Here is a 224,934-nt window from a genome sequence, read left to right on the forward strand (position 1 = left end):
CTCAAGCAAAGTCCAAAGTCCAGAACCCTACCTACGATACATACCTCTGCCGCGGGGTGGAGCGGCCCGGTAGCTCGTCAGGCTCATAACCTGAAGGTCACAGGTTCAAATCCTGTCCCCGCACCCAAATTCTGCAAATGGCCCCCGCATTCCGGGGGCCATTTGTCGTTTCAGACCACGTAATCTTCCCGCGCGAGGTTTTTGTTGCTAAGGAAAGTTGCGTTGCCGGCTTGGAGCGCCGGAGTCCGAAGATGTCCATCGACCTACCTCTGTCGCCGTTAGGCGACCATCTTGAGTATTGGCTGCGCTCGGTTTCCAACTATGCCTCTCATGCCTTGGGCCAACGCTTGCAGGCCGAGGGCGTAACGACCGCCGAATGGTCAGTCCTGCGCGAACTCTACGACGTCGCGTTCCTTAGCCCCACCCGGCTGGCCAAACGTCTGGGGTTGTCGGTTAGCGCGATCACCAAACTAGCCGATCGCCTCACGGCGAAGAACCTGGTGGCGCGCGAAGAGGACGAAGATCACGGGCGACGGCAGCGCCTGGTGCTCACGGCTCACGGGCGCGCTTTGGTGCCGGCGCTTGCCGCGCATGCGCACGCCAACGAGGTTTCGCTCTTTGAGCATATCTCTTTGGAGGACCAATCTCGCCTGAAGCGCCTGCTCATTGATATTCTCGAACGCCGCGCCGCGGGCGGACGCGCAGATAACGCTCCGTAGCGGAGTTTGACCGTCGGCGGGGCGCTTTGGGTTCAGAGTGGCGGGCTTTTGCGCGCCGCTAAGCGCGGCTTTGCCGGTCGCCGCGTCCGGACCCAGGGTGTCGACCACGACGCTGTCCCAATAGCTGTGCAGGTTCACCGTGCGCGGTCCGCCCAGGGCCAGGGGCACGCAGTTACCGCCCTTGTCGGGATTGTCGCGTGCAGCGGCTGATGCAGGTCGCCGACCAGATGCAGCACGAGCTTGAAGGCGATCAGCCGTTCGGCCGGATCCGTGGCCGGGTCGGCCAGCTCGCTCTCGAAGGCCTCCAGCTTGCCGACCACGCAGTCTTCCGCCGGTCCCTGTCTGGCCCGTCCGTGCGGATCGGGAAAACCGTGACAGGCCCCGGCGAGGTCCTGATGATCAAATCGGGTTGTTCACGAAATGCCAGCTGGCGGTGTCCTTGCGCTGCGCGCGCCAGGCGTCGGCCCACGAGGCCCGCGCGGCCAGGTCCTGCGTGGTCAGGGGATCGGCGTCGCTGGCCAGGATGGCGTCGACGGCGGCGGCCTTGGGCGTCAGATAGCCGCGCGCGATGTCGGCGACCACGGCGTGACCGGTCCGGCCCCAGGCCAGGGCCGAGGTCGGGACCAGCAGCAGCGAGACAAAACCCGCGGCGAAGGCGCGTGCTGGCAAGACGCGAGGCGTGGCGAATCCGTTAAGAAGACAGGCCGCTGATGCGCCCTGGCGCGCTGGGCCGCAACCATCCCTATGGCGCGCGCAGCACGGCGATGACCGTCAGGACGCCAGCGCCGGCCAAGCCCACGGCCAGCGCCAGGCTCACCCAGCCGGCGGGCGTCAGCAGTTGGGCGGTGGGACGGCGTCTGGGGGACATGAAGCAACCTTAAGCGGGGCAGGGCGTCTTGGCGACGGGGCATGTGACGGACAGGTCGTCCAGCGACAGGCCCATCTGCTCGGCCTTCAGAGACACCGCCTGCTCGAAATTGGACAGGGTCACCCCGACGAGGCGGACGCCCAGTCGTGGCGGGAAGACCGAGCGGATCAGCCCCAAGCTGGCGCTGGCGAGGGTCTGTGCGTCGGTGATAGGCGCAGGCAACGAGCGGCTGCGGGTGGCCTGCTGGAAGTCGGTCCATTTGATCTTGACCGTCACGGTGCGGGCCCGTGCGCCGGTCTTCTCGCACCAGGCCCAGACCTTGTCGGTCAGGGTCTGGACCTCCGCCTCGATGGCCAGGGGATCGGTCAGGTCGCTGTCGAAGGTGGTCTCCGAGCCCGAGGACTTGCGCACGCGGTCGGGATTGACCCGCCGGTGATCCTCACCCCGGGCGATTGCGTAGTACCAGGGGCCCGATTTGCCGAAGTGCTGCTGCAGGAAGACGAGGCTCTGGCGATGCAGGTCTTCGCCGGTGTGAATACCCAGGCGCTTCATCTTGGTCTCGGTGACCTGGCCCACGCCGTAGAACCGGCCGATCGGCAGGGTCTGGACGAAGGCCTCGCCCTTGCCCGGCGCCACCACGAACTGGCCATTGGGCTTCCTTTGATCCGAGGCGAGTTTGGCCAGGAACTTGTTGTAGGACACGCCCGCCGAAGCGGTCAGGCCCGTGGTTTGCAGGATGCGGGCGCGGATCTCGCGGGCGGTGTCGGTGGCCGTGGCGATGTTGCGCCGGTTCTCGGTGACGTCGAGATAGGCCTCATCGAGCGATAGCGGTTCGATCAGGTCGGTATAGTCGGCGAAGATCGCGTGGATCTGGCGCGACACGGCCTTGTAGACCTCAAACCGGGGCGGCACGAAAATCAACTGCGGGCATTGGCGCAGCGCCGTGGTCGAGGGCATGGCCGAGCGCACGCCAAACTGCCGGGCCTCATAGCTGGCCGCCGCCACCACGCCGCGCCGCGCGCCGTGTCCGACCGCCACGGGCTTGCCCTTCAGATGGGGGTTATCGCGCTGCTCGACCGACGCATAGAAGGCGTCCATGTCGATGTGGATGATCTTGCGCGGGGCGGTCATGACGACTTCCGTCTAGCATGTCTGGAACGGAACGAGAACTACGCCTGACCAAGGTTGGCGAACCAGTCCGCGTAAGGCGTATTGCAGGCCATGTGGCGATTGAGATCCCGCGCGCCGTCGTCCCACCAGACGGGGCCGCGCTCGCCCAAGGCGATCTTGGCCGCGTCGACGCGGGCCCGGGCGGACTTGAGGGCCTCTGCGTCTTTGCCCTTCAGGGCCTCGCGAACGGCCCGGCGGCCGGCCATCAACGCGGTGACCAGATCTTGGCGGGCGGCGTCCGAGAGGCGCGGATCGGAGGTCCGCCATAGCCGCCCGCGCACGACAAAATAGCGCCCGTCGGGGGTGACCGGATAAGCGCTCGCCATGGCTACGAGGCGCTGCAGCGGAAGACCGCATCGCCGCCCTGACGGCGCGCGAAGCTGGCGGCCTTCTTGAACCTGGCGCAGTGGGCGACCGCCAGCGGCAGGGCGTCGCCTGGGGCCATGGCCATCACCGTCACGCCGTCGGCGTCGCCGCGCATCCGGTCGCGGGTCAGGATCTGCATGGGCGAGGCGCAGGCGGCCAGCAGCAAGAGCAAAGCGAGGCCGGTGTGGTGGGCGCGCATGACTGATCAACGCCCCGGAGACGTGATCGGGCGCAAGAGAGGCGGCTCGCGCGTCGCGCCAGGGTCAGCTGACGACGCGGAGGCGAGCGACCGTATAGGCGGGAACGAGCGCCAGGGGTTCGCGCTCCCCGGCCGCGGAGGCCAGCCAGCGCGCGAGGGGCCTTAAGCCTACGGGCGCACGAAAGGCCCGACCGTCCTTGGAAACCGCGATCGACGGGGCGTCGTCGCCCTGGAACTCGATGTCGAGGTCGAGCGCCCGCGGCGCGCCGCCCGTCTTGGCCGGGGCCCAGTCGATGCTGCTGGGTCCCAGCCGGCTTGGCCGATCCAGAACCAGTCGCTCGGGCGCATAGCCGGCGCCGCGCAAGGCGGCGATCGCCAGAAACAGCTTTTCCTCGTAGTCGATGGCAAGTTTGCCCATAGCGCCCCTCCCCAGAAGCCTGGCCATGGCGCCGGGGAACGGGCTTTGTGTCAACCGCACTCGCCCGCGGCGGAGCGTCTCAGTCGGCCGACCACCAGAACGGCTCTCCCGCGGTGACCTCGCCCAGGCGGCGGCCGTCGGGCATCGCGGTGTCGGCCCACCAGGACGACTCGATGGTGGGGGCGGCGCTCTTCATGCATGCCGAGGCGCCGCGCAGCGCCGCCACAACCAAAAGCCGGCCGGTCCGGCCGATCCGCTCGAACGCCAGCACCCTGCCGGCCTGGCTCCCCTGCAGGCTCACCACGCTCACCGGGGCCTCGAAAAGGTCAGGTCGCGCGCGACGCGCCCCCAGCAGTCGCGCGATCAAAGCCTGCTTGCGCGCTCCGGCGCGCCAGTTCGAGGGCGGCGATCCCGCCTCCAGGGCTTGCTGCCGCGCCGCGTAGTCCACCGGACGGCGATTGTCTGGATCGACCAGGCTGAAATCCCAGAACTCCGCGCCCTGGAAGAGATCGGGCACGCCGGGCAGGGTCAGCTTCAGGCCGGTCTGAACCAAGCTGTTGGCCACGCCGGCCGGGGCGATGGCGTCGACAAAGTCGGCGCAGGACGTCCTGAAGCGCGCGTCTTGGCCGGTCAGCAGCCCTCGCAGATAGGTCTCGCAGGCGGTCTCGTAAGCCTCGTCGGGCAGCGTCCACGAGGTGCGAAGCTTGGCCTCGCGCAGGGCCTTGCGTTGCCAGTCGGCCAGGCGGTCGGCGAAGGCGGCCAGACCCGCGGCGTCATCGGCGTCGAGATCCAGGGGCCAGGCGCCGACGATCATCTGATGGAGCTTGTGCGCATCGCCGGGATCGACGCCGGCCAACGGAACATCGTCGAGCCAGGCCCGGGCTTGCTCGGCCCAGCGGTCGGGGATTTCGCTGAGCACGGCCAGGCGCGCGCGCACGTCCTCGCCGCGCTTGTGATCGTGGGTGGCGGTGGCCAGCAGGCTGTTGGGGAAGGCCTTCCCGCGCGCGGCCGCGAGGTCCGCGAACGCCGCCGGCGAGGTTGAGAACCGCCCCGGATCGAAGCCGACGTCGTTGCGCGAGAGCAGGCGGCCGTAGCGATAGAACGCCGTATCCTCCACGGCCTTGGCCGCCACCGGCGCGCTGAGTTGCTCGAACCGCCGGATCGCTTCGGCCCGCAAGTCGGCGGGAGCTTCACCTTGGCCGGACAGCCAGCGGCCGATCTGGTCGAGCGCGGCGCCGGACGCCGGCTCGGCGGCCTTGGCCTTGGCCAGCGCCGCTTCCGGAGCCAGCCCGGTGTCGGCGGCATAGGTGCGATAGACCCCGAACGCGACGATCAGCGCCGTCAGGGCCCGCCGCAAGGCCGGCAACGTCACGTCGCGCGTGGCCAGGTCGCGGACCGCCAGCCGATGGAACGCCGTCGCCGCGGCGTCCAGTTGGCCCGCGAAGTCGCGCGTCAGGATCTCGCGTCGCGCCGCGTGCTCTTCGACCTCGAACTCGGCCGGACGGCCGCTGATGCTCGTCCAGAGCCGGGCCAGGGGCGCGGCGCCGGCGGGATCGTGCTGCAAGGCCGAGATCTCGTTCATGACCTCATAGCCGGTCGTGCCGTCCACGCCCCAATCGCGCGACAAGGCCTCGCCCGCGCCGAGAATCTTCTCGATGACCAGCCAGGGCGTGCGTTGCGGGTCGGCGGCCTTGAGCGCCTGCCGCAGCCGTCGGCAATAGGCGGGCGGATCGGCCAAGCCGTCGACGTGGTCGACCCGCAGGCCGTCGATCAGGCCGTCTTGATAGAGCCGCAGAGGCAGAGCGTGGACGGCGTCGAACACCGCCGGGTCTTCGATCCGCAGGCCGGCCAGCTCGGTGATGTCGAAGAACCGCCGCCAGTTGATGGCGTCCCCGGCCGTGCGCCACCAGGCCAGGCGATAGTGCTGGCGCTCGAGCAATTCGTGCAGGCCGGCGGGGTCATAGGCCTGGGCCAGGTCTTGCCCGGCGACATCCTCCACCCGGGCGGCGCCGACGGCGGCGAGGACCTGCGCGTAGTCTTCGGATCGCAGCGGGAAGCGGTGAGCCTCGTGGGCGAGCACGGAAAGACGGCCTCGCTCGGACTCGACGTCCAGCCGCAGATCGCCTGCCGCGAGCGCCTCGCCATAGGGCTTGCCGAGGAACGGGGCCAGGATCTTGCCCGCCAGTTCGGGATCGCTCGGGCTCCAGTCGATGTCGAAATAGCGCGCGAAGGGACTTTCCTGGCCCTTTTCCAGCACGTCCAGCCACCAGGCGTTGTCGTCGCCGCCGACGGCTACGTGGTTGGGGACGATGTCGAGCACCAGGCCAAGGCCCTGCGCGCGCAGCGCCGAGACCAGGGCGCGGAAGCCCGGCTCGCCGCCCAAGGCGGGGTTGATCGTCGCCGGATCGACCACGTCGTAGCCATGGGTCGATCCGCGTCGCGCCGTGGCGATCGGCGAGGCGTAGAGATGACTGATCCCCAGCTTGGCCCAATAGGGCGCCAGGGCGGCTGCGTCAGCGAAGGTGAAGCCGGCGTGGAACTGGACGCGGTAGGTGGCGGTGGGGATCATCGGGGTCTCTGAGCGTTCAGCCGCGCCAGGCGCCCGGCGACGATCGGTTGCGACAACAGGGCTTGCGCCGCAGCGGGGAGGCGCCGCCGCCAATTGGGGTGCACCTCGACCACGCCGGGCAGGTTGGGCGCCTCGTCCAGGCCCAGCAGGTCCTCGATCGGGATCAGGGCCAGTTCGCACGGCGTCTGAGCGACCCAGGCCAGGGCCGCATCGACGGCGGCGTCTGGCGTCTCGATGTCCGGCGCGGGGCCGTCGGCGACGCCGGCTTCCACGGCCGTTTCCCAGAAGGCTTGGCGATCCTCGGCGCGGTCGGCCTGTTCGGCGGCGCGGTCTCCCGGAGCGTCCAGCCGCTCGCGCCAAGCGATGTCGCGCCCGCGCCACCAGCCGGCCGTGGGCGACAGGTCGTGGGTGCTGGTCATGGCCACGGCCAAGGGATCCCAGTCCGACGGCGGCTTGAACGCGCCGCTCGCCGTGCGCTCGAACGGCAGGACGCGCATGCCCAGCAGGCCGCGTTCGGCCAGGCTGGCGCGCAGGCCTTCGGGCACGACGCCCAGGTCCTCGCCGATGATCACGGCCCCGGCGCGGCGCGATTCCAGCGCGATCAGGTTCAACAGGTCGTCGAGGGGGTAGCGTAGATAGGCCCCGTGGTCGGCGGGGGCGCCGTCGGGCACCACCCACAACCGGCCCAGGCCCAGGGCGTGATCGATGCGCAGGCCGCCGGCATGACGCAGCGCCGCGCGGATGGTGGCCAGAAACGGCGCGTAGCCGGACCCCCGCAGCGCCCCCGGCGAGAAGCTGGTGATGCCCCAGCCCTGGCCGGCCGCCTGGAAGGCGTCGGGCGGCGCGCCGAGCGTCAGGCCGTTCATCAGGTCCTGGGGACGGCGCCAGGCATGGGAGCCGCCGGGGTCCAGCCCCACGGCCAGGTCGGAAATCAGGCCCAGACCCATGCCGGCGGCCTTGGCCTCGGCCTGGGCGCGTTCGAGGCCAAGATCGGCCAGCCACTGGGCGAACAGGAAGAAGCCGACCCGTTCGCTGAGGCCGAGGGCGTCGGCGGCGGCCTCGGCGCCGGCGGGGTCGCGGAACGGGGCGGGCCAGCGTCGCCAGGCGCCGGGGCCCAACGTCGGCGCGAAGTGCTCGTCTAGGGCTTCAAACAGGGCGTGGCGTCGCAACTCGACGCCGCCAGCGGCGATGAAGTCGTCCAGGCGCGGATCGCCCGCAAACGCCTGGTAGGCGCCGGCGAGGCGGGCCAATCTGGCGGCCGCGGCGACAGGCCAGTCGATCAGGTCGGGCCCGGCGGGTTCGAGCGGCGCGGCGCCGCCAGGATCGGCGAACAGCAGGTTCAGGTGGTCGCGGCTCGACGGTGAGTAGGGACTGCAGCGGCCCGGCGCGCTGGGAAAAAGCGCGTGGGTCGGGCTGATCGCCAGGGCGTCGGCGCCGACCGCTCCGGCGGCCCTGGCCACGGCCGCCAGCCCGGTGAAGTCGCCAAAATCGCCGCCTTCGCGCGAGGCGTAGAGCTGAAGACCCAGGCCCCAGGCGCGGCGGCCCAGGCGGTCGCGCGGCGTCAGGCCGCGGGGCGGACAGACCGCCACGGTGATGCGGCGGTCGTCGAGCTCCAATGTGTGATAGCCGGGTTCCTCGATGCTGAACGCCAGCGTCCCGTCGGCCGTGGCGACGTCCAGGCGGCGACCATCCTCGAACAAGACCGCGCCATGCCTGTCGCGGCTGCGCACGGTGATCGACGCGCCGGCCTGCGACACCAGAAAGTCCGCCGGGGCGCGCGCGACGGCGGCGGTCCCCGCGCTCGGCGCTTGGGGATCATACCCCAGGGCGGTGAGGACCGCCCGGATCGTCTCGTCGCCGACCTGGCGGGCCTGGCCGTCGAAATCGACCCAGTCGATGATGATCCCAGCCTCTTGCGCCAGGGCAGCAAGCCGATCCTGGCTCATGCGCCGTCCTCTAGCCAGGCGGCGAAGGACGCCGGCGCCAGCCGGCCCTCGGCCGGCTCTCGACCGACAACCGCGAGCGGCGGCCCTTCCGGGGCCTGGGGCAGCACGACCGCGTCCTCGCCGAGATTGATCGCCAGAGTGTAGGTCTTGGCCTCGAGGCGCCAGCGCGCGAGCACCGCCTTTGGGCCGACGGCGGTCGCGCCCAGGCTGACGGCTGCATCGAGATAGGCCGCGAGATGTTCACGCCTTAGCCGCAGCAGATGGCCGACGAGCTCGCGCCAGGCGTCGGCGTTTTGCCCCGGCGCGGGGCGCGAGGCGTCGAAGGTGGTCAGGGCGTTCGGATCGGGGATGGCCTCGCGGGCCCGGGGATCGGCGAAGGCGGGAAACTTGGCGAACTCGCGGCGCCGGCCTTCGCGCACGGCGTCGGCAAGCGTGTCATGAAAGTCGGTGAAGAACAGGAACGGGCTGGTCGAGCCGTCCTCCTCGCCCATGAACAGCATCGGGATCTGTGGCGCGAGCAGCAGCAGGCCCATGGCCGCGCGCAGGCGCTCGGGCGCGACCAGCGTGGTCAGCCGCTCGCCCAGGGCGCGGTTGCCGACCTGGTCGTGGTTCTGCAGGAAGGAGACGAAGGCCGTCGGGGGCAAGTGGCCGCTGGGTCGGCCGCGAGGTCTGCCGTCGTGGTTGGGCGAGCCCTCGCCCTGATAGATGAAGCCCTCGGCCAGGCAGCGGGCCAGGCGCTCGGCCGGGGCTTGGGCGAAATCCTGGTAGTACGCGCCCGTCTCGCCGGTCAGCAGCACGTGCACGACGTTGTGGAAGTCGTCGTTCCATTGAGCGTCGAAGAGGCCGGCCAAGCGCTCGGCGTCGTTGTTCTCGTTCTCCAGGACAAGGTGGATCTGGCGGCCAGGCGTGGCCGCGCGGATCTCGGCGGCCATCGCGTCCAGGAAGCCGTTGTCGCCGATCGCGTGGACAGCGTCGAAGCGCAGGCCGTCAAAACGGAATTCGGTCAGCCAGTAGAGGGCGTTGTCGATGAAGAACCTGGCCACGGGCGGGCGGTGAAAGGCGATGGCCTCGCCCCAGGGCGTCTTGGTCTGGGCGTCGAAGAATTCCGGCGCGTAGGCCGGCAGATAGTTTCCGTCGGGCCCGAAGTGATTATAGACCACGTCGAGCAGCACCATCATGCGCAGGCCGTGGGCGCGGTCGATCAGCGCCTTCAGCTCGTCCGACGATCCATAGGCAGGGTTCGGGACGTAGGGAAGCACCCCATCATAGCCCCAGTTTCGGCCCCCCGAGACGGCGTTGATCGGCATCAGCTGCAGCGCCGTGACGCCCAGTTGCGCCAACTGAGGCAGACGTTCGGCCACACCGGAGAAGCCGCCCAGCAATCCGGCATGGGCTTCGTAAAGCACCGTTTCGGACCATGACCGACCCGGCCAGTCGTCGTGGCGCCAGCGATAGCTGTCGGGGGCGACCAGCACGCTCCACCCATGGACATCGCTGGCCTGCGCGCGGGCGGCCGGGTCGGGCACGGCCAGGTCCTCGCTCACGCGGAAGCGATAGCGCGCGCCGGGCGCGGCGGCGGCGTCGAGGCTGAACCATCCTTCGCCGGCCGGGGTCATCGGCTCGGCCGGCGCGTCGTTCAGCTCAAGACCGATCTGCGCGCAGCCCGGCGCCCAGAGCCGGAACCGCACCTGGCCATCGGCCAGCCACAGCGGGCCGAACGCCATGCTCACGCCACGACCCCCACGGCGCGCAGGACGACCGCGGCCCCGCCGGGCGCCTGCAGGGTCTCGCCCACCGGGCCGGGCGTCGCGTCAGGCTCGGCGCTGTCGATCAGCCGCTCGAACACCAGCCCCTCGCCCGGGAGGATGAAGGTCAGGGGTTCGGCCGCGCCGTTCAGCGCCAGGGCGACGAGCTCCAGCTCGCCGCCGGGGAGCCGGCGCGCGCGGCGCATGAGCAGCGCGCGGCCCTCAGGGTTCTGCCAATCCTCGGGCGACAGGCGCAGGCCGCGCTCGTCGAACCATTCGATGTCCAGCACGCCCGGCGCGACCTCGTCCTGTCCGTAAAGGAAGGCGCCCGCCCGCAGCAGGGGGTGGGCCTTGCGCAGGGCGATCAGGCGGGCGGTGAACGCGGTCAGCGCCTGGGCTTCAGGGCTTGCGGCGGCCGTCCAGTCGAACCAACTGATCGCGTTGTCCTGGCAGTAGGCGTTGTTGTTGCCGTCCTGGGTGCGGCCGAACTCGTCGCCGCCCAGCAGCATCGGCGTGCCCAGCGAGGTCATGAGGGTGGTCAGCATCGAGCGGCGCACGCGGTCGCGCGTCGCCTGGATGGAAGCATCCTCGGTCGGTCCCTCCGCGCCCCAGTTTCGCGAATAGTTCTCGCTGTGGCCGTCCTGGCCGTTCTCGCCATTGGCCTCGTTGTGGCGGCCGTCATAGCTGACCACGTCGTTGAGGGTCATGCCGTCGTGGGCGGTCAGCATGTTGACGCTGGCCCAGGGGCGGCGGGCGCGACGGTCGAAGAGATCGCCCGAGCCCGACAGGCGGGCGGCCAAATCCGGACGCTGGCCGGCGTCGCCGCGCCAGAAGCGGCGGCTGGTGTCACGAAACTTGTCGTTCCATTCGGCGAAGCTCGGCGGATGCTGGCCCAGCTGGTAGCCGCCCGGCCCGATGTCCCAGGGCTCGGAGATCAGCTTCAGCCGGCCCAGCACCGGGTCCTGCCGCAGCACGTCGAAAAACGCCGCGCCCGGCGAGAAGCCATCGTCGCCCTCGCGGCCCAGGGTCACGCCCAGATCGAAGCGGAAGCCGTCGATCCGGAAGGACTGGGCCCAATACCGCAGGCTGTCGGCGACCATCTGGATCACCCGGGCCGAGGCCATATTCAGGCTGTTGCCGGTGCCGGTGTCGTTGATGCAGTGGCGTCGATTGTCGGCCAGCAGCCGGTAGTAGGTGGCGTTGTCGAGGCCGCGAAGCGACAGGGTGGGGCCCATCTCGCTGCCTTCGGCGGTGTGGTTATAGACCACGTCGAGGATCACCTCGATGCCGCTGGCGTGCAGCCGCCGCACCGCCAGGCGAAACTCGTCGGCGCTGCCGCTGGCCAGATAGCGGGCTTCGGGCGCGAAGAACGCCAGGGTGTTGTAGCCCCAGTAATTGGAAAGGCCCTTTTCCTGAAGGAAGCGGTCCTGGGTGAAGGCGTGCACCGGCATCAGCTCCAGGGCCGTGACGCCCAGGCGGCGCAGATGGTCGATGACCTTGGGGTGCGACAGCGCCGCGAACGTGCCGCGCTCGGGTGGGCTGACCTCTTCGAGCAGCGCCGTCAGCCCCTTGACGTGGGCCTCGTAGATCACCGTCTCGGACCAGGGCGTGTTGGGGCGACGGTCGCCGTCCCAGTCGAAGGCGTCGGCCGTGACGACGGACTTGGGCATGGCCGGGGCGCTGTCACGGCGATCGAAGGACAGATCGCCGCGCGGCGAGCCGACATGGTAGCCGTGAAGGGCGTCGGTCCATTTCAGGGAGCCGGCCAGACGCCGCGCATAGGGGTCCAGCAACAGCTTGTTGGGATTGAACCGATGGCCCTGTTCGGGGGCGTAGGCGCCGTAGGCGCGGAAGCCGTAGAGCTGGCCAGGGCGAGCGTGGGGCAGGTAGCCGTGCCAGACCTCGTCGGTGCATTCGGGCAGGGGAAAGCGGGCCAGCTCCTTGCGGCCGGAGGGGTCGAACAGGCAAAGATCGATGCGCTCGGCATTGGCCGAGAACACCGCGAAATTGACGCCCAGGCCGTCAAAGGTCGCGCCGAGCGGGTAGGGGGAACCGGCGTCAAGACGTTCGGGAAGCGTGGTCAAGCTTGGGATCCTTCGTGGCGGAGGAAGACCGCGGCCAGCGGCGGCAGGGTCAGTTCGATCGTTTCGGCGCCGCCACGCGAAGAGCTCGTCACCCCGCCCTGGTTGCCCAGGTCGCCGCCGCCGTAGAGCGCCGCGTCGGTGTTGAGGATTTCGGCCCAGCGTCCGGAGAGCGGAACCGGAACCGATCGGCCGTGGCGAGGCTCGGGCGTCATGTTGACCGCGACGATGATCGGCGCGCCGCCGTGGAACGAGCGGCGCTCGAACAGGAACACGCCGTCCTGGTCGTGGTTCTCGGCGATCCAGGAAAAGCCGCGCGCGTCCGCGTCGGTATGGTGCAGGGCGCCCTCGGCGCGGTAGACGCGGTTGAGGTCGCCGACCAGGCGCTGCAGGCCGCCGTGGTCGGCGTCCTCCGCCAGCGCCCAGTCCAGTTCCTTGTCGTGGTTCCACTCGCGCCACTGGCCGATCTCGCCGCCCATGAACAGCAGCTTCTTTCCTGGATGGGCCCACATCAGCGCCAGCAGGGCGCGCAGGTTGGCGAACTGGCGCCAGCGGTCGCCCGGCATCTTGGAGATCAGCGACCCCTTGCCGTGCACGACCTCGTCGTGGCTGAGCGGCAGGATGAAGCGTTCGGAAAAGGCGTAGCTCAGGCCAAAGCCGATGTCGCCGCCATGCCAGCCGCGATGGACGGGATCGCGCTCGATGTAGCGCAGGGTGTCGTTCATCCACCCCATGTTCCACTTGTAGGAGAAGCCCAGGCCGCCCTCGCCGACCGCAGCGGTCACGCCCGGCCATGCCGTCGATTCCTCGGCGATGGTGATGGCCGACGGAAAGCGCTGGGCGACTTCGCCATTCAGCCGGCGCAGGAAGGCGATCGACTCCAGGTTCTCGCGACCGCCGTGGATGTTGGGCGTCCATTCGCCCGCCTTGCGGCTGTAGTCGCGATAGAGCATCGAGGCCACCGCATCGACGCGCAGGCCGTCGATGTGGAACCGATCGAGCCAGTGCAGGGCCGAGGCGATCAGGAAGGTAGAAACCTCCTGGCGACCCAGATTGTAGATCAGGGTGTTCCAGTCGGGGTGGAAGCCCTCGCGCGGATCGGCATGCTCGTAGAGGGCCGTGCCGTCGAAGCGCTCCAGCCCGTGGCCGTCGTTGGGGAAGTGGGCCGGCACCCAGTCGAGGATCACGCCCAGGCCCGCCTGGTGGCAGCGGTCGACGAACCGGGCCAGGGCCTCGGGAGCGCCGTAGCGCGCGGTGGGGGCGAACTGGCCTAGCGGCTGGTAGCCCCAGGAGCCGCCGAACGGATGCTCCATGATCGGCATCAGCTGCAGATGGGTGAAGCCCAGCCCCGTCACATAGGGGATCAGGTGGTCGGCCAGGGCGTCCCAATCGTGGAAGGCCCGCCCGTCCCAGGGGCGCTTCCACGATCCGGCGTGCACCTCATAGATGCTGATGGGCGCGCCGGGGTGATGACGCTGGGCGCGTGCGGCCATCCAGGCGTCGTCGTTCCAGGCGTGGTCGAGCAGTGGCGCGACGACGGAGGCCGTAGCCGGCGGGGCCTCGCTGGCTCGGGCCATCGGATCGGCCTTTCGCCGCACCACGCCGTCGGCGCCGTGGATCTCGAACTTGTAGCGCGCGCCCGGTTCCAGGCGCGGCACGAAGATTTCCCAGACGCCCGCGTCATGGCGCAGGCGCATGGGATGGCGGTCGCCGCGCCAGCTGTTGAAGTCTCCGACCAGACTCACGCGGCGCGCGTTCGGAGCCCAGACGCTGAAGGCCACGCCCTGGACTCCCTCGAGTTGTCGTGGAACCGCGCCCAGGCGCTCGGCCAGGCGCAGGGGCTCGCCGCCGATGATCTTGGCGAGGTCTTCGTCGGACAGAACGGGTCCGAAGCCATAGACGTCCTCGGTCTCCTGCGGGCCATCGGGCCACAGGATGCGCAGGTCGTGGGCCGAACCACTCTTGACCACGCCTTCGAAGAGGCCGGGGGCGATCTCGCGGAGCGTCGCCACGCGACGTCGGGTCTTGCGGCCGATCACCTCCACGGCCGCGGCGCCGGGCTGGTAGGTGCGCACCATCTCCCCGTGACGCCCGAGGAATCCGAACGGGTCGGACGCCCAAGACCCCGTATCGTCGAACCCCACCCGCCGCCTCCGGTTTGCTGCAGGTGCACAACGGGCAGGCGTTCGATCTGTGCCGTGGCGAAGAAAAAATAATCATCGGAACTCTTGGCCGCGCACGCGGTTTTCCGCACATCTCCAAGGAGTTCGAGGCGATGACGGTCGGGGCGTGTCGAGGTTTTGTGTGCGGTAGCGAACATTTCTCGCCGCCTGCCGGCGACGGCGCACGGCGATGAGCGGCCTCGAAGTCCTCTCCGTCGCCTCCGAAATCTTTCCGCTGATCAAGACCGGTGGTCTCGCCGACGTCACCGGCGCCCTGCCGCTGGCGCTGGCGCGGGAGGGCGTCCACGTCACGACCCTGGTTCCCGGCTATCCGGCGGTGATGGCCGCGCTGGAGCCATCGGAACCGGTTCATCGCTTCGCCAGCCTGATGGGCGGCCCCGCGCGCCTGCTCAGGGGCCGGGCGGGGGCGCTGGATCTGTTGGTGATCGACGCCCCTCATCTCTATGACCGCCCTGGCAATCCCTATCTCCAGGCGCCAGGCGTGGAGTGGGTCGACAACGGCCCACGCTTCGCCGCCCTGGCCAAGGTCGCCGCCGATCTGGGGTTGGGCCTGCTGGCCGACTACAGGCCCGGCGTCATCCAGGCGCACGACTGGCACGCGGGGCTGACGCCGGCCTATCTGCACTATGCGCGGCGCAAGGACCGACGCCTCAAGGCGCCCCCGGTCGTGCTGTCGATCCACAACCTAGCCTTCCAAGGCATCTTCCCGGCCCAACTGCTGGACACGCTGGGCCTGCCGCCGGAAGCCCTGGCGATCGACGGCGTGGAATACTGGGGCGACATCGGCTTCCTCAAGGCCGGCATCCAGTTCGCCGACCAGGTCACGACCGTGTCGCCCAGCTACGCCGCCGAGATCATCGGGGACGACGGCGGCATGGGCCTGGGAGGGCTGCTGAAGTCGCGCGCCAAGCGCTTGATCGGCATCCTCAACGGCATCGACGACGAGGTCTGGAACCCTGAAACCGATCCGGCTATCAGCGCCCGCTACACGGCCGCCACGATCGAGCAGCGCGCGATCAACAAGCTGGCGCTGCAGGCCAGGTTCGGACTGCGGCCCGATCCGGAGGCGCCGCTGTTTGGGATCGCCAGCCGTCTGACCGACCAGAAGGGCGTCGACCTTCTGCTGGGCGCCCTGCCGGTGCTGTTCGCCGAAGGGGCCCAACTGATCGTCTGTGGCCAGGGCGAGCCGCGCTACGAGGCCGCCTTCGCCGAGGCGGCCGAGCGCTATCCCGGCGCCATGGGCCGCTTCCTCGGTTACCGGGAAGATCTCGCGCACCTGCTTCAAGCCGGAGCCGATGCGATCCTGGCGCCGTCGCGCTTCGAGCCGTGCGGCCTCACTCAGCTTTGCGCCATGCGCTACGGCGCGGTGCCGGTCGTCTCGCGCACCGGGGGCCTGTCGGACACCATCATCGACGCCAACACCGCCGGAATCGCGCGCTCTGCGGCGACGGGCGTTCAGTTCGCGCCGCCCACCCAGGACATGCTGGAGGACGCCATCCGGCGCACCTGCGCCCTCTACCGGGATCCGGCGAGCTGGCGGCGGGTGCAACTCAACGCCATGGCCTCCGACAGTTCCTGGCGGGTCTCGGCGGCCGAATATGCGGCGCTGTTTCGCAGGTTGTCGTCGCGTTCGGCGACCCGTCCCGCCAACGATGTCGCCGCCAAGCCGGCGCCTGAGGGCGAGCCGCGCAGCTTTGCCGGCTACGGCGTCGGCGCGCCCGACAAGCCCAAAGCCACGGCGCGCGCGCCCTCTCGACGCGCGCTTGCCCGCGCCCAAGCCGCGTCCGCCGCGCAGAGATGTGCAGGAGAGACATGACGGTCGAAGAACTCGTTGACCTTTTGCAGGGCTTCGATCCAAGGGCGGTCGTCCTCATCCCCATGCGGTCGGGTCGGGGTGAACGTTGCGTGCCTGTCGTCGAAGCCGCGCCGGTCGCCGGCAGTCATTTTGCGAACGGCGCTGTCCGTTTGTGCTCGTTTCCCACGGTGCTCATGGCGGCGGACCAAGATCTCGCGGACTGGCGACCGGGTCTGGCGGACTGAGGGGCGCAGGGATCCAGTTTCAAGCTTATCCACGCGCTGGCCATGACCGAGCAGCACCCAGCATCCCCAGACACGCCATCCGGGCCGCCATGGCGTCGCGCGGACGCACCCCATGCCGCGCCGCCGCCCGACCCCGCTCATGAGAGCAAGCGGCCGGAGCCATTGTTCCGGCTTGGCGTCGCCTTCTACGTGATGGGAATGGCGACCGGGCTCGCGGGCCTGGCTGTCTTTGGCCGCCTCGTGCCCCTTTCCGGCGATCCCATCCGCGATGGGATACTGCTGTGCCTCGGCGGCTTGATCCTGATGGTCGTGGGCCGGCTTCTGCGCAACAACACGCGTGGCCGGTAGGGAAAGGACGATCGTCTGCGGGCCGATCTTGCGTCGCCGCTGATTGCGATCCTACGAGGACGACATCAAGTCCGCGGGAGAGGTCAAGCCTGCGCCGGACGGCGCCAAGGTCTGGAACTGGCCGCGATCGCCCCTGGCGCGCATGAAGTGGAACCGAACCGCGCCTGCGCCGCTTGGCTCGACAGCAACAGGAGTTTCCATGTCTGACGACAAGACCCGGCCCGGCCCCCAGGACGCCTCACGCATCAGCTTGGGCGAAGACTATGAAGTCGCCTATTGGACCAAGGCCCTGGGCGTCACGCGCCAGCAACTCGAAGAGGCGGTCGGCAAGGTCGGCAACGGCGCCGAAGCGGTCCGGGCGTTCCTGCAGCGCGGCGCGCACTGAGTGCAGTTCGGCCGCCGAGCCCGGGGCCGGCGCAGGCGATGGGCCGCCCTGGCGATCATGGTCCTGGCGATTGACGGGGCGCCGGTCTTCGTCCTGGGCGACGGCGGCCGTCCTGGCGACGGCTTGCCCCTCTGCGCGTCCCGCTGACGGCCAAGCCGGGCACGGGCTTCTCCTCAGATCGCGATGGCGTCCGCTTCCTCCGTCAGGCGTCGGGAGGCCTCGAAGTCCCGGCGCTTGAGCGCCGTCGCCGCGCCCCGCCGCAGCAGGCGATGGGCGGCGCCTTCGAACCGTCGGCGCAGCTTGGCCGCCCACGCTTCGGCCAGGTCCGGGTCGATCTTGGCGTCCTCGTCGCGCTCGAGGATCATGCGGCTGGCCTCGGCGTAGGCTGGCCAGTCCATCAGGACCGCCAGACCGCGTTGGACGTCCCGGTGGGCGGCTGCGTAACTGAGGACCTGTTCTTCGGCCTCGACGTCGTCAAAGCCGTCCAGGCCGCCCACGAACGCCCTGGCGCGAGCCAGATCGAGCGTACGCTGGAAGGACGCCCAGCGCACCGCCTGGGCGGCGGCGGTCTGGCCCGAAGCCTCCAGATAATCGATCCAGGCGCTTTCCCAGTCGAAATCCGGCGCGGCCAGGCGGCCAGACGATCCCTTCGGCATGGGTGCGGCGCGGCGCAGGGCGTGACCGGCGGGTTCGATGTGGCCCGCGGCCAGCCAGCGGCGGGCGATCTCGACAGCCACCGCCGGCGTCTCCAAGGCCGCTTGGCCGTAGGTGGCCCCGTAGGCCTCGACGTCGGCGGCCGCGTCAGCCAGGTGCCGAACGACCTGGATCCAGCCTGGAGCGTGCTGGGCGCGCGCCTGAGCCACGGCCAGGGCAATGGCGGCGGTCTTATTCATCCCGTCGGCGAAGACCGCCGACGTCCATTTGGCCCAGGACAGCGGCGCTGCGGCGGCGGCGTCGATCAGGGCTTGGGCGGCCAGATGCGGGTCATGGGCGGTCAGCAACGACCCAAGATCGCCCGCCGCGCGACGATAGATCGCCTCGAAGGCCTCATCGTGATCGCGCAGGCGGGCGCTGGTCTGGGCGTGCGTCGCCAGAAACCGCCACATCCGTTCCAAGGCCGTGTCGGGCGCCTCCGCGGCCAGGCGGTGGGCGACCAGACCACGCAGCGCGTCGAGATCGCGCAGGAAGGCCGGCTTCTGGCGCCAGGCGACTTGGCCGCGGCTGGTTTCCAGCGCCGCGAGGCGCTTGTCGATTTCCGGAACCAGGTGGGCGGGTCCCAAGCCCGCAGCCAACTCCATGCGCAGGCGACGCTTCAGATCGACGCGGGTGTCGGCGACTTCGACAAGGATTTCGGCGAGGCGATCCGCGCCCAGGCCTCGCAGGTTTTGGGCGGTGACCCTCTTGAGGCTGGCGGCGCTGGGCTTGGCCATGGGGGCGCCTAGGATCGACCGGCGAGCAGGGCGATGACTTCGAGCCGAGCGCACGCGGCGGTGTGCGCCAGGGCCGTGTCAGCCGACTGGGCGTAGTCGATCTGAAACGCCGTCAAGGCGGAACGCAGCGCCATGCAGAATGGCACCCGATAGCGCGTCGACACAAAACCGGCCTCGGCCGCCAGATCGTCGAACAGGAACCGCGCATGGTCGGCAGGTCCGCCGATCATCGCGTTGAGCCGGGCGATCTCGGTGTTGAATTGCGTGTGAACGGCCCTGATCGTCATCGGCTTCGGCGGCTGCGCGGGCCATGGCGACCCCAGGGCCTAGGGAACGAGCCGGGCAGGCAAAGCGATCCGTGGAGCGCGGCGTCGGATCGTCTTGCTGGCGCCGATTGGCCAGCCGGCGAGGCGCATCCGGCAAAAAGCGGCGCCGCGCCGGCCACGCCCGATGTTGGCCGCGGTTTCGACAGACAGGCTCTGTCATACCCCTTCAGTTGATCGCCGCGCCCCATATCAGGCCGACGACCGCCACCACTCCTAAGGAAAACGCGATGCGCGCCGCGCGACTGCGGACGCGCCAGGCGAAAACTTCACAGGCCAGGCCGCCGCCTATGAGCAGGATCGCGGCCGCTGCGAAGTCCAGAGCGGTCCAATGGACCTCAGGCGTCAACCGCATCGCGATGGCCGGCGCGGTCAAGGCGACGGCGACGAGGGTCCAGGCAAGGGGACGGGCCAACGCCCATAGGCGATCCGACATGGCTGAACGGGTCATCATCATACCTCCAGATGTCCGGGCCACAGGAAGCACGATCATCGTGCAGGCAGGATGCAGATTGCGTCAAATCGCCGATGACCCCCGCGAGACATCGGAACCGGCCGTCTCGGCGAGCGCCCGTCTCTTCCAGATCCGATGCGCGCCGGTGATACAGTCATCGATCATCGGTCCGATGGATAGGCGAAGCGATTCGGACACGCGACCCAAGTCCAGCGTGGTGTTCGCGCCGATGAACACCGCTCTTGGCCGCAAGGATGCCTGGCTTCGAAAAAATGTGCTTGCGGGTGCTTGACGAGGCATCGGCCCGTCTTAAATTCCCGTCGTGCCGAACGCCTTAGGGGTTCGGTTCTGGGGCGCCGAGCGCTTCGGGCGCCCCTCATGTCCAACTTGCTTGCGAGGAGATGGAAATGAGCACTGCCTTCGACCTTTCCCCCCTTTATCGTTCGATGATCGGCGTTGATCGGATGGCCGACCGCGTCGCATCGGCGTTGAGCAGCCCCGTCGACGCCAGCTATCCGCCCTTCGACGTGGAGAAAACTGGCCCGGACAGCTACCGCGTCACCATCGCCGCCGCGGGCTTTGCGCCGACGGACCTCGAAGTCGTCGCCCAGCCCAACCTGCTGGTCATTTCCGGCAAGAAGCCCAAGGCCGAGGAGGGCGAGCGCAACTTCCTGCATCGGGGCGTGGCCATGCGGGGCTTCGAGCGTCGTTTCGAACTGGCCGACCACGTGGTGGTCCGTTCCGCCAGCCACGCCGACGGCCTGCTGACCATCGACCTGCAACACGAGGTCCCCGAGGCGCTGAAGCCCCGGCGCATCGAGATCGACCAAGCCGACCAGCAACGTCTTGCCGGGCCCGACGCGGCTCGCAAGGCGGCCTAAGCGGGAGGCGGCCATGCTCGCCCATCTTGAAGGCGCTAGGCGTCCTGGTCCCTGGCCGTGCAGGCCGGCCGTGGGATTTCTCCATCCGCTTGAAGTGGTCAAGGACCAGGACCTGGACGCCAGCGCCAAGCGCGAGATCTTGGCGGCCTGGGCGTCGGATGCGAGCAGCGTGGAAGACCATCCCACCCAACGCTGGCTGCTGGGGACGCTCGCGCCGGTGCCGTTGAGCGAAGTGCTTGCGGCGTTGCGGCGCCTCGACGCCAAGGCCGCTTCGTGACCTTGAGGCGGCCGGTCGCTGACCGGCCGCCACTGTCGATCATCTGAGTTTGGAGTTTGCATGCCGACGGTGATTTCGGTCGCCCCGGAGGGCCCGGCCTGGGCGGTGCGCTGTGCGGCCCTCTTCGATAACGTCATCATCCACAAGAGCGGGGGCAGGGCGGAAGCGGCCGCGCGCGGCTTGGCCGAGCGGCTCAGCCAGGCGGGCGTAGATTGCCTGCTGGAAGTGCGACTGAGGGATGGGGCGCTGGCCGGGCGGTTCGTCGCTCCGGCCCGGTCGGCGACCATGAACGCGCTGGGCCAGGCCGCCTAGGGCAACCGGCGACGCTGGCCAGCAGGGCGCGTTCGATTGCAGGGCCGGCGGCCCGCGCTCCCTGGCTATCGGGGCAGGATGCGCGTGGCCAGGGGGGGGCGGCGGGCGACGGAGGTCGCCGTCCACACCAGCACGGCCGTGGAAAGCAGGACGCCCGTCACCAGCCCGCCGATGGCCAGGATGCCCTTTGGGGTCAGCCGCACCTCGGCCCGGAATCCGACGGGTCCGCCTTTGAACTCGAGCGTGGCGGTCTGGTCTCCGTTGGCGGCGCTCGCGGCGTCGATCATGGGGCCTCCTTGGTGATGTGAAAAATGCCATCGGCGCCTAGGCGGTTCCGCGAGCTCCAACTGGGCGCCTTATGCTGCTGGACCATCCGCTATTTAGGTTCAGGGCGCTCGCCATGGGCGTTGGAGAGCTCTTGGGCGACAAGATGAGATCGGCGCCCGACCGGACGGTTTTTCTCGGCCTCCTGGCCCGGGTGATGAGCGCCGGGATCGCCGGCGGCGCCCTGGCGCCCCGGGGCAAGGAAAAGATCGGCGCGGCGGTGCGGTCGCGACCGCCGTCCCCTGGCCTACCTCACGCTGGCCGGCCCCAAGCGCGCCATGGCCAGGTTTGGGCAGACGCCCAGTCTGGTCGAGGGCGCGCTGGTCGTCGCCGGGCGCACAGGCTTGGCGACGCTGGCCCTTTTCCTCGCGGTCGTGAGGCGCCAACGCGACGGGTTGGGCGTTGGACACGACATGTCAGAGCCTTTCCTCCGCGCGGGCGGTTGCGCCTGTGGCGCGGTTCGCTTCACCACCACGGGCCGCCCCAGGCGCGGGGGCCTTTGCCACTGCCTGACCTGCCGCAAGGCCCATGCCTCGGCTTTCAATCCGTTCGTCGTGTTCGCGCCCGCCAGCGTGGAGGTGGTCGGCAAGGTCACGGCGTGGGAGAGCTCGCTCGGCTATCTGCGCTACTTCTGCGGCCTGTGTGGCGCGCGGGTGTTCGCCGAGAATCGTGACGAAAGCGGCGACACGGAGTACGAGCTGTCCCTAGGCAGCTTCGATGAGCCGGGCTGGTTCACGCCCGAGTACGAAAGCTGGACGATCCGCCGCGAGCCCTGGCTCAGGCCGATGGACGTTCCGCAGAACCGGCGCGAGCGGCGCGACTGACCATGTTCGCCCGATGCGCCTGCGAGGCTGCTCGCAGAGCCGGTCGCCTCGAGCGGCCCAGCAGATAAGGGGGGTGGTTTGCGGCCCTTGGCCAAGGAACGTTGCTGGCTCCCGCGCCGTTCAAGCCACGTTCCAATTCCTCGGAGAGACGCCTCATGGCCCGACACACTCTTCTGGCGGTCGCCGCGCTTTCGGCCCTGTCGCTCGTCGCCTGCCAAAAAAAGGACGCCGCGCCGGCCGCGACCGATCCGGGCACGTCCAACGCCACCGTGAACGCCGCCCAGGACGCGACTTCGACGGCGGTCGGCGTGGCGTCGGCGGTGACCGGGCCGGTTTCCACTGACGCCTTCGTGGCCAACGCCGCGATCAGCGACATGTATGAGATCCAGGCGGGCCAGATCGCTCAGACCAAGGGCCAGTCGGCGGCGGTAAAGGCGTTCGGCAAGCAGATGGTCACCGATCACACCGCGCTTTCCAACGCCATGAAGCCGCTGATCATCGCCGCCGGCAAGACCGCGCCCACGGGCCTGGACGAGCGTCGCAAGGGCTTGATTGACAACCTCAACGCCGCCACGCCCGCCGATTTCGACAAGGCCTACATCGCCCAGCAGGAAGCCGCCCATAACGAGGCCCTGACCCTGATGCAGGGCTATGCCGACCATGGAGACGACGCGGGCCTGAAGGGCGGCGCCGCGAAAGCCCTCCCCAAGATCAAGGCGCACCTCGAACACGTCCAGGCCCTGGCCTCGGGCGCTCATTGATCCTCATCTGATAAGGAGCGCCGGATGAGTTTCTTTTCCAAGATCGTCGACAGGATCTTCCACCACGACAAGGCTGAGCGCGCCGCGCCGGCGCCGCAGGCCGCGCCGGCCGCAACCGCGCCGCCAGCCACACCCGCGGCGACTGCGCCGGTCCCCGCGCCTGGCCCGGTCGACGTCGAGGCCGTCCTAGTGTCCATGGCCGAGATCGAAGGCGGCGGCGGCAACTGGCGCACGTCGATCGTCGATCTGCTGAAGCTTCTAAAGCTGGATTCCAGCCTGGACGCCCGAAAGGGGCTGGCCGATGAACTGGGCGTGCATGCCGGTGAGCCCGGCAGCGCTGAACAGAACATCGCGTTGCACAAGGCCGTGATGAGAAAGCTAGCGGAAAACGGCGGCCAAGTCCCCGAAAGCCTTTATCGATGAGCCCGCGCGCCGGTCCGTCCGCGGGCCGGCGCGACCGCGCCCGCGCCGGCCAGGGCTCCGTGGGGTCTGAATCATGACGCCCCAAGCGGCCGCCGTCGGCGTCGCCGGGGGGCTCCTTTCGCGACATGGCCGCCCTTACGCGCGCCGGTTCGTCGAGGTCGATGGCGGCCCGATCGCCTATGTCGAACTCGGCGGCGGCGAGCGTGTGGTCGTGCTCGTGCATGGGGTCCTGACCGCCGCGGACGACATGCTGCTGGCGCTGGCGCACGCCCTGGTCGATTGCCGGATCATCGCCTTCGACCGGCCAGGCTTTGGTCAGAGCCCCAGGCGCACCGCAGCGGATAGCGGCGTCCTGCGCCAGGCTCGGCGACTGACCCAGGCGCTTGATCGCCTTGACGTCGCCTCCGCTGTTCTAGTTGGGCACTCCTTCGGAGGCCCCGTCGCCCTGGCCATGGCCATGGCCGCGCCTGATCGCGTGGCCGGGCTCGTTTTGCTGGCCCCGCTCGTGATGCCCGAACCGCGATTGGAGCAACTTGTGTTCGGACCCCGCGGGCTGCCGGTGCTGGGCGGTTGGATCTCCGGCTGGTCACACCAAGCCGTAGATAAAGCTCTCCTGCCGCTGCTCTGGCGGGCGATGTTCCTCCCGCAGAGCATGCCTGCGCGCGTCGAGGACGCCTTTCCGTTCAGTTGGGCGGGGGACCCCGGCGCGACGCGCCGGGTGGGTGAGGACAGCCTTTCGGTCGGGCCCGATCTGCTGGCCCTGCTGGCGCGCGCGCCGATGCTGCAGACACGCCTGCATGTCCTTGGCGGATCGGCCGATCTCGTCGTCAATAATCTGCTGCACGGCCAGATGCTGGCGGCGCTCGCGCCCAATGGGCAGTTCAGCCTTGTGACGGGCGTCGGCCACATGATCCACCATGCGCGGCCGGGGGCCGTCGCGGCCGCGATCGAGGCGTATACGGCGCCCTAGCGACAACGGCGGCTTAGGTGTTTCGGCGAAAGGCGAGGTCCACCGAAGATCTTGTTGTCGCGTCCGCGGTCCCCTGCTCGATGTCTCGAACGTCACCTGGCGTCGGGTAAGAGCGTCACGGCGTCGGTCATATGCTGGAGGCTGTATGGCTTTTGCAAATACCTGCCGTTGACGGGCAACGGCTCCGCTAGCCCAGCTCCCGACGTGATGACCAGGCGGATCGCCGGCCACTGCCGGTGAACTAGACGCGCCAAGCCGAGGCCGTCGAAAGGTCCAGGCATATCGATGTCGGTGAACACCACGCCAACGTCAGAGCGACCGCGGAGCACCTCCATGGCTTCCTGAGCGTTGGCGGCTTGCAAGACGGCGGCGCCGACCTCTTCCAGGGCCGCCAGAGCTAGCTCCCGGACGAGCGGTTCGTCCTCGACGATCAAGACGACAGGGATGCGGGCGGCCATGCAGATCAAACCGCGTGCTGCTTACGTCTGTTCCGGCGCGAAACGTTGTTTTTCAGAGGGTTGTAGGGCGCCGCCGGACTCTGGCCCAAGGCTCGACGCCGAGCTGACGGCCCTGCTGGCCGAGCCCTGATCCAGGCTGGAGGGGCGCCAGGTCTCGCGTCGGCAAATGGATCCTTCCACCGCCTTTTTGGACGATGACTTGCGTCCTATGCCTTCCGCGCTCCGGTGAGGGGGGACGTCCCCAGGGTGCTCGTAACGGCGCCGCTGATAGTGTCACCGCTTACGGAAGCTTCGAATTTCAGCGTCATCGGCATGGGGATCATGGGCTGGAGGATCCAGGTCAGCTTTTCTCCATCGACCAGGCCTTCCTTGAGGGGCGTGGAGCCGAACTGATTCAACAGTTCGCCGCTCAGGGTCTGACCGTCCGTCGCCAAGCTCAGAACCGATTTCTGCACCCCCATGGGCGTGTCCACGGCGATATCCCACTGACCGGCGATCGACATTCAAACTCTCCATTCCGTCGGCCCCCTGGGTACGCCGCAGGCTTGCCCTGTCGGCAATGAAATCGGCTGATGGCGCCATAAGCCCAACCTATTTGGCGGCGCCCCGCGACCCGGCTCAGCTTGAGCGCCCGTAAGCTCCGGAGGCGCCATGGCCGTTCAGAACATCATTCCCGTCCTCGCCACGACAGATTTGGCCAAGGCCGTCGACCTATGGACCGCGCTGCTGGGCGCCAAGCCGACCTTTGTCGATGGCGACCGGTGGGCGCAGTTCGATGTGGCGGGAAAGCGTCTGGCCTTGGCGGGATCGGACCGGATGAGCGACGTCGACGGGGTCATGATCAAGGTCGATGATCTCGACGCGGCTGTCGCGCGGCTGCTCGCGATGGGGTTCGAGGTCGATCCGATCGAACGGGGCGCGCACGAGCGGCGGTGCCTGGTCTTGGTCCAAGGCGCGTCGGTCGTGCTCTACGGGCCGCTGTGATTGGCCCCGTCGTTTATGCGGCTATTGGCCGATTTCATTCGGTCCAGGCCCCTTCGGCGACCTAGCTTGTTCCTAACGACAACAGAACGACTGGCGCGGGCGTCGAGCTGCCTCCCCGGCTTGACGCCGCCTTCGTCGTCTGGCGACGCCACCCCTGATCGGAAGATCTAGGTTCTACTCGAGGGCGCCGTTTCGGGGGGAACGGCGCCCTTCCTCTTTTGATGCGTCATCGGCTCAGGCCGGAGACATTGGCTCGGTTTATGACCCCATTACCCGAAGCAATTTCCGCCCGGGGCGCCCGACCGTTAAGCCGCCAAGGTGATGGCCGCACGGCCAATAAGCGTCCTCGGGGAGGTACTGATGTATGTTTCGGTGTTTATGGGTCCGTTCGCGCGCGGGCCCGGCGAGGACATTCCGCTGATCGATCTGTGCCTGGAGCAGGCGGCCCAGGCCGACAAGGCCGGCTTCGCCATGGTCACTTTCGGCGAGCAGCACTTCAACAACTACGAACCCTACTGCAATCCGTTCATGATGGGCGCGCGTCTCGCGCCGGAATTGAAGCGGGCCTATTTCGGCACCACGATCTGCCCCTTGCCGCTGCAGAACCCGCTGCGCCTGGCCGAGAACGCCAACATCCTGGACGTTCTGATGCGCGGAAAGTTCATCCTGGGCCTGTCGGCCGGCCGCGTCGGCTTCACGCCTGATTTCGAAAACTTCGGCCTCGACCCCAAGGACCGCGACCAGATCTTCGCCACCAAGTACGACGCCCTCAAGCAGATCTGGGCTCACAAGTACGGCGATCCGCCGCTGGCCTTCGATACGCCGTGGTTCAAGGGCCAGCTCTTTGGCCGGATGATGCCGATGAGCTTCCGGACGGGCCGTCCGCTGCACGCCATCGGCACCAACACCGACGCGACGATCAAGCTGATCGCGGCCAGCGGCACGCCGGTGTTCCTGGGGCCGTGCCAATTGAAGGATGCGGCGCGCAAGTTCGCCCTCTACCGCCAGGCCGCCGCCGAGGCCGGCTATGACGCGGCGACCATCGAGGATCTGATCAACCGCTCGATCGTCCTGCACCACGTGATCGTCGGCGAGACCGACGCCGAGGCCTGGGAGCGGACCGAGATCATGATGGGCATGAACCCGCTGATGAACCGCCGCGACGATAGCCGCTCGCTGCGCCAGATCAGCGAGGCTGACGAGACCGATCCGAATCTCAGCGAGGTCGAGCGCAAGAACACCGAATATGTGAAGAGCTGGGTCATCGCCGGCTCGCCCGAGACCGTGGCGCGCCAGATCCTCGCGCATGGCGAAGCGGGCGTGCCGCACGTCCATACCCGCTTCACGGTCGGCGCCTACAACCCCGATCACATCCGCGCCTCCTTCACGCTGTTCAATGAAGAGGTGATGCCGCGGCTGTCGCCCAAGCAGTTCGCCGCGCCGACGGGCGAAGGCGTTCGCGAAGAGTACCGCGCCGCCGTGGCCGGCGAGGTCGCCTGATGGCCGTCGGGGATCACCGACGTGCCGATCATCCGATCGATCCGCAGTTCCTGGAGCGTTGGTCGCCGCGCGCCTTCAGCGATGCGCCCCTGTCGCCGGACCAACTCCTCATCCTGTTGGAGGCCGCCCGCTGGGCGCCATCGGCGTTCAACAGCCAGCCCTGGCGGTTCGTCTACGCCTTCCGCGACGGGCCCGGCTGGCCGGCGCTGCTGGACGCGCTGGTGCCGTTCAACCGCCAATGGGCGGGCCGGGCGGGAGCGCTTGTGGCGGTCGCCTCGAAGACGACGATGCTGCGTCCAGGCCAGTCCGCGGCCGAGCCGTCCCACAGCCATTCCTTCGACGCCGGCGCGGCCTGGGGCTATCTGGCCCTCCAGGCCGCCCGGCTAGGCCTGGCCGCCCACGCCATGACCGGCGTCGATTTCCAGGCCGCCGGCTCGGCCATCGGGCTTCCGGCCGACCATCGACTGGAAGCGGTCGTGGCGATCGGCGCCGCGGGCGAGGCTCAGGACCTGCCGGACTTCCTGCAGGCCCGCGAGGCACCAAGCCCGCGCGCGCCGCTGGCGACCTTCGCGTTCGAGACCCGTTTTCCTCCGGACGAATAGGAAGGGGGCTGGGACAACCCGGAACTGAAAAAGGCCCCGCGAAGCTCGCGGGGCCTTTCTTGTTGTCGGTCCCGCCGGTTCAGAACGGTTTCAGCTGCAGCAGCTTCTGGGCGTTCTCGTCGAGGATGGCGGTCTTTTCGGCGTCGGTCAGGTAGGGGTCGTTCTTGATGTAGGCGACCGCTTCGGTCAGCGAGGCGAAGATTTCGTCCGAGCCCAGCACCAGGCGATCGACCCCGTAGCTTTCCTTGACCAGCAGCATGGCGTGAGGAACATCCTGCACCGAGGTGTCGTACCAGAACCTCTTGTAGGCGCTCATCGGGTCGGCATGGTCCAGCGGCAGCTTCTTGACCCAGCCGAAGAAGCCAGCGCCGACCGCGTCGGTGGCGGTCATGTCCAGACCCCGGCGCAGGTTCTTCTCCAGCCGCGACCACATGAACGGCAGGTAGCCGCCGCAGACGGCGAACACGAACTTGATGTTGGGGTAGCGAGACTGGACGCCCGAATAGATCAGCCGCGTGGCGGCCGTCGAGGTCTGCAGCGGGCTGCCATAGGCGGTGTGCAGCCCATACTCCTTGAGGCCGAAGTGGCAACACGAGTGCTGGCCGACCGGGTGGACGTAGGCGACGGCCGAGCGCTTGTCGAGTTCGGCCCAGAAAGGCTCGAAGTCGGGATCGTCCAGGGGCCGCCCCTGGTAGAAGCAGGGGAAGGCCAGGCCCGCGAACTTCAGCTCGTCCAGGCAGTAGATCGCTTCTTTGATGGCCTCGTCGACATAGGGCAGGGGCAGCCAGCCGAACGATCGGAAGCGGCCGTTGTGCTCGATCTCTAGCGCCTTGTAGCGGTCGTTGATGTAGCGGGCGGCCTTGGCGGCCTTCTCCGGATCCGGAATCTGGGTGTCCAGGCCCACCGCGCTCAGGACCTGGGCGTCGACCTGGTTCTCGTCCAGCGTGGCCAGGCGACGCGAGACGTCCGCGGCCTGTCCGAAGCCGCGCACCGGCAGGCCCAGATCGGCGAGATACTCGACGTAGTCGGTGGGAAAGAAGTGGGCGTGGACGTCGATGCGCATGGTTTCCTCCGGCGCGGACGCCGCAACGCCGCGCCATCATGTTTCTGATTGAGCGTCTGGCGCGCAGCCAGGAAGCCGAGCCGTTCTAGGAGGGGGAAAAGCAGGCGGACCAATGAATAAGGGGCATGCCCCCATCAGCCGTTTTCATCGTCCCGTGTCATCGTCCGGGACAGGCGGCATGGCCGCCGCGGCGGCCTTCAACTGGTCGAGCAGCCAGGCCAGGGCTGGCTCGCCGGTCCGATACGGCTGCCACTGGGCGACGAAGGTCATGACCGGGGTGGGGGCGGGGATCGGGAAGCAACGCAGCGGCAGGGTCTCGGCGCTGGCGCGGGCGAACCGGGCGGGCATCGTCACCAGCAGATCGGTGCCGATGATCACCTGCGGCAGGGCCGACAGGGTGCTGGTGCGGACCGTGACCTTGCGCTGGCGGGCGATCTCGCCGAACGCGGTCTCGGCCTGGCCGCTGGTGGCCACGTTCATCCGCTGCGTGGCGCCCGGACCCATCGAGGCGTGGGAGGCGTGATTGAGCGAGAAGAACTGCTCGCGGGTAATCTCGTCGGCCTTGCCGACCACCGAATTGCCCTCCCAGGCCACGCACAGGAAGGTGTCGGAAAACAAGGGTTCGCGGGGGAATCGATCCGAGGCGAAGGCTTCGGCGACGATGGCCACGTCGACATCGTCGCGAAACAGCGTCTCGACCGACTCGTAGTTGAACGGCTTGACGATGGTGGTGACGCGCGGCGCATCGCGAGCGATGCGGCCCAGGACGTCCTTCATGTAGGTCAGTTCGAGAATGTCGGTCGTCACCAGCCGGAAGGTCTGGTCGGTGGTGGCCGGGTCGAAGTCGAGCGTCAGCCTCAGGGCGTCGCGGGCGGTCTGGATGAGCTCCTTCACACGCGGCCGCAAGGCGACGCCCAGCGTGGTCAAGGTCGTCTCGCCGCCCGAATAGACCACCAGCTCGTCGTTGTAGTGCTGGCGCAGCTTCTTGAGCGCCACGCTCATCGCCGGCTGGGTCAGGTACACCGACTTGGCCGCCTCGGTGACGCTTCGGGCGTTCAACACCGCATCGAGGGCAACGAACAGGTTGAGGTTGAACCGGTCCAGATGCATCGACGCTACGCTCCCCGCTCCCGGTCGAACCGCCGGGCGACCCAGGGTTTCCTGTAAGCTCGCGCTTCGCAAGCGTCCTTGCGCCCCGGCAAGCCGACACTTCGGTTTATAGCCCCATAAAACCGTTTGATTTGTGTAGGGCCGCGACTGCTGAAACCTTCCCCAGCAAGCAGTTGCCGTCCGACGCCGCCATCACGCGGAGCGGACGAGCAGCCGGATGGCCCCTCCGCCGGGGAGAGGCCGTCACGTCGAAGGGCGCCGAAGGGCGCACCAGCTGCATCAGGGGGAGACACATGTCGCTGCGTTCCAGAATACTCGTCTGCACGGCCATGGCCGCCGTGCTCGCACCCGCCATCGGTCATGCGCAAGCCGCGTCCACGCCGGCAGAGCCCGACGTGATCGGCGAGGTGGTCGTCACCGCGCAAAAGCGCGCCGGCCTGGTGCAGGACATCCCTATCGCGATCTCCACCGCCGACGGCGAGACGCTGCAGCGGGCCGGGGTGAGCAACGTCACCCAGATCAACAAGCTGATGCCCAGCGTCCAGATCCAGGACAACGGCGGCGGCGGGGCCAACCTCTATATCCGCGGCGTGGGCGCGGGGGTCCGCAACGCCTTCGGCGATCCGGCCAACGCGTTCAGCCTGGACGGCGTCTATTTCTCGCGTCCGGTCGGTCCCAGCAACGTGCTGTTCGACGTCCAGCGCATCGAAGTGCTCAAAGGCCCGCAAGGCACGCTCTATGGCCGCAACGCCACCGGCGGCGCGTTCAACGTCATCAGCAATCGCCCAGGCCACGAGTTCGGCGGTTCCGTTTCGGCCGAGCTCGGAAACTACAACCTTCGTGAGTTCAATGGCGCGGTGAACCTGCCGGTGGCCGACAAGCTGGCCCTGCGGGCGGCCTTCCGCTCGCTGCGCCGCGACGGCTATGCGGACGACGGCTATGATGACGCCAAGGGCGACTCCTTCCGCATCAGCGCGCTGTTCGAGCCGAGCGACACGGTCTCGCTCTTCCTGTCGGCCGACTACGCCACCCAAGGCGGCATGGGCTCGGCCAATGTGCCCGTCGGTATCGGCGACGTAAGGTCGGGGCCGTCCAGCCCGGCCAACGTCGCCCTGGTCCAGAGCATCGTCGCCGCCAAGAACACGGCCTCCGGCCTGGTCAACGCACCGTTCGGCAAGCTCTGCACGGCGGTGTCGACCGCTCAGGGCGTGAGCCCGTTGTGCGCCAATCCCTACGGCGTGCCCGGCGTCGGCAAGGACGGCTATGTCGACAACACCGTCAGCGGCGCGATGGCGACGCTCGACGTCGATCTGGGGTTCGCGGCCTGGACCACCATCGCCGGTTACCGCGGCACCGACGCCGACACGCGGTTCTATCTTGGCCCGGTGTCCCAGACGGCCGCATCGAAGGCCGATCAGACCTCGCTGGAAAGCCGCCTGGCCTCGAAGGGGAAGGGGCCGCTGGAATGGCTGGTCGGCGGCTTCTATCTCAAGGAAGACCAGAGCTACCGCGGCTACATCGACTCCAACGACCGCGCGCTCGCCGGCAGCTGTCTGTCGCCCGTGGTCGCGGGGACCTGCACGGCCCTGGTGGTCGCTGTTCAAAACAGCTTCTCGATCAACTGGCCCGACGTCAGCGACGAGACCTGGGCGCTGTTTGGCCAAGCCACCTACGCCTGGACCGAAAACCTCCGCGTCACGCTGGGCGTGCGCCGCACCAATGAAGACAAGTCCAGTCTCGCCGGCACGGTCACGACCAACCTGACCACCCCTGGCGGGGCGACGACCAGCAGCTACGCCTCGGTGGGCTCGGTCAGTCTCAAGTCGACGGACTACCGCGCGGGGCTGGACTACGACGTGGCCAAGGACTCGCTGCTCTACGCCAATGTCAGCACCGGCACGCACGCCGGCGGCCTCAACAGCGGCACGGCCGGGATCCTCCCCTCGACCTACGAGCCCGAGAAGCTGACGGCCTATGCGCTGGGATCGAAGAACCGCTTCTTCGATCGCAAGCTGCTCCTGAACGTCGAGGCCTTCTACTGGGACTACAAGGATCTGCAGGTCCAGGGCCTGGGCCTGATCAACACCGGTCCGACCACCACCACGGTCGCACTGCGCACCAACAACGCCGGCAAGGCCCACATCGCCGGCGTCGAGGCCGAGTTCGAGTGGCGGGTCGTGCGTGGCGGATCGCTCGGCGGCACGGTCCTTTGGACCGACAGCGAGTACGAGCAGTTCGACGTGCCGGGCATCACGGGGGCGACCTCCGCAGCCGGGTTACGCGTGCTCGGCGTGCCTGAGTGGACCGTCAATCTCGCCTACGAGCAGCGCTGGGACGTGGCCGGCGGGCAGTTGATCGGCGCGGTGCGCACCAAGTTCCAGGGCGATGCGTGGATGTACTACACGCGCGAGCCGGCCAACTTCCAGGAAGCCTACGCCCTGACCGACCTCGACCTGACCTGGCGCTCGCCGAGGGGCTGGAGCGTCACCGGCTATGTGCGCAACATCGAGGACAAGGACGTCCTCCTGCAGGGCTACGCGCCCAGCCAGGAAACCGGCCTGGTCTGGGCGCCGTACCAGCCGCCGCGAACCTACGGCGTGATCCTGCGCGCCCAGTTCTAGTCGTGATGTAATCGTGGCGCGCGGAGCCTAACGCTCCGCGCGCCCTTGGCTTATCTGGCGTCCGGCGTGACCATGCCGCCGCCAAGGGGGATGGAATGGGTACGAGTGTCGATTTGAACGCTGGTCGTCGACCGGGGACGGCGCAGGGCGTCGCCCTGCTGGCCGCGACGGTGCTGCCGATCATGGGAGTGGTGTCGCTGGCGCCGGTGCTGCCGCGCCTGCTGGAGGTGTTCGGCGACCAGCCCAACGTCCACATCCTGGTGCCCGTGGCGCTGACCGCGCCTGGCCTCTGCATCGCCCTGCTGTCGCCCGTAGCCGGCGTGCTGACCGACTGGTTGGGGCGGCGAACCCTGCTGCTGGCGGGGCTGGGTCTCTATCTGGTCTGCGGTCTGCTGCCGTTCTTCCTGTCGACCCTGCCGCAACTGATCGCCAGCCGGGTGGGACTGGGCGTCGCCGAGGCGATCATCATGACCGGCACCACGACGCTGATGAGCGACTATTTCACCGACGGCGAACGGCAGAGGTGGGTGGCCATCCAGGGCGGCCTGGGCTCCTTGGCCGGGTCCGTCCTGTTCGTGGCGGGCGGCGCGCTCGGCGCGATCGGTTGGCGCTGGCCGTTCGCCCTCTACGGGCTGGCCCTGCCGATCATGATCGCCGTCGCGGCGGTGATCTGGGAGCCCAAGCGCCGGCAGGTCCTCGACGTCGCGCGCGACGCGGCCAAGGCTCCGTTTCCTGGCCGCGCCATGGCGGTGCTCGCCCTGACCACGGTGCTGTGCGCCGTGGTGTTCTATCTGGCCGTGATCCAGCTAGGGCTCGTCCTTCAGGGCATCGGCGTCACCTCGCCGGCGACCATCGGGGCCGTCACCGCGCTGGGCAGCCTGGGCGTGCCGATCGGGGCGTTCGTCTACAGCCGGCTGGGACGGTGGTCTCTCGGCAAGCTGTTGGCCCTGGCCCTGGTCTGCACGGGCGCGGGCCTGGTGGGTCTGGGCTTTTCCAAGAGCGTTCCGGCCGTCTTCGCCGCGACGGCCCTCAATCAGTTCGGTTGTGGGATCCTGCTGCCCACCCTGATCCTCTGGGCCATGAACACCGCATCGCTGCGCTGGCGAGGGCGCGTTATCGGCTTGTGGAACGGATCGTTCTTCATCGGACAGTTCCTGAGCCCGGTCAGCGCCGCCCTGATCGCCAAGGGCGCGGGCCTTCCCACGACCCTGGCGCTGTTTGGCGGCCTGACGGTTCTCGGCGCGATCCTGGCCTTCGCGCTTGGCCGGCGAACGGTGATGGTCGGCGCGCATCCCAAACCGATCTAGGCGCGACCGCCACGGCTTGATGGAGCGGCGGCGTTCTCAACGGAACGCCGCCGCTCTTGGATTTGTGTCGTGGGCGGGTTCGTTTATGCCCCCATCAAGCCTTTGAATTGGCCAGGAAAAAGCGGGTGCGCTCTAAGGGCGGCGGGTTTGGAGACCGCCTTCGTGACCATTGATCCCGACCGTTTCAAGCTGGGCATGCGCCAGTTGGGCGCCAGCGTCTGCGTCATCACCACGCTACAATCCGACGGCGCCCGGGCGGGGTTCACCGCAACGGCCGTCTGCTCGCTCTCGGCCGATCCGGCCCTGCTGCTGTGCTGCGTGAACCTCTCGAGTCGGTCCTTGGGCGTGATCCGCCGCACGGGCCTGTTCGCCGTCAATGTTCTGAGCGCCAGGGACGAGCGGGTCGCGCGCCAGATGGCCAGCTCCCGATCCGACGAACGCTTCGCCCTGGGAGCGTGGAAACGGCTTGCAACAGGGGCTCCGATCTTGAGTTCGGCCCTGGCGAGCTTCGACTGCGCCTTGGACCGCGTGGTCGAAGCCGGCACCCACGCCATCTTGATCGGCGCGGTGCGCGAGGTGGCGGTCGCGTCGGCGTCCGCTTCGCCCTTGCTCTACCACGATGGAAACTATGGGGCCTTCGAGGTGATGTCGCCGACGCTGGCCTGACGGTCCCGAACGGGCTGATCGGTCCGCTTATGCGTCGTGTCGACGGCCTCATCCAGAGGCGGCGTCTGTAGCGTCCGGTCGGGACGACGGCCAAGCCCGCCGGAAATAGCGTTCGAGAACAAGGTTCGACGTATTCACCGCAAGGCTTCGAGCTATTCAAACAATCGGTTTTGTCGATAGCGCTCGTCTTCCTACCCTGGAGATAACGCGAATTGTCGAACGCTTCGCGACCTCGGGAGGACAGTATGAATTTGGACCAGGTGCTGATCGTTGGCGGGGGTATCGCCGGGCTCACCTCGGCCATCGCGTTGCGCGCCAAAGGCTTCGATGTCGACGTCGTGGAGCAGGACCCCAACTGGTCCGTCTACGGGGTGGGGATCATTCAGCAGGGCAATGTGGTCCGCGCCGTGGCGCAACTGGGCGTTCTCGAGGACTACCTGGCCGCCAGCTACCCCTTCGCGGGCCTTGAGATGTTCGCCCCCAACGGGGCGCATCTGGTCAGCATCCCGACGCCGAAGCTGGCGGGCGAGGACTATCCGGCCAATCTCGGGATCTCGCGTCCCGCGCTGCACAAGGTGCTCGGTGACCGCGCCCTGGCCGCCGGCGCCAAGATCCGCCTGGGACTGACGATCGAGCATTTCGAGGACCAGGGCGACCAGGTCAGCGTCGTGTTTTCCGATGGAACGACCGGCGTCTACGGCCTGGTGATCGGCGCCGACGGCCTCTACTCCAAAACCCGCTCGATGCTGTTTGGCGATCGCTACGCGCCCGCCTTCACCGGCCAGGCGGTGTGGCGCTACAACCTGCCAAGACCAGACGACGTGACCGCGCTGCATGTCTACACCGGTCCCAACAGCGTGGGCCTGGTGCCGTTGTCTGACGAGGCCATGTACCTCTTCGTCACCTCGCCGGAGCCGGGAAATCCCTGGTTCGCGCTCGAGGATCGCGCCGCGGAGATGCGCTCGCGGCTCGCCTTCGCCGGTGGTCGCATCGGCGCGCTGCGCGAACAGATCGTCGATGACGCTGCCGTCGTCTACCGACCGCTCGAAGCCCTTTTCGTCGATCGCGACTGGTTCGAAGGGCGCGTGATCCTGATCGGCGACGCGGCCCACGCCACCACCCCGCATCTGGGCCAGGGCGCGGGCATGGCCATCGAGGACTCCCTGGTCCTGGCGGACGAGTTGGCGAAGGCCAAGGACCTGCCGACGGCCCTGAGCGGCTTCATGGCGCGGCGCTACGACCGTTGCAAATTCATCGTCGAGGCCTCGCTGGAGGTCGGCCAGTGGCAGCTGGACCGCCGCACCGACGTCGACAACCCCGGCATGGTCCATCGGATGTTCGAAGTCACATCCCAGCCGATCTGATCGGACTGGCGCAACACCACGCGGTCCTGCCGCACCTTGGAGAATATTGGATATGGCGCGCGTTTCGGAAATCCGCTTCGTCGGATACGCGGTCCCCGGTCTTGAGGCCGAACGAAAATTCTACACGGACGTCTGGGGGCTGACGGAAGTCGCCGCCGAGGACGGCCTGGCCTATTTCGCGGCCGCCGGAACCCCGGAAAAGTACGTCGTGCGGCTGCGCCAGGCAGACGAGCCGCGCATCGACGTCATCGCTTGGGCCGCGCAGAACAGGGCCGATGTCGACGCCCTGTTCGAACAGGTCCAGGCTGAGGGCGGCAAGATCATCAGCCCGCCCGCCGAACTGACGTCCCTGGGCGGCGGCTATGGCTTTCGGTTCTTCGACCCCGACGGCCACACCCTGCAGATCTCGGCCGAGGTCGAGCAAGGACCCTCGCGCGACCTGAAGCGCAACGAGGCGATCCCCACCAAGATCAGCCACGTCGTCATGCACGCGCCCAATCACAAGGCGACGGTGGCCTGGTACGAGAAGGCCTTGGGCTTCAAGGTCTCCGACTGGCTCGGCGACTTCATGTGCTTCCTGCGTTGCAACAGCTGGCACCACCGGCTGGCCTTCCTGCCGGGACCGCCGTGTCTCAACCACGTGGCCTATGATGTCCTGACCGTCGACGACATGATGCGCGGCATCGCGCGGCTTAAGAAGAACGACATCGACATCCAGTGGGGGCCTGGCCGCCACACGGCCGGCAACAACACCTTCAGCTATTTCATCAGCCCGGGCGGCAACGTCGTCGAATACACCTCGGAGCTGGAGTCCGTCGACGACGAGACCTGGCAGATGACGGTCCACAAGCCGACCCCCGACACCATGGACCAGTGGGGCGTCGGCGTCGGCGGCCCGCAGACCATGCCTCATCCCGCGCCCGACAAGGGCCTCTGGAAGGCCCCCGCGGCTTAAGGACCTCAGTGATGTTCGAGTATTTCAAGAACTACGTCTGGAACCTGTCGGTCGACATCGCCATCGAGAGCGGCGCCCAGATCGGCGAGATCGACGAGATGTGCCGGCCGATGCGCGACGCGGTCGATCGCGGCGACGACGCGGGCACCGGCGAGTTTCTCAAGCACTGGGTGGCCATGGCCGACAAGCTGTCGGACCTGGCGGCCGAGGACGAGGCCCTGGGCCGCGATTTCAGCGCCGGGACCAAGCTGCAGCGCGCCAGCCTCTACTACGTGACCGCCGAGCGCATGCAGGGCCACGGCCATCCGGGCCGCCAGGAGACCTACGCCAAGGCCCGCGCCGCTTTCGATCGCGCCATGGCTCGGGGCCGCGAGAACGCCGAGCGCGTCGAAATCCCCTATGAGGGCGGCGTCATCGCCGGCGTCTTCGTCAAGGCGGCCGGCGAGGGGCCCAAGCCGGTGGTCGTCTATGTCAACGGCCTGGATAGCAACAAGGAGCTGCTCTACTGGAGCGGCCTGCCGGCGGCCCTGCTGCGCCGGGGCGTCTCGACCCTGTGCATCGACCAGCCGGGCTCGGGCGAGGCCCTGCGCCTGCACGGCCTGCACGCCACGCACGAGAGCGAGCGTTGGGCCTCCAAGGTCGTCGACTATCTGGAAACCCGGCCCGAGGTCGACGCATCCCGCATCGGCATGACCGGCATCTCGCTGGGCGGCTACTACACGCCGCGCGCGGTGGCCATGGAGCCCCGGTTCGCGCTGGGCGCGGTCTGGGGCGCCAATCACAATTGGGCCGAGGTTCAGCAAAAGCGCCTGGCCCGCGAAGGTGAAAACCCCGTGCCGCACTACTGGGCCCACGTTCAATGGGTGTTCGGCGCGACCGACATGGACGACTTCCTGGCCAAGTCCGCGGGCATGACCCTCGACGGGGTGGTCGAGAAGATCAAGGTGCCGTTCCTGGTCACCCACGGCGAGCGCGACCGCCAGATCGGCCTGACCTACGCCCACCAGACCTTCGACCAGCTGACGGGCAGCCCCAAGCGAGAGTTGAAGATCTTCACCGACCGCGAAGGCGGGGTCGAGCATGTCGGCGTCGACAACATGAGTTACGGGCGAGATTTCATCGCCGACTGGATTGCCCAGACCTTCGGGGAGAAAACCGCATGAGCCCGCGTCCCGTCCGCGTCGTCGTCACCGGCCACGATCCGCAAGGCGTGGCGTTCATCCAGTCCGACGGCCCGGCCGGCCGTGTCTTCGACAAGCTTGGCCAAGAGGGCCTGGTGTTCCACGAGATCTGGAATACCCCGCAGACCCCCGTGCTGATCGACAAGGCCGGCGGACAGCCGCCCGAGGACAAGCTCGCCCTGGCGCCGCCCAAGGGCGGCGCGCGTATCCGCGTGCTCGATATCCCGCCCGACGATCCGGCGGTCGTGCTCGACGAGGTGTTCGAGGCCATCGATGCGGCGGACAACTACAAGGGCGCGACCAGTGACCGGCACGCCAGCTTCCATCGCACCGAGACGCTCGACTACGGCATCGTGCTCGAGGGCGAGCTTGTGCTGATCATGGACGAGGGCGAGGCCACCGTGCGGGCCGGCGATATCGTCGTCCAGCGCGGCACCAACCATGGTTGGGCCAACCGGACTGACAAGAACTGCCGCATCGCCTTCATCCTGATCGATGGGCAATACACGGACGGCCTGGAAGGATGAAGCTCGCGACCTTGCCCGACGGCTCCCGCGACGGCTGGCTCGTGGTGGTGTCGCGCGACCTCAAGGGCGCGGCCTCGGCCGGCAAGCTGGCCCAGTCGATGCAGGAGGCGCTCGACGGATGGGACGAGATCCACGCCGATCTCCAGGCCCTCTATGAGGATCTCAATCTCGGCAAGGCCGCCGGCTCGTTCAGGTTCGATCCGAAGGTGGCCTTGGCGCCCTTGCCGCGCGCCTATCAGTGGCTCGACGCCTCGGCCTTCCTGTCGCACGGTGTCCTGATGCAACGGGCGCTCGGCCTCGAGGTCAGTCCTCAGGTCGACGCCAAGCCGCTGATGTATCAGGGCGGCTCTGACGACTTCCTGGGCCCCTGCGCGCCGGCGTGCTTCCCCAGCGAAGCGCACGGCATCGACTTCGAAGGCGAGTTCGGGGTGATCCTGGCCGACACCCCCATGGGCGTATCGGCCGAGGCGGCCGAGGCCTCCATCCGCCTGGTGGTCCAGCTCAACGACTGGAGCCTGCGCGGTCTGGCCAAGCGCGAGATGGCCTCGGGTTTTGGGTTCCTGCAGGCCAAGCCGTCGACGGCCTTCGCGCCGGTCGCCGTCACGCCCGACGAACTGGGCCCAGCCTGGGTCGATGGGCGGATCAAGCTGCCGTTGAACGTGACCTGGAACGGCGAGACCTTCGGCAATCCCGATGGCGGCAAGATGGACTACCGGTTCGGCCAACTGATCGCCCACGCTGCGGCCACGCGCCGGCTGCGGGCCGGAACGATCCTTGGCACAGGCACGGTCTCCAACGCCGACGCCGAGGCGGTCGGATCGGCCTGCGTGTCCGAGCGCAGGGCGCTGGACGCCATCGCCGGCCGGGAACCGACGGCGTTCCTGCGCTATGGCGACCGGGTGAGGATGGAAGCGCTGGGGCCGGACGGCCAGGCGCTGTTTGGCGCGATCGACCAGGTCGTCAGCGCCTGACATCAAGATCGGGACGTCGAGACGGCGGCCGGGGCGACACCGCGCCGGCCGCTTCGTCTTGTCGACGCGACGTCAGGCGGGGTTTCCGCGTCGGACATTTACCGGGGCTGGCGAAGGACAAGACGGTTGAGTCTTGGGCGGCTGGGGGAGGGGTGTCGCGACAGAACCTCCGTCGCGCGCAATAGACGAGCTGGTATGAATTCATGCCATAGATAGTTCAAAGCCTCGAAAACAGAGGCGCCGGTTCGCCGTGGGACCGGCGATCGTAGGGAGCGACGGCATGCGGTTCCAAGGCCTTGACCTCAATCTACTGGTGGCGCTGGACGCCTTGCTGACCGAGCAGAACGTCTCGGCCGCGGCGGAAAACGTCCATCTCAGCCAGTCGGCGATGAGCAGCGCCCTCAACCGCCTGCGCGACTATTTTGGCGACGACCTGCTGAGCATCCAGGGTCGGCGCATGGTTCTGACGCCGCGCGCCGAAAGCCTGGCCGATCCGGTTCGCACGGCGCTGCTGCACATCCGGTCGACCATCACCACCCAGCCCACCTTCGATCCGGCGACGGCGAAACGGGCTTTCACGCTCTCGGCCTCGGACTACGCCCAGACCGTCGTGGTGGCGCCGGCCTTGGCCAGGGTTCGCGAGATCGCGCCGGGGCTGTCGTTCGACATCACCGCGCCGGGGCCGGCGGCCCAGCGCGCGCTGGAGCAGGGGGAGCTGGACATCTATCTGAGCCTCGAACAGTTCGCCGTCGCCGACCATCCGCACGCGGCCCTCTTCGAGGACGACTACGTGGTCGTCGCTTGGAAGGACAACCCGCTGACCCAGGGCGGCGTCGACGCGGCGCTCTATTTCGATCTGGGGCACGTGTCCGTGCAGTTCGGGCCCGCTCGACTGCCAGCGTTCGACGAGTGGTTCATCAAATCGGCGCGCCAGCCTCGCAAGGTCGAGGTCACCGTCCCATCGTTCGTCATGGCCCCGCAGTTCCTGATCGGAACCAGCCGGATCACCACCATGCACCGGCGCCTGGCTGAAACCTTCGCCGCGACCCTGCCGATAGCGGTCTTTCCCGTGCCGTTCGAAATCCCGAAGGTTCGCCAAGTCGCTCAATGGCATCGTTTCAACGAGCGCGACGAAGGCATCCGCTGGCTGGTCGCCCAAATGAGAGAGACGGCCGGGGAAGCTCCTCATAAATCCAACCTATCCAATCTATTCACGGTGTGAATAGAGCCTATCCAATCATTGCGTTTGTCCGGTTCTCTGTTTCGCCGCCCAATGGTTTTCGCAAGGCTGAGGGCCGCGTCTCTCAGTTGCACGATCAACGACCGCCAAGAGCTCAAAAGGGCCGGCGGCAACTGGCCCTAGGCCAGTATGGGGAGCGAAATGAACCGGAAGCACCATCGTCTTTTGGCGTCCGTCGCCACGATCGCCCTGAGCACGTCGGCCGCCAGCGCCGCCTTCGCCCAGGACACGCAGCAGACCGCGGCCAGCCAGAGCGTCAGCCTCGAAGAGGTGGTCGTCACCGCCCAGCGGCGCGAAGAAAATCTCCAGAAGACCGCCCTGGCGGTCAGCGCCGTGACCGGCGACACCCTGACCCGGTCCAGCGTCACCCAGGCGACCGACCTGACGCGTCTGGTGCCGGCGATCCAGATCGCCCCGGCCGCCGCCTTCACCCAGATCTATTTGCGCGGGGTGGGCACCTTTGGGGCCAACGCCTTCGCCGAACAGGGCGTGGCCTTCAATCTCGACGGCGTCTACCTGTCGCGTCCGGCCGCGCCGGCCGGCCTGTTCTACGATCTGGAGCGGATCGAGGTGCTGAAGGGCCCGCAAGGCACGCTCTACGGCCGCAACGCCACCGGCGGCGCCGTCAACGTCATCACCGCCAAGCCCAAGCTGGGCGAGACCGGCGGCAATCTGTCGGCCGAGTACGGAAACTACGCCGCGACCAAGGCCTCGGGCGCGGTCAATGTGCCGATCGGCGAGACCGCGGCCCTGCGGGTCTCGGGTCAATACGCCAAGCACGATGGCTATTTCAGCGACGGCTATGACGACGAGGACACCAAGGCCGTTCGCGCCCAACTGCGCTTCCAGCCGGACGGGCCGATCGACGTGCTGCTCAGCGCCGACTACGCCGACGTCGGCGGCAAGGGCTCGGGCGGCGCGATCATGCCGCTGGTCGATGGCGACGCGCGCCTGGGTCCCAGCGATCCCAGGGTGCTGGCGGCCTATCTGGCCCGCACGCCCACAGCGCCCGTTCCGCAGCTGATCGCCAAGGACGACGGCTATCAGGACAACAGGTTCAAGGGCGTTTCGGCCACGATCAACGCAGACCTCGGCTTTGCCAAGCTGACCATCATTCCAGCCTGGCGCAAGACGGACCTGGATTTCCGCAGCTACGCGTCGAGCTTCCTGATCGACATCACCGAGGCCTCCGAGCAACGCTCGCTCGAAGCGCGGCTGGGTGGTTCGACCGATCGCCTGAACTGGGTGGTGGGCGCCTACGGCTTCTCCGAGGACGTCGACGCCGATCAGCTGTTCGACCAGGCCAGCAACGCCTCCTATATCCGCTCCAAGCTGAAGACGAGGAGCTTGGCGGCTTTCGGCCAGGCGACCTGGTCGCTCAGCGACCAGCTGCGGGTGACGGGCGGTCTTCGCTACACCAAGGACAACAAGAAGCAGGACAGCTACTCCGAAAACCGGCCCTTCGTCGGCTTCGCGCCGCCGGTGGGGCCGACCTTCACCCCGATCATCCTGGTGGTGCCGACCACGGCTGCCACCGACGTGGACTTCAAGAAGGCCACCTGGAAGGCGGGGCTGGAATATGACCTGGCCGAGCGCTCGCTGCTCTATGCCAACGTCGCGACCGGCTTCAAGTCCGGCGTCCTCTTCGCCGCCAGCGGCAAGAACTATTCCCAGCCCGAGATGCTGACGGCCTACACGATCGGCTCCAAGAACCGCTTCCTCGACAACCGGCTGCAGCTGAACGTCGAGACCTTCTACTGGGACTACAAGGACCAGCAGATCTCCCACCTGGGCGCGGTGCAGGTGGCCACCACGCCGGGCGGCCCGATCTACGGGCCGCTGTTCACGACCGAGAACGCCGGCAAGGCGGCGATCTACGGCGCCGAGGCCGACGTGATGTTCCAGGCCACCGCCAACGACCTGGTCACCGCCAATCTCCAGTATCTGCACGCTCAGTATGACGACCTGAAATACCAGGCCTATTCCACCACCGGCGCGGCGCCCGCGGTCGGCTGCGCGGTCGCGCTGACCTCGCAGACCGGCACCAGCGCCGCGGCCAAGATCTACAATGTCGACTGTTCGGGGCGGCCCGTCGTCAATGCGCCGCGCTACGTGATCAACCTGGGCTACGAGCACCGCTTCCCGCTCAGCAACGGCGCCAGGATCGTCTTCGGCGTCGACACCCGACTGGAAGGCTCGCGCTACCTGTCGACCGACTACCTCGCCGACGGTCGCCAAGGCAGCTACAGGATGTCCAACGCCCGGGCGAGCTACGAGACCGAGGACGGGCGCTACGTCTTCACCGGCTTCGTCAACAACATCGAAGACGAGGTGGTCTTCGCCAATTCCCTGCAAAGCCCGGTCAAGTCCGGCACGGTCTACAATCAGGTTCGGCCGCCGCGCACCTACGGTGTTCGCGTCAGCGCCAAGTTCTAGTCCTTACCGAGACTTCCGCGGCGTGGTCGGTGAGAGCCGGCCGCGCCGTCCTTTTCCCGCTTGGTCGGAGACCGCCCATGAGCCTGGCGCATCGTCGCTACGTCGCTGTCGAGACCGCGGTCAGCGTGGTGATCAACATCATCCTGAGCGGCGCTTTCACCTGGCTGTTCTTCGGCGGGCGCACGAGCATCGCCTATGCAGGGCCGCACGGATACGGCGTCGACGTCTTCCCGCAAACCTTCGCGATCGCCCTGATGAGCGTGCTCGTACCGAGCTTGCTCACCCGCAAGCGCCTGGCCAGCGGCAAGGCCCAACCGCTTGCCGGCGCCGGCTGGCTTCCGGCCAGGTTGGTCTTGCGCGCACCCTTGCTGGCCGTGGCGGCGACCACGCTGCTGGGCGGAGGCTTCTATGGCCTTGGCCAGTTTGGTCTGCCGCAAACGGTGACCGTCTCGACCTTGCTGGCCATCAAGCTCGTCTACGGCGCGCTGGTGGCGGTGGTGGTCACGCCGATCGGCCTGATCGCCGCCTTGAAGGAGCCCGCGCGTCCGGTCGCGACAGACGCGCGGCCAGGACAGAGACTGGCCTGAGCCGGCCGCGCGCCTTGCTGGATCGCACCGACATCATCGGGCTTTGACACGGCGCCAAGCCTAGGCAACCTTCAGCGGGCGTTTATTTCCCCTATTCCTGCGGCCGAGCTTGGTTCGGGGGTGTAGCGACCAGCCCTGGGTCGCATTGAACCGTGCCCGGCGCGATCAAGGCGCCTGTTCCGTGCGGTCGCCCATCTGCAGGGGACCTGCGCTGTTGCGGCCGATCTCCTGAAGATCCGACTCGGCGTCGGCCTCGCCCATGAACGAGCGCGGCTCGGCGACCTCAGAGTGGCTCGAGGACTGCAACTGGCCCCCGGCCTCTGAAGCGCCGACGCCGAAAACGTAGCGGCCGTATTCCTCGGCGTATCGCCGGGTCAGGAAATCCTGGTCGGGGGCCTTCTCCTTCAGCTCAAGGAACCAGGTCCCTTCTTCCTCGAACATGTGATGCAGCACCGCGCCCTGGATGTGCTCGAGCTTCTCTCGCCAGGCGTCCTCGGCCGGATCGATGCGCTCCAGCTCGGCCATCTGCATCTTGGCGGTCGTCTGCTCGGTATAGGCTTGGCCCGCGTGGCCCTTCTCGCCAGTCTTGGCCAGCGCCGGATAGAGCACCACCTCCTCGGCCAAGGAATGGCCGTTCAGCACGGTGGCCAGGGCCTTCAGAGCGGCGATGCGATCCTGCGGCGACGCGGCGCTTTGGGCCTGCTCGAAGGCCGAACGGATCTGGCCGTGATGACCGAGCGCCATCGAAAGCCAATCCCCCGGCGTCGCGGCCGCGCGAGCCTTGGCTGTCGCCTTGTCCCGGGCCTCCTGGCTTTCTGGCGGCGTGATGGCCCCCAGCACCTTGTCCACGATCGACATGTCCTGCCTCCTCCAAAGCTCGCTGACACAAGCGTCCATGGGCGCGCCGGTTCCTAAGGCCAGGCTAGTTGCAGGGCGTTCTTAGGCGGCGATGGCGGATCAGCCGGCGGGCTTGGTCGTTAGGTCCGCAAAGGAATCGCCATGGCCAGCTCCAAGCCCCAGACCACAGCCCATCCCAAGCTCGCCAAATATCAGGAGATGCGCGACTTCTCGCGCACGGCCGAGCCGGCGGGCAATGACAAGGTCAAGCCGTCCCAGGCCCTGCGGTTCGTCATTCAGAAGCACGCGGCCAGCCATCTACATTTTGACCTGCGGCTGGAGTTCGAAGGCGCCTTCAAATCCTGGGCCGTGCCCAAGGGGCCGTCGATGGACCCGGCCGAACGGCGCCTGGCCATGGAGGTCGAAGACCATCCGCTCGACTATGGCGACTTCGAGGGCACGATCCCGAAGGGCCAATACGGCGGCGGCACGGTGATGCTGTGGGATCGCGGCTATTGGGCGCCCGAAAAGGGGTTCGAGAAGATCGGCGCGGCCCTGGCCAAGGGCGAGCTGAAGTTCGTCATGGAAGGCGGACGCCTGCATGGCTCCTGGGTCATCGTGCGCACCAAGCGCGACAGCAAGGGGCGCGCCAGCTGGATCCTGATCAAGCACCGCGACGACGCGGCCCAGCCCGGCAACCCCGCCGGCCCGACCGACCAGGACCGCTCGATCGCCTCGGGGCGGACCATGATCGACATCGCCAATGGCAAGGGCAATGCTGCAACGCCGTTCATGACCGGGGAGGGCGCCGACGCCGGCGCGGTCTGGCAAAGCAACCGCGACGACAGCGCTTCGGCCGGCTTGACCAAGCCGGCGAAGACAACCGTCACGGGCAAGGCCCCAGCCAAACCCCAAGCCAAGACCAAGACCGTCAAGGCGTTGCCGGACTTCGTCGAGCCGCAACTGACCAAGCCGGCGGAAAAGCCGCCCGCCGGCCCGGGCTGGGCCCATGAGATCAAGTTCGACGGCTACCGGATGCAACTGCGAACGGTGGGAGGCAAGGCGACCTTGCGCACGCGCAAGGGGCTGGACTGGTCGGCCAAGTTTCCGGAGATCACGAAGGCGGGGGCGGGCCTTGCCGATGGGATCATCGATGGCGAGGTCTGCGCCCTGGACCATACCGGGGCGCCGGATTTCGCGGCCCTGCAGGCGGCGATCTCCGAGGGCGCGACCGCCGACCTGGTGTTCTTCGTCTTCGACCAGCTGTTCGATGGTAAGGCGGACCTGCGCGACCTACCCCTGGCCGAGCGCAAGGCGCGTCTGGCCGACCACCTAAAGGGGACTGGGCCGAACCTGCGCTATGTCGATCACTTCATCACCGCCGGGGACGCGGTGCTGCTGTCGGCCTGCCGCATGGACCTTGAAGGGATCATCTCCAAGCGCCTGGACGCGCCCTACCGCTCGGGACGAGGCGAGACCTGGACCAAGTCCAAGTGCCGAGCCGGCCACGAGGTGGTGATCGGCGGCTACACCACGACCAATGGCGCTTTCCGCTCGCTGATCGCCGGGGTCCACCGCGACGGCAAGCTCTTGCACATCGGCCGCATCGGCACCGGGTTTGGCCGCGACAAGGTCGCGGTGATCCTTCCGAGGCTGAAGGCGCTCGAGACGCCAAAGTCACCGTTCGAGGGCAAGGAAGGGCCCAGCCGGGCGTGGCGGCTCGGGGAGGTCCACTGGGTGCGGCCCGAGCTTGTCGCCGAGATCGAATACGAAGGCTTCACCGCCGAGGGCCAACTGCGCCAGGCCGCCTTCAAGGCCCTGCGCGAGGACAAGCCCGCCGCCGAGGTGGAGGCCGAGACGCCCGCGCCGGCCGACACCGCCCTGGCCGAGCCCAAGGCCCAGAAGGCCGTTCCCGCTGCCGCAGCGGTGAAATCACCGACCGTGAGCGCCAAGGGCTCGGCCGTGGTCATGGGGCAGACGATCTCCAACGCCGGCAAAACCCTCTGGCCAGACGCCAATGACGGACGCCCCGTGACCAAGCTGGAGCTTGCGCAATATTACGAGACGATCGGCCCCTGGATGATCGAACATCTGCGCGGCCGGCCATGCTCGATGATCCGCATGCCCGACGGCGTCGACGGGGCGCAGAAGTTCTTCCAGCGCCACACCAGCCAAGGCCAATCGGCCCTGATCACCGAGGTCGAGGTCTGGGGCGATCGCAAGCCCTACCTGCAGTTCGACAAGGTCGAGGCCCTGGTCGCCGCCGCCCAGGTCGGGGCGCTGGAGCTGCATCCCTGGAACAGCGAGCCTTTTCTTCCCGAGCAGCCGGGGCGACTGGTCTTCGACCTGGATCCTGCGCCCGACGTGCCGTTCGAGCGGGTGATCGAGGGCGCGCGCGAGGTGCGCGACCGCCTGCAGGATCTGGGTCTCGTGTCGTTTTGCAAGACCACCGGCGGCAAGGGCCTTCACGTGGTGACCCCCCTGTCGGCCGAGGGCCTTGATTGGGATGTCGCCAAGGCCTTCGCCCGCGACGTCTGCAAGGCCATGGCCGCCGATGATCCCGAGCGTTACTTGATCACCATGGCCAAGAAGGATCGCGGCGGGCGGATCTTCCTGGACTATCTGCGCAACGACCGGATGGCCACGGCCGTGGCGCCGCTGTCGCCGCGCGGGCGACCCGGCGCGCCGGTGTCGATGCCAATCACCTGGACCCAGGTGAAGAAGGGCCTGGATCCGGCCCGATATACCCTGCGCACGGTCCCAGCCTTGGTCGCCAAGCTGACGGCCTGGGAAGACTATTGCGATGGCGAGCGGCCGCTGGAGCCGGCCATCCGCCGACTGGGCAAGGTGTGACCCATGGCAAAGGCGGCCAGGCGACGGCTGAAGGTCTTCCAGGCCCAGTTCGGATTTCACGACTCCGTGGTGGCCGCGCCGTCGCAGGCCGCGGCCCTGGCCGCCTGGGGCATTCGCCAGAACCTCTTCGCCGAGGGACGAGCCAAGCTGACCGACGACCCGGACGCCGTGGTCGCGGCCCTGGCGCATCCCGAGGTTCCGTTGCGCCGAGCGGTGGGGTCACGTGATCCGTTTACGCTCGACCCGGGCCTCCCTGACCTTCCGGCTGGGCCGAAGATCTCGCGGGCCAAGCCAAACCTGAAACTTGTGCCCAAGGCGGATGCGGCGCGGCGTGTGCTCAAGCCGGAGCCGGAGCCGGAGCCGGAGCCGGAGCCAGCGCCACCCAAGCCGCCGCCGGACCGCGCGCCCCTTGTCGCGGCCGAGCAACGGCTTGCCGCGATCGAAATCGAGCGCACGGCTCAAGCAGCGGACCTCCAAGCGCGGCGCGACGCCTTGGAGGCCGAGGCGCTGGCGGCCCGTCGGGCTTGGGCCAAGGACCGCAAGGCCGCGCAAGAGGCGCTCGACAAGGCCCGGCGGGCCTATCGCGCCGAGGGCGGCGAGCTCTAGCTGGCTTTCTTGTGCGCGGTCTTGGTCGGAGCCTTGACCTTGGCTTTCGTCGCCGGCTTCGCGGCGGCCTTGGCCTTGGTGTCGGACTTGCCGCTGTTCTTGGCCGGCGCCTTGGCGTCCGGCGCGCCCTTGGCCGACAGGCTGGCCCGAAGAGCGGCCATCAGATCCACCACATTGGTGTCCTCGGGTTCTTCGACCTTGGCGACCTTGTGACCCTTCTGCTTGGCGGCGATCAGATCTTTGAGCGCTTCCTCGTAGCGATCCACGAACTTGGACGGATCGAAGGGACCTTCCTGCTGCTCGATGATCTTCTGAGCGATGGCGATCATTTGCGGGTCCGGATCCTTGTCGCTGATCCCGCCGAAGATCTCGTCCTCCTTGCGCACCTCCGCATCGGTGCGCAGCGTATAGGCGAGGATGCCCTTGCCGCGCGGCTCCAGGGCCACGATGCGCTCGCGACTGGACATCACCACCCGGCCAATGCCGATCTGGCCAGCTCGGGCCATGGACTCGCGGATCACCGCGAAGGCCTCCTGGGCCAGCTTGCCGTCGGGGACCAGATAGTAGGGATTGTCCCAATAGACCCGGTCGATGTCCTCGGCGGGCACAAAGGTCTCGATGTCGATGGTCTTGGTGCTCTCCAGCTTGACGCTATTGATCTCTTCCTGGGTCAGCAGGATGTACTCGCCCTTGGAGACCTCGTAGCCCTTGACCAGGTCTGACCGCTCCACCGGCCCGGTGTCGGGGTCGGTGGTGATCATCTTGATGCGGTTGTTGGTCTTGGGATTGATCAGGTTGAAGTGCACCTCGCCGCCGGCGTTGGTCGCGGTGTAGAGCGCCACCGGGCAGGTCACGAGCGAGAGCCGAAGATGTCCTTGCCAGGTCGGGCGGTAAGCCATGTCCGTTGATCCTTGTCGCCCGCGGGTCCGCGACGGAGAGGGGCGTGGGGACTCAACGACGGCCCGGGTGATTCGTTTCGCTAGCCGCAGGCGGCGGTCTCGCCGGTCTCCAGGTCGATGCGGAAACAGTGCTCGTGATGGGTGTCCAGGTCGCGCACGATGACGCTGACCTCGCTGCCCTCGTCCGGCGCAATGGCCAGGTCCTCGACATAGGCCACGGCGGCGGCCTCGAAACTGGGCTCCTGGACGATGCGCGCGTGGTGCGGCCCGGCGTGACGGGCGTGGACGCTGAAGCGGCGATCGTCGTTGGCGGCCTGGGTCATCTGGATCTCCTTGGCCTTCTCAACGCGCGGCGCCGGGAAAGGATTCCTGGCCGGGTCTCAGGAGATCTTGCAGGCCCGAAGCATGGCCGTGGACCTGGCCACGGCCTCCTGGCTGGGCAGGCCCTTGCTGGCCCTGGCGCGCCTGAGGGCCGCAGAGCATTCCGCCGTCGGTGCCGGCCCGGCGGCGGCAGCGCCGATCGGTCCGCCCGCCTCAGGACGCGTCGGCCCCGTTCCAACGAAGACAAGTGCGGCGACGCTCAAGATCAGGACCAGGATCACGCCGACCCGCATCGCCAGGAGCCTTGGGACCTGGCGGTTGTCATGGGTTGGGGCGAGGCGCAGGGCGAGGGTCATGGAGCATCCGCAAACGCCCTAGAGTTGAGGCGATCAGGGCGCGGTTGCAAAGTGTCTTTGGGACTAAACCTAAAGAACGTCGGCCATCGTGTCCTGCCCGCCACGGTCTGCGACTGCAAGGGCGGCGTCGGCCGCCACAAGCCCGTTTAGGCCCCTAAGAGGGACGGCGGCGGCCGAGCAGATCGTCATCAACACATCGCTCGACCCTTCGGCAACGCCTAGCGCTCGGGCGGATTCTCGTCAGGCTCCGCTGAAGCTGTCGATCTGGCACGGCGACGCCGATGCCGTGGTCAACGCCGCCAACGGCGCCAACGGCGCCGCCCTCGCGGCGCAATGGGCGGGTCTTGCCGCAACGCCACGCCAGATCGAACCGCTCGGTGCGAGGACGCGGACAGTGTGGCGCGGCGCAAGCGATGGCGCGGCGGTCGAACTCAATGTCGTTCGTGGCATGGGCCTGGCGTTCCCCTGTCGACCCAAGGACAGGATGGCCTTTTCCGTGTCGCCTCCTACATGCTGAAGGTGGGGATGTCCTCGACCCTGGAGATCGCGCGCTTCTGGGACGCGCTTCTGGGATCTGGGAGCCGCGGCCGTCCACGGGGCGGCGGTCCCGACCGTGTGGGCGACTAGGCCGCGCGATAGATCCAGCCGGCAACATGGGCTCTACCGGCTGGGTGTGGCGCATGGGAACGAAGATAGAACATTTGTGCGCGGCTGGCGAGTCCGGCGTCTCATCGCAGCTGGCTGTCCTTGCTGCCGCGGCGATTGATGCCGCCGATCACCAACCGCTTGTCACGGCCCGACTGGCAATCGACGCAGGTGCGCGCCCCGGGCAGGGCCTGGCGGCGGGCGGGCGGAATGTCCTCGCCGCACTCCACGCAAAACGGCGAGCCCTCGCCAGCCGGCAGGCGCGCACGGGCATGCAACACGCCGTCTGTGACGGTGTCTTCGATCTGGTCCAGGACGCCGCCATCGTGGGTCCAGCCGCCTGCCATAGCCTTCAACACCCTCAAGCCGACAAGGACTTAGATGGGAATTGCCAACACGCGCGCCAAGCCCGGACCACGCCCGCGACCGGCGGGCGAATTGTCGCGGGCCTGGTCGGGACCGGCGGCGCAGGGCCCCGGACGGATGTCTAGATGCGGACGCGCGCGCCCGCACCTTTTACAATAGACAGAGCTTTGGCTCCGGTTGGGCCAGGCAGGTCAAGCTGCGGTCCGTCGACCAAGCCACGTCCTGTAGGTCCGCGTCAGCTTACGGCGACGGATTTGGTTCTGGATCAAGGACACCAGCGGTGAGGCCGTAGGCTTGGGTGAGCGGCCCCGGCTCATGCGCACCAGCTGGCGAACCACGAAGGCTTGGCCGGCCATGGAGGCCAGGCCGCTGTTCTTGGTCTTGAGGCGGGGCGGCGGCGCCACATCATGGTCGCCCGTCCGCCACAGGGCCGGCAGGCTCGGCTCGATCGCCAGCGCCGTGGCGACACCGACAACGGCCACGCCGCTGTCCAGGACGTTCTGGGCGATCGAGCGCCGGCGCACGCCGCCGGTGGTCATCAGCGGCATCTTCGCTACGGCGACCATCTCGGCGGCGAATTCCATGAAGTAGGCTTCCCGCCTAAGCGTGCCCTCGCTGGGCGAACCGCGCATGGCGGGGCTTTCGTAGCTGCCGCCGGACAGCTCCACTAGGTCCACGGCCTCAGCGTTGAGCCATTCCACGACGGTCCTGGCTTCATTGGCGCTGAAGCCGCCCTTCTGGAAATCGGAGGAGTTCAGCTTGACGGAGACGGCGAAGCCCGGTCGCACCGCCGCACGCACCGATCGAACGATCTCCATCAGCAGCCGTGCCCGGTTCTCGAGCGGTCCACCCCATCGGTCAGTTCTGCGATTGGAGAGCGGTGAGAGGAACTGCGATAGCAAATAGCCATGCGCGGCATGGACCTGGACGCCGTCGAAGCCGGCGCGCTCGGCCTGACGAGCTGTGTCGGCAAAGCGAGCGATCACCTCGTCGATCTGGGCTTGGCTCATCGCAACCGGTTTGGCGAAGAGCTTGGAGTGCTCGCCAAGATCCAGGGGAACGTCCGAAGCCGACCAGGACACCCCGCCCATGTCTTCGAACACCTGGCGGCCCGGGTGGTTGATTTGCATCCAGACCTTGGCGCCGCCGGCCTTTGCGGTCTTGGCCCAGGCCAGGAACCCGGCAAGGTCCGTGTCCGCTTCGAGCACCGTGCCGCCGGGGCCGGTCAGCGCCCGACCGTCGACCATGACGTTACCGGTCAGCAACAGCCCCGCGCCCCCTTCGGCCCAGCGCCGGTAGAGCGACCACAGCGCCGGCCCGGGCGTTCGGTCCGGCTGGGCCAGGTTCTCTTCCATCGCCGCCTTGGCGATGCGGTTGGGCAGGGTCTGGCCGCAAGGCAGGGGGAGGGTATCAAAGAGCTGGGTCATGGTGGATCCTGATGTGTACGGTGCATACATGATCCTAAAGTATGCGATGTCAACATGGACCTTTGCCAAGCCGCGTGAGACACAGGGGCGATGAACAATCGCGATCTCAGCCCGCCCGGGCCTGCCCGTGAGGCCTATCACCACGGAGATCTCGCGACGGCCCTGTTGGACGGCGCCCTGGCGCTGCTCGCCCAAGGCCATGAGCCATCGCTTCGCGCCGTCGCTCGCCAAGCCGGGGTGTCGACCATGGCTCCCTATCGCCACTACGCCGACAAGGACGCCTTGCTCGCCGCGATCGCGGTTCGCGGCCTGACCCAGCTCCACGACGCCGTTTTGGCGGCCGATCGGGCCGCGGCTCCCGGACGGGCGCTGGTCGCCCAGGCCCTGGCCTACGTCCGCTACGCCCACGACAACCCAGTGCTCTTTCGACTGATGTTCGGGCCCACGCGGCCAAGGGCGGACGAGGCGGTTTGCGATGCGGCCCAGGCGGTCAAGACCTTGATGCTGCAACGGCTGGTGAGCGAGGCGCCGGAACAGTTCAGCCCCGACAGGGCCATTGGTTGCTGGTCCCTCGTCCATGGCCTGGCCATGCTCGTTCTGGACGGCCTGCTGGACGACACCGACCCCAATCCGCTCGACGGCCTGGTCGAGCGCGTCGTCCAGACCATGCTTGAGGGACGACAGGGCTAGGCGGCGAGAAGCCGCACTCAACGGTCGCGCGCGGTGTGGGTCGAGACCGCCACCTTGAGGGGCCTTCGGCGGCGGCGCGCCGATGGATTCGTCGCCCGGCGTCAGCCCACGCGCTTATGTCCCCAGCTGCTCATCTTGTCGTGCCGGGCCACGCGCCAGGTGGCTGCGTCGACCTCCACGGCTCCTTGGCCGTACTCGACTTCGAAGCCTGACGGGGTGCGGGCGTAGAACGACACCATCTGGTCGTTGGTGTGCCGCCCCAGGGTCTGGACAAGCGTCCCCTTAGCGCGCTCCAGACGATCCAGAGCGAATCCGACCTCATCCAAGGTCCGGGTCTGGACCATGAAGTGATGCATGCGCTTGGGCGCTGGAAAGGGCAGGGGCACAAGGGCCAGCGTGTGGTGACGCCGGTTGCAGTGAAAGAACTCCAGGTCGATGGCGAACTCCGGGCTCAGCGCCATGCGGATGATGTCCGAGAGCGCAAAGCCCAACGCTTCGCAATAGAACCGCTTGGCCGCGGCGATGTCGCTGGTGGTCAGGACGATATGGCCCAGACCCTGCTCGCCGGTGATGAAGCCGCTGACCCCGGCCGGCGAGACGAACGGCTTTTCGGTGCGCAGGGTGGGGCCGTAGTAGATCTCGATCGCCAGACCTTCCGGATCCTGGCAGGAGATCAGTCCCGTGACCTGGCGCTCGGCCAATTGTTCGGGCGAGGCGGGGGTGAACGGAATATCGTGCGCGACCAGGCTGGCGCTCACCGCGTCCAGCGCCGCCGCATCGCTGACCTCGAAGCCGGCGAAGGCGATGTCGTCGGCCTCGCCGGCCTGGACGGCGATCCGCCAGGCGTGGTCATCGATCCGGAACCGCAGACCCTCGTCGGGTCCCTCGATCGGCATCATGCCGAGGACCTGTCCGCCATAGGTCTTCCAGGCCTCCAGGTCCGATACCGCAAAGCCGATATAGCCCAGGCTCGCTACGCTCATCGAAATGCTCCTTCTGGACGGACAACTTCGCCGATCGGGAAGGCCGTCGAAATCAAACAAGGCAGGGCGAGGTATCGATCGCATCGATAGGCGCTCACGGCGTGCTGCCCCCGTTGGCGACGATCAGCTGGCCGGTGATCCATCGCGCCTCGGGAGAGGCGAGGAAGCCGACAACGTCGGCGATGTCGTCGGGCGCGGCCAGGCGGCCCAGGCTGGTCTGGCTGGCGGCGTGCTGTTTCATCGCCGCTGGCATGGCGGCGGTCATGTCGGTCTCGACCACGCCGGGCAGGACGACATTGACGGTCACGCCCCGGCCCCCGACCTCCTTGGAAAGCGACCGGGAAAACTGCTCGATGGCGGCCTTGGAGCCGGCATAGAGCGCGGCGTTGGCTGCCCAGGTCCGGGTCAGGCCCGTCGAGAGGGTAATGATGCGCCCCCCGTTGGCGATCCGACCGGCGGCCGCCTGCAATAGGAAGAATACGCCCTTGGTGACGCCGAACAGGGCGTCGAACTGGGCCTCCGTGGCGGCCTGGAACGACCCCAGCAGTCCGACGCCTGCGACCGCCACGACGATATCGACCGCGCCGAAACGCGTTTCAGCGCGATCGAAGATCGGCGCGATGTCGGCCAGTTGCGTGATGTCGGCCCGGACGAGCTCGATCTGGCCGCCCGCCGCTTCGATCTCGGTCTTGAGCTGGTCGGCCGCGGCAGTGTCGCTGTGGTAGGAGACCACCAGGCGAACCCCGTCGCGCGCAAGCCGCCGGGCGACGGCCGCGCCGATTCCGCGCGAGCCGCCGACGATGATCGCCGTCTTTGCCGGGGTGCTCATGGGGTATCTCCTCGAGAAAGAGCGCGGCGGCAAGTCGCCTTGGCCGCCGCGCGAGGTAGGACCCTAGAACTGCTTGGTCAGGCTGATCCCGTAGGTGCGGGGGTCAGTGAAGAAGCCGTTTCGGAACAGCGCCGAGTCCGACAGGTAGAGATCGGTCACGGCCGTCTCGTCGGTGGCGTTCTTGACGTAGGCTTCGATGGTCAAGCCCTTGGGCTTGTTAGCCACCACCAGAGACAGGTTGACGTTCTCCCAGCCCTTCAGGCGGTCGGCCTCGGTGTTGTAGACCCGTGCGTAGGTGTGGGTCTGGCGGTAGTAGTCCCCGCGCAGCGAGACGCTCCAGTCGTTGGGCAGCACCCAGTCATATTGGGCGCCCAGCGATAGGGTCATGCTCGGGGCGTTGGGCAGTTCCTTGCCCTTGAGCTGGGTGACGAAGCCTTCGCTGGCCGCGGCGTTGTTGCAGATCGTCAGCAGCGCCGTCACCGGAAGGGTCCCGCTGTTGATGGCCGTCAGATAGCCGGCGATCAGGGCGGTGGGGGCGATGCAGGTCTGGCCGTTCGACGCCTTGACCACGGCATAGGCGGTGTTACCGGCCGTGCGGTTGAAGGTGTCGATCGAGCTGCCGGTCTTGATCTTGGTGTCGAGCAGACCCAGCGTGCCGTTGATCCGCAGGGGCGTGGTCGGCTTCCAGACGAACTCCAGTTCGGCGCCCTTGACCTCGGCGTCGACGTTCTCGACCACCGTCTGGCGGTTGGCGACCTTGGCGACCTGATAGTTCTTGTAGTCGTAGTAGAAGGCCGTGGCGTTCAGCTGCAGCGAGCCGCCCAGCAGGGTGTTCTTGGTCCCGATCTCATAGGCGTTGACGAACTCGGGATCGAACGAGGCCTTGGTTCCGGCAAAGCCAACCGCCGACGGCGGGTTCACGCCGCCGCCTTTGTAACCCTTCGAATAGAAGGCGTAGACCAGGGTGTCCTGGGTGAACGGCACGACCGGCTTCCAGTCAGCGCCGAAACGCCCGGTGACGGCCTTGTAGTCGGCCTTCTGCTGGGCAGGCGTGCCCACCGGATAGCCGCTGCCGGCGATAAGGGTCTCGGAGGGGATGTTGTCGACGGTCTTGTCATCGTGCGTCCACCGCAGGCCCAAGGTGAACTTCAGGCTGTCGGTGGCCTTGTAATAGGCCTCGCCGAACGCCGCGCTGGCCTTCAGGTGATAGGGCTGGCGCGACAGGAAGTAGTTGTGGCCGCTGCCGTCCGGCTCCTGGTTGGGGTCGATATAGATGCAGGTGGTCGAGGTCGCCGCGCAGGGGACGCCGCCATTGCGGGCGACCGCCAGGGCCGTGATGCCGTTGGAGACGACCTGGTAGGAGGTGTCGGTCTTGTAGTCGACGTAGATGCCGCCGACGTTGAAATTGAACGGCCCGTCGAAGTTGGACTGCAGCCGAAGTTCCTGGGTCCACTGTTTGAAATTGCCGCGCGAGATGTCGTAGGTGGCCAGGCGGTTGTAAGCGCCGATCTGCGGGTCGGTGAACACCCCGCCCGGCGAGATCGCCGTGCTGTTGAAGGTCCCCGTCGGCTGGGCCCGCGTATAGTCCTCGGACGAATAGACGTCATAGGTGCTGTAAGAGGTCAGCGAGGTCAGGGTCAGGCTGTCGCTCAGGGCATAATGCAGGTTCAGCTCGGCCACGTCGTTCTTGGCCCTGTACTTCGGATCGAAGCGGGACTCGATGTCACGCAGGCCCGGGGTCTGCATCTTGCCGGCGTAGGGGTCGCTGGAGATCAGGCCGGCGGCCAGAGCCGTGATGCCTTCGAGCGAGGCCAGGTAGTTGGGCGTGCCCAGGGCGCTGGCCGAGTAGATCGAGGTGGCCGAACAGCCCTGGCTCAGCAGACCGCGCTCGACATTGGCCAGGGCCGCGTTGCCCGAGACGGCCACGCCGCCGACGCTCGTGGGACCCTCGTCCTTGGTGCAATACATCTTGCCGATGCGCGAGCGACGGTCGTTTTCTTTGAAGTGCTCCCACATCAGGGTGGCGCCGAACTTGTCGTTGGGATCGAACGCCAAGGTGCCGCGCACCGAATAGAGGTCGCGGTTGTCGACGTCCGAACCCGTCGTCAGATTGGTCCCGAACCCATCGCGCTTGAGATAGGAGCCGGCCAGGCGCAAGGCGAACGTCTCGCCCAGGGGAAGGTTGATCATGCCGCGCGCCTTGCGGGCGTTGTAGTCGCCGACCTCGCCGCGCAGCATGGCCGAAAAATCGTGCGTCGGCTTGGCGGTGATGATGTTGACCACCCCGCCCGTGGCGTTGCGGCCATAGAGCGTGCCCTGCGGACCGCGGAGCACTTCCACGCGCTCGACGTCGTAGAACTCAGCTTCGAAGAGGCTGTTGGCGGTCAGCGGCGCGTTGTTGAGGTGGATGCCGGTGGCCGTGTCGCCCGAGGCGGTGTTGAGCTTGGAGCCGATGCCGCGGATCTGGAAGTTGTAGCCGATGGTGTTGGACTTGGAGAAAGTCACGTTCGGGATGGCCAGCTGCAGATTGGAGCCGCCGTCGATCTTCTGGCGCTCCAGCGTGGCCTGACTGAAAGCCGAGACCGCGATCGGAACGCTCTGCAGCGACTCCTCGCGCTTCTGAGCGGTGACCACCACCTCTTCGATGACCGTGCCCGGATTGGCGGGCGCCTCCTGAGCCGAAGCCTGTGAGACGAAGGCCGCGGCGGACGCGCCGGCAGCCAGCAGTAAGCGCAAGGAAAGCCCTTGTGACATCGTTTCCCCCTCAAACCATCGCGCCCCGACGGGCGACGTGGCCGGCTCTTTGTCCGGATTGGTGATCACGGCGTTGAGCGCCGTGACCCCATGCTGCGTCGGGATTGGCTGGGGGATCAGTCGATAATCCATATGCAGCCATCGATCCGGCTGATGGATCGCCGTTCGGCGAGCCGGACCTATCGATCAGGCGGAAGGCTGGCTTTGCGAAATCGATTTGCCTGAAGGGCGGCGGCGGCGGCGACTGAGCAAAAATTCGGGACGCCAGGAACGCCATGACCAACACGCTTGAGAGCCGCTTCGCTGACGCCGGCGCGCGGCAGATCCACTACCATGTGACCGGCCAGGGCCCGGCGGTGATGCTGCTGCATGGCGGCGGACCGGGCGCGGCGGGCTATTCCAACTACCGCCGCAACATCGAGATCCTCAGCCAAGTCTTCACGGTCTACGTCCCCGATCTGCCCGGCTACGGTCAGTCGACCAAGGGCCTGAACATGGCCGACCCCTTCGGCGATATCGCCCAGGGTCTCGCCGCGTTCATGGACGCCATCGGCCTGGACAAGGCGCACATGGTCGGCAACTCGCTGGGCGGGGCGGCGGCCCTGCGCCTGGCGCTCGACCACCCCGCCAAGGTCGACCGCCTGGTGCTGATGGGACCCGGTGGCGGTCAGGGCCTTTTCACCCCGACCCCGACCAACGCCCTGATGCAGCTTCTGACCTACTACCACGGAGACGGCCCCAGCCAGGCCAAGCTGAAGGCCTTCATTCAGCAACTGGTGTTCAATCCCGGGGAGATCGGCGACGACACCATCGCCGAACGTTTCGAGACCAGCGCCCACCCCGACATCCTGGCCGCGCCGCCGCTGCGGCTGGCCCCCGAGGCGATCAACGCCCCGGTGCTATGGCGTGACCCGCGCCTGCCGGGTCTCAAAGCGCGCACCCTGATCCTGTGGGGAATGGATGACCGGGTGAACCCGGTCGACGGGGGCTTTGTGTTCCTCAAGTCCATCCCCGGCGCGGAGATGCACCTGTTCACCGGCTGCGGTCATTGGGTGCAGTGGGAAAAGGCCGAGGCGTTCAACGCCCTGGTGGCCGAGTTCCTGGCCAGGGGCTGACCTATCAACCGGGTGGATGCCTGGGTTCAAAACTATCGAATTTTCTAAAGTGTTGGGTGGGTCGATGGTCCGACCCAACACACCCCGGGGAGGGAACATGACCACGGATTTGACCTCCATCGTCGATGAGGTCGCCGACGCCCTGTTTGAGGCGCGGGCGACAGGGCGGGCGATCGATCCCGTCCGCAAGCGCCTGCCGTCCAAGGACATCCAGGCCGCCTATGCAGTTCAGCAGCGCAATGTGGCGCGCCAGCAGGCGGCCGGGGCCAAGGTCGTCGGCCGCAAGATCGGCCTGACCTCCAAGGCCGTGCAAACCCAGCTCGGCGTCGACCAACCCGATTTCGGCGTGCTGTTCGACTTCATGGGCGTCTATGGCGACGAGGTGGAGCTGCCCCTGACGGGTCTGATCTCACCGCGGATCGAGGCGGAAATCGCCTTCGTCCTGGGCCAGGATATCACCCAGGCCGGACTTTCCCGCGAGCGCCTCGAAGCCGCGATCGCGTCGGTCGCCGCCTCGGCCGAGATCGTCGACAGCGCCATCGCCGGCTGGGACATCGATATCGTCGACACCGTCGCCGACAACGCCTCCAGCGGCGCCTTCGTGCTCGGCTCGCCTGAACCCTACGTTCCCGGTTGCGACCTGCGATCGCCGACCATGCGCCTGATCCGCGGCGGCGAGATCGTATCCAGCGGCGTGGGCGCCGCAAGCCTCGGCGACCCGTTGATCGCGCTGGCCTGGCTAGCCGACACCGCCGTGGCCTTGGGGGCGCCCCTGCGGGCTGGCGACGTGATCCTGGCCGGCGCGCTGGGCCCGATGATCCCACTTCAACCTGGCCTGCACACGGTCGAAATCGACGGGTTCGCGCCCGTCGTCATCAAGGCGATCGCCGCATGAGCCAGACCACGAACGAACGCAAAGCGAAGGTTGCGATCATCGGGTCGGGCAATATCGGCACGGACCTGATGATCAAGGTGATGCGCCTGTCCAAGAGCCTGGAGATGGGCGCCTTCGTCGGCATCGATCCGGAATCGGACGGCCTCAAGCGCGCCGAGCGCCTGGGCGTGCCGATCACCGCCGGCGGCATCGACGGCTTGGTCGCCCTGCCGAACTTCGCCGACATCGCCATCGTCTTCGACGCCACCAGCGCTGGCGCCCACAAGCACCACGACGCTGTGCTGCAAGCCCACGGCAAGCAGGTGATCGACCTGACGCCCGCCGCCATCGGCCCCTATGTCGTGCCGCCGATCAATGGCGTGGCCAATCTCGACGCGACCAACGTCAACATGGTCACCTGTGGCGGCCAGGCGACCATCCCGATGGTCGCGGCGGTCAATAGTGTCGCCAAGGTGCACTACGGCGAGATCGTCGCCTCGATCGCCAGCAAGTCGGCTGGCCCCGGCACCCGGGCCAATATCGACGAGTTCACCGAGACCACCTCACGGGCCATCGAGACCGTGGGCGGGGCCACGCGCGGCAAGGCGATCATCGTGCTCAATCCGGCCGAGCCGCCGCTGATCATGCGCGACACCGTCTATTGCCTCTGCGACGACGCCGACACCGCCGCCATCGAGGCCTCGGTCGAGGCCATGGTCGCCGAGGTCCAGGCCTATGTGCCCGGCTACCGCCTAAAGCAGAAGGTGCAGTTCGAGCGCCTGGGCGCCAACGACCCGCTGTTCATTCCCGAGATGGACCAGGCCTTCACCGGCTTGAAGGTGACGATCTTCCTCGAGGTCGAGGGCGCGGCCCACTACCTGCCGGCCTATGCCGGCAACCTGGACATCATGACGTCGGCGGCCCTGAAGACCGCGGAAAAGATCGCCGCCAGCCGGGGCTGGTCGCAGGTGGCGTCGTGAAGCGGCTTCGACCAGAGCGTTCGAGCATCGAGCGGGCCAGGCTCTCGCGACAGACCATCATCGCCCGTCATCCCAACCACGAGGTCGGCCAATGACCACGCCCTTCCAGCCGAAGTCCAAGCTCTACGTCCAGGACGTCACCCTGCGCGACGGCATGCACGCCATCCGCCACAAGTATAGTCTCGACGACGTGCGGGCCATCGCCCGGGCCCTGGACGAGGCCAAGGTCGACGCCATCGAGATCGCCCACGGCGACGGCCTGTCGGGCTCGTCGTTCAACTACGGCTTCGGGGCGTGCACTGACTGGGCCTGGATCGAGGCGGTGGGGGAGGTGATCTCCCACGCCAAGCTGACCACCCTGCTGCTGCCCGGCATTGGGACGGTGCATGACCTCAAGCGCGCCCATGACCTGGGCGTGCGCTCGGTGCGGGTTGCCACCCACTGCACCGAGGCGGACGTCTCGCGCCAGCACATCGAGTACGCCCGTGGCTTGGGCATGGATGTCTCTGGCTTCCTGATGATGAGCCACATGAGCCCGCCCGAGGCCCTGGCCCAGCAAGCGGTGCTGATGGAAAGCTATGGCGCCCATTGCGTCTATGTGACCGACAGCGGCGGGGCCATGACCATGGACGACGTCGCAGCGCGTCTGCAGGCCTATGACCAGGTGCTCAAGCCCGAGACCGAACGGGGTATTCACGCTCACCACAATCTGAGCCTGGGCGTGGCCAACTCGATCGCCGCCGTCCAGAACGGCGCGATCCGCGTCGACGCTTCGCTGGCGGGCATGGGGGCCGGGGCCGGCAACGCGCCGCTGGAGGTGTTCATCGCCGCCGCCGACGTCTACGGCTGGAACCACGGCTGCGATCTGTTCAAGCTGATGGACGCCGCCGAGGACCTGGTCCGGCCGCTGCAGGACCGCCCGGTCCGCGTCGACCGCGAGACCCTCAGCCTGGGTTATGCCGGGGTCTATTCCTCGTTCCTGCGCCACGCCGAGAGGGCCGCGGCCGAACACGGCTTGGACGTGCGCTCGATCCTGCTGGAACTGGGGCAGCGTCGCATGGTCGGCGGCCAAGAAGACATGATCGTCGATGTCGCCCTGGATCTGAAGGCGCGGCTTGATGGAGCCGTCGCGTGACCGCTCCAGTGATCCGGGACATCAAGGTTGGACGGCGGGTCATCCGGCTGGCCGAAATCGGGCAGGGCCCCGCGCTTCTGATGCTTCATGGCGGCGGTCCGGGCGCGACGGGACCGTCTAACTACTCGCGCAACCTGGCGGCCCTTTCCCAGTCCTATCGCCTCTTGATCCCGGACATGCCGGGCTACGGCGGTTCGACCAAGGGCGTCAGCCGTTCCGATCCGTTCGGCGACTTGGCTGGCGCCATGCTGGAGCTGCTGGACGGCCTGGGCGTCAAGCGCGCCCACGCGATCGGCAACTCCCTGGGCGGGGCCTGCGCGCTGCGCCTGGCGCTCGACCATCCCGACCGGGTCGACCGACTGGTGCTGATGGGCCCGGGCGGGGTGGACACGACCCGCAGTCTGCCGACCAAGGGCCTGCAGAAGCTGCTCAACTACTACAAGGGCGATGGACCAAGCTTGGAGAAGCTACGCGCGTTCATCGACGACCTGGTCTACGAGCCCAGCGACATTCCCGACACGCTGCTACGGGAGCGCTACGAGGCTAGCATCGATCCCGAGACGGTGGCGAGCCCACCGCTCATGCGGCCCAAGGGCTTCAAGCTGCGCGACGTGGACTTCACTCGCGATCCGCGCCTGGCCGGTCTCAACAATCCTGTCCTTGTGCTCTGGGGCCAGGACGACCGCGTCAATCGCCCCAGTGGCGGGACCTCGCTGATCCGCCGCCTTCCCAACGCCGACCTGCACCTCTTCAGCCGCACGGGCCATTGGGTCCAGTGGGAGCGGGCCGACACGTTCAACGCCATCACCCTGGCCTTCCTGGCTCAGCGCAGCCTCTAGGATTTCAGAACATGACCCCGTCCCATACTTCCCCCGTCGTGGTGGCGGGCGCCGGACCCGTCGGCATGTCCACCGCCATCGCCCTGGCCTTGCGCGGCGTCGACGTCATCGTCGTCGAACCACGCACCGCCGGCCAGCCGCCCAGCGCCAAGTGCAACACGGTCGCGGCCCGGACCATGGAGATCTTCCGCCAGTTCGGCGTCGCCGACGCCGTGCGCGCCGCCGGCCTTCCCGACGATTATCCGACCGACACCATTTACTGCACCAGCATCAGCGGGCCGGAGCTGACCCGCCTGACCATGCCGGCGCGAAACGAGCGCGAAAAACCGGGCTTTCTGGACAGCGCCTGGCGCACGCCCGAGCCCATGGTGCGGGTCAGTCAGCTCTATCTGGAACCGATCCTGTTCGAGCGCCTCAAGCGCACGCCCGAGATCACCGTCCTCAACGAGACCGCTGTGGAGCGCTACGAGCAGGACGCAGAGGGTGTGACCGTCCATTGCCGCCGCCAGCCCGACGGCGAGGCCTTCACCATTCGCACCCAGTATCTGGTCGGTTGCGACGGCGGACGCAGCCCGATCCGCAAGGCCATGGGCGTCAAGCTCGTCGGCGACGCCGAGTTGGGCCGCACGCGGAGCACCCTGATCCGGGCCCCGGGCCTCAAGGCCCTGTTCGGCAAGCGACGGCCCGCCTGGATGAGCTGGGTGGTCAACGACAAGGTGCGCGGCAATGTCGTGGCCATTGACGGCAGAGACACCTGGCTGGTCCACCGGTCCATGCCCGCAGGCGTTAGCGACTACGACGCGCTGGACTTCGACCAGTCGATCCGCGACGTGCTGGGCGTAGGTCAGGAGTTCACCTGGGAGGTGCTCAATCACGAGGACTGGATCGGCCGGCGCCTGGTCGCCGAGCGCTTCCGCGACGGACGGGTGTTCATCGCTGGCGACGCGGCTCACCTCTGGGTGCCTTTCGCCGGTTACGGCATGAACGCGGGTATCGCCGACGGCGTGAACCTGGCCTGGACCCTGGCGGCGGCCGTCAATGGCTGGGCCGAGCCGGCTATCGTCGACGCCTACGAGGCCGAGCGCCACCCGATCACCGAGCAGGTGTCGAAGTTCGCCATGCGCAAGGTGATCGAGAACGTCGAAGCCATGGGCAAGGGCAATGTCCCAGCGGCGCTGGCGGCCAAGGGCCCGGTCGGGATGGGCCTCAGGGCGCTGCTGGGCAAGAAGCTCTATGACATCAACGTCCCGCAGTTCGCGCCCGAAGGACTCAACTTCGGCTACTTTTACGATCGATCTCCGATTATCGCCTATGATGGCGAGGCCCCGCCGACCTACACGATGGGCGAGATTACGCCCTCGACCGTGCCGGGCTGCCGGATGCCCCACTTCTGGCTGGGCGAGCGCTCGGTCTATGACGAACTGGATCTCGACTACACCTTGGTGCGCTTCGATCCATCGGTCAGCGTCGAGCCGCTGGTCGCCGCCGCGGCGGCCGCGGGCCTGCCGCTCAAGGTGCTCGACGCCCCCAAGCCGGATTTGCCCAAGGCCTTCAAGACCGCCCTGTTGATCGTCCGTCACGATCAACAGGTGGTCTGGCGCGGGGACGCCGTCCCAGGCGCTCCGGGCGATCTCGTCCAAGTCCTGCGCGGCGCGATGTCGGCCCAGCCGTCGCAACTTGTGGCTTCCACCGGTTGAGGGTGCGCGCGACAATCAGGCGCCTCCATGGTTTTTGAGGCGGGGATTCGAACGGTGCTGCTCAGACGCCACAATCTCAACCAGTTGCCCATCCTGCGAGAGCTGCTGCGCACTCGCAGCGTCAGCCGCACCGCCGAGCTGGTGGGCCTCAGCCAGTCGGCGGTGAGCGCGGCGCTCTCGCGCCTGCGTGAGACCTTCAACGACGATTTGCTGGTGATGGTGGGCCGCCGGCTGGAGCTGACCGAGCGCGGGGCCGAGCTGATCGAGCAGACCGAACGGGCTTATCTCGAGGTCGAGACCCTCCTTCGACCACCTCAGTTCGATCCGCTTGAGGAAACGCGCCGCTTCATCGTCGCCACGGCCGACTATGTGTCGCTTCTGATCGCCCCGCCGCTGACCCGCCTCCTGGCCCAACAGGCCCCCAATGCTTCGGTGCACTTCATCGACGTGCCGGGCAACGTCGCCTCGGAGGTTATTCGCGGCACCATCGACCTGGTCATGGTGCCGTCCGACACCGCCGAGGGCGTCTATGACGGCAGCTCGATGCCGCTGTTCGACGACGAGATGGTGGTCATTTCCTCGCGCGCCCACCGCGGCTTCGCAGGACCGCTGACGCGCGAGATCTACGAGACCAGTCGCCACGCGATGTTCCAAATGTCGCCCAAGATCGAAACCACCCATCAGATCCTGGGCATGCGCGAAGGCGGGATCGAGCAGCACAACCGTGTCATCGTCCAGCAGTTCACAGCCCTGCCGGCGATCGTGGCCAGCACCGACTGCCTGGCCCTCGTCCAGCGACGGATCGCCGAACGCTTCGCCCGAGTGCTCGACATCGAGATCCACACCCCGCCGTTCGAAATGTCGCCAGTCCATGTCTGCGCCTATTGGGGGCGGTCGATGGAGCGAGATCCGGCCCATGCCTGGTTTCGCGGGCTGCTCAAGGAAATCCATCCCTAGGGCGGCACCTATCGAGCCGCCTGATACCTCGCCGTGAACTATCGAATTATCGCCGGGCTCGGGGTCGGTCAGCTTCTTCGTCAAGTCGCAGACGACGACGAACCGAGGCGAGGCCATGCTCAAGACCCCCAAGTCCACCGATCGTATCGATACCCGCATCGGCTACGTGGTGGTGGAATCCAATCGGCTGGATCGCTGGCGCGTCTTCGGGGCCGAGGGCCTGGGGATGCATGTCGATACACTTGAGGACGGCGCCCTGGTGTTCCGGCTCGACGACCGGCAAGTGCGCATCCTGGTCCGACCGGGCAAGGCCGAGGACGTGGTCGCCCTGGGCTGGGAGTTCGAGGACGAGATCGAGCTGGCGGCCATGCGCGAGCGTCTTTCGGCCCACGGCGTGTCCTACGAGCGCCAAGCCGGATCCGAGGCCCTGCAGCGCGGCGTCGACGACTACTGGGTCTTCGACGGTCCCAAGGGCCTGCGGATGGAGTTGTTCGCCGGGCCGCGCAAATCCAACCAGCCGCTCCGGATCAAGGGCGGGGGCTTCGTCGCCGGCGAGTTGGGTCTGGGGCATGTGGCTATCCTCACCCAGAGGCCCGAGGCGGTGATCGACCAGTTGCAGGCGCTGTTCGACGCGCGGCTTTCCGACAACATCACCGATCGCCTGTCCGGCATCGAGATGGAGTTCACCTTCCTGCACATGAACCCCCGCCACCATTCCGTCGCCGTAGCCGCCACCGCAGGACGCCGGGTCGATCCAATCGGCAAGCGGGTGCAACACCTGATGATCGAGGCCGCGAGCCTGGACGATGTCAGTCAGGCCTATCGGCGCTGCAAGGACCTGGGCTTCCGCATCGCCATGAGCGTGGGCCAACATCCCAACGACCAGAACATTTCCTTCTATGTCGTCACCCCGTCCGGCTTCGAGATGGAACTGGGCTGGAATCCGGTCCTCATCGAGGACGAGGCCAGCTGGGTCCCGGAAACCTACCGGGGCATCAGCAAGTGGGGGCATCGGCCCGAGGGAAAACCCTCCCTGGGCGAAGTCGCCGCGGCCCTGGGGCGCGTTGTCGGCTCGATCATCCGGCCCGCCGGCTAGGCGCCTGTCCGGCCCGGGCCAAGACCCCAAAAACAACTCAAAAAATGATCCCAGGGAGGGACGCATGGATCGAACCCAACAGGGCGCAAGCCCCGGCGCCGAGCAGGATTCCGGCCAGGCCTGGCGCATGGCGGTCGCGGTCGCCGTCTGCTTGGTCGTCAGCTCACCGGCGCTTTCGCTCTACACGTCCGGGGTTTTCATGAAGCCGGTCGTCGAGGCTTTGGGGTGGTCGCGGGGCGGGTTTTCCGCCGCCTCGGCGATCGGAGGGCTGACAGCCGCCTTCGCCGCGCCGTTCATCGGCCGACTCGTGGATCGCAAGGGCGCGCGGTTCACTCTGCTGCTGGGCGTACCCCTGATGGCCTGCGGGTTCTTTCTGACCGCGGGGCTGGCCCACTCGCCCGCGACCTACATGGCCTTCGCCGTGTTGGGCGGCCTGGTGGCGCCTGTGCAGTCGTCCATGCCGTATGCGCGGATCATCGTGGGCTGGTTTACCAAACGGCGCGGCCTGGCGCTCGGCGTCGCCCTTAGCGGCGTTGGCGTCGGCGCCGCGGTCGCGCCCCGGATCAGCCAGATCCTGATCGAACAGCATGGCTGGCGCTTCGCCCACGCCATGCTGGGCGTGGCGGTCCTGGTCATCGCCTATCCGGTCATCCTGCTGGCGCTCAAGGCCCCGACCCCGCAGGCCAAGACCGCGCCATCAGCCGCGCCGGCTCCAGGGGCGGGCGGAGTGAGCGTGCGCCAGGCGCTCAAGAGCCGGATCTTCTGGGTCATGGCGTTTGGCTTCTTCACGAACGCCGCGGCCGTCAATGGCGCGGTCGTCCACCTTCCAGCTCTGATCACCGACAGGGGCCATTCACCGGGGCTAGCCGCGACCATCGCGGGCCTGTTTGGCGTCACCATGCTGCTGGGGCGGTTGATGGCCGGGTGGTTCGTAGACCGCCACGCCGCCTCGAAAGTCGCCTTCTGGCTCTTCGTTCCTGTTACCGCCGCGCTCCTGGTCCTGGCCACCGGAGTGGGTGGGGTGCCGGTGATCATCGCCTGCGCCGTCTGCGTCGGCATCGCCATGGGCGCGGAGATCGATCTGGTGGCCCTGCTGGTCTCGCGCAATTTCGGCCTGGCTCATTTCAGCGAGATCTACGGCTACCAGCTGCTGCTCTTCACCATCGGCATCGCTTTGGGGCCGGCGATCCTTGGCCGGGTGTTCGACCAGCATGGCGGTTACGGACCGGGCCTGGTGGGCCTGGCGGCCGCTTCCCTGGTCGGTGCCCTTGCCCTCCTGTCGCTGGGCGAGCCTGCGCCGCCCGCACCGATCTGACGACCCAACCGGCTCGCACCTAGCCAGCCCACCCCCATCCTTGAACAGCCCGGAGACCGCCATGTCCCTGCAAGACACCAACGCCTCGACGGCCGCCGCGCCGACGCCGACGCCGGAGGACCTGCTCGCGCGCGCCTTGGCCCTGGTGCCGGTCCTCAAGGGGCGGGCCGCCGCCTGTGAGGCCAATCGCGCCGTGCTCGACGACACCGTCGCCGATTTCTTGCAGGCGGAGTTCTATCGCATGCTGCAGCCGGCAGCCTATGGCGGCTACGAGATGCACCCGATGAGCTTGTTTCGCGTCGCCATGGCGCTGGCCAAGGGCTGCCCGTCCAGCGCTTGGTGCTTGAACCTCGTCGCGGTGCATAACTGGGAACTGGCCCTTTATCCGCCGCAAGCGGCCCAGGACGTCTGGGGCGCCGATCCCGACACCCGCATCTCGTCCTCCTATGCGCCGTTCGGCAAGATCGAGCGGGTTGACGGCGGCTTCAAGGTCAGCGGGCGTTGGCCGTGGTCGAGCGGCAGCGACCACTGTCAGTGGGTCTTCCTTGGCGGCATGGCGCCGACACAGGAGGGCGCCTTCATGCCCGACATGCGCGTCTTCCTTATCCCGCGCAGCGATTACCGGATTGATGACACCTGGCACGTGATGGGGCTCAAGGGCACCGGCAGCAAGGACATCGTCGTCGACGGCGCCTTCGTGCCCGAGCATCGCACCCACAAGTTCCTCGACAGCTTCATGATGCAGGACGTGGGGCTGGAGACCTTCACCTCTCCGAACTACCGCTATCCGTTCGGCGTCATCTTCGCCTACTGCCTGTCGGTGGTGACCCTGGGGATGGCCGACGGGGCGCTAGAGGAGTTCCGCGCCCAGATGCGCGAGCGCGTCGGCGCCTATGACGGGGCCAAGGCGCTGGAAGATCCCTTCGTGCGCCAGCGCCTGGCCGAGGCCGAAGCGCTGATCCGCGGCGCCCACGCCAGCCTGGAGGCGGCCTTCGCCGAGATGGATGCCCTTCTGGCGGCGGGCGCGCCCTTGCCCGTCGAACTGCGGGTGCAGAACAAGTGGAACGCCCAGCACACAGCCAAAACCGCCATGCAGGCCATCGAGCTTCTGTTCAAGGCCACCGGCGGGCGCGGCATCCGCGAGGAAAACCCTATGCAGCGTTACTTCCGGGACGTGCACGCCGCCTCCAACCACGCCTATCTCAACGCCGACAAGGGCGCGATCAACGCCGGCGGCGTGCTGATGGGCGCCCAGACCATGGACTTCGCCCTGTGAGCGTCCTGCCGCCCGTCGACGCCGGGCGGTTTCGCCGGGCCATGGCCCGCATGCCGGGGGCGGTCTCGGTCGTCACCGTGCAGGCGCCCGAGGCCCGGTATGGACGGACGGTCAGCGCGGTGATGTCGCTGAGCGCCGATCCGCCCAGCCTGCTGGTCAGCCTGCTGGCCACCGCGCCGATCGCCGAAGCCGTCGTCAGGGTCGGAGCGTTTTCCTTGGCGGTAGGCTCTGAGGCCAACCTGCAGACCGCCATGGCCTTCGCCGGTCAGCCGCCGATGCCTATGGAGCAGCGCTTCACGGCGGGGCGGTGGCGCGCCAGGGGCAGCGGTCTGTGGCTCGACCAGGCCAGCGTCAATCTCGACTGCCGGGTGACCCAGATCATGGACATCGCCACCCACCGGGTGATCGCCGCCGAGGTCGTGACCCCAGAAAATACCGATGCTCCGTGCGCCCGACCCTGGTGGTTCCCCACTACATGGTCCTGGCCCCGATCATCGAGCAGGGCGATCTGGTGGCGGTGGTGCCCAGCCGGGTCGCCAGGGCTCTACAGCGCCACCATCCCCTGGAGATCGCCGCTTTGCCGATGGAAAGCCCGATCGTGGCCGTCAACATCGTCTGGCACCTGCGCCAGCAAAAGGACGAAGGCCGACGCTGGCTGCACGCCCTCATCGACGAAGCGCTGGACGCCGCCCCGCCAGCCTAGGCCGACGTTCAGACGCCGAGCGTCTCACCGTTTGCGGAGCGTATCGGCCAGATTGACGATCGGCTTGGTCACCGCGCGCTTGAGTTTGCGGCCGGCTCCCGAGACGTGGGCGGCCCCGCTGAAGGCCGCCAGGCGCGGAAAAAGACCAAGGGCGTTGGTGCGATTGATCTCCGACTTGGCCGGGCCGTCCAGAACCCGCAGACCGTCCAGCGACTTGACCTCCATGCCCACCGCGGGCGCGGGCGCGAAAGGAAAGTCGCTGCCAAACAGGATGCGGCTGGGACCCACCAACTCCTTCAGTCCGGCCATGGCGTAGGGCGAGGGTGACAGCGCCGTGTCGAAATAGAACTTCCGGATGGCGCCCATCACCCCTTCGCCCGCCTTGGAGGCCAGCGCCGGCTGGTCGTTGGCCAGCGACAGCCGCCAGGCGATGTAAGGCAGGAAGCCGCCGGCGTGGGCCAAAATCCAAGTGATCGATGGATAGCGATGGAGCACGCCCTGGAAAATCAGGTTGGTGGCCGCTCGCGTCGTGTCGCAGACGAATTCCACCAGGTAGCCCGGGATCTGCAGATCCAGCTGTGAGCTGGTCGGGTGGAGATTGGGGTGGACGAACACCTTGGCCTTGCGCCTATTGAGTTCGGCCATGAGCTCGTCAAAGCGCGGATCGCCCAGGAAGACGCCTTCCGTGCTGCCCAGCAGCACCACGCCGTCGGCGTGCAGCACGTCCAGCGCATGGATGGCCTCAGCGCAGGCCGCCTCGGTAAAGGGCATGGGCAGGACGGCGAAGCTGCCAAAACGGCCCGGGTGCGCCGCCGACATCTCGGCGGCGAATTCGTTGCACGCCCGGGACAGGCTCTTGGCCTCCGGCAGGTCGCCGAAATAGACCCCCGGGGCGGAAAGCGAGACCAGGGCCGTCTGAACGCCATAGAGGTTCATCACGTCGAGCGACTTCTCCGGCGTCCAGTGGGGCAGGGGGGCGCCGGCCACCTCCTTGACCCCGTGGCGCTCCATCGCCGCGAGGAAGGCCGGCGGCACAATGTGATGGTGGACGTCGATGCGGTCGCGACGAAACCTGCCGCCGCGCGACGGGGGGGCAGGAGCGGGGCGGCCCTGGACCTCCGCGGCGAGCGCGCCCTGTGCCCCCGCGGCGCCCGCCGCCAGCAATCCGGAAAACACCATGCTCCGCCGATCCATCGTCATTCCGCCGTCCTTTGAGTGTCGCTGCATTCGTCGGCAGTGACAACGAAAAGGAAACCCGTTGGTTTCCTTAAGGCGACGGATTGGGCGTGAGGTTTGGCGCGGGGCCGCTATGGTCGGCCGATGCCGCGTCGCTCCGAGACCGCCCATGCCGAGATTCGTGATCGCCTCCTGGCGGTCGCCGCGGAAATCTTCGCGCGCGAAGGCTTCGCCGCCGCAAAGATCGGCGAGATCGCCGCAGCCGCCGGCGTGTCAAAGAAAACCATCTATCGCTACGTGTGCAGCAAGGAGGACCTTTTCGTCGAGGTCGTCCGCGCGCGCCTTGGCCAGGTCGCCTTGGTCCTCGCGCCAGGCGGCGCAGGCGGCGAACCGCGCGAACGGCTGAAGGCCTTTCTCCTGGCGTTCGGGGGAGCGGGGTTTTCGCCGGAAGGCGTGGCGTCGTACCGCCTGATCCTGGCGGAAGGGGCGAGGTTTCCGGAGGTGGCCCAGGCTTGGACTGCCGCGATCAGTCAGCAAGCCATTCAGGCGCTGGGCGTCTGGCTGGCGCAGGTGGCGCCCGAGGCCGGGCTGACGATCGAGGCCCCAGAGCAGGCGGCGGGAATGTTGCTGGCGATGATTTTCGCCGAGCCAATGCGTGACGCCGCCCTCGGCGTGGCGCCGGTTCTGTCGTCGCAGGACCTCGACCTGCGCATCGAGCGGGCCATCTCCATCTTCCTAGGCGGAGCGTTCGACCGCCCGACGAATTTGGCCGTCGGCCGCACAACCCAGGCCCCCTAGGCCAGCGGGCCCGTTGCCTCGGGCGAACCACAACAACCACACCGCGCAACCCATCCATCGCCGCGATCGACCTATCGATCGAGTGAATGACAACGTTGGCATTTTGACATGGTGACGATTCGGCGAGGTTTGTAGCCAGGGCTTGCAGCGGCCCGCGCGCGCCAACGACATACCTATTGGGCGGTCAGCAACTGGTCGCCGCCGGCGTCACCAATCCGACCGCTTTGGGCGACCGGACCCCCAACATCTCCATCGATCGCGGCAACGGCCTGCAGATCACCATCCGCGGCGTGACCAGCGCCGACGCCACAGAGAAGGGCGACCCCTCGGCGGCCTTCATCCTCGACGGCGTCTACATCGCCCGTCCGCAGGCCCAGGAGGTCAGCTTTTACGACCTTGATCGCGTCGAGGTTTTGCGCGGACCGCAAGGCACGCTGTTTGGTCGCAACACGACCGCTGGGCTCTTAGACGCGGTCTCGGCCCACGTCGCCTGACATCCACGACGTGATCGCCAAGGCCTTGCGCGCCGCCGGGCTTGTGACCTGAACGGCGGGATCGGGCGGTTACCGCGTCAAGGTGGGCAAAGCGGCGGAACATTGGTCGAACGTCGATTGTTCCCTCCGGGAAAAGACAATTGTTTGATGGGTTTAGGCGTGCAACGGCTGCTGCGGCGCGGCGTTGGAACTGTCCGCAGTTCACAGAGTGCGCTATGAACGATCCCGTCCAGCCGGCCACCATGCTTCATGGCGACCAACCCGCCGCCTCCACCGCCCAAGGGCGCGTCGATCGCAAGGAGTTGGCGTTCATCGCCGTCGAGCGCACGCGCATGCCGATGGTGGTTACGGACGCGCGCCACGGCGACCATCCGATCGTGCTCGCCAACCAGGCGTTCCTGGACCTGACCGGCTACGACGCCCAAGAGGTGCTGGGCCGCAACTGCCGGTTCCTGCAAGGCTCGGACACGGCTGTCGAGGCGGTGGACAAGATCCGCGCGGCGCTGGCGGCGGGCCAGGATTGCGACGTTGAACTGCTCAACTATCGCAAGGACGGTTCGGCCTTCTGGAATCAGCTCCATATGAGCCCGGTCCACGACGACGCCGGCCAGATGCTCTATGTCTTCGCCTCGCAGCGGGACATCACCGCGTTTCGTAAGGTGGAGGGCCTGGAGGCCGCCGAGCATCGCCTGTTGCGCGAGGTCGATCACCGGGCGATGAACGCGCTGGCCATCGTCGAAGGCATCGTGCGCCTGACCCGGGCCGATGATCCGTCCCATTACGCCGCCGCGGTTCAACGACGGGTGCAAGCCCTGGCCGCCGCCCATGCGCTGCTGGGCCGCGCGGGCTGGCGGGACATTCGCCTGGAGCAATTATTGCGCGCCCAGATCGAGCTCTACGCGGACCAGCGCCTGACCTTGCACGGCCCGGCGATCGACATCGGCGCCGCCTTGGTGCAGCCGCTGGCCCTTGTCCTGCATGAGATGGTCGCCAATGCGAGCCGGCACGGGGCGCTGTCGGCGGTGAACGGCGCGCTTGCTTTGGGATGGACGCAGACCTCCGCCGGCGGGCTTGAGCTCACCTGGACCGAGACCGGCGGCCCGGCTCCCGCCGCCGCCCGACCGCGCGGCTTTGGCGCGACGATGATCTACGCCATCATCGAGCGGCAGTTGCGGGGCCAGGTGTTGCTGGAATGGCGGCCTCAGGGGCTGGCGGCGAAGTTTGTCCTTCCGCGCCTGGACCGCGTCGACGCCTTCAGGCTTTCGGCGGCCAATGAGGATTCCAACCCTGAAGTCCCAGGCGCCTAGAGCGGCTCGAGGGCGGCCAACTGGCCCTGGCGGGCGCTCAGCGCCATCGGCTTGCCCCTTATCCAAAGGCGGTCGACCTCGATCGCGGTCCAACCGGCGGGAAGGTTTACCGGACGACGCATCCAGGCCTGCGGATCGTCCGAACCCGGCTCCATGCCCGTGAAGCCAAACAGCAAACCGGTCAGGAAGCCGCCGATGTTGGCGAAGAACGGACCGGCTTGCGGCTGTTCGGGAAAACGGTCGGCGCGGTACTCCAGGGTCTGCAGGAACCGGCCTACGCAGAACTGACCGTAACCTTCGTCCAGCAGGCGCAGCGCCAGGGAACGGTCTCCCGCGCGGGCCGTCCACGCGCCATAGAGCGCCGACAGCATCGGACTGCCGATATAGTCCTGGGCCAGGCCCAGATAGAGCGCCAAGGTCTCGCGCTCCTGCGCCTCGTCCAGCGGGAAGCCGAACGGGAAAAGACCCATCAGGGGATCGGGGGTCGCGCCCTTTTCCTCATCGACCCGGTAGGCGTCATGGGAGATGACCGCATTTCCCCGGAACGGGATTTCCAAGCGATCGGCGATACGCGACCAGACCGGATCGGCATCCAGCCCCAGGGTCTGGGCCGCCTTGATCGCCGCGCGCAGCACCACCACTGCCCCCATGTTGGTGAAAGCGGCGTTGTCGACCGGTTGCTCTCGCTCGGCGATGCCCATCGACGCGTTGATCGTGTAGCCCGCCGCGGTCTTGGTCACGCGGGTGGAAATCCATTCGCTCACCCCCGCCAGCACCGGCCAGGCTCGTGTGCGCAGATACTCCCGGTCGCCGGTGGTGTCGGCGTAGAGCGCGAACGCCCGGGCAACGTCGAGCGAAACATGGTCCTCGTGCCAGGCGGCCGTGCCGGGGAGGGGCGCGGCTTCCTCGCCGCTGCCCGGCGCGCTCTCCCAGGGAAACTGCAGGCCGCGCCGGCCCATCAGCTGGGCGTTGCGGCGGGCGGCGGGAAGCTTGTCGACGCGGTAGGCCAGCAAGGCCTCGGCGGCCGTCGGCTGCAAGACGCTCAGCGGGGGGACCGCGAAGGCTTCGATGTCCCACATCACGTGGCCGAAATAGTAGTGATAGTCGTGCCAGGTCGCCAAGCCGAAGATCGAGGTCGAGGCTGGCGCGGACGGGTGAACCGAGCAGTTGAGATAGAAGAACGCCGCGTCGATCAGGCCTTGCCAGTGACGGCTGGCGCCCTCCACACGGATGCGGCCCTTCCAGAGTTCGGCCCAGGCGGCGCGGTTGCCTTTTCGGATCGCCTCGAAGCCGTCGAACCGGGCCTTGGCGGCCAGGCGGGCGGCCTGTTGGTCGGGCATGGCGTGCATGGCGCTGGGGATGACTGAGGCGATTTGCCGAAGGCGCACGGTCCGTCCTGCTTGGGCCCGCAGTCCGTACTCGCTGACCAGCCGATGGTCGCGCAGCGGCGGCCTCGACGGGGCGATTTCGCCGGCGCCCGTCACCTGGGTGACCAGGGCCAGGCCGCAGGTAGACAGACCGCCAGCCGACTCCCAAAGCAGCGTCCCGTCGGTGGCCGGCTCGGGCTCGCCCGGGGTGAGGCGGTCATGGCGCATAGCCCGGCCGTCCGCGCCGCTGGCGTCGATCGTGGCGCGCAGGCCCAGGGCGCAGGCCGCATCGACCGATACGCTGACTTCCTGGCAGACCAGGGTGGGATCCTGGCGACTGCAGAAGGTGATCACCTCGACCTTGGCCAGGCGGCCCCCGGCGCGGAATTCGAACCGGGTGGTCAGCTCGCCGCTGGAAAAGTCGTAGTCCTGCTCCAGCTTGGCCGCCTGCTGGGGCACATCCGAAAGCCACACCCCGTCCAGGGCGATGTCGCCGGCGATCGGGTAGGGGGCCACCGCGGCCGCCTCGATCTGACGTTCGTAGTGCTGGCCGCTGTAGCCGCTGACCAGGGCCATGCCAGTCGTCAGCGGCAGTTCGCGCACGCGCAGACCGACGAGGCCGTTGCTGACATAGGCAGGGAGCTCTTGGCGGCCGGATCCGCGGACAGTGTCGGGATTGATCGGTGCGCTCATGGCTTTGGGCTCGCAGCTGGCGGCGTCGACGGCGTCACGGACGCTGAAATGCGCGTCAACGGCGGGGGTTTCGGCTCAAGTCTCGGTCGCCATTGGCTCGCGCGGTCTGTTGCCCGGCCGGGTGACCAGATTGAGCTGGCAGAAGCTTTCGATCTCGTCGTTGTAAACCTGCGAGCGCTCCAGAAAGCCCATGTGGTTGGCGTCGGAGATCACCTCCAGCCGGCCGCCGGGCGTGGCGCGCGCCAGGGTCTCGCTGGCCTCGCACTTGGTGACCAGGTCGCTGTCGCCGGCCAGGATCAGGGTCGGCACAGTGATCGCCTGCAGGGCCCCGTCCGCGTCCCAGCGGAACATCGCCAGATTGCCCCGCGCCAGGGCGGCCGGCGGATTGCGGGTGGCCAGCAGGGTGTTGTGCTCCAGTTGGCTGCGGGTGACCTGGCTTGCAAAGCCGATGCGGTTGGCCAGGTGGGCCGAACCGCTCAAATAGCTTTGCCAGGCGCTGAGCCAGGCCAAGGGCTGAAGCCAGATCGCCAAGCGGAACATCGGCTCCAGCAGCGGCCAGCGCAGCGCTTGAGCCGCGCCGCTGAGCACCATGGTGCGCAGCGGGTTGGTGTAGGTGGTGTTGACCAGGACCAGACCGGCCACCGCTCCGTCCAGTAGCTGCGGATGGTCCCGCACCAGGGTCTGGACGGTCATGCCGCCGATGCTGTGTCCTACCAACACCGCCGGCTTGCCTTCCGTCAAAGCCAGCACAGCCTTAAGGTCCTGGGCAAAGTGGCTCAGGTCGATGGCCCGTCCGTTGGCCGCGCGCGAGCGGCCAAGGCCTGGAAGATCCCAGACGATCACCCGATACTGCTGCGAAAGGCGGCGGCGCAGATAGTACCAGATGGTGCTGTCCAGGCCCCAGCCATGGGTGAGGATCACCGGCGGGGCGTCGGCCGGCCCGTGCATCTCGACATAGAGGCGCGAGCCGGTGGGACTGCTGATCATTTGATGGTCGCCGCGCTCGGGCTGGGTCGGATCGGTGTCGGGCTTGGCCAGCAGGGGCGTGACGATCAGGCGACCCAGCATCGACCAGGCCAGCAGCGCCAGCGCCGTCCATAGCCGCCACGGTTCGTGTTCTTGATGGCCCACGCCATAGGCGTCCCAGACCCAATAACCGTCGTGCCAGGACCACAGCAGGTAGCCAGCCGCACCGAGAATGGCGAGCGAGACCAAGGATAGCGCCAGGCGCGCGAAGACGATCAGGGGCATGCGGCGGTCCAAGGTGAGGGGAAGCGAAGGTAAACCTAATGGCCCGCGGGTGCGGCTGTTCCGAAGAGGGCGCGCGTTGCGCACCGTGAACTGAGGCGCGCCCCGCGTGTTGGGTCCAGGCGACCCGAGCCGGAGACCCTCATGCAGCCGCCAGAGCGCTTGTGCGGTGACGACAGCGACTCTCCCGCGACCGATCTGGCGGCGAGGCGCCAGGCCGGCGTGGCCGCAGGAGAGCCTTGGTGGAAATCAGCGGTGATCTACCAGATCTATCCGCGCTCGTTCCAGGACTCCAACGGCGACGGCGTGGGCGACCTGGCGGGGGTTCTTCAGCGTCTGGACGCCCTGGTCGCCTTGGGCGTCGACGCGATCTGGCTGTCGCCCTTCTACCGCTCGCCGATGGCCGATTTCGGTTACGACGTGCGCGATCACGTTTCCGTCGATCCGATCTTCGGCGACATGGCCGACGTTCGGGCCCTGGTCCGTGGCTGTCGCCAGCGAGGGTTGAAGCTGATCGTCGACTACATTCCCAACCACACGTCCGATCGTCACCTGTGGTTTGCCGAGAGCCGGTCCAGCCGCACCAATCCCCGCCGCGACTGGTACGTGTGGCGCGATGCGGCCCCCGATGGCGGGCCGCCCAACAACTGGCTGTCGGAGTTTGGCGGACCGGCCTGGACCTGGGACCCCGGCCGCCAGCAATACTATTACCACGCCTTCCTCAGCTGCCAGCCCGACCTCAACTGGCGCTGCCCCGACGTGGTCGAGGCCATGCTCAACGTCATGCGCTTCTGGCTCGACCGCGGAGTCGACGGGTTTAGGGTCGACGCCATCCATCATTTGATGGAGCGCGAGGACCTGGCCGACAATCCCGGCAACCCGCTGTGGCGTGAGGGCATGGATCCGGCCGATCGCCTGGTGCGGGCCGGCACCGTCGATCAACCCGACGTCCACGCCGCCGTCAGCGCCATGCGCCGGGTCCTGGACGAGTATCCCGGCGAGCATGTGCTGATCGGCGAGGCCTATCTGCCGCTCGAGCGCCTGGTGACCTACTACGGCTCGCCCGACGCGGGGTTCCATCTGCCCTTCAATTTCCACCTGATGTCGACGCCCTGGACGCCGACGGCGGTGGCGGCGTTGGTCTCGGCCTATGAGCGGCAGCTGCCTGACCATGGATGGCCCAACTGGGTGCTGAGCAACCACGACCGCTCGCGTCTGGTCAGCCGGATCGGCGGGTCCCAGGCCCGGGTCGCGGCCATGCTGCTGCTGACGCTGCGCGGCACCCCGACCCTCTACCAGGGCGATGAGTTGGGCATGGCCGACGTGGACATCCCGCGCGATCGCGTGCGCGACCCCCTGGAGATCAACGTGCCGGGGTTGGGGCTGGGCCGCGATCCGGCCCGCACCCCGATGATGTGGTCGCCGGAGCGGCACGCCGGGTTCAGCAGCGTCGAGCCCTGGTTGCCGTTGAGCCCGGATTGGCGCGACCTCAACGTCCAGAACCAAGCCGCCCAGCCTGGGTCGGTGCTGAGGCTCTATACAGCGTTGCTGGCGCTGCGACGGGCCGAGCCGGCGCTAAGCCTGGGCGACTACCACCCGTTCGCCGCCACCGACGGCCTCCTCGCCTACGAGCGCCGGCTTGGGACGGCGCGGCTGCTGATCGTCTTGAACATGGGCGCTCGCCCCGAGCGGATCGAGGCGCCGGCGGGCCAGGTCGTGATGAGCACGCAGGGCGAGCCCGTTGGGACCCATGCCGGCGGCCTGCTGCAGGTGGCGGCGCATCAAGGTCTGATCCTGCGTCTGGCCTGAGGGGGGGGCTGGAACGGCCCGCCCGGAACAGCCCCCGACGGCGGCCGTTAGCGATGGCCAAGCTGAGGTGACCCCATGACCGCCCAACCGCTCGCAGCGCTTCTGCAGGCCCTGGCCGACAGGCAGTACCGGTTCACAACCCCGACGCCCTCGACCTGTCGGCGCATGGCCGACAAGCCGATCGCGCGGGCGCCCGGCCTTCGCGACATCTTCGGTTGGAGCCGAGCTTTCGTCACCGCCGATCTGGAGCCGGCCCTCCTGAGCCTGCTGCAGGAGGCGAACGCCCTGGCGCAGGACGACGGCGGACGCTGGCGCTGCACGCTGCGCGTCTCCGACGTCCACGGGCGGCTCTTTCTGCACTCAGCCTTCCCCGCCACGGCGCCAGACGCGGTCTTCCTGGGGCCCGACAGCTACCGGTTCGCCGACCTGATCGCCGCGGAGTTGGCGAGCGGCGGCCAGATCCGCACGATCCTGGATGTCGGGACCGGCGCGGGCGTGAGCGGCCTGGTGGCCGAGCTTTCCGCGCCCGGAGCCCGGGTGATCCTCGGCGATATCAATCCCAAGGCCTTGGACCTTGCCAGGATCAATGCGGCCCATGCGGGCGTGGATTTCGAGGCGCGCCACGCCGCGGGCTTGGACGGCGCGCCGCAAGACCTGGATGTGATCGTCAGCAATCCGCCTTACGTCGCCGGAGAGTCCGGCCGGGCCTACAAGGACGGCGGCGACCTGCACGGCGCGCGCCTGTCCCTGGACTGGGCGATCGCGGGCATGGGCCATTTGGCGCCAGGCGGGCGCTTCATCCTCTACACCGGCAGCACCATTCTTGACGGCGGCGCAGACCCGTTCCGCCACGCCTTGGCGCGGGCCGTCGAGGCCCAAGGGCTTGCGTTGCGCTATCGCGAACTGGACCCCGACATCTTCTCCGGCGAACTGCGCCGTCCCGCCTATGCCGACGCCGAGCGTATCGCCGCCGTCGGCGCGGTGATCACGCGGCCGACCTAGGCGCGTCGACCGGCGTCGGGTGCCCGAGGGGACGGCGGGTGGTGAGGTCCAGGCCGTCGCCGCTGGACAGCACATGCAGCCGCACATCGAACATCGACAGGGTGTTTTCCGGTCGAGCCTCGGCGATGTTGGAGGCGGTCACGCCTTTGGCGTCGACGACGTAGACCGCGCCGCTGCCGATGACCTTGAAGGCGTCGCCCTCGACGATGATGGCGGTGTCCTCGTCGATGCCCACGCCGAGCACGCGTGGACTTTGGGCGACGGCGCCGAGCAGGCGGCCGATGCGGCCACGCTCGGCGAAGTGCTGATCGATGATGACGTCCCGCACCAGACCCAGACCCGGCGCCATACGCAGGTCGCCGATCCTGTGGGTCTCGGCGCTGGCGCCGCGCACCATCATCGTATCGCTCATCACCGAAGCGCCGGCCGACGTGCCGGCCAGCACGCCGCCTTGCGTCCAGATCTGGCGAATCCGCGCCTCGATCGGGGTGTCGCCGATCTGGCTGCTGATCCTCAGCTGGTCGCCGCCGGAAAAGAATACGCCCGCCGCGCCGTCCAGGAGGGCGAGCTTGTCGTCGTCGTGCGTCTCGGCGCGGTCTTCGACATAGAGCTCGACCAGATCGGTGACGCCCAGCGAGGCGAACGCCTTCTGATAGGTCTCGAAATAGCCGTCCGGCGCGTGCGACGCGATCGTCGCCAGCACCAGCCGCCCGCCCTTCAGGCGCTCGGCGACGGCCTTGAGGATGACCCTGTCGCCCTCCTTGTCCTCATGTCCGCCGATGATGATCAGCGGTCCTTCAGTGGGGCGAGCGTCGGTCATGCGAAGTCTCCAGGCGCGTCCTGCGCACGTTCGATGAAAGCGCGCGCGGCTCGGCCCGACGCGGCGTGGGCGACGGCGAACTGCGGGCTGTTGTGGCCCCAACCGACGCGGCCGTCGGCGTCGATGACGATCAACCCGGCCTTGCCGCCGACCTCGGCCAGGCGAGCCAGGCAAAGGTCGATGGCCGCGTCCGGCGCGACCGCTTCCAGGCTGTGGATCAGGCGGGCGGCCAAGGTCGCTCGGATCAGGCTTTCGCCGTCGCCCGACAGGGAGACCGCCCCGACGGCGTCATCGGCATAGAGGCCGCAGCCGGGCAGGGGCGAGTCGCCGACCCGGCCCTGGGGACTGCCCGCCAGTCCGCCCGTCGAGGTGCCGGCCGCGACGTGGCCATGGCGATCCAGCGCCACGCAGCCGACCGTGTCGCAGCCGCGATCGCCGGGCCGCGCGACGACCAGGTCGGAGGGGGCGCAGAGTTCGCCGCCATGGTCGCGCGCGAAACACTCCGCCCCGCGCCCGACCAGCAGGACCGGCGTTTCGGCGAGCATGGCGGCCGCCACCGAGATCGGATGGCGCAGGGTCGAGACCGCGGCCACGCCGCCGACCGACAGGTCGCTGCCGTCCATGATCGCCGCGTCGCATTCGACCTCGCCGCGGGCGTTGAGCACCGCGCCATAGCCGGCGTTGAAGGTCGGATCGTCCTCCAAGGCGCGAATGGCCATTTCGACCGCGTCGACCGCGCTGCCGCCAGCCTCCAGGATCGCGCTGCCGGCCGACAGGGCCAGGAGGCATCCGCTGCGATGGGCCTCCTCCTGTTCGGGCGTGATCGCCTTGGCCCCGCCGTGGACGATGATCGACCACGAGCGCGGGGTCTCCCGTGAGGACTCAGGCAACGGCGTCTCCGAATTCCAACAAGGACTGATTTTCAAGGGGGGCGACATTGGCGGCGGGCGTGAACGCGGCGACCTGACGCCAAGCCGCCTCGACACCGCTGGGGAAGACCAGAACCAAGTCGCCGGGCCGCGCCATCCGCAACGCCGCGTCGATCGCCTCTGTCTCGCTGAGGATGCGATGCAGGTGGTCGGGCGCAAAGCCGGCGGCCAGGGCGCCGTCCGTCAATAGCGACACCACCGATCCGGCCGCGCGACCGCGCCCATCGGGGCGCTCGCGGAAGATCAGCTCATCGAAGAGCGCCGCGGCGATCTGGCCCATTTCCAGGATGTCCGCATCGCGCCGATCGCCGGGAATGCTGACCACGCCGATCACTTGTCCGACGGACGGCCGCAGCCGAGCGATCAGGTCCCCGACCGCGCGCATGGCGGCCGAATTGTGCGCGTAGTCGACGATGACGCGGAAGCCGTGGCCGTCGTGGACATTGAACCGCCCGGGATTGTCGGCGTGCGAGGACTTGAAGGTCCGCAGGGCGGCGGCGATGGTCTCGAGCGGCACGGCCTGGGCGTGGCCGATGGCGATGGCCGCCAGGGCGTTGGCGACGTTGAATTCGGCCAGACCCTGCAGGGTCGCGGGGATCTCGTCGGCGTGCAGAACCCTGGAGCGGCGGCCGCGCTCATGGATCACAAGCTCCCCCCCGCGCGACGAGGCCTCGCGCGCGACGAGCAGACCGCCGCTCTCCACATGCCGGCGCAAGTCCGGCGATAGCGTCTCGCCGCCGTGCAGGGTGAAAAAGCAGATCCGGCCGCCGGCATGGCGCGCCATGCGCAGGGTCAGCGGATCATCACCGTTGAGCACGCTGACGCCGCGACGGCTCACCGCCTCGGTGACGATCGACTTGACCGCCGCCAGGTCCTCCAGCGTGTCCACGCCCTTGAGGCCCAGATGGTCGGCGCTCACGTTGAGCACGACGCCCACGTCGCAGCGATCAAAGCCCAAGCCCTCGCGAAGCATGCCGCCGCGGGCGGTCTCCAGGACCGCGACCTCGACGGTCGGGTCACGCAGGACCATGCGGGCGCTCTTGGGACCGCTGGCGTCGGCCTCCAGCAGCCGCTCGTCGTCGATATAGACGCCGCTGGTGTTGGTCAGGCCGACCACCTTGCCATGCTCGCGAAAGATCCTGGCGGCCATGCGCCCGACGGTGGACTTGCCGTTGGTGCCCGTGACCGCGACGATCGGGATGCGCGAGCGCGATCCCGGCGGATAGAGATGAGCGATCACCGCCTTTGCGACGTCGCGCGGTTGCCCCTCGGAAGGCTCCAGGTGCATGCGAAAGCCTGGCGCGGCGTTGACCTCGACAATCCCCCCGCCAGTCTCGCGGACGGAGCGCGTGATGTCGGGGGCGATGAAGTCGATGCCCGCCACGTCCAGGCCGACGGTCAGGGCCGCGCGTCGGGCGATGGCGGCGTTGTCGGGATGGATGTCGTCGGTCCGGTCGATCGCCGTTCCGCCGGTCGACAGATTGGCCGTGGCCCGCAGCGCCACGACTTGGCCCGCGCCGGGGCGGTCTTTCAGGGCAAGGCCTACGCGGCCGAGCATCTCGTGAACATGGTCGTCCACGACGATGCGGGTCATCACCTGTTCGTGGCCCGCGCCTCGCCGAGGATCAGCGTTGGTCTTGTCGATCAATTCAGCGATCGTCGACGCCCCGTCTCCGACCACTTGGGCCGCGACGCGCTGGGCGACGGCGACGACCTTGCCGCCGACCACCAGGATGCGGTGGTCATGCCCCTCATATTGCTCCTCGACCACGACGCGCCGGCCGTGCTTGACCGCCTGCTCGAAGGCCCAGCGGACGGCGTCGGCCGTGCGCAGGCCAACATTGACCCCGCGGCCGTGATTGCCGTCGAGCGGCTTGAGCACGACCGCGCTGCCCAGGCGCGCGGCTTCGACGACGGCTTCTTCGGCGGTCCTGACAACCGCGCCGCGCGGGGTGGGCACGCCGACCGCCGACAGCACCGCCTTCGTCAGGGCCTTGTCGCCGGCGGTCTGCACGGCGATCTGCGATGTTTCGCCGGTGATGCTGGCGCGCAGCACCTTGCGTCTTGCGCCTTGACCTAGCTGCACGAGGCTCTGGGCGTCCAGCCGCTCGGCGGGAATGCCGCGGCGGCGCGCCTCGGCCACCAGGGACCGGGTGGTCGGGCCCAGGGTCTCGCCGCGACGCACCTGCCGCAACGCCAGGATCGCGGCGTTCAGGTCGAACGGCGCCTCCACGCCGCCGGCCAGGGCCGGAGCCACCAAGTTGAGGTTCGACAGGCCTTGCAGGTCGCGCGGCAGTAGGCTGTGAACGGCCTCGATCGCGACGCGGCCGGCCGCGCGGCCAAGGCCTTCGGTCTCATTGACGTAGAGGATGTTGTAGACCCCCGGCCGCCCCTTGACCGAGCGCGTCTTGCCGCGACTGACCTGGGCCCCGGCCAGACATTGCAGCTCCAAGGCCACGTGCTCGATGACATGGCCAAGCCAGGTGCCCTCGCGCAGCCGCCGCACGAAGCCGCCCGGCGTGCGAAAGCAGCAGCCGTGGCGCTCAAGGCCGGGCAGGGCGACCAGCAGCCGATCGGTGAACCCGTGGAGCCGATGGGTCGGCCAGGCTTCCAGGGCCCCAAGATCCAGTTGGACCCGAATCATCGGCCGGTGGCTGTAGAGATGCGGGCCACGATAGGTGGACGTCTCGATGACCCGCATGTTCAGGCCGCCTTGGCGCTAATCAAATGATCATCGCCGGCTCGGGTCTGAGCCGCGCAGATGTCGCGGATCACCATGGCCGCGGCGATCGCTCGGGAGCGCACGACGCCGCCCGCCCGGCGCCGCCCGGCCATGTCCACGGTCTCCCAGCGCCAGCCGTCGGCCTGGGGCCGAATTGAAAAGCGCACCATGTCTGCCAGCTCGTTCATGATCACCGCCCTGCTGAGAAGGATGCTCAAACGAGACCTGCTCGGCGTTGTTCCAGGGGCGGGTCGCCGACACTGAGCCCTAGACGGTGTGACGGGGCGCCCACGCGGCGAGGAACTGGGGGACGGGTCGAGGCTTTTGCAGTTCTTGTTCAGGCCTGAGGCTCCCATGCAAAATCCGACCGCGCCCATGTCCGACCCCACAGCCCCGGACGACATGCTGAGCGCCGAGACTCAGCAGCGCCTTTCCAACTGGAACCATGTCCGGCTCGAGCCGGGCGCGCCGACGGCGGACTGGGAACAGGGGTTGGCCGATGAGCTGTCGATGCGCAGACTTGAAGGTCGCTTCGTCGAAAGCCAGCGACAGGGGATTATCTCGCGCGCCGAGGCGGCGCCGCAGGATGTCGAAGGCTTTGTCGCCTGGTTCGAGGCGCTGAAGGCGACCGGTCCCGGGCAGAACGATCCGCTGTTTCCGTGGCTGGCCCAAAGCGCGCCTCTCGAGGACATGCGCTGGTTCCTTCAGCAGGAGGTGGCCGGCGAGGCGGGGTTTGACGACCTGGTGGCCTTGACCCAGGTGAAGATGCCGGTTCAGGCCAAGCTGGAGCTGGCCCGCAACTACTGGGACGAGATGGGCCGCGGCGCGGCGCCTGGCATGCATGGGCCGATGCTCGACGAACTGGCCGGCGCGCTGAACCTGAACCCCATCATCGCCGATACGGTCCCTGCGTCCTTGGCCCTGGGCAACCTGCTGGTGGCCTTCGCCACCAATCGTCGCTACGCCTATCATGCGATTGGCGCGCTCGGCGTCGTCGAACTCACCGCGCCGTGGCGCGCCGATCTTGTCGCCAAAGGTCTCAAGCGCCTGGGCGTGGGCAAGGAGCGCAAATATTTCGCGTTGCACGCGACGCTGGACATCACCCACTCCGAAGCCTGGAACGCCGAGGTTCTGACGCCTCTGGTCCAGGAGCGCCCGCACTGCGCGCGCTTCATCGCCGAGGGGGCCTTGATGCGCCTGGAGGCGGGCCGACGCTGCTTCGAAGCCTATCGCCAGCAACTCTGGTCACGCGAGATCGTCGCGGCTTGAAGTCCTGCGCCGTTGAGGCCGTGTATCCTTTGGTCACAGGCGTGACGCTATAGGCGGAACGAAAGTCTACGCCGCGTCTTATTGCTCATGACCGACGCGCAGGCGCGTCATTTTCTAGGGAGGCGGATATGTCTATTCTTGCATGGGTAGTCCTTGGCCTTGTCGCCGGCTTCATCGCGAGCAAGATCGTCAATCGTTCGGGCGGCAGCCTGGTGCTGGACCTGGTGCTGGGCATCGTCGGCGCCGTGGTCGGCGGGTTTCTGTTCAATCAGTTCGGCGGCGCCGGGGTCTCCGGTCTCAACCTCTACAGCCTGCTGGTCGCCACGATCGGCGCCGTGGTCGTCCTGTTGATCTTCCACATGCTGTCGGGCCGCCGCGCGCTGTAACGCGACGTCCAAGCCGCCGCCAGAACGCCCCCTGGAGACAGGGGACGTTTTGCGTATGCGGTCCGCCCATCAAATGAGGGGACCAGTCGTCCTATAAGCGTTGGAAGACATGGAAGATGGCCCCGTTGGCCCAGGGGACGGAACAGGGACGCGCGCCTGGTATTCAGATGACAGGCGATCGGCATCCCATGACCCACTTCTACTTTCACACTTGGCGAGGCGACCAGCGGCTCGCCGACGACGTCGGTCTTGAATTGCGCGACTCGGAGCAAGCCCAAGACCTGGCCGCCCGTGACCTGGGGGAAATGGCCCGGGATCTTCTCCATGGGTCGTCGCAGGCCGCGCGCTTGGGCATCGACATCGCCGACGCCGGGGGCGTGGTCCTGGCGCGGCTGACCCTGGTCTTCACGCTCGAGGAGCGCCCCTGAACTCTTGGCGGGTCAGCCGAAGGCCTGGGCCATCGCCGGATCCGCGACGCCGGCGGGCCGTGCGGGCACCGTGGCCCGCGGATCGTGCAGGGGCCGCAAGCCTTCGGGGTCGAATTCGGCCAGAGCGGCCAAGCCGTCCCAATCGTGGATCACAAGCTCGCCGTCACGGACGGTGGCCAAGCCGGACTTCGTCAGGCTTCGCAGGACGCGATGGGTGTGAACCGCCGACAGACCCAGCGCATCGGCGATATCCGACTGCAAGGCGGGGAAGGGGCAGCGGTTGTCTCGCGCCACGGCGACCACGGCCTGGCGCGCGTAGATTTCGCAAAGGAGATTGGCCGTCCGCGCCAAGGCGGTGCGCCGTCCCAGGCCAACCATCCAGTTTCGCTGAACCCGCGCCTCGGTCATCACCGCGCGACACAGGGCCGCCAGCAGGCTTGGATGGCGCCGGATCAGGAGCCTGACTTCGTGGGCCGAGATCTGCCGGATTTCGCATGGGCCGAGCGCGCGGACCTCGTGATCGGCGCCCGTGAAAAGGCCGCTCAGATCCAGCAGGTCTCCCGGGGTGGCGAAGCCCAGAATCTGCCGCCCGCCGCCGGCCAGGACGTGTTGGCGAAAGGCGACGCCGCGCGATAGCAGTCGCAGGCGCGAGGGCGCGCCAGGCGAGACAATGGTTTGTCCCGCGGCGATCACCTCGACCTCCTGGGCGACATCATTAAGACTGTCGCGGACGTCGTTTTGCAGAGGACCGAACCGGTCGATGCTGGCGATCAGCAGCCGGCTCATGACGCATGGGCCTGTGAAGGGCGGGAGATGACGCCGATGCGCTCGTCCTCGCGCCAGATCTCAACCCGCTCACAGCTCATATGCTCTGCCAACAACTGGCGTGCATGGGCGGCGGGGTCACGCCCGCTGTCCATCGCGTCGATATCGACAAAGGTCGCGCTGTCGTCCTTGGCGACCCCTACATAAACGTAGCTTGTCATGATCAATCCCTGGATCACGGTGTCAGGGATGCTAGGCGCTCGTGCGGGCCTTCGCCCTGACATAGGTTAGGACGGCCGCGAAAGCGGTTTTGGTTTTGGCCGCTTCGCTGACGCGCTCGGCATCGCGCTGGGTCGCCGCGCGATGGGCTATGCGTGAAGCAGCGCCGCCGTCGCTGCACGCCCGGCGCTTCGAAAGCCGGTCGTCGCAGCCGGATATCGCGCGCTACACATCCACCCGTCGCGCAGACAAATCCGCACCTCAGCGCTCTGACCGCGTCGAGCGCTGACGTCGGCCAGGACACGGGCGGCGGCCTCTGCGGCCGCCCCGCTCTGAAACACCATGTCCTCGCCCAGCGTCTCGTTGTGAACCCGCCAGTCCCGACCACAGGGTTCGACCTTGATGATCCGCGTCATGACGCCTCCGCTGCCTGTTTCGTCTCGCTTCCTGGCCTTGAGGGCCGCAATGTCGCCGGGTCCGGCGGCCGCATCCGAAACGTCGGGTGCGCGTTCAGGTTTCAAGCGCCTGGAGGGCTTTCCATCCGTCTAGGTTGACGGAGTCATGCGGCGGAAGGGGGCCTTGAGTGACGTTGAAGGACACTGCGCAATGATCGGGGCGCTGGTGCAAAAGCTGCTGCGCCGCGACGACCTTGCGAGCGACGAACGCGAGGCGCTGAGCGTTCTGCTGGGTCCAGATCGACGCGTTGCGGCGGGCAGCCTTATCATCAAGCCGGGCGATCGCCCGACCCACAGCACCTTCCTGGTCTCAGGCTTCTGCGCCCGCTATTCCCTGACCGTGAGCGGCGATCGCCAGTTGACGGAAATCAACGTTCCCGGTGATTTCATCGATCTGCATAGCCTGCTGATGAAGCAGATGGACCATGGCATCGTGGCGCTGTCGGACTGCGTGGTCGCGCCGGCGCAGCATGATGATCTTCGCCGCCTCAGCGGGCGCCACGCGCATCTGACACGGCTTCTGTGGCTGGAGACCGTGATCGACGGAGCCATTCACAGACAATGGCTGGTGACGATGGGGCGTCAGAACGCCGCCAGCCGATTGGCCCATCTGATTTGCGAACTCTACATGCGGCTCGAAGCCGCCGGCCTGGCGCAGGATCATCGCTTCGCCGTTCCGCTGACCCAGGTCGACCTGGGCGACATCCTCGGCTTGACGCCCGTTCACGTGAACCGGGTGATGATGGAGCTTCGCCACCAGGGTCTGATCGAATGGAAGGGCCCGCAGGTGCTGATCCTGGACTGGGCCCAACTGGCCAGCTTCGCCGAGTTCGACGAGACCTACCTGCGCCTGCGGCGCGATCCGGTCTGACGCGCCGGTTTGAAGGGTCGCCGTCCTTCGCCCCTGCGCCGACTCTCGGCGCGGGGGCGAAGGCCGCCGTGAGGCGGGCTAGAAAACCTTCCGGACCATAGGCTCGCGCGCCCAGATCCGACCGCTCTCGGCCGCAGCGATGAAGTCGGCCACGGCGGCCTTGGGGAAGTTGATCAGGCCGGCGTCGACATCCGGGTTGGCGTCCGACAGCCCGCCCTTGACGAACAACGGCGCGGCCGACGGCAGATAGCCGATGACCTTCAAGTGGCCGAACGCGTCACGAACGAAGTTGACGGCCGTCGCCTCAAGGGCGAGAGCCGCGCCGCCTTCGTCCGACGGCATCAGCACGACGGCGTCGAACAACACCGACGGACCCCCATCGACCCGGAAGTCGGCCGGTAGGAGCGCGCCGCCCGCCGTCACGACGCCGGTGATGGTCGGCGCGACGATGGCCAGCTTGGCGCCCGCCGCGGTCACGGCTTGCCGGACCTCCTCGAGCAAGGCGTCATCCACGCCATCGGTCACCAGGCAACCGACCTTCCGGCCGACCAGGCCCGGCGCCGACTTGGCCAGGATGCTGAGCGCCGGCGACGGCTCCATCTCGCCGGCCGGAACGGGAGCCGGCGCCGGGGTGATCTCGCCCCGCAGGCCAAGACCCGCGGCGACCCGGGCCGCCAGCGTCTCGTCGATATTGACCAGGCGCGAGAGCACGGCCTCGCGGACGGCGGCCAGGTTGCACTTGCTGAGTTCGAAGATCAGGGCGGCGACGATGTGGTCGCGCTCCGGTTCGGTCTGGCTGATGAAGAACATCCGAGCCTGGGTGTAGTGGTCGGCGAAGGCGTCCGGCCGCACGCGAAGCTGCTCGCCCGTTTCCAGGGCGGGGAAAGTCCGATAGCCCGTCGCCTGGGATTCCCTGGCGACGTCGGCGCCCAGGCTGGACGGCTCGTAGTTCACCTGGCCCTTGGGGATGCCCATCTGCATGTGGCCGTCACGCTGCAGGTTGTGGAACGGGCACTTGGGCTGGTTGATCGGGATCTGGTGGAAGTTGGGCGAGCCCAGGCGCTTGAGCTGGGTGTCCTGGTAGGAGAACAACCGGCCCTGAAGCAGCGGGTCGTTGGTGAAGTCGATGCCGGGCACGACGTGCGAGGCGCAGTAGGCGACCTGTTCGGTCTCGGCGAAGAAGTTGTCGGGGTTGCGGTCCAGCACCATGCGGCCGACCACGCGCAGCGGGATGACCTCTTCGGGAATGACCTTGGTCGCGTCGAGCACGTCGAAGGGCAGGGCGTCGGCCTGGTCCTGGGTGAAGGTCTGCAGGCAGAACTCCCACTCGGGGAAGTCGCCGGTGTCGATCGCTTCCCATAGATCGCGACGGTGGAAATCGGGATCGGCGCCGTTGATCTTGACCGCTTCATCCCAGACCACGGACTGGGCGTTGAGCTTCGGGCGCCAGTGGAACTTCACAAAGGTCGAGGCGCCGGCGGCGTTGACCAGTCGGAAGGTGTGGACGCCGAAGCCTTCCATCATCCGGTAGGAGCGGGGGATGGTGCGGTCCGACATGATCCACATGATCATGTGCATGCTCTCGGGCGTCAGCGAGATGTAGTCCCAGAAGGTGTCGTGCGCGGTCTGGGCCTGCGGGAACTCGCGATCGGGATCCTGCTTGGCCGCGTGGATCAGGTCGGGAAACTTGATGGCGTCCTGGATGAAGAACACCGGGATGTTGTTGCCGACGAGATCGAAGTTGCCCTGCTGGGTGTAGAACTTGACCGCGAAGCCGCGCACGTCGCGGGCCAGATCCATCGAGCCCTTGTTGCCGGCCACCGTCGAGAAGCGGGTGAACACCGGGATGCGCTCGCCAGGCCGCTGCAGGAAGTCGGCGCTGGTGACGTCGGCGCAGGAGTCCAGGCACTCAAAAACGCCGTGCGCGGCCGAGCCTCGCGCATGGACCACGCGCTCGGGAATGCGCTCGTGGTCGAAGTGCATGATCTTTTCGCGCAGGATGAAGTCCTGCAGCAGCACGGGTCCGCGCGCGCCGGCCTTCAGGGAGTTCTGGTTGTCGCTGATCGGCACGCCTTGATTGGTGGTCAGCTGGCTTGCCGGCTCGCCAGCCTGCTGATGCAACTCGCCGCCGGGGGCGACGAGGGTCTCACCGACCACGCCGGCGCGGTCTTGGCCGCCGTTGACGGGAGATTTGGCGGCAGGGGTCTTGTTGGGGCTTTTGGCCATGGGGTGTCCTTCGAACCGCGCGGGCTCGTCGTGGGGGAAAAGAAGCGGCGTCAGATCGGGGTCGACGGCGGCGCCAGCAGGGCCATCAACTCGGCTTTGCGGGCGGCGAGCTTGGCGCCCAGGGCGTCCAGGTCGATCTTGGTTTGGCGAACCTCGGGGAAGAGCTCTTCTTCTTCCTCCTTGACGTGGTGGCGGACCTGCTCGCCCAGCACCTTGATCTTGGCGTCGTAGAGCGGCTGTCCGGGCGCGCCGGCTTCGATCTGGGCGATCAGGGTTTTGGCCCCCATGTGCTCGACGATGGCCTCGTCGATCAGGTCGCCGTCGCCGGTTTCCTCGCGGGCCGGCGGATAGAAGAACTCTTCCTCGATCTGGGCGTGGACCTTGAGCGCCAGGCAGATCTTGTCGGCCAACGCCTTCTTGGCCGCGTCGTCGGTGAGGGTCTCGTACTCGTCGAAATAGTCGTCCACTTCGCGGTGGTCGGCGGTGAGCAGCGAGAGGGCGTCGGGGCCGACGGTCTTGGGAGCCGCTGACGCCTTGGTCGCCGCGCGCGTCGATGTCTTCCTGGCTTTGGTCTTCGCCGTGGTGGCCATGGGGGATGTCCGGAGGGAATGAGACCTGATCAACCGGGTTTGCCGGCCCACGTTCCCCCGCGCGATCCAGCAAACATCAAATGATGGTCGTTCCGATCTAGGCCACCCGAACGCCTTGGTGTGCGTCGGCGTGGGTCTGAGCGCCGCGGCGCGGCCGGCCGACGATCCGCGCCACCACCAGATCGGTGGTGACGTTGCCCAAGGTCCGAAAGATGTCGGGCACCGTCTCGACCGCCAGCAGGACAGGCAGGGCGTCAAGCGGTACGCCCATCGCCAGGCAGACCGGGCCGATCGTCGCGAAGAACGAGACCTGGGCGGGCAAGCCCACGGCCGCCAGGCTCACGGCCGCCGCCACCAGGATCGCGACGATCAGGTCCGTCGGCGAGAGGGCGATGCCGTGGAGATGGGCCAGATAGATGGCGACGCTGACATTGGCCGCGGCGCTGGCGGCCCTGAAGATCGAAACCGAGAGCGGCAGGACGACCTCGGCGGACCCGGGCGAGGTTTTCAGCGCGCCCGTCGCGGCGATCATCGTCGGCAGGCAGGCCAGCGACGACTGCGTCCCCAGGGCCACCACCTGAACCGGCAGCGCGGCTTTGAAGAAGGTCACGGGGGAAATCCGACCGGCCACAGCGACGAGCCCATAAGCCGCTAGGGTGATCGCCAGGCAAGCGGCGACCACGACGGCGACGTAGTGGGCCAAGGCGCCGGCGGCGCCCAGGCCCATCTTGGCGCCGACGCCAAAGCCTAGCGCCATGACGCCGAGCGGTCCGGCCAGCAGGACCCAGCGCACGATCACCAGCATTGTCGCCACGACCGCTTCGAAAACGGTCATCAAGGGGTCGCGCAGTCGCGTTTCGATCCGGCTGGCCGCGAAACCGAAGAACAGCGCAAAGACCACCAAAGGCGCCATGCTCATCTCGGCCGCGGCCTTGATCGGGTTGGCGGGAATGAGACCGCTGAACCACGCCCCGCCGTGGGCCACGACCGGCGGCGTCGAGCCTGCGGCGTTAAAGGCGTCGCCACCCACGGGAATGGGCACCCAGGCCAGGACCACAGTCGTCAACGACGCGCTTAGCGCGCATGCGGCGATCAGCAGAACCACGAACCAGAGCATGGCGCGTGCCGCCACGCCGCCCGCCGCGGCGCTGGAGGTCGCCGAGCCGACGCCTGTGACCAGGAGACCGAAGACCAGAGGCACGACCGTCATCGTCAGGGCGTCCAGCCATAGCTGTCCGATCGGCGCGGCCACGGCTTCCAGCAGATCGAGCGTCGTCGACGCTCGCCCGCTCAGGGCCGCGCCGCAAGCCAGCCCGACGACAAGACCCAGGAGAATGCGCGTGGACAGGGTGTTCCATCGTCCCATGCTCGACCCCGGTTTTTTCTCGCTCATCGTCTTACCCTCCGCTGAGCAACGCAAACGGCGAGGCGGCCCGATGGCTCCGTCGCAGGAACAAGGGCGAGGCGGCGGGGGTTTGAGGGGGGCTCGTGATCGACGAGCGTCGATACAATGGGAACCTGTGATGAACGAGCAAGTGACGGGCGTGGCCAACCAGGGCGTGGGACGCGTCCAAGACGCTGTTGGCGGCCTGACCGGCAATGCCGAACTCCAGGCCAAGGGCAAGATCAAGGAAGCCGTCGGCACGGTGCAGCAGGCCTTTGGCCAGGCCAAGGGCGGCGTGAAGGACGCCTTCGAGGAGACGCTGGAAGGCGTCCGGGGCCACGTCCACGAACAGCTCGACGCGGTCGAGACTTATGTGGTCTCCAAGCCGCTGCCGGCGGTGGCGATCGCCGGCGCCATCGGCATCGTGGTGGGGCTTTTGCTGAGCGGCCGCAGCAAGACGATCTATCTGCGCGACGCGCGCTAAAGCCTGTCGACGACGCGCATCACGCCCCCGGAACCTGGCTCCGGGGGCGTTTCTTCTATGCGGCTAGGGCCAGCAGCAAGCGCTCGACAAGCTCGCGTCTCTGCGCGTCGCTGTCCGTCGCCTCGGTGATCACGATCTTGCCGTCGTCCAGCGAGATCTCGGTCGCCACGCGCGCCAAGCGCTTGGCTGCGGCCTTGGCGGCGCGCGGCGGGAGACTCAGGGCCACGCCCTTGGGTCCTGCTCGCACCTGGCGAACCTCCGCCGCGCGAGCCAGCGCCTGCAGACGCGCCAAGGACAGGAGCGTCGTGGCCTGGACGGGGACCGGGCCGAACCGGTCTTCCAACTCCTCCTCGAACGCATCGATCTCGTCCAGAGTCTCCATTCGGGCGAGGCGACCATAGAGGCCGATGCGGGTGACGGCGTCAGGGACATAGTCGATCGGGATCGAGCCGGCCTCGCCCAACACCAGGTCCGGGGTCCACGCGCCGGCCTCGACCTCGCCGCGCGCTACCCGCACCGCGCGTTCGAGCAGGCGTTGATACAGCGCCGCGCCGATCATCTTGACGTGGCCGGCCTGGTCCTCGCCCACCAGATCACCGCCGCCGCGCAGGTCGAGATCGCGGGCGCTGATCGCCAGGCCCGATCCGAGGCGGTCGAACGCCTCCAGCGTTGACAGCCGCGCGCGTGTAGCGTCGGAGAGATCGTCTTGGGGGTCTGACAGCAGGTAGGCGATCCCCTGCGTGCGACCTCGACCGACGCGACCTCGCAGCTGGTGCAACTGCGAAAGTCCGAAGCGGTCGGGCCGCCAGACGATCATGGTGTTGGCGCGCGGGACATCCAGGCCGCTCTCGATGATGTTGGTCGCCAGCAGGACGTCGCCCTCGCCATCGGCGAACCCGACCATGACCGCGTCGGCCTCGTCGGCGGACAAGCCGCCGTGCGCGATCCGCACGGAGAGCTCCGGGGCCAATTTCGCCAGGCGCTCGGCCAGGGGGGCGATGTCTTCGATGCGCGGAGCGACGACGAAGCTCTGGCCGCCGCGCCGCTTTTCGCGCATCAGGGCGGTGCGCAAGCTGGCTGGGTCGAACGGCGCCAGGAAGGTGCGGATCGGCCGGCGGCGGGCCGGCGGACTGGCGATGACGCTGACGTCCTGGATCCCGACCATGGCGGCCTGCAGCGTGCGAGGGATCGGCGTGGCCGTCAGGGTCAGCAGGTGGCCGTCGGCGGCCAGGCCCCGCAGCTGGTCCTTCAGCGCCGCGCCAAACTTTTGCTCCTCGTCGATGATCATCAGGCCCAGGTTGTCGAAGGCCAGGTCCTTGCCGCCCAAGGCCTGGGTGCCGATGACGATCCGAACCTCGCCGCTTTCCAGGCCTTTCTTGACGGCTCGCGCCTCGGACGGGGTGACCAGGCGCGAAAGGTGAGCCACCCCGATGCCGCTGCCGGCGAACCGTCGCTTGAACGTCTCGACGTGCTGGCGGGCCAGCACGGTGGTCGGCGCCGCCAAGGCGACCTGCCGGCCGCTCAGGGCCACGGCCGCTGCGGCGCGCAGGGCGACCTCGGTCTTGCCGAAGCCGACATCGCCGCACACCAGTCGGTCCATCGGTCGGCCGGACGCCAGGTCGGCGAGGACGGCTTCGATGGCGGCGGACTGATCCGGCGTCTCCGGATAGGCGAAGCGCGCGGCGAACTTGGCGTAGGCGGCCTTGGGCGGAACGATCGGCTCACAGACGCGCGCTTCGCGCGCCTTGGCCAGGGCGACCAACTGCTCGGCGGCCTCGTCGACATGCCGACTGACCTCGGCGCGGCGCTTGATCCAGCCTTCGCCCTTCAGCCGGTCGAGCGTCACGGCGCTGGCCTCCGCGCCGTAGCGCCAGATCCGGCCGATCTCCTCGATCGGCGCCAGCAGGCTGTCGCCGCCGTGATACTCCAGTTGCAGGGTGTCGTGTTCGACACCGTCGATCTCGACGGTCTTGAGGTCACGCAGCACGCCGACGCCATGGTCCTCGTGCAGCACCACGTCGCCGATCCGCAGATCCGGCTCGGCCAGGAGATCCGTTGCGCTCGCCGCGCTTTTGGCCGCGATGCGGCCGCCGACCACGTCGCTGGCGGCGATCACCACCAGGCCCTCGGAGGGATCGAGAAAGCCGGTGTCCAGATCGACCTGCAGGCTGACGACCTCGCCCAGCGGCGCAGACAGGGCCGCCTGCCAATCGGCCACCGGTTCGGGCTTCAAAGCCAGGCCCCGGGCCAGCGCCTTGGCGAGCGTTCGCTGCTCGTGCTTGAGGCCGGTCAGCACGACGCGATGATGGGCGTCGCGATGGGCCTGGACGTAGTCGCAGAATGCCCGCCCCGGATTGCGTTGCAGGGTGAGGTTCGGGATCGACTCGATCGCATCCAAGTCCAGAACCACCGTCTTCCAGCCGGCCAAGGCGTCCTGCAGGTCCGAGCCCAGCAGGTAGAGCGCGCCGGGCGCCGAAGCGACAGGACCCTCCAAACCGCCTAGGCCGCGGCGCGCCTCGAAGGCCTCGAGCACATGGTCCTCGACGTCGGCCAGCCGCGCGGGCGCCTTCAAGTCGATCGACAGGCGGGCTTTGGGCACGAAGTCGAACAGGGTTTCGAGGGTGTCGTAATGCTCGGGAAGGCCGTGCTCCACGCCGGGCCATCGCGCTTCCTGGGCTTGAATCAGATCCTGCTCGGTTTGGATCGCCGGCAGGATCACCTCGCTGGCGGGGCCCAGCGACAGGCGTTCGATGTCGCCTTCGGACCTTTGGGACAGCGGGTCGTAGGTCCTGATCTCGTCGATGAGATCGTCGGCCGCCAACACGATCCGCACAGGTCGCGCCGCGTCGGCCGGAAAGATGTCGATGACCTCGCCCAGGAAGGCGATCTCGCCGGGCTCGTCGATGCGGTCGTCGCTGACATAGCCGGTCCGGGCGGCGAAACGAACCAGGGCGTCGCGGTCGAGCCGCCGGCCGCGCTCCAGGACGAGGAAGGCGTCGGTCAGCATTGCGCGCGGCGGCAGCTTCTGCACCAGGGCTTCGGGCGAGGTGATCACCACGCACCCTCCTCCGGCGTCGCGCGACAGTCGCCGCGCCACGCGCATGCGCCGGCCCATGATGTCCCGCGATGGCGAGGCGCGGTCATAGGGCAGGCAGTCCCACGGCGGCAGGACCAGGACTTCGAGATTCGATGACAGGCCCGCCAGGGCGCGGCCGATCTCTTCGGCGCGGCGCTCGCTGGACGCCACGTGCACGCTTGGCCCGTCGGCGGTGGAGGCGCGCGCCAGGGCGGCGGCGATCGCGGCCGCGGGAGCCTGAATAGGCGTGCGGACAACGCGCTGCTCGGGCGCCGCGCCCGGCGTCAGGGTCTCGCCGACGGCGGGGACTTTGGGATCAACGGCCGGGACCATGGGAAGCTCTTGAATAAGGAACGGGACGAGGGAGGGCCAGGCGATCGCCTGGAGGCCAAACCCGAGCTGGCGCTGGAAGTTGCAGCGCTTGGCGACGGCTTTCGATTTGCAGCTCAGGCGTCGATCTAAACTGCCGAGCGGCGCGACATCATTTGATGATCGGGCGATGATGTGGCGGCGTAGCGCTCGACATCCCGCCGTAAGCTGTGGCCACGCCGCCTGTCGCCCTTCGAAATGTTTTCAGCCTGATCATCGGCGCTCAGGCTTGTCTCGGGCCGAGCGTGGATGTGGCTGCTGGTCGTCGTGAAGCGGCGGGTCGACCTAACAGCCGCGAACGTCTCGCAAGTCCCTGAAAACTTGGAATGGCGGCCCCGGGTCGTCGTTGCTGTGTTTCAAATTCACGATCCTTCAAGGACCCGCTCATGGCCACCGCCGCCCCCAAGCTCGACGCCGTCGCGCTGTTGAAAGCCGATCACCGCAAGGTCGAGGACCTGTTCGCCCAGTTCGAGGCCGCCAAAGCCGATGGCCGCAAGAAGGCCCTGGCCGAGCAGATCTGCATGGAGCTGACCGTCCATACCAAGATCGAGGAGGACATCTTCTACCCGGCCTGCGAGGGCAAGGTTGAAGAGGACCTGCTGAAGGAAGCCTATGTCGAGCACGACGGCGCCAAGGTGCTGATCGCCGAGATCGAGGCCGGCGGCCCCGACGACGAGTTCTACGACGCCAAGGTCAAGGTGCTTTCGGAAATGATCGAGCACCACGTCAAGGAAGAGGAGCAGCGCGTCGAAGGCATGTTCGCCCAGGCCCGCAAGGCCGGCCTCGACATGGACGCGCTGGGCGAGCAGATGGCCGCCGAGAAGAAGCAGCTGATCGCCACCTACAAGACGGGCGGCCTGCCGGTTCCCGAGACGCCGACCTTCGAAGGCACGACGCTCGCGGCCCACTGATTATGGAAAAGCTGTTCGCGAAGTTCGCGAACGCGACGGGGAAGGCGACGGGCAGCCCCGTCGCCTTTCTGCTGTGCGTCGCCTCGGTGTTGATCTGAGCCGTGACCGGTCCGACCTTCAGGTTTTCTTAGACCTGAACGGCCGCCTTGCGCTGTGTCGAGGATCGAGGCCAGACATTGCCTCCCGTCGTGCCGGGCTTGGCGCGGGAGGACGCAGTGTCGCAGGCGCCATTGCAACGCGTAAACCGTCCGGATTCATGAGACCCTGTGAGAATGTACTCAGCGGCACATAGAATGTGGCAAGCGAGCGTCTGCGCTCGACAAGCAGCCGCGGCGAGCGATCCGCAGGAACGCAACGAGTTCCTGGTCCTGGCCTGTGAATGGCGCCTGTTGGTCTCGTTCCACGACCGCGTCCCCCAAGGGCCGCGGCTGGTTTGGTCACGTCCAACCCAGGCGAGCCTGGATCCGGCGCTCGACGGCCCACTGAGCTAAAGGCCGCGCTTTTTATCGCCCTGCGCTCACCTGAGTGCGGGGCGCCGTAACGTCGCCTCGACACTTCTTTTGCAGCAGAGAAACCTTGGCTTTAGCTCGGGGGTTATCCCCCGGTGGATCGCCGCGGGGGCGTCCGGTTGGGGTGAAGCCCGCCGCCAGGAGCCTGAATGTCGATTGATCTGACACCGCCCAGAGCCGAGCCCCGTGTTGTGACCGGCGTGCCTGGCCTCGATGAGATCCTGGGCGGAGGCCTGACGCGCGATCGCATCTACCTCGTCGAGGGCACGCCTGGCTCGGGCAAAACAACCCTCGCTCTTCAGTTCCTGCTCAAGGGGCGGGAACTGGGCGAGACCGGCCTCTACATCACCCTCTCCGAAACCGAGACCGAATTGCGCGCGGCCGCGGCCAGCCACGGCTGGTCGCTCGACGGCATCGATCTCTTCAAGCTCGTGAGCGAGGAGGGCCTCGATCCCGACAGCGAGCAGTCGGTGCTGCATCCGTCCGACGTCGAATTGGGCGAGACCACGCGCGGCGTCATGCGCCAGGTCGAGCAGACCAAGCCGATGCGCGTGGGTCGAGCGGGCCACCAAGCTGACCGCCCAGCTCCTGGCCTTCTCGCGCAGCCAGCAACTGGACCTGCAGGCCGTTGAAGTCGACGCCCTGATCGCGGGGATGGATGATCTGCTGACCCGCACTCTGGGTCACACCGTCGAGGTGCGCGCCGATCTTCAAGCCGGCGCGGCCCGGGCCAACGCCGATCCCAACCAGCTTGAGTTGGCTATTCTTAATCTGGCGATTAACGCACGCGACGCCATGGGAGAGGGCGGGACGGTTACGGTGTCCAGCCGCATCGCCCACGACTGGCACGAAGGCCTGGAGCCCGGCCGCTACGTGGTCATCGCCGTCAGCGACACCGGGCACGGCATTCCCGCCGAGCTGCTGCAGAAGGTCTTTGATCCCTTCTTCACCACCAAGAGCGTCGGCAAGGGTACGGGACTTGGCCTCAGCCAGGTCTATGGCATCGCCACGCAGTCTGGCGGCACCGTTCGGATCGACAGCACCGTTGGCGTGGGCACGAGCATAGAGATCTGGCTGCCGATCAGCGACGCGGCCGAGCGCCTGCGACCCAGCGAAATTCCCTCCAGCGAAACCCCGCTTAGCCAAGGCGAGCGCATTCTGGTGGTTGATGACGACGCGGGGGTACGGCACTTTATCGTTCAGTGCCTCAAGTCTCTGGGCTATGTCGTCACCGAAGCCTCCGGCGGCCAGGCGGGCCTCGACCGCATCGCTGGAGACCATCCCGACCTGATGGTGGTGGATTTCGCCATGCCGGGGGTCAACGGCGCTCAGGTCGCTACCCAAGCGCGCCAGCTTGCGCCCAACCTGGCCGTACTCTTGGTCACCGGCTACGCCGACGCTCAGGCTATCAAGGATCTGGTCCAGTCAGAGGCCGTGCTACGTAAACCGTCCAAGGTCAGCGATCTGGCGGTCGCCGTCCGACGCACGCTCGAAGAGCGCGCGAGCCTGCCGGCATAGGGGATGGTGCGGACCGTCAATGCGCAATTGAGCAGGCCTAATCTTGACCTTAAAACGAGAGCCGAAGGTTTTTGAGCAACGCCTCAACCGGCTGATCGTCTCTGCCCGCGCTTGGCGCCTTTATCGCGTCGTGGCGTACGAACGGATTGGATAACGAAGTGGGCCTGAAGACGCGGCCCCGCCGACCCGCCACCTGGGACGATGAAACCTATCCGCCGTCCAGGGATTGGACTTGCCGTGCCAAGGCTTGGGGTGGAGGGGCGAATGCCGAATACGGAAACCAGTGGAGGCGGGGCGACGCTGCATCCCCTTCATGCGATCCTCCTGGCCTTTCCCCTGGCGCTCTTCAGCGCCGGGCTGATCAGCGACATCGCCTATCTGCGCACGGCCGTGATCCAGTGGTCGAACTTCTCGGCCTGGCTGATTACCGGCGCCCTGGTGTTCGGCGGCCTTGTCCTGGCCTGGGGCGTCATCGCCGCGGTGTTTCCGCGCCGCAGTTCCCGCAGGCGGGCTCTGGCGTTCCTGGCCGCCGTCGCGGTCATGTGGCTGGCCGGCCTGATCAACGCCTTCCAGCACAGCCACGACGGCTGGCCGTCGGTGGGGGCGCTGGGCCTGACGCTGTCGATCCTCTCGTCGCTGTTCGCCCTGATCGCCGCCGCGATCGGCTATTCCAGCCCATCCGCCCGGGGGATCGTGCGATGAGCGCGCGTTGGATCATCGTCGCCGCCGCGGCGCTCACCCTGCAGGCCTGTGGGCGTAGCGATCCGGGCCTGGACCAGACGGGCGCGGGCAAGCCGCCGCTGCCCGGCCAGCAGGAGACCCTGCTGCCGCCGATGAAGATCGCCACGCCCAAGGGCTGGGACGGCAAGACGCCGACCGTTCCCAAGGGCTTTTCCATCACGCCGCTGGCCACGGACCTGAAAATCCCGCGCCAGATGCTGGTGCTGCCTAATGGCGACATCCTGGTGGCCGAGGGCTCGGGCGGGACCGAATCCAAGCTGCGGCCCAAGGATTTCATCGCCGGCTATATCAAGGCCAAGGGCAAGACCAAGGTGAAGGGCGGCAACCGCATCACCCTGCTGCGCGACGCCGACGGCGACGGCAAGGCTGAGTTGAAGACCGTGCTGGTCGGCGGCTTGAACGCCCCCTACGGCCTGGCCTTCGTGGACGGAACGCTCTACGTCGCCGATCAGGACGCCTTGCTGAAATTCCCGTTCCAGCCGGGCCAGACCAAGATCACGGCCAACCCCCAGACGGTCACCGACCTGCCGTCGCAGATCAATCACCACTGGACCAAGTCGCTGGCCGCCAGCGCCGACGGGGCCAAGCTCTATGTCGGCATCGGCTCCAACAGCAATATCGGCGAGCGGGGCCTGGACGTCGAGCAGGACCGCGCCCAGGTCTGGGAAATCGACCGGCTGACCGGCGCACACCGGGTGCTGGCCAGCGGCGTGCGCAACCCCACGGCCCTGGCGATCGAGCCGCAGACCAAGGCGCTCTGGCTGGTGGCCAACGAGCGCGACGAACTGGGGCCGCAACTGGTGCCCGACTACCTGACCAGCGTGCGCGATGGCGGCTTCTACGGCTGGCCCTACAGCTACTGGGGCCAGAACGTCGATCCGCGCGTGCGGCCGCAGGATCCCCGCAAGGTCGGCAAGGCGCTGGTTCCCGACTACGCCCTGGGCTCGCACGTGGCGGCCCTGGGCGTGAGCTTCGCAAGCCTGGGGGGCTTTGGCGGCGCTTTCGCCCAAGGCGCCTTCGTGGGCGAGCACGGCAGTTGGAACCGCCAGGACCTCTCCGGCTACAAGGTCGTCTGGATTCCATTCGCGGGTGGTCGACCCAACGGCAAGCCCGTCGACTTCGTGACCGGCTTCCTGGACGGCCAGCATGCGCGCGGCCGTCCCGTCGGCGTGGCCTTCGATCCGGCCAAGCGCATCCTGCTGATCGCCGACGATCTCTCCAACACCGTCTGGCGCGTGGCGCAGGCCCAATGACGCCGTCGCGGCGCTCGTCACGCCGTCTGACCTTTCTCGAGACCGGAATGTTGAGGCAGCATGAAAGCCACAGACCTTGTTCCCTCCGCGCTGATCGGCGCCGTCGCCAGCGCCCGCTCGATGACGCCGATGGCGACCCTCGCGACGGCGAGGCTGGCGGGCGGCAAGACGCCGGGCCACCTGGTCCTGCTTGATCATCCCCTGTTCAAGTTCGGCGCCCTGGCCATGGGCGTTGGAGAGCTCTTTGGGGACAAGATGAAGTCCGCGCCTGATCGCACCGTCTTCCTGGGCCTGCTGGCCCGGGTGATGAGCGCCGGGATCGCGGGCGGCGCCCTGGCCCCGCGCGGCAAGGAAAAAGTCGGCGCGGCGGTGGCGGTCGCAACGGCGGTCCCGCTGGCCTATCTCACCCTGGCCGGGCGCAAGCGCGCCATGGCGGCCATCGGCCAGACGCGGAGCGGCTTGATCGAAGACGCCCTGATTGTCGCGGCCGGCGCGGCGGTCGTGGCTCTGACGGTTCGCGGACGGCGCTAGCCACTCGCCAACGCCTTCGCGATCCTGCAGGCGAGGTCTTCGTGGTCCTAGACCCGGAAGCCCGAAATCTCTTAGCCTCCTTGGCGGTGGAGTGACCCGGCAAAAGCCTGGGCCATGGTTTGTCGTTGAGTTCGGGGATGATGTTGCAGGGGGACGCGCCGACAGGACCAAACACGCCCAATTTCCTGCGCGGCGGCGGGGAGATGGGCGCGCTGATCCGCGCGTTCGACTGGAACACGACCTCGCTCGGGCCGCCGGCCGGGTGGCCTCAGTCGCTGCGCACGGCGATCCGTTTCCTGCTCAACTCCGGCCATCCGATGTACGTCTGGTGGGGACCAGACCTCCTGTCCTTCTACAACGACGCCTACAGCCAATCGATCGGCCCCGAGCGCCACCCCGGGTCGCTCGGCCGCCCCGGTCGCGAGGTCTGGGCGGAGATCTGGGACATCATCGGCCCGCAGATCGACCAAGTCATGTCCGGCGGGCCACCAACCTGGCACGAGAACGCCCTGGTGCCGATCACCCGCAATGGGGCGCGCGAGGACGTCTACTGGACCTACAGCTACGGTCCGATCGACGATGATGACGCGCCGCACGGCGTTGGCGGCGTTCTCGTGCAATGCACCGAGACCACGTCGTCGGTGCTGGCCCAACGCAGCCGGGCCGATGAGACCGAGCGCCAGCGACGACTGTTCCAGCAGGCGCCTGGGTTCGTGATCATCATGCGCGGCCCCGACCACATCGTCGACTTCGTCAACGACGCCCACCGGCGGGTGTTCGGCAGCGACAGCTGGCTGGGCAAGTCGATCCGCGAGGCGTTCCCGAGCATCGAGGGGCAGGGCTATTTCGAGGAACTCGACGAGGTCTATTCCACCGGGACGATCTATCAGGCCCACCAGGCGCCGGTGACCTACCAGCGTGCGCCAGGCGAGCCGATGCAGGCCCGGTTCATGAACTTCATCTACGCCCCCGTTTTCGACGACCAGGGCCAGATCAGCGGGATCTTCTGCGACGGCTACGACGTCACCGACGGCAAGGCCGCCACGGAAGCCCTGGAACGCAGCGAGCAGCAACTTCGCCTGGTCGTCGAGGCTTCAGAGATCGGCTTCTGGGACGTCGATATGGTCCAAGACCTCCTCTATTGGCCGCCCCAGACCAAGGCGATGTTCGGGATCTCGCCAGCGGCCTTCGTCTCGCTCACCGACTTCTACGCCGGCCTGCATCCGGAGGATCGTCCGGCGATCACCGCGGCCTTCACCGCCGCCGCCGACCCGACCCAACGCGCGCTCTACGATGTCGAGTCCCGCACGATCGGCAAGGAGGATGGCGTCGAGCGGTGGGTCGCCGCCAAGGGGCGTGGTCTGTTCGAGGCCAATCGCTGCGTCCGGGTCGTCGGCACCGCCATCGACGTGACGGCGCGCAAGCACGCCGAGGCCGCCTTGCGCGACCTGAACGAGACCTTGGAGCAGCGGGTGGCCGCCGCGCTGCAGGAGCGCAAGGTCCTGGCCGACGTGGTGGAGTCGACCGACGCCCTGATCCTCGTCGCCGACCTCGACTATCGCTACTTGGCGATCAACCGCGCCAGCGCCGATGAGTTCGAGCAGGTCTATGGGGTGCGCCCCAAGGTCGGCGACAACATGCTCGACCTGCTGGCCGACCGCCCCAACCATCAGGCGGAGGTCCGGTCGCTGTGGTCACGGGCTCTGGCCGGTGAGGCCTTCACCACCATCCACGAGTTTGGCGATCCGGCCTTCGATCGACGCGCTTACGAGATCAAGTTCAACATCCTGCGCGATCGCGATGGCCGCCAGATCGGCGCCTTCCAGTTCGTCTACGACGTCAGCGACCGTCTGCGCGATCAGGCCCGGTTGGCCGAAGCCGAATTCCAGCTTCGCCAGAACCAGAAGATCGAGGCCATCGGCCAGCTCACCGGCGGCGTGGCCCACGACTTCAACAACCTGCTGATGGTGATCCTGGGCGGCCTTAGCATGGTCGATCGTCCGGGAGCGCCCGAGCGCCGGCAAAGGATCCTCGACGGCATGCGCCAGGCCGCCGAGCGTGGCGCCTCCCTGAGCCGCCAACTCCTGGCCTTCGCCCGCCGCCAACCGCTGAAGGCCGAGCCGGTTGACCTTCGCCAGCAGCTCGCCGGCATGCGCGACTTGCTCGATCGCGCCTTGCGCGGCGACGTCCATGTCGAAACCGTGCTGGCCGACGATCTGTGGGCGATCCAGGTCGATCCCGCGGAACTGGAACTGGTGCTGCTCAATCTCTGCGTCAACGCTCGAGACGCCATGCCCGAAGGCGGCACGATCTCGATCGTCGCGGAAAACGCGCCGCGGGCGGACGGGCAGGGCGATTTCGTGCGGCTGACCGTGCGCGATACGGGCGTGGGCATGGCCAAGGAGGTCTTGGCCCGAGTGTTCGAGCCGTTCTTCACGACCAAGGAAATCGGCAAGGGCTCCGGCCTTGGCCTGCCGCAGGTTTATGGGTTCGCCGAGCAGTCGGGGGGATCGGTGAGCGTCGACAGCACGGTCGGCCGCGGGACGGCTGTGACGCTGCTGCTACCCCGGACCCTGGAGGCGCCCGCGGCCTCGGCTGCGGCCGCGATTACAAGCCTGGAAGGCCTGCGCGCGCCGACCGCCGAAGCCGTGCTTCTGGTCGAGGACGACGACGAAGTGGCCGCCTTGGTCTGCGAGATGCTGCGCGAACTGGGCTATGTCGTCACGCGCGTCAGCGGCGCCGAAAGCGCTCTGGGCGCCATGGCCAATGATCGAGCCATCGACCTAGTGTTCTCCGACATCATGATGCCGGGCGCCATGAACGGCGTTCAACTGGCGCAGGAAATTCGGCGGCGGCGGCCCGGACTGCCTGTGCTGCTGACCTCGGGTTACGCCGAAGCGGCCATTCGCGAGACCGAGATCGAAGGCGTCGCGGTCCTGCCCAAGCCTTACGACATCGACACCCTGGCCCGTCGCCTGTTGGATCTGCTCGGCGCGACCTAGCTTGTTAGGTCGGAGCCGCTTCCGGGCAGAAACGCGCCTTTCCAAGGCGGGATTGCTCGGCGTGATCGCAAGTTGGCCGCCGCGCCGCCGCGCCGCCGATCGCTCCGGTCTTGCTCAGGCGCGATCGGACTTTGAATCTTTCTTGAAGGTGTCGCCAACGGCCGCGGCCGATCCTCCATCTGGACCAGCCTTGGACTGCGACGCCTTCCCGGTGCGTTCGACCGCCTTGCGTCCGCCCAACGCCGTGAACGCGCCCGGCGCCTCGGCCTCATTGGCCTTGCGGCCCGGGGTGTTCTGATCGTCCATGGTTAGGCTCCTTGGTAGGGCTGGCCGCCAGATCATGACTTGCTCGGCGACGGCGCCGCGCTTCAGGTTCAATCAACGCACAGGGCTGACGCTGGACCCATCTCCAACGGGTAGGGAGGCCGGTTTGTTTCTGACGCGGTTTGCCATCGGCTTGGGCCTGGCACGGCCCACTTCGGATTGTCTTTAGCGTCCTCCGGCTCCTGCAGCGTCTCGCCCGGTGAGCAGGCCTGTTCCCACTCAGGGGGCTACCGATGGCCACGAATTCTCCCCGCGCCCTGCGATGCAACCTCGGGAGCCTGGGGGTTGTTTGCAGTGCAGCATGGAGGACAAGCGATGCGGATCGCGCAATGCCGATGCGGAGCGGTCTCGGTTCAGTGCGCGAAGGAGCCGGTGGGCGTTTCGGTGTGTCACTGCCTGGCCTGCCAGCAGAGAACAGGAAGCGTGCTGGCGGCCCAAGCCCGGTTCGAGGAAGGCTCGATCCTCATCAGCGGTCAGACCAACAGCTATATTCGGGCGGCCGATAGCGGGGCGCGGGTGCTCTATCTGTTTTGCCCGCGTTGCGCCGACACCATCGCTTACGTCAACGAGCGCGAGCCCGATCTTGTGGCGATCCCGCTGGGCGCTTTCGCCGATCCCCATTTCCCTGCGCCAACGGTGTCGTCCTACGAGCATCGCGCTCATTCATGGGTTTTGGTGGCCGGCCTGGGGGAGACCATCGCCCCTGAGGGTCTGAAGGACGATGTTGCCGGAACATAGTTCGACGCGAGACTGCGGCCTCCGGGGCTAAGGATCGACGACCGACAATGGCAAAACGATGCGTGCATCCCGTGGAATTCACGCTGGGACCGGGGCGCATTGCCTGGGTCGGTTACACCTCTCATCGCGCCGTGGCGTACGAACGGGGGAATTTCGTAGGAATAGTTCCGAACTTTCGACAGGGCGCCTATTCCCAAGATCTTGGCGGGCAAGTCCGAGGCGCGGGCCGGACCCTTGATCGCCTATCTCGTTTCACTGAAATTGGACGGGTTGGCGATCGCCACGAAGGGGGCGCAAGGCACGGATGCGCGGGGCCCTGTCGAACAGACCGCTCGGCCAGGCGTTGGTTCGTGGACGCAAAACCAGGAGGCCGACGATGAGCACGGGCAAGGATCCGCAAACCGCTGACGGTCTGGGCGGCGTCCACAAGGTCAACACACCGCGACCCAGCGCCCCGGTGGCCCCTTCGGATGCGGAGGCGGTCGTGGTGGCGCGCGGTCCGCTACCCGGGTCGGACGGCTTGGTCGACGATCCCGATCAGATCGCCAAGGTGGTTCACACCGTGCCCGCGCCCGTCGAGACGGCGTCGGACGCCAATGCCCGCGAGTCGACCTTGCGACCGATCCAGACCCCGGAAGCGCCATTCCAGGACGCGCGCATCGCGCCCGAGGGTCCGTCAGCCTGGTCGGCCGAGAAGAAACCGGGCGCCTAGGCGGCCAGGCGCGAGCGTTTGCGGCGAACAGCGAACCTTCCGGGGCGTTCAAGCTGACACAAGGTAGGAGGCAGACATGACCAAGTTGACCGAGACCAAGCGCGACAAGCTGCCCGCCAAGGATTTCGCCAAGCCGGACAAGCGCGCCTATCCGATCGAGGACAAACCCCACGCCAGGAACGCCAAGGCGCGGGCGAGTCAGGCGGTTAAGGCTGGCCGAATGTCCAAGGCCGAGGCGAGCAAGATCGCCAAGAAGGCGGATGCGGTGCTCAAAGCGTAGCCGCGCCGGGAGATCACCCCGCGAACGACATCATTTGACTGTTGAGGCCGCCTAAGCCTGCGCATTAAACCGCTGGCCGTTACGACGCGAATATTTCGGGCCAATCCCGCTGGCGGACTTTGTTTCCCCACGTCGCCCGAGAGTCGTTCCGACCCTTCGCGCCGGCGGAGGAAAAACGCCATGTCCAATCTGACCTTCGCCGTCGCGGCCGCGATCTTGCTGACGGCATGCTCCAAGCCCGTACCAGCGCCGACGCCCGAGAGCAGCGCCGACAACGCGGCCGCCTCCGCGCCGGCTGGTGTGGGCGCAACGCGCGAAAAACTCCCCCGACCCGGTCAATGACGGAAAGCCGACCGCGAAGTCTGCCCGAACCGAAGCGGCGCGCCAGCCAGGAACCTGAGGCGTAGCGACGCCAGCCTGGCGTTAAGGCGCCTCGCCTCAGGGAACGCGCGGATGTCGTCGATTGTTGTCTTGTGGATCGGCGCGCGCCCGTCCGCGGGTTGCGCGCATGGATGATCGCTTCCCGCGTTTTGTTTCCCGAAGATGCCCGCCGCGCAGCGGATCCGGACGCCCATGCCTATTCACTTTCACGGACTAGACGTCGGCGGCGTGGGCAACCTCGCTCAGGTTCTGGAATCCAGTCCTGACTGCGTGAAGATCCTGGACCTCGAGGGACGGCTGTTGTCGATCAACGCCGCCGGCTGTGCGTTCCTCAGCCAATCGAGCGGCGCGCTCGAAGGACGCCTGTGGACCGACTTTCTTCCCGTCGAGGTGCGTCATGACGCTGAAGGCGCCGTGACCGGCGCTGGCCATGGTGCGACGTTGCGGCTTTCCACGCCTTGCCAAACGCCCAGGGGCGTTCGCCACTGCGACCTGACGGTCTCGCCGCTGCGTGACCCGCAAGGCGATGTAATCGCCATCCTGGCGATCACCCGCGACGTCACCGATCTCGTGCAAGGCCGGCTGGCGGCCGAGCAAAGCGCGCGCGACATGGCCCGGCAGTCCGCGGCCTTGCGGGCGGCGGGTCTGGTGGCCAAGCTTGGCGCGTGGGAAATCGACTATGGCCGCGGGGAGATCTTCTGGTCCGACGAGATCTGGACGCTGATGGATCTACCGCCTCGCGGCCTCGCTCTCGAAGACGCCGCGGCGGTCTTCACCGGCGAGAACCGCGAACAGTTACGCGCGGCGATGCTGCACTGTCGCGCCACGGGCGAGCCCTTCGCCCTGGACCTTCCGGTGACCCGGGCCGACCGATCGGTGCTGTGGGTGCGGTTGTTTGGCGAGAAGGACGTCTCGGGCGACGTCCTTCGCGGCGCTGTGCAGGACATTACCGCCCAGCGCCTGGATCAGGCCGAGCTCATTGCGGCGCGGGACGCCGCCGAGGCCGCGAACGCCGCGCAAAGCGCCTTCCTGGCCAATGTCTCCCACGAGATTCGAACGCCGCTCCACGGTATCCTGGGCATGGCGCAGGTCATGGAGACCGAAGCGCCGACGCCACTGCAACGCGAGCGCCTAGGGGTCATCCGCCAATCAGGCGAGACCCTGATGGCCTTGCTCAACGACATTCTGGACCTGTCCAAGATCCAGGCCGGCCGCTTGGACCTGCGCGAGCGCGAGTTCGACCTTTCAGCGGCGCTCCAGGCGGCCTGCGGGCCCTTCGTCTATCTGGCCGCCCAGCGCGACCTGACGCTCGACGTCAGCGTGGAGCCCTCGGCCGCCGGACGCTGGCTGGGCGATGACCTTCGTCTGCGCCAGGTGATCTCGAACCTGGTCTCCAACGCCGTGAAGTTCACCCAGGCCGGCGGGGTGAGCGTTGTCGCCCGTCTGGACGGCGAGGCGCTTTGCGTGGCGGTCATCGACTCCGGCCCAGGCGTCTACCCGGCCGAGCTCTCGAAACTGTTCGACAAGTTCAGCCAGGGCCGCGCGGCTTCGGGGGGGACAGGTCTTGGCCTGGCGATCTGCCGGGAACTCGCCCGGCTCATGGGCGGCGACGTCGAGGTGCGCAGCACGCTGGGCCAGGGTTCGACCTTCGAGGTCCGCGTTTCGTTCCGGCGCGCCTCGTCGCCGCCGGCGGAGAGGCCGGCCGAGCCGGCGACCGCGTTGGCCGAGCCGGGCGAGCCCCTCCGCGTGTTGGCCGCGGAAGACAATCCGACAAACCAACTGATCCTTCGATCGATGCTGGCGCCGCTGGGCGTGGATCTTCGCGTGGTGGGCGATGGGGTCCAAGCCGTGCAGGCCTTCCAGATCGACGCCTTCGACGTCGTCCTGATGGACATCCAGATGCCGGGCCTCAACGGCATGGAGGCGACGCGAGCGATCCGCGCCTGGGAGGCCGAGCAAGGCCGTGCGGCGACGCCGATCATCGCGTTGTCAGCTAATGTCATGGCCCACCAGGTCGAGGCCTATCACCGCGCCGGCATCGATGACGTCGTCGAAAAGCCCATCGACCTCGCACGCCTATACGGCGCGCTCGGTGGTCTGGCCGAGCGCCGGGCCTAGGCGCGTTCTAAGCCGTGATCGGTCGCGCGCCGTGGCGGCGGCGAAGCCGCTGGATCGGTATGAGTCGTGCGGGCCCGGTCAGCCGAGCGGCTTCTGGTAGATTTCTCCGCCGCCCGCTTGGCGGCCGCCGGCTTCCTCGGCGACAGCCTTCAGGCGCGCGGCCGATCGCAGGGCGGCGTCCACGGTCAGGGAGCCGACCGGCCCGTCGGGTCCGGAGATGACGATGTCGCCGTCGCTTAAGGCGACGTCCAGGGGGGTGTCATAGGCAGCTTGGGTCATGGACGAGAAATACCAACAAGGCGGCCCAGGTTCCGACGATTGCGCCGCAAAGGGACTGGCGGCGGCGTCCCTCAGCCCTTCAGCGCTCCGCCCACCACCTCCCGGGCTTCGGCTTGCACTGACTTCAGGTGATCGGGACCCAGGAACGATTCTGCATAGATCTTGTAGACGTCCTCGGTCCCCGAGGGCCGGGCCGCGAACCAGGCGTTCTGCGTCGTCACCTTCAGCCCGCCGATCGCCTCGCCGTTGCCGGGGGCCTTGGTCAGGGCCGCGGTGATCGGCTCGCCGGCCAGGGTGGTGGCGGTGACGTCGCTGGGACTCAGCGCGGCCAGACGGGCCTTCTGCTCGCGGTCGGCCGGCGCGTCGACGCGGGCGTAGGCCGGGGCGCCGTACCGGTCAGGCCGGCATAGAGCTGGCTGGCGCTCTGGCCCGTCTTGGCCTGGATCTCGCCGGCCAGCAGGGCCAGCAGCAGGCCGTCCTTGTCGGTGGTCCACACCGTGCCGTCGCGGCGCAGGAACGAAGCCCCGGCCGACTCCTCGCCGCCAAAGCCCACCGAACCATCCAGCAGGCCGGGCACGAAGTGCTTGAAGCCGACCGGCACCTCCAGCAGGCGACGGCCCAGGCCCGCCACCACGCGGTCAATCATCGAGGACGAGACCAGGGTCTTGCCCACGGCCACGTCCGCGCCCCAGCCCTCGCGGTGGGCGAACAGGTAGGCGATGGAGGCGGCCAGGTAGTGGTTGGGGTTCATCAGGCCGGCGTCGGGCGTGACGATGCCGTGGCGGTCGGCGTCGGCGTCGTTGCCGGTGGCCACGTCATAGCCCGCGCCGCCGGCCATAGCGCCGATCAGGTTGGCCATGGCCGCCGACGACGAGCAGTCCATGCGGATCTTGCCGTCGTTATCCAGCGGCATGAAGGCCCAGCGCGGATCGACCGCGTCGTTGACCACGGTCAGGTCCAGCCGGTGGCGGTCGGCGATCTCGCCCCAGTAGCCGACGCTGGCCCCGCCCAGCGGGTCGGCCCCGATCTTCACGCCGGCGGCGCGGATCAGGTCCAGGTCCAGCACGCTGGGGAGGTCGTCGATATAGGCGGCCAGAAAGTCGTAGCGGCCGGCCGCGGCGATCGCCCGCTCGAACGGCACGCGCTTGACGTCCTTGAGGCCACCCTCGATCAGCTGGTTGGCGCGCGCGGCGATCGGACCGGTGGCCTCGCCGCCGGCCGGGCCGCCGGTGGGGGGATTGTACTTGATGCCGCCGTCGCGCGGCGGATTGTGCGAGGCTGTCAGCAGGATCCCGTCGGCCTGGGCGCCGCCCGCCCGGTTGAAGCGCAGGATGGCGTGCGACACCGCCGGGGTGGGGGTGAAGCCGTCGCGCGCGTCGACCAGGGTCTCCACGCCGTTGGCGACCAGCACCTCGATGGCGGTGCGCCAGGACGGCTCGGACAGGCCATGGGTGTCGCGGCCGACGAAGACCGGGCCGGTGATCCCCTGGGCGGCGCGATATTCCACGATCGCCTGGGTGATCGCCAGGATGTGGGTCTCATTATAGGCGCCGTCCAGGCTGGAGCCCCGGTGGCCGGAGGTGCCGAAGGCCACGCGCTGGGCGGGGTTGGCGGCGTCGGGGCGGACATCGAAATAGGCGCCCGTCAGCGCGTCCAGGTCGATGAGGTCTTCCGGTCGGGCCGGGCGGCCAGCGTGTTCGTGCATAGGGGCCCCCTGCAGGCGATTGGCCGGCTAGAAGGCCCCGCCACGGCCGATTGTTCCATCATTCTTCGGCCGTGGGACCGGCTATCGCGCGTGGAGACATGGTCGGAGGGGGAAAGCCACGACTGAGATAGCGCGAACCCAGCAAGCCAAATCGCCAGGGCCTGTCGACCGCCTTGGTGATGCCGATGCGCGGGCCGACGGCGACAACGACGCCGCGCGGCCGCCGGCGCGAGATGGAAGGGCGGTTGGGTCATCACCATCTGGTTTTGCTCGCGCCCGACGCCCAGGGCCTGGCACAGCCGGCCGGGACCAGCCGCCAGCCGGCGTGGGTCCATGAGCCCCCGCCGCGCGATCATCACCTCGACCCCCGCCGTCGGCTCCAGCGCGCGAAACAGCACCGCTGCGCCGGGCCGTCGCCCGCAGACAAGGTTCAGGCACCAGTGCAGGCCGTAGGATCGGTAGACATAGGCCCGGCCTGGCGGGCCAAACATCGGCGCGTTACGCGACGTGGGACCGGCGAAACTGTGGGAGGCCGGATCATCGGCGTCGTAGGCCTCGGTCTCGACGATGATCCCGCCGACGCCTTCGAAGAAGAGGCTTGCCCCGATGAGCGCGCGCGCCACCTCCTCGACCGGGCGGTCAAACAGGTCGATCATCGCGCCAGGACAGCCGGCCCGAGCACGACGCCGCAGGCGATCGCCGCGAAATGCAAACCGGCTCCGGCGCAGACAAAGCCGTGCCAGACGGCTCTGCGGTAGGGCAGGCGCGGATTGAGAAACAGCAGGGCGCCGCCAGTGTAGGTCAGGCCGCCGGCGACCAACAGGGCGAAGGCCGCGACCGGAAGGCTGTGGCGCAGGGGCTCGAGCACCAGCACCGCGACCCAGCCGAACACGACGTAGACGCCCGTCCAGGCGCGCTCGGAAATCGTCGGCCAGGCCAGCTTGCCGAGGATGCCGGCAAGCGCGATCGACCAGACCAGCGCGGTCATGCCGATCGCCCACGCCCCGTCCAGCCGCTGGGTGGTGAACGGAGTATAGGATCCGGCGATCATCAGGAAGATTCCGGCCTCGTCGAGACGCCGCAAGGCCGGGCGGGCGGTCGAGACGTGGCTGAGATTGTAGATCGCCGAGAAGGACAACATGCAGATCAGGGCCGCGCCATAGAGCGCGGCGGCGATGACCATGCCAGGCCTGCCGGAGGTCATCGCCCGTTCAACGAGCCAGGCCGCTCCGATCGCCGCCACGAGCAGAGCGACAAGATGGATCCAGCGGTCGGCGGCGCGTTCGAAGGCGTTGGGGTAGTGTTCGGCCAGATATTCGTCGGCCAGGCGGACGGTCGGAGCGGGGCGAGGCGTGATCATGCCTGGGTAAGCCGCCCCGCGCCGTGCAGTTCCCCGGGCGCCGGAGCCAGCACCCGCGCGTTGGTCGGGAGACCGTCGCACCAGGAGCGCCCATGTCTCCAGTCCCCACCAAATCTGTTTGGCGCTCCGCCGCCGCCGCGGAGGGCCGCGCGTGAAGATCGCCACCTACAATGTCAACGGCGTCAATGGGCGCCTGCCTGTGCTGTTGCGGTGGCTGGCCGAGGCGCAGCCGGACGTCGTCTGCCTTCAGGAGTTGAAGGCGCCGCAGGAGAAGTTTCCGCTTCCGGCGATCCAGGCGGCAGGCTACGGCGCCATCTGGCTGGGCCAGAAGAGCTGGAACGGCGTGGCGATCCTGGCCAAAGGGGGCGAGCCGCATGAGACGCGCCGGGGCTTGCCCGGCGACGTCGACGACCTGCACAGCCGCTATATCGAGGCGGCCGTCGGCGGCGTGCTGATCGGCTGCCTCTACCTGCCCAACGGCAATCCGGCGCCGGGCCCGAAGTTCGATTACAAGCTGCGCTGGTTCGAGCGCTTTCACGCCCACGCCGCCGCGCTGATCGCCCAGGACATTCCGGTCGTCCTCGCGGGAGACTACAATGTCATGCCCACCGAGCTGGACGTCTACAAGCCCGAACGCTGGCTGGACGACGCCCTGTTCCGGCCGGAAGTTCGCGCGGCCTACCGACGTCTGGTGGCGCAAGGCTGGACCGACGCATTGCGCCATCTTCATCCCGACGAGCGCATCTACACCTTCTGGGACTATTTTCGGAACGCCTATGCGCGAGACGCGGGCCTGCGCATCGATCATCTTTTGCTGAGCCCTGGTCTCGCGCCTCGCCTCTTAGACGCAGGCGTCGATCGCCACGTCCGCGGATGGGACAAGACCAGCGACCATGCCCCGACCTGGGTTCGGCTTGGCGATCCAGGCTAGGCGCCGGCCCGGCGGGCGTGCTGGCGGCGCAGTGAGTTGTCGGAGCGGGCGAGCCGCGGATCTCTGCCTCTGCCTTAGGAACTGCCGGGTTGGCGAGCAGTTCAGACCGGGCAGGAGGAGCATTCCCATGTCCGATGAGACCATCGCCCGCGCGCTGGAAAGCGACGCGCCGCTGACCGCCGCCGTCCACCAGCGCGACGTCGCCCACGCGGTCGCCGAGGAGCACGACTGGCATGCTGCGGCCCTTGTCGGCCGCACCGTCACGATCAATCGGCCGCGCAATGAGCTCTACGCCTTCTGGCGCGACTTCCGGAACCTGGCCCTGTTCATGGAGAACGTCGAAAGCGTCACCCCCGGCGAAGGCGGTCGCTCGCACTGGGTCGTCATGGCCCCGGCGGGCAAGACCGTCGAATGGGACAGCCGTCTCACCGAGGACGTCGAGAACGAGGTCCTGGCCTGGGAGTCGGTCGAGGGCGCCGATATCAAGAACGCTGGCCGCATCGAATTCAAAGACGCTCCGCCCGGTCGAGGGACCGAGGTTACGGCCACCATCGTCTACGAGCCGCCCGGCGGCGACCTGGGCAAGCTGATCGCCAAGCTCTTCCAGAAGGAGCCGAAGATCCAGGCCCGCCGCGAGCTTCGCCGCTTCAAGCAGCTGATGGAGACCGGCGAGATCTCGACCACCAAATCCCCCGAAGCCGCGCCGCAAGGCTGAGCCGAACCCTCATTTGATAAGACGGAGACGCCCATGCGCGCCCTGACCTGGCACGGCAAACACGATGTCCGCATGGACACCGTGCCCGACCCGAAGATCATCAATCCCCGCGACGCGATCATCAAGATCACCTCGACCGCCATCTGCGGCTCGGACCTGCACCTCTACGACAGCATGATCCCCTCGATGGAGCGGGGCGATATTCTGGGCCATGAGTTCATGGGCGAGGTCGTCGAGACCGGTCCGGGCTCGACCCTGCAGAAGGGGCAACGGGTCGTGGTCCCGTTCGTGATCGCCTGCGGCAAGTGCTTTCACTGCGAAAAGCAGCAGTTCTCGGGCTGCGAGAACTCCAATCCGGCCGAGACCCAGGACCTGGGCGAGATCGCCTACGGCACGGCGATGACGGGACTGTTTGGCTATTCGCACATGACCGGCGGCTATGCCGGCGGCCAAGCGGAGTATGTCCGCGTGCCCTATAGCGACGTCGGCCCGATCGTCATTCCCGACGGGCTGGAGGACGACAAGGTGCTGTTCCTGTCCGACATCCTGCCCACCGGCTGGATGGCGGCCGAGAACTGCCAGATCGAGCCGGGCGACACCGTCGCGGTCTGGGGCTGCGGTCCCGTGGGCCTGTTCGCGATCCAGAGCGCCCTGATCATGGGCGCGCACAAGGTCATCGCCATCGACCACCATCCTCACCGCCTGGACCTGGCCAAGGGGATGGGCGCCCAGGTGATCAACTATCATGACGTGAAGGTGCGCGAGGCCCTGATGGCCATGACCGGCGGCATCGGGCCGGACGCCTGCATCGACGCGGTCGGCATGGAGAGCCACGGCTTCTCGATCGACAACGTGCTCGACGCGGTCAAGGTCGCCACCCGCCTCGGCACCGACCGGCCCCATGTGCTGCGCGAGGTTTTGATGGCCTGCCGCACCGGCGGCCGCGTCTCGATTCCCGGCGTCTACGGCGGCATGGGCGACAAGATCCCGATCGGGGCCCTGATGGAGAAGGGCCTGCAGATCCGCACGGGCCAGACCCACGTCCACAAGTATCTGAGGCCGCTGTTGGACCTTATCGGGGAGGGCGTCATCGACACCACCTTCCTGATCAGCCACCGCCTGCCGCTCGAGAGCGCCCCTGACGGCTACAAGATGTTCAAGGAAAACCAGAACGAGGTGACCAAGGTCGTCCTCAAGCCCGACTGGCAGAAGGAAGCCGCGTGATGATCGAGGATCTTCGCCCCCTGGCCGTGGTCACCGGCGCCTCGTCGGGCATCGGCTACGAGCTGGCCCGGCTGGCGGCCGAGGACGGCTATGACCTGATCATCGCCGCTGACGATCCCTCTATCGTCGAGGCCAAGGCCGGGCTCGAGCAGCACGGCGGCCGCATTGACGCCCTGCAGGTGGATCTTTCGACCACCGAGGGCGTCGACGATCTGGTCGAGATGATCGGGGACCGGCAGGTCGACGCCCTGCTGGCCAACGCCGGCCGGGGCCTGGGCCACGGGTTCCTCGACCAGGATTGGGCGCAGGCGCGGCGGGTGATCGACACCAACATCACCGGCACCGTCTATCTGATCCAGCAGATCGCCCGGGACATGCGCGAACGCGATCGGGGCAAAATCCTGATCACCGGATCGATCGCCGGCCTGATGCCGGGCTCATTCCAGGCGATCTACAACGGCACCAAGGCCTTCCTCGACAGCTTCGCCTGGGCCCTGCGCAACGAGCTGAAGGACACCAACGTCACCGTCAGCTGCCTGATGCCCGGCCCCACCGACACCGAGTTCTTCGAACGCGCCGACATGCTCGACACCAAGGTCGGCGCCGATCCGAGGAAGGCCGACCCCGCCGACGTCGCCCTGACCGGCTGGCGCGCGATGCAGAAGGGCGATGGCGATGTCGTGGCCGGCTTCAAGAACAAGCTGCAGGCGGCCATGGCGGCGGTGACGCCGCAGAGCGTCCTGGCCGAGCAGCACCGCAAGATGGCCGAGCCCGGCTCTGGAGAGCGCTGATGACCCAGGATCCGTCGACCGCTGCGCAGCAACGCTCGCCAAAGAACGAAGCGGGCCTGGAGGCGCCGCCAACGCCCGCTTTGGACCCGACCCGCAAGACCGGCGAGACGGGCGATCCGTCAGCCGAAGACCCGGGAAACGGCGCGGACTGACCAAGGCCGTCACGCGGGCGCTTTGCGGACGCGCGTCAGAGCGCCCGGAGCGTCCGGCGGGACGGTGGATTGCGGCCTCAGGGCCTTGGGTCGCTCTGGCCGAGGCGTTCGATCAGGGCCTTCGCGTCGCTCGGTGCGGCGCTTTTCACGTCATTGTCGAAGTAGCTGAACACGGCGACGCCGCCCCGGCGCTGCTCGTTGATCCAAGTCGCCCAATGGTCCAGCGCCGTGGCTGAGTAACGCCCATGATAGCGGCCGCCGGGGCCGTGACCGCGTACATAGGCGAAGTCGGCGGTGACGTCCCAGGGCGAAGGCGCGTCGTGGTGATCGGAGATGCAGAACGCCGCGCCATGATCGCGCAGGATGTCGAGCACGGCAGGCGCATACCAGCTGGCGTGACGAAACTCCACGGTGACGCGCTGGCCTTTGGGGATCCACGACAAAAAGCGCTTGAGACGCTCGTCGTCGCGGTGAAGCATCGGCGGCAGTTGGACCAGGGCCGGGCCAGCCTTGTCGCCCAGCGGCGCCATCCTGCCGAAGACCAGATCGACGCTGTCCTGGCAGTCCTTGAGTTTTTTGTTGTGCGTGATGTAGCGCGACACCTTCCAGGCGAAGACGAAATCGTCGGGCGCTTGCGCGGCCCAGGCCGTCACCGTCTCTTGCTTGGGCAGGCGGTAAAAGCTGCCATTGATCTCGGTGGTGTTGAACGCCGTGGCGTAATAGGCCAGCCGGTCCTTCTGCCGCACGGTTGGCGGATAGAACGGACCGCGCCAATCGTCGTAGGTCCAGCCCGAGCAGCCGATACGCAAAGTCGCCGGCATCATCCTGTCCTTGTTAATCGATCTGCTCCATCCGGCACTGCGCCGGGGCCTTGTCGGGCCGAAAGCGGATCAATCTGGTCCCGTGCCGAAAGCGACCGGCCGACACGTGATCGAACGAGACCTCCACCACGATTTCGGGGGCGAGCGGCGTCCACTGGGCCGAGCGCTCGGTCGACCAGCGGCTGGGGCCGCCGGGCGCCTCGCCCGTGAAGCCGCTGCCGCCGGCCAGGGCCTCAAGACGCGCGGTGAGCGCCGGCTTGTCGGCGGCGGCCAGGCCCGAGGTGAACCCGACGTGGTTGAGGCGGCCGGCGTCGTCATAGAGGCCCAGAAGGAGCGAGCCGACCCACGCGCTATCCTTGCCATAGCGAAAGCCGCCGACGACGCAGTCGGCCGTGCGTTGCCGCTTGACCTTGATCATCGCCCGCTCGCCCTCCGCATAGGGACCGTCCAGGCGCTTGGCGACGACGCCCTCCAGCTTTCCTTCGTCCAGCCAGGTCTGGGCCAGCGATGGATCCGCCGTTCCCGGGGTCAAGCTCAGGCGAGGGCTCTGATGGCGCTCGACGAAGGCCGCCAGCGCCGCATGGCGCTTACGATGGGCCAGGGCTCTGAGGTCAGCGCCGTCCGGGGCTTGGAGCAGGTCGAAGGCGGCCAGCACCGCGGGCGTCTCGCGCGCCAATCGCTGGATGCGGCTGGCCGCCGGGTGGAGCCGCATCTGCAGGGCCTCGAACGAGAAGGCGCCGTTGGTGTCGATCAACAGCTCGCCGTCGAGCACGAAATGCGCCTCGGGTAGGGCCTGCAGGCTGGCGACGATCTCGGGGAAGTAGCGGGTCAGCGGCTTGCCGGACTTGGCCTGGAGGAGAATGCTCTGGCCATGCCGGAAAGCCAGGCAGCGAAAGCCGTCCCATTTGGGTTCATACCACCACCCTGGATCCGTCGGCAGTCGATCGGCCGACCGCGCTTCCATCGCCGTCGCCGCGGTGAGGTCGGTCATGCAAAGTCCCTTCGATCACCAAGCGCGAGGCGTCGCAACCCGTTCCCAACCGGCCGCGCGGTGACTGAAAGCCGCACGCGCGATCATCGCGACCGGTGGGCAGGTTGGCGCGGGGAAGGGCTTTCCCCCCTTCGATCCCAGGCTTGCGACCTCCAACCCGACGGGCGGGGCGCGAGGCAACTGAAGCTTTGCTTTGGCGTTTGGGATATCGGGCTCTATGCGAGAGGTCCTCGCCACCCACTGGATTGTTCGCGAAATGAGTCTTGCCAGTTTTCCGGTCGCGGCTCGCGGCGACGTCGCGGGGCGACTGGAAACTGGCGGCTGGTCCGACGCGCGCCTGGGAAGCGTCGCGTCCTGGCCCACCCCTCTACGGCAGGTGGCTGGGGTGGTGCTGAACGCGGCCTTCCCGATGTTCCTGGTCTGGGGGGACTCGCGCGCCCTGATCTATAACGACGCCTACCGGGCGATCTTGGGCGAAAAGCATCCATGGGCGCTGGGACAAAGCTTTTGGGACGTCTGGCCGGAGGTTCGCGATCAGATCGAACCGGTGATCGACCGGGCGTTCGCGGGCGAGGCCAGCGTCTTTGAAGATCTGGAGGTGACCTTGCTGAGGGCGGGCAGGCCTGAGCGCGCATGGTTCACCTTTTCCTACAGCCCGGTCCCCGATGACCACGGGGTTCCAGGCGTGCTTTGCGTCTGCGTCGAGACGACCTCCAGCGTGCTCGAAGGCGAGGCTCGCCAGGAAAGCGAAAACACCCTGCTCTTTCTCGACCGGTTGACCCGCACCGTCACCGGGCTTGGCGGCGCCGATGCGGTGATGGCGGCGACGACGCGGCTGCTGGGCGAACATCTCGGCGTCGCGATTTGCGCCTATGCGGACATGGATGAGGACCAAGACGGCTTCACCATTCGTGGAGACTGGTCCGCGCCAGGCTCGCCCTCGATCATCGGACATTACAGTCTCGCCGATTTTGGCCAGATGGCGGTCGCGAACCTGTCGCGCGGCGAGCCCCTGGTGATCAACGACAACCGCGTCGAGATCGCCCCGCATGAAGCCGCCACGTTCCAGGCCATCGGCATCGGGTCGACGATCTGCATGCCGTTGCGGCGGGACGGGCGGCTTCGAGCGCTGATGGCCGTCCATCATGTCGGTCCCCATAGCTGGACCGAACGGGAGTTGGCGCTCGTGCGCGAGGTCACCGAACGGTCGTGGGCCGTCGTCGAGCGGGTCGGCGCCGAAGCTGAGCTGCGTAAGAGCGAGGCCGAACTGCGACGGGTCACCGACGCGGCGCCGCTGCTGATCTCCTATATCGACGCAGACCAGCGCTATCGCTTCGTCAACCACACCTACGAGGCGTGGTTCGGACAACACCGCGACGTCATTCTTGGCCGGACCGTCGCCGACGTGCTGGGGGAAGGCGCCTATGGCGGCGTCCGCGGACATTTGGAGGCGGCGCTGACAGGCGAGCGCGTCTGTTTCGAAAGCCACATGGCCTATCCGGACGGCGGCGCCCGGGACATACAGGTCGACTACGTCCCCCGCCACGGCGAGGCCGGCGAGGTCCAGGGTGTCTACGCCATCATTACCGACATCACCTCGCGTCTGGCCGCCGAGCGGGCGCTCCTGGAAAGCGAGACCCGGCTGCGCCTGGCGACCGAGAACGCCGAAGTGGGGCTCTGGGACGTCGAAGGCGGCGACGGCGCGCTCTACTGGGACGATCGCGTGCGCGCGATGTTCGGCGTTCCAGCGGGCGCGCCCGTGTCGATGCGCGACTTCTACGAGGGCCTGCATCCGGACGACCGCGCGGCGACCTCGGCGGCCTATGCGGCGGCGGCGGACCCGCGCCAAAGGGCGCTCTATGACGTCGAATATCGCACGATCGGCGCGAGCGACGGCGTGGAACGCTGGGTGGCGGCCAAGGGGAGAGGTGTGTTCGACGAGGCCGATCGGTGCCAGCGGGTCGTCGGCACGGCGATCGACATCAGCGCTCGAAAGCACGCCGAAGGGGCCCGCGACCTCTTGATCCGCGAGGTCGATCATCGCGCCCGCAACTCCCTGGCGGTCATCCAGTCGGTGGTGAAGCTGACCAAGGCCAAGGATCCCGAGGCGTTCCGGCAGGCCCTTCAGGGGCGCATCGAATCCATGGCCCGGGCCCAGAGCGCGCTGGCCGAAAGCCAATGGCGCGCGGGCCTGATCGGCGAGATCGTGCGCAACGAGCTGTTTTCCTCCGTCGCCGGTGCCGCCCGCCTGCGTCTGGCTGGAGGCCAGATCTCGATCCCGGCCGAGAAGGTCCAGCCCCTGAGCATGATCCTGCATGAACTGGCGACCAATGCGACGAAGTACGGGGCGCTATCGGCTCCCGCAGGCGTGGTCGACGTCCGCTGGTCGACCACGCCGGTCGGCTGGTCGCTGAACTGGCAGGAACGCGGCGGCCCCCCGGTCGCGGCGCCCGAGCGCAGGGGCTTTGGCTCGCGCCTGATGAACAGTCTGGCGCGTCAGCTTCACGGCGTGATCATTTTCGATTGGGCGGCCGAGGGGTTGAGCGTCGAACTGCGGGTGGGGTCGCCGGAGTGAGGCGGTGGGAGGACTCTTCGGATGGTCCCGCCTAGCCTACGTTGAGCACGCGCATCTGGCTGTCGGCGTCCTCCACCAGCACCCGGACCTCTTCGCCGCGTTTCTGAGCGGCGGCCGCGAGCCTCAGGGCTTCTTCTTCCGCGTCGACGCGATAGTCGAAGCGACGCAGCGGTCGCGCGTTCGAGATCACGTTCCAGCCGCCGGAACAGCGTACGACGGCCCATTCGCAAGCCTGACCCATGGTCCTGACCTCCGCTTCGGGTTCATCCAATCCCTCTGGCCGCGACGCGTCAACGCGCGTCGCCGGTTCTAGGCGATGCCCGCGCCGCCGGTGACGCCGTAGACCTCTCCGGTGATGAAGCTGGCCTCCTGCGAGGCCAGGAGCACATAGACCGGCGCGATCTCGACGGGCTGGCCTGGTCGTCCCAACTGCGACTGCTCGCCGAAGTGCTGGACCTTCTCCTGGGTCTGGCCGCCGCTGGGCTGCAGCGCCGTCCAGAACGGACCCGGCGCCACGGCGTTGGCCCGCACGCCCTTCTTGACCATCTGCTTGGCCAGGGCCTTGGTGAAGGCGACGATGCCAGCCTTGGTGGTGGCGTAGTCGAGCAAGCCCTCGGAGGGCTCGTAGGCCTGGACCGAGGCGGTGTTGATGATCGCCGCGCCGGGCTTCAGATGCGGCTCGGCGGCCTTGGTGATCCAGAACAGGGCGTAGAGATTGGTCTTCAGCGTCTGGTCGAATTGGGCGCTGGAAATGTCCTCGATCTGGGCTTGCGTGACTTGCTTGCCGGCGTTGTTGACCAGGATGTCGAGCCCGCCCAAGCCCGCCACCGCCTGGGCGACCAGGTCGCGGCAGAAAGCCTCGTCCTTGATGTCGCCGGGCAGGGCGACCGCCTTGCGGCCCTCGGCCTCGATCAGGGTGATAACCTCGCGGGCGTCGGAGTCCTCGCTGGGCAGATAGCCGATCGCCACGTCGGCGCCCTCCCGGGCGAAGGCGATGGCGGCGGCGCGCCCGATGCCGGAATCCGCGCCCGTGACCAGCGCCTTGCGGCCCGCCAGCCGGCCCGAGCCCTTGTAGCTGGTCTCGCCGTGGTCGGGCCGGGGCTCCATGCGGCCGGCCAAGCCCGGCGCGACCTGCGGCTGGGCCGGGAAGGGCGGCTTGGGATATTGCTCGCGCGGGTCCTGCATCGTCAGGCGTTCGTCGGGGGTCATGCTGGGTCTCCGGCTGAGAGCCATGAACGGCAAGCCCGACTCCCCGTTCCCTTCGCCCTCATTCTGGCCGATCAAGGCGCGCCAGGGCAGGTTGGCAGGTCGCTGCGGGTCAGGGCGGAAAATGACGAGCCAACTCGCCTAGGGCGCCGTCGCGGCCTCTCGCCACAGGGCTCGTCGTCTGTCTAGGTAACCCGCTCGCGATCAATGCGCGACGGCCAATAGAGATCGAGCCGCGATCCGCCGGCCGGCGCAGGGCGCTTCCTTGACGAGGTTCGGCTAAATCGCCTCGCACTGATCGGCGGCCGCGCCCTATACTCTGGCGATGACCACGTCAGGCCGCAAAACGATCGATAGGCTCAACGAAGGGCTTGCGACGGTGACGCTGGCCGGAGCCTTGATCTTGGCGCTGATCTGTGGCGGGCTCTGGGTGGCGATCGTCGGGGGCGGCGCTCCCGAATTTATCCGGTCTGATTTGCCGCACGTTATCACCCGGCTGAGGTCTGTTAGTGCTTGGGCGCTGGGGGTCGGCGCGGTGGCCTGGGTCGCCCGTCGGTGTCTGACCCGCGCGCGGGCGGACGCCCCGTAAGCCGGTCACTCGGTTCGGCGTCTGACAGGCGAGCGTCGCTAGCGTTCAAAGCCGATCCTTTTGCGGACCAATGCGTTCAAGGACCTCGCAAGCGGGACCATTTGGTCAGGCGGGGTTCTTAGATGTCAGATGTTCAGCAGGCGCTCGCCGGCCGCATCGTCGCGGTGTTCAACACCGGCAGCGGCAGTTGCGACGCCGAGGCTCATAGCCAGGCGCAGAAGATCTTCGAGGAGGCCGGGCTCCACGACGTGGAGATGCATGTGGTCGAGCCGTCCGAGGTGGCCAGGGCGCTCAGGACGGCCGTCGCGAACGCCGATGTGCTTGTGGTGTTGGGCGGCGACGGCACCATCGGCGGCGCAGCGACCCTGTGCGGCGCCGAGGGACCCTTTCTGATCCCGCTGCCGGGCGGGACGATGAACATGCTCCCAAAGGCGCTCTACGGCACGGCCGATTGGCCGTCGGCCTTGAGGGCGACGCTGGCGGACCCTCAAATCAAGGTCGTCAGCGGCGGCGAGGCCGAGGGACACAGATTCTATTGCGCCGCCATCTTCGGAGCGCCGTCCCTTTGGGCGGACGCGCGGGAGGCGGTGCGCGAAGGCGATCTGGTCGAAGCCGCCAAGAGAGCGGTCACGGCGACCCGCCGCAGTCTTTCGGACGCCATCGACTACGAGTTCGGGGCGATGGCGGGCTCGGCTGACGCCGTGGCGGTGATCTGTCCGTTGATCTCCCAGGCCATGGCCGGGGAGGAAGAGGCGCTTGAGGCGGTGGCCCTGGATCCGGGGACCGCCGCGGGGCTGTTCGGTCTGGCCTTTCACGCCGCCTTCGACGGGTGGCGCAACGATCCGTCCGTCACGCGCGCCAAGGTCAAATGCGTCGACGTCCTGGCCCATGGGGAAATCCCCGCAATCCTTGACGGCGAGAAGGTCGAAATCGAAAGGCACGCCAAGGTCACCTTCCTGCCCACGGCCTTCCGCGCGATCGTCGCCGCGGCCCGTCAGGATTAGCAACGCGCCCGCTTCGCCTTGTTCGCCAGGCCATCACCTCGCGCCTGTGGCGCGAGGTGCGCAGGGTCTTCCTACGAGACGGAGCGGTCTTCGGCGGATGGGAACCGGGCCTGGTCGATCTTGGCGACGAGAGTGGTGGCGCTGACCGGCTTGCGCACGATCGGCACTTCGGCGAACCGCTGCGGGATCATGACCGAGTCGCCATAGCCGGTGGCGAAGACGAACGGGATGCCACGGGCCATCAGGTCGTTGGCGACCGCCTCGGAGGTCTCCGCGCCCAGGTTGAAATCCAGCACCGCGGCGTCGGGCATGAAGTTGACCAACATGTCGATCGCGTCCGAAGCGGTTGGCGAGGCGCGCACGTCACGAACCCCAAGGCCCCTGAGCGTTTCCTCGATATCCATCGCGATCAGCGCCTGGTCCTCGACGACCAGGATGTTGAGATTGGCTAGAGAGCCTTGCGTCGTCGATTCCTCCTCGACCGGCGCCTGATCTCTGTCGTCGAGGACCGCGTGCGCCGATGGAATGACGAAGCGGGCCCTGACGCCGGACGGCTCGTAGTTGACCTGCGCCTGACCCTTCAGGTCGTAGGTGAGGGTGGTCTGGACAAGTTTGGTGCCAAATCCGGAACGCGCCGGCGTCTTGACGGCGGGACCTCCGCTCTCCTCCCAGATAATCTCGCAGTCCCCGGCGCTATCGAACCTCCAGCCAATTTTCAGCCGACCTTCGGGCGCGGACAGCGCCCCGTACTTTGCGGCGTTGGTCATCATCTCGTGGAGCACCAGGGCCACGGTGCTGAACGCCTGATCGTCCAGCCGAGCCTTGGGGCCGGTCGCCACGACCCTGTCGGGCGTCGCGCCGTAGCGATAGAGGCTGGCTTCGGCCTCGACCAAGGTCGCCAGGTCCCCTGCGCTCTGGCCGGTCAAGGACTGGTCGTGGGCGAAGGCCAACGCGCGCAGGCGCCCTTCCAGCGAGGCGGAATAGTCAGCGACGCTTGAGGCGTGGGCCCCTGTCTGCAGCGCGATCGACTTGACCAGGGCGATGATGTTCTTGACCCGGTGATTGAGCTCGTCATTCAAGACGCGCCGCCGCTGCTCGGCCCTTTGACGCTCGTCGGCGGTCCGCTCGCTATGGCGAAGCAGGACGTCCCGCAGATAGGTGCGGATGGCCTCGGCCACCGCGTGCTCGGCGTTGGTCCATGGCTTGGAGCGGCCGCGGACGTCCTCGCGCCAAGTCGCGAAACTGCCGCGCGGCGTCAACCGCTCGCCCTGGTCGGTCTGGACGACCGTCTTGACCGGCTCGCCCGCCCACTCGATTGCGTGGGCTTCCTCGCTCCGGAAGAACAGCAGGTAGTCTTGCGGCGTCGACGACAGGGGGACGGCCAGCATGCCGGCAAACGCCTGTCCGTAGAGCGGCGCGCCCGTGACCTCGCGCAAGTCCTGAGTGTGCCAGACCGCCCCGGCCGCGCCGGTCTTGATCGCGTCGATCAAGCCGGGGACCGCGTCGACGGGCGGGGTCTGGCCCAGGGCGCTCCAGACGCCGTCCATCCACAGCGCCACGCCGTCGCTCTCGACGAGTTCGGCCAAGCCCTCGAGGTGGCCGCGGAGATTGTCGGCCAGAGAGTCGGTGGCGCTCAGGTGGGTGATGATCTTGTCGAGGCGGTCGCGCGCGAGATTGGCCGCGCCGATCTGCGCTCGCCGCTCGGCCAGCGAGATCTGCAGTGAGAAATATTGGCCGAAAAGCTCCGCGCCGATGCGAAGGGGAAGTGGGGTGATCTTGGCGGCGTCATGATGGCAGGAGATCAGCCCCCAAAGCTCACCGTCCGCGATGATCGAGATCGACATCGAGGCGTAGACGCCCATGTTCTGAAGATATTGGCAGTGAATGGGCGAGACGCTGCGCAGTTGCGCGAAGGACATGTCGATCGGCGGCTGCCCGGGCGCCAGCGCGGGCTGGAGCGGGACGGGCGCGTAGCTGACATCGCCGATCATTCGGATCGTGTTGGCCAGATAGAGGCGCCTGGCCTGATAGGGAATGTCGGCTGCCGGGAAATGCTGTCCCATGAAGCTGCCCAGGCGCGCGTGCTTGGCCTCGGCGATCACCTTGCCGGCGCCGTTGTGCAGGAACTGGTAGATCATGACCCGGTCGTAGCCGAGCATGCCGCGCACCAGCTTGGCGCCGGTCGTCACGATGGCGCCCACGTCCGACTCCAGCCCGATCCGCCGGATGAGAACCTGGGTCGTGTCGAGCGCCGCATGTCCGCTGTTGCCCGGGTCGCTCGGCTCGATCTCCACGAACGCGCGGTCTTTATAGCGGTGGACAACGATATCCATCGGCGCGCTGGACCCTGGCAAGCAGGCGGCCAGGACGACGCCGGCGATCTCCGAGCCGCCCGACTTGGCCGCGGCGTTGCGGATATCGTGCGCGGCCTCGACGCCGACGACCGTCGCCAGATCCAAGCCCGTGGGATCGGCCTGGGCGCCAGTCAGGGCCTGGAGGTTCTGGGAAGCGAACAGGATCTGGAAGGTGCTCGGGTCGCAGACCAGCATGGCCCCGTGCGGCTGGATGCTCCCGGGGATGTGGATGGGCTCGCGGTCGCAATTGGTTAGATCAACAGGGGTGGTCATGTCTGGCGGTCGTTCATCGAAGCGTAGGCGCGATCAAAGCACGCGAAGGTCGCGATCGCACTATCGAGACAGGCTGTCTCCTGCAGCGCGGTCATTGGGGCCTCGTCAAGCGCCGAGACGAAATGCCGCCACCACGGAAGTCCGGACGTCTGCTGAGCAAGGTGACGCGCGCCAAACTGGCCCGTGAAACCAAGACCAGCGGCTCGGCGCAAGAGCAGCCGAGCGCCCATGGCCGATCCTTCAAGGACATAGAGCGCTCCCCAGATCCCTGCGACGCCCAAGGGCGTCGGGGCCGGCGCGCCTGGATCGCCAAAGGAAGGCTTCTCGCCCAGATCGGCAACGTCCTGCCGAAGGGCCGCGCTGATCCTTGACCACGGTGCGTAGACCTCGGCGGCCCCGCTGGCGTCCAACAACGCTTCGATCTTGGCGCGGGCGGCAAGCGTCGCGTTCAGATAGGCGACGTAGCCGTCGCGGGTCGTCATCAAACCCGTCCGGCTGATCTCCGAATCGATCGAGTCGTGGAGGTCTGCTGTCACCGCGCGCAGGCGCGCGCGTCGGGAAATCGCCAGGGAACAGCTGGCCGTCATCAGCAGGACCTTCAGGGGAGTTATGTTCGCCAGTAACATATCGGCCGAGCGCCGTCCGTCCACTAGTGGACCCTTCCGGACGGATCGGCGTTTCCAGTCGGCCAGGAGGAAAGCCTCGTATGAGCCAGCCCAGATCGGTCGATTTTGCCAGCAATCTCTTGCTCGCCAAGCTCACTGAAGCCGATCGGGCGCGGCTGACGCCGCACATGTTGGCGTTCGATCTTCAGGCGCAGGATATCTTGCAAGAGGCCAGTGCGGAGGTCATCGACACCTGGTTTCCGTGCGGTTCGGCGATGGCCGCCTACTGCGTAGGGACCAACCACAATGCCGACGCCGTCGAGGTCGCGCTGGTCGGGCGTGAAGGCGCCATCGGCGGCATCGTTTCCAATGGCCAGGTCCCGGCCTATGCGACCGCGCAGGTGCGATTTCCAGGACGCTTCCTGCGCATCAAGACCTCGGCGCTCGAACAGGCCAAGCTGGAGTCGATCGCCTTGCGCCATTGGTTCTCGCGCTATTCGGACTGCCTCTTGGCCCAGGTGTTCCAAACCGCGGCCTGCAACGCGACCCATACGATTACCCAGCGGACCGCCAAATGGCTGCTGGCCGCGATCAGCCGCACGGACGGCATGGAATTCGCCATGACGCAGGAGCAGTTGGCCGAGATGCTCGGCGTTGGCCGAACCTTCGTCACGCGGATTGTCCGTAAGCTGCGCGACGATGGCGTCATCACCACCCGGCGGGGGGTCTTTATCGTCCAGAATGAGGCTGCGCTGCGTGCGGCGTCCTGTTCCTGTACGACAGCCATCGAGAACCACTTCGACACCGTCCTCCACGGCATATATCCGGCGGCCTGAAGCCGATATCCGTCATTAGGGCGTTGGAGCATGATGAGCGCCTTGGACGCAGGCGTGTCTCGCGCCGAACGACTCGACATCGATCTCAGCGCCCTTCGTCGGCGTTGTTCCAGACGCCACGAAATTCGCTGGCGCGCTCAAGTTTCGGCGGTGTCGAGAGAGTCGTTTTGATCGCTGTCAGGGCGCGATGGGCTCGAGGTAGCGAGCAAACCTTGAGCAGAACCCTTTGAGCGCCGGCGCGTCCCTACGCCGTATCGGGCGGGTCCGCCTCAAAATCGCTAGAACTTTGCCTTCAGGCCCCCGTGGCCGAATTTGTCGCGGCGACGGCCTTGGACTCCGGCGAGTTCTTCTCGCGCAGATAGATCGACAGGACCACGAGGACGGCCGTGGACAGGAACTCGCTCTGCCAGTTCTGAAACGACTCGAACCACATCTGCGGATCGCCGAGATAGGCGAGCGCGGTCAGGGCGGCTTGACCATGTTCGGCCGCTTCCTTGGCGGCTTGCCTGGCGCTGAAGATCCAATGCAGGACAAAGGAAGCGACAAACAGCACGGCTAGAGCAATGCCCAGCGAATGGCCGTAGATCCAGCCCAAAGCGCCCGTCTGTCGCGCCAGACGCGGCGCCTGCGGGTCGTCGCTTGGCAGGACATCCCGTTCGGGCTCGTCTGGATCTTTCGACTCCGACGAGCCGCGCTGAACCAGATAGGCGGTCAGGACCACATAAACCGACATCTGCAAAAACTCGCTCTCCCAGTTCTCGAACACCGTGGAGATGAAGGCGGGGTCGGCTAGATAGGCGAGGGCGGTGATGGGGGCCTCGCCGTGGCGCTGGAGGTCTTCAAGCGCCACGCGCCACCCGGTCAACCAGTGGCCGATCAAGCTGGCGGCGAACAGCGCCATCAGCACGAGCGTCAATGCGTTGTTCTTCAGAAACTTGGCCATGCTGCTCAAGGCTGGCGGACAGGGCTTGGTTCCCCACAGGCTCGCTCGTCGTCATTTGGCGAATGGGCCGTGCATAAGGGCCAGGTCGTCCCGACGCATTCGGCGTGAATCCTCAGTCTGGAACCTCTCCGCGAACGTCCCTCAACGCTTTGGAAGCGGGAGCAAGCGCCGCCGTTGTGGTTTTTTCGGAAGCCCTAGCCCGAGGAGATCTCGTCATGGCCCCTTCCACCTCCCTCGCACGCACGACGCTGGCGGCGAACTGACCGTGGAAAGGCTGTTCGCGCGGTTCGCAAGTGCGACGGCCAAGGCCACGGGAAGCCCCGTCGCCTTTCTCCTGTGCGTGGCCGCGGTGCTGGCCTGGGCCATCACCGGACCCATCTTCAAGTTCTCCGAGACCTGGCAACTGGTGATCAACACCGGCACCACGATCGTCACCTTCCTGATGGTGTTCTTGATCCAGAACACCCAGAACCGCGACGGGCTGGCCTTGCAGGCCAAGCTCGACGAACTGATCCGCGCTTCCGACGCGCTGGACGAGTTCATGGGCATCGAAAAGCTGACCGACAAGGAACTGGAGGCGCTCCACGCCCGGTGTCAAAAAGACGCCGAGCGCAGCGTGAAGATCGCAGCCCGGGCTCAGGCCGAGCGGAAATCGCGCCAGGATCCGAAAGCGGCGGGGACCAAGGTAGGCGCCGCCGAGCCAAGACTTCGGCTCGCGCCGGCGCGCGCAGACGCAAATGACTCTTCCTGACGCGCCGATTTCGAGGACAGGTGGCGACATGGCCCGGCATGTCGAAGATTCTGTTGAAGCCGTCGCCAAGCTTCATCGCGAGCACTACGGCAGCGCCACGGGACTCCAGCGATCCATCGACAAGGTGACAGAGCGGCTTGGACGGCCCGCAACGCCCTTGGTCGTGATGGCCGTCGTGATCGGCTGGGCGACATATGCGTCATTGCGGGGCGGCGGCGGTGTCGATCAGCCAGCGTTCGCCTGGCTTGAGCTGGCCGCGACCGTCGCCGCCTTCCTGGTTTCGATCCTGATCCTGGTCACCCAGCGGCGCGAAGACCAATTGGCCGACCGACGTGCTCAGCTTACGCTGGAGCTGGCGCTGCTGGCCGATCGCAAGAGCGCCAAGATCATTCAGCTTCTCGAGGAGTTGCGCCGCGATCAGCCTGACGTGACAGATCGTGTCGATACCGAATCCGACGACATGTCCAAACCGACGGATCCAGAAGCCGTCGCGGCCTCGATCGCCGACAAGTCGGGCGACGAGCGGAGCTGACCAGTCGACTGCACGTCGGCGGCCGCCGACACTTTGGCGGGCCCTGTCGCGGCGACTGTCAGGAGCAGGTCTCAGACCAGCGAAGAACGGCCGATTGCCCAATCGTTGCTGATGCTCGCCCGTCCACGCTTAAGTCTAGGCTCCAAACGCCTTCACGAAGGCGGCGACCTGGGCGGCCGGCATCGGCTTGGCGAAATGGTAGCCCTGGACTTGGTCGCAGCCATAGGCGGTGAGGGCGGCCAGTTGCTCGGGTTTCTCGACGCCTTCGGCGACAACCTTCATGCCCATGCTGGCGCCCAGATTGATCACGGCGCGGACGATCGCGTCGTCTTCGACGTTCTGGACGAAAGACTTGTCGATCTTCAGCCGGTCGACCGGAAACTGGCGAAGGTTGGCGAGTGACGCGTAGCCGGTGCCGAAGTCGTCCAGCGCGATGAGCACACCGGCCGCGTGCAACTCGCACACCGTCTCGGCCACGACGTCGGCGCCCCAACCCATATAGACATTCTCCGTGACCTCGATGGTCAGCTTGTCGGCCGGAACCTTCCAGGCGGCGAGCTTCTCGGCGATGTCCTTGGCCAGGCGCCCGGTTCTGAACTGCTCACTGGAGATGTTGACGGCCACCCGGCCAAACTCGACGCCCTCGTCGATCCAGGCGCGCATTTGGCCGAGCGCTCGCTCGAAGGCGACCTCGCCCAGCTGCAGAGATAGGTCAGTGTCCTCAAAGGCGGCCATGAAGGCGGCCGGCGGTAGCACGCCCTGCTCGGGATGGTTCCAGCGCATCAGGGCCTCAAACCCCGCGACGCGGTTGGCTTCCAGGTCCACGACCGGCTGATAGTAGAGATCAAACTCGCCCTGGGCGATGGCTAAGCGCACCTCGCGCAAGAGCTCGATGCGCTGTTCGACCTGAGTGCGCATCGACGGCTTGAAGATCACGCAGCGGTTGCGGCCCCCCGACTTGGCCTCGTACAGCGCCACGTCGGCGTTCTTGAGGAGATGCAGCGGGTCGGCGTCGGGGTCGTCGTGGATCGCCGCGCCCAGGCTGGCGCTGATTGTGAAGCTGCGGCCGGCGTGCTCCACGGGCTTGCGCAGTTGGGTCTGCAGCACCTCGATCGGTCGAAGCAGGTCGTCTGGTCCAGCGAGGCCGCGTAGCACAACGGCGAACTCGTCGCCGCCCAAACGCGAGACGGTGTCACCGCGCCGAAAGGCCTTGCCCAAGGTCTTGGCCAAGTTGAGCAGCAGCGCGTCGCCGGCGTCGTGGCCCAGGGTGTCGTTGATGTCCTTGAAGTGGTCGACGTCGATCATGATGACGCCGAACATCTCGCCGTCGCGTTCAGCGGCTTGGACCGCATCATCGAAGCTGCGCTGAAATTCGGTGCGATTGGGCAGGCCGGTCAAGGTGTCGCGGTAGGCCAGAAACTCGATCTTGGCGGACGCGGCGATCCGATCGGTGATGTCCTCATGGGTGGCGACGTAGCCGCCGTTCTCGATCGGCGTATGGGAGATCCGAATGGTGCGTCCATCAGCCAGGGCCAGCTCGCCGACGATCGATTGACCGGGCTTGGCTTCGGCGCTGCGGGCCAGATAGTCGCTTACGCCCGAGATCGGACCTTGCCCGGTCGAGAAGCCATGCGCGAGGATCGCCTCGCGCGTCGTTCCAGGCTCGATCAAGTTCTGAGGCAGTCTGTACATCGTCGCGAAGGCCGGGTTGCACAGGATGAGTCTGGCGTCGCTGTCCAGCATGCACAGCCCATGGGGCATGTTGCTCAGGGCCGCGGCGAGCAGCTCGTTTTGCTCGGCCAGCTTCGTTCGCCCGGACTCGCTCCGGCTCCGGCGGGAGACATGACGATCCAGGGCGTAAACATTGGAAGACGACATCGACGTTCAATCCTCAACTCTGACGAGGACCATGCGTGGGTCATCGCTAACAACTTGTCGCCAAGAGGACGTGGCCATCTGTCGCAGAGTTTGACAGGTAACCATGAACATCGAGGCAGAGCCGAAGCGTTGGCGTGGAAGATATTTAATGTCGGATCGTCGACAAAACCCGAAGAGTCTATGCACTTGCCGGGTTGTAGGGTTTCATTACGCCGAAAGCGCTTCCGGAGACCACGTGCGCCAGCCCGATCGCCATGTTCATCGACATGGTGATCCCCGCCATTGCCTTCCTGCCGCCGTGCGCTGTGGGCCTCGCAGCTCGGGCGCGCGACCTGGATATGCCAATGTGCAACGGTATCGAACATACGAGCTCTTCCGATAATCTTTGTTAGGCGAAAAGACTATATGCAGAATTCTCTCAATTAAATCAGTCCTCTGTAGAGAATTCTGAACCGACTCCAACTATTTTATCAGAAATTAGGCAATTGTGTGGACGCAAATTAACTTGCAAAGATCCTTGCTTAGGGCATTCTAGGCCTAAATCAGCCCCTATGTGCAGAGATGTTAAAACAGCTTCCCAAGCGCCAATACCGCATCATACAAGTCGTGTACTTGGTCATCGTGGTCGCAATCTTTGGTATTTCATTTTGTCTCATCCGCGGCTGGCCATTCAGTGCTGAAACCTTTGTTTGGGGCGCCACTCTTCGCGTTTGGGGTTTTGGGCTGACGGCCTCGGCTCTAATTCACGCGCTTTTTCTCCTATTCCGCGCTCTGCTTAGGCCAGGCAAGCCAACCTGGTGGGGTTGAACGAAACGAAGTCCTCCCAACATCCTCAGCGAACAAATCTCATCGGAAATATAGGAGCCGGACGCCCGCGCTATGTAGGCTTCTAAGCTTGACTGCGCCGGCCTGGATGATTGCCGTCTTATTCTGGGAATGAACACTCTGTCCCACGTTTTTGCTCTGAGGCTGGGGAGCGCTTGGTGGGCCAGTGATCCTGGTGGGCGACCCTCTCCCTATCCACGGCGCAACTGCCGAACGGTGTCCGCCAGCATCTCGGTCAGGTCGGGAAGATCGATGCGCGCCGCGACCGATGATAGATGATCGCACGGCGCTGAAGGACGCTCTGGAGGGGTGGGCAGCTTCATCGACACTGCGCACAGGGATGCTGCCTTCCTGACCTCGGTCGTCAAGGAGGCGGATCTGCAGCAAATGTTGGCCCAGCATCTACGCGCCCGGGACCTAGACGTGACCGAAGGCGCGGAGAGGTTGGGCGGCGAAACCGACCCGATCATCTTCCGCCGCCTTCTGATCGAGAACAAGATCGCCGGTGAAACAGCCGATCCGTTCGCCGCCAAGCCGACCGCGCCCAACCAGGGAAACCGCTACGCCACGGCCATCGCGTCTCCGCTTCATCGTGTTGACCGGCTATACTCTCAAGCTGGCCAGCCGGATTGTCGGGATGACCGATTCCTTGCGCGTGGAGCGCATTGAGGGCCTGCAGCGCACCGCCGTCGTCGTGCATGCGGTCGTGCCGTACGGCATGCCGACGCCGTCACGTGAGAAGATCTCGGGCGCCTGAAGCCTGATCTTCTGCTAGCTTCAGAGGATCTAGCTCGCCCGCGCCCCGAGCGCCTTGGCTACGATCGGCGCCAAGGCCTCGCCGATTCGTCTGGCTCCGCCCGCATTGGGATGGAGGCCGTCCCGCTGCATGAGGGCGGCATTCGTGTTCACCCCGGCAAGGATGTTGGCGTAGAGCGGCACGCCGAACTCGCGCGCAAGGCTGGCGTAGATCGCGTTGAACTCGCGGGCGTAGGCCGCCCCGATGGCCGGCGGCGCGCCGACGCCGACCAGGACCGCGCCGATCTTCCGCGCCTTCAGCTTCTGGAGGATGCCGCGCAGGTTGGCCTTGGTCTGGGCGGGTTCCACGCCCTGCAGCAGGTCGTTGCCGCCCAGGGCGACGACGCAGATCCTGGTGTCGGCCGCGACGCTGAAGCCGACCCGCGCCAGCCCGCCGGCGCTGGTGTCGCCCGAGACGCCCGCCGCCCGGACCATCGCCGGTACGCCCAGCCGGCCTAGGGCGGCCTGCAGCTGCGCGGGCATGGCGTCACGCGCCGGCAGGCCCAGGCCCGCGGTGATCGAGTCGCCCAGGACGGTTACGACAGGCGGCTTGGGAGCAGCGGCGATCTGGGTCAGCAGGCCCAGGCCGAGCAAAAAACGACGACGGCTTGGAAAACGCTGTGCGGTCGGGTCCATGCCTTTCTATGTAGGCTGACCGCCGGCCGAACAAGGGTCGGCCTCGCAGGAAACACCATGCCCGACGACGTCTCGCCCCCGGCTCCCCCCCTGGCCCTGAGCGCCGTCGCCCTGACCCTGCCTTCGGCCGCTGGACCGGTGAACATCCTGCGGGGCGTCGACCTGACGGTGAACGTCGGCGAGCGGGTGGCCGTGGTCGGCCCGTCGGGCTCGGGCAAGTCGTCGCTGATCGCGGTCGCGGCCGGCCTGGAAGACCCCACCGCGGGCGCGGCTCACCTGTTCGGCCAGGACCTGGCGACGCTGAACGAGGACGGCCGGGCCCGGCTGCGGCGCGGCCGGACCGCATTGGTGTTCCAGTCTTTCCACCTGTTGCCCAACATGACCGCCGAGGAGAACGTCGCCACGCCGCTGGAGATCGCCGGAGCCGACGACGCCCTGGCGACCGCCCGGGCTTGGCTGGGCCGCGTGGGCCTGTCGGCTCGCCTTACCCACTATCCCCACCAGCTGTCGGGCGGCGAGCAGCAGCGCGTCGCCCTGGCGCGCGCCCTGACCGTGCGCCCCGCCCTGCTGTTCGCCGACGAGCCGACAGGCAACCTGGACAGCGTCAGCGCCACGTCCGTCGCGGACCTGATGTTCAACCTCGTCGCCGAGGTCGGGGCGGCCCTGGTCATGGTCACGCACGACCAGGCCCTGGCCGCCCGCGCCGACCGCATCGTGCGGATGGCCGACGGGCGCATCGCTTCGTGAGGCCGCCCCTTGCCTTCCGCTTGGCCGCCCGCGAGCTGCGTTCTGGCGTGCGCGGCTTTCGAATCTTTCTAGCCTGCCTGGCGCTGGGCGTGGCGGCCATCGCCGCCGCCGGCTCGACCGCCGAGGCCTTCCGCCAGGGTCTGGCCAGCCAGGCCCGCGAGATCCTCGGCGGCGATCTATCATTCTCGGCCGAGAACCGCGACTTCACCGAACAGGAGCGCGCGGCCTTCGACAAGCTGGGGGTCACGACCTACGCCGCCTCGGCGCGCGCCATGGCCCAGACGCCAAACGGCGAGCGCCGCCTGGTGAGCCTTCGCGGCGTGGACGCGCGCTTCCCCTTGGCGGGCGCGGTGACCCTGGAGGGCGGGCCCAACCTTGCGACCGCCCTGGCCGACCGTGACGGCCTGCCCGGCGCGGCGGTGGAGACGGCGCTGCTGGACCGGCTGCACCTGAAGATCGGCGACCGGTTCGAGGCCGGCCCCATCACCCTGGTCGTGCGGGCTAAGCTGATCAGCGAACCCGACGGGCTGTCGCGCGGCTTCTCGATGGCGCCGCGCCTGCTGGTCCGCCGCGACGTCCTGGAACGGTCCGGCCTGCTGGCGCCCGGCGGCCTGTCCGGACGGGCCGTGCGCATCGCCCTGGCGCCGAACCAGGACCCGCGCGCTGTCGGCAAGGCCGTGCAGGCGGCGCTGCCGGACTCGCACCTGCGGGTCCGTGACCGTCTCGATAGCGCGCCCGGCGCGCGACGGCTAATCGACCAACTGGAATACTTCCTCGGCTTCATCGGCCTGGCGTCGCTGGTGGCCGGCGGCCTGGGCGTGGCCGGCGCGGTTTCGGCCTATCTGTCGTCCCGGGAGCCGGACATCGCCGTGCTCAAGGCCCTCGGCGCGGAGAGCGGCCTGATCCGCGACCTTCACCTGATCCAGATCGCGGCGCTGGCCCTGCTGGGCGTGACGATCGGCCTGGTTGTCGGGGCGCTGGCGCCGCTGGTCTTGGGTCAGTTGGCCGGCGCCAGCCTGCCGATCCCGGCGCTATTCAAAGTCTATCCGTGGCCCCTGGCCAAGGCTGGGCTGTTCGGCATGCTGGCGGCGGCCGCCTTTTCGCTGCTGCCGCTGGCGAGAGCCCGGGCCACTCCGCCCTCGGCGCTGTTTCGCCGTGCGCCCAAGGCCCGCCTGCCGCTCGGGTTCGAGACGCTCGGCGCGGCCCTTTCGGGCGCCGGCCTGGCGGCCTTGGCCGTGGCCACCGCGCCGACCCCGCTGGCGGCGGCGATCATGATCGCGGGCGTTCTGGTCGCCTTCGGCCTGCTGGCCGTGCTCGGCCGCTCGGCCGCGTGGCTGGCGGGAAGGGTTCGCGGCCTGACGCGCGGTCCCGCCAAACTGGGCCTCGCCAACCTGGCCGGACCGCGCTCGGCGGCGCGGACCGCCAGTCCCGCCATCGGCCTGGGCGTGGCCCTCCTGGCCTGCGTGGTGCTGATCCAATCGGCGTTGCTGGCCCAGGTCAGCGACGTGGCCCCGCGCACCGCCCCGGCCATGATCTTCACCGAGATCCCCGGCGACCGCGCCGCCGCCTTCGACGCCGCCGTGGCCGGGGTGACGGGCCCGCTGCGTGCGGACGCCTATCTGCGCATGCCTTTCGCCACGGGCCGGATCATCGCCCTCAAGGGCAAGCCGATCGACACCAAAACCATCAAGGCGTCCGAGCGCTGGGCCTTCGACAACGATCTCAGCCTGTCGCTGCTGGCCAGAGAGCCAAGCAACGGCGGCGTGGTCGCCGGCCGTTGGTGGCCGGCGAACGACGCCGGTCCGCCGAAGGTGGCGCTGAGCGCCGAGATCGCCCAGGCAGCCGGCCTCAAGGTCGGCGACACGATCACCGTGCTGGTTCTGGGCCGCGAGATCGAGGCGCGGATCGCGGTGCTGCGCAAGGTCGACTTTGGCGGCTTCGGGCCCAACTTCAACCTGATCTTCAACCCCGCGACCCTGGAGGGCGCGGAGCTGCGCAGCGTCGCGATCGCCCGCCTGAGCCGCGGCCAGGAAGCGGCCCTGACCCGCCGGCTCGGCGAGGCCTTTCCAGGCGTCAACGTGATCAGCGTCCGCGAGCAGCTGGACGCCGCGGCCGCCCTGTTCGACCGCCTGGCCTTGGCCGTTCGTGGCGCGGCAGGCGTCGCCGGCTTGGCCGGCCTGCTGGTGCTGGTCGGCGCCATCGCCGCTGGAGCGCGCGCCCGCGCCCGCGAGGCCGCGACCCTGAAGGTTCTGGGCGCCACGCGCGGTCAGATCCTGCTCGCCTATGTCATCGAGTATGGCGCGGTCGGGCTGATCGCCGGCGCGGCGGGCGTGCTGCTCGGCTTCGCCGCCGCCTGGCCGGTGGTCGTCAAGGTGTTCGAGGCCAGCTGGAGCGTCGACTGGAGCGGTGTATTGCTGCTGCTGGCGGGCGCGATCGGCCTCGCGACCTTAGGCGGCCTGATCGCCGCTGGTCTGGCGCTGTCGCAACGCTCGGCGCCGGTGTTGAGAGGCGACTAGATGTCAAATTTTTTGCCAGTGATAGTTGCCTTGCCATCCTGGATCATCAGCTCGTTTGCAGCGTGAGAAAATACCCGAGGCGCTTCGACCCGAGTTTGCGTACGCCAAGGTCCGCTGCCACTCTTAGCAGGCCTATCCACCGGCTGTTCGCGGCAATGGCAGAGCCGGACGCCGACCGCAGCGACAGTTGCCCGATCCGCCGGCTAAATGCAGGCGTGTCAGCCATAATAACCACGCCCCCTAGGAATTTTGAGCTAGCACTGGATAACATTTCCATCGGGATCGAATGATGCCTACTACCCCTGCATATTATGCAAATGAACCTTCACCATCATTATAGAAACTTCAATCACGGTGATGGGATCGACATGAAAGCGTCACGCTTCCACCCAAATCACCAGTACTTCTATAGTCGACTTGTAGGCTTTCGTTTAGGACTCGTCTCTCTCGAGAGATCCTATCGCTACCCTCACGCCACCCGTGTGCCATCCGCTTTCCGGTTGAATAGAATTTAATACTTCAGCAATATTCTCCGCCGTATATTGCTTACAGGCATGGCTGCAGGCACCCCATTTTGCGGCACCATACATTAGCAAGCGGCGGCAGCTTGTAATTCTATCGTTCCGTAACTGCACATATGAAATCCGCTTCGTAATCACGAGCGCAGCCCTCAGTACAAGGGCGGGGCGAGATATACCAAGATCTTCAAGAATGAAACGCCGGTGACTTGCAAGGACAGTTCAGGCCGTTGGCCTCCTGCGCACCAATGTTAACGAATCCGGGAACGACTCTCAATCACGGATCATTGAGCATTTCGGCCCGCTCACACCCGGCGAATACGAGGTTATCCGGGCCTGATCGGGCTATCGATAGTGACCCCCCGTCCCTTCGTGCAGCCGGTTCCAGCGGTGCTGCACGAAGGGACGAGGCTCCGACCGAGCAAAGGATAGGGTTCTTGCTCGGCCGGATATGCGCGGCCGATCCAGGGGGGGAACGGTGCGCACGCCCCACGCTAGCGCTTAGCGTGTGTCTGTACCAGGGGGACTCTCCCTGGTCGCGGACGCGCGTTACAGAATGCTGAGCGGCGCAGCTTGTTCCCGCCGCGCTCCGGCTTCGGTAAGCGCGCTTGGCGGGCGAGGCCGGGTCCGAGAACGTTCTCGTTTGGGCGAACGCAGCGCCCCCGGCTTTAGCCGGGCCATTTTCGAATTTTGAAGGGGTCTGCGGGCCGCTCCGCTCAGCCAAATTTCCCGCCTAGCGCTCTTCACTGGCCACCGTAGTTATTCGGTTCCCGCTCCTCTGGGGGTGATGGCCAAGGACACGCCCGCGGTGCCGCCAGCGTCGTATGCGTCTAGCGATACCATGCGAGTAGGGTGACGCACTGTCTCGAGCTTCAGATCGAGCCTGTCGAGTTCGGCGTAAACGACCGCTGACTTGAGAACGACAAGATGACGCCTAGCGTCGGTGTTGGCTTGATCCCGACCAGCCTTCATGGCGGTCAAATTTCTTCGCGATCGACGCCACCATTCCCAGGGTGAAGACGCATTCGCCATGTGCCGGTCTTGATGTCGAAGCTGCTGATAAAACCTGCTTGTTTTTGCAGCGGCCAAGCTCTGACCGAACGGCTAGATCGATCAGTTCGTCAGGTAGTGCGCGGCTTCGACATCAGACCGGCGACCAAAGAATACGTAGCGCGGGTCGCCCGCGGGGGTCTTTTCGCGCCAGACCCGGCAATCGCAGAAGTTCGCAACAGCGCCGATGCGCTCCTCCAGTGGTATACGCTTGTTGTGGCGTGTCCAGGCCTGTGCCGACGCCCAGCAATTCATGGGTGCGGTGCTGGTCTGCGAAGCACGAGATAGCACCCACCTCTCATCTGTCTAAAGGCCAGAGGGGATCGTAATCTGGGTCAACCGGATCAGGATCCATGTAACCCTCAGGGACGTAATCGCCCCCTTCAAACTTCACTGCGGAACCCTGCTCTAGAACCCAAGTTTGTAGCGCCGCGAAATAGTCAGATAAGTGTCGGCCTGACGCGAGATAACTTCCGTGCAATTCAATTGTCCCGTCGGCCTGGTAGTGGCCGTTGGGGCCATCCTCGAAGGCGGCATGCCAAGCCTCGAACACATCACGGCGAAGCGGGGGGATGACGGAAAACTTGAACCTATAGCCCATAACGATCTCGTTGCTTCTGAAGGCGAAGTTCGCCGTTCCGCTGCCGCAGGACTAACCGAAGTCTTTTGCCTACAATCGGACGGTCGCCGATGGGGCGACACACGAAGTAAGACCTTCGTACCAGATCTTTGTCAGGCGCGCCCTCGGCCTGGTGAACTCGGCGCCAGTGGTTGACGCTCGAAATGGCGGGACCGCAATCGGGAGATGCCCCTGAACATCGTCCCTCACTCTACGGACTTGGACTTCGGGATCGGCCCGCGACACCCACGATCTGCGTGTCCGACATCCCGCCGCCGTTCAATCCAGCGGATGAGGAAACGCTTTTTGCGCATTTCCCGCCAGGTGAATGGACCAGGGCGCTCTCTGCGGGCGGTCGCGGCGCCATCGCCTCCGAGCAGGTCAGGAAGGTGACGACCTGCGTGGGTCTCCAGACGGCCTACATGCTATGCAGTTGGGAGCAGCACGTCGGAGCCAGATGGCGAAAACTCACCTGTACGCCAACATCAGAACGGAGGGCCGCGAAGTCATCCTGATCGATCAGGTCAGGAGAGCCTCGAATTCTTTTCCGATGAGTTCGCTAGTTCATCCTACCGCGACAGCTTCAGCCGACTTTAGACAGTCTGAAGTCTCGTTCTTCTCCAACATTTAGATATGTGGCGCGTGAGCCTCTATCGGGAAAGCCGACCTTCGTCGTCGATGAGCGTCAGTCGGCTCGGCGCGGCCGGCCCCCAAGTCCAGAGCACCAGGTTGAGATCGCCGGCCCCCGATCCGGGCGCGAAGCTCCGCACGAGCAGGCCCTGAAAGCCTTCGGCGACCAGGCGCTGGCTGAAGGCCTGCGTGCGCGAAATCCCATCGATTTTCATCTCGTCGCGCCATCCATTGTCGGCCAGGATCGGCGCGCTTACGCCGTGCGCGGCCAAGGCCTTATCGTCGCGGGCGTCGAAGATGCTTTCGATCTCGGCGTCGTAGGAGACCAGGGTCGTGGGCTGGAGCGCCCCGACCTGATTGGCTTCGCGAACGGCGGTCATGATCGTCAGGGCGCCATAGAGGGCCGGCGTCCCCTTGGGATTGAAGCGACCCCCATAGAGTTGCGCCCCGCGCCCAGACATCGGGTCGCGGGCGTAGACGGGATTGAGCGCTCGATAGAGCGGGCCAGCAAACTGCATGTGGGGGGCTTAAGCGTAGACGCCGGCGTCCACCGCGTCGATATAGTCAAGCACCTCATCGCCGCGCCCGTCCCGAACCAGTTGCATGGCGGTCTGCCCCGAAAAGCCGGCCAGCGGTTCTGAGCGATACCAGGCGTAGGCCATCATGGCCGAGCCGAACCTGGGCTCGACCTTGTTGACGATCTCGACCATCTCGCGAAGTCGCCGCTGGGTGCGGTCGGACCGCACGCGTTCCTTACGCTGGACTGCGTCACGGCCAAGCCCCACCGTGCGCGCGACCTCTTCGCTGGTGGTGCGGAACACGTCGGCGATCTTGCCCGGCGCGAAGAAGCCTTCGTCGGCATAGGCCTGCAGCGCCATTGCTATTTGCTCCTCGAATTCTGACGCAATATAGCGCCAGTTGATGCGGCATTCAAGGCACCCATCGGTCGCTTGGTCTCGTGACGCTAAGGCAGGGACCCGCGTTCGGGTTTGGCGGCCCGCGGCGATGGCGCGTTCAAGACGGCGTGACGTCCCATCGGCCGAGAAATTCGTCGATGTGTCTACCGACGATCCAACAGATCACGGATCTTCACCGCCAACTGCTCGAAGGTGAAGGGCTTGCCGATCAACTGCACGCCCGGATCGAGGCGGCCCTGATGAACGATAGCGTTTCGGGAATAGCCGGTGGTGAACAGCACCTTCAGCCCGGGCCGCAGGGCCTGGGCGGTGTCGGCGATCACTCGGCCGCTCTTGCCCGGCAGCACAACATCGGTGAACAGCAGGTCGATACGCCGGTTGCTGCGCAGCACGTCCAGGGCCTGCTCGGCGTTGATCGTCTCGATGATGCCGTAGCCAAGCTCTTGGAGGATCTGCACCGAATAGGCGCGCACGTCGTCATTGTCCTCGACCACCAGCACGACCTCGCCGTCGACGCCGCTTGGGGCCGTTTCCGGGCCGGCCGCCTTTTGCGGCGCGGCGACCGCGTGGTGGCGCGGGAAGTAGAGCTTCACCGTCGTGCCCTGCCCTTCCTCGCTGTAGACCGTCACGTGGCCGCCCGACTGCTTGACGAAGCCGTAGACCATCGACAGGCCCAAACCGGTGCCGCGACCGACCTCCTTGGTCGTGAAGAACGGCTCGAACACCCGCGCCAAGGTCTCGCGCGACATGCCCGAGCCGCTGTCGCTGACGGAGATCATCACATATTGGCCGGGAATGACCTCGGCGTCCTGGGCGGCGTAGTGATCGCTCAGCTCGGTATTGGCCGTCTCGATCGTCAGCTTGCCGCCTTCGGGCATGGCGTCGCGGGCGTTGACCGCCAGGTTGATCAGCGCGCTTTCCAGCTGGTTCTGGTCGGCCTCGACCGACCAGAGCCGCGGCGCCAGCACGCCTTCCAGCTCGATCTGTTCGCCCAGGGTTCGGTGCAGCAGATCGGTCATGTCCCGCACGAGGATGTTGAGATCGAGCGGCTTGGGCTCGAGCGGCTGGCGGCGCGAAAAGGCCAGCAGGCGACTGGTCAGGCCCGCCGCGCGCTGCGCGCCCTGCAGGGCCATGTCCAGCGCCCGCTTGGCCCGGGCCTCCTCGGCCGCGCCGGCGCGCCGCAAGGTCTCCAGGCCGCCGATGATCACCGTCAGCAAATTGTTGAAGTCGTGGGCGACGCCGCCGGTCAGTTGGCCGACCGCTTCCATCTTCTGGGCCTGACGCAACGCCTCCTCGGCCTGCATGCGCTGGGCCAATTCCTCGGCGACGCGCTGCTCCAGATCGCGGTTGAGCGCCAGGAGATCCCGCTCGGCGCGGCGCAAGTCGGTGACGTCGACGATCACGCCGGCCAGCAGGCGAACCTTGCCAGGACGCGTATGCAGGTCGCCGAACGCCATCACGTCGCGTTCCTCTCCCGCGCCGGTCACCCGATACTCGGCATGGAAATGGGACCCGTGCTCCACGGCCTGGGCGATCGCGCTCTGGACGCGGTCGCGATCCTCAGAATGGATCCCGCCGATGAAGGCCTGCAACGGCAGTCCGTCGCTCTCGGCGGCGGCCGGGTCGACGCCGTAGAGCCTGGATACGGACCCCAGGACCGCGACGCTGTCGCTGTCGATTTCCCACTCGAACACGCCCACGCCACCCGACGACAGGGCCAGGCGCAGGCGGTCCTCGCTGATCCGGAACCGTTGCTCGCTGGCCCAGACGGCGCGGTCGGCCCCGCGCCGAATTGCGGCCATCTGAACGTTGGCGTTGACCCGGGCCAGAAGCTCGCGCGCGGCGAACGGCTTGACCAGATAGTCGTCGGCGCCGGCGTCGAGGCCCTCGATCTTGGCCTCATCGCCGGCCCGCGCCGACAGCAGGATCACCGGGACGCTGCGGGTGGCCGGATCGCCGCGAATGGCCGTCAACAGGCCAAAGCCGTCGAGCTTGGGCATCATCACATCGGTCAGCAGCAGATCGGGCGGGGCGGCGCGCGCGGCCGCCAGGGCCGCCGCACCGTCGGCGACCGCGTCGACGCGATAGCCTTGGCCCTCAAGCAGCCTGGCCACGTAGCCGCGCATGTCGGCGTTGTCGTCGGCCAGCAGGATCCGCTTGCCGTCCCGCGGCCTGGTCTCAGGGCTGGACGCGCGCCACGCGACGGGGGCCGGTTCGAGGCCATCGCCGCCAAACGCCGTGCCTGGAAGCCAGCGCGCGGCCTCCTCCAAGTAGTCGCCGATGCGGCTGGCGGGCGCAAGGAGCGCGGCCGCCCGGACCTGGTCGCTCGGCAGATGGGCGTGGCCGATCGGCAGGCTGACCTTGAAGGTTGTCCCCTCCCCTTCCACGCTCTGGACGGCGATTTGACCGCCGTGCAGACGCACCAGTTCGTGGACCAGCGCCAGACCAATGCCGCTGCCCTCGACGCTGCGGCCCTGGGCGCCCTCGACGCGGTGGAAGCGCTCGAAGAGCTTGGGGAGCTCGCCGGCTGGCACGCCGATCCCGGTGTCGCTTACCGACACCTCGACGAAGCGCCCGTCGCCGGTCGGCTCGACGGTCAGGGTGATCTTTCCCTGGAGTGTGAACTTGAAGGCGTTGGACAGCAGGTTCAGCAGGACCTTTTCCCACATCTCCGGGTCGACATAGACCGGATGCGGCAAAGGCTTGGCTTGAATATCGAGATGGAGACCGGCCTTCTCGATGATCGAACGGAAGGACGAGGCGATCTCGGCGCTGTAGGCGGCCAGATCCACCGCCGCGTAGTTGGCCCGGACGCGCCCGGCCTCGATGCGTGAAAAGTCGAGGAGGCTGTTGACCAGTCGCAGCAGCCGGCCGCCATTGCGGCTGGCGAGACTCACCTGTTCTCGGACCTCCGGCGTCAACGCGCCGGCGAGGAGCTCTTCGAGCGGCCCAAGCATCAGGGTCAGGGGCGTGCGCAACTCGTGGCTGACATTGGAGAAGAACGTGGTCTTGGCGCGATCGAGCTCGGCGAGGATCTCGGAGCGCCGACGTTCGGCTTCATAGGCCTCGGCGCTGGCGATCGCCGAGGCGATCTGGCCGGCCGCCAGGCTCAGGAAGCTGCGGTAGGTCTCGTCGATGGCGCGATAGGGGCTCAGGCCCACGATCAACACGGCTTGGCGACCTGTGTCCCCGGCGCTCGCGAGCGGCAAGGCCATCGCCTGGTTTGACGGACGATCCCACGCGCCCTTCTCCCTCAGGCCAGGGCCGCCAGGTCGACCGTTACGGCGGCCCCGCCCGCGAGCGCTTGGCCGATCGGCCAGATCGCCGCATCGCCCAGAGCCAACGTCGCCGGCGCGACCGGGTCGCCCGGGCTCACACCGGTGGCCGCGGCCAGTTCGGCCTGCTCCGCGCCAGGCTCCACGACATAGAGAAGGGCGAAGGTCACATCATGACGATTGCGCGCCAGGGCCTTGGCGGCCTGGTCGCAGGCCTCGCGCCAGTCCTTGGCCGTGGCCGTCTCGGCCGCCAGATCCCGCAGCAAGGCCAGCTGCCGCTCGCCGATCACCCGCTGAGTGTCGTCGCTGTTGGCGCAGATGATGCCGCCGGGCAGCCCGTCGTCCCCGCGCACCGGGCTGTAGGAGAAGGTGTAGTAGGTCTCCTCCGGGTAGCCGTTGCGCTCCATGATGAGGAGCTGTTCCTCGACAAAGGTGCCCTCGCGGCCGCCCATGGCCGTTTCGAGCATCGGGCCAATGTCAGGCCAGATTTCGCTCCAGACCTCGCGGGTCGGCCGCCCCAGCGCCCAGGGGTGCTTGCCGCCGATGATTGATTTGTACGGATCGTTGTAGAGGTAGGTCAGCTCTGGACCCCAGCCGACCCAGATCGGTTGGCGCGAGGTCAGCATGATGCCCACCGTGGTCTTCAGACTTTGCGGCCAGTGCTCAGGCGGACCCAGCGGCGTCGCGGACCAGTCGTGAGCGCGGATCATAGCGCCCAGCTCGCCGCCTCCCGCCAGGAAGCTGAGGGCGCGATTGTCCAGAGTCTTAGTGGACAGACTGTCCTGGCCGATCATGGACGGCCGATCCGCCGGGCGATGGCGTTCGCGCACGCTCGCAGCGGCGGGACCCCAGAGCGCGGACGCCCGAACGCGACCAGACCCCATAAGGCCATGCTATCCCCCTCGCAGTCACGCCGACACCTGCCCCGCGCCAAGGCGCGCAGCCTCACGGTGAAATGCGCATTGCCGCGATCCGTGCCGGATAGGCAAGCAAAATGCGGTGGATAAGTCGTCCTGGCGCCCCGTGCACGGCGGCTTGCCGGAGCCGCCGCTGGCGCGCGTCTTGAGCGCCGCGCACCGAGATTGAGCGCCTAGAGTGGCGAGCGTTGCAAGTCCAGGGGCCGCCGCCGCCTTTCGGACGCCACGGATCTGGCCAGCTCTTGGAGAAATCGAGGCCCAGGGGCGCTGAGCCATCGGCATTGGCGTCAAGCCTGGCATCCTCGGACCCTAGCCGGACCGAAAGGAACCGCCATGGGCATCGAGCAGGACATCAGAGACCTTCGCGACGATTTTCAGCTGTTGAAGGCCAGGGTCATGGGCCATGAGCTGGTCATGTCGACCACCCTGTCGCAGTTGCTCCAACTGGCCCGGAAGGGCGGCTCGGACATCGACATGGACGCCATCGTCGCGGCCATGACCGAGCGCGTCGAAAGCGGGGCGCGAGCGATTGAACGCGATGATCCCATGGGCGCGGCCGGGATCCGATCCGTGGGCGGCCAGGCCCTTCGCCTGTTGCGACCCGCCGCGGCCAAGGGGGGCGCGCGAAAAGCCGCCAGCGGCTGAGGTCGAGGTCCCCGCAGCCGGCGCAGGGACAGCGGTTCCTCGATTGACGCCAGGCGTTCGTAGGGCCGTCAGCATTGCGAATGCGCATCCCGTGCGTCGGAGCCGAAACGCAATGCGACCGCATGACCGGCCTGGGATGACAAGCCCTCGCACGGGGTGCGCCCCGGCTGATGCGGTCGCCTCCGAGCAGGGCCCAGCGCCCGCCAGCCGTGCCGGGTCGATGGCGGTCGGCGCGGCAGGCCGCGCCCAAGCGGACGTCAAGGGCCGCTTTTCGACTCCGGGACGTTGCTCTGCCTCAAGGCCGTTAGGGCCTTGTTGATTTCGGGCGCGGAAAGGGGGACGTGATGGTGGAACAAGACTTCATGGCCTGCGCGCGGGCGATCGGGCTGGAGCGACGGGTCGCCGCGTTGATCGCCGACTGCGATCGCGCGCTCGCCGCCCTGCCGAGCGGCGGCGGCGAGCGTTGGCGCGAACGGATCACCGACCAGCGCCGCCGGTTGTTGGAGCGAGACCTCGCCACCATGGTGGCCGTCACCGCGGCCCTCGCCGAGGAAACGCCGTCGCTTGCGCCGTTGGTCGCGCGCGCCATGAGCGACGCAATCCAGATCTACAGTCCGTCCAGGCGCGGCTTCGTCGGGCTGGGCGGCCAGGCGCATGATCTCCGTGGATCCAGCTTGGAGCGGGCCGCCGTCCTGAGCGTTTGGCCGCGACGCCAGGAACCCGATCATGACCAAATCCGCCGCGGCCCCGCAAGCCGATCCACCGCCGCCGGAACTCGATCCCTCCCGCGCGCCGCCGGAAATCGTCGATCCGCCGGGCCCAGACCTCGTCCCGAATGAGCCGCCGCCGCTCGATCCCGGCGATCCTCGCCCGTACGACGGGCAGACGCGCTAGCGAACCGATCCCCGCGAGCGGCGTTCAGAGCTTGACCTTGTCTTGATCGAGCGTGGGATCTGGAATGAACGCCGTCTATGTCGTGTCGCCGTTTGAGGGCGGCTGGTGCGTTAAAATCAGCCAGACGGGCGAAGTGCTGTTCTTCAAGACCGCAGGCGAGGCCGAGCGGCGGGCCAGGGCCCTGGCGTCCGCCGACCCGCAAGGCGAAGTCTGGATCCACGGCCGCGATGGCCGGCTGGTCGGTCGCTGGCTTGACGGCGCAAGCCGGCCCTCAGCGAGCCACCTGCTTGACGATGACCCCGCTCGCCAGAAGGACATGGCCGCCTAGACGTTGCGACGACGCAAACAGGCGTCGCGCCAGGGGACGCTTGCGCCCGTCGCACTCGGCCGCACCGCTCCGCAGAGGCTTTTTCGCCCCCCGGGCGCTGAGCGGGCAGTCGCGCAGACTCTGGGCGACAGCGCCGGAGCAGCGCGCTCCGAGCGTGATCATCCCGATCACGCCGGCCGACCGCTCTGCCGTCGGTTGCAGGCGCGGCTAGAGCGCGGCCTGACGCAAGCCGTCGAAGACGAACTGCACGGCGAGCGCGGCCAGCAATACCCCGGAAATCCGTCCCACGACGTCGGCGCCCGTCTTGCCCAGCCAGCGCATCAGCGGCCCGGCGATCCGCATCGCGCCATAGGTCAGGAGCAGGCAGGCCAGCAGGCTGGCGAAGACCGCCGCCTGAGCGGCAAGGGTCGTGGCCCGCCCGACCAGCAGAACCATGGCCGAAAGGCTGCCGGGTCCGGCGATCAAGGGGAAGGCCAGGGGAAAGACCGCCATGTCGTCAAGACCCTGGGCCTCGCGCCGCTCGCTGTCATTGATCGAGGACAGGCCCGGACTGGCGAAGGTCAAGGTCAAGGCCTGGAGAAAGAGCAGCGCTCCGCCGGCCACGCGGAAGGCCGCAAGCGTCACATGGAGGAGCGAGAGCACCAGACCGCCAAGCAGTCCAAAGAGGATCATCACCGCGCCGGAGATCAGCACCGAGCGTCGCGCCAGACCTTGGCGCTCGCGTCCGGATGTCGCGGCGGTCAGGCCGGCGAACACCGCGGCCGTGTCGATCGGACCGATGGTGACAAAGAGGGTGACGAAGTCGGAGGAGAGATTGGGCGTTAGAACCATGATGCAACACTGTGAAACAGAGCGTGCGGACGTGATCAGCGCCTTCAGGCCGAGGGCGCTGAGAAAAACTCGTCTCTCGGACAAGCGTTCACGAACGGAACCTGGCAGGGACGCGCGGCCGCCCGAGCTGCCTGCCGCATGCCGGGCGCCCAGTCGGGCATGGGTCCAGGCCAGCGCGACCTGCGCGAGATCGAGGCGCTAGCGCGTCGCGATCCAGCCGCCCAGGGCGCCGATGGCGACCATGGCCAGCGGCCAGGCCACGCTGGCGAGGGCGTTGGCGGCCAGGAACCGACCGCGCGGCAAGCCTGACCATCCGGCCAGACAGGGCGTCACGGTGGCCGGCGGGCCCAGGAAGCGCGCGATCAGGATGGCGGCGGCTCCATGACGCAGGAAGAGGCTTTGCGCCAACTGGCGGGCCTTGGCCGGCAAGCGCGGCGGCTGCAGGCCGCGCACGCGCAGATACAGGCCAAATTCGTAAGACGCCGCCGCGCCCAGGAAGGCGCCCGCCATCACCCAGGGCAGCAGCCCCGGTCCCAGCAGGCCGCCGCCCATGGCCGCCCCGATCGCCACCAGCACAGGGGTGATGGGCACGAAGACGCCGATGACCACCAGGGCCTCGGCGAAGGCCGCGCCGGCCAGCAAGGGCCCCAGCCAAGGCCCGCTGGTCTGGGCCAAGGCCGTCAGGCGCGCCGTCAGATCGTCCGTCACCCCCCGCCTCTCGGGTCGGGGGCCACTGCGGATCGCTCGGCGCGGCGGCGACGGGCGGCCTCGACCAGGGCCTTGAACAGCCGGCGATGGACAGGGCGATAGATCAGAAGCTCGGGGTGGAACTGAACGCCGATCCAGAATCTTCGAGAGCGATCCTCGATGGCCTGGATCACCCCGTTGTCCTGGCGCGCCGCGACCGTCAGACCCACGCCAAGCTGGTCGATCGCCTGCTGGTGGATGACATTGACCATCAGCCGACCGCGGCCGACGATCTGGCCGAACCGGGAGGTCCGCCGTACGGCCACGGCCCTGCGCGCCGTCAGCTTTTGCCAGGCCGTCGGCTTGAGGTTGGCGCCTTCAAAGGCGGCCAGGTCCATATGCAGGGCTCCGCCAGCCAGGACGTTGAGCATCTGGGCGCCGCGGCAGACACCCAGAACCGGAAGGTCGTGTCGGCGCGCCGCCAGGACCCAGGAGGCCTCCATGTCGCCACGCGCCAGGTCATAGCGATAGCCCGGCTTGGGCTGTCCTTCGAAGCTTAGCGGATAGACATCCGAGCCGCCGCCGAAGATCAGGCCGTCGATCGTCCGAGGATCGCGCGGCGCCCGCGCCGTCAAGCGAACCGCCCGTCCGCCAGCGAGCCAAACCGCCACCTTCAAGGCCAGCCACGCTGGGGTCTCGCCATGGTCGGGCATGGTGACGCCGATCGTGGGACGCCTGGAGCGGCGCGTCCTGACGCCGCCCGGGCCGGCGTCCGCGCCGGCCTCGTACGTCAGCTCATCGGGCAGGCGGCCATGCTTGACCAAGGAACTGAGCACGAACAGGGCGCCCAAGCCGACCAGGGGATCATCGTCGGCGCTCAGTTCGCTCGGCGCCTGGCGCCCTTCGGCGAGCGCCGCGCGCAGCCGCGCCGTTATCTCACCCAGGGACTGCACGCCGCTGGCTTGGCCAAGATCGCGCCGCAGGTCGGCCCACTGACCGGCGGTGAGCCGGTCGCGCAGGGCGCGCCAGGCCTGGCCCGCCGCCGCCGACCTTGGGGCCGAAGCGGCGATCTCCTCGATGGCGGCCAGAAGCCAGACACCGGGGGTCTTGGTGCGCGCGCCGATATTGGGCTGGCCCACATCGTCGAGCGGCTTGCCGATGGTTTGCAGGTAGAGGAGCCAGGGAAAATCGACCGCGGTCTGGATCGAGTGAAAAATCCCCGCCCAGAAGCGCGGATTGACCTCGATCAGCTGCGGCGCGTCGGCTGGCCCGCCGGCCCAGCGGAAATCCAGCTCGGCCAGGCCGGTCCAGGCGGTGGCGCTCAGCAATTGCTCGGTGGCGGCGCGGAAGGGCTCGGCATCGACGGTCTCGCGCATCGCGCCGGCCCCCGCCTTGCGCGGGAAGGTGGTCAGGTTGCGATAGGCCATCATGGCCGTCAGGCGTCCCTGCCTGGCCAGAACCGCTACGCAGTAGTCCTGGCCAGGCGCAAACTGCTGCAGCAAGGGCGGCGGATTGAAGCCGAGCTCCCGGGCCTGCGTGATCGCCGCGTCGGGCGAAGCGGCGATGCTGACCCCGCGACCGCCCTCGCCCGTGCTCGGCTTGACGATCAGCGGGTAGTCTCGCTCTGGCGCGATCCTGGCCAAGGCGTCGTCACTGTCGATGATCCAGGACCGGGGCGCTGGCAGGCCCGCCTGCTCGACCAGTCGTGCGAGGTGGTGCTTGGGGTGGACGAGGTCGATGCTCTTCCATTCGGGGACCGCAAGCTTGACGGTCGGTTCGAAACGGTCGCGATGGCGCGCGATCAATTCGGCTTCGGCGAACACCGGCATCAGGACATAGGGCCGGCCATCGCGCGGCGCGTAGTCCCGTACGGCCGCCTCCAGGTCGTCGAGGAATTGTTCGGGCGCGGTCCTCCAGGGCGCGACCGTGAAGGTTTCCTGCACGTGCTTGGAGAACGACAGCACCGTCAGGTCGACGTCGTCGCAGCCGATCACCTCGACCCCGCGCTGGGCCAGGGAGCGGGCGATGACCAAGGCCATCAGGCTGCGGCCATAGGTCAGGATCACTCGTCCGGCGGCGGGTGAAGCGGGTTTCTTGTCGAACACGAGGACGCCTCCAACAAAGCAACGCTTGAGCGGAAGACGCGGCCTTTGGTTCCGTGGAGCCTTGCGGCCAGAGGTCGGAAGGCCTCGCCTGCCTTGTGGCGGGGCAAGACCGACGGCGCGCCGCCGGCGGTCGACGGCCGCGCCGGACGCGAGGGCGGGGGCTGGAGGCCTGCGGCGCGATGGGCCTTTGCGGGCGCCCCCCCATCGGCCGCGGCGGGACGGCTTCTGACGCGCCTGTTCAGGGGCTCGGCGTCACGAGACGTAGGCTACAGACAGGTTTTTCTAGCGGGCGTCCCGAGTATCGCGGTATCGAAGGTAGAGCTTCTGCAAGTTGCGCAGGCCGGCGGGGCGACCAGTGAGCACAGTCCAAGATCAGGCGACCCAAATCGATCCAAGCCCCTTTCTGCTGGCGCTGCAGGACGGCCTGAACGCCCACGTCAGCGCCCGCGCCGCGGTCGATTTCGCCTGCGCTCACCTGGGGCGCCAGCTTGGCGTTGATTCGGTGGGTCTGGTGGAGCTGGAGCCCGATCGTTTCGTCGGTTACGTCGCGAGCGAATGGCTCTCGGGGAGCCTGCCCTCGATGCGCGGTCGGCACGCCGTGGACGTCTACGGACCCGAGAGGCTCGCCGCGCTCAATCGCAATGAACCCATGGTCGTGACCGACGTCGGCGAAGTCTTCGCGCGACAGACCGCCGTGCTTTCGGCGTTCGCTGAGATCGGCGTGGCGGGTTTCGTCGAGACGCCCCTGGTCTTCGAACGGACGCTGCGAGGATGGCTCTATGTCTCCAGCACGCGGCCGCGTCGCTGGAGCGATCAGGACCTCCTGTTGATCAACGAGACCGCGCGGCGCACCTGGCACGCGGCCGAGCGGGCGCGGGCCGAGGAGCGCCTGCGCGAGAAGGAGGCGCGGCTACAGGCCGTGCTGGACCAGGTCCCGGTCGGCGTCATCCTAGCCGCCATTCCTGACGGCCAACTGCTGCTCTACAACAAGGCCTCGGCGGCGATCATGGGCCACGACATGCTCGGACAGGTCCTGCCCGACTATGGCTCCTATGGCGGCGTCCACCCGGATGGGCGGCCCTACGCCGCAGAGGAGTATCCCACGGCGCGCGCGGTCCTGCGCCGCGAAACCATAATCGACGAACCGTTGCGCTACCGCCGTCCCGATGGCGAGATGATCGACCTCTCGGTCAGCGCCACGGCCATCGATACGCCTTATGACAGCTACGCGCTGTGCACGTTCAGCGACGAGACCAGCTACCTGGCGGCCCTGGAACGAGCCCGACTGCTCAACGGGGAGCTTAGCCACCGGATCAAGAACCTGCTGGCCACCATCCAGGCGATTTCAGCGCAGACCTTCGGAACCTCGCCCTTGCGTCAGACCTTCGAGAACCGCCTGGCGGCCCTCTCGGACGCCCACGACTTGATCACCAGCACCGGCTGGTCGGGCGGCCTGGCGGCGCTTGTCCGCACAGCGCTCGAACCGTTCATGGCCAGCGGGCGCATCGCGATTGAGGGCTGCCCGGTGCTGTTGAACGACGCCCAGGCGGTGCCTTTCGCCCTGGCCCTGCACGAATTGGCGACCAACGCGGCCAAATATGGCGCGCTGTCGGCGCAAGGCGGGCAGGTTGACGTCTCCTGGACTGTTCAGACGGCAGAGCAGGATCGCCTTGTCTTCTGCTGGCGCGAGTCGGGCGGACCGCTGGTCGTCGCGCCCAAGCGTCGCGGCTTTGGGTCGCGGATGATCGAGCGAAGCTTGGCTGGCGAGTTGAAGGGCGAGGTCACGCTGGCCTTCGAGCCGACCGGCGTTGTCTGTACGATTCAAGCGCTTCTCCCCCGTCCGGGACAGGCCCGCTCCTGAGTCGCCGCCGCCGTCGGCCGACGGCGGCGCCTGCGGCCCGTCAGGCCGCCAGATCCATCCCGTCCCGCCGCAGCGTGGTCACCGCCAAAGACCCCTCGGGCAGCGTGCGCAGCAGGGTCTGGGACGGCTTGGACAGGGTCAACCAGGCCAGTCCGTCCGACGGCGGCAGGATGACGACCTGCCGGTCGTGATAGGGCGCCAGGTCCGGACCCGGCGCGGTCGTCAGCAGCGTGAACGCGCCTTCCTTGACGACGCCCGCGATCCAGAAGAAATCCTGGTTCTTGAGGGTGAAAAGGTGCTTGTCCTTGAGCTTGGTCTTCGGGTCCGTCGGCGCGGTGAACTCGTAGAAACCGGTGGCCAGGACCAGCACGCGGTCGCTCTGGGTGAAGTTTCGGATCTGACTGGAGCCGGGTCTCGTCTCGGTGACGTAATTGAACACCGGCCGCCCGTTCGGCGCCTTCCAGGCCCAAGGCGTCATCGACGCCACCAGGCGCTCGCCATCGAACCGGAACACGGGCGCGGTGTCGCTGATCCTGACGCTGTCCTTGCCGTCCAGGTCGTTGGGAATCTGGTTTTCAGCCCATTCGAACAGGGGCAACTGCTTGGCCGCCAGGGCGGCGTTCAGCTTCGCCAGGGCGATCAGCCGGGCGTATTCGTTGCACATCAGGACCGACCTCGGGCGGAGGTCCGGCCGCCTATGGCGTCGAACTGGGCATGATCGGAGCGATCGACGCCGGGCCGCAGGGCGCGTTCCCAGCCCTCGTGGGTCAGCCACAGGCGCACCTCGTAGCCCTGGTCGCCGATCTCTTCGCCCATCAGGAAGGTGGCTTCGCAGCGGGCGACATCGGGATGGCGCAACCAGAACGCTTCGGGGTCGTGCATCGAGCACCAGAACCGCATGTGAGCGCCGCCGGCCTTAGGGTCGTAAAGGGCGTCGCTGATTTCCGGAGTGATATCAGTCACATCGCGCTCCTTTCGAATCCAAACTCGATGGTGGCCGAGGCGTTCCATGGGCCGGGTCTCGCCTCTGCGGCCAAAACGACGTTCGCCCGGACTCCGCTTGACTCCAGCATGGCGCAGGAAGAACAAATAAGGAACATGTTTTTCGCCCTCTCGTTCCGGACCCCATGCCCGATCCGCGGATCCCTTCTGCGTTCCTGTCCCTGCGCGCCGACATCGAGCGGATCGAGGCGGGCGGACGCGCGGTCCGCGACGTGCTGCCGTTCGGCGTCGCGGCCGTCGACGCACGTCTGCCCGAGGGCGGCCTGCGATTGGGCGCCTTGCACGAGGTGGCCGGCGGCGGCGGCGGAGCGATCGACACGACCGTTGCGGCCCTGTTCGCAGCCGGGATTGCGGCGCGCACGCGCGGGCCGGTCCTGTGGTGCATGGCGCGGCGCGACCTTTTCGCGCCGGCGCTCGACTTGGCGGGCCTGGCCCCCGACCGGGTGATCTATGGCGAAATGGATGATGACAAGAGCGTCCTGGCCGCCGCCGAGGAAGGCTTGCGCCACGGCGGATTCGGGGCGGTCGTGGGCGAGGTGGGGCGCTTGTCGATGACGGCCTCGCGCCGGCTGCAGCTGGCGGCCGAAAGCGGGACGAGCCTGGCCGTCATCCTGCGCCGCTGGCGCCGCCAGGCCGACGCGGCCGATTTTGGCCAGCCGACCGCGGCGGTGACCCGCTGGCGGGTGACCGCCCTGCCCTCGGCGCCCCTGCCGGTGGCGGGGGTGGGACGGGCCCGATGGTTTGTCGAACTGATCCGCTGCAAGGCCGGCGAATGCGCTGATTTCGAACTGGAAGCCTGTGATGAGACGGGTCGTCTCGCTCTTCTTGCCGACCTGGTCCACCGATCGCCTGCGCCGCCGGCTTGGAGCCGGCGCGCCGCCGGTTGAGACGCCGATCGTCATGATCGGTCGGGGCGGGCGACAGCGACTGGTGACGGCCGCGGACGCCGCCGCCCAAGGCCTGCGTCTGCATCCGGGGATGGCCGCCGCCCAGGCCCGGGCCCTGGCCGCCGACCTGGTGGCGCACGACGCCGATCCGCAAGGCGACGCCCTGGCGCTGGAGCGTCTGGCGCTGTGGGGCCTGCGCCTCTATTCGCCCATCGTCGCGGCCGATCCGCCGGACGGCCTGGTCCTGGACGTCACGGGCGCGGCGCATCTGTGCGGCGGCGAAGCCGCGCTTCTGGCCGACATCATCGATCGCCTGACCGTGTCGGGCCACGCGGCCCGAGCGGCCATCGCCGACACCTGGGGCGCGGCCCACGCCCTGGCGCGGTTCGCCGCCCGCGGCGCGCTGGTCGCCCCGGCGGGGGACAGCGGCCGCATGCTGACAGGGCTTCCCATCCGCGCCCTGCGGCTCGCCCCCGAGACGGTCGATGGCCTGGGCCGTCTGGGCTTTGACCGAATCGGCGAGCTCGCGACCGCGCCGCGCGCCAGCCTGGCGCTGCGGTTCGGCCCGGAGCTGACGCGACGCCTTGACCAGGCGTTCGGCCGCAGCGCCGAGCCGATCGACCCGGTTGAAAGCCCGGAACTGATCCAGGTCCGGCGGGTGTTCGCCGAGCCGATCGGCGCCCCCGAGACCCTGGCCCGCTACACCCTGCAGCTGGTCGAGGCGCTGTGCGCGGCTCTCGAAGGCCGGGGCCTGGGGGCCCGCGTCCTGGACCTGCGCTTCCATCGGGTGGACAATCGGATCGAGGCGATGCGGGTCGGGGTCGCCCGCCCCGTGCGCGACATCAAGCGCCTGACCCGTCTGCTCTGCGACAGGCTGGAGACGGTCGATCCGGGTTTCGGCGTCGAGGCCATGACCCTGGCCGCGCCCATGGCCGAGCCGCTCGACTGGCGGCCCATGGCCAGCGACCTGACCGCGCCGGCCGTCGCCGACATCGGCGAGGTGATCGACACCCTTTCCAACCGCTTCGGCCACCGGCGCTTCTACCGGGTCGCCCCGGCCCAGAGCGACGTGCCCGAGCGGGCGGTGCGCAAGATCGCCCCGACGGCGCCGCCGACCGGCGAGCGCTGGCCTTCGGGCTGGCCCCGGCCGGTGCGCCTGCTGGCCCGCCCCGAGCCGATCGCAACGGTGGCCCTGCTGCCCGACCAGCCGCCGGTGTCCTTCACCTGGCGCGGTTCACGCCGACGCGTGGTGCGCGCCGACGGGCCCGAGCGGATCTTCGGGGAATGGTGGCGGCGCGACGGGGAGCTCGACGCGGTGCGCGACTATTTCCAGCTGGAGGACGAGGCCAGCGCGCGGTTCTGGGTGTTCCGGCGCGGCGACGGCGAGCAGGCCGCCACCGGCGACCTGTCCTGGTGGCTGCACGGGCTGTTCGGATGAGCGACCAGACCCCCCTTGGCCCACGCTATGTCGAGCTGCAGACGACGTCGCACTTTTCGTTCCTGCGCGGCGCCAGCTCGGCCGAGGAGCTGTTCGCCCAGGCGGCCCTGTGCGGGATCGAGGCGGTGGCCGTCGTCGATCGCAACTCCCTGGCCGGGATCGTCCGGGCCCACGAGGCCGCCCGCGACACCGGCGTGCGGCTGATCGTGGGCTGTCGCCTGGACCTGGTCGATGGAACGGGGATCTTGGTCTACCCCACCGACCGGCCCGCCTATGCCCGTCTGTGTCGGTTGTTGTCGCTGGGCAAGCGCCGGGCCGGCAAGGCGCGCTGCAATCTCGACTGGGCCGATCTGCCGGCCTATGCGGAGGGCCTGATCGCGGTGCTGGTCGCTGATGACGCCGACGCGGTCTGCGCCCAGCGCCTGCGCCGGATCAAGGCCACCTTCTCGGCCGGCGCCTACCTGGCCCTGACGCTGCGCCGTCGGCCGGGCGACCAGCTGCGGCTGCACGCGCTGTCGAACCTGGCCGCCCAGGCCGGCGTGCCTACGGTCGTCACCAACGACGTGCTCTTCCATGCCCCGCAACGCCGCCAGTTGCAGGACGTCGTCACCTGCATCCGCCATGGCTGCACGATCGACGAGCTGGGCTTTCGGCGCGAGCGCAACGCCGACCGCCATCTCAAGCCCGCCGAGGAGATGCACCGGCTCTTTCCCCGTTACCGCCAGGCCCTGGACCGGACCCTGGAGATCGCCGAGCGCTGCCGATTTTCCCTGGAGGAGCTGACCTACCAGTATCCGGAGGAGGCCTGCGTCCCGGGCATGACGCCGCAGGCGGGGCTGGAGCGCCTGACCTGGGAAGGCGCGGCCCGCCGTTATCCCGAGGGCGTGCCCGACAAGGTGGCCCGGGCCCTGCGCCATGAGCTGCAGCTGATCCAGACGCTGGACTACGCGCCCTACTTCCTGACCGTCAATTCGATCGTCGCCTTCGCCCGCAGCCAGGACATCCTTTGCCAAGGCCGGGGCTCGGCGGCCAATTCGGCGGTCTGTTTCGTCCTGGGCATCACCAGTATCGACCCCGAGCGCAACGATCTGCTGTTCGAGCGCTTCGTCTCCGAGGAGCGTCGCGAGCCGCCCGACATCGATGTCGACTTCGAGCACGAGCGCCGCGAGACGGTGATCCAGTGGGTCTACGAGACCTATGGGCGCGATCGCGCGGCCCTATGTTCCACCGTCATCCGCTATCGGGCCAAGGGGGCGATCCGCGATGTGGGCAAGGCGCTGGGCCTGCCCGAGGATCTGACCAAGCTGCTGTCCTCGCAGATCTGGAGCTGGGCCGAAGACGGGGTGGAGGCCAAACATGCGGCCGAACTCAATCTGAACCTGGCCGACCGGCGCCTGCGCCTGACCCTGGAGCTGGCCCGCCAGTTGATGGGCGCGCCTCGGCACCTGTCCCAGCATCCCGGCGGCTTCGTCCTGACCCAGGACCGGCTGGACGAGCTGGTCCCCATCGAGCCGGCGGCGATGGAGGACCGCCAGGTCATCGAATGGGACAAGGACGACATCGAGACCTTGAAGTTCATGAAGGTCGATGTGCTGGCCTTGGGCATGCTCAGCTGCATGCGCCGAGGGTTCGATCTCCTGCGCGAGCACAAGGGCGTCGATTTGGATTTGGCCACCGTGCCGGCCGAGGATCCGCGCACCTACGCCATGATCCGCAAGGCCGACACCCTGGGGGTCTTCCAGATCGAGAGCCGCGCGCAGATGGCCATGCTGCCGCGCATCAAGCCCAGGACCTTCTATGACCTGGTCATCGAGGTGGCGATCGTCCGGCCCGGCCCCATCCAGGGCGACATGGTCCATCCCTATCTGCGCCGCCGGGAGGGCAAGGAGCCGGTGGTCTATCCCAAGCCCGAGCTGGAGGCGGTGCTGGGCAAGACCCTGGGGGTGCCGCTGTTCCAGGAGCAGGCCATGCGGGTGGCGATCGAATGCGCCGGGTTCACGCCGAGCGAAGCCGACCAGCTGCGCCGGGCCATGGCCACCTTCAAGTTCACCGGCGGCGTCTCCAGGTTCGGCCACAAGCTGATCGAGGGCATGGTCGCCCGCGGCTATACCGAAGAATTCGCGGCCAAGACCTTCAGTCAGCTCGAGGGGTTCGGCTCCTACGGCTTTCCCGAAAGCCACGCGGCCTCCTTCGCCCTGGTGGCCTACGCCTCCTCGTGGCTCAAATGCCATCATCCCGAAGTGTTCTGCGCGGCCTTGCTGAACGCCCAGCCGATGGGCTTCTACGCCCCGGCCCAGATCGTGCGTGACGCGCGCGAGCACGGGGTGGCGGTGCGGCCCGTCTGTGTGAACGCCTCGCGCTGGGACTGCACGCTCGAGCCGATCGACGCGCGAGGACGGCTGGCCCTGCGTCTGGGGCTGCGGATGGTGCGGGGCCTGTCCAACAAGGACGCCGCGGCCATCGTCACCGCCCGCGCCGACAAGCCCTTCGCCAGCGTCGACGACGCCTGGCGGCGCAGCGGCGTGCCGGCCGCCAGCCTGGTCAAGATCGCCGAGGCCGACGGCTTCCTGCCCGGCCTGAAGCTTGCGCGGCGCCAAGCCCTGTGGGCGATCAAGGCCCTGCGCGACGAGCCCCTGCCGCTGTTCGCCGCGGCCTCGTTGCGCGAGCAGCAGATCGTCCCCGAGGTCGACGAGGCGCCCGTCGCCCTCAAGCCGATGAGCGCCGGGCGTGAGGTGGTGGAGGACTACGGTCATGTCGGCCTGACCCTGCGCGATCACCCTCTCGCCTTTCTGCGCCAGGACCTGGCCGCGCAGAAGATGGTCACCTGCAAGGCGGCCGGGGCGGCGCGCGACGGCCGGTGGCTCAAGACCGCCGGCCTGGTGCTGGTGCGCCAAAAGCCCGGCAGCGCCAAGGGCGTGATGTTCATCACCATCGAGGACGAGACGGGCGTGGCCAACCTGGTGATCTGGCCCACGCTCTATGAAAAGCAGCGGCGGGTGATCCTGGCCGCGCGGATGCTGGCCGTCGAAGGCCGCATCCAGCGCGAGGGCGAGGTCGTCCACCTGGTGGCCCACAAGCTCTTTGATCTGTCAGGGGACCTGGCGGGCATAGGTCGCGACGACTCGAACCAGGCCTTTCCCCTGCCGCACGGCCGTGGCGACGAGTTCCATCGCGGCTCGGCCGGCCCGGACCCGCGCGACGCCGGCCCCCGGGGCGGCCGGAGCGCCGTGGCCGCCGCCCCGGCCCGCGACATCTACGTGCCCGATCTGCATATCGACTCCCTCAAATTGAAGACCCGGGATTTTCGCTGAAACCGGGGCCAAAAGGGCGCGCTTGGCCGGGCGTCCGCCGCCTCGAAAAGAAAATCCGGGGGTCTGGCCTAGCGTCCTCGTCATGGGGGGCGGACCGGAAGGTCCGCTCTCGCGCACGCGCGCTCCGTCGGAGACCCCACTTGGCCAAACGTCTTGCCCATCCACCCCATCCCATCGACCTACACGTCGGCCAGCGCCTGCGTTTGCGCCGGCGCGCCCAGGGCGTCAGCCAGGAGGATCTTGGCGCGCGTCTGGGATTGACCTTCCAGCAGGTCCAGAAATACGAACGCGGCGCCAACCGGATCAGCGCTTCACGGCTGTATGAGGCGGCCATCGTCCTGGCCACCCCGATCGCCTACTTCTTCGAGGGGGTGCCGCAGGCCAGCCCCGAGGGCGACTTGGCCGCCTCTCCGGTCACCGCCTTCCTGGCCAGCACCGAGGGGCTGGAGATGGCGCTGGCCATCTCGCGCGTCGCCGCCCCGGCCGTGCGCCGCCGGGTGCTGAGCCTGTTGCGCGCCCTGGCCGATACCGAACCGTCGCATTGATTGTTGGCTGGGCACGTCGCACGTCCGACCGGTCCGCCGCAGGGCCCGGGCCTCAGCCTCGCCGGCTCCACGCCGGCCGCGCCCGCGCGGATCAGGCGAGCCGGAACGGCTTTCGGCGAAAGACCAGCTGGTCGACGAGCGTCCAGTAGGGCTCGACCAGGTCCTGGCCTTCGATCTGCCCGAAATGGGCGAGCGGCGTGGCCAGGGCGGCCGGTCCCGTCACCAGGCTCAGCAGCACATGATAAAGCAGCACCGGATCGCCGGGCGGCAGATCGCCCTCGGCCTGAGAGGCGCGGACATCGGCCACCACCTGCGTCAGCATCGGCGCGACAAAGGCCTGCATCAACCAAGCCCGCCGCGGGCCAGCCTGGCGTGTTTCACGCATCATGAAATGATGGAAGCTGGGATGGTCGGCGATGAAGGCCAACAAGCGGCGGAAGAAGCCCCGCACCCGGTCGATGGCCTCGGCGTCCCGCGCCTGGGCCGAGCCAGGAGGCGGCGGAAGTCCGGCGTGGATCTGGCCGAAGAAGTGCTCGGCCGTGGCCCGCCACAGCCCTTCCTTTGTCCCGAAGTGATAGCTGACCAAGGTGTGATGCAGGCCGGCCCGCTCGCCGATGGCGCGGGTGCTGGCCCTGTCGAACCCATGATCGGCGAACTCCGCCAGGGCGGCGCCCAGGATGGCCAGTCGAGTTTCGACGCTGCGGGCCTGCTCCTTGCGCAAGTTGGCTGGCGCGCGCGCGGGCCGGGTGTCGGCGGCGGTCGGGTCGGGGGGCGCGTCGTCCATGTCGTCTCCAATCCTTCGCGGCGAGCCGAAACGGCGATATTTAAACAACCTGTCGAATATTTTTGTCCGAAAAACGGCGGTTATTGCCTTCGGATAACAACGGCCAGGCTTATGGAGACCGTTTCTAGGAATAGGCATGGCGCGATCGTAGAGCCAATGTCGGGCTTTCGAAGCTTTGCTTTAATTTGTTGAGCAGTCCGGACAATTTCAAGTTGTCTTACCGTGCGAGTTTGCTAGCGTGTCGCGATAGGAATGCCGGTTTCTTCTTCGGATCTGCCCGGCATGGGAGTGTTCGCCGCTTGAGAACGGCAGTGCTTTGCGTGCGCGCAAGTAGGCTCGAGCAGGGACCGGCTGTCGGCAGTACAGTCGGAGTTGCTTGGAATTGATGACGAGCGTTCTCACCCCGCGCCTGCGGGAGTGCCTGGTCCATGCCCGCGATGGGCTGACGGCCATCCAGATCGGCGATGCGATGGGCCTGTCCTACCGCACGGTCAATCAGTACCTGTCGGACTGCTATCGGCGCCTGGGCGCGCGCAACCGAACCCAGGCGGTGTCGATCGCCGTGCGTCGCGGCGAAATACCCATTGCCGACGAGCCCAAGCCCCCCGCCTGACCTGGCGTCGCCCGCGTCTGGCGGTTTCCAATCTCAAAAGCGCGCCGCAGGGCGATCGCGGCCGAGGCTCGCTTGGCCGGCGCCGTCGATCAGTGACGCGTGGGCAGCGGAAAATGCTCGTCGAGGAAGGCGGCGATGATTTGCGCGCCTTGGGCCCACAGCGCTTCGGCGGCCTGGCTGTCAGGGGCGTCGTCCATCCACCGGGTGATCCGCTCGACGTTGCGTCCCAGGCGGCGATAAAGCCGCACCTGGTCAGGCGTCAGACGCCCGGCCTCCAGGTCGGCGCGCACCGCCCTGATGCGCCCAAGCAGCGCCTCGGCTTCGTCGTCCATGGCCATCGGGCGATAAGAGCTCTCCGCCCCTGGCGTTGTCCACTCGGGGCCGAGGCGCGGCGTCCAGAAACGCGGGTGGGACGGGCGCTTAGCCGATGGTCCGGCGACGCGCCGGACACGCCCGATCCACCTGTCCGGCCAAGGCGTGGAACCGCGCGGCGTCGGCCTTGGTGATCCGCCAGCAATCCAGACCGGCCCCCATGGCCCCTAAGCCGATACAAGCCGTAGTCCGACCCCAATGCGGGAACAGGTCGCGCGGCTTGACCGTTCGCAGGCACACCCAGGCTGGAGATGGCGGTTTTGAACCTTGCCTCTTCGGTCAAGCCCTGCCGTGACCGGAGAGCCTCTTGAGCAAGCGACAACTGGCCCTGATTCTTGCGACTCTGTTCTGCCTTCTCTCGCCAGCCGTTCAGGCGGGATTGGGTATCGGCCTGTCGGCCGCGGCGTTCTCCCATCAGGGAGACCAGACCTTGCGCGCCGCCGGCTACGGCTTTGCCATTTGGGCGGTGATCTATCTTGGCTTGGCGGCGTTCGCCGTCTTCCAAGGCCGCCGCGCGCGACGCGATGACCCCCTGCTTGGCGCCCTGGCCGCTCCAGCGGCGCTCGCCATCGTCGGCGCCGGGGCGTGGATTTGGGCGTCGGCCTTCAACGCGCGCTGGCTGAGCGTCGCCATCATCGTGGGATCGGCCGCGGTCTTGACCTTGGGGCTGGCCCGCCAGACCAGGCGGGTCGAGCCGCTCGATAGATCCGCCGCGGTCCTGGCCTGGACGCCCCTATGCCTGCTGGCCGGCTGGCTGACCATCGCCAGCACGCTGAACATTCTGACCGTGTTGACCGCCGAGGCGCTGATCGCCCCCGGCTCGGCGCGCGCGGCGTTCGCAGGCTTGGGCGCGAGCGCCTTGATCGCCTTGAGCGTCCTGCTGCATCGCCGAATGTGGCCGTACGGCTTGCCGATCGTCTGGGGTCTGGTCGCCGTCTGGGTGGCCGAGCAGACCGTCAAGCCCGCCGTCGCCGCACTCGCGCTGGCGTGCGCGGCCGTGATCGGATTGGTTGTCGTAACGCAGGCCTGGCGCAGCCTCAGCGGCCGCATCGCTCGAGCCGTCTAGAACCTTGTGAGTCATGCCAGGCGCTACACGCGCGTCCAGGCAAAACCCGCGGTCGCAGGCCTGCGCAGGCCCCATTTTGCACAGCCCTCGAGTTTGCTTGACCTTGCAGGCGGCTCGGCGCTTGGCCTGGCCTGGGCGACGGCGAGATCGCCACCAAGCGCTGATGCTTTGGCGAGGATCCAAACTGGCCTACGGCCGAAAGCGCTGGCGCACGACGAAGGCGAAGGTGACGCCGCCGGACGACGACAAGCCCCCTCGAAGGTGACAGCGAGCCGGCCGGCTCGCGGCGGGCCGCCAGCCGCCAGATGACAAGCGTCAGCACGGCATTTCCACCGTGGGACTTCCCCCCGACAGGTCTTTCACCCGCATTTCCTCCGAATTGTCGGGCCTTTTCGGTGCGCTCACGGTCACGGCGACACAACCGGGAGAGGCCGATGTCGCACCAAACCTCGCATTTCCAAGGCTGGATCGCCGCTGGCCAGCGCCTGGCCCTGGCCGGCGTCCTTATGGCCGTCCTGGCCGAGCCGGCCCTGGCCTCCGGTTCGGGCAGCATGCCCTGGGACAACATGCTCACCACGGTGGCCGACTCCATCACCGGACCGGTCGCCAAGGCCGCGGGCGTGATCGCCATCGCCGTGACCGGTCTGGGCTTTGCCTTCTCGGAAGGCGGCTCATGGATGCGCAAGGGCATTGGCGTGCTGTTTGGCCTGGCCGTGGCCTTCTCGGCGTCGACCTTCTTCCTGGGCTTCCTGGGCTTCACCGGCGGGGCGGGGTTCTAGATGAGCGCCCTGCCTCACGGGTTCGAGCTTGAGTTCCACGGCGCGCTGTCGGAGCCGGTGACCATCGCCGGGGTTCCGCGCTTGACGGCCATCCTGATCGGGACCCTGGGGGCGACGCTGTCGCTGGGCCTGCAGGCGCCCTTCATCGGCCTGCCGCTGAGCCTCTTTCTCTACGCCGTCGCCCTGTGGATGACCAAGCGCGACCCCTACGTCTTCGACGTGCTGCGCCGCCACCTGCGCCAGCCTGGCCGCATGGACGGCTAGGGCGATGCTCTATCTCAACGAATATCGCTCCCGCGCCAGTCGCCTGTGCGATCACCTGCCCTGGGCCCTGATGATCGCACCGGGCGTGGTGCTCAACAAGGACGGCGCCTTCCAGCAGAGCCTGGAGTTTCGCGGTCCCGACCTGGCCAGCGCCACGGCGGCGGGTCTGATGGCCGCCCGGGCCCAGCTCAATAACGCCCTGCGCCGGCTGGGCTCGCGCTGGTGCGTCCATATCGAGGCGACGCGCTCGCCGTCGCGCTCCTATCCGCCGGCGGTGTTTCCCGATCCGGTCAGCCATATCCTCGACGAGGAAAGGCGCGCGGCCTTCCAGGCCGAGGGGACCCATTTCGAGACCCGCTATTTCGCCACCTTCACCTTCCTGCCGCCGGAAGACGCGGTCGGCCGGGCCGAGAGCCTGCTGGTCGAGAACCTGCCCCAAGGGCGCGGGACCGCGGCGCTCTATCGCCTGGCGCTGGAGGAGTTTCAGGCGGCCGTGGCGGGCGTGCGCGACATCCTGGCCGGCGTCTTTACGATGGCGCGGCTGCTGGGCGACGCCGAGACCCTGACCTACCTGCACGCCTGCGTCTCGACCAAGCCCCATCCGGTCGCGCCGCCGCACACCCCGGCCTATCTGGACGCCCTGCTGACCGACGACGATTTCCAGGGCGGGCTCTATCCGCGCCTGGGCGACAGCTATCTGCGCACGGTGTCGATCCGCGGCTATCCGGCCGCGTCCTGGCCGGGGATCCTCGACCAGCTCAACAGTCTGGGCGTGCCCTATCGTTGGGTGTGCCGGTTCCTGCCCCTGGACAAGGAAGACGCCCGCCGGGCGATCGTGGCCATGCGAAAGCGCTGGTTCGCCAAGCGCAAGGGCGTGATGGCCCTGATCAAGGAAGCCATCACCCACGAGCCTTCGGCGCTGGAGGATCCCGACGCGCTGCATAAGGCGCAGGACGCCGATGCGGCCCTGACCATCCTGGGCGGCGATGTCGCCAGCATGGGCTACTGCACGCCCACCATCACCTTGTTGGAGCCCGATCCCGATCGTCTGGCCGCCATGGCCCGCGTGGTGGAGAGCGTGATCAACCGGGCGGGTTTCGTGACCAAGCTGGAGGACCTCAACGCCGTCGAGGCCTGGCTCGGCAGCCTGCCGGGTCAGGCCTATGCGGACCTGCGCCGCCCGATGGTCTCGACCCTCAATCTCTGCGACCTGCTGCCGATTTCGGCCATCTGGCCGGGCCCGCCGCTGAACGCCCACCTGACGGCCGAATGCGAGAAGCGGGGCCTGGGCGGCGAGCAGCCGCCGCTGATGCACGCCCGCACGGCTGGAACGACGCCCTTCCGCCTCGACCTGCACCAGGGCGACGTCGGCCATACCCTGGTGGTGGGACCCACTGGCGCGGGCAAGTCGGTGCTGCTCAACACCCTGGCCCTGCAATGGCGGCGCTATCCGGACGCGCGCGTCGTTGTGTTCGACAAGGGACGCAGCGCCCGCGCCGCCACCCTCCTGGCCGGCGGCGCCTTCCATGACCTGGGCGGGCCGGCCGGGTCGCTGAGCTTCCAGCCCTTGGCGCGGCTGGACGCTCCGCAGGACCGCAGTTGGGCGCAAGGCTGGCTGCTGGACCTGCTGCGCAACGAGGGCCTGTCGCCCGAGCCGCGGCTGAAAGACGAGCTTTGGACGGCGCTGCGCAATCTCGCGGCCGGGCCGCTTGCCCAGCGCACCCTGACCGTCCTGGCCGCCACCATCCAGGATCAGGCCGTCAAGGCCGCCCTGGCGCCCTACACCCTCAATGGCCCGCACGGTCACCTGCTGGACGCCGCGCACGACAGCCTGGCCTCCGGCGACTGGCAGACCTTCGAGGTCGGCGAGCTGATGGCCAGCCCGGCGATCCTAGGACCGGTCCTGACCTATCTGTTCCACGTCCTGGAGGCCGGCTTTGACGGCCGCCCGACCTTGATCGTCCTGGACGAGGCCTGGCTCCTGCTGGAGTCGACCGCCTTCGCCGCCAAGATCCGCGAATGGCTCAAGACCCTGCGCAAGCTCAACGTGGCCGTGGTCTTCGCCACCCAGAGCCTGGCCGACATCCAGGGCTCGTCGATCGCCTCAGCCCTGATCGAAAGCTGTCCGACCCGGATTTTCCTGCCCAATCCAGAGGCCCGCACGCCGCAGGTGGCGTCGGTCTATGCGGGCTTTGGCCTCAACGACCAGCAGGTCGACATCATCGCCGGCGCCGCGCCCAAGCGCGAATACTATTACCAGAGCGCGGCCGGCGATCGCCTGTTCGAGCTGGGCCTGGGCCCGGTCGCCCTGGCGGCGGTGGGCGCGGCCAGTCCGGCCGATCAGGCCCTGATCAGCCGCTTGCTGGACGAGGTCGGACGCGCCGGCTTCGCGGCCGCCTATTATCGGGCCAAGGGTCTTGGCCAGGTCGGCGACTTTCTGGACGAGGCGCGCCGTGCGGCTTGACCTGGGCCCGGTCAGCGCCGCGCGCGGGCGGCGGCTGCGCCTCGTCGCCGTCCTGGTGGTCGCCGCCGTCCTGGCCATGGTCGTCGGCCCCGCCAGGCGTGATCCCGCCATGACCCTGGCGGGCGCGCTCCTGGCCGCTGGCGCCTTGGCCTGGGCGGCCCGCCGATGCGCGCGTGAGCAAGACCGCGCCCAGGCCACTCGCGCCGCGTCGCACACCCGCAAAACCCCAAATCAACACTTCCCCATTTCTCCGGAGGCCCGCTGATGTCTTCATCCCGCCGTGCGTTGCTGGGCGCGACCCTGGGTCTTGGCGTCCTGTCCGCCACGGGCGTGCGCGCCCAGCTCGCGGTCATCGATCCCACGGGCCTGGTGCAACTGATCAAGCAGGTTCAGCAGGGGCTGCAGCAGGTCCAGGCTCTGCAGAGCCAGCTCGCCCAGCAGGCCAAGATGCTGCAGGGTCTTGGGGTCGACGTGACAGGACCCGTGGCGGCCATCGCCGCCCAGGCCACCAGTCTCCTCAAGCAGTCCCAGGGCCTTGGCTACCAGGCCGCGACGATCAGCCAGGGGTTTTCGGATCTCTATCCCAGCGACCTGAAGGGGCTTTCGGCCACGGATCTGGCCGCGCGACTGTCCAGCTGGAGCCAGAGCAATCGCCAGACCCTGCAGGAGGCCCTGCAGGTGCAAAACCAGATCGCTCAGGCGCAGGCCACGACGTCCGGGGCGGTGGGCGCGGCGGTGAGCGCCTCGCAGACGGCGGCGGGCCAGACCGCGGCCGTTCAGGCCACCAACCAGTTGCTGGCCGTGCTGTCGACCCAACTGACCCAGCTCCAGACCCTGCTGATCACCCAGGCGCGCCAAGCCCAGACCCTGGAGGCCGAGCGACAGGGCCTGGCGGCGAAGGGCGAGGCCGACCGTGAGCGTCAATCGGCCCTGGCGCCTTACACGCCCACCTTCAACAAGGACCGGTTCTGATGGCCGCTCCCAAACCCGCTGTGTTTGCGCTGAGCCGGCGGCCAGGGCTGACCCCGAGTTGCAGCCCTACGCCCAAGACCGGCCCGAGCCTCGGCCTGAGCTTGGCCCTCTGCGCGCTGGCGGCCTGCGGACCCGCTCCGGCCGATCGCGCCGGCAAGCCGTCCGCCCGGCCCGTCGCGCAGGCCAGGCCGGCCGCCGGACCCAAGGCGCGCAAGTGCCCCGACCCGGACAACCGCGACGGCAGGGATCCCTGTTCGGCCAGCTACCTGGCGCCCTACAGGCCCGCCTTCAAGCGCGACCGGTTCTGAGAAGGCCCCATGTCCACCGCCTCCCCCGCCGCGCTCGACGCGTTCCTCAATCGCTACACCGCCCAGGTCGGCGGGGGCTTTGCGACGATCGCCGGCGACGTGCATGCGATCTTCTCAGCCCTGGTGGTCATCAGCCTTGGCCTGTCGGGCCTGCTGTGGGCCCTGGACGAGAACCAGAACGTCCCGGCCGCGCTGATCCGCAAGATCCTGCTGATCGGCTTTTTCGCCTGGTTGATCTCCGGCTGGCACGACATGAGCCTGACCGTGGTCAATGGCTTCGCGGCCCTGGGCCTGAAGGCTGGCGGCGGAGCGTTGTCGGTGGGCGACCTAATGCACTCGCCCTCGAAAGTCATCATCGACGGCCTCAAGGTCGCCTTCGCCCTGCTCAAATATATCGGCAAGCTGGCGTCGGAGGGGATGGGCGTGGGCTTCTTCACCCACATAGACGCCATCCTCGTGACCGCCCTGGCGGCGGTCGGCATCATCCTGGCCTTCGCGGTGCTGGGCATCCATCTGGCCGTGACGATCATCGAGTTCTACATCGTCACCTTGATCGGCTTCGTCACCGTGCCGTTCGGGATCCTCACCCAGACCGCCTTCCTGTCCGAGCGCGCGATCGGCTACGTCGTGGCGATCGGCGTCAAGGTAATGGCCATGGCCATCGTGGTGTCGATCGGCGAGACTCTTTTCGCCAGCTACATCGTCTCGGCCGAGCCCGACTGGAGCGAATCCTGCGGCCTGCTGATCGCCGCCCTGGCCTTCTGCATGCTGGGCTTTCGCATCCCCTCGGTGGCCGCGGCCCTGATCACCGGCGGGCCGCAGCTCAGCGCCGGCGCGGCCGCCTCGGCCGCGGTCGGGGTGGCGGCCACCGTCGGCGGCGCGGCCCTGGCCGGACGCTGGGCGGCGGGCGGGGCGGGGGCCGGTACGGCGGCCTCGGCGGCGCGCGGCGCGGCCGGCTTGCGCGCCCGCCTTGGCGCGATCGGCGGGGCGTCCGGCGCGCAAGGCGGCGCATCGGGCGCTGGCCCATCCGGCGGCGGCTCGCCGCCTGGCGCCCCAAGCGCCCCGAGCCCGCCTGGCGGGGGATCGGCCGGCGGATCTGGCGGCGGCCAGGCAGGGGACGGCGCGTCGCCGGCCGCCGGCCCAGGCCCTTCGCCGGGACCCGACCTTTCCGGGGTCGTGGCGCGCGCCAAGGCCTCGTTCTCACCGGCCAAGGATGATGAAGCGCCCTCGGAGGCCGGGCCAGGCTCGACCCAGGGCGCGGGCGCCGCGCGCCGGACGCGGGCCCGCCGAGGCGCGGCCGGGGTGGCCGGCGCCCCCTGGCGGGGACAGGCCGACGACGGCCCCGCCGGCATGCCCCAGATCCACCCGCCGTCCGATGACGACTGAAGCGCCGGAGCCCGATCATGCCCAACGCGTTCAAACGCGCCCAGGAGCGCTATGGCGACTCCGCCCCCAAGGAGACGCCCTATCACCGGGCCGCCCAGGTCTGGGACGACCGGATCGGCAGTCCGCGCGTCCAGGCTCGCAACTGGCGGCTGACGGCGCTGGCCTTCGCCGGCCTGGCCGCCATGGCCTTGGGCGCCTACATCTATGAGCGCCAGGACACCCACATCGCCACCTATGTGGTGCCGATCGATCGCTACGGCCGGCCCGGGCGGATCGAGCTGGCCGATCGCACCTACGCGCCGTCCCAGGCCGAGACCGGCTATTTCGTCGCCGACTTCGTGCAGATGGTCCGGTCCAAGAGCACCGATCCCATCGTGCTGCGGCAGAACTGGATGCGGGCCTATGGCTTCGTGGCCGGCGACGCCAAGGCTCGCCTGACCCAGCATGCGCGCGACAACGATCCCTTCGCCCGCGTGGGCGACCAGGCCATCGCCGTCGAGATCGTCTCGGTGCTGCCGCGCAGTCCGACCACCTACCAGGTCCAGTGGCGCGAGACCGTCTACGAGCACGGCGCGGCCCTGCCCGCCCAGCGCTGGACCGGCCTGTTCACCGTCGCCCAGACGCCCCCGCGCAACGAGGCCCAGCTACGCGCCAACCCCCTGGGCGTTTTCGTCACCGCCTTTCAGTGGAGCCGCGACCTATGACCTTCTCGTCACTCACCTGGTCTCGCCTGTCGCGCGCGGGCCTAGCGCTCGCCGCCCTGGCGTCCCTGGGCGTCGCGGAAGCCGACGCGATCACGACCGCGCCGGTGATCGCGCCCGGCCCGGTTCCAGCGCTAGCCCAGGCCAGGACCGCCGCCCCGGCCGCATCTTCGCCGCGGCTTGCCCAGGCCCGGCCGGTCGCGGACGTCGCGAGCCGCAGACCCGCGGCTCAGCGCCGCCGCCCGGCGCGCCGCAAGACGCCCCGCCGCGCTCGGCCGGCTTCGGCCTCGCTGGCCACCATCGCCCAGGCCAACGCCCAGGCCCGCGACTGGCCAAGCCCCGCGGCCTATGTCAATTCGGCCCTCTACTACGACTTCGAGCCGGGCAGGCTCTATACCATCCACACCAGTCCCAGGTTCCTGACCACCATCACCCTCAAGCCGGGGGAGAAACTGATCTCCAAGGCCGCCGGCGACACGGTGCGCTGGGTGATTGGGGAGACCCAGGCCGGGGCCGGCGAGGCCGTACAGGTGGTGATCTTCGTCAAGCCGATCCGCCCCGACCTGCGAACCAACATCGTTCTGACCACCGATCAGCGCACCTATCTGATCGACGCGGTGAGCACCGCCAGCGCCGCCTATACCAGCGTGCTGAGCTGGAACTATCCGCAGGATCTGGCCAAGGAGGTCGCCGCCGAGCGGGCCCGCCTTGCCAGCCAGCCCGCCGTCACGGTCGCCCAGCCCGTGCCCGTCGAGCGATTGAACTTCCGCTATCGGATCAAGACCATCAAGGCCAAGCCTCCGGCCTGGACGCCGGTGCGCGTGTTCGACGATGGAACGCGGACCTACATCCAGTTTCCCGCCGACCTGGCCACCCGCGAGGCGCCGCCGCTGTTCCTGCTCGGCGACAAGGACCAGGCCGAACTGGTCAACTACCGTCAGAGCGGGGTCTATTATGTCGTCGATCGGCTGATCGACCGCGCCGAACTGCGGTTGGGCGCCAAACGCCAGACGGTGGTCCGGATCCTGCGCGAAGGGGCGGCCTCGTGAGCGCCCCGCCGCAGGCCGAAGCGCCGGATCGGGGCGCCGATCGCCCCGCAAGCGGGTCCGGCGTTCCCGAGCGTCCGACCAAGGCCTCGGCGCGCTCGGTGCTGGACGCGCCGCGCCCGCCGATCACCCGTTATCGGCCGATCGTCATCGCCGCGGGGCTGTTTGTAGTCCTGGTCCTGGTGGGGTTAGGGTTCCTCATCGCCTTTGGCGGCGGCCACAAGCGCGCCAAGCCGCAAGACGCGGCCGCATCGACCGCCGAGCCCGCGGCGAGCGCCCCGCCGATCGACGAGCGGCTGCCGGCCAGCTACGGCGACCTTGGACCGCCGCCTGGCGCGGCGTCGGTCGCCGGGCTCCAACCAACCGCGGGGCGCGGCGGCGACGCGGGGGCGGCGTCCGCGTTCGCGCCAGGCGTGACGCCCGCGCCCCGCAGCGCCGCCCGGCAGCAGCGTCTGGCCGAGCAGGAGGCGGCCCGTACCTCCGCGCCGATGTTTGGCGGGCCCCCGGGAACGGCGAGCGCCCAACCTGGCGGCCAAGGGGGCGGCCCTCCGGGCGATGGCGTCGCCAGCGCCCAGGCGGCCAGCGCGCCGGCGGCCCTCAGCGCCAAGGAGGCCTTTATCGCGCGCGCCGCAGCGCCCGGGCCGGCTTATGCGCCCAGCCTGCCGCTGGCGCCGGTCTCGCCCTACGAGGTCAAGGCCGGCTCGGTGATCGCCGCGGCCCTGGTCACGGGGCTCAACTCCGACCTGCCGGGCATGGTGGTGGCCCAGGTCACCCAGCCGGTCTTCGATCATCGCACGGGCCGCATCGTCCTGATCCCCCAGGGCGCCCGGCTGATCGGCAAGTACGACAGCCAGGTCGGCTACGGCCAGGATCGGGTGCTGCTGGTCTGGACGCGGCTGATCTATCCCAGCGGCCGCGCCGTGGAGTTGGGCGGATGACCGGCGCCGACGTCAGCGGGGCGGGCGGGCTGGCCGACAAGGTCGACACGCATCTGCCGGTCCTGGCCCGGGCCATCGGCCTGTCGACCCTGATCTCGATCGGCGGGGCGGTCGCCCAGAACAGCCTGACCCGGGGCGGCGACAATCTGGTGCTGCAGGACGCCGCCGGAGGCCTCTCGGCCCAAGCCAGCCAGACGGGCCAGCGTCTGGTCGAGCGCGACCTGCAGCGCAATCCGACCTTGAGGATCCGGCCGGGCTATCCCGTGCGGGTTCTGGTCGACAAGGATCTGATCCTGCCGCCGGAAGTCGAGGCGCGACCATGATCAGCACCGACTCAGGCTGGCGGCGCGATTCTTCAGGCGAGCAAGGCGTTTATTCGCGCCCGGCCAGTGTTCGGCGTTTACCTTTATTAGTTGTCGCCGGCGGAATCGCGATCTTATCGAACACGCCATGACGACCGCACGCGACCTTGAATATCAAGCGCAGTACCAGCGCCGCCTCCGGGCCGAAGCCCGGGCGCGCGGCAAGGGTCAACTGAACGCGCTGGTGCCTGCCGACCTGATCGACCTGCTCGATCGGATGAAGCAGGCGCGCGGTCTCACCAATCGGAACGACGCCCTGGCGCTGTTGCTGCGGGAGTATTTCGAGCGAGGCGAACCGGAAAGGAACCCTGCCGTGAGCGCATAGAAAAACCCGGCTCGCCTGAACGCGCCGGGTTCTCCAGGTCATTCGCTAGACGGGATTGGCGTCCCGCCCGAGCTCTCAAGTCCTGCTCTTTCTACCGAATCACCGACATCGCTGCAATCCAAAAACGCGCGTTCGCGCGACGGGAACCTGTGTGCCCGCGGCCTCGGCAGAGGAGCGGATACAAATGCAGACCGTCCAGAACGGGACCGGCGACGTGCGCCGTCTTGCGGAGGCCCAATGGGCGGCCGCAAGGCTCGCCGACGCCTATCAGGGGCTCCCCGAGGGGATCTCCAAGGCCATGCTGCTCGATCGGTTCGAGCGGGCCGCGCCCAGGCTTGGGTTCGGCGACGGGATCGTGCGGCTGGTGCGCGCCCTGGTGCGTGTCACCCAGGAACAGGACTGGACGGGCAAGACCCATCCGATCGCCTGGCCGTCCAACGACATGCTCGGCGAGGAGCTGCAGCGCTCGCGCACGGTCATCCAGGGCCTGATCCGGACCGCCGTGCGCGCGGGCCTGGTCCACATGAAAGACAGCGGCAACGGCAAGCGCTGGGGTTACCGGGGCGAGCGTGGCCAGATCATCGAGGCCTTCGGCTTTGACCTCTCGCCGCTGGCGGTGCGCTGGGACGAGTTCGCCGACCTGGCGGCCGCCCGGAGCCGCGAGCAGGACCAGCGCCGGCATCTGAAGCGCAAGCTGGGCGAGGTCCGGCGCGAGATCCGCACGGTCTGCGCCGACGCCCTCGCCCAAGATCTCGCGGGCTTCGACTGGCCCCGGGCCATCGCCGAGGCCAGCGGCCGCCTGCCCCGCACCCCTGCCCTCGGCGAGCTGGAGGCCCTGCTGGACCGGTTTGGTCAGCTGCTGGCGGCGGTGGACGGCGCTTGGGTGAGAGGCCGCAAATCATCAGAGTCAGAGCCCAGGGGCTTGGAAAGCCGAGCCCATAAAGAACCTACAACCCAGCCTAGATCTGAAAGAGCAACGTATCTGGCTCATCAAAAAGAAGTAGCGGAGCGGCCGGCGAGAGCCTCGTTCGACCGTGAGGCCGACGGGCTCGAAGCGGCCGAGGCTCGGATCAATGAGGAGGTCATCCCGCTCTCCCTGGTCCTGGAGGCGGCGCCGGAAATCCACGCTCACCTGGACGATCCCGCGGGGGCCGAATGGGAGGACCTGGTCGACGCGGTCTCGCGGGTCGCGCCGCTGATGGGCATCAATGTCTCGGCCCTGCGCGAGGCGCGCCAGACCCTTGGCCGAAACCGCGCGGCTATCGCCGTGGTCACGGTCCTGGCCCGCTGGAAGGACGGCGAGATCACCAGCTCTGCCGGCGGTTATCTGCGGGCGATGTGCGAGCGCGAGCGGATCGGCGCCCTGCACCTGTTGCCTAGCCTCTATGGGCTGAAGGAGCGGCACACCCCACGCAGATCGGGACGCGGAAAATCGGCTCCTGGGCGCATGGAGCGGTGATCGACACGTCCCGTGGACCTTGGCGCGCGTCAGTCGACCCGCTCGTCGGGGGCGCGGTCGCCCAGACCGACGCGGTGACGATTGCGAAGGCCGCCTTGACGTTGGAGTCCGGGTCGGTCCGCGAACTGCCGGACCTCTGCTTGGACCCATCGCCGCCTGAACCCCGCTCTGAGGCTGCGCCTGGACCCTCGTCAATCCCGGCGGCGTCAGCCGCACAATCCATAGGGGCTGCGCCACCGGCTCGTTCGTGCTCGGCGCAGACGAGCGAGCGCGGTTTCGGCGGCTGGTGGCAGGCGGGTCTCCTGGAGACCTGAGGGCGGCGGCGCGGCGAGAGAAAAAGGCAGGATTGGGCGGGGCGGGCCGCATGTGGCGGTCGCTGGATCCTGGCCATGTCCCTACGCACCATTGTCCGTCGCCTCGGCGGCGATCTCTATGACGGCGGTCGTCGCGCCAACATCCCCGCGCCCGGCCATGGGCGACACGATCGATCGGTGTCGCTGTGGCTCAAGGACGATCGCCTGATCGTCCATACGTTCGGCGACAGCGACTGGCGCGCGGTCCGCGACCACCTTCGGGCCTTGGGCCTTTTGTCGGACCTAAGACCCTGCGGCACCGGTTCGACTCCGCCGACGGCGCAGCCCTCGCCTAGCGTCGAGCGGCGGCGCGCGGTGGCCCGGGCGCTGTGGGCCGACGGCGTCGCCCTGCCCCGGACCCTGTCGGACCGCCACCTTCGCTCGCGCGGGATCGGCGGCCCGCCGCCTGGTCCCCACGCCCTGCGCCATCACCCCGCCGCGCCTCTGGCGGTCTACCGGCCCACGCGCGCGACACGCCCAGCCCTGCTCGCCGGGGTCGCCGGGCCAGACGGCGAGATCAGCGCGGTGGAGATCACCTACCTGACCCCGGGCGGGAGACGGGCGTTCGATCTGCGCCTGCCGCGCAAGACGGTGGGCGTCCTGCCCGCCGGCGGCGCCGTGCGTCTGGATCCAGCCGGCCCGACCTTGCTGGTGGCCGAGGGGGTGTTCACCGCTCTGTCGGCGCGGCGGCGGTTCGGCCTCCCAGCCTGGGCCCTGCTGTCGACCTCGAACCTTCGGGCATGGCGGCCGCCGCCGGGCGTGCGGGCCGTGGTGATCGCCGCCGATCGCGGACCCGACGGCGAGACTTCGGCCAAGATTTTGGCGAGGGCGCTGCGGCCCCAGGGGCTGCGGGTCCGCATCGTCCTGCCCCCGACGCCTCATGGGGATTGGAATGAGTTCGAGGTCGCCGTCAGGCGCGGTGCGGCGGAACCGCGGCGTAAAGGAGAGAGGCAGGGCGAGGCGAGGCGCGCCCAAACGGCGGGATGTCCCCGTCCGGCGGCGCTGGAACCCGCGTCATGACCCGTTCGAAGTCTTCCGCAGCCGTGGCCGTCGAGCCCCAGGCCCGCGCCCCGGCCAAGCCCCACTCCCAATCCTACTCTCAAGCCAAGGTGCGCATCCGCCTGCGCCAGTTCGGCCTGGCTCGAGAGAACCTGCGCTATGACGAGCCGGCCGATGACGGGGTGGAACAGCTGGCCGAAACCATCCTCGCGGCCGGGGTGATCATTCCCCCCATCGTGCGCGCGGGCCGGCGGGGCGAGCAGGAGTATATGGCCCTGGACGGCCGGCGCCGGCGGATGGCGTTGCTGCTCCTGCTCGAGCGCGGCGCCATCACGCCGGACTATGCGTTCGACGTGATCCTGGTCGCCGACAAGGCCGCCCAGGCCGCGGCCGTCGTCCTGCCCAACGCCGAGCATGCGCCCGTTCACATCGCCTCGATCATCGCCGCCATCGGCAAGTTCCGAAAAGCCAAGATGGACACGGCCTTCATCGCCGCGTCGCTGGGCTATTCGGAGCTGGAGATCAAGCGGCTGGAGGCGCTCTCGGGCGTCCACCCCAAGGTGCTGGCGGCGCTCCGCGCCGGCCGCATCACGCTCAAGCAGGCCCGGATGTTCGCCCGCGTCGAGGATCGCGCCCAGCTGGCGCATCTGGCTCAATCGGCGCTGGACGGCCATTTCCAGGACTATCAGCTGCGTAACCTGATCGAGCAGGATCAGGTCACGGCCGATGATCCCCGCTACGCCCTGGTGGGCCCCGCGCTTTATGCCGGCTCGGGCGGGCGGCTCATCGCCGACCTGTTCGGCGAGATGCCCGACCGCCTTCTGGATCCGGACCTGCTCGATCGCCTCTGGCGCGCGCGCATCGCGCCCCTGTTCTATGCACTGGAGGCCATGGACCTGGTCGTCCTGCTCGGGTCCGACAGAGGCTACGGCGCGCCCGATGGGTTCGAGACCCTGCCCTATGTCTACGTTCCCGACCTCGACCCTGAGCGCCAGGCGGTCCGCGCCCAGGCGCGTGAACGGGTCGCGGCCGCGACCGCCGCGCTCAAGGCGCTCGACCTGGGCGAGGAGAACGCCATCGACAGCGTCACCACCCTGGCGGTGGCCCAGCTGGACTATGCGCGATCGGGTCTGGTCGATAGGGATCTTGGCGCGGTGATGCTGACGCCGGGCGGCGAGCTTGGCGTTTCCACTACCTTCTACGCCCGTCCGGCCCCGACCCGGGACGAGCCCGAGGACGACGAGCAAGCGGGGCGGATCGCCGCGCCGCGTCGCCGCTCGGTCTCGGTAGCCCAGGACATCGCCATCCCCGAGGCCAAGGTCGAGGTGGCCGGGATCGGCCACAGCCTGCACGACGCCCGCACCGACCTGGCGACCCGCGGCCTGATCCGTGACCTGGCCGACCAGCCCGGCGTCGCCCTGATCGCCCTGCTGGCCCAGCTCTTCAAGCACACCGTGCTCGACGGGGTGGTCTATCAGGGCGAGTCGGCGGTCAGCATCGCCGCCACGGCCTACAAGCGCGGGAGCCTTCCGGCCCATCCGGCGTTGGATGGCGACGTCCACGCCCGGCTCGACGCGCGACGCCAAGCCTACAAGGCCTCGGGCTTGCGGCCGATCGGTTTCGTCCAGGCTCTGGCGCACGGCGAGAAGATGGCGTTGCTGGCCGAAATGGTCGCCGTCAGCCTCGACCTGCGCGAGGTCCGCACCGGCCTGATCCGCCACGCGGCCAGGGCCGAGGCCGCCGAGATCGCGCGGCTGTGCGACGCCGACATCACCGCCCACTGGACGCCGGACGCCGCGTTCCTGACCGTCCACGCCAAGCCGCAGCTTCTGGCGATGCTCGAGGCCATGGGCGTGGAGGACGATCGGGCGGCCGGGCTCAAGAAGCCGGCCCTTGTCGAGTTCGTGGCCGAAGCGGCGGCCGAACGGCGATGGGCTCCGTCGTCGGTCACCTGGTTATCGAGCGATCCTGAGAGCCAGCCCGCGGCGTCGGAAGGCGGCGGCGAGGCGCCCGGCGATCAAGCCGTCGATCCGTCCGAGGGGCCGGCGGCCGGCCGGGACGACGACAGCGTTGGCGACGAGGACACTGGCGACGCGGGCTCCGAGCCCGGCGACCCCGACGACCCGGACGCGATCGCGGCCTGACCCTGTCGAGCCTCCGCTTCTTCGGCGGGGGCTCGATCCCTGTAGCTGCGGCGCGGCCGCCAAAGGGTCAAAGCCAGGGTGGCGACGGGCGAGCCCGTCGGGTCTGGAGGGAGGAGCCCTCCGCGGCGGGTGATCCAGAGCCCGATCATGACCGCCATGCCCCTGTTCGCCGCCGCCTCGACCGATGCGGCGGCCAACATCCTCGCCGCCGCCCGCGCCCTGGCGCCTCAGCTCAACCGCTCGCGCGCCCTGGATCGCAAGCTCATCGCAGGCGTGATGACCACCAGCTTTGGCGGGACAGACGCCGAGGGCGCCTGGATCTGGCGCGACGCCTATGACGCGGTGGAGGCGGCTCTGGTCCTGCAGATCCGCCGTCTGGGCGCCCAGATCGCGCGTCTGGAGGACGCGCCGGCGGAGATCTGCGCCCTCCTCGCCGACCTCGCGGCCCTGACCCCGACCCACACCCGGCGCAGTCAGGAGCAGGTCGATCTGGACCAGTTCTCCACACCGCCGCAGCTGGCCGCCCTTGGCGTGCTGGCCGCTCAGGTTCGCGGCGGCGACCGGGTCCTCGAGCCATCGGCCGGGACGGGCCTGATGGCGGTGATCGTCGAGGCCTGCGGCGGCGTTCTCGCGCTCAACGAAATCGCGCCGACGCGGTCGGGCCTGCTCGACGGCCTCTTTCCGCTCGCCGCGCGCACGCGTCATGACGCCGTCCACCTCAAGGACCTGTTGCCGAGCGCCGGCCAGTTCGACGTCGTGGTGGCCAATCCGCCCTTCCAGCACCTGGCCGCGCACCTGCAGGCGGGGCTCGACACCCTGGCCGACGGCGGCCGGCTGTGCGCCATCGTCCCCGCAGGGCTGTTCGAGGACGCCGGGACCCTGGGCAAGCTGGCGAGCGGCGGCGCGATCCTCGCGCGTCTGGCGTTTCCCGCCCGGGCCTATGCCGGGCATGGGACGTCGGTCGAAACCGGACTTCTGGTCATTGATCGCGGCGCCGAGCCGGTGATGGCGCCTTGTCGCGCCTGCGACAGCCTGGCCGATGCGGCGTTGGCGGTCGCGGCCCTGCCCCCGCGATCCAGCGCCAAGCCCCGCCGCTTCCAACTTGTAGCCCAGTCCGCTGTCCTGGCGCCCCGGGCCCGTTCCCTGGCCGCCCCGTCCGGTCGCCTGGCCTTCCTGACCGACACCCGGCCGCTCGCCTACCGCCTGATCGACTGGACGGGCGAAGGCGCGGAAGTGGGGATCTACCAGGCCTACCGGCTGGGCCGCGTGGCCATCGACGCGGCGCGGCCGCATCCGTCGGCCCTGGTGGAGTCGGCCCCGATGGCCTCGGTGGCGCCCCCGGCCCCGACCTACCGCCCGGTGCTGCCCAGCACCCTCCTGGACGAGGGCCGGCTGTCCGACGCCCAACTGGAAACCGTCATCTATGCCGGCGAGGCCCATGCCGGCGAGCCCCCCGGCCGTTGGTCGCTTGGGGAGGCGGCCCATCTGGCGCACCTCGCCACCGCCGATGACGCCAGCGCCGTCAGCCTGCGGCGCGGCTTCTTCCTGGGCGACGGCACCGGCTGCGGCAAGGGCCGGCAGATCGCCGGGATCATCGCCGACAACATGGCCCAGGGCCGGATGCGCGCCCTGTGGCTGTCGAAGAACGACGCCCTGCTGGAAGACGCGCGCCGCGACTGGTGCGCGATCTGCGGCGGGGCGCACGACATCACGCCGCAAAGCGCCTGGAAGCAGGCCGACGCCATACGGCTGGATCGCGGGATCCTCTATTCGACCTACGCCACCCTGCGCCAGCCGGCCCGGGGCGAGAAGGGCTCGCGCCTCGACCAGATCGTCGCCTGGCTGGGCGCGGACTTCGATGGGGTGATCGTCTTCGACGAGGCCCACGCCATGGCCAATGCGGCCGGCGGCGGCAGGGGCGCGCGCGGGCCAAGGAAGGCTTCGCTGCAGGGCATGGCAGGCCTGGCGCTGCAGAACCGCCTGCCCAACGCCCGCGTGGTCTATGTCTCGGCCACCGGGGCGACCACGCCGGAAAACCTCGCCTACGCCTCGCGCCTGGGCCTGTGGGGCGGGCCGGAGGCGCCGTTCACCACGCGGGAGGCCTTTCTGACGGCCGTCGAGGCCGGCGGCGTGGCGGTCATGGAACTGATCGCCCGGGAGCTGAAGGCCCTGGGCCTCTATATCGCCCGGTCGCTGTCGTTCGACGGGGTCGAGTACGAGGCCCTGCGCCATCCCCTCACCCCGCATGACGTGGAGATCTGGGACGCCTGGGCCGACGCCTACCAGCTGATCCACCGCAACCTGCGCGCGGCCCTGGCCGCCGTCGGGGTGATCAAGGATGGGGAGGTCCAGAGTCCGCAGGCCGCCTCCTCGGTGATGTCGGCGTTCGAGGGCGCCAAGCTGCGGTTCTTCGGCCATCTGCTGGCGGGCCTCAAGTCGCCCAGTCTCCTGGCCTCGATCCGGGAGGACCTGGCCCACGGACGTTCCTCGGTGATCCAGGTCGTCTCGACCAACGAGGCGGTGATGGAGCGGCGGCTGGCCCAGATCCCCGTCGAGGAGTGGAACAACCTGACCATCGACATGACGCCCAAGGACCAGGTCCTCGACTATCTGATGGGGGCCTTCCCGGTCCAGGCGATGAGCGCGGTGGAGGACGAGAGCGGCGCGATCACCATGGTCCCGCTGTTGAAGGACGGCGCGCCGGTGCTGAGCCAGCGGGCGCTTGGTCTGCGCGACGAGCTGGTCGCCCATCTGGCCTGCCTGCCGGCCGTGCCCGGCGTGCTCGACGCGCTTCTGGAGGCTCTGGGTCCCGACCTCGTGGCCGAAATCACCGGCCGATCGCGTCGGGTGGTGCAGCGCGATGGCCGTCGCCTGGTCGAGCGCCGGGCCGCCTCGGCGGCCAGGGCCGAGACCGACGCGTTCATGTCCGGCAAGAAGCGGGTGCTGGTGTTCTCCGACGCCGGCGGCACCGGTCGCAGCTATCATGCCGACCTGGCGGTCGAGAACCAGCAGCGGCGGGTCCACTATCTGGTCGAACCGGGCTGGCGCGCCGACACGGCGATCCAGGGCCTGGGCCGCTCCCATCGCACCAACCAGGCCAGCGCGCCGCTGTTTCGGCCGGTGACGACGGATATCCACGGCGAAAAACGCTTCCTGTCGACCATCGCCCGGCGTCTCGACAGCCTAGGCGCCCTGACGCGCGGTGAACGGCGCACCGCCGGCAACGGCCTGTTTCGCGCCGAGGACAATCTGGAAAGCCCGTGGGCCCATCGGGCCCTGCAGGCCTTCTACGTCGCGCTGCACATGGGCAAGGTCGAGGCCATGAGCCGGGAAGCGTTCGAGGCCAAGACCGGGCTGTCGCTGCTCGACCATGAGGGCCAGCTCAAGGGTTCCGACGACATGCCGCCGATGAACACCTTCCTCAACCGCTTGCTGGCGCTGCGGATCGCCGACCAGAACGCCCTGTTCAGCGCCTTCGACGCGATCCTCGGGAGCATCCTCGAACGCGCCGCCGCTTCCGGCGCCCTGGACAAGGGCGTCGAGGATATCGTGCCGGACGACCTGGCGGTGCTCGACGAGGAGACCATCCGCACCGACGTCGTCACCCGCGCCGAAACCCGGCTTGTACGGTTTGGCCTGCGCACGCGCCGGGTGCTGATCGACGCCGACGCGGCCCTGGCCGGCGCCGGGGCGGCCGGCCGCCTCTATGCGGTCAACAGCAAGTCGGGCCGCGCCGCCCTCGTGGTTCAGGGCCTGACCACGACCGACGAGGAGGATCGGCTGATCCAGGCCGTGCGCCTGGTGCGGCCGGAGAAGCGATCGATCGCCTCCCTGAAGAGCTTCGAGGAATCGGCGTGGGAGAGCGTCGACGAGGCGACCTGGCGAGCGGCCTGGCAGGCCGAGCTCGCCGCCGCCGATCCCTGGGTGTCGCGCGAGCTGATCCTGGTCACGGGATTGCTGCTGCCGGTCTGGTCGAGCCTGCCGGCCCGGCAGATGGCGGTGCGCCGGGTCAAGGCGCCGGACGGCCGCCGGTGGCTTGGCCGCGTGCTTGAGCCTTCCCAGGCGCCGGCCGTCAAGGTGGCCCTGGGCCTGACGGATCTCGCCCAGGCCATGGGCGACGGCGCCACGACCAGCCGCCTGATCTTGCAGGAGAACCTCGCGCTGTCGCTGGCGACGGGGCTGTGGCTGCGGCGGGCCAAGGTCATGGACCGCTGGCGCATCGAGGTGGTGGGGGCCAGCGCCCAGCGGCAGACCATCACCCAGTTGGGCGCGTTCGTGGAGATCATCAACTACGCGCCCCGGGTGTTCGTGCCGACCGACAAGCCCGAGGTGCTCACCGCGGTGCTGGCGCGCTGGCCGGTGCAGACCATCCTGCCGGCCGCCGCCTAGGGTCAAAGGATAAAGGCGGGGGCGTTGGGGGCGAGCGATCCGGAGATTGGTCCGGCGCCGACAGCGCAGAGCGCGCCATGACCCCCTTCTCTGTCCCTTCCCAGGACCCGGGCATCCAGGACACCGTGGCCGAGACCGCCGCCCTCATGCGGTTCGACGTCGTCGATCCCGATCCGACGGCGCGGGCGCGCGCCTTGGCCCAGCGTCACGGGACCGGCGTGTTGCACGACGTCGAACTCCTGCAGCTGCATCTGGCCAGGTCGGGCCAGGTCGATGGCGTTGGCCGGGCGCGCGCCTTGATCGATCGCTTCGGGGGCCTGGCCGGCGTTCTGGCCGCCGACCCCGCCGAGCTGGCTCGGCACCTGGCTCTCGACACCATCCTGGATCTGAAGCTCGCGCGCGAGACGGCCGTGCGCCTCGCGGCCGCCAAGCTGATCGACCGTCAGCTGCTGACCAGTTTCTGGCAGGTGGCGGAGTATCTGAAGACGCTGATGGTCGGCCTGCCGCGCGAGGAATTCTGGGTGTTGTTCCTGGATCGCAAGAACCAACTGCTGGCCAGCGAGCGGCTGGGCGTGGGCACTATCGACCATGCGCCGGTCTATCCGCGCGAGGTGATGCGCCGGGCGCTCGAGCTGAACGCCTCGGCCCTGATCCTGGCTCACAACCATCCGTCGGGCGATCCCCAGCCCTCGCGCCCCGACATCGAGATGACCAAGGCGCTCATCGATGCGGGAAAGGCGCTGAACCTCACCATCCACGACCACATGATCGTCGGCGCGGGCGAGGTCAAAAGCCTGAGGGCCGTGGGCCTGATCTAGGGCCGGCCCCTGGAGAAATACGGGGGCAATTCCTCCGAGGTGCGCGCCGCGCTCGCACGCGCCATCATTGGCCTTCAGTGAAAACGGCGCGTCCGGCCTCGATCCAGGCTGGGCGCGCCACAGTTGGCGTGCTGATCAGGATCGGGCCGCCAGGAGCGGCCGATGATCGAGCGCGCAGGCACCGGCGAGCGGGTCTATCTCGCCATCAAGGCCTTCCTTCTGGCCGAGAGCGACCATCGGCCCGGTGACCGTGTCGATGTCGCCGACCTCACGCGCCGTGTCGGGGCCAGCGCCACCCCGGTGCGCGCCGCCTTGCATCGGATGGCCGGCGAGCGCCTTCTGGTCAGCCACCAGGGCGAGGGTTTTTCCTTGCCGCGGATCACCGAACCTGGACTGGCCGACCTCTATCAATGGAACGCGGCCCTGCTCGTCAACGCCTTGCGCTCGGCGCCATCGAACGCGCCGCCGCCTCAGCCGCCCCGTATCGATCCGGCGGCCGAACCGATCCTCTTTCTGGAAGGTCTGTTCGCCAGCCTGGCCGCCCACTGCGGGAACATCGAGGTCGAGTGGGCGGTGGCCGGCGCAGCCGATCGCCTGCATCGGCCCCGGCGGGGTGAACTCATGCTCATCCCCGACTTTTGCGAGGAACTGCGAGAGCTTGCCCGCCTGGTCGAGGTCGGAGATGGGTCGGGGGTGCGCCAGGCGATCGTGGCCTATCACCGCAAGCGTCTGCGCCTGGTGCCGGGCTTGGCGCGGTTGCTCGCCGGGCTGGGCGATCGCGAGCCCCGCTGAGCCGCGGGAGAATTTTCGTAGAATTCTCGTCTTATCCTCTGCGTGTTCTCTACCTCTGGTCGCATCGTTCAGCTGCCACGACTGGAGTGGCGACCTGATGAGGAGACCGTCATGGAACGGATCGAAGACCGCATCGACGATGAGCTGATCGACCTGGGCGCGGTGAGCGTCGAGACCAAGGGCGGGCCCTACGTCCTGCCGGAGATCTCCGAAGAGCAGCCGCGCTCGGGCATCGCCGCCGACTGAGCGCGTGGCGGGGCGGCCCGGGCCGCTCCGCCTGATCACCCGCCCCCTGTCGGGGCCAATCTCAACCCAGCCGCAAGGAGGCCGCCATGGAGCGGACCATTCTTCCCGTTGAGGATCGCCTGGTCGATCTCGGCGCCGTCAGCGTCGAGACCAAGGGCGCGCCCAGCACCATGCCCGAGTTTTCACAGGAACAGCCCCAGAGCGGTCTGAACCAAGACTAACGGCGCGCGGAGCCGCGGCTCGGCCGTGTGCTCCGCTTCTGGGGGGTGTGAATGACCTACGCTTTGGCCGAGGGCGTCACCTACTGCATCGCCGAAGGCCGGGGCGTGGCCCTGGATCTTGCTCGCGATCGCTATCTTGGCCTCACCGCCGGCCAGACCGAGGCCCTCGCGGTTCTGACAAGCGGGCCGGAGACGGTGAACCACGTCTCCGCGTTGAGGAGTCTGGTCGCCCAAGGCTTGCTGGTCGAGCGCGAGGAACCAGATCCTCCCTTGCCCTGCCAGTATCTGCGGCCCTCGCGCAGCCTGAGCGAGGAAGCGCACGGCCGTTCGGGCGCGACGGCCCAGGACCTCATAGATGCGGCGCTCGCTCTGGCTTCAACCTGGCTGTTGCTCAGGACGCGCCCCTTAGCCGAAATCGTCGCGCGGCGCAGACGCCGTAGACGGCGGGGACGTGGCGGAGACGCTGCAGCGGTCGTCGAGAACCTGGCGCGCCGCTTCCTAGCGGTTCGCGGCCTGACGCCGCTGGCTTCGGTCTGTCTGCTGGATTCACTGGCGCTTGCGGACTTTCTGGCCCGACGGGGGAGCGACGCGGATGTGGTCTTCGCCGTCGGAGTAGGACCCTTCGAGGCTCACGCCTGGGTCCAGGCGGGCGATTGCGCCCTCAACGAGACGGTGCACCGGGCGGCCATGCTCACACCGATCCTGGTGACCTGATGACCTATCTTTTCGCCCATTGGCGCGGGGCGACGCCTGCTCGCCTCATCGAGGCGATCAAGGCCGGCGGCCTGACCAAGACCCTGGCTCTATGCGCCCAGGGCCGACAGTGGGCGGCCTTCGCCTCGGCCGAAGCCGTCGTCTTGCCCGAGGGCGGCGGCGTGATCTTCGGGGTGCTCTTCACGCGAGAGCCCTCGCCCAGGCGTGTCGGTGATCAGGCGGATTTCACCGCACCGGCCCTGCGATCGCGCCAACGGTTGGCGAGCGACTACTGGGGGCGCTATGTCGCCGTCTTGGTCGAGGCGGAGCCCGACCTCGTCAGCGTCTCGCGCGACCCCTCGGGTCAGACACCGTGCCTGCACGCCGTGATCGACGACGTCGACTATGTCTTCTCCCACCCTGGCCTCGTGGTCGATCTTGGGCTCCTTGCTCCGCGCGTCGATTGGCGCCAGCTGGCCCACCATATAGCCTATCGCGGCGCCCGGACGCTCCGCACGGCTCTTGTCGGCGTGGACGAGCTGCCGCCGGGCGACACGCTGGTTCTGTCGGGCCGGGGTCGCACGTCGGCCGCCTTCTGGCGCCCGCGCGACTTTGTCGGCGTTGACCGGCATTTGGGCGACGACGAGGCCGCGCCACGCCTGTTCGCCGAAGTCGAGCGAACTGTCGCCGCCCTGGCCTCGGCCGAAGGCGCGATCGTTCTTGAGCTCTCCGGAGGTTTGGATTCCTCCATCGTGGCCCTGGCGTTGCGCGGTCGCTCGAACGTCCACGCTGTCAACGTGACGACCGAAGGACCCGAAGGCGACGAGCGTCGCTATGCACGCCAGGTTTCCGCCACGGCCGGCTTGCCGATGGTCGAGCTCGGTCTGACGGCCAGCGACATCGATTTCGAGGCGCCGCCGCGCGTTCGCCTGGCTCGGCCGGGGCGCTCGACGGTGCTGCAATCGGTCGATGCGGCCTTCCTGCGCGAAGGACGAGCGCGGGGCGCGACGGCGTTCTTCAACGGCGCCGGCGGCGACAGCGTCCTCGGATATTTCAATTCCGCCGCGCCCGTCGTTGATCGCCTACGCGTCGAAGGGCTTGGCCCAGGCCTTGCGACGACCGTACTGGACATCGCCGCCCTGACCGGCGCGACGGCGTGGACAGTCGCCAGGCTGGCGCTTCGCATCAGCCTGCAAAGGCCGGCCGCTCGCGGCGCCTCGCCAGACCTCGAACACCTGTCGCCGGCGTTTTGGGACTTGGAGCCGCCGGCTCGGCCCTGGCTCGAGGGGCTCGAACAGGCCACGCCCGGCCGCCGTCGGCATGTCGAGGCGGTGCTGGGCATCCACGGCCACCTGGACGGGCTCGACAGGAGCCTCGCGGGCAGGATCATTTCACCGCACGTCGCTCAGCCCGTCCTTGAGCTGGCCTTGCGCATCCCGACCTGGCTCAGCGTCGCAGGCGGTCGCGATCGAGCCGTCGCCCGACAGGCCTATGCCGCTCTGCTGCCGTCCGATGTCTTCAACCGCCGCTCGAAGGGACGCATCAACCGCTTCATCGCCCAAGCCTATCAGTCCAACTTGCCGGTGATTAAGCGCGTGCTCTTCAACGGGAGACTGGCTGAGCAAGGCGTGCTGGACCTAGAAGCCGTGGGCCGCACCATGAGCGGCCCCGTCGAAATGGATGACGCCCGGTTCATGAGCATCGTGCGGCTTGTCGATGTCGAGCTTTGGGCGCGCTCCTGGACCGGCTAGGGCTGGGCCGACGACGTTTGGCGTGCTCGCATAGACCACCAGCGCTCATATTGCTCGACCTTGGCTGGATCGGGATCGACCTGATCCTGAAGCCAGAATCGAAACCAGTCGAGATTGCGTTGGTAGACCGACAGACGGTGACGGGGTTGGGTCTTCAGATGCGGCTCCTCGGGATAGACATAGAGCTCCACCGGCGTGGTTGAGTTGGACAGTCGCGCGAAGAGCTCGAAACTCAGGCGGTACTCCTGTTCTGGCAGTTGCATCAGCAAGGGCGCTCGGATCCTCGCCGCGTTCAGGGCTGGCGAGATGAGACGCCAGCGCTCGGGGGTCTCTTCCGGCGCGCCCAGGCCCCAACTGCGCCTGAGCACGGCGTGGTTGTCGCGGCCCGCCGCACCGTGAAGCCAGTAGTAGGCCGGTTCCATCTGGGTTGAAGCGATCGATGCTGCGGCAAGCAGGTTGCTGTTCATGGCCGTCCAGGTCGTGACCTCGCTGCCGAAGCTGAAGCCGCCCATCCCGACCTTGTCGCCGTCGACGAGGCCTTGGCTGGCGAGCAGGTCGATGGCGGCCGAGACCGCCGACAAGCCGGTGCGATAGTCAGAGACCGGATCGTGGTTACTTTCGGACTGGTAGGCCTTGTTGACGCAGAGTGTCGCGATCCCGGCCTGCGCCATGGCCGCAAGCGGGAACTCGTCACCGAAGCCTCCGCGCAGGAAGCCCTCGCACACATAGTAGGTGACGAAGAGCGGGCCGCGGCGCGGTGGGCCGGGCGGCGACATCAGCCAGCCGGAGAAGGTCCGTCCGTCGGCATCGCGCCATTCGAGCAAACGCACCGGAGGCCTAGCGGTAGCCTCCAGCACGGCGTTGGGCGCGGCGAGTACACGTGGCTCGCGATCCCCGCCCAGAGCGATGAGAAGGAGTTTGGGCGGGGTTGAGGGGGCGGCGACGACGCAGACAGCCGCGACGTGGGTCAGGGCGCAGGGCGTGGCGGCCGCGCCGGCTGGACCGCCGCCGCCCACCAGCCCCTCCGCGCGTGTCAAAGTGCGCAGCGCGCCGGACGCCGGGCGCCAGGCAACCAGCCATTGTCGGCGGGCCGCATCGCCCAGCGTCAGGATGACCTCGTCAGCGCCGGGACGCCACGCCAGGCTCTTGACCAGAGCGCAGGGCTCGCCGAAGCAGTTCGCCGTCTGGCCTGATGGACGCTCGACCCGGACACCGCGGCGCTCGTCTTGGACGATCAGGGCGAGGCCGTGACCGTCCGGCGACCGCGCTCCGACGGGTTGCAACTGAGGCGACGCTGGCGCGTCCATCGGAGCAGCCGCGCCGGGAACCGCCAGGGAGACCGCCTTGCGTACGGTCGGCGTGGCGGCCAGCAGGCCCTGGCGTCGAAACCACGCGCCCGTCAGCCGCTGCGCCGAGAGGCGACCGTTGATCTCGCCGGCGGCGAACAGGCTCTGAGCCGGGTCGATCGAGGCGTCGATGCGGACGCCTTGGTCTTTCTGGCGTTGCTCCTCGGCCTCGATGGCCGTCCGACTGGGACCGACCGAAAAGGTCAGGCGCGCGCCGCTGTCGGCGAGCGCCAACTCGCTGACGTCTCCCGCTTCAGCGGTTAGGGGCCGCGCGCCGTCCCGAAGATCGACCGCCCAGGCCTGAACGCCCTCGCCGATCCGGGCCCGGATGTAGAAGGTCCGGCTGTCGGACGACCACAGCGGCGGTTCCGCCGGCAGCGTGCCGGCATAGGTCCAAAGGGCCTTGCCGCCATCGGCGACCCGGCGCGGGGGCGTGTCCCGGTCGAGTTCGGCCACCCACCAGGACAGCTCGGTCACGTTGCGGGCGAGCGACGGCTGCTCTTGGCGGAAGGCTACCCAGCGGCCATCTGGTGAGATCGCGAGGCTGGAAATGTCGACGACCTCGACCAGCTGGTCGAGCGTCGGCGGCGCAGCTGCGATCACGCTCGCGGCCGCCGCCAGGACGGCGAGGCTCACCATGCCTTGGTCAACTGCACGGCCACCGAGCGGCCAATGGGACTGGCGTTGTCGCTGTCGAAGCCGATCCCAGAGGTCGAGGTCTTCATGTTGGCGTAGGGCGGATCCTTGTCGAAGAGGTTGGAGAGCGCCAGGCTCGCCCGCAGGCCGGCCATTCGCCCCGTCTCGAAGCGGTATCCGAGATTTAGGTCGACGGTCGTCCAAGCGTCGATGTGCTCGTTCGGGGTGACCGTCTGGTTTCGATAGCCGTCGGTGAAGTTCACGAAGCCCGCCAAGTCCCAGGGACCCACGCTCAAGCCCGAGCGCAGGCGCCAGCGCAGCCGCACGGGATTTCCCACCGTGCCGACCGACTCGACGCGGGGCGAGCCGTCGGTGACGGCTTGTTCGACGCTCATCACATAGGTGGCGGCAAGGCCCAGGGACAGCTGGCCCCAGCCCAGCGCCCGGCGGTAGTCGATGTCGAGATCGACACCGTCCTCGTCGACGACCGCCAGGTTCTGGACGCGCGCGTCGACAATGACCTTGATGCTGGAGGCGGCGATGTTCAGCGGGTTGGAGAAGTACGGACTGGCGTAGTAGCCGGCCACCACGCTGGCGTCGGGATTGTCGGTCAGCAGCGCCGCATAGCTCGCACGGTTGATCAGGGCGTTGTAGATGTCGCCGTTGATGCTGCTGATGCGATCGCGATAGCGCACCTGGAAATAGGTCGCCGACAGCTTCAAGTTCGTAGCCGGTTTCCATTCAGCCGTCGTGGTCCAGGTCTTGGCCCGCTCCGGGCCGGTCCCGGGCTTGTTGCCGATCAGCGCCAGGACCACGGTGCTGCCGCTGGCGGCGTTGGGATCGCTGAGCGACACGGGTTGATAGAGCCCGCTGCCCACCCCTTGGCGCATGTCGTAGAAGCTTGGGGCGCGAAACGAGGTCCCATAGGCGCTCTTCAGCGTCACGCCGCGCAGCGGCGACCAGTCCAGGCCGATCTTCGGGTTCCGGGTGACGCCGAAGTCGCTGTAGCGCTCGATACGGCCGGCCAACGAGGCCTTGAGCTGACGTACGCCGGGCATGTTCATCGTCTCGTCGACCAACGGCAGGAGGAGTTCGGCGAAGCCGGCGTCGACCTGGCGCGGGCCCGGCAGGTTCAGCCGGCTGGCGGACGGGGCGGCCGTGCTGATGTAGTTGAGGCTGTCGAGCCGATAGCGCTCGTCCCGGTGTTCGAGTCCGACAGCTAGACGCGCCGAGCCGGCTGGGAGGTCGAACAGCGGCCCGTCCGCCTTCAGGTCGGCCGACAATGCCTGGTAGACGCCAAAATTGGCCGCGAAGCCGCGGATCGACTCGATCGTGGCGGCGTTGGTCGAACCGGCGTCGCCGAACAGATTGTACGCCGTCGCCGGGTTGGTGTCGGCCACCGCCAGGCCTAGTCGGTAGGTGTTGACGTAGTTCTTGGTCAGGGTGTCTTCGTCCTGACGGCCAAATCCCAGGCTGGCCGACGCCGACCACGATCCGAACATCTGTCGGACGCCGAACGCGCCGTCGTAGGCCCGGACGTGGGCGGCGTAGAGATTGGGGCCCAGGTCCTTGATGAAACTGTAGAGCACCCGCACCGGCTGATGCGTGCCGATGGGATCGACGTAGAAGGGGTTGGTGACTGGGACGGTGACGGCGCTTTGCGAGGTGGTCAGAGCCCGGAAACTGGTCCGACGGTCGGCGACCAGCAACTGGCCAAACACGCTTGTCCTGGCTCCTAGGTCCTGTTCGGCGCGGACATAGAGCGCCTGGCGCGTTTGCCGCGGCAGGATGTCGGTGTCGACGCGGCCGTCCTGGTAGTTGATCTTGTTGGCGATAAGCTGGTCGGCGCGAAGGCCCACGCCGTTCTGGCCGGCCGGGATCGCATAGTAGCGGCCGCCGGTGAAGATCGTGCCTGGGCTCGAATAGAGCGAGCGATAGTCGCCGCCGCCGAACGAACGCAGATCGGCGGTGACGTAGCCGCGCTTCGAGGCGGCCAGGGCGTCGCGTCGGTTGATCTCATAGCCGACCACCAGCCGGCCTCCTTCCCAGGCCTTGCCGGCGAGCAGGCCGAACTGGGCCTCTTCGGCGCCCCCCTTGGCTCCGCCGTAGCGCAACTGGGTGGTCAGGCCCTCGTAGCGATCTCGAAAGACGACATTGACCACGCCGGCGACGGCGTCGGACCCGTAGAGGGCCGAAGCGCCGTCGGCGAGCACTTCTATGCGTTCTATCGCCGTTGACGGGACCAGTGAGATGTCGGCGAAGACGCCGGTCCGGCCGCCCATTGGCGGCCGAGATCCGTTGAGCAGGACGAGGGTCGAGCTGGCGCCCAAGCCGCGCAGGTTCACGCCCGAACCCGCGGCAAGGTTGGCGCTGCTGCCGTTGCGGCCGGTGCCGTACATGGTGCCTTCGTTGGGGCCGCCGCCGAAGTTCTGCGGAATAGACTGCACGATCTGCTGAGTGGTGGCGTAGCCGCTGGCCTCGATATCCTCGCGGCCGATGGCGATCAGATTAGAGCCAACGGGCGCGGCGCCGCGGATCCGGGTTCCGGTGACGACGATCTCCGACAGGGCCTCAGCGGCGCCGGCCTGGCGCTCCCCCAGGCCGGCGTCCTGGCCGGCGGGCTGCAGCACGAGCATGTCGCCGACCGGCGTGACCTTCAGGCCCTGCCCAGCCAGCAGGGCGGCGTAGGCCTGATCGGCGGTGTATTGGCCCTTCAGCGCCGGGGCGGTCTTGCCCCGCACCAAGCTGCTGGAGACCACCACTTGGCGGCCGGAACGCTGGGCGACCTGGCCCAGGGACTTGCCCAGCGACTGGACCGGCAGGTCGTAGTCGCGCGCGGTGTCCTGGGCGGCGGCGGGCGCGGCCAGGACCAGGGTGACGGCCGCGACGCTGGTCAGCAGGCCGTGGCGAAGCGTGGTGTGGTGTTGGAACATGAGGGCCCCCAAACCCGGCGGACCGCGCCGATCGCGATCTGTCTGGGGGCCTTGACGAGGTAGGCGGGGTTCACCCCCCGAAATAGTTCATGGGACCGACGAAAATCGTCACGCCGCGTTGCGCGCCAGCACGTAGTCGCCGTCAGGCGCGGCTCGCAGGGTCAAGCCGAAGGCGGCCGCCAAGGCCTTTGACAGCTCTTCGGGTCGCGTAACCCGGAAGCCGCCGCTGACCTGCAGCCGCGCCAGGCGCGGATCGGCCAGCCGGATCTTCCGGGCGCTGTAGCGATTGGCCTCCGCCAGCACCGCGTCGAGCGGCGCGGCGTCAAAGGTCAGCAGGCCTGTGGGCCAGTCGCGGCTGGCGGCGGGCGCCGCATGGGGGGCGCTTGGGCGGCCTCTTTCCAGCGCAACCTGCTGGCCTGGCGCCAGGCGCAAGTCGCGGACCGGCGTTGGGCCGCCCACGGCGTCGACGGCGATGTCTCCGCTGATGAGGGTAATGTCGGCGCGGTCGGAATCCAGGCGGTTGAGATCGAAGACGCCCCGGCTGGCGCGGACGCGCGCCTGGCCGGCCCGCGCCGCTAGGTCGATCGGCGTTTCGACCCGGGCCCGGCCGCGCTCCAGGCTCAGGATCGGGCGACCCGAACGGATATGGGAAGTCAGGATGGAATCGGTGTCGAGGGTCACCCTCACGCCGTTCGCCAGGGTCAGGGTGCGGATCTCGCCGACGGCGGTGGCGTAGCGGTCGCTTCCAGGCGACCAAGGTGTTCGGCCTTGCGACAAGACCGCGGTCAAGCCAACCGCCGCGGCGACGCAGGCGGCCAAGGCGCCCCACCAGAGGGCCGGCGGTGAGGTTCGGCGGGCGGGGCTTTGCCGCATCCGCAGGCCGGCCAGTCGGGAATGTCCGAGGATGGCGGAGGTCTCGAAGCGCTCGACCATACGGTCGTAGGCCACGCGCCGTGCCTGGTCTTGGGCGCACCAGGCCTCGAACTCGGCGCGCGCGGCCTCCCCGCCAGGAGCACGTAGGCGAGCAAACCAGCTGGCTGCGGCCTCGCGCAGCTTGTCGTCTTCCCCGATGATCATGTCGTGCAGTCTAGGGCCGGCTCAGAGCGCGGTCGATATGGGCGATCGCTCGGCCCATCTGCTTTTCGACGCCGCCCAGGCTCATGCCGATCACGACGGCGATCTCGGCGTAGGTCCGGCCATCCAGTCGGTGCATCAGAAAGATCTCTCGGGTCTTGGGCTTGAGCGCCATGACCGCGGCTTCATAACGGGCCAGGGTCTGGCGGGCGACCAGCGCCTGGTGAGGGTCGCTGTCGCTGGCGGCGAGCGTTTCAGGATCGAAGGCGGCCAGCCGCCGCTCGTGGCGGCCCGCCGCGCTCTTGGCCCGATCGCGCAGCAGGTTGCGGATGATGAGCTTCAGATAGCCTTCGGGATTGCCGATCGGTCGACGCCGGGCCGCATCGGTCAGGCGCAGGAACGCCTCCTGGGCCAAATCCTGGGCCTCCTCGCGATTGAGCGTCCGCCTGACCAGAAAGCGCAGCAGCGCGGGGGACTGGCCGCGCACCAAGGCCTCGAGCCGGGTGTCCTTGGCCGCCTCCAGGCGGACGGACGCTGTCTGGGGACGGTCTTGGATCTCGAACGTCATCCGCGCCCGTCCCGTCGAGGGGGCGAACAGGGTGGCGCCCCGGCTCTGCTTTGCGTCGTCATATCCGCCTCCGCTGAGGCGGTGGGCCGGCGAAAGGCCGGTCCGATGAGAGCACAGGCTTGAGTGAGGGGCGGCCGTCATCGACGGCGCCGCGCGCGCAGCACGCCGGTCGCGCCGGGGCGGAGCCGGACACGAAGCGGTTTGTTCAAGCGAGGTTCTCACGCCTCGACGCCGCGCTTTCAGCGGCGTGAGCGGAGTCTAGAACGGGGTTCGGCGACTGCGCAAGAGTCCCTGACGGTGCGGCGGGACGGCGCCGCTTATCTGGACGGGCCGGAGGCGCGGTTCCCGCAGCAGCGCAGGTCGACGCCGGGAACGCTCGCAAGCCCCGGGCGCGGGGGGCCGCTGATGGTCGGTCTCTCGATCAGTTCGGCTTGGACACTGTCGATGACGGTGCCCTGAGCCAGGCCTTTCATGCGCGCCAGGTCAGCCCGCCTGGGTGGCGCTCAGTGTGCAGACCAAGCTCGGCTCATCGCCAATCTGGCAAGGGCCCGCCGACTGGCCTCAACGACTGGATAGGAAAAAGGTATTGCCGTCAGGATCTTGAAAATAGACATGGGGAAAGGGCTTCGATTCCGGCGGCCCTAGAAACACGACGCCCTTGGCCGACAAGCGTTCATATTCGTACTGAACGTTTTCGCATCCGAATGACCCGTTGAAGAAGGTGCCGACCCTGTCTTCATGGCCATCCGGTGTGAACAGCAACAGGCCTGTCTGCGCTCCGGGAATGCTAAGCTCGATCCAGCGTCGCTCTCCGACAGGTCGGTCCGTTGCGATCGTAAAGCCCATGACGCTGGTCCAGAAGACCAAGGCTCGCGCCTGATCCCGGGTTGGAATTCCGACATAGTTGAGCTTCTTGATCACATCGAGTTCCGGTTCGGCGCCGCCCAGGCTCCGCCCGGGTCCAACATGCAGGCGCGGGTGATGACCGAAAAGCACTACAAGCTAGACGGCTACGTTCTGGACACCCTCATGCGGGATCTGGTCGGTCACGACCACCGTCCCTCCGCGTTCCTCGTCTACATCGCCTTGTCCGCGCTGGGCGAGGGCGCGGTCCCCCTCAGCCATGCCCAATTGGCCGAGCGCACTGGCCTTTCGAAGCGCAGCGTCCAGGCCGCGGCGCTCCACTTGGCGGAGCGGAAGCTGATCCGCGCCTCAAGAACAAGCCCGACCGACGTCACCCGCTACGAGGTCCTGACGCCCTGGCGTTGAGTTCCGGCGACGATGTCGGGAGCCGTTGCGCTCATTTCGGCTGCCACAACTCGATCTTGGTTCCATCAGGATCTTGCAACCATATGAACCGGCCGAACGCGTTGTCGTCATCCCGAGCCAAAATCGGAACGTCTTTCGCGTGAAGCCGCATGAGCATTGCGTCCATGTCGTCCACGGCGAAATTGATCATGAAGTCGCGCGGCGAAGGCGCCATGTGATCGCTTTGTTCTGGGAACGCCATCCAGGAGATCTTGGGCGGATGCCCGGGGGCGTCGTAGGGCAGAGCAGCCCCGCCCCAGGCGGCGACCTCTAGCCCCAGGACGTCGCGATACCAGTTCGCCAGGACCTTGGGATCTTTGCTTTTGACGAACACCCCGCCAATGCCGGTGACCCGGCCAGCCGGATCAGCCATCGCGGCTTCTGCGCAACTGAGCAGGACGGCCATCGCCAGAAGCCCTCCCCTTAAGATGTTCGCCATTGAGCATTCCACCCACCCTTCGTCGCAGGCCGATCCCTGCGCTCCCGGCTATACCGGGAAAACCGGACGTCGGCCCATTATGGCAGTAATTGCTATGGCAATGAGCTGCATTGCGAGCGGTGGGTTCGTGGGATTTCGACCGGTGGTCTGCGGCGGGTGCCGAAGGATGTAAGAGCGCCGCGTTGTGAAGCACGGCGCTCTTCCAATGGTCAGAGATCGACCTTGGCGTTGTCGCCCATTTCCGGGGCGCCGCCGGTCACGACAGCAGCCACCATTTTCACCAGGGCCACCGCCTTGCCTGGGCTGTCCCACAACTCGCCGCGCCGAGGCGTGACCGTCAGCAGTCGGATCGTCGGGTCGGTGGCGTCATCCCACCAGGCTTCGTCGGCCTTCGTCCAGAGCTCGGTGATCTTGGCGCGGTCGTTGGTCACCCGGGCGTCGCCGGAGACGAGCACATACTTGTAGTTGCCGTTGTCGGCCCACGCGCAAGACACATTGGGATATTGCTCGAGCTGGGCGTTCTTTTCGCCGCTCTCATCCACCAGAAAATAGATGGCATGCTCTTCCTGGCGAACACGGGCGGAAAGCGGCCGGCTCTGCTGCTCGCTGCCGTCCCAGGTCGTGAACATGCAGATATCGATCTTACCGGCCAACTCCCAGATGCGATCGCGCACCTCTTCCGGCGGTTTGGGATTGTCGTCTTGCCGCTCTTTCACGGGCGCCTCCTTATGTGGAAGTGCCTCAACGTCCCGCGCGCGCGCCTGTTGCTCACTTATCGGACGGCGCTATGAGCGGACACAAGATCGCGCGCAGAAGACGACCTTATTGACGCCTCGCCCGTACGGCTTCGACGCCTTAGCGACTGGCTAGGGTGGAAGCAGGAACTCGGCGACGGTTCATATCCAGGTCCGATGTCGGGCGTGCGCCACCGACTTCCACCCTTCGCTGCCGGTCCTAGGGTCCGCGTTGTCGGCCGGTCGCGCTAACAGCGGACGCGCGGAGCGCGCCAGAAACATGACCTTCGGAGCCGCGCTCTGCCGCCGATGAACGCGCCCGAGCGACTCATTGGAGCGAAGCCCTCAGAAGTCGGTGATGTCCTCTTCCCGCAGTGGGACGAAGTCGTCGCCCATGAACACCCGCCCGCGCTTCACCGTCATCACCACGGTCTTCAGGTTGTCGATCGACGACAGCGGGTTCTTCGACAGCACGACCATGTTGGCCAGCTTGCCAGGCTCCAGGCTGCCCATGTCACGCTCTTGCCCCGCCGCTCGCGCGCCCACCAGGGTCGCCGAGCGGAGCGCGGCAGCGGGCGGCATGCCGGCGCGATCGACCAGTTCCGACAGCTCGTGGAACAGGTCCGGCCAAGGCTCCGTCCAAGGCGCGACATTGTCGGTGCCAGCCGAGATCTGCACGCCGGCCCGATAGGCCTGGCCGGTGATCGCGCCGCCCACGATGTCGTCACAACCGCCTGGCGTCAGCGGCGGCGTGCTGCTGGCCCCAGTCGGCGGCGCGGCGCCATAGGTCCAGACCGTGGCGTCGAGAATGACGCCGCGCTTTGCCATCACCGCGAAGAGGCGCGCCAGCGCGGGGTTGTCGCCGGCCCGGAACGCGGCGAGATCGACGGGGTGTCGCGGCCGCGACCACCGGGGAACATCCGGGTCGGGTTCGCGGACCAGCAGGCAGGCGTGCGAGATCGCGTCCACGCCGGCGGCCACGACCTCGGAGGGTTTGGCCGGGTATAGCGTGGCGTGCGACCAGACCAACAGGTGCTGCCGATGCGCCTCCGTCGTGATCCGGCCGGCCAGATTGGGATCAAGATCCGCATAGAGCTTGATCGCCGTGGCCGACGTCCCCGCGGCGCGAGCAACGGCCAGCGGCAGGTCGGTCTGGTCGGTGACCGCCTGCATCCATGGGACTTGCCCGGGAACGCCGCCGGCCGAGGTGTGGGCGGTGCGCGGGTCGGTGAAGAAGTCGGGCCCGGCCATCAACGCGGCATAGTAGACGTCAGGCCCGGCGATCTCGCCCACCCGACTGGCTCGCGCGATGTCGCCGAGGGCGCGAAGGTCGTCGGCCATGTCGCGAACCGCGGTGACCCCGCCATAGAGATCCCGGCGCAGCATCGCCTCGGCTTGGCGCCGGTTCGGCGGTGTGGCCAAGTGCACGTGGGAATCGATCAGGCCGGGCATCAAGTATTGGCCATGCAGATCGACGACCTTGGCCTTGGCGGCCTCGGCCGGCCGCGCCGCGTCGGGAAAGACGCTGAGGATGCGCTCGCCAGCGACCAGCACGTCCATGCGCGGCCGCGCGGGCGCGCCGGTCCCGTCAATAAGCGTGGCGCCACGGTAGAGGACGAGGTCGGCGCGTTGGAGCGGCGCGAAGGCCGTGGGCGTCCCAGCATGTGCCGGGGCCCAAGTCAACGCAGCGAGGACGGCGATGGAGCCGATCCTCTTCCAGCTCTGACGACCATGTCTGGCGCGCATTTTCAGCTCCGGCAGCGAGGCGACCTTCGCCTAGCCACGCAACGGAACATGCTTGCCAGGTGATCGGCAATCTTCATCAAGCCAACGCGCCCGGAAGCCCGATCCAACCGCCGAGCCGCGGGCAAGCCAGCGCCATCACATGCCGGCCACCGCAGACCACCAAAACTGTGGATAGCGTTGCGGCGAAAAACCGATCGGAAACCATCCTGCGCGAGAACCCAGGCATTGGATTAAGCCGTGAGGTTTGGTCATGGATTTTCAGGAACACACGCACCACCATCACCACATGCGCGAAGCGCTCGTCGCCGCGCTTCACGAGCGCCGCCCCGTCGATCCCGCCGCCTTGCGATCGGATCGACATTGCCCCCTCGGTTGCTGGATTCACGGCGAGGGCGCCCGGCGTTGGGCCGGCAACCATACCTTCCTGGGCTTGCTGGAAAGCCATCGCGCCTTCCACCAGCAGGCAGATTTGGTGGCCGACCAGATCAATCGCGGGCAATGGACCGAGGTTCAGAGATCGCTCCGCCATGGGTCACCTTTCGCCCTGGCGGTTGCGGACCTATCCGCTGCCTTGAGGCGAATGCGGGCGACGGCGGGATCGCTGGCGGCCTAGCTAAGCGCGCAGCGCCAACGCCGCCTCGGTCTGCGTCCCGTGAGGTGGAAACAGGAACCGGCCGGCGCGCGCGCCATCGCGCAGCCGGATTTCCAAGACCACGGGCTCGCCGGCGTCCGCCAGGCGATGGGCCAAGTCACGCGCGGCCTGCTCTGCGCGCGCGCCGGTGGGGAACTGGAGGGGACCGCCGCGAAAGTCGCCGCGAACGATCCAGCCGTCGCTCGACGGCTCGACAAAGATGAAACAAGGCATGGTCATTATGCAAAACAGCGAGGGGAACGAAGTGGCGGCCGGCCCTCCGCTGGCCGGCCGCCCGCCCCAACTCAAGAGAACATGTCGCGGTCCAGGCGGCGCAGCGCGGACAGGACCTCGCTGAGCGGCACAGGCCCGGGCGTTCCCAGGAGCCATCTCTGACTAGGCCGATGCTCGACCGCGCTGGCGTCGGAAGCCCAGGCCGCCAGGATTTCGCGCTTTTCGGCGAGATCGAGATCCTGATCCTTCAGCACCTCCAAGGGGTGGAGGAAGCCGACCGCCGGCCGAACGGGCCATGGCCGAGCCCGGTCGTTCGCATGGGTATGCGTGCGCATGGCCAGCTCCTTACGCGGCCTTGCGCGTCTTGGCCGGCTTGAGCTCCAGCGCCTGCTGGCGCGCGCCGACCCCGATCGCGATCTGCTTGGGCTTCAAGGCCTCGGGGACTTCGCGGACCAGATCGATCGACAAGACGCCATGGTCATGGACGGCCTCCTTGACCACGACATAGTCGGCCAGCTCGAACCGGCGCTCGAACGCACGGTGGGCCAGGCCCTGGTGCAAGAAGGTTCGCGCGCCCTGGTCTTCGTTCGCCGCCCTTCGGCCCCTGATCACCAGGAGGTTGGTCGCCCCGGTCCCCCAACACGAAAGCTGAGGCCGCGCCACAAGCGCGGCCTCCCATCTCGCAAGGGTCGCCCGAGCCATGCGCCTAATGGCGACCTTCGGCGAACTCCTCGACCATCTTGGCGCAAAACGCCGGCAGATCGTCGGGCTTGCGCGAGGTGACGAGCCCGTCGTCGACCACCACCTCTTGGTCGATCCAGTTGGCGCCGGCGTTCTTAAGGTCGGCTTCCAGCGACGGCCACGAGGTCATCTCCTTGCCCTCGACGGCGCCGGCGTTGATTAGCGTCCAGGGCCCATGACAGATCGCGGCGATCGGCTTCTTCGTCGTCACGAAATGTTTGATGAAGTCGATAGCCTTGGGCTCCAGCCGCAGGGCGTCGGGGTTCATCACTCCGCCCGGCAGGACGATGGAGTCGTAGTCCTCGGGCTTGGCGGCCGAAAGTTCGCGATCGACAGGCACGGTGCGGCCCTTGTCGTGGTGCTCCCAGCCCTGGATCTTCCCGCCCTTGGGCGAGACGACCTCGACCTGCGCGCCGGCGGCCTTCAGGGCCTCGACCGGCTTTTCCAGTTCCGACTGCTCGAAACCGTCGGTAGCGAGCACGGCGACCTTGCGGCCGGCCAGGGTTTGATCGGGCATCGGGGGGAGCTCCTTGATGGGCGTCTGGGGATCAAGTCTTCGGAAATCCGGTCCGGCGAGCGTCGGTTCCGCTCGGCGCCGGCAGCGGTAAAGCCAGGAGCCGCTTCGGGGATTTCGGCGCGGCTTAAGGCGCCAAACGCCTAGTGATGGGCGTGATGCTCGGCGTTTCGCTTGCGCGTCGCGGCCGCTTTCTTGGCCGAGGCCGACAGGTCGGCGGCGCTACGGTGGGCCGAGGCTTCGCCCCCCGCCTTGCCGCCCTTATGCGCCGCCGGATGACCCGTGGACTTGCCGCGTCCGGAGCCGCCCTCCTTCTTGCCGCCGCCGTCGTCCTTGTTGACCGTGGCCCAGGCCCGGCGCTCGGCTTCCTGCTCCGAAACGCCCTTGGCCTCATAGCCCTCGGCGATGTGGTCGGCCTTGCGTTCCTGCTTGTCGGTGTACTTGGATTTGTCGCCGCGTGGCATTTGGCGTCTCCGTTGAGAGAGGTGGTCCAACACCACAAAATTCCCGCCGCCCCACCCCGTTCCCACAGCAAAGTCAGTGGTTTAGCTCCAGTTCGGATGTCGCATTTCCGACAGGAACAGGCCGCGGATGTCCATCGTTTGCCTCTCGCCACGCCATCGGCGCGGCCAACACGATGATGGGAAGCAGACGACCATGAGCGACAACCGCGACAATCAAGGCCTGCAGCAACAGCCCAATGACGCCCAGCGCCAGCAGGCCGGCCAGCAGAACCAGCAGGGCGAGACGCGCCAGCCCCAGCAGCAAGACCGGAACCCCCAGCAGGCCCAGCCGGGCCAGCAAAACCAGCAGGCCGATCGTGAGCGTCGCCCCAATGAAGGCGTCGAAGGGCCGGGCCAGGATGGTCTGAATGACGGCGGTGTCACCGGCGGTAACGGCGACATACGTCCGGACCGCACCGGCGACGGCGGCGCTGAACGCTGAGCCTTCGGAGGGCCGCTCTCGAGCGGCCCTCTTTCCGTCCACGATCTTGATCGCACGTCCGTACGTGGTGAGCCTTCGCCATCGACGCGGCGAAATCGGAGGCGATGATGACCTGCGTTTTCGAGGTCTCCCCATTTGAAGGGGGCTGGTCGGTCAAGCTCTGCGATACCGGTGAAGTTCTGTTTTTCGAAACGGGCCGACAGGCCGAACGAGAAGCCAGGCGGCTAGCCGCAAAGCTTCCCGGCGGCGCGCGGGTGCGGGTTTTGGATCTAAGGCGACAATTGGCGGGTGAGTGGATGCCGCAAGGCGATGCGATCTTGCCAGTCGGGTCGCACGCCCAGGCCTAACACCACGCCTTTGCCGAGGCGCAGGTTCCCTAGAACGGAGACAACTCATATCCGATCAGAACGCCGAAGGCCGAAAGGCCAACGCGGCCGAGGCCCCGGGCGACTTCACGGCCCTGGGCGGGAGGAAAGCGGTCCAGCGAACGGGCAAGCGGTCACAAGCCAAGGCTGGGCCGGATGGCGGCGCCTCTGCGGACGTAGGCGACACCTTCAAGTCCGGTCCTAAACAGAGGTGAGCGGGAGGAAGAGCCATTGGCGCACAGAGAAGGGGATTGGTCATGCCTAAGCTCGCTGACGACCATGAATGGTCGGCCAAGGTCACCGAGACGAGTGACGCGCTCGACATGAAGGCCCATATCTTCGAGCAGGACGATCCGGCCGAAATCGCCGCCTCCCTCAAGCGTTCGGCCGAGCAGAGCCACCGGCGCAAGGGCACGCCGTTGCAGTCGGCGATGTCGATGCTCACCTTCTACATCAACCGCGCGGGCGACAACCTCTCGGCCGAGCGCAAGCAGGTGCTCAACGCTGCCAAGGATGGACTGCGCCAGCAGTTTGGCCGCAAGCCGGCTTAGCGACACGTTCGGCGCTCCTGCGCAAAGTCTAGCAGCGGACTTGAACGCTACTCCGGACACGTAGCGTTGGCCGGCTGGTGCACGCGTCTCGCGCCCATTCAGTTTCGCCGACTCAACAGGGGATCGGGTCGTAAGCTTCACAATTTTCACGGCCTGCGACAACCGGCGCCATGAGCGAACTTCGCGCTTCAGTATAGCGTTCTTGAAAATAACAAGTCTTCCGGGAGGCCGATGATGCGTGTTCTGGTGGCTTACGACGACGCGTTCATCCGAGAGCTCGTCAGCGTTCTTGTTCAAGGTAGCGGCCTGGACGCCGTCGAAGCCGCCGACGGCTTGGAGGCGGTCGCGCAATTCGAGAAGCAGCCGTTCCGCATCGCGCTCGTCGATATGATCATGCCCAATTGCGACGGTATCGAAACCATCATGGCGATAAGACGCCGCTGGCCAAATACGCGGATTATCGCCATGAGCGCCGGATCACGCTTCCTAAGTCGAAAGGACGCCCTGGATTGGGCGGTGGGTCTTGGCGCGGATATGGCGATCGAAAAGCCCTTTGATCCGGTATCCTTCAGTTGCGTGATGGATGAGCAGCTTGCGCTGGCGCCGCCACGGCTGATGGCCTGAAGCTGGGCCGAAAACTGGCCTTACTCCTCAACGGCACGGAGAGCCTCCCCCGTCGTGGTCACCTCCTGGATCATCGCGAGCAAGACAGACGGCGAATACGGCTTGGCCAGGAACCGGGCGCTGGACGGCAAGTCGCCGGGGGCCACCGCCGCCGCGCCGGTGGTGACGATGATCGGCAGTCGCGGAGATCGGAGGGCCGCCAAGCGCGCCAGACCAAGGCCGTTGATCTCGCCAGGCATATCGACATCGGTAAACATCACCGCGATGTCAGGGCGGGCTTCCAGAAGGATAAGCGCCTCTTGGGCGTCGACGGCCTCGATCGCGTGATGGCCGCCCTCCATCAAGATGTCGCAAGCCAGCATGCGAACAAGCACCTCGTCCTCAACGACGAGTATGATCAGCGGCGCGGCGTCTTCGCCCGCCACGATTGTGGTTTCATCGCCCGACATTCCATTTGCCCCGGACCGGCGATCCACCGTCCAAAGGCTGGCGGATTTGTCGGCTTCTCGACTAACCCGCACGATCCCGGTTTTGTTGCTTGGCGAACGTCGATCCGAGCCGGCTGGCCCCCGCCGGAGACATACACCACGCCTAAGCCTCGGCCGCGCCGAACTCCGAGGCGTTGCGGCGCGGCTTGTCCTGGCCGCGCCGCTCCAGCGCCTGGCGCACCCGATCGATCAGTTCGGTTCGCCGATAGGGTTTGCCGATCACGTCCATCGCCGGGCGGGAGGGCCCGTCGATGACCAGCTCCTCATTGTAGCCGGTGGTCAGGAGCACGGGCAGTTCCGGTCGACGCCGCTGAATCTCCGCCGCCAGGCTGATGCCGTTCATGCCACCGGGCATGACAAGGTCGCTGAACAGTAGATCGAACGCCCGCGGCGAGGCCTCGAACACCGCAAGGCCTTCATCTCCGGACGTCGCGGTGGTCACCTGATAGCCGACGCCCGTGAGGATTTCGCGGGCCAGTTCGAGGACCTCCAGATTGTCCTCCACCACCAGGATGCGCGCGCTGACGGGCGTCGCGGCGGTCGACGTTGTCAGGGCGGGGTCCGAGGCCGCCGGCGGGATCTTGGCCACATCGCGAGCGACCGGGAACAACATGCGGATGGTGGCGCCCTGCCCCGGCGCGCTGTCGATCTCCAGGCGGCCCCGCGACTGTTGAACAAAGCCGTGGGCCATGGCCAGGCCCAGCCCCGTGCCCTTGCCCACGCCCTTGGTGGTGAAGAACGGCTCGGTGGCCCGCTCGACGACATAGGCGGGCATGCCCTCCCCCTCGTCGCGGACTTCGACGGCGACATAGTCGCCGCTGGGCAGGTTGCGCGCCTCCGCGTCGCCGTTGAGATGCAGCGCCGAGGTGGTGATTGTCACCAGCCCGCCCTTGGGCATGGCGTCGCGGGCGTTGATGACGATGTTGAGCAGCGCCATCTCGAAATTGTCGGCGTCCAGCATCACCGCCGGAAGCCTGCGACGCAGGCTCAGCTGAAGCTCGACCTGCGAGCCGAGGGTGCTCTCGATGATCTCGCCAAACTCGGTGATCAGGGCCGAGATGTCGACGGCCTGCGGCTCCAGCCGGGTCTTGCGGGCGAAGGCCAGCAGCTGGCGAGTCAGCTTGGCTCCGCGCTCGGCCGCCGAGCGCGCCGCCTCGACATAGCGGACGCTGCGCTCGTCCGGGGGACGCGAGGCCAGCAGCTCCAGATTGCCGTTGACCACCTGCAACAGGTTGTTGAAGTCGTGGGCCAGGCCCGCGGTCAGCTGGCCGATGGCTTCCATCTTCTGCGACTGGCGCTGGGCCTGCTCGCTGTTGCGACGCCGGCTGACATCGAGCTGGCTGGCGAAGAAGTAAAGCAGCTTGCCGGACGTGTCATAGACCGGGCCGATGAACACCGCGTTCCAGAATGGCGTTCCGTCCCGCTTGTAGTTGATGATCTCCAACGCGACCGCCTCGGCCTTGGCGATGCTCTGACGCATCTCGGCCACGGCCTCGCGATCCGTCATCGCCCCTTGCAGGAAGCGGCAGTTGCGGCCGACCACCTCGGCTTCCTCATACCCCGTCAGATCTAGAAAGGCCTTGTTGGCGAAGACGATCGGGTTGTCCGGCACATTGGGGTCGGTGAGGATCATCGGCATGCGGGTCATCTCGACCGCCGCGAAGAACACGTTGCCGCGGCTTTCGAGGCCTGGCTCTGTGATCGTGCTCTCGCGCCAGTGACGAAGGCCGCGTGATCCCAAGGGCTCGGGCGCGCCGCTGTCCAGCGTGCCGGCGGCCGGAACGCCGCTGCTTTGCCCCCCGCCCTCGACGTCGCGCCGGGGGTTGCGATCGTGATCTTCTGGACTCAACGGGCCGTCTCCGACAAGCTTGGCTGCGCCTTCCCAATGCGCAACGCCTGGGCCCTTATCAGGTTCGTCCAATCTGTCGAGCCGGCGCCCGACCGTGGCTGTCATGTCGCTTTTCCGACAGATCGCTGCAGACGACCGAACCGATCGGGCGGCTTGGCGTTGAAGTCAGGCGCCGTCCATAAGCTTCACCGCACGCGGCGCCTGGGGATTTGAAAGCAATGTCGTTCGGCGTGGATCTACGCGAACCGGGACCGTCCTTCCTGGCGGGCGACAGCGAAATGGCGCGCCTGATCGCGGCCCACGATTGGAGCGCCACCGCGCTTGGTCCGCTCGACGCCTGGCCCGCTCATCTGAAGACCGTCACCAGCCTGATCCTGCGCTGCCACGTGCCCATCGTCACCCTTTGGGGCGAGGACGGCCTGATGATCTATAACGACGCCTATTCGGTCTTCGCCGGCGGGCGACACCCGCAGCTCCTCGGCTCCAAGGTCCGCGAGGGCTGGGACGAGGTGGCCGACTTCAACGACAACGTCATGCGCGTGGGTCTGGCCGGCGGCAATCTCAGCTTCCAGGACCAGGAACTGACCCTGCACCGCAGCGGCGCGCCCGAACAGGTCTGGATGGATCTGGACTACTCGCCGATCCTCGATGAGGCGGGCCGTCCGGTCGGCGTGATCGCCATCGTCATCGAAACCACCCAGAAGGTCCTGGCGCGCCGCGTGCTGGGCGAGTCCGAGGCGCAGCTGCGGCGCGCCCAGGAGGCCGGCGGCGTGGGCCTGTTCACTATCGACATCCGCCAAAACCAGCTGCGCGGCACCCCGGAGTTCTACCGGCTGTTTGGTCTGCCCCAGGTCGAGGTCGCCCCGCCAGAGGACATTCAGCGCTTGGTCGCGCCGGAAGATCGCCTGACGATCTCCGACGCGGCCCGCCGGGCAAGCGGCCAGGCCGCGCTCGACGTGGAATACCGCATCCATCGCGCCGATGACGGCCGTGAACGGATCATCGCGCGGCGCGGCGAATATGAGCGCGACGCCGACGGCCTGCCCGTCCGGCTCGTCGGCGTGGTGCAGGACGTCACCGAGCGTCGCGCCGAGCAGAGAGCGCTCGAACAAAGCGAGGCGCAGTTTCGGGCCCTGACCCAGGCCCTGCCCAACCAGGTGTGGACGGCGACGCCGTCCGGGGACTTGGACTGGTTCAACGCCCGGGTGCTGGACGACACCGGCTCGACCACCGAGCAGTTGCTGGGCAGCGGCTGGTCGCAGCTTGTCCACCCCGAGGACCTGGCGGCGACCGCCGAGCGCTGGAGCCGGGCGGTCGCGTCGGGCGAGACCTATGAGGCTGAGTTTCGCATCCGCGACCGCGAAGGCCGCTATCGCTGGCATCTGAGCCGCGCGGTGCCGCTGCGCGACGCCGATGAGGCGGTTATTCGTTGGGTGGGGACCAACACCGACATCCACGACCAGAAGCTGGCCGAGGCGCAAAGCACGCGTGATCGTGACCGCATGTGGACGATGTCGCAGGACTTGATGCTGGTCTGCGATTTCGAGGGCATGGTCACCACGGCCAACCCTTCGGTCACCCGTCTGCTCGGCTGGGACCTCGAGGAATTCGTCGGCAAGCCGCTGACCGATTTCATCCATCCGGCGGACCTGGAGACCACGACGGCGGAGCTGGAGAAGCTCTCGACAGGCCGCACGACCCTGGCCTTTGAGAACCGCTACCGCACCAAGGCCGGCGGCTATCGCCTGCTCGAATGGACCGCCGTGCCCGAGGCTGGGCGTATCCATGCCGTCGGACGCGACATCACCAAGGAGCGGGCCGCCGCGCGCGACCAGGAGCGGATCTGGACCCTGTCGCCGGTGCTCAAGATCGTCGCCGGCCAGGACGGCGTCATCGCCGCGATCAATCCGGCCTGGACGCATGTACTGGGCTGGAGCACCGAAGAGACGCTGGGGCGCACGCTCGGTTACTTCCTGTCGGCGGAGGACCGCGACGCCGGCCAGGCGATCCTGGAGCGCCTCGCGCGTGGAGAGCGCGTGCGTGACGAACAGATCACCCTGGACGCCCAGGATGGCGAGCGTCGACACATCGTCTGGACCTTTGCCGGCGAGGGCGACACCATCTACGGCTTTGGCCGCGACGTCACCGAGCAACGGGCGGTCGAGGACGCCCTGCGCCAGAGCCAGAAGATGGAGGCGGTGGGTCAGTTGACCGGCGGCATCGCCCACGACTTCAACAACCTGCTGCAGGGCATCACCGGCAGCCTGGACCTGGTTCAAAAGCGCATCGCCCAGGGCCGGATGGCCGAGCTGGACCGCTTCGTCACCGGCGCGATGAACTCGGCCAATCGCGCCTCAGCCTTGACCCACCGCCTGCTGGCCTTTTCGCGCCGCCAGCCGCTCGACCCGCGCCCCGTGCGGGCCAATCCGCTGGTCGCCTCGATGGAGGATCTCCTGCGCCGTACATTGGGCGAACGGGTGCATTTGGAACTGGTCTTGGCCGGCGGATTGTGGACGACGCTGTGCGATCCCAACCAGTTGGAGAGCGCCCTGCTCAACCTGGCCATCAACGCCCGTGACGCGATGCCCGACGGCGGCAAGCTGACCATCGAAACCTGCAACGCGCATCTGGACAGCCAGTACGCGGCGCGCCAGCGCGAGGTCGCGCCCGGGCAATATGTCTGCATCTGCGTCACCGACACCGGCGTGGGCATGGACGAGGCGACCATCACGCGGGCCTTCGAGCCGTTCTTCACCACCAAGCCGATCGGTCAGGGCACGGGCCTGGGCCTGTCGATGATCTACGGCTTTGCCCGCCAGTCGGAGGGCTACGCCAAGATCTACAGCGAGGTGGGCAAGGGCACGACGTTCAAGCTTTACCTCCCGCGTTTCCGTGGGCCGACCGAGGACGACCACGCGCTTCCGGAACTGTCGCACGACCACCAGGCCCATGCCGGCGAGACGGTGCTGGTCGTGGAGGACGAACCGGTGGTGCGCGGACTGATCGTCGAGGTGCTCAGCGACCTGGGCTATGCAGCGATCGAGGCCGCCGACGGTAACCAGGGCCTGGAGATCTTGCAATCCAAGCGCCGGATCGACCTGATGATCACCGACATGGGCCTGCCCGGGCTCAACGGGCGACAGATCGCCGACGCCGGGCGTCAGTTGCGTCCCGAGCTGCGCGTGCTGTTCATGACCGGCTACGCCGAGAACGCAGCCCTTGCCTCGGGCTTCCTGGAGCCCGGCATGGCGATGATCACCAAGCCGTTCGCCATGGAACTCCTAGCCACGCGGGTACGCGAGATCCTCGGAGAAGCCTAGTCTTCGCTGCTCGATCCCCAACTAACTGCGGCAGGCCGATGCGTTGGTCAATGCAGCGCCATGAGCGGACTCCCGAACTGCTCCAGAAACACGACGTTCGATGATATGCTTGGGTCAGCGCACGGAGTACGCCATGGGTCGCTGGGTATCGTCACACCCCGCCGACATTGCTTGGCGCCGTGAGCAGATGAGCATCAACAATGACATCGCAGGCCTAGCCAGATGTCCGCGGGCAGATCAGTTCGCCGCCGAGCTTGAAGCACGGCATCTCAGCCCCGCAGATCGGCGGGACGCGCTGAAAGACTATTTCCTGGGAAGGGCTCGGGAGTCGTCATAGCAAAAGTCCGCCGCACCCAAGCCGTGAAGCGACGTCAAAGGTCGATCTGCTCTGACATCTCCAGCGCGTCATCCACCTCGATCCCAAGATAGCGCACGGTGCTTTCCAGCTTCCGATGGCCGAGTAGCAACTGACACGCTCGGAGGTTGCCCGTTTTCTTGTAAATCAGCGCCACCTTCGTTCGGCGCAGGCTGTGCGTGCCGTAGGCGCAGGGCTCCAGGTCAATCATCGCCACCCAGTGATTTACGAGCCGAGCATATTGACGGGTCGTGATGTGCTCGCCAGGCCGTGACCGGCTTGGGAAGAGCCAGTCGTCCGTTCGGCGGCCGCGGCGTTGCAGCCAGACCGCCAGAGAATCTCGCGTTGGCTCGGTGATCTCGAACGGCACGGGCTGGCCCGTCTTCTGTTGGATAATCGTGGCGCGGGCGCGTAGCGAGCCACCTGGGGCGACATCGCAAATTCGCAGCTTAACCAGGTCGCATCCTCGAAGCTTGGCATCGATCGCACAGTTGAATAACGCGAGGTCCCGAACACGCCCGGTGGTTTTCAGTTGCTGCCTGATCCCCCAAACATGCTTGGGTTTGAAAGGCGGCTTAGGACCGATGAGCCGGCGATGGTTCCAGGGTTGCTTGGGTGAAAGAAAAAGGTCGAGCTGAGCCATGTCACGCCTCCAGCGTGCCAGTGTCCCTCCCCGGCATTCTACGCCCGTTTTCTGCGTTCGGGCGCCGGAGGCTGTCTTGGATGCTTTCCAGCTTCCAGACATTCAACGCGGATGGCCAAGCTTGCCTCATGTCATGCTGCATCACCGTCCAGCGAACGGCCAGACCACGGCGATGAGGCTTGGCGCCACCAGCAGGATCAGCACGGTCAGCGGCGCACCCAACCTGGCATAATCGCCGAACCGATAGCCGCCCGGGCCCAGGACCAGGGTGTTGCACTGGTGACCGACCGGCGTGAGGAAATCGCACCCCGCCCCAACCGCCACGGCCATCAGGAAAGGATCCGGGCTCAAGCCCAAATGCTTGGCCAGACCCAGGCCGATGGGCGCGACGATAAGCACTGTGGCGGCGTTGTTCAGGAACGGCGTGGCGGCCATGGCCACGGCCATCATCGCCGTCAGGGTCAACAGCGGCGGCATGCCGTGGAACGCGCCCGATAGCCAACTGGCGATCAGGTCGGTGCCGCCGCTGGCCTGGATGGTGTCGCTGACCGGTATCAGGGCGGCCACCAGCACCAACACCGGGGCATCCAGCGCCGCATAGGCCTCGCGCATGCGGAGGGCGCCGGTCACGACCACCAACACGGCGGCGGCGAAGAACCCGCCGGCCACCGGCAGGACGCCAAACGCCACCAGCAGCATGGCCACCGCCAGGATGGCCGTCGGCAGCAACGCATGGCGAAAGCCGCCCAACCGCACCTCCCGCTCGGCCAGCGGCAGGCAGCCAAGGGCCTGCAGCGCGGTCGGCAGAAGTTGTTCCGCGCCCTGCAGCACCAGGATGTCGCCGGCCTTCATTCGCACCGTGGCCAGACGACCGGCCATGCGGTAGCCAGCGCGGCTGACGCCCAGCAGGTTGACGCCATAGGTGTCGTTGAGGGGGAGGCTCTTGGCCGTCTGGCCGATCAGGTCGGATTCAGCGCCGATCACGGCCTCGACCACCCGCACCTCGTCGGTCGGCTCGTCCATCACAACGGGCCGGTCGGCGTCGTTGAGCTTCAGCCTGGCCTTGACGATCAGTTCGCTGAGCGCCTGTTGCTGGCCTTCCAATAACAGCACGTCACCGGGCAGCAGCTTGCGATTGGGATGCGGTGAGGAGATCCGCTTGCGGCTGCGCAACAGGGCCACGACCACAACCGCTTCCCCGGCCGCCTTTTGCAGGTCGGCGACCCGCGAGCGCTCGAAACTCCAGCCCTTGGGAACCTCCACCTCCGTGACATAGGCGTTGGCCGCCAGGGCCGCGTCGATGTCGATGGCCGCCGTCCTCGCCTTGGGCAGCAGGCGATAGGCGAACGCCAAATAGACGATCGCCATCACCGCCAGCGTGCCGCCCACCGGCATGAAGTCGAACATCCGGAATGGCTTGCCAAGAGCTTCCTGCCGCACTTCGGAGACGATGATGTTGGGCGAGGTGCCCACCAGCAGCGCCAGGCCGCCGACCAGGGAGCCGAAGGACATCGGCATCAGCAGACGGCTTGGAGATACGCCGGTGTTGCGGGCTATGCGCAGAGCCGAGGGCATCATCAGGGCCAGGGCCCCGACGTTCTTGGTCATCATCGACAGCACGGTCGTGGCGGTCGACAGCACCGGTACCTGGGTGCGTTCGTCCTTCAGGTGGGGCAATAGCGGCGCCATCAGCGTGTCGACCAGGCCCGAGCGCGAGATCGCCGCGCTCAGCACCAGGGCGCTGGCGATGATGATGACGATGTCGTTGGAAAAGCCATCGAACGCCGACTTGATCGGGATCAGCCCAAACACCACCCCCACGGCCAGGGCGCCCAGCGCGATGAGGTCATAGCGCCAACGTCCCCAGATGAAGAGCAAGACTGTGGCGCCGATCAGGCCGAACGACAGTCCCTGTTGCAGCGTCAAGCTTCGCTCCTCCCCCGGTCGCAGATGCGCTGCGTCGCGCAGACAACGGCGCAGGCGGCTATCCGTTCAGGGGGCGGCGCGAGTTCCACAGCAACGCTGGGATCGCTTCAGGCGGACGCCTCGACGTCCGGCGTCTTTCGCCCCGCGCCGCCGAGGATCGCCATGCCCAGCAGGGCCGACAACAGCGAGCCGACCAGCACCCCAATCTTGGTCTCGTCGATCAGGTGCGGATCACGGAAGGCCAGGCCGCCGATGAACAGGCTCATGGTGAAGCCGACGCCGCACAACACCGCCACGCCGTAGAGCTGTCCCAGGGAAGCGCCGCGCGGCAGCCGCGCCCAGCCCATCCGGATCAGGCCGAAGGCGACGCCGAACACGCCCAACTGCTTGCCGACGAAGAGGCCCAGGGCCACGCCCAGAGGGATGGGATCAAGCAGGGCCGCCAGACCGATCCCCGCGAACGACAGGCCCGCGTTGGCGAATCCGAAGATCGGCGTGACGCTGAACGCCACGGGCTTGTGCAGGGCGTGCTCCAGTCGATGAAGCGGCGAGTGGTCGCCGGCGCGCAGCGGGATGGTCAGCGCCAGGGCGACGCCGGCCAGGGTGGCGTGGATCCCCGACTCCAGCACCAGGAACCACAGGACCACGCCCAGCAGCAGATAGGGCCACAGGCTCATCACCTTCAGTCGGTTCAGGGCGATCAGGACGAGCAGCACCGCGCCCGCCCCGGCCAGGGCCATCAGGTGCAGTTGCTCGGTGTAGAACAGGGCGATAATCACGATGGCCGCCAGATCGTCCATGATGGCGATGGCGGTCAGGAAAACCTTCAGCGAAGCTGGCACGCGCGGCCCCATCAGCGCGAGCACGCCCAGGGCGAAGGCGATGTCGGTGGCCGAAGGGATGGCCCAGCCCGCGACGCTGGCGGGGTGACCCAGGTTGAAAGCCAGATAGATCAGCGCCGGAACGGCGACGCCGCTCAGGGCCGCCGCTCCCGGCAGCAGCACATCCGCCGGGCGCGAGAGCTGGCCGCCCAGGACCTCGCGCTTGATCTCCAGCCCGACGAGCAGGAAGAACAGCGCCATCAGGCCGTCGTTGATCCAATGCAGGACGCTTTCGTCCAGATGCACGGGCCCCAGCGTGAAGCCGAGGTGGAATCCCAGGCCCTTGAAATAGGCGTCGGCCAGCGGCGAGTTGGCCACGACCAGGGCCAGGGCCGCGCTGGCCATGAGCAGATAGCCGCCCGAGGCCTCGTGGGCGATGAAGGTCTTGAACGCTGATGTCGTCGTCCTGACGGCCTTGCCGATCATGCGCTGCGTCTCCGGTCGGAAGCGGCGTGGCATGTGACGTCGAGCGGGCTCGCAATCAGGCCACGACCGCATCCCATTATGGGTTTGCGTCGTGGCGCCAGGTTATCGACGGGCGCCTGACTGGATTCGCTGAAAGCGCCAGCCCGGTCGCCGGAGCGACCTGATAGCTAGCCCCACAAATAGGGGTTGAGGCCCGCTAAAACAACCAAGCCATGGCTGACGGCGGTCAAGGTTCGCGGAAAACCGCCTCGATATTGTTGCCATCGGGATCCAGCACGAAAGCCGCGAAATAGCCCGAGGGGTAACCGCCCGTTCGAGGCCCGGGCGCGCCGTTGTCGCGGCCGCCCACGGCCAAGGCTGTTGCATGGAAAGCCTGCACCTCGTCGCGGATGCGCGCCCGAAACGCCGTGTGTTGCTTCACGCCCAAGGGGTGGAAAAGGTCGATCCAGAAGATCGGGTAATCCGCGCCATAGCCGACGCCGGCCAGATCCGGATCGTCCGCGCTGGTCGCGGCCCCAAAGCTTCGCGTGATCCGCATCAGGGGACGAAGGCCAAGGGTCGCCAGGGTTGCGTCATAGAACCGGGCGGCGGCGCGAATGTCAGCGACACCGATGCCGGTATGATCGATCCGCCAGTTTGGGTCTTGGGTCATCGCGCAGTCTCAACCTGAGCCTGAACGCTAGCGAAGCGATCGCGGTTTGCCTACCGCGCGCAGGCGCCTGGCGGCGGCGACCAAGACCATGGGTAAGGCTGACGTCTCCTCGCCCCCGTCCAGTCTTCGCCTCGACTGGATTCGGCTGCCCCGCGCATGAGCGGTCGTTGAATGATTTGAAGGAAGCGCAGATTCACGTTGCGCCTGCGCGACTGAGGTCAATCGATCATTCCAAGATTGAGCGCCCTCATTGCGCTAGTCGCTCCCGGATGAACCTGTCCACGGCGTCGGTGTAGTCGCCGGGCAGACCCAGGGTGCGGTTGATGTCTGCGTGGGTCAGGACGCGGGGCAGGACCGGCATCGGGACGCCCGAGTGCTTGGTCAGGGCCTGGAAGGCGCGGGCGTCGTCGCAAGGCTTGTCGGGGCGCTTGGTCGAGCAGATCAGGAACATCGGCACGGCCGAGGGCGTCCACTGGTCCATCGGCGAGGCCTGGTCCCAGCCGGCGGGATCGCTCCCGAACGCCTCGTCGTAGAACTTCGGATGGCGGCCAGCCATGGTCGTGGAGATCTTCATCGCGGCGGAGTCCAGCACCACCGAGCCGGCCCAAGGCCTGCCGACCATGTTCGGCTTGGACGACAGCAGGGCGACGATGTGCGCCCCGGCCGAGTGGCCCATCAGGATCAGCTTGCGGTCGCTGGCACCCCAATCGCGGGCGTGGTCTTGCGTCCAGCGCACAGCGGCGGCGACGTCCTGGGCCTGCGTGTAGGCCATGGCCTGGGGCAGCATGCGGTAGTTGACGCTGACGAACACGTAGCCCTTGGGCAGCCAGTGGCGCAGCTTGTTCTCTACCGAGCCTGTATTGGCCTTGTCGCCGACCTTCCAGGCCCCGCCATGAACCATGACGATCACCGGCGCGTCGCGCGGGGCGCCCGGCGGGACATAGATGTCGAGGGCCTGGGCCGGGTCGGCGCCGTACGAGACCGTCAGCTTGCGGGCGCCGGGCAGGATAGCCTGGAGGTCGATCGGACGCTCCTCCTCGGCCTTCTTCTGCTGCAGGCGCTCGATCATGCGCTCGCGCATCTTGCCGCGCAGGCCGATCTGGGCCTCGGCGGCGCTGGTGAAGGCCACGGCGGCGGCCAGGCTCAGGGCCAGCAGATGGGTTTTCTTCAAGGTCAGTCCTCGCGCAGAGGGAAAACTGCGGCCGGCGCGCGCAAGACCAGGGGGCTGCGCGCGCCGGCCAGTCGCGATCAGGGACGGCTCACGACGCCGCTGACCGAACGGGTGTCACCATCGTAGCCGGTGCGGCTGTGGCTGTAGCTGTACGTGCCGTCGTGGTTGTCGACGACGCTGGTGGCGCGGCTGGCCGAGGCGCCGTTGTTGAATGTGCGGCTGGCGCCGCCCGAATAGACGCCATCGCCCCAGTTGGCGCCGCGCTGGCTGGCAACGCCGTAGCCGCCATTGGTCTGGGTCCCGCGCGAAACCGAGACGGCCCCGGGCTGGCGGCTGACGTGGCGGTCGTGGGCATAGCTCCGGCCGTAGGCGCCCTGGACGTGCACGGTCCGGCCGTGCTGGCCGGCCTCCGCGGCGGGGGCGAACGCGATGAACAGGGCCGTGGCGGTCATGCCGGCGGCGGCGAGAACGGACTTACGCATGGTGTGTCTCCGTCGGTTTGGGTGACGTCCCTCGTCGCCGCACAGAAAACACGCTGGGATGCTCACCTTGATGTTCCGCCATCGACGAAACGTGTCGAAATGTAATCGTCGCCCCCTCGGCCTTTTGCGCGCGCCCGGCCTGGGGCAAGGCTTTGGCCATGAACGACAACACCCTGATCGCGGTGGTCGAGGACGACGCCGAGATCCGCGACCTGACCCTGGGCCTGCTGCGCCGCGATGGCTGGGAGGCTGTGGGCTGCGAGGATGTCGCCGCCTTCGACCGCCTGGCCGCCCGCCGCCGCGTCGACCTTGTCCTGTTGGACATCATGATGCCCGGCGAGGACGGCCTGTCGCTGTGCCGCCGCCTGCGGGCTACGGGCGACACGGCGATCCTGATGGTCACCGCCAAGGGCGACGACATCGACCGCGTAGTCGGGCTGGAAATCGGCGCCGATGACTACCTGGCCAAACCCTACGTCCCGCGCGAGCTGCTGGCCCGGGTGCGCGCCATCCTGCGGCGCACGCGTGACGTCCACCGCGTGACCGCCGTCCCGCCGGGCGAGGTCTACGGCTTCGCCGGCTGGCGGCTCGACTCGGCCAGCCGCGACCTCGTCGATGCCGAGGGACGGCCGGTGACCCTGACCGGCGGCGAGCACGACCTCTTGATGGCTTTCCTGCGCCACGCCCAGCGGGTGCTGAGTCGCGACCAACTGCTGGACTGGACCCGCGGCCGCAGCGCCGCGCCGTTCGACCGCTCGATCGACGTCCTGCTGGGGCGCCTGCGCCGTAAGCTGGCCTCGGGCGCGGGCGGCCAGGGGCTGATCAAGACCGTACGCGGCGGCGGGTATCTTTTCAGCGCACCAGTCGAGCGCCTCTGATGGTGCTTCTCGACAACCTCTCCTCGCGCATCGCCGCCATCCTGCTGGCGGGGCTGACGGCGCTCTTGGTGCTGGGCGCGGCCCTGCTGATCTGGCCGACCGAGAGCGGCGGCGGGGTGCGGTTCTACCAGTTGCCCCAGCCCGAGGAGGCCCTGGCCATGGTCGAAGCGCTGGAAGCCTCGCCGGCCTCGGCCCGGCCCGCCGTGATGAAGGCGCTGGACACCGGGGTGATCCGCGCGAGCCTGGGCGACGATTTCCCCGATCCCCTGCGCCGGGCCCGGCCGGCCGACGCCCGCGATCCCGGCTACGCCGCCTATGGCCGGACCCTGGCCGGGCGCGACTGGCGGGTCGAGGTGCGGCGCAGCGGCCGGCTGCGTGAGGCCCCCATGCCTGGCCGCGCGGCCCTGCGCCTGTCGGTTCGGCTGAAGGATGGAGACGTCCTGACCCTGCGCCGCCGCGCGCCCGAGGCCGCCCGCCGCTATCTGGGCCGTATCACCCTGGCCTGCGCCGCTCTGCTGGCGGTGACCCTTTTGATGATCCTGGTGGCCGTCCGCCAGACCACGCGGCCGGTCGAGAGCTTGGCCCGGGCCGTGACCAGCTTTGGCGATGATTTGGACGCCTCGCCCCTGCCGCCAGGCGGGCCACGCGAGATCCGAGAGCTGTCAGCCGCCTTCAATACCATGCGCGGCCGCATCCGGGGCTTGGTCGACGAGCGCACCCGCATGCTGGCGGCCATCGCCCACGACCTGCGCACCTACCTGACCCGCCTGACCCTGCGGGCCGAGTTCATCGCCGACCCCCAGCAGCGGACCAAGGCGACCAAGGATCTCGCCGAGATGTCCCAACTGCTGGACGACACCCTGCTGTTCGCCCGCCAGGAGGCCAGACGTGGCGAGGGCGCGCGACCGATCGAGGTCCGCCGCGAGCTGGAGACCCTGGTCGCCTTGCGCGCCGAGATGGGCCAGGCCCTGACCCTGGCGCCCGGTGCGACGGCCACGGCGCTGGTCTCACCCGTCGCCCTGCGGCGGATGCTGAACAACCTGGTCGATAACGCCGTGGCCTATGGCGGCGCGGCGACCCTGACGGTCGAGGTCACGGCGGACGAGGTTCGCATCGCGGTGCTGGATCGCGGTCCCGGCCTGCCAGATGCAGCGCTGGCCCGTATCACCGCCCCGTTCGAGCGCGGTGAGGCCTCGCGCAACCGCCGCACCGGCGGGGCTGGCCTGGGCCTCTCGATCGTACGAGCCCTGGCCCACGCGCATGGGGGCCGGCTGGTGCTGGCCAACCGCGAGAGCGGCGGGTTGTCGGCGATGGTGGTGTTGCCGGCAGCGTACGACGATCGCAGCACCCGGCTGACGCTCTAGCGCCAATAGCACCCCTTGGTGCGCCTCCAGGATGCTGACCTTCAACACTGGCGAAGCCGCTGATCCTGCTTCGCGATAAGTGGTCGCCGATAGCCTGCCGCCCTCCCCTTGTATCGGGTCAAGCGCGCTTGCTCAGGACATCGCGCGGAAATCCGGCCGCGAGATGATCGATGAGGGCTCGGACGGCCGGGGACAGACCAAGGCGTGTCGTTAAGACGAGATGCGCGATGCGACGGGCGCTCTTTTCGTGGACGCCATAATTCCGCTTGAGGAACGCATGCTGAGCCGCCCGGTCGTGAGCGCCCTCATGCCAAGCGGCCTCGCGCTGGCAGCGTGAAGCTTAATGCTACTCGCCGTCAAACAGTCAAACAGCGACGCTGTCTTTGGGGAGGATAGAGGTAGCGCCACGCCTCTCAGCCGACCTACGGCTATCCGAGCTGCGCACTCACCCGGCCAAGCGCCGAACAGTTGTCCAGAGCTCATCTGCGCTGAACGGCTTGCACAGAGCCGCGTCGGCGCCGAGCGCCATCGCACTCGCGAGCATCTGGCCTGCAGCCAACGGGCCTGCGCCCGACGACATCGCGATGATTCCGACGCTGGGATAGGTCCTGCGGATTTCTATGATGGTTTCGATCCCCTCTTTGACGGGCATGAAGAGGTCGATCAAGACGAGATCGTAGCAGTTGACCTGTAGCAGTTCCAAAGCCTGAGCGCCGTCTGCGACGCAATTGCATCCAGCTCCCGCCAGCTGAACTGTGGAGGCGGCAAAGTCCCGGACGAGCGGATCATCGTCGACGATCAAAATATTCATTGTCACCCCAGCAGTTGGCTAAGAGCATAGTCTGAGGAGTCGCATCCAGAACGAGGCATGTTGTCGCGCCGATGCAAGCGACGGTGAACCGCCCGCTACACCTCTTCCTCGCAATGCCGGCGCGTGTTCTAGGCTAACCCGCTTACACGCTAGAAGGAAAAAAGCCCCGATAGCGTTAAGCGAGCGCCCTTCGATAACGTAGGAACTTAGCACCCGTAACCCGGACCTTCCCAAGGTCCCCAATTGGTGTCACCGGCCTTGGTCTTTGGTGTAGCGACTGAGCCCTAGCGGCTGCACCTCAGACACAGTCTAACGACTGGTCCTCCACCAATGACCTTCTCCATTTAGCGCCCGCGACCAACGGTGGGCGGCGAGGACGGAGCTGCTGCGATCAGCTTACTGATGCAAGTGGCGAGATCATCTAAGCGAAAAGGTTTCTCGAGAATCTCGGCGCCACCGGGCAGGGTCAGCTCAGGGCGCGCAAACCCGGTCAGGACGAGGATCGGCAAATCCTCGATCAACGTCCGCGCCGACCGGGCAAGATCCGCGCCGTCGCGTTCCGGCATCGAGAGGTCGGTCACCAGAACGTCCGCCCCGGCGCTCGCCAGCACTTCAAGCGCGGCTTCGCAAGATCGGGCCGTAACGACCAGGAATCCCTTTTCCTCAAGCGAGGCGGCCGTGGCCGCCAGCACCGTCGGATCGTCGTCGACCAGCAGCACCTTGGTCCCCAGGGCGGTCACGGGCGCGGCGCTGCGGGCCTGTTCGGGTTCGGGGGCGGCGGCCGGCCTTAGCCATAGGCGAACCCGTGGTACCCTGCCCCACAGCGCTGTGGACGGTGAGCGCGCCGCCAGACTGGGCCGCCAGCCCATGAACCATCGAAAGGCCCAGTCCGGTGCCCTTGCCGATCGGCTTGGTGGTGAAAAAAGGCTCGGTCGCACGGCCAAGCGTCTCCTCGTTCATGCCCACGCCCGTGTCGCTCAGAGAAACCCGCGCGTAGCGTCCCGATTTCAGCCCGTCTTCGGATCGGCCAAGGGCCATGTCGCCGCACACGCGCAGCTCGCCGCCGTCCGGCATGGCGTCGCGCGCATTGATCGCCAGATTGAGTAGCGCCAGCTCCAGCTGCGTGGGATCGATATGCACATAGAGCGGCTGGTCGTGCAGTTGCACGCTGACCCGCACCGCCCCGCCGACCGACTGCTCGAGCAGCGGTGTCAGGTCCGTCAGAAGCTGGCCAACGTCGATATTGCGAGCGGCCAGATCCTGGCGGCGGGCAAAGCTCAAAAGCCTCTGAATCAGCCCCTTGGCGCGCTCGGCGCTTTCCAGTGCCGCCAGAGCAAGCTTGGCGTTCCGGGGCTCGCCGCCGAGGCGGCGGGCCAAAATATCGAGCCCTGCGATGATCGGCGTGAGCAGATTGTTGAAGTCATGGGCGACGCCGCCGGTCATCTGTCCCAAGGCTTCTAGGCGCTGGGCGGAGAGATCTCGGGTCAGTTGCGCCCGCTGCGCCGCAAGTTCGCGACGCGCCAGCCGCGCCAGCAGTAAAGCCACTAGCAGCGTCGACAATCCCACGAGGACAAGGATGCTGACGCCTTGCGTCATGGGCCGTGCATAAAGGCTCGCCGGAAGGGCGGTCACCACGATCCAGGCGGTGTCGGCCACGGGTTGGGCCATCACCATCAGGGTGTCGCGTTCGACCGGTTTGGCGGTGTGCAGCGAAGCCCTCGCCGCCGAAAGCAGCGGCTCCGATGCGCTCTGGCCCGCGCTCTGGGGTCTGTCGGACCGCGCGACGATGCGGCCCGCATCGTCGATCAGGGTGATCGACCAGTCCTTGGGCGCCTTGGCCAAGGCGAGCAGCCTGCCCAGTTCCCCAGGATCGACCACGATCGAGACGACATACAGCACCCTGCCGTCTCTGAGGACCGGCGCGCGCACGGCGAAGGCCGGCCTGCCGGCCGGCCCGCGGATAATCGAACCGACCTGCGCCTGACCGGTTCGAACTGTGCGGGCGTGGCTGGCCAGCTCAACCACGCGCCCGCCGGGCTTGCCGCTGATGGGCCGCGGTATGTCGATCAGGCGGACCCCCGCCTGGTCGCTGACGCTCACCGTGCGCCAGAGGGGCTCGCCTGTGAGGAAACGCAGGCCAAGCGTCCGAAACCGTGGTTCGTCGATGGACGCTTCCAAGGCCGGCGAGCCGGCGATCATCTGCGCCGCGCGCCGATCGGCGCGAAGTTCGCGACTGACGAGGACGGACGAGAACTGTGCAAGATCGTCGGCGCGCCGGCTTATCGCGTGACGCTCCTGCCGTGCAAAGAGCGTGGAGACCAAGGCTGCGGCCAGCAGGGTTGGCAGCAAGACCGAGGGAAAAAGAGACCCAAAAGTCTGCGCACGCCGATCCCCCGCCCTTGGCGAAGTTATGTCACGAACGCGCGCGCGGCTATCCGAAAGAGCTCGGACGACCTCGTGATCTATGGGGCGGCGCGAGCGGGCGCTCGCGCCGCCAAGCGGCCAACGGCCGGCGTAGGGCGCCCCGCAGCGACGATACACCGCATTGGTCAGCCGATGGGACTAGCCGAGGATGCCCTGGGCCCCCAAGGGCCTCCAGCATGATCTGCTGCGCGACATTCACCGGCCCCGCCCTGTGGGTGGGGTTTGCGGCGAGGGCTACGATGGACCGCCAGCATCAAGATCATCAGGTCGACGGCGTCGTCCTTGCGCAACTGAATGCCACCGTCGAGCGGCTAAGGGCGAGCGGTGCTGCGCTGATCGAGCGCGCCGAACGCGCCGAGGCCGCCTGCTTGGATCTGCAGGCGGTGCTGGAGTACACACTGTCGCTGGTTCTCTGCGATGAAGAGACCCGGCGTGGGGCCCTTGCGGAGATCGCTTTCCGAATGACCGGGGATCCGCTGCTCGAGCCGACCAGCCAAGCCTCGCCAAAATTCGCAGAGGCGGGTTGGCGGCCGGTGGTGGTCGCTGGCGGCCGCCCGCGCGAGCGTTAAGCTCGCACAATCGCCTTCGGCTCGGTGGCTGCCGGCCCGCGGCCGCCAAGCGCTTTTCGTGGTCGATCGGGGGACTGGAGCCGCCAGCTTGTGAACCGCGCTCCAGATCACGCGGTAAGAGCGCTGAGGCTGAGCGCCTCTTGGATGCCGGCAAACAGGGCTGCGGCAGAGACCGGCTTGGAGATATGCACATCAGCGCCAGCCGCCAGGGCTTCGGCGCGATGATGATCCATGGCGTTGGCGCTCAGGACGGCGACGGGTGTTCTGGCCCCTGGATCTCGCCGCGCTTCCTCGGCCCGGATGGCCCGGATCGCGGTGAGGCCGTCCATGACCGGCATCTGCAGGTCCATCAACACCAAATCAAACGGGGCGCCTCGCCAGGCCTCAAGCCCGAGCGCCCCGTTGGCCGCGATAGAAAGCTCAACCTCGGCCTCGGCCAGGATTAGGCTGACGACCCTCTGGTTGATCTTGTTGTCTTCGACGAGCAGGATCCGCAAAGGCTGATCGAGGTCGCCTGGGGCTTCGACCGGGCGCTCTGCGGCAGGCGTATCGACGGCCACAAGCGGGATTCTCGCGACAAACAAGCTCCCCTGACCGGGCGTGGAGACGGCGTCGATCGTCCCGCCCATCTGGTCGACCAAAGCCTTGCTGATCGCCAAACCCAAGCCAACGCCGCCGAACCGGCGATTGATGCCGGTGTCGGCTTGATGAAACGGCTGGAAAAGGGCCTGCGCCTGATCCTGGTCAAAGCCAATGCCGCTGTCCTGAACAGAAAGGACCAGAGTCGAGGGTCCCTCGGCTCTTTCCACCGTTAAGGCGACGCGCACCGCGCCGCGATCGGTGAACTTGATGGCGTTGGATGTGAGGTTCCCCAGAACCTGCCTTAGCCGAACGCCATCGCCCAGGAACCGTCCTTCCAGGCCAGGGCCGCGGACGTCCTCGAACGCAAGGCCTTTGGCGCGCGCCGAGAGCGCGGCCAGTTCCAAGACCCCGCTCAGTTCCGCCGTCGGCGTGAAGGGCCCAAGGTTCAAACTGGGCGCTGAGGCCTCCACCCGCGAGATCTCGAGGATGTCGCCGACCAGCCGCTCCAGGGTCACGGCGGAAGTCTCGATCAGCGCCACCATCTCGCGCTGGCGCTTGGTAAGCTCGGTCCGGCTCAAGGCGCTGAGCACACCGACGACGCCGTTGAGCGGCGTACGGATCTCATGGCTGACATTGGCGAGGAAGTCGGCCTTCACGCGCTGGGCGCTCAAGGCTTCCCGACGGGCCTTGGGCCCCTCCGCCTCATACGCGCGCGCCGCCACGACGCGGCTCATCGCCATGTGGATCTCGCCCGGGCCGCCTTCGGCGTCCGTTGCCTGGACGGCGTTGATCATCACAGGCACCCGTTGCCCATCGGACCGCAGGACGTCCAAGACGATTTCCTCGACCCGTCCGCCCATGGCCAGTTGGGCCTGCAGGCGGCCCTGGATAAAAACCCGACTCGCCACGGTCAGCAGCCCCGTGAACTTGAGCTTGCCTGCGACCGTTTCGGCGCCCAACCCCATTAGCTCGCAAAAATAGGGGTTGGCCGTCAGGATCGTCAGCTCTGAGTCCAGGCTGAGGAGCCCGCAAGGCGCCAGGCGGTAGAGGCGATCTTGGTCGTCCAAAGGCACGGAAGGCATTCGAAGACTCTCAGCAATAGCCTGTGGGCCCCGCCCCGAAGAAGGCGCGCATAGCGCCGATCACCGCCTTGGGCGCGGTCAGATGGGGGCTGTGACCGGTCGCTTGCAGGACAACGCGTTGGCTGCTCTCGATCGCGGCGTGGACGAAGGCGCCGACTTCGGGCGGCGCGAGGGCGTCGTCGCTGCACTCAATCAGGAGCGTGGGCGTGGCCACGGCGCGGCACTGCGCCCGATGGTCCGAAAGAAAGGTGGCGCGCGCGAAGTCGTCGGCGATCGCCGCGTCGATCCGGCAAACCTTGTCGCGCCACTCGTCCTGAAAGGCGGCGTCGTCGACCACGGCCGGCGCCAGCGCGGCCGACCAGTCCAACTGGTTCTTGGCGAGGAGATCGATCAGGTCCTCAAGATCGGCTTGCTCAAATCCGCCGACATAGCCCTCATCATTGGCAAACCGCGGCGAGGCGCAGATCAGGATCAGCCTCTCGAAAAGGTCGGGCCGCCTGACCGCCGCCAAGACCCCAATCATGGCGCTCACCGAGTGGCCGACGAAGGTGACGCGGCTCAGGCCCTGGCTCTCGCAGATCTCGATGACGTCGGCCGCATAGCCTTCCAGCCCCGCGTATTTTTGCCGATCGTAGGCGCTGGCGTCGGAATCGCCGGCGCCAACGTGATCGAACAGCACCACTCTGCCGCAGACGGTAAAATGCGGCGCCACCAGACGCCACATCGACTGGTCGCAGCCAAAGCCGTGAGCGAACATCAGGGTCTGCGGGCCCTGGCCGTAGATCGTGACGTTGTTCCTGTGCCGCACATCCATGGGCATGACCTTTAAGACCGGTTCGGCGGTGCGCGGTAAAGGCGCGTTCACGCGGCCAAGGCCCGCGCGCCTTGCAAGGACGGCGCTTGAGCGCCGATCTCGAACCGGCAGACCAGCTGCGTCAAGTGATGGCTCTCGCTTTCGATACTGGCGGCAGCGGCGGTGGCTTCCTCCACCATCGCCGCGTTCTGTTGTGTGACCTGATCCATCTGGTTTACGGCGGCGTTGACCTGGTTGAGGCTAGCGGCCTGCTCTTGGGCTGAGCGCGAGATTGAGCCGATCAAGCCATCGATGTCGGTCACCTTGTCGACGATCCCCGTCAGGGCTTGGCCCGTTTCGGTGACGAGCTTGACGCCGCGCGCCACCTGTTGGCCGCTAGTCGAGATCAGCACCTTGATTTCCTTGGCCGCCTCAGCCGAACGCTGGGCCAGAGAGCGGACTTCCTGGGCCACGACCGCAAAGCCGCGGCCTGCATCGCCCGCGCGGGCGGCCTCGACGCCGGCGTTGAGCGCCAAAAGGTTCGTCTGGAAAGCGATCTCGTCGATCACCCCAACGATCTGGCTGACCTGGGTGGCGCTTTGAGCGATCTGATCCATCGCCGCGACCGCTTCGCGCATCACCTCGCCCGAAGACCCCGCGTCGACCCGCGCGCCCGATGCGGCCAAGGCGGCTTGACGGGCGCCGTCGGCGCTGGCCCGGACCGTAGCGGTGATCTGGTCCAGAGCCGCCGCCGTCTCTTCGAGACTGGCCGCCTGCTGCTCGGTGCGACGCGAAAGATCCTCGGCCGCGATGGCGATCTCGCCGGCGCCCATGCGCAGGTTGCCGGTGGTGCCGGCGATGGCCCTCATCGCTTCAGCGAGGCTCTCGGCGGAACGGTTGAAATCCTGCTTGATGCGATCGAACCCGCCAGGGAAATCGGCCTCGATCCGCGTCGTCAGATCCCCTTTTGCTAGCCGCTCAAGGCAGCCGGCCAGCGTCGAGACCACCAGGTTCTGTTCGGCTTCAGCGCGATCGCGTTCGGCGAGGCTTGCGGCCTGCCGCCGGCGAACGTCGGTAATGTCGGTGGCGAACTTGATGATCTTGTAGGGTTTGCCCTCCGCGTCAAAGAGCGGGTTGTAGGCGCCCTGGATCCAGACCTCGGCCCCGCCAGCGCCGAAGCGCCGGTAGGCGTCGGCGAAGAATTCCCCTGCCCGCAGCCGGTCCCAGAACTGGGCGTATCGGGGGCTCGCCGCATCCGCCGGCTCGACGAACATGCTGTGGTGGCGGCCTTGGATCTCGTCCAGCCGATAGCCCATGGTCGCCAGGAAGTTCTCGTTGGCGTCAATGATCGTCCCGTCCAACTGAAACTCGATGACCGCCTGTGACCGATGGATGGCCGCCGCGATCGCCTTTAGCTCCGCGATCTGCGCGCGAAGGGCGGCCGCCTGCCTGTTGCCGATGCCAAACAATGTCGCGAACTCCAAAACGGTGAATGAGCCCCTCTCTAAATGGCGATGCTTAAGACATGATTATATCGATCGCGATATTTGCGGATCTCGGTAAATGGAAAGCTACCTTTAACGAAGCCCGCCTATTGGATGGACAGGATCGAACAAGCGAGCGTCCCCCTCATGTCATCTCCCGCTATCTCGGCTACGTCGCTGTACGATGAAGCCGGCTATGGGGAACTGCACCTCGACAAGCAGTTGTGCCTGGCCCTGCAGGTTGCCAGTAGCCTCATCACCAAGATCTATCGCGGCCTGCTGGAGCCCCTTGGCCTCACCCACCCGCAGTATCTGGTGCTGATCGCGTTGTGGGAGCGTCCCGGGCGCTCCAGCATGGGCGATCTTCGCCGCGGCCTCTGCATGGACACCGGCGCGGTGACACCGCTTGTCAAGCGTATGGAGGCGGCCGGTCTGTTGCGCCGGTCACGAGACGACGCCGATGAGCGCCGGGTGTGGGTTGATCTGACCGAGGAAGGCTGGGCGCTGCGCGATCGGGTGCTTGAGGTGCGGCGCGGCGTCGTCGACCGTCTGCCGCTTTCAGCCAACGAGATCGCGGCCATGCGCTCGGGCCTCCAGGCGCTCAACGCAGGACTGCTCGAAAGGTCTCCGCCGCTACGCTGAGGTCGCGACAGCTCGTCGGACACCGGAGCGTTTCGGCTGGGCCGAAAGTCGGCGGCGGCGCGATGCTCCAGGCGCAGCATCGCTATTCAGACGGCCTTGGCGTCGTCAACGGACCGCTCGCGCTTGAGAAGCGCACAAATCTCAGAGACGAGCCCATCGCCGGTCCAGGGCTTTTCCAGCAGCATCGCGCCACTGGCGCGGATCTCGGCATGAAGGTGGCGCTTGGGGTTTGTCGCGGTGAAGATCGCCGGCCCTGCATAGCCCTTGGCCCGTATCCGCGAGAGGAGCCCGACAGGCGAGACGGCGGGATAATCGGCGTCAACGAGCAGGCAGTCCGGGTGGGCGCGACCGGCTCGCCCCAAAGCCTCGGGACCGGACTGAACCTCGACATCGAAGCCTTCCAATCGCAGGGCGAAGATCAAGGAGGCGGCCACGGCGGAGTCGCGTTCGAGCACCCAGACCAAAGGTCTTGATGGCATCACCATGGGCGTCGTCTCCGAGGGACGATGAGAGCCGGACCCTCGCGGGCCCGGCTCGTGATCGACTGTGTGGATCGTCTCAGGCGGCGGTCTTCCAGTTGGGCTCCAGGACCACGTGCGGAGGGCACGGAGCGATCGCGCCTGTCGGCATGCCGGCCAGCTCGTTGGCGAAGCTGTGATTGACGTCGCGATGGTGCGCCTCGTCCGCACGGACCACCTCGACCACGTCACGCAGCGTGGCGTTAGCGGGCAGGTTCCAATAGTCGAGCGCGATCTGGGGCGCGGCGACGTTCTCGCTGCGGCCTTCGTCGATCTCGGCCAGGTAGTGCGTGTAGCTGATCACCGCCTCTTCCTCGAAATAGCCGACGACGCGGTGCGCGGTCTTGGAGGAGACGAGATAGAGGCCGAAGAAAAACAGATAGAAGACCCATTGAGCGGCCACGACCACGAAGCGCTCGA

The 224,934-nt window shown here is 67.8% G+C and carries 217 protein-coding genes, 1 tRNA gene and 2 pseudogenes (1 of these 220 only partly in view); 119 read left to right on the forward strand and 101 right to left on the reverse strand.

From position 1 onward, the window contains the following. Positions 1-50: 50 nt before the first annotated feature. Positions 51-127 (forward strand) — tRNA-Met (locus I4Q42_RS10245). A gap of 124 nt (positions 128-251) precedes the next feature. After that, complete coding sequence (locus I4Q42_RS10250; RefSeq protein ID WP_198575979.1) at positions 252-719, forward strand: MarR family winged helix-turn-helix transcriptional regulator; 468 nt, start codon at positions 252-254, stop codon at positions 717-719. 134 nt (positions 720-853) lie between these two features. On the opposite strand, the gene I4Q42_RS26355 is transcribed toward I4Q42_RS10250, so the two are convergent. From I4Q42_RS26355 to glgB, 12 genes are all read right to left on the reverse strand, one after another. Continuing rightward, a complete protein-coding gene (locus I4Q42_RS26355) occupies positions 854-1,039 on the reverse strand; it encodes a S1/P1 nuclease (protein WP_198575980.1) in 186 nt (61 codons plus the stop codon). Positions 1,040-1,118: 79 nt separating this feature from the next. Beyond that, the gene (locus I4Q42_RS26360; RefSeq protein ID WP_198575981.1) at positions 1,119-1,388 is read right to left on the reverse strand and encodes a S1/P1 nuclease; all 270 of its coding nucleotides are present in this window, start codon (positions 1,386-1,388) and stop codon (positions 1,119-1,121) included. 73 nt (positions 1,389-1,461) lie between these two features. Beyond that, the gene (locus tag I4Q42_RS26365; protein WP_269816479.1) at positions 1,462-1,587 is read right to left on the reverse strand and encodes a hypothetical protein; all 126 of its coding nucleotides are present in this window, start codon (positions 1,585-1,587) and stop codon (positions 1,462-1,464) included. A gap of 9 nt (positions 1,588-1,596) precedes the next feature. Next, on the reverse strand, positions 1,597-2,718 hold the full coding sequence (dinB, locus tag I4Q42_RS10265; protein WP_198575982.1) for a DNA polymerase IV: 1,122 nt from the start codon (positions 2,716-2,718) through the stop codon (positions 1,597-1,599). A 38-nt stretch (positions 2,719-2,756) separates the two neighbouring features. After that, positions 2,757-3,083, reverse strand: coding sequence for a hypothetical protein (locus I4Q42_RS10270; protein ID WP_198575983.1), 327 nt, complete (start codon positions 3,081-3,083; stop codon positions 2,757-2,759). Between the two features lie 2 nt (positions 3,084-3,085). Then, positions 3,086-3,322 carry a hypothetical protein gene (locus I4Q42_RS10275; protein ID WP_198575984.1) on the reverse strand — a complete coding sequence of 79 codons (237 nt, stop codon included), beginning with the start codon at positions 3,320-3,322 and terminating at the stop codon, positions 3,086-3,088. A gap of 64 nt (positions 3,323-3,386) precedes the next feature. After that, positions 3,387-3,740, reverse strand: a complete 354-nt coding sequence (locus I4Q42_RS10280; RefSeq protein WP_198575985.1) for a hypothetical protein — start codon at positions 3,738-3,740, stop codon at positions 3,387-3,389. 79 nt (positions 3,741-3,819) lie between these two features. Beyond that, a complete protein-coding gene (treY, locus tag I4Q42_RS10285; RefSeq protein WP_198575986.1) occupies positions 3,820-6,309 on the reverse strand; it encodes a malto-oligosyltrehalose synthase in 2,490 nt (829 codons plus the stop codon). Then, complete coding sequence (locus tag I4Q42_RS10290; protein WP_198575987.1) at positions 6,306-8,255, reverse strand: 4-alpha-glucanotransferase; 1,950 nt, start codon at positions 8,253-8,255, stop codon at positions 6,306-6,308. Before I4Q42_RS10290 ends, treY begins: the two co-directional genes overlap by 4 nt. Continuing rightward, entirely contained in the window at positions 8,252-9,979 is a 1,728-nt protein-coding gene (gene treZ, locus I4Q42_RS10295) for a malto-oligosyltrehalose trehalohydrolase (protein ID WP_232793049.1), read from the reverse strand. The genes I4Q42_RS10290 and treZ overlap by 4 nt, the downstream gene beginning before the upstream one ends. A 2-nt stretch (positions 9,980-9,981) precedes the next feature. Further along, a complete protein-coding gene (glgX, locus tag I4Q42_RS10300) occupies positions 9,982-12,084 on the reverse strand; it encodes a glycogen debranching protein GlgX (protein ID WP_198575989.1) in 2,103 nt (700 codons plus the stop codon). Then, positions 12,081-14,225: a 1,4-alpha-glucan branching protein GlgB gene (glgB, locus tag I4Q42_RS10305; RefSeq protein WP_408611066.1), complete on the reverse strand. Its 2,145-nt coding sequence runs from the start codon at positions 14,223-14,225 to the stop codon at positions 12,081-12,083. Before glgB ends, glgX begins: the two co-directional genes overlap by 4 nt. A 208-nt stretch (positions 14,226-14,433) precedes the next feature. Between glgB and glgA the strand changes: the two genes are divergently transcribed. The 4 genes from glgA to I4Q42_RS10325 all read left to right on the forward strand — a co-directional run bounded on the left by glgA (position 14,434) and on the right by I4Q42_RS10325 (position 17,037). After that, complete coding sequence (glgA, locus tag I4Q42_RS10310) at positions 14,434-16,080, forward strand: glycogen synthase GlgA (RefSeq protein WP_198575991.1); 1,647 nt, start codon at positions 14,434-14,436, stop codon at positions 16,078-16,080. Beyond that, entirely contained in the window at positions 16,077-16,304 is a 228-nt protein-coding gene (locus I4Q42_RS10315) for a hypothetical protein (protein ID WP_198575992.1), read from the forward strand. The genes glgA and I4Q42_RS10315 overlap by 4 nt, the downstream gene beginning before the upstream one ends. Positions 16,305-16,346: 42 nt before the next feature. Further along, entirely contained in the window at positions 16,347-16,652 is a 306-nt protein-coding gene (locus tag I4Q42_RS10320; protein WP_198575993.1) for a hypothetical protein, read from the forward strand. Between the two features lie 199 nt (positions 16,653-16,851). After that, a complete protein-coding gene (locus I4Q42_RS10325; RefSeq protein WP_198575994.1) occupies positions 16,852-17,037 on the forward strand; it encodes a DUF3606 domain-containing protein in 186 nt (61 codons plus the stop codon). A gap of 173 nt (positions 17,038-17,210) precedes the next feature. Here I4Q42_RS10325 and I4Q42_RS10330 read toward each other — a convergent pair whose 3' ends face one another. From I4Q42_RS10330 to I4Q42_RS10340, 3 genes are all read right to left on the reverse strand, one after another. Further along, positions 17,211-18,467, reverse strand: a complete 1,257-nt coding sequence (locus I4Q42_RS10330; RefSeq protein WP_198575995.1) for a DUF6880 family protein — start codon at positions 18,465-18,467, stop codon at positions 17,211-17,213. Between the two features lie 8 nt (positions 18,468-18,475). After that, positions 18,476-18,754, reverse strand: a complete 279-nt coding sequence (locus I4Q42_RS10335; RefSeq protein WP_198575996.1) for a hypothetical protein — start codon at positions 18,752-18,754, stop codon at positions 18,476-18,478. 205 nt (positions 18,755-18,959) lie between these two features. Next, a complete protein-coding gene (locus I4Q42_RS10340; RefSeq protein ID WP_198575997.1) occupies positions 18,960-19,241 on the reverse strand; it encodes a hypothetical protein in 282 nt (93 codons plus the stop codon). On the opposite strand from I4Q42_RS10340, the gene I4Q42_RS10345 reads away from it, so the two are divergent. From I4Q42_RS10345 to I4Q42_RS10360, 4 genes are all read left to right on the forward strand, one after another. Continuing rightward, on the forward strand, positions 19,225-19,536 hold the full coding sequence (locus I4Q42_RS10345) for a hypothetical protein (protein ID WP_198575998.1): 312 nt from the start codon (positions 19,225-19,227) through the stop codon (positions 19,534-19,536). The two genes, I4Q42_RS10340 and I4Q42_RS10345, sit on opposite strands and share 17 nt — an antisense overlap. Before the next feature lie 115 nt (positions 19,537-19,651). Then, positions 19,652-20,125, forward strand: coding sequence for an Hsp20 family protein (locus I4Q42_RS10350; RefSeq protein ID WP_198575999.1), 474 nt, complete (start codon positions 19,652-19,654; stop codon positions 20,123-20,125). 13 nt (positions 20,126-20,138) lie between these two features. Continuing rightward, positions 20,139-20,402: a hypothetical protein gene (locus I4Q42_RS10355; protein WP_198576000.1), complete on the forward strand. Its 264-nt coding sequence runs from the start codon at positions 20,139-20,141 to the stop codon at positions 20,400-20,402. A 60-nt stretch (positions 20,403-20,462) separates the two neighbouring features. Then, entirely contained in the window at positions 20,463-20,714 is a 252-nt protein-coding gene (locus tag I4Q42_RS10360; RefSeq protein WP_198576001.1) for a hypothetical protein, read from the forward strand. 65 nt (positions 20,715-20,779) lie between these two features. Here the strand turns inward: I4Q42_RS10360 and I4Q42_RS10365 are convergent, their stop codons facing one another. Then, complete coding sequence (locus I4Q42_RS10365) at positions 20,780-21,001, reverse strand: hypothetical protein (RefSeq protein ID WP_198576002.1); 222 nt, start codon at positions 20,999-21,001, stop codon at positions 20,780-20,782. A 315-nt stretch (positions 21,002-21,316) separates the two neighbouring features. Here I4Q42_RS10365 and I4Q42_RS10375 point away from each other — a divergent pair, with 315 nt between their 5' ends. The 4 genes from I4Q42_RS10375 (at position 21,317) to I4Q42_RS10390 (ending at position 24,016) form a co-directional block, all read left to right on the forward strand. Further along, positions 21,317-21,862 carry a GFA family protein gene (locus I4Q42_RS10375; RefSeq protein WP_232793031.1) on the forward strand — a complete coding sequence of 182 codons (546 nt, stop codon included), beginning with the start codon at positions 21,317-21,319 and terminating at the stop codon, positions 21,860-21,862. Positions 21,863-22,017: 155 nt separating this feature from the next. Continuing rightward, positions 22,018-22,623 carry a DUF4142 domain-containing protein gene (locus I4Q42_RS10380; protein WP_198576003.1) on the forward strand — a complete coding sequence of 202 codons (606 nt, stop codon included), beginning with the start codon at positions 22,018-22,020 and terminating at the stop codon, positions 22,621-22,623. Between the two features lie 24 nt (positions 22,624-22,647). After that, on the forward strand, positions 22,648-23,046 hold the full coding sequence (locus I4Q42_RS10385) for a DUF3597 domain-containing protein (protein WP_198576004.1): 399 nt from the start codon (positions 22,648-22,650) through the stop codon (positions 23,044-23,046). A 73-nt stretch (positions 23,047-23,119) separates the two neighbouring features. Next, complete coding sequence (locus tag I4Q42_RS10390) at positions 23,120-24,016, forward strand: alpha/beta fold hydrolase (protein WP_198576005.1); 897 nt, start codon at positions 23,120-23,122, stop codon at positions 24,014-24,016. A gap of 92 nt (positions 24,017-24,108) precedes the next feature. On the opposite strand, the gene I4Q42_RS10395 is transcribed toward I4Q42_RS10390, so the two are convergent. After that, positions 24,109-24,474: a response regulator gene (locus tag I4Q42_RS10395; protein ID WP_198576006.1), complete on the reverse strand. Its 366-nt coding sequence runs from the start codon at positions 24,472-24,474 to the stop codon at positions 24,109-24,111. Between the two features lie 206 nt (positions 24,475-24,680). Continuing rightward, complete coding sequence (locus I4Q42_RS10400; protein WP_198576007.1) at positions 24,681-24,977, reverse strand: hypothetical protein; 297 nt, start codon at positions 24,975-24,977, stop codon at positions 24,681-24,683. A gap of 148 nt (positions 24,978-25,125) precedes the next feature. On the opposite strand from I4Q42_RS10400, the gene I4Q42_RS10405 reads away from it, so the two are divergent. From I4Q42_RS10405 to I4Q42_RS10415, 3 genes are all read left to right on the forward strand, one after another. Continuing rightward, entirely contained in the window at positions 25,126-25,458 is a 333-nt protein-coding gene (locus I4Q42_RS10405) for a VOC family protein (RefSeq protein ID WP_198576008.1), read from the forward strand. Between the two features lie 360 nt (positions 25,459-25,818). Continuing rightward, on the forward strand, positions 25,819-26,958 hold the full coding sequence (locus I4Q42_RS10410) for an LLM class flavin-dependent oxidoreductase (RefSeq protein ID WP_198576009.1): 1,140 nt from the start codon (positions 25,819-25,821) through the stop codon (positions 26,956-26,958). Then, complete coding sequence (locus I4Q42_RS10415) at positions 26,958-27,560, forward strand: nitroreductase family protein (protein WP_198576010.1); 603 nt, start codon at positions 26,958-26,960, stop codon at positions 27,558-27,560. Before I4Q42_RS10410 ends, I4Q42_RS10415 begins: the two co-directional genes overlap by 1 nt. 79 nt (positions 27,561-27,639) lie before the next feature. Here I4Q42_RS10415 and I4Q42_RS10420 read toward each other — a convergent pair whose 3' ends face one another. Next, the gene (locus I4Q42_RS10420; protein ID WP_198576011.1) at positions 27,640-28,623 is read right to left on the reverse strand and encodes an amidohydrolase family protein; all 984 of its coding nucleotides are present in this window, start codon (positions 28,621-28,623) and stop codon (positions 27,640-27,642) included. Positions 28,624-28,767: 144 nt separating this feature from the next. Next, on the reverse strand, positions 28,768-29,733 hold the full coding sequence (locus I4Q42_RS10425) for a LysR family transcriptional regulator (protein ID WP_198576012.1): 966 nt from the start codon (positions 29,731-29,733) through the stop codon (positions 28,768-28,770). 293 nt (positions 29,734-30,026) lie between these two features. On the opposite strand from I4Q42_RS10425, the gene I4Q42_RS10430 reads away from it, so the two are divergent. The 11 genes from I4Q42_RS10430 (at position 30,027) to I4Q42_RS10480 (ending at position 43,588) form a co-directional block, all read left to right on the forward strand. Beyond that, the gene (locus I4Q42_RS10430; RefSeq protein ID WP_198576013.1) at positions 30,027-32,354 is read left to right on the forward strand and encodes a TonB-dependent receptor; all 2,328 of its coding nucleotides are present in this window, start codon (positions 30,027-30,029) and stop codon (positions 32,352-32,354) included. 113 nt (positions 32,355-32,467) lie between these two features. Beyond that, complete coding sequence (locus tag I4Q42_RS10435) at positions 32,468-33,661, forward strand: MFS transporter (protein WP_198576014.1); 1,194 nt, start codon at positions 32,468-32,470, stop codon at positions 33,659-33,661. 162 nt (positions 33,662-33,823) lie between these two features. Continuing rightward, positions 33,824-34,327, forward strand: coding sequence for a flavin reductase family protein (locus I4Q42_RS10440; protein ID WP_198576015.1), 504 nt, complete (start codon positions 33,824-33,826; stop codon positions 34,325-34,327). A 245-nt stretch (positions 34,328-34,572) separates the two neighbouring features. Beyond that, positions 34,573-35,691 (forward strand): FAD-dependent oxidoreductase, encoded by a 1,119-nt coding sequence (locus tag I4Q42_RS10445; protein WP_198576016.1) that lies wholly within the window; start codon positions 34,573-34,575, stop codon positions 35,689-35,691. 52 nt (positions 35,692-35,743) lie between these two features. Further along, positions 35,744-36,646 carry a VOC family protein gene (locus I4Q42_RS10450; RefSeq protein ID WP_198576017.1) on the forward strand — a complete coding sequence of 301 codons (903 nt, stop codon included), beginning with the start codon at positions 35,744-35,746 and terminating at the stop codon, positions 36,644-36,646. A gap of 11 nt (positions 36,647-36,657) precedes the next feature. Further along, positions 36,658-37,809, forward strand: a complete 1,152-nt coding sequence (locus I4Q42_RS10455; RefSeq protein ID WP_198576018.1) for an alpha/beta hydrolase family protein — start codon at positions 36,658-36,660, stop codon at positions 37,807-37,809. Continuing rightward, positions 37,806-38,354, forward strand: coding sequence for a cupin domain-containing protein (locus tag I4Q42_RS10460; RefSeq protein WP_198576019.1), 549 nt, complete (start codon positions 37,806-37,808; stop codon positions 38,352-38,354). Before I4Q42_RS10455 ends, I4Q42_RS10460 begins: the two co-directional genes overlap by 4 nt. Further along, positions 38,351-39,325, forward strand: coding sequence for a fumarylacetoacetate hydrolase family protein (locus I4Q42_RS10465; protein WP_198576020.1), 975 nt, complete (start codon positions 38,351-38,353; stop codon positions 39,323-39,325). Before I4Q42_RS10460 ends, I4Q42_RS10465 begins: the two co-directional genes overlap by 4 nt. A gap of 280 nt (positions 39,326-39,605) precedes the next feature. Next, positions 39,606-40,547, forward strand: a complete 942-nt coding sequence (locus I4Q42_RS10470; protein ID WP_198576021.1) for a LysR family transcriptional regulator — start codon at positions 39,606-39,608, stop codon at positions 40,545-40,547. A gap of 159 nt (positions 40,548-40,706) precedes the next feature. Further along, the gene (locus I4Q42_RS10475) at positions 40,707-43,001 is read left to right on the forward strand and encodes a TonB-dependent receptor (protein ID WP_198576022.1); all 2,295 of its coding nucleotides are present in this window, start codon (positions 40,707-40,709) and stop codon (positions 42,999-43,001) included. A gap of 77 nt (positions 43,002-43,078) precedes the next feature. Beyond that, complete coding sequence (locus I4Q42_RS10480) at positions 43,079-43,588, forward strand: hypothetical protein (protein ID WP_198576023.1); 510 nt, start codon at positions 43,079-43,081, stop codon at positions 43,586-43,588. 165 nt (positions 43,589-43,753) lie between these two features. Here the strand turns inward: I4Q42_RS10480 and I4Q42_RS10485 are convergent, their stop codons facing one another. Further along, positions 43,754-44,446, reverse strand: coding sequence for a hemerythrin domain-containing protein (locus tag I4Q42_RS10485; RefSeq protein WP_198576024.1), 693 nt, complete (start codon positions 44,444-44,446; stop codon positions 43,754-43,756). Between the two features lie 141 nt (positions 44,447-44,587). Between I4Q42_RS10485 and ligD the strand changes: the two genes are divergently transcribed. Together ligD and I4Q42_RS10495 are read left to right on the forward strand one after the other, a co-directional pair. Then, entirely contained in the window at positions 44,588-47,278 is a 2,691-nt protein-coding gene (gene ligD, locus I4Q42_RS10490; RefSeq protein ID WP_198576025.1) for a DNA ligase D, read from the forward strand. A gap of 3 nt (positions 47,279-47,281) precedes the next feature. Beyond that, entirely contained in the window at positions 47,282-47,884 is a 603-nt protein-coding gene (locus I4Q42_RS10495; RefSeq protein WP_198576026.1) for a hypothetical protein, read from the forward strand. Here the strand turns inward: I4Q42_RS10495 and ku are convergent. The 5 genes from ku to I4Q42_RS10520 form a co-directional block, all read right to left on the reverse strand. Beyond that, positions 47,881-48,783, reverse strand: coding sequence for a non-homologous end joining protein Ku (gene ku / locus I4Q42_RS10500; RefSeq protein WP_198576027.1), 903 nt, complete (start codon positions 48,781-48,783; stop codon positions 47,881-47,883). The two genes, I4Q42_RS10495 and ku, sit on opposite strands and share 4 nt — an antisense overlap. 80 nt (positions 48,784-48,863) lie before the next feature. Beyond that, the gene (locus I4Q42_RS10505) at positions 48,864-49,106 is read right to left on the reverse strand and encodes a DUF5961 family protein (protein WP_198576206.1); all 243 of its coding nucleotides are present in this window, start codon (positions 49,104-49,106) and stop codon (positions 48,864-48,866) included. 57 nt (positions 49,107-49,163) lie between these two features. Then, complete coding sequence (locus tag I4Q42_RS10510; protein ID WP_198576028.1) at positions 49,164-49,460, reverse strand: hypothetical protein; 297 nt, start codon at positions 49,458-49,460, stop codon at positions 49,164-49,166. 728 nt (positions 49,461-50,188) lie between these two features. Further along, positions 50,189-50,452, reverse strand: coding sequence for a DksA/TraR family C4-type zinc finger protein (locus I4Q42_RS10515; protein ID WP_198576198.1), 264 nt, complete (start codon positions 50,450-50,452; stop codon positions 50,189-50,191). Positions 50,453-50,662: 210 nt separating this feature from the next. After that, complete coding sequence (locus I4Q42_RS10520) at positions 50,663-51,898, reverse strand: NADH:flavin oxidoreductase/NADH oxidase family protein (RefSeq protein ID WP_198576029.1); 1,236 nt, start codon at positions 51,896-51,898, stop codon at positions 50,663-50,665. 90 nt (positions 51,899-51,988) lie between these two features. Between I4Q42_RS10520 and I4Q42_RS10525 the strand changes: the two genes are divergently transcribed. Further along, complete coding sequence (locus I4Q42_RS10525) at positions 51,989-52,588, forward strand: TetR/AcrR family transcriptional regulator (RefSeq protein ID WP_198576030.1); 600 nt, start codon at positions 51,989-51,991, stop codon at positions 52,586-52,588. Positions 52,589-52,689: 101 nt separating this feature from the next. Here the strand turns inward: I4Q42_RS10525 and I4Q42_RS10530 are convergent, their stop codons facing one another. The 3 genes from I4Q42_RS10530 to I4Q42_RS10540 all read right to left on the reverse strand — a co-directional run bounded on the left by I4Q42_RS10530 (position 52,690) and on the right by I4Q42_RS10540 (position 57,136). Then, positions 52,690-53,571, reverse strand: coding sequence for a VOC family protein (locus tag I4Q42_RS10530; protein WP_198576031.1), 882 nt, complete (start codon positions 53,569-53,571; stop codon positions 52,690-52,692). Between the two features lie 94 nt (positions 53,572-53,665). After that, a complete protein-coding gene (locus tag I4Q42_RS10535; RefSeq protein ID WP_198576032.1) occupies positions 53,666-54,400 on the reverse strand; it encodes an SDR family oxidoreductase in 735 nt (244 codons plus the stop codon). Between the two features lie 63 nt (positions 54,401-54,463). Next, positions 54,464-57,136 (reverse strand): TonB-dependent receptor, encoded by a 2,673-nt coding sequence (locus tag I4Q42_RS10540; protein WP_332873061.1) that lies wholly within the window; start codon positions 57,134-57,136, stop codon positions 54,464-54,466. Between the two features lie 293 nt (positions 57,137-57,429). Here I4Q42_RS10540 and I4Q42_RS10545 point away from each other — a divergent pair, with 293 nt between their 5' ends. The 12 genes and pseudogenes from I4Q42_RS10545 (at position 57,430) to I4Q42_RS10595 (ending at position 69,141) form a co-directional block, all read left to right on the forward strand. Beyond that, entirely contained in the window at positions 57,430-58,269 is an 840-nt protein-coding gene (locus I4Q42_RS10545) for an alpha/beta fold hydrolase (protein WP_198576034.1), read from the forward strand. A 97-nt stretch (positions 58,270-58,366) separates the two neighbouring features. Further along, positions 58,367-59,164, forward strand: coding sequence for a 2-keto-4-pentenoate hydratase (locus tag I4Q42_RS10550; protein WP_198576035.1), 798 nt, complete (start codon positions 58,367-58,369; stop codon positions 59,162-59,164). Continuing rightward, complete coding sequence (locus tag I4Q42_RS10555) at positions 59,161-60,123, forward strand: acetaldehyde dehydrogenase (acetylating) (RefSeq protein WP_198576036.1); 963 nt, start codon at positions 59,161-59,163, stop codon at positions 60,121-60,123. Before I4Q42_RS10550 ends, I4Q42_RS10555 begins: the two co-directional genes overlap by 4 nt. A gap of 91 nt (positions 60,124-60,214) precedes the next feature. Further along, positions 60,215-61,258 carry a 4-hydroxy-2-oxovalerate aldolase gene (gene dmpG, locus I4Q42_RS10560; protein ID WP_198576037.1) on the forward strand — a complete coding sequence of 348 codons (1,044 nt, stop codon included), beginning with the start codon at positions 60,215-60,217 and terminating at the stop codon, positions 61,256-61,258. After that, complete coding sequence (locus I4Q42_RS10565) at positions 61,255-62,097, forward strand: alpha/beta fold hydrolase (RefSeq protein WP_198576038.1); 843 nt, start codon at positions 61,255-61,257, stop codon at positions 62,095-62,097. Before dmpG ends, I4Q42_RS10565 begins: the two co-directional genes overlap by 4 nt. Positions 62,098-62,108: 11 nt before the next feature. Further along, complete coding sequence (locus I4Q42_RS10570; protein ID WP_198576039.1) at positions 62,109-63,794, forward strand: FAD-dependent monooxygenase; 1,686 nt, start codon at positions 62,109-62,111, stop codon at positions 63,792-63,794. Positions 63,795-63,848: 54 nt separating this feature from the next. Further along, entirely contained in the window at positions 63,849-64,751 is a 903-nt protein-coding gene (locus tag I4Q42_RS10575) for a LysR family transcriptional regulator (protein WP_198576040.1), read from the forward strand. 115 nt (positions 64,752-64,866) lie between these two features. Next, entirely contained in the window at positions 64,867-65,847 is a 981-nt protein-coding gene (locus I4Q42_RS10580) for a VOC family protein (protein ID WP_198576041.1), read from the forward strand. Between the two features lie 64 nt (positions 65,848-65,911). Next, on the forward strand, positions 65,912-67,162 hold the full coding sequence (locus I4Q42_RS10585; protein WP_198576042.1) for an MFS transporter: 1,251 nt from the start codon (positions 65,912-65,914) through the stop codon (positions 67,160-67,162). 61 nt (positions 67,163-67,223) lie between these two features. Further along, complete coding sequence (locus tag I4Q42_RS10590) at positions 67,224-68,438, forward strand: acyl-CoA dehydrogenase family protein (RefSeq protein ID WP_198576043.1); 1,215 nt, start codon at positions 67,224-67,226, stop codon at positions 68,436-68,438. Between the two features lie 50 nt (positions 68,439-68,488). Next, positions 68,489-68,851, forward strand: a pseudogene (locus I4Q42_RS26590) (flavin reductase family protein); the annotation flags it as partial. A 32-nt stretch (positions 68,852-68,883) separates the two neighbouring features. Further along, positions 68,884-69,141 (forward strand): type 2 periplasmic-binding domain-containing protein, encoded by a 258-nt coding sequence (locus I4Q42_RS10595; RefSeq protein WP_198576207.1) that lies wholly within the window; start codon positions 68,884-68,886, stop codon positions 69,139-69,141. Positions 69,142-69,165: 24 nt separating this feature from the next. Here the strand turns inward: I4Q42_RS10595 and I4Q42_RS10600 are convergent, their stop codons facing one another. Then, complete coding sequence (locus I4Q42_RS10600; RefSeq protein WP_198576044.1) at positions 69,166-70,320, reverse strand: amidohydrolase family protein; 1,155 nt, start codon at positions 70,318-70,320, stop codon at positions 69,166-69,168. Positions 70,321-70,461: 141 nt separating this feature from the next. On the opposite strand from I4Q42_RS10600, the gene I4Q42_RS10605 reads away from it, so the two are divergent. The 3 genes from I4Q42_RS10605 to lov all read left to right on the forward strand — a co-directional run bounded on the left by I4Q42_RS10605 (position 70,462) and on the right by lov (position 72,916). Next, complete coding sequence (locus tag I4Q42_RS10605) at positions 70,462-71,115, forward strand: TetR/AcrR family transcriptional regulator (protein WP_198576045.1); 654 nt, start codon at positions 70,462-70,464, stop codon at positions 71,113-71,115. 176 nt (positions 71,116-71,291) lie between these two features. Next, positions 71,292-71,609: a TonB-dependent receptor plug domain-containing protein gene (locus tag I4Q42_RS10610; protein ID WP_198576046.1), complete on the forward strand. Its 318-nt coding sequence runs from the start codon at positions 71,292-71,294 to the stop codon at positions 71,607-71,609. A 215-nt stretch (positions 71,610-71,824) separates the two neighbouring features. Then, positions 71,825-72,916, forward strand: coding sequence for a blue-light-activated histidine kinase (gene lov, locus I4Q42_RS10615; protein WP_198576047.1), 1,092 nt, complete (start codon positions 71,825-71,827; stop codon positions 72,914-72,916). Here lov and I4Q42_RS10620 read toward each other — a convergent pair. Both I4Q42_RS10620 and I4Q42_RS10625 read right to left on the reverse strand, forming a co-directional pair. Continuing rightward, positions 72,913-74,976, reverse strand: coding sequence for a glycoside hydrolase family 65 protein (locus I4Q42_RS10620; RefSeq protein WP_198576048.1), 2,064 nt, complete (start codon positions 74,974-74,976; stop codon positions 72,913-72,915). The two genes, lov and I4Q42_RS10620, sit on opposite strands and share 4 nt — an antisense overlap. A 75-nt stretch (positions 74,977-75,051) precedes the next feature. Next, on the reverse strand, positions 75,052-76,227 hold the full coding sequence (locus I4Q42_RS10625) for an alpha/beta fold hydrolase (protein WP_198576049.1): 1,176 nt from the start codon (positions 76,225-76,227) through the stop codon (positions 75,052-75,054). A gap of 252 nt (positions 76,228-76,479) precedes the next feature. Between I4Q42_RS10625 and I4Q42_RS10630 the strand changes: the two genes are divergently transcribed. Next, positions 76,480-78,033, forward strand: coding sequence for an alpha-amylase family glycosyl hydrolase (locus I4Q42_RS10630; protein ID WP_198576050.1), 1,554 nt, complete (start codon positions 76,480-76,482; stop codon positions 78,031-78,033). 75 nt (positions 78,034-78,108) lie between these two features. Then, positions 78,109-79,035, forward strand: a complete 927-nt coding sequence (locus tag I4Q42_RS10635) for a methyltransferase (protein ID WP_198576051.1) — start codon at positions 78,109-78,111, stop codon at positions 79,033-79,035. Here the strand turns inward: I4Q42_RS10635 and I4Q42_RS10640 are convergent. Genes I4Q42_RS10640 through I4Q42_RS10655 form a run of 4 tightly spaced genes read right to left on the reverse strand, consistent with a single transcriptional unit; the run spans position 79,019 to position 83,694 of the window. After that, positions 79,019-79,855, reverse strand: a complete 837-nt coding sequence (locus I4Q42_RS10640) for a cyanophycinase (RefSeq protein WP_198576052.1) — start codon at positions 79,853-79,855, stop codon at positions 79,019-79,021. The genes I4Q42_RS10635 and I4Q42_RS10640 overlap by 17 nt on opposite strands. After that, on the reverse strand, positions 79,852-80,745 hold the full coding sequence (locus tag I4Q42_RS10645) for an isoaspartyl peptidase/L-asparaginase family protein (RefSeq protein WP_198576053.1): 894 nt from the start codon (positions 80,743-80,745) through the stop codon (positions 79,852-79,854). Before I4Q42_RS10645 ends, I4Q42_RS10640 begins: the two co-directional genes overlap by 4 nt. Beyond that, positions 80,738-83,485, reverse strand: coding sequence for a cyanophycin synthetase (gene cphA, locus I4Q42_RS10650; protein ID WP_198576054.1), 2,748 nt, complete (start codon positions 83,483-83,485; stop codon positions 80,738-80,740). Before cphA ends, I4Q42_RS10645 begins: the two co-directional genes overlap by 8 nt. 2 nt (positions 83,486-83,487) lie before the next feature. Continuing rightward, positions 83,488-83,694: a hypothetical protein gene (locus I4Q42_RS10655; protein WP_198576055.1), complete on the reverse strand. Its 207-nt coding sequence runs from the start codon at positions 83,692-83,694 to the stop codon at positions 83,488-83,490. Positions 83,695-83,860: 166 nt separating this feature from the next. On the opposite strand from I4Q42_RS10655, the gene I4Q42_RS10660 reads away from it, so the two are divergent. The 3 genes from I4Q42_RS10660 to I4Q42_RS10670 all read left to right on the forward strand — a co-directional run bounded on the left by I4Q42_RS10660 (position 83,861) and on the right by I4Q42_RS10670 (position 85,589). Then, on the forward strand, positions 83,861-84,775 hold the full coding sequence (locus I4Q42_RS10660; RefSeq protein ID WP_198576056.1) for an iron-containing redox enzyme family protein: 915 nt from the start codon (positions 83,861-83,863) through the stop codon (positions 84,773-84,775). Between the two features lie 128 nt (positions 84,776-84,903). Next, positions 84,904-85,161 carry a GlsB/YeaQ/YmgE family stress response membrane protein gene (locus tag I4Q42_RS10665; protein ID WP_198576057.1) on the forward strand — a complete coding sequence of 86 codons (258 nt, stop codon included), beginning with the start codon at positions 84,904-84,906 and terminating at the stop codon, positions 85,159-85,161. A gap of 188 nt (positions 85,162-85,349) precedes the next feature. Next, positions 85,350-85,589, forward strand: coding sequence for a DUF6894 family protein (locus I4Q42_RS10670; protein ID WP_198576058.1), 240 nt, complete (start codon positions 85,350-85,352; stop codon positions 85,587-85,589). A 12-nt stretch (positions 85,590-85,601) separates the two neighbouring features. On the opposite strand, the gene I4Q42_RS10675 is transcribed toward I4Q42_RS10670, so the two are convergent. The 3 genes from I4Q42_RS10675 to I4Q42_RS10685 all read right to left on the reverse strand — a co-directional run bounded on the left by I4Q42_RS10675 (position 85,602) and on the right by I4Q42_RS10685 (position 86,989). Continuing rightward, on the reverse strand, positions 85,602-86,375 hold the full coding sequence (locus I4Q42_RS10675) for a Crp/Fnr family transcriptional regulator (RefSeq protein WP_198576059.1): 774 nt from the start codon (positions 86,373-86,375) through the stop codon (positions 85,602-85,604). After that, positions 86,372-86,575, reverse strand: coding sequence for a hypothetical protein (locus I4Q42_RS10680; protein WP_198576060.1), 204 nt, complete (start codon positions 86,573-86,575; stop codon positions 86,372-86,374). The genes I4Q42_RS10675 and I4Q42_RS10680 overlap by 4 nt, the downstream gene beginning before the upstream one ends. Positions 86,576-86,722: 147 nt before the next feature. Continuing rightward, positions 86,723-86,989, reverse strand: a complete 267-nt coding sequence (locus I4Q42_RS10685; protein ID WP_198576061.1) for a hypothetical protein — start codon at positions 86,987-86,989, stop codon at positions 86,723-86,725. Positions 86,990-87,179: 190 nt separating this feature from the next. Between I4Q42_RS10685 and I4Q42_RS10690 the strand changes: the two genes are divergently transcribed. Further along, the gene (locus I4Q42_RS10690) at positions 87,180-87,899 is read left to right on the forward strand and encodes a Crp/Fnr family transcriptional regulator (RefSeq protein ID WP_198576062.1); all 720 of its coding nucleotides are present in this window, start codon (positions 87,180-87,182) and stop codon (positions 87,897-87,899) included. A gap of 78 nt (positions 87,900-87,977) precedes the next feature. Here I4Q42_RS10690 and I4Q42_RS10695 read toward each other — a convergent pair whose 3' ends face one another. The 3 genes from I4Q42_RS10695 to I4Q42_RS10705 form a co-directional block, all read right to left on the reverse strand. Continuing rightward, a complete protein-coding gene (locus I4Q42_RS10695) occupies positions 87,978-90,125 on the reverse strand; it encodes a catalase (protein ID WP_198576063.1) in 2,148 nt (715 codons plus the stop codon). A gap of 50 nt (positions 90,126-90,175) precedes the next feature. Continuing rightward, positions 90,176-90,715: a hemerythrin domain-containing protein gene (locus I4Q42_RS10700; protein WP_198576064.1), complete on the reverse strand. Its 540-nt coding sequence runs from the start codon at positions 90,713-90,715 to the stop codon at positions 90,176-90,178. Positions 90,716-90,812: 97 nt separating this feature from the next. After that, a complete protein-coding gene (locus I4Q42_RS10705) occupies positions 90,813-92,108 on the reverse strand; it encodes a dicarboxylate/amino acid:cation symporter (protein ID WP_232793033.1) in 1,296 nt (431 codons plus the stop codon). Positions 92,109-92,238: 130 nt separating this feature from the next. On the opposite strand from I4Q42_RS10705, the gene I4Q42_RS10710 reads away from it, so the two are divergent. Next, a complete protein-coding gene (locus tag I4Q42_RS10710) occupies positions 92,239-92,583 on the forward strand; it encodes a CsbD family protein (RefSeq protein ID WP_198576065.1) in 345 nt (114 codons plus the stop codon). Positions 92,584-92,638: 55 nt separating this feature from the next. Here I4Q42_RS10710 and I4Q42_RS10715 read toward each other — a convergent pair whose 3' ends face one another. Further along, a complete protein-coding gene (locus I4Q42_RS10715) occupies positions 92,639-95,992 on the reverse strand; it encodes a DEAD/DEAH box helicase (protein ID WP_198576066.1) in 3,354 nt (1,117 codons plus the stop codon). 422 nt (positions 95,993-96,414) lie between these two features. On the opposite strand from I4Q42_RS10715, the gene I4Q42_RS10720 reads away from it, so the two are divergent. The 8 genes from I4Q42_RS10720 (at position 96,415) to I4Q42_RS10750 (ending at position 104,493) form a co-directional block, all read left to right on the forward strand. Next, on the forward strand, positions 96,415-96,939 hold the full coding sequence (locus I4Q42_RS10720; protein ID WP_198576067.1) for a hemerythrin domain-containing protein: 525 nt from the start codon (positions 96,415-96,417) through the stop codon (positions 96,937-96,939). A 2-nt stretch (positions 96,940-96,941) separates the two neighbouring features. Further along, positions 96,942-97,037 carry a low affinity iron permease family protein gene (locus I4Q42_RS25990; RefSeq protein WP_232793034.1) on the forward strand — a complete coding sequence of 32 codons (96 nt, stop codon included), beginning with the start codon at positions 96,942-96,944 and terminating at the stop codon, positions 97,035-97,037. Between the two features lie 560 nt (positions 97,038-97,597). After that, positions 97,598-98,080 (forward strand): ATPase domain-containing protein, encoded by a 483-nt coding sequence (locus I4Q42_RS10725; protein WP_232793035.1) that lies wholly within the window; start codon positions 97,598-97,600, stop codon positions 98,078-98,080. A gap of 22 nt (positions 98,081-98,102) precedes the next feature. Beyond that, positions 98,103-98,966 (forward strand): ATP-binding protein, encoded by an 864-nt coding sequence (locus I4Q42_RS10730; RefSeq protein ID WP_232793036.1) that lies wholly within the window; start codon positions 98,103-98,105, stop codon positions 98,964-98,966. A 264-nt stretch (positions 98,967-99,230) separates the two neighbouring features. After that, positions 99,231-99,668: a DUF2231 domain-containing protein gene (locus I4Q42_RS10735; RefSeq protein WP_198576068.1), complete on the forward strand. Its 438-nt coding sequence runs from the start codon at positions 99,231-99,233 to the stop codon at positions 99,666-99,668. Next, positions 99,665-100,960 carry a PQQ-dependent sugar dehydrogenase gene (locus tag I4Q42_RS10740; RefSeq protein WP_198576069.1) on the forward strand — a complete coding sequence of 432 codons (1,296 nt, stop codon included), beginning with the start codon at positions 99,665-99,667 and terminating at the stop codon, positions 100,958-100,960. The genes I4Q42_RS10735 and I4Q42_RS10740 overlap by 4 nt, the downstream gene beginning before the upstream one ends. 60 nt (positions 100,961-101,020) lie before the next feature. Further along, entirely contained in the window at positions 101,021-101,491 is a 471-nt protein-coding gene (locus tag I4Q42_RS10745; RefSeq protein WP_198576070.1) for a hypothetical protein, read from the forward strand. A 137-nt stretch (positions 101,492-101,628) separates the two neighbouring features. Then, complete coding sequence (locus tag I4Q42_RS10750) at positions 101,629-104,493, forward strand: PAS domain-containing protein (protein ID WP_198576071.1); 2,865 nt, start codon at positions 101,629-101,631, stop codon at positions 104,491-104,493. 114 nt (positions 104,494-104,607) lie between these two features. On the opposite strand, the gene I4Q42_RS10755 is transcribed toward I4Q42_RS10750, so the two are convergent. Then, on the reverse strand, positions 104,608-104,799 hold the full coding sequence (locus tag I4Q42_RS10755; protein WP_198576072.1) for a hypothetical protein: 192 nt from the start codon (positions 104,797-104,799) through the stop codon (positions 104,608-104,610). A 333-nt stretch (positions 104,800-105,132) separates the two neighbouring features. On the opposite strand from I4Q42_RS10755, the gene I4Q42_RS10760 reads away from it, so the two are divergent. The 5 genes from I4Q42_RS10760 (at position 105,133) to I4Q42_RS10780 (ending at position 109,046) form a co-directional block, all read left to right on the forward strand. Next, complete coding sequence (locus I4Q42_RS10760; protein ID WP_198576073.1) at positions 105,133-105,555, forward strand: GFA family protein; 423 nt, start codon at positions 105,133-105,135, stop codon at positions 105,553-105,555. Positions 105,556-105,931: 376 nt separating this feature from the next. Further along, positions 105,932-106,267: a hypothetical protein gene (locus tag I4Q42_RS10765; RefSeq protein WP_198576074.1), complete on the forward strand. Its 336-nt coding sequence runs from the start codon at positions 105,932-105,934 to the stop codon at positions 106,265-106,267. 76 nt (positions 106,268-106,343) lie between these two features. After that, the gene (locus I4Q42_RS10770) at positions 106,344-106,547 is read left to right on the forward strand and encodes a hypothetical protein (protein WP_198576075.1); all 204 of its coding nucleotides are present in this window, start codon (positions 106,344-106,346) and stop codon (positions 106,545-106,547) included. A gap of 180 nt (positions 106,548-106,727) precedes the next feature. Beyond that, positions 106,728-106,889: a hypothetical protein gene (locus tag I4Q42_RS10775; RefSeq protein WP_198576076.1), complete on the forward strand. Its 162-nt coding sequence runs from the start codon at positions 106,728-106,730 to the stop codon at positions 106,887-106,889. 231 nt (positions 106,890-107,120) lie between these two features. After that, positions 107,121-109,046, forward strand: a complete 1,926-nt coding sequence (locus I4Q42_RS10780) for an ATP-binding protein (RefSeq protein ID WP_198576077.1) — start codon at positions 107,121-107,123, stop codon at positions 109,044-109,046. A 78-nt stretch (positions 109,047-109,124) separates the two neighbouring features. Here I4Q42_RS10780 and I4Q42_RS10785 read toward each other — a convergent pair whose 3' ends face one another. From I4Q42_RS10785 to trhA, 4 genes and pseudogenes are all read right to left on the reverse strand, one after another. Continuing rightward, positions 109,125-109,325 carry a hypothetical protein gene (locus I4Q42_RS10785; protein ID WP_198576078.1) on the reverse strand — a complete coding sequence of 67 codons (201 nt, stop codon included), beginning with the start codon at positions 109,323-109,325 and terminating at the stop codon, positions 109,125-109,127. Positions 109,326-109,396: 71 nt separating this feature from the next. Beyond that, positions 109,397-111,030, reverse strand: a pseudogene (pgm, locus tag I4Q42_RS10790) (phosphoglucomutase (alpha-D-glucose-1,6-bisphosphate-dependent)). Continuing rightward, on the reverse strand, positions 110,970-111,686 hold the full coding sequence (locus I4Q42_RS10795) for a DNA-3-methyladenine glycosylase (protein ID WP_232793037.1): 717 nt from the start codon (positions 111,684-111,686) through the stop codon (positions 110,970-110,972). The pseudogene pgm and the gene I4Q42_RS10795 overlap by 61 nt, the downstream one beginning before the upstream one ends. Further along, the gene (gene trhA, locus I4Q42_RS10800) at positions 111,683-112,390 is read right to left on the reverse strand and encodes a PAQR family membrane homeostasis protein TrhA (protein WP_198576079.1); all 708 of its coding nucleotides are present in this window, start codon (positions 112,388-112,390) and stop codon (positions 111,683-111,685) included. The genes I4Q42_RS10795 and trhA overlap by 4 nt, the downstream gene beginning before the upstream one ends. A gap of 151 nt (positions 112,391-112,541) precedes the next feature. Here trhA and xth point away from each other — a divergent pair, with 151 nt between their 5' ends. The 5 genes from xth to I4Q42_RS10825 all read left to right on the forward strand — a co-directional run bounded on the left by xth (position 112,542) and on the right by I4Q42_RS10825 (position 116,203). After that, positions 112,542-113,321, forward strand: coding sequence for an exodeoxyribonuclease III (gene xth / locus I4Q42_RS10805; RefSeq protein WP_198576080.1), 780 nt, complete (start codon positions 112,542-112,544; stop codon positions 113,319-113,321). A gap of 127 nt (positions 113,322-113,448) precedes the next feature. Next, positions 113,449-114,036 carry an SRPBCC family protein gene (locus I4Q42_RS10810; RefSeq protein WP_198576081.1) on the forward strand — a complete coding sequence of 196 codons (588 nt, stop codon included), beginning with the start codon at positions 113,449-113,451 and terminating at the stop codon, positions 114,034-114,036. A 33-nt stretch (positions 114,037-114,069) separates the two neighbouring features. Continuing rightward, positions 114,070-115,260 (forward strand): zinc-dependent alcohol dehydrogenase, encoded by a 1,191-nt coding sequence (locus I4Q42_RS10815; protein WP_198576082.1) that lies wholly within the window; start codon positions 114,070-114,072, stop codon positions 115,258-115,260. Next, on the forward strand, positions 115,260-116,051 hold the full coding sequence (locus I4Q42_RS10820) for an SDR family NAD(P)-dependent oxidoreductase (RefSeq protein WP_198576083.1): 792 nt from the start codon (positions 115,260-115,262) through the stop codon (positions 116,049-116,051). The genes I4Q42_RS10815 and I4Q42_RS10820 overlap by 1 nt, the downstream gene beginning before the upstream one ends. After that, the gene (locus I4Q42_RS10825; RefSeq protein WP_198576084.1) at positions 116,051-116,203 is read left to right on the forward strand and encodes a hypothetical protein; all 153 of its coding nucleotides are present in this window, start codon (positions 116,051-116,053) and stop codon (positions 116,201-116,203) included. Before I4Q42_RS10820 ends, I4Q42_RS10825 begins: the two co-directional genes overlap by 1 nt. 77 nt (positions 116,204-116,280) lie before the next feature. Here I4Q42_RS10825 and I4Q42_RS10830 read toward each other — a convergent pair whose 3' ends face one another. Together I4Q42_RS10830 and I4Q42_RS10835 are read right to left on the reverse strand one after the other, a co-directional pair. Beyond that, positions 116,281-117,024 carry a DUF72 domain-containing protein gene (locus I4Q42_RS10830; RefSeq protein WP_198576085.1) on the reverse strand — a complete coding sequence of 248 codons (744 nt, stop codon included), beginning with the start codon at positions 117,022-117,024 and terminating at the stop codon, positions 116,281-116,283. Between the two features lie 13 nt (positions 117,025-117,037). After that, entirely contained in the window at positions 117,038-118,015 is a 978-nt protein-coding gene (locus tag I4Q42_RS10835) for an ATP-dependent DNA ligase (protein ID WP_198576086.1), read from the reverse strand. A gap of 217 nt (positions 118,016-118,232) precedes the next feature. On the opposite strand from I4Q42_RS10835, the gene I4Q42_RS10840 reads away from it, so the two are divergent. Then, on the forward strand, positions 118,233-120,590 hold the full coding sequence (locus I4Q42_RS10840; protein ID WP_198576087.1) for a PAS domain-containing protein: 2,358 nt from the start codon (positions 118,233-118,235) through the stop codon (positions 120,588-120,590). A gap of 31 nt (positions 120,591-120,621) precedes the next feature. On the opposite strand, the gene I4Q42_RS10845 is transcribed toward I4Q42_RS10840, so the two are convergent. Both I4Q42_RS10845 and I4Q42_RS10850 read right to left on the reverse strand, forming a co-directional pair. After that, positions 120,622-120,831 carry a hypothetical protein gene (locus I4Q42_RS10845; RefSeq protein ID WP_198576088.1) on the reverse strand — a complete coding sequence of 70 codons (210 nt, stop codon included), beginning with the start codon at positions 120,829-120,831 and terminating at the stop codon, positions 120,622-120,624. Positions 120,832-120,899: 68 nt separating this feature from the next. Then, positions 120,900-121,799, reverse strand: a complete 900-nt coding sequence (locus tag I4Q42_RS10850) for an SDR family oxidoreductase (protein ID WP_232793038.1) — start codon at positions 121,797-121,799, stop codon at positions 120,900-120,902. 750 nt (positions 121,800-122,549) lie between these two features. Between I4Q42_RS10850 and I4Q42_RS10855 the strand changes: the two genes are divergently transcribed. Continuing rightward, on the forward strand, positions 122,550-123,389 hold the full coding sequence (locus I4Q42_RS10855; RefSeq protein WP_198576089.1) for a diacylglycerol/lipid kinase family protein: 840 nt from the start codon (positions 122,550-122,552) through the stop codon (positions 123,387-123,389). Positions 123,390-123,460: 71 nt separating this feature from the next. On the opposite strand, the gene I4Q42_RS10860 is transcribed toward I4Q42_RS10855, so the two are convergent. Further along, complete coding sequence (locus tag I4Q42_RS10860; protein WP_198576090.1) at positions 123,461-126,016, reverse strand: HWE histidine kinase domain-containing protein; 2,556 nt, start codon at positions 126,014-126,016, stop codon at positions 123,461-123,463. Beyond that, positions 126,013-126,642 (reverse strand): biliverdin-producing heme oxygenase, encoded by a 630-nt coding sequence (locus I4Q42_RS10865; protein WP_198576091.1) that lies wholly within the window; start codon positions 126,640-126,642, stop codon positions 126,013-126,015. The genes I4Q42_RS10860 and I4Q42_RS10865 overlap by 4 nt, the downstream gene beginning before the upstream one ends. An 80-nt stretch (positions 126,643-126,722) precedes the next feature. Here I4Q42_RS10865 and I4Q42_RS10870 point away from each other — a divergent pair, with 80 nt between their 5' ends. Beyond that, a complete protein-coding gene (locus I4Q42_RS10870; protein WP_198576092.1) occupies positions 126,723-127,457 on the forward strand; it encodes a Crp/Fnr family transcriptional regulator in 735 nt (244 codons plus the stop codon). 292 nt (positions 127,458-127,749) lie between these two features. On the opposite strand, the gene I4Q42_RS10875 is transcribed toward I4Q42_RS10870, so the two are convergent. Further along, positions 127,750-128,400, reverse strand: a complete 651-nt coding sequence (locus tag I4Q42_RS10875; RefSeq protein WP_198576093.1) for a DUF6766 family protein — start codon at positions 128,398-128,400, stop codon at positions 127,750-127,752. A 265-nt stretch (positions 128,401-128,665) separates the two neighbouring features. On the opposite strand from I4Q42_RS10875, the gene I4Q42_RS10880 reads away from it, so the two are divergent. After that, positions 128,666-129,151 carry a low affinity iron permease family protein gene (locus I4Q42_RS10880; RefSeq protein ID WP_198576094.1) on the forward strand — a complete coding sequence of 162 codons (486 nt, stop codon included), beginning with the start codon at positions 128,666-128,668 and terminating at the stop codon, positions 129,149-129,151. 28 nt (positions 129,152-129,179) lie between these two features. Further along, entirely contained in the window at positions 129,180-129,683 is a 504-nt protein-coding gene (locus I4Q42_RS10885) for a DUF1003 domain-containing protein (protein WP_198576095.1), read from the forward strand. Positions 129,684-129,818: 135 nt separating this feature from the next. Here I4Q42_RS10885 and I4Q42_RS10890 read toward each other — a convergent pair whose 3' ends face one another. Next, the gene (locus I4Q42_RS10890; RefSeq protein WP_198576096.1) at positions 129,819-131,561 is read right to left on the reverse strand and encodes a putative bifunctional diguanylate cyclase/phosphodiesterase; all 1,743 of its coding nucleotides are present in this window, start codon (positions 131,559-131,561) and stop codon (positions 129,819-129,821) included. Between the two features lie 1,134 nt (positions 131,562-132,695). On the opposite strand from I4Q42_RS10890, the gene I4Q42_RS10895 reads away from it, so the two are divergent. Then, positions 132,696-133,055, forward strand: a complete 360-nt coding sequence (locus I4Q42_RS10895) for a hypothetical protein (protein WP_198576097.1) — start codon at positions 132,696-132,698, stop codon at positions 133,053-133,055. Between the two features lie 117 nt (positions 133,056-133,172). Here the strand turns inward: I4Q42_RS10895 and I4Q42_RS10900 are convergent, their stop codons facing one another. Further along, positions 133,173-133,817 (reverse strand): arylesterase, encoded by a 645-nt coding sequence (locus I4Q42_RS10900; protein ID WP_198576098.1) that lies wholly within the window; start codon positions 133,815-133,817, stop codon positions 133,173-133,175. Between the two features lie 57 nt (positions 133,818-133,874). Between I4Q42_RS10900 and I4Q42_RS10905 the strand changes: the two genes are divergently transcribed. Together I4Q42_RS10905 and I4Q42_RS10910 are read left to right on the forward strand one after the other, a co-directional pair. After that, complete coding sequence (locus tag I4Q42_RS10905) at positions 133,875-134,564, forward strand: ABC transporter ATP-binding protein (RefSeq protein WP_198576099.1); 690 nt, start codon at positions 133,875-133,877, stop codon at positions 134,562-134,564. After that, complete coding sequence (locus tag I4Q42_RS10910) at positions 134,561-137,080, forward strand: ABC transporter permease (protein ID WP_198576100.1); 2,520 nt, start codon at positions 134,561-134,563, stop codon at positions 137,078-137,080. The genes I4Q42_RS10905 and I4Q42_RS10910 overlap by 4 nt, the downstream gene beginning before the upstream one ends. A 1,631-nt stretch (positions 137,081-138,711) precedes the next feature. Here the strand turns inward: I4Q42_RS10910 and I4Q42_RS26705 are convergent. The 5 genes from I4Q42_RS26705 to I4Q42_RS10930 form a co-directional block, all read right to left on the reverse strand. Continuing rightward, positions 138,712-138,903, reverse strand: a complete 192-nt coding sequence (locus I4Q42_RS26705; protein WP_456298602.1) for a DUF7168 domain-containing protein — start codon at positions 138,901-138,903, stop codon at positions 138,712-138,714. Between the two features lie 1,014 nt (positions 138,904-139,917). Beyond that, positions 139,918-140,415: an RES family NAD+ phosphorylase gene (locus I4Q42_RS10915; RefSeq protein ID WP_198576101.1), complete on the reverse strand. Its 498-nt coding sequence runs from the start codon at positions 140,413-140,415 to the stop codon at positions 139,918-139,920. A 9-nt stretch (positions 140,416-140,424) separates the two neighbouring features. Then, the gene (locus I4Q42_RS10920) at positions 140,425-140,775 is read right to left on the reverse strand and encodes an antitoxin Xre/MbcA/ParS toxin-binding domain-containing protein (RefSeq protein ID WP_198576102.1); all 351 of its coding nucleotides are present in this window, start codon (positions 140,773-140,775) and stop codon (positions 140,425-140,427) included. A gap of 182 nt (positions 140,776-140,957) precedes the next feature. Beyond that, positions 140,958-143,984: an ATP-binding protein gene (locus I4Q42_RS10925; protein WP_198576103.1), complete on the reverse strand. Its 3,027-nt coding sequence runs from the start codon at positions 143,982-143,984 to the stop codon at positions 140,958-140,960. An 83-nt stretch (positions 143,985-144,067) separates the two neighbouring features. Further along, positions 144,068-144,883 carry a PAS domain-containing protein gene (locus I4Q42_RS10930; RefSeq protein WP_198576104.1) on the reverse strand — a complete coding sequence of 272 codons (816 nt, stop codon included), beginning with the start codon at positions 144,881-144,883 and terminating at the stop codon, positions 144,068-144,070. 456 nt (positions 144,884-145,339) lie between these two features. Between I4Q42_RS10930 and I4Q42_RS10935 the strand changes: the two genes are divergently transcribed. Further along, the gene (locus tag I4Q42_RS10935) at positions 145,340-145,651 is read left to right on the forward strand and encodes a hypothetical protein (RefSeq protein ID WP_198576105.1); all 312 of its coding nucleotides are present in this window, start codon (positions 145,340-145,342) and stop codon (positions 145,649-145,651) included. 257 nt (positions 145,652-145,908) lie between these two features. Here I4Q42_RS10935 and I4Q42_RS10940 read toward each other — a convergent pair whose 3' ends face one another. After that, positions 145,909-146,379: a hypothetical protein gene (locus tag I4Q42_RS10940; RefSeq protein WP_198576106.1), complete on the reverse strand. Its 471-nt coding sequence runs from the start codon at positions 146,377-146,379 to the stop codon at positions 145,909-145,911. Between I4Q42_RS10940 and I4Q42_RS10945 the strand changes: the two genes are divergently transcribed. Continuing rightward, positions 146,378-146,545, forward strand: a complete 168-nt coding sequence (locus tag I4Q42_RS10945) for a hypothetical protein (RefSeq protein WP_198576107.1) — start codon at positions 146,378-146,380, stop codon at positions 146,543-146,545. The genes I4Q42_RS10940 and I4Q42_RS10945 overlap by 2 nt on opposite strands. A 64-nt stretch (positions 146,546-146,609) precedes the next feature. Continuing rightward, the gene (locus I4Q42_RS10950) at positions 146,610-146,873 is read left to right on the forward strand and encodes a DUF2188 domain-containing protein (protein ID WP_198576108.1); all 264 of its coding nucleotides are present in this window, start codon (positions 146,610-146,612) and stop codon (positions 146,871-146,873) included. 207 nt (positions 146,874-147,080) lie between these two features. Here I4Q42_RS10950 and I4Q42_RS10955 read toward each other — a convergent pair whose 3' ends face one another. The 3 genes from I4Q42_RS10955 to I4Q42_RS10965 all read right to left on the reverse strand — a co-directional run bounded on the left by I4Q42_RS10955 (position 147,081) and on the right by I4Q42_RS10965 (position 150,496). After that, positions 147,081-147,788, reverse strand: coding sequence for a MarC family protein (locus I4Q42_RS10955; RefSeq protein WP_198576109.1), 708 nt, complete (start codon positions 147,786-147,788; stop codon positions 147,081-147,083). 114 nt (positions 147,789-147,902) lie between these two features. Further along, positions 147,903-148,412, reverse strand: a complete 510-nt coding sequence (locus I4Q42_RS10960; RefSeq protein WP_198576110.1) for a DedA family protein — start codon at positions 148,410-148,412, stop codon at positions 147,903-147,905. Further along, a complete protein-coding gene (locus tag I4Q42_RS10965) occupies positions 148,409-150,496 on the reverse strand; it encodes a gamma-glutamyl-gamma-aminobutyrate hydrolase family protein (protein ID WP_198576111.1) in 2,088 nt (695 codons plus the stop codon). The genes I4Q42_RS10960 and I4Q42_RS10965 overlap by 4 nt, the downstream gene beginning before the upstream one ends. A gap of 331 nt (positions 150,497-150,827) precedes the next feature. Here I4Q42_RS10965 and I4Q42_RS10970 point away from each other — a divergent pair, with 331 nt between their 5' ends. Then, entirely contained in the window at positions 150,828-152,357 is a 1,530-nt protein-coding gene (locus I4Q42_RS10970) for a sensor histidine kinase (RefSeq protein WP_198576112.1), read from the forward strand. A 40-nt stretch (positions 152,358-152,397) separates the two neighbouring features. Here the strand turns inward: I4Q42_RS10970 and I4Q42_RS10975 are convergent, their stop codons facing one another. Together I4Q42_RS10975 and I4Q42_RS10980 are read right to left on the reverse strand one after the other, a co-directional pair. Then, positions 152,398-153,021, reverse strand: a complete 624-nt coding sequence (locus tag I4Q42_RS10975; protein WP_198576113.1) for an SOS response-associated peptidase family protein — start codon at positions 153,019-153,021, stop codon at positions 152,398-152,400. Next, positions 153,021-153,320, reverse strand: a complete 300-nt coding sequence (locus I4Q42_RS10980; RefSeq protein ID WP_198576114.1) for a hypothetical protein — start codon at positions 153,318-153,320, stop codon at positions 153,021-153,023. Before I4Q42_RS10980 ends, I4Q42_RS10975 begins: the two co-directional genes overlap by 1 nt. Before the next feature lie 164 nt (positions 153,321-153,484). Between I4Q42_RS10980 and I4Q42_RS10985 the strand changes: the two genes are divergently transcribed. From I4Q42_RS10985 to I4Q42_RS11000, 4 genes are all read left to right on the forward strand, one after another. Further along, a complete protein-coding gene (locus I4Q42_RS10985) occupies positions 153,485-154,246 on the forward strand; it encodes an ImuA family protein (RefSeq protein ID WP_198576115.1) in 762 nt (253 codons plus the stop codon). Continuing rightward, on the forward strand, positions 154,161-155,684 hold the full coding sequence (locus tag I4Q42_RS10990) for a Y-family DNA polymerase (protein WP_198576116.1): 1,524 nt from the start codon (positions 154,161-154,163) through the stop codon (positions 155,682-155,684). The genes I4Q42_RS10985 and I4Q42_RS10990 overlap by 86 nt, the downstream gene beginning before the upstream one ends. Continuing rightward, positions 155,681-158,995, forward strand: a complete 3,315-nt coding sequence (locus I4Q42_RS10995) for an error-prone DNA polymerase (protein ID WP_198576117.1) — start codon at positions 155,681-155,683, stop codon at positions 158,993-158,995. The genes I4Q42_RS10990 and I4Q42_RS10995 overlap by 4 nt, the downstream gene beginning before the upstream one ends. Positions 158,996-159,135: 140 nt before the next feature. Further along, a complete protein-coding gene (locus I4Q42_RS11000) occupies positions 159,136-159,540 on the forward strand; it encodes a helix-turn-helix domain-containing protein (RefSeq protein WP_198576118.1) in 405 nt (134 codons plus the stop codon). A gap of 91 nt (positions 159,541-159,631) precedes the next feature. Here the strand turns inward: I4Q42_RS11000 and I4Q42_RS11005 are convergent, their stop codons facing one another. Then, positions 159,632-160,324 (reverse strand): TetR/AcrR family transcriptional regulator, encoded by a 693-nt coding sequence (locus tag I4Q42_RS11005; protein WP_198576119.1) that lies wholly within the window; start codon positions 160,322-160,324, stop codon positions 159,632-159,634. A gap of 385 nt (positions 160,325-160,709) precedes the next feature. Between I4Q42_RS11005 and I4Q42_RS11010 the strand changes: the two genes are divergently transcribed. Then, complete coding sequence (locus I4Q42_RS11010; RefSeq protein WP_198576120.1) at positions 160,710-160,937, forward strand: helix-turn-helix domain-containing protein; 228 nt, start codon at positions 160,710-160,712, stop codon at positions 160,935-160,937. A gap of 89 nt (positions 160,938-161,026) precedes the next feature. On the opposite strand, the gene I4Q42_RS11015 is transcribed toward I4Q42_RS11010, so the two are convergent. After that, a complete protein-coding gene (locus I4Q42_RS11015) occupies positions 161,027-161,275 on the reverse strand; it encodes a hypothetical protein (protein WP_198576121.1) in 249 nt (82 codons plus the stop codon). A gap of 341 nt (positions 161,276-161,616) precedes the next feature. Here I4Q42_RS11015 and I4Q42_RS11020 point away from each other — a divergent pair, with 341 nt between their 5' ends. The 23 genes from I4Q42_RS11020 (at position 161,617) to I4Q42_RS11125 (ending at position 185,785) form a co-directional block, all read left to right on the forward strand. Continuing rightward, positions 161,617-162,375, forward strand: a complete 759-nt coding sequence (locus I4Q42_RS11020; protein WP_198576122.1) for a hypothetical protein — start codon at positions 161,617-161,619, stop codon at positions 162,373-162,375. Positions 162,376-162,809: 434 nt separating this feature from the next. Continuing rightward, on the forward strand, positions 162,810-163,154 hold the full coding sequence (locus tag I4Q42_RS11025; protein WP_198576123.1) for a TrbC/VirB2 family protein: 345 nt from the start codon (positions 162,810-162,812) through the stop codon (positions 163,152-163,154). Continuing rightward, positions 163,155-163,418: a VirB3 family type IV secretion system protein gene (locus tag I4Q42_RS11030; RefSeq protein ID WP_198576124.1), complete on the forward strand. Its 264-nt coding sequence runs from the start codon at positions 163,155-163,157 to the stop codon at positions 163,416-163,418. Between the two features lie 4 nt (positions 163,419-163,422). Next, the gene (trbE, locus tag I4Q42_RS11035) at positions 163,423-165,882 is read left to right on the forward strand and encodes a conjugal transfer protein TrbE (protein WP_198576125.1); all 2,460 of its coding nucleotides are present in this window, start codon (positions 163,423-163,425) and stop codon (positions 165,880-165,882) included. Then, entirely contained in the window at positions 165,872-166,147 is a 276-nt protein-coding gene (locus tag I4Q42_RS11040; protein ID WP_198576126.1) for a hypothetical protein, read from the forward strand. The genes trbE and I4Q42_RS11040 overlap by 11 nt, the downstream gene beginning before the upstream one ends. Beyond that, on the forward strand, positions 166,147-166,854 hold the full coding sequence (locus I4Q42_RS11045) for a conjugal transfer protein TrbJ (protein WP_198576127.1): 708 nt from the start codon (positions 166,147-166,149) through the stop codon (positions 166,852-166,854). Before I4Q42_RS11040 ends, I4Q42_RS11045 begins: the two co-directional genes overlap by 1 nt. After that, complete coding sequence (locus I4Q42_RS11050; RefSeq protein ID WP_198576128.1) at positions 166,854-167,162, forward strand: hypothetical protein; 309 nt, start codon at positions 166,854-166,856, stop codon at positions 167,160-167,162. Before I4Q42_RS11045 ends, I4Q42_RS11050 begins: the two co-directional genes overlap by 1 nt. Positions 167,163-167,171: 9 nt before the next feature. Beyond that, positions 167,172-168,548 carry a P-type conjugative transfer protein TrbL gene (gene trbL / locus I4Q42_RS11055; protein WP_198576129.1) on the forward strand — a complete coding sequence of 459 codons (1,377 nt, stop codon included), beginning with the start codon at positions 167,172-167,174 and terminating at the stop codon, positions 168,546-168,548. Positions 168,549-168,565: 17 nt separating this feature from the next. Further along, positions 168,566-169,252 (forward strand): conjugal transfer protein TrbF, encoded by a 687-nt coding sequence (gene trbF / locus I4Q42_RS11060; RefSeq protein WP_198576130.1) that lies wholly within the window; start codon positions 168,566-168,568, stop codon positions 169,250-169,252. Next, positions 169,249-170,298, forward strand: a complete 1,050-nt coding sequence (gene trbG, locus I4Q42_RS11065) for a P-type conjugative transfer protein TrbG (RefSeq protein ID WP_198576131.1) — start codon at positions 169,249-169,251, stop codon at positions 170,296-170,298. Before trbF ends, trbG begins: the two co-directional genes overlap by 4 nt. Continuing rightward, positions 170,295-171,233, forward strand: coding sequence for a TrbI/VirB10 family protein (locus tag I4Q42_RS26500; RefSeq protein ID WP_332873063.1), 939 nt, complete (start codon positions 170,295-170,297; stop codon positions 171,231-171,233). Before trbG ends, I4Q42_RS26500 begins: the two co-directional genes overlap by 4 nt. Next, a complete protein-coding gene (locus I4Q42_RS26375; RefSeq protein ID WP_269816481.1) occupies positions 171,230-171,556 on the forward strand; it encodes a TrbI/VirB10 family protein in 327 nt (108 codons plus the stop codon). The genes I4Q42_RS26500 and I4Q42_RS26375 overlap by 4 nt, the downstream gene beginning before the upstream one ends. Before the next feature lie 127 nt (positions 171,557-171,683). After that, complete coding sequence (locus tag I4Q42_RS11075) at positions 171,684-171,920, forward strand: ribbon-helix-helix protein, CopG family (protein WP_198576132.1); 237 nt, start codon at positions 171,684-171,686, stop codon at positions 171,918-171,920. A 184-nt stretch (positions 171,921-172,104) separates the two neighbouring features. Continuing rightward, positions 172,105-173,379, forward strand: coding sequence for a plasmid replication protein RepC (gene repC / locus I4Q42_RS11080; RefSeq protein WP_198576133.1), 1,275 nt, complete (start codon positions 172,105-172,107; stop codon positions 173,377-173,379). Between the two features lie 389 nt (positions 173,380-173,768). After that, positions 173,769-174,752 carry a DUF7146 domain-containing protein gene (locus I4Q42_RS11085; RefSeq protein WP_198576134.1) on the forward strand — a complete coding sequence of 328 codons (984 nt, stop codon included), beginning with the start codon at positions 173,769-173,771 and terminating at the stop codon, positions 174,750-174,752. After that, positions 174,749-176,875, forward strand: a complete 2,127-nt coding sequence (locus tag I4Q42_RS11090; protein ID WP_198576135.1) for a ParB N-terminal domain-containing protein — start codon at positions 174,749-174,751, stop codon at positions 176,873-176,875. Before I4Q42_RS11085 ends, I4Q42_RS11090 begins: the two co-directional genes overlap by 4 nt. 147 nt (positions 176,876-177,022) lie before the next feature. After that, complete coding sequence (locus I4Q42_RS11095; RefSeq protein ID WP_198576136.1) at positions 177,023-181,264, forward strand: strawberry notch-like NTP hydrolase domain-containing protein; 4,242 nt, start codon at positions 177,023-177,025, stop codon at positions 181,262-181,264. Between the two features lie 77 nt (positions 181,265-181,341). Beyond that, complete coding sequence (radC, locus tag I4Q42_RS11100; protein WP_232793040.1) at positions 181,342-182,082, forward strand: RadC family protein; 741 nt, start codon at positions 181,342-181,344, stop codon at positions 182,080-182,082. Between the two features lie 162 nt (positions 182,083-182,244). Then, a complete protein-coding gene (locus I4Q42_RS11105; RefSeq protein ID WP_198576137.1) occupies positions 182,245-182,874 on the forward strand; it encodes a GntR family transcriptional regulator in 630 nt (209 codons plus the stop codon). Positions 182,875-182,985: 111 nt separating this feature from the next. Further along, entirely contained in the window at positions 182,986-183,120 is a 135-nt protein-coding gene (locus I4Q42_RS11110) for a benenodin family lasso peptide (RefSeq protein ID WP_198576138.1), read from the forward strand. Between the two features lie 86 nt (positions 183,121-183,206). Continuing rightward, positions 183,207-183,341: a benenodin family lasso peptide gene (locus I4Q42_RS11115; protein ID WP_198576139.1), complete on the forward strand. Its 135-nt coding sequence runs from the start codon at positions 183,207-183,209 to the stop codon at positions 183,339-183,341. A 51-nt stretch (positions 183,342-183,392) separates the two neighbouring features. Continuing rightward, positions 183,393-184,055, forward strand: a complete 663-nt coding sequence (locus tag I4Q42_RS11120; protein WP_198576140.1) for a lasso peptide biosynthesis B2 protein — start codon at positions 183,393-183,395, stop codon at positions 184,053-184,055. A gap of 143 nt (positions 184,056-184,198) precedes the next feature. Continuing rightward, positions 184,199-185,785, forward strand: a complete 1,587-nt coding sequence (locus I4Q42_RS11125; protein WP_198576141.1) for an asparagine synthase-related protein — start codon at positions 184,199-184,201, stop codon at positions 185,783-185,785. Here I4Q42_RS11125 and I4Q42_RS11130 read toward each other — a convergent pair. From I4Q42_RS11130 to I4Q42_RS11150, 5 genes are all read right to left on the reverse strand, one after another. After that, entirely contained in the window at positions 185,782-187,770 is a 1,989-nt protein-coding gene (locus tag I4Q42_RS11130) for an Atxe2 family lasso peptide isopeptidase (RefSeq protein ID WP_198576142.1), read from the reverse strand. The two genes, I4Q42_RS11125 and I4Q42_RS11130, sit on opposite strands and share 4 nt — an antisense overlap. Continuing rightward, entirely contained in the window at positions 187,764-190,700 is a 2,937-nt protein-coding gene (locus I4Q42_RS11135; protein ID WP_198576143.1) for a TonB-dependent receptor, read from the reverse strand. Before I4Q42_RS11135 ends, I4Q42_RS11130 begins: the two co-directional genes overlap by 7 nt. Before the next feature lie 108 nt (positions 190,701-190,808). Next, on the reverse strand, positions 190,809-191,777 hold the full coding sequence (locus I4Q42_RS11140) for a FecR family protein (protein WP_198576144.1): 969 nt from the start codon (positions 191,775-191,777) through the stop codon (positions 190,809-190,811). Positions 191,778-191,787: 10 nt separating this feature from the next. Further along, on the reverse strand, positions 191,788-192,342 hold the full coding sequence (locus I4Q42_RS11145) for an RNA polymerase sigma factor (RefSeq protein ID WP_198576145.1): 555 nt from the start codon (positions 192,340-192,342) through the stop codon (positions 191,788-191,790). A 561-nt stretch (positions 192,343-192,903) separates the two neighbouring features. Beyond that, positions 192,904-193,263, reverse strand: coding sequence for a VOC family protein (locus I4Q42_RS11150; protein ID WP_332873064.1), 360 nt, complete (start codon positions 193,261-193,263; stop codon positions 192,904-192,906). Between the two features lie 60 nt (positions 193,264-193,323). Between I4Q42_RS11150 and I4Q42_RS11155 the strand changes: the two genes are divergently transcribed. After that, positions 193,324-193,611 (forward strand): helix-turn-helix domain-containing protein, encoded by a 288-nt coding sequence (locus I4Q42_RS11155; RefSeq protein ID WP_198576146.1) that lies wholly within the window; start codon positions 193,324-193,326, stop codon positions 193,609-193,611. Positions 193,612-193,642: 31 nt separating this feature from the next. On the opposite strand, the gene I4Q42_RS11160 is transcribed toward I4Q42_RS11155, so the two are convergent. The 10 genes from I4Q42_RS11160 to I4Q42_RS11205 all read right to left on the reverse strand — a co-directional run bounded on the left by I4Q42_RS11160 (position 193,643) and on the right by I4Q42_RS11205 (position 199,676). Beyond that, positions 193,643-194,056, reverse strand: a complete 414-nt coding sequence (locus I4Q42_RS11160; RefSeq protein ID WP_232793041.1) for a VOC family protein — start codon at positions 194,054-194,056, stop codon at positions 193,643-193,645. Between the two features lie 242 nt (positions 194,057-194,298). Beyond that, complete coding sequence (locus tag I4Q42_RS11165) at positions 194,299-194,805, reverse strand: pyridoxamine 5'-phosphate oxidase family protein (RefSeq protein WP_198576147.1); 507 nt, start codon at positions 194,803-194,805, stop codon at positions 194,299-194,301. A 363-nt stretch (positions 194,806-195,168) separates the two neighbouring features. Next, positions 195,169-196,569 (reverse strand): amidohydrolase family protein, encoded by a 1,401-nt coding sequence (locus I4Q42_RS11170; RefSeq protein ID WP_198576148.1) that lies wholly within the window; start codon positions 196,567-196,569, stop codon positions 195,169-195,171. Positions 196,570-196,645: 76 nt separating this feature from the next. Beyond that, on the reverse strand, positions 196,646-197,098 hold the full coding sequence (locus I4Q42_RS11175) for a hypothetical protein (RefSeq protein ID WP_198576149.1): 453 nt from the start codon (positions 197,096-197,098) through the stop codon (positions 196,646-196,648). Between the two features lie 84 nt (positions 197,099-197,182). Beyond that, positions 197,183-197,440 carry a DUF2188 domain-containing protein gene (locus I4Q42_RS11180; RefSeq protein ID WP_232793042.1) on the reverse strand — a complete coding sequence of 86 codons (258 nt, stop codon included), beginning with the start codon at positions 197,438-197,440 and terminating at the stop codon, positions 197,183-197,185. 65 nt (positions 197,441-197,505) lie between these two features. Continuing rightward, positions 197,506-197,769 carry a hypothetical protein gene (locus I4Q42_RS11185; protein WP_198576150.1) on the reverse strand — a complete coding sequence of 88 codons (264 nt, stop codon included), beginning with the start codon at positions 197,767-197,769 and terminating at the stop codon, positions 197,506-197,508. 10 nt (positions 197,770-197,779) lie between these two features. Further along, positions 197,780-198,136: an Hsp20 family protein gene (locus I4Q42_RS26000; RefSeq protein WP_198576151.1), complete on the reverse strand. Its 357-nt coding sequence runs from the start codon at positions 198,134-198,136 to the stop codon at positions 197,780-197,782. Positions 198,137-198,140: 4 nt separating this feature from the next. Beyond that, on the reverse strand, positions 198,141-198,692 hold the full coding sequence (locus I4Q42_RS11195) for a type 1 glutamine amidotransferase domain-containing protein (protein ID WP_198576152.1): 552 nt from the start codon (positions 198,690-198,692) through the stop codon (positions 198,141-198,143). A gap of 140 nt (positions 198,693-198,832) precedes the next feature. Then, positions 198,833-199,153: a plasmid stabilization protein gene (locus I4Q42_RS11200; protein WP_198576153.1), complete on the reverse strand. Its 321-nt coding sequence runs from the start codon at positions 199,151-199,153 to the stop codon at positions 198,833-198,835. A 73-nt stretch (positions 199,154-199,226) separates the two neighbouring features. After that, entirely contained in the window at positions 199,227-199,676 is a 450-nt protein-coding gene (locus tag I4Q42_RS11205) for a hypothetical protein (protein WP_198576154.1), read from the reverse strand. Between the two features lie 580 nt (positions 199,677-200,256). Here I4Q42_RS11205 and I4Q42_RS11210 point away from each other — a divergent pair. Beyond that, positions 200,257-200,550, forward strand: coding sequence for a DUF3175 domain-containing protein (locus I4Q42_RS11210; protein ID WP_198576155.1), 294 nt, complete (start codon positions 200,257-200,259; stop codon positions 200,548-200,550). Between the two features lie 234 nt (positions 200,551-200,784). After that, positions 200,785-201,174, forward strand: coding sequence for a response regulator (locus I4Q42_RS11215; protein WP_198576156.1), 390 nt, complete (start codon positions 200,785-200,787; stop codon positions 201,172-201,174). Between the two features lie 20 nt (positions 201,175-201,194). Here the strand turns inward: I4Q42_RS11215 and I4Q42_RS11220 are convergent, their stop codons facing one another. Both I4Q42_RS11220 and I4Q42_RS11225 read right to left on the reverse strand, forming a co-directional pair. Next, on the reverse strand, positions 201,195-201,623 hold the full coding sequence (locus tag I4Q42_RS11220; protein ID WP_198576157.1) for a response regulator: 429 nt from the start codon (positions 201,621-201,623) through the stop codon (positions 201,195-201,197). Between the two features lie 142 nt (positions 201,624-201,765). Next, on the reverse strand, positions 201,766-203,511 hold the full coding sequence (locus I4Q42_RS11225; protein WP_232793043.1) for a histidine kinase famiy protein: 1,746 nt from the start codon (positions 203,509-203,511) through the stop codon (positions 201,766-201,768). Positions 203,512-203,729: 218 nt separating this feature from the next. On the opposite strand from I4Q42_RS11225, the gene I4Q42_RS11230 reads away from it, so the two are divergent. Beyond that, complete coding sequence (locus I4Q42_RS11230) at positions 203,730-206,831, forward strand: PAS domain S-box protein (protein ID WP_198576159.1); 3,102 nt, start codon at positions 203,730-203,732, stop codon at positions 206,829-206,831. Between the two features lie 371 nt (positions 206,832-207,202). Here the strand turns inward: I4Q42_RS11230 and I4Q42_RS11235 are convergent, their stop codons facing one another. The 6 genes from I4Q42_RS11235 to I4Q42_RS11260 all read right to left on the reverse strand — a co-directional run bounded on the left by I4Q42_RS11235 (position 207,203) and on the right by I4Q42_RS11260 (position 213,367). After that, complete coding sequence (locus tag I4Q42_RS11235; RefSeq protein WP_198576160.1) at positions 207,203-207,829, reverse strand: site-specific integrase; 627 nt, start codon at positions 207,827-207,829, stop codon at positions 207,203-207,205. A 141-nt stretch (positions 207,830-207,970) separates the two neighbouring features. Beyond that, complete coding sequence (locus tag I4Q42_RS11240; protein WP_198576161.1) at positions 207,971-209,755, reverse strand: SLC13 family permease; 1,785 nt, start codon at positions 209,753-209,755, stop codon at positions 207,971-207,973. Between the two features lie 107 nt (positions 209,756-209,862). Continuing rightward, positions 209,863-211,062 (reverse strand): Na+/H+ antiporter NhaA, encoded by a 1,200-nt coding sequence (gene nhaA / locus I4Q42_RS11245; RefSeq protein ID WP_198576162.1) that lies wholly within the window; start codon positions 211,060-211,062, stop codon positions 209,863-209,865. A gap of 226 nt (positions 211,063-211,288) precedes the next feature. After that, positions 211,289-211,714: a VOC family protein gene (locus I4Q42_RS11250; protein WP_198576163.1), complete on the reverse strand. Its 426-nt coding sequence runs from the start codon at positions 211,712-211,714 to the stop codon at positions 211,289-211,291. A 247-nt stretch (positions 211,715-211,961) separates the two neighbouring features. Beyond that, the gene (locus I4Q42_RS11255) at positions 211,962-212,885 is read right to left on the reverse strand and encodes an alpha/beta hydrolase (RefSeq protein ID WP_198576164.1); all 924 of its coding nucleotides are present in this window, start codon (positions 212,883-212,885) and stop codon (positions 211,962-211,964) included. Between the two features lie 77 nt (positions 212,886-212,962). Beyond that, positions 212,963-213,367, reverse strand: a complete 405-nt coding sequence (locus I4Q42_RS11260) for a hypothetical protein (protein WP_198576165.1) — start codon at positions 213,365-213,367, stop codon at positions 212,963-212,965. Positions 213,368-213,525: 158 nt separating this feature from the next. On the opposite strand from I4Q42_RS11260, the gene I4Q42_RS11265 reads away from it, so the two are divergent. Continuing rightward, on the forward strand, positions 213,526-214,245 hold the full coding sequence (locus I4Q42_RS11265; RefSeq protein WP_198576166.1) for a response regulator: 720 nt from the start codon (positions 213,526-213,528) through the stop codon (positions 214,243-214,245). After that, complete coding sequence (locus tag I4Q42_RS11270; protein ID WP_198576167.1) at positions 214,245-215,609, forward strand: ATP-binding protein; 1,365 nt, start codon at positions 214,245-214,247, stop codon at positions 215,607-215,609. Before I4Q42_RS11265 ends, I4Q42_RS11270 begins: the two co-directional genes overlap by 1 nt. A gap of 445 nt (positions 215,610-216,054) precedes the next feature. On the opposite strand, the gene I4Q42_RS11275 is transcribed toward I4Q42_RS11270, so the two are convergent. The 3 genes from I4Q42_RS11275 to I4Q42_RS11285 form a co-directional block, all read right to left on the reverse strand. Next, the gene (locus I4Q42_RS11275; RefSeq protein WP_116568721.1) at positions 216,055-216,420 is read right to left on the reverse strand and encodes a response regulator transcription factor; all 366 of its coding nucleotides are present in this window, start codon (positions 216,418-216,420) and stop codon (positions 216,055-216,057) included. A 344-nt stretch (positions 216,421-216,764) separates the two neighbouring features. Beyond that, on the reverse strand, positions 216,765-217,139 hold the full coding sequence (locus I4Q42_RS11280) for a response regulator (RefSeq protein WP_198576168.1): 375 nt from the start codon (positions 217,137-217,139) through the stop codon (positions 216,765-216,767). Then, the gene (locus I4Q42_RS11285; protein WP_198576169.1) at positions 217,084-218,742 is read right to left on the reverse strand and encodes an ATP-binding protein; all 1,659 of its coding nucleotides are present in this window, start codon (positions 218,740-218,742) and stop codon (positions 217,084-217,086) included. The genes I4Q42_RS11280 and I4Q42_RS11285 overlap by 56 nt, the downstream gene beginning before the upstream one ends. 341 nt (positions 218,743-219,083) lie before the next feature. Between I4Q42_RS11285 and I4Q42_RS11290 the strand changes: the two genes are divergently transcribed. Beyond that, on the forward strand, positions 219,084-219,413 hold the full coding sequence (locus I4Q42_RS11290; RefSeq protein ID WP_133244788.1) for a hypothetical protein: 330 nt from the start codon (positions 219,084-219,086) through the stop codon (positions 219,411-219,413). Between the two features lie 107 nt (positions 219,414-219,520). On the opposite strand, the gene I4Q42_RS11295 is transcribed toward I4Q42_RS11290, so the two are convergent. From I4Q42_RS11295 to I4Q42_RS11305, 3 genes are all read right to left on the reverse strand, one after another. Then, on the reverse strand, positions 219,521-221,077 hold the full coding sequence (locus tag I4Q42_RS11295; RefSeq protein ID WP_198576170.1) for a PAS domain-containing hybrid sensor histidine kinase/response regulator: 1,557 nt from the start codon (positions 221,075-221,077) through the stop codon (positions 219,521-219,523). A 10-nt stretch (positions 221,078-221,087) separates the two neighbouring features. Continuing rightward, positions 221,088-221,834 (reverse strand): alpha/beta fold hydrolase, encoded by a 747-nt coding sequence (locus I4Q42_RS11300; protein ID WP_198576171.1) that lies wholly within the window; start codon positions 221,832-221,834, stop codon positions 221,088-221,090. 104 nt (positions 221,835-221,938) lie between these two features. Next, positions 221,939-223,339, reverse strand: coding sequence for a methyl-accepting chemotaxis protein (locus I4Q42_RS11305; protein ID WP_198576172.1), 1,401 nt, complete (start codon positions 223,337-223,339; stop codon positions 221,939-221,941). Between the two features lie 129 nt (positions 223,340-223,468). Between I4Q42_RS11305 and I4Q42_RS11310 the strand changes: the two genes are divergently transcribed. After that, complete coding sequence (locus I4Q42_RS11310) at positions 223,469-223,996, forward strand: MarR family winged helix-turn-helix transcriptional regulator (protein WP_232793044.1); 528 nt, start codon at positions 223,469-223,471, stop codon at positions 223,994-223,996. 86 nt (positions 223,997-224,082) lie between these two features. On the opposite strand, the gene I4Q42_RS11315 is transcribed toward I4Q42_RS11310, so the two are convergent. Both I4Q42_RS11315 and I4Q42_RS11320 read right to left on the reverse strand, forming a co-directional pair. Next, positions 224,083-224,481: a response regulator gene (locus I4Q42_RS11315; protein WP_116568728.1), complete on the reverse strand. Its 399-nt coding sequence runs from the start codon at positions 224,479-224,481 to the stop codon at positions 224,083-224,085. A gap of 73 nt (positions 224,482-224,554) precedes the next feature. Then, positions 224,555-224,934, reverse strand: the 3' portion of a protein-coding gene (locus tag I4Q42_RS11320) for an alternative oxidase (RefSeq protein WP_116568729.1). The gene runs 310 nt beyond the window's last position; 380 of the gene's 690 nt are visible here — the last part of the coding sequence; its start codon lies off the right edge, out of view — the gene reads right to left on this strand; its stop codon occupies positions 224,555-224,557.

It is taken from the genome of Caulobacter hibisci (assembly GCF_016135805.1).
Taxonomy (GTDB): domain Bacteria; phylum Pseudomonadota; class Alphaproteobacteria; order Caulobacterales; family Caulobacteraceae; genus Caulobacter; species Caulobacter hibisci.

Coding starts and splice junctions, on each gene's coding strand:
- I4Q42_RS10250 (WP_198575979.1), top strand. CDS start 252: ATGTCCATCGACCTACCTCTGTCGCCGTTAGGCGACCATCTTGAGTAT.
- I4Q42_RS26365 (WP_269816479.1), bottom strand. CDS start 1,587: ATGTCCCCCAGACGCCGTCCCACCGCCCAACTGCTGACGCCCGCCGGC.
- dinB (WP_198575982.1), bottom strand. CDS start 2,718: ATGACCGCCCCGCGCAAGATCATCCACATCGACATGGACGCCTTCTAT.
- I4Q42_RS10270 (WP_198575983.1), bottom strand. CDS start 3,083: ATGGCGAGCGCTTATCCGGTCACCCCCGACGGGCGCTATTTTGTCGTG.
- I4Q42_RS10275 (WP_198575984.1), bottom strand. CDS start 3,322: ATGCGCGCCCACCACACCGGCCTCGCTTTGCTCTTGCTGCTGGCCGCC.
- I4Q42_RS10280 (WP_198575985.1), bottom strand. CDS start 3,740: ATGGGCAAACTTGCCATCGACTACGAGGAAAAGCTGTTTCTGGCGATC.
- treY (WP_198575986.1), bottom strand. CDS start 6,309: ATGATCCCCACCGCCACCTACCGCGTCCAGTTCCACGCCGGCTTCACC.
- I4Q42_RS10290 (WP_198575987.1), bottom strand. CDS start 8,255: ATGAGCCAGGATCGGCTTGCTGCCCTGGCGCAAGAGGCTGGGATCATC.
- treZ (WP_232793049.1), bottom strand. CDS start 9,979: ATGGCGTTCGGCCCGCTGTGGCTGGCCGATGGCCAGGTGCGGTTCCGG.
- glgA (WP_198575991.1), top strand. CDS start 14,434: ATGAGCGGCCTCGAAGTCCTCTCCGTCGCCTCCGAAATCTTTCCGCTG.
- I4Q42_RS10315 (WP_198575992.1), top strand. CDS start 16,077: ATGACGGTCGAAGAACTCGTTGACCTTTTGCAGGGCTTCGATCCAAGG.
- I4Q42_RS10320 (WP_198575993.1), top strand. CDS start 16,347: ATGACCGAGCAGCACCCAGCATCCCCAGACACGCCATCCGGGCCGCCA.
- I4Q42_RS10325 (WP_198575994.1), top strand. CDS start 16,852: ATGTCTGACGACAAGACCCGGCCCGGCCCCCAGGACGCCTCACGCATC.
- I4Q42_RS10330 (WP_198575995.1), bottom strand. CDS start 18,467: ATGGCCAAGCCCAGCGCCGCCAGCCTCAAGAGGGTCACCGCCCAAAAC.
- I4Q42_RS10335 (WP_198575996.1), bottom strand. CDS start 18,754: ATGACGATCAGGGCCGTTCACACGCAATTCAACACCGAGATCGCCCGG.
- I4Q42_RS10345 (WP_198575998.1), top strand. CDS start 19,225: ATGGCTGAACGGGTCATCATCATACCTCCAGATGTCCGGGCCACAGGA.
- I4Q42_RS10340 (WP_198575997.1), bottom strand. CDS start 19,241: ATGACCCGTTCAGCCATGTCGGATCGCCTATGGGCGTTGGCCCGTCCC.
- I4Q42_RS10350 (WP_198575999.1), top strand. CDS start 19,652: ATGAGCACTGCCTTCGACCTTTCCCCCCTTTATCGTTCGATGATCGGC.
- I4Q42_RS10355 (WP_198576000.1), top strand. CDS start 20,139: ATGCTCGCCCATCTTGAAGGCGCTAGGCGTCCTGGTCCCTGGCCGTGC.
- I4Q42_RS10360 (WP_198576001.1), top strand. CDS start 20,463: ATGCCGACGGTGATTTCGGTCGCCCCGGAGGGCCCGGCCTGGGCGGTG.
- I4Q42_RS10365 (WP_198576002.1), bottom strand. CDS start 21,001: ATGATCGACGCCGCGAGCGCCGCCAACGGAGACCAGACCGCCACGCTC.
- I4Q42_RS10375 (WP_232793031.1), top strand. CDS start 21,317: ATGGCCAGGTTTGGGCAGACGCCCAGTCTGGTCGAGGGCGCGCTGGTC.
- I4Q42_RS10380 (WP_198576003.1), top strand. CDS start 22,018: ATGGCCCGACACACTCTTCTGGCGGTCGCCGCGCTTTCGGCCCTGTCG.
- I4Q42_RS10385 (WP_198576004.1), top strand. CDS start 22,648: ATGAGTTTCTTTTCCAAGATCGTCGACAGGATCTTCCACCACGACAAG.
- I4Q42_RS10390 (WP_198576005.1), top strand. CDS start 23,120: ATGACGCCCCAAGCGGCCGCCGTCGGCGTCGCCGGGGGGCTCCTTTCG.
- I4Q42_RS10395 (WP_198576006.1), bottom strand. CDS start 24,474: ATGGCCGCCCGCATCCCTGTCGTCTTGATCGTCGAGGACGAACCGCTC.
- I4Q42_RS10400 (WP_198576007.1), bottom strand. CDS start 24,977: ATGTCGATCGCCGGTCAGTGGGATATCGCCGTGGACACGCCCATGGGG.
- I4Q42_RS10405 (WP_198576008.1), top strand. CDS start 25,126: ATGGCCGTTCAGAACATCATTCCCGTCCTCGCCACGACAGATTTGGCC.
- I4Q42_RS10410 (WP_198576009.1), top strand. CDS start 25,819: ATGTATGTTTCGGTGTTTATGGGTCCGTTCGCGCGCGGGCCCGGCGAG.
- I4Q42_RS10415 (WP_198576010.1), top strand. CDS start 26,958: ATGGCCGTCGGGGATCACCGACGTGCCGATCATCCGATCGATCCGCAG.
- I4Q42_RS10420 (WP_198576011.1), bottom strand. CDS start 28,623: ATGCGCATCGACGTCCACGCCCACTTCTTTCCCACCGACTACGTCGAG.
- I4Q42_RS10425 (WP_198576012.1), bottom strand. CDS start 29,733: ATGCATCTGGACCGGTTCAACCTCAACCTGTTCGTTGCCCTCGATGCG.
- I4Q42_RS10430 (WP_198576013.1), top strand. CDS start 30,027: ATGTCGCTGCGTTCCAGAATACTCGTCTGCACGGCCATGGCCGCCGTG.
- I4Q42_RS10445 (WP_198576016.1), top strand. CDS start 34,573: ATGAATTTGGACCAGGTGCTGATCGTTGGCGGGGGTATCGCCGGGCTC.
- I4Q42_RS10450 (WP_198576017.1), top strand. CDS start 35,744: ATGGCGCGCGTTTCGGAAATCCGCTTCGTCGGATACGCGGTCCCCGGT.
- I4Q42_RS10455 (WP_198576018.1), top strand. CDS start 36,658: ATGTTCGAGTATTTCAAGAACTACGTCTGGAACCTGTCGGTCGACATC.
- I4Q42_RS10460 (WP_198576019.1), top strand. CDS start 37,806: ATGAGCCCGCGTCCCGTCCGCGTCGTCGTCACCGGCCACGATCCGCAA.
- I4Q42_RS10465 (WP_198576020.1), top strand. CDS start 38,351: ATGAAGCTCGCGACCTTGCCCGACGGCTCCCGCGACGGCTGGCTCGTG.
- I4Q42_RS10470 (WP_198576021.1), top strand. CDS start 39,606: ATGCGGTTCCAAGGCCTTGACCTCAATCTACTGGTGGCGCTGGACGCC.
- I4Q42_RS10475 (WP_198576022.1), top strand. CDS start 40,707: ATGAACCGGAAGCACCATCGTCTTTTGGCGTCCGTCGCCACGATCGCC.
- I4Q42_RS10480 (WP_198576023.1), top strand. CDS start 43,079: ATGAGCCTGGCGCATCGTCGCTACGTCGCTGTCGAGACCGCGGTCAGC.
- I4Q42_RS10485 (WP_198576024.1), bottom strand. CDS start 44,446: ATGTCGATCGTGGACAAGGTGCTGGGGGCCATCACGCCGCCAGAAAGC.
- ligD (WP_198576025.1), top strand. CDS start 44,588: ATGGCCAGCTCCAAGCCCCAGACCACAGCCCATCCCAAGCTCGCCAAA.
- I4Q42_RS10495 (WP_198576026.1), top strand. CDS start 47,282: ATGGCAAAGGCGGCCAGGCGACGGCTGAAGGTCTTCCAGGCCCAGTTC.
- ku (WP_198576027.1), bottom strand. CDS start 48,783: ATGGCTTACCGCCCGACCTGGCAAGGACATCTTCGGCTCTCGCTCGTG.
- I4Q42_RS10505 (WP_198576206.1), bottom strand. CDS start 49,106: ATGACCCAGGCCGCCAACGACGATCGCCGCTTCAGCGTCCACGCCCGT.
- I4Q42_RS10510 (WP_198576028.1), bottom strand. CDS start 49,460: ATGACCCTCGCCCTGCGCCTCGCCCCAACCCATGACAACCGCCAGGTC.
- I4Q42_RS10515 (WP_198576198.1), bottom strand. CDS start 50,452: ATGGCAGGCGGCTGGACCCACGATGGCGGCGTCCTGGACCAGATCGAA.
- I4Q42_RS10520 (WP_198576029.1), bottom strand. CDS start 51,898: ATGACCCAGCTCTTTGATACCCTCCCCCTGCCTTGCGGCCAGACCCTG.
- I4Q42_RS10525 (WP_198576030.1), top strand. CDS start 51,989: ATGAACAATCGCGATCTCAGCCCGCCCGGGCCTGCCCGTGAGGCCTAT.
- I4Q42_RS10530 (WP_198576031.1), bottom strand. CDS start 53,571: ATGAGCGTAGCGAGCCTGGGCTATATCGGCTTTGCGGTATCGGACCTG.
- I4Q42_RS10535 (WP_198576032.1), bottom strand. CDS start 54,400: ATGAGCACCCCGGCAAAGACGGCGATCATCGTCGGCGGCTCGCGCGGA.
- I4Q42_RS10545 (WP_198576034.1), top strand. CDS start 57,430: ATGACCAACACGCTTGAGAGCCGCTTCGCTGACGCCGGCGCGCGGCAG.
- I4Q42_RS10550 (WP_198576035.1), top strand. CDS start 58,367: ATGACCACGGATTTGACCTCCATCGTCGATGAGGTCGCCGACGCCCTG.
- I4Q42_RS10555 (WP_198576036.1), top strand. CDS start 59,161: ATGAGCCAGACCACGAACGAACGCAAAGCGAAGGTTGCGATCATCGGG.
- dmpG (WP_198576037.1), top strand. CDS start 60,215: ATGACCACGCCCTTCCAGCCGAAGTCCAAGCTCTACGTCCAGGACGTC.
- I4Q42_RS10570 (WP_198576039.1), top strand. CDS start 62,109: ATGACCCCGTCCCATACTTCCCCCGTCGTGGTGGCGGGCGCCGGACCC.
- I4Q42_RS10580 (WP_198576041.1), top strand. CDS start 64,867: ATGCTCAAGACCCCCAAGTCCACCGATCGTATCGATACCCGCATCGGC.
- I4Q42_RS10585 (WP_198576042.1), top strand. CDS start 65,912: ATGGATCGAACCCAACAGGGCGCAAGCCCCGGCGCCGAGCAGGATTCC.
- I4Q42_RS10590 (WP_198576043.1), top strand. CDS start 67,224: ATGTCCCTGCAAGACACCAACGCCTCGACGGCCGCCGCGCCGACGCCG.
- I4Q42_RS10600 (WP_198576044.1), bottom strand. CDS start 70,320: ATGGTGTTTTCCGGATTGCTGGCGGCGGGCGCCGCGGGGGCACAGGGC.
- I4Q42_RS10605 (WP_198576045.1), top strand. CDS start 70,462: ATGCCGCGTCGCTCCGAGACCGCCCATGCCGAGATTCGTGATCGCCTC.
- lov (WP_198576047.1), top strand. CDS start 71,825: ATGAACGATCCCGTCCAGCCGGCCACCATGCTTCATGGCGACCAACCC.
- I4Q42_RS10620 (WP_198576048.1), bottom strand. CDS start 74,976: ATGAGCGCACCGATCAATCCCGACACTGTCCGCGGATCCGGCCGCCAA.
- I4Q42_RS10625 (WP_198576049.1), bottom strand. CDS start 76,227: ATGCCCCTGATCGTCTTCGCGCGCCTGGCGCTATCCTTGGTCTCGCTC.
- I4Q42_RS10635 (WP_198576051.1), top strand. CDS start 78,109: ATGACCGCCCAACCGCTCGCAGCGCTTCTGCAGGCCCTGGCCGACAGG.
- I4Q42_RS10640 (WP_198576052.1), bottom strand. CDS start 79,855: ATGACCGACGCTCGCCCCACTGAAGGACCGCTGATCATCATCGGCGGA.
- cphA (WP_198576054.1), bottom strand. CDS start 83,485: ATGCGGGTCATCGAGACGTCCACCTATCGTGGCCCGCATCTCTACAGC.
- I4Q42_RS10655 (WP_198576055.1), bottom strand. CDS start 83,694: ATGAACGAGCTGGCAGACATGGTGCGCTTTTCAATTCGGCCCCAGGCC.
- I4Q42_RS10660 (WP_198576056.1), top strand. CDS start 83,861: ATGCAAAATCCGACCGCGCCCATGTCCGACCCCACAGCCCCGGACGAC.
- I4Q42_RS10665 (WP_198576057.1), top strand. CDS start 84,904: ATGTCTATTCTTGCATGGGTAGTCCTTGGCCTTGTCGCCGGCTTCATC.
- I4Q42_RS10670 (WP_198576058.1), top strand. CDS start 85,350: ATGACCCACTTCTACTTTCACACTTGGCGAGGCGACCAGCGGCTCGCC.
- I4Q42_RS10675 (WP_198576059.1), bottom strand. CDS start 86,375: ATGAGCCGGCTGCTGATCGCCAGCATCGACCGGTTCGGTCCTCTGCAA.
- I4Q42_RS10680 (WP_198576060.1), bottom strand. CDS start 86,575: ATGACAAGCTACGTTTATGTAGGGGTCGCCAAGGACGACAGCGCGACC.
- I4Q42_RS10685 (WP_198576061.1), bottom strand. CDS start 86,989: ATGACGCGGATCATCAAGGTCGAACCCTGTGGTCGGGACTGGCGGGTT.
- I4Q42_RS10690 (WP_198576062.1), top strand. CDS start 87,180: ATGATCGGGGCGCTGGTGCAAAAGCTGCTGCGCCGCGACGACCTTGCG.
- I4Q42_RS10695 (WP_198576063.1), bottom strand. CDS start 90,125: ATGGCCAAAAGCCCCAACAAGACCCCTGCCGCCAAATCTCCCGTCAAC.
- I4Q42_RS10700 (WP_198576064.1), bottom strand. CDS start 90,715: ATGGCCACCACGGCGAAGACCAAAGCCAGGAAGACATCGACGCGCGCG.
- I4Q42_RS10705 (WP_232793033.1), bottom strand. CDS start 92,108: ATGAGCGAGAAAAAACCGGGGTCGAGCATGGGACGATGGAACACCCTG.
- I4Q42_RS10710 (WP_198576065.1), top strand. CDS start 92,239: ATGAACGAGCAAGTGACGGGCGTGGCCAACCAGGGCGTGGGACGCGTC.
- I4Q42_RS10715 (WP_198576066.1), bottom strand. CDS start 95,992: ATGGTCCCGGCCGTTGATCCCAAAGTCCCCGCCGTCGGCGAGACCCTG.
- I4Q42_RS10720 (WP_198576067.1), top strand. CDS start 96,415: ATGGCCACCGCCGCCCCCAAGCTCGACGCCGTCGCGCTGTTGAAAGCC.
- I4Q42_RS25990 (WP_232793034.1), top strand. CDS start 96,942: ATGGAAAAGCTGTTCGCGAAGTTCGCGAACGCGACGGGGAAGGCGACG.
- I4Q42_RS10725 (WP_232793035.1), top strand. CDS start 97,598: ATGTCGATTGATCTGACACCGCCCAGAGCCGAGCCCCGTGTTGTGACC.
- I4Q42_RS10730 (WP_232793036.1), top strand. CDS start 98,103: ATGGATGATCTGCTGACCCGCACTCTGGGTCACACCGTCGAGGTGCGC.
- I4Q42_RS10735 (WP_198576068.1), top strand. CDS start 99,231: ATGCCGAATACGGAAACCAGTGGAGGCGGGGCGACGCTGCATCCCCTT.
- I4Q42_RS10740 (WP_198576069.1), top strand. CDS start 99,665: ATGAGCGCGCGTTGGATCATCGTCGCCGCCGCGGCGCTCACCCTGCAG.
- I4Q42_RS10745 (WP_198576070.1), top strand. CDS start 101,021: ATGAAAGCCACAGACCTTGTTCCCTCCGCGCTGATCGGCGCCGTCGCC.
- I4Q42_RS10750 (WP_198576071.1), top strand. CDS start 101,629: ATGATGTTGCAGGGGGACGCGCCGACAGGACCAAACACGCCCAATTTC.
- I4Q42_RS10755 (WP_198576072.1), bottom strand. CDS start 104,799: ATGGACGATCAGAACACCCCGGGCCGCAAGGCCAATGAGGCCGAGGCG.
- I4Q42_RS10760 (WP_198576073.1), top strand. CDS start 105,133: ATGCGGATCGCGCAATGCCGATGCGGAGCGGTCTCGGTTCAGTGCGCG.
- I4Q42_RS10765 (WP_198576074.1), top strand. CDS start 105,932: ATGAGCACGGGCAAGGATCCGCAAACCGCTGACGGTCTGGGCGGCGTC.
- I4Q42_RS10770 (WP_198576075.1), top strand. CDS start 106,344: ATGACCAAGTTGACCGAGACCAAGCGCGACAAGCTGCCCGCCAAGGAT.
- I4Q42_RS10775 (WP_198576076.1), top strand. CDS start 106,728: ATGTCCAATCTGACCTTCGCCGTCGCGGCCGCGATCTTGCTGACGGCA.
- I4Q42_RS10780 (WP_198576077.1), top strand. CDS start 107,121: ATGCCTATTCACTTTCACGGACTAGACGTCGGCGGCGTGGGCAACCTC.
- I4Q42_RS10785 (WP_198576078.1), bottom strand. CDS start 109,325: ATGACCCAAGCTGCCTATGACACCCCCCTGGACGTCGCCTTAAGCGAC.
- I4Q42_RS10795 (WP_232793037.1), bottom strand. CDS start 111,686: ATGATCGACCTGTTTGACCGCCCGGTCGAGGAGGTGGCGCGCGCGCTC.
- trhA (WP_198576079.1), bottom strand. CDS start 112,390: ATGATCACGCCTCGCCCCGCTCCGACCGTCCGCCTGGCCGACGAATAT.
- I4Q42_RS10810 (WP_198576081.1), top strand. CDS start 113,449: ATGTCCGATGAGACCATCGCCCGCGCGCTGGAAAGCGACGCGCCGCTG.
- I4Q42_RS10815 (WP_198576082.1), top strand. CDS start 114,070: ATGCGCGCCCTGACCTGGCACGGCAAACACGATGTCCGCATGGACACC.
- I4Q42_RS10820 (WP_198576083.1), top strand. CDS start 115,260: ATGATCGAGGATCTTCGCCCCCTGGCCGTGGTCACCGGCGCCTCGTCG.
- I4Q42_RS10825 (WP_198576084.1), top strand. CDS start 116,051: ATGACCCAGGATCCGTCGACCGCTGCGCAGCAACGCTCGCCAAAGAAC.
- I4Q42_RS10830 (WP_198576085.1), bottom strand. CDS start 117,024: ATGCCGGCGACTTTGCGTATCGGCTGCTCGGGCTGGACCTACGACGAT.
- I4Q42_RS10835 (WP_198576086.1), bottom strand. CDS start 118,015: ATGACCGACCTCACCGCGGCGACGGCGATGGAAGCGCGGTCGGCCGAT.
- I4Q42_RS10840 (WP_198576087.1), top strand. CDS start 118,233: ATGCGAGAGGTCCTCGCCACCCACTGGATTGTTCGCGAAATGAGTCTT.
- I4Q42_RS10845 (WP_198576088.1), bottom strand. CDS start 120,831: ATGGGTCAGGCTTGCGAATGGGCCGTCGTACGCTGTTCCGGCGGCTGG.
- I4Q42_RS10850 (WP_232793038.1), bottom strand. CDS start 121,799: ATGACCCCCGACGAACGCCTGACGATGCAGGACCCGCGCGAGCAATAT.
- I4Q42_RS10860 (WP_198576090.1), bottom strand. CDS start 126,016: ATGACCACCCCTGTTGATCTAACCAATTGCGACCGCGAGCCCATCCAC.
- I4Q42_RS10865 (WP_198576091.1), bottom strand. CDS start 126,642: ATGTTACTGGCGAACATAACTCCCCTGAAGGTCCTGCTGATGACGGCC.
- I4Q42_RS10870 (WP_198576092.1), top strand. CDS start 126,723: ATGAGCCAGCCCAGATCGGTCGATTTTGCCAGCAATCTCTTGCTCGCC.
- I4Q42_RS10875 (WP_198576093.1), bottom strand. CDS start 128,400: ATGGCCAAGTTTCTGAAGAACAACGCATTGACGCTCGTGCTGATGGCG.
- I4Q42_RS10885 (WP_198576095.1), top strand. CDS start 129,180: ATGGCCCGGCATGTCGAAGATTCTGTTGAAGCCGTCGCCAAGCTTCAT.
- I4Q42_RS10890 (WP_198576096.1), bottom strand. CDS start 131,561: ATGTCGTCTTCCAATGTTTACGCCCTGGATCGTCATGTCTCCCGCCGG.
- I4Q42_RS10900 (WP_198576098.1), bottom strand. CDS start 133,817: ATGGACCCGACCGCACAGCGTTTTCCAAGCCGTCGTCGTTTTTTGCTC.
- I4Q42_RS10905 (WP_198576099.1), top strand. CDS start 133,875: ATGCCCGACGACGTCTCGCCCCCGGCTCCCCCCCTGGCCCTGAGCGCC.
- I4Q42_RS26705 (WP_456298602.1), bottom strand. CDS start 138,903: ATGAATTGCTGGGCGTCGGCACAGGCCTGGACACGCCACAACAAGCGT.
- I4Q42_RS10915 (WP_198576101.1), bottom strand. CDS start 140,415: ATGCAGTTTGCTGGCCCGCTCTATCGAGCGCTCAATCCCGTCTACGCC.
- I4Q42_RS10920 (WP_198576102.1), bottom strand. CDS start 140,775: ATGGCGCTGCAGGCCTATGCCGACGAAGGCTTCTTCGCGCCGGGCAAG.
- I4Q42_RS10930 (WP_198576104.1), bottom strand. CDS start 144,883: ATGATCGGCCAGGACAGTCTGTCCACTAAGACTCTGGACAATCGCGCC.
- I4Q42_RS10935 (WP_198576105.1), top strand. CDS start 145,340: ATGGGCATCGAGCAGGACATCAGAGACCTTCGCGACGATTTTCAGCTG.
- I4Q42_RS10945 (WP_198576107.1), top strand. CDS start 146,378: ATGACCAAATCCGCCGCGGCCCCGCAAGCCGATCCACCGCCGCCGGAA.
- I4Q42_RS10940 (WP_198576106.1), bottom strand. CDS start 146,379: ATGATCGGGTTCCTGGCGTCGCGGCCAAACGCTCAGGACGGCGGCCCG.
- I4Q42_RS10950 (WP_198576108.1), top strand. CDS start 146,610: ATGAACGCCGTCTATGTCGTGTCGCCGTTTGAGGGCGGCTGGTGCGTT.
- I4Q42_RS10975 (WP_198576113.1), bottom strand. CDS start 153,021: ATGTGCAACGAATACGCCCGGCTGATCGCCCTGGCGAAGCTGAACGCC.
- I4Q42_RS10985 (WP_198576115.1), top strand. CDS start 153,485: ATGCCCGATCCGCGGATCCCTTCTGCGTTCCTGTCCCTGCGCGCCGAC.
- I4Q42_RS10990 (WP_198576116.1), top strand. CDS start 154,161: ATGAGACGGGTCGTCTCGCTCTTCTTGCCGACCTGGTCCACCGATCGC.
- I4Q42_RS10995 (WP_198576117.1), top strand. CDS start 155,681: ATGAGCGACCAGACCCCCCTTGGCCCACGCTATGTCGAGCTGCAGACG.
- I4Q42_RS11005 (WP_198576119.1), bottom strand. CDS start 160,324: ATGGACGACGCGCCCCCCGACCCGACCGCCGCCGACACCCGGCCCGCG.
- I4Q42_RS11010 (WP_198576120.1), top strand. CDS start 160,710: ATGACGAGCGTTCTCACCCCGCGCCTGCGGGAGTGCCTGGTCCATGCC.
- I4Q42_RS11015 (WP_198576121.1), bottom strand. CDS start 161,275: ATGGCCATGGACGACGAAGCCGAGGCGCTGCTTGGGCGCATCAGGGCG.
- I4Q42_RS11025 (WP_198576123.1), top strand. CDS start 162,810: ATGTCGCACCAAACCTCGCATTTCCAAGGCTGGATCGCCGCTGGCCAG.
- I4Q42_RS11030 (WP_198576124.1), top strand. CDS start 163,155: ATGAGCGCCCTGCCTCACGGGTTCGAGCTTGAGTTCCACGGCGCGCTG.
- trbE (WP_198576125.1), top strand. CDS start 163,423: ATGCTCTATCTCAACGAATATCGCTCCCGCGCCAGTCGCCTGTGCGAT.
- I4Q42_RS11045 (WP_198576127.1), top strand. CDS start 166,147: ATGTCTTCATCCCGCCGTGCGTTGCTGGGCGCGACCCTGGGTCTTGGC.
- I4Q42_RS11050 (WP_198576128.1), top strand. CDS start 166,854: ATGGCCGCTCCCAAACCCGCTGTGTTTGCGCTGAGCCGGCGGCCAGGG.
- trbL (WP_198576129.1), top strand. CDS start 167,172: ATGTCCACCGCCTCCCCCGCCGCGCTCGACGCGTTCCTCAATCGCTAC.
- trbF (WP_198576130.1), top strand. CDS start 168,566: ATGCCCAACGCGTTCAAACGCGCCCAGGAGCGCTATGGCGACTCCGCC.
- trbG (WP_198576131.1), top strand. CDS start 169,249: ATGACCTTCTCGTCACTCACCTGGTCTCGCCTGTCGCGCGCGGGCCTA.
- I4Q42_RS26375 (WP_269816481.1), top strand. CDS start 171,230: ATGACCGGCGCCGACGTCAGCGGGGCGGGCGGGCTGGCCGACAAGGTC.
- I4Q42_RS11075 (WP_198576132.1), top strand. CDS start 171,684: ATGACGACCGCACGCGACCTTGAATATCAAGCGCAGTACCAGCGCCGC.
- repC (WP_198576133.1), top strand. CDS start 172,105: ATGCAGACCGTCCAGAACGGGACCGGCGACGTGCGCCGTCTTGCGGAG.
- I4Q42_RS11085 (WP_198576134.1), top strand. CDS start 173,769: ATGTCCCTACGCACCATTGTCCGTCGCCTCGGCGGCGATCTCTATGAC.
- I4Q42_RS11090 (WP_198576135.1), top strand. CDS start 174,749: ATGACCCGTTCGAAGTCTTCCGCAGCCGTGGCCGTCGAGCCCCAGGCC.
- I4Q42_RS11095 (WP_198576136.1), top strand. CDS start 177,023: ATGACCGCCATGCCCCTGTTCGCCGCCGCCTCGACCGATGCGGCGGCC.
- radC (WP_232793040.1), top strand. CDS start 181,342: ATGACCCCCTTCTCTGTCCCTTCCCAGGACCCGGGCATCCAGGACACC.
- I4Q42_RS11105 (WP_198576137.1), top strand. CDS start 182,245: ATGATCGAGCGCGCAGGCACCGGCGAGCGGGTCTATCTCGCCATCAAG.
- I4Q42_RS11110 (WP_198576138.1), top strand. CDS start 182,986: ATGGAACGGATCGAAGACCGCATCGACGATGAGCTGATCGACCTGGGC.
- I4Q42_RS11115 (WP_198576139.1), top strand. CDS start 183,207: ATGGAGCGGACCATTCTTCCCGTTGAGGATCGCCTGGTCGATCTCGGC.
- I4Q42_RS11120 (WP_198576140.1), top strand. CDS start 183,393: ATGACCTACGCTTTGGCCGAGGGCGTCACCTACTGCATCGCCGAAGGC.
- I4Q42_RS11130 (WP_198576142.1), bottom strand. CDS start 187,770: ATGGTGAGCCTCGCCGTCCTGGCGGCGGCCGCGAGCGTGATCGCAGCT.
- I4Q42_RS11135 (WP_198576143.1), bottom strand. CDS start 190,700: ATGTTCCAACACCACACCACGCTTCGCCACGGCCTGCTGACCAGCGTC.
- I4Q42_RS11140 (WP_198576144.1), bottom strand. CDS start 191,777: ATGATCATCGGGGAAGACGACAAGCTGCGCGAGGCCGCAGCCAGCTGG.
- I4Q42_RS11145 (WP_198576145.1), bottom strand. CDS start 192,342: ATGACGTTCGAGATCCAAGACCGTCCCCAGACAGCGTCCGTCCGCCTG.
- I4Q42_RS11155 (WP_198576146.1), top strand. CDS start 193,324: ATGACCGAAAAGCACTACAAGCTAGACGGCTACGTTCTGGACACCCTC.
- I4Q42_RS11160 (WP_232793041.1), bottom strand. CDS start 194,056: ATGGCCGTCCTGCTCAGTTGCGCAGAAGCCGCGATGGCTGATCCGGCT.
- I4Q42_RS11170 (WP_198576148.1), bottom strand. CDS start 196,569: ATGCGCGCCAGACATGGTCGTCAGAGCTGGAAGAGGATCGGCTCCATC.
- I4Q42_RS11175 (WP_198576149.1), bottom strand. CDS start 197,098: ATGGCGGAGCGATCTCTGAACCTCGGTCCATTGCCCGCGATTGATCTG.
- I4Q42_RS11180 (WP_232793042.1), bottom strand. CDS start 197,440: ATGACCATGCCTTGTTTCATCTTTGTCGAGCCGTCGAGCGACGGCTGG.
- I4Q42_RS11185 (WP_198576150.1), bottom strand. CDS start 197,769: ATGCGCACGCATACCCATGCGAACGACCGGGCTCGGCCATGGCCCGTT.
- I4Q42_RS26000 (WP_198576151.1), bottom strand. CDS start 198,136: ATGGCTCGGGCGACCCTTGCGAGATGGGAGGCCGCGCTTGTGGCGCGG.
- I4Q42_RS11195 (WP_198576152.1), bottom strand. CDS start 198,692: ATGCCCGATCAAACCCTGGCCGGCCGCAAGGTCGCCGTGCTCGCTACC.
- I4Q42_RS11200 (WP_198576153.1), bottom strand. CDS start 199,153: ATGCCACGCGGCGACAAATCCAAGTACACCGACAAGCAGGAACGCAAG.
- I4Q42_RS11210 (WP_198576155.1), top strand. CDS start 200,257: ATGCCTAAGCTCGCTGACGACCATGAATGGTCGGCCAAGGTCACCGAG.
- I4Q42_RS11215 (WP_198576156.1), top strand. CDS start 200,785: ATGCGTGTTCTGGTGGCTTACGACGACGCGTTCATCCGAGAGCTCGTC.
- I4Q42_RS11220 (WP_198576157.1), bottom strand. CDS start 201,623: ATGTCGGGCGATGAAACCACAATCGTGGCGGGCGAAGACGCCGCGCCG.
- I4Q42_RS11230 (WP_198576159.1), top strand. CDS start 203,730: ATGTCGTTCGGCGTGGATCTACGCGAACCGGGACCGTCCTTCCTGGCG.
- I4Q42_RS11235 (WP_198576160.1), bottom strand. CDS start 207,829: ATGGCTCAGCTCGACCTTTTTCTTTCACCCAAGCAACCCTGGAACCAT.
- nhaA (WP_198576162.1), bottom strand. CDS start 211,062: ATGATCGGCAAGGCCGTCAGGACGACGACATCAGCGTTCAAGACCTTC.
- I4Q42_RS11250 (WP_198576163.1), bottom strand. CDS start 211,714: ATGACCCAAGACCCAAACTGGCGGATCGATCATACCGGCATCGGTGTC.
- I4Q42_RS11260 (WP_198576165.1), bottom strand. CDS start 213,367: ATGCGTAAGTCCGTTCTCGCCGCCGCCGGCATGACCGCCACGGCCCTG.
- I4Q42_RS11265 (WP_198576166.1), top strand. CDS start 213,526: ATGAACGACAACACCCTGATCGCGGTGGTCGAGGACGACGCCGAGATC.
- I4Q42_RS11270 (WP_198576167.1), top strand. CDS start 214,245: ATGGTGCTTCTCGACAACCTCTCCTCGCGCATCGCCGCCATCCTGCTG.
- I4Q42_RS11275 (WP_116568721.1), bottom strand. CDS start 216,420: ATGAATATTTTGATCGTCGACGATGATCCGCTCGTCCGGGACTTTGCC.
- I4Q42_RS11290 (WP_133244788.1), top strand. CDS start 219,084: ATGGACCGCCAGCATCAAGATCATCAGGTCGACGGCGTCGTCCTTGCG.
- I4Q42_RS11295 (WP_198576170.1), bottom strand. CDS start 221,077: ATGCCTTCCGTGCCTTTGGACGACCAAGATCGCCTCTACCGCCTGGCG.
- I4Q42_RS11300 (WP_198576171.1), bottom strand. CDS start 221,834: ATGTTCGCTCACGGCTTTGGCTGCGACCAGTCGATGTGGCGTCTGGTG.
- I4Q42_RS11310 (WP_232793044.1), top strand. CDS start 223,469: ATGGACAGGATCGAACAAGCGAGCGTCCCCCTCATGTCATCTCCCGCT.
- I4Q42_RS11315 (WP_116568728.1), bottom strand. CDS start 224,481: ATGGTGATGCCATCAAGACCTTTGGTCTGGGTGCTCGAACGCGACTCC.